This is a genomic window from Pseudomonas sp. R37(2017) (assembly GCF_002113375.1).
Lineage (GTDB): Bacteria > Pseudomonadota > Gammaproteobacteria > Pseudomonadales > Pseudomonadaceae > Aquipseudomonas.
The window spans coordinates 57672-288357 of record NZ_NEHO01000004.1 but is presented as its reverse complement, the minus strand read 5'-3'; the positions used below and the strand labels follow the sequence as shown (position 1 = coordinate 288357).

At 60.1% G+C, this 230686-nt stretch carries 202 protein-coding genes, 2 tRNA genes and 1 pseudogene (1 of these 205 running past the window's edge); 91 read left to right on the top strand and 114 right to left on the bottom strand.

The features are described from left to right. Positions 1–536, bottom strand: partial view of an acyltransferase gene (locus CAG47_RS09255; protein ID WP_085724579.1) — the 5' end (the start) only. It extends 565 nt beyond the left edge of the window; the window shows 536 of its 1101 coding nt (coding positions 1–536); it begins with the start codon at positions 534–536; its stop codon lies beyond the left edge, outside the window. A 134-nt stretch (positions 537–670) separates the two neighbouring features. On the opposite strand from CAG47_RS09255, the gene CAG47_RS09250 reads away from it, so the two are divergent. Both CAG47_RS09250 and CAG47_RS09245 read left to right on the top strand, forming a co-directional pair. Next, positions 671–1339 carry a COG3650 family protein gene (locus CAG47_RS09250; protein WP_085724578.1) on the top strand — a complete coding sequence of 223 codons (669 nt, stop codon included), beginning with the start codon at positions 671–673 and terminating at the stop codon, positions 1337–1339. A 95-nt stretch (positions 1340–1434) separates the two neighbouring features. Continuing rightward, positions 1435–3048 (top strand): NAD(P)/FAD-dependent oxidoreductase, encoded by a 1614-nt coding sequence (locus CAG47_RS09245; RefSeq protein ID WP_085724577.1) that lies wholly within the window; start codon positions 1435–1437, stop codon positions 3046–3048. A gap of 119 nt (positions 3049–3167) precedes the next feature. On the opposite strand, the gene CAG47_RS09240 is transcribed toward CAG47_RS09245, so the two are convergent. Further along, entirely contained in the window at positions 3168–4265 is a 1098-nt protein-coding gene (locus CAG47_RS09240; RefSeq protein WP_177408957.1) for a PLP-dependent cysteine synthase family protein, read from the bottom strand. Positions 4266–4512: 247 nt separating this feature from the next. Between CAG47_RS09240 and nhaA the strand changes: the two genes are divergently transcribed. Further along, entirely contained in the window at positions 4513–5700 is a 1188-nt protein-coding gene (gene nhaA / locus CAG47_RS09235) for a Na+/H+ antiporter NhaA (RefSeq protein ID WP_085724575.1), read from the top strand. Positions 5701–5794: 94 nt separating this feature from the next. Here nhaA and CAG47_RS09230 read toward each other — a convergent pair whose 3' ends face one another. Next, positions 5795–6259, bottom strand: a complete 465-nt coding sequence (locus CAG47_RS09230; protein WP_085724574.1) for a glycine zipper 2TM domain-containing protein — start codon at positions 6257–6259, stop codon at positions 5795–5797. 164 nt (positions 6260–6423) lie between these two features. On the opposite strand from CAG47_RS09230, the gene CAG47_RS09225 reads away from it, so the two are divergent. Continuing rightward, the gene (locus CAG47_RS09225) at positions 6424–6660 is read left to right on the top strand and encodes a hypothetical protein (RefSeq protein WP_085724573.1); all 237 of its coding nucleotides are present in this window, start codon (positions 6424–6426) and stop codon (positions 6658–6660) included. Between the two features lie 5 nt (positions 6661–6665). Here CAG47_RS09225 and pdxH read toward each other — a convergent pair whose 3' ends face one another. The 5 genes from pdxH to dinG form a co-directional block, all read right to left on the bottom strand. Further along, on the bottom strand, positions 6666–7313 hold the full coding sequence (gene pdxH / locus CAG47_RS09220; RefSeq protein ID WP_085724572.1) for a pyridoxamine 5'-phosphate oxidase: 648 nt from the start codon (positions 7311–7313) through the stop codon (positions 6666–6668). A gap of 24 nt (positions 7314–7337) precedes the next feature. Beyond that, positions 7338–8345: an OmpA family protein gene (locus tag CAG47_RS09215; protein ID WP_085724571.1), complete on the bottom strand. Its 1008-nt coding sequence runs from the start codon at positions 8343–8345 to the stop codon at positions 7338–7340. A 114-nt stretch (positions 8346–8459) separates the two neighbouring features. Then, positions 8460–9605: a serine hydrolase domain-containing protein gene (locus tag CAG47_RS09210; protein WP_085724570.1), complete on the bottom strand. Its 1146-nt coding sequence runs from the start codon at positions 9603–9605 to the stop codon at positions 8460–8462. 221 nt (positions 9606–9826) lie between these two features. Beyond that, positions 9827–12232, bottom strand: a complete 2406-nt coding sequence (locus CAG47_RS09205) for a beta-galactosidase (protein ID WP_085724569.1) — start codon at positions 12230–12232, stop codon at positions 9827–9829. Positions 12233–12327: 95 nt separating this feature from the next. Continuing rightward, a complete protein-coding gene (gene dinG / locus CAG47_RS09200; RefSeq protein WP_085724568.1) occupies positions 12328–14472 on the bottom strand; it encodes an ATP-dependent DNA helicase DinG in 2145 nt (714 codons plus the stop codon). Between the two features lie 98 nt (positions 14473–14570). Between dinG and CAG47_RS09195 the strand changes: the two genes are divergently transcribed. Beyond that, positions 14571–15035, top strand: coding sequence for a CopD family protein (locus CAG47_RS09195; RefSeq protein ID WP_085724567.1), 465 nt, complete (start codon positions 14571–14573; stop codon positions 15033–15035). Positions 15036–15226: 191 nt separating this feature from the next. On the opposite strand, the gene CAG47_RS09190 is transcribed toward CAG47_RS09195, so the two are convergent. From CAG47_RS09190 to CAG47_RS09175, 4 genes are all read right to left on the bottom strand, one after another. Next, positions 15227–15985: a collagen-like protein gene (locus CAG47_RS09190; RefSeq protein WP_085724566.1), complete on the bottom strand. Its 759-nt coding sequence runs from the start codon at positions 15983–15985 to the stop codon at positions 15227–15229. Next, positions 15978–16256, bottom strand: coding sequence for a DUF1145 domain-containing protein (locus CAG47_RS09185; RefSeq protein ID WP_085724565.1), 279 nt, complete (start codon positions 16254–16256; stop codon positions 15978–15980). Before CAG47_RS09185 ends, CAG47_RS09190 begins: the two co-directional genes overlap by 8 nt. A 148-nt stretch (positions 16257–16404) precedes the next feature. Beyond that, the gene (locus tag CAG47_RS09180; RefSeq protein WP_085724564.1) at positions 16405–17112 is read right to left on the bottom strand and encodes an OmpA family protein; all 708 of its coding nucleotides are present in this window, start codon (positions 17110–17112) and stop codon (positions 16405–16407) included. A gap of 91 nt (positions 17113–17203) precedes the next feature. Continuing rightward, positions 17204–17893, bottom strand: coding sequence for an OmpA family protein (locus CAG47_RS09175; protein WP_085724563.1), 690 nt, complete (start codon positions 17891–17893; stop codon positions 17204–17206). A 190-nt stretch (positions 17894–18083) separates the two neighbouring features. Between CAG47_RS09175 and CAG47_RS09170 the strand changes: the two genes are divergently transcribed. The 4 genes from CAG47_RS09170 to CAG47_RS09155 all read left to right on the top strand — a co-directional run bounded on the left by CAG47_RS09170 (position 18084) and on the right by CAG47_RS09155 (position 19833). Beyond that, on the top strand, positions 18084–18581 hold the full coding sequence (locus tag CAG47_RS09170) for a DUF6231 family protein (RefSeq protein WP_085724562.1): 498 nt from the start codon (positions 18084–18086) through the stop codon (positions 18579–18581). 4 nt (positions 18582–18585) lie between these two features. After that, positions 18586–19062: a YchJ family protein gene (locus CAG47_RS09165; protein WP_085724561.1), complete on the top strand. Its 477-nt coding sequence runs from the start codon at positions 18586–18588 to the stop codon at positions 19060–19062. A 73-nt stretch (positions 19063–19135) separates the two neighbouring features. Further along, a complete protein-coding gene (locus CAG47_RS09160; RefSeq protein ID WP_085724560.1) occupies positions 19136–19630 on the top strand; it encodes an LEA type 2 family protein in 495 nt (164 codons plus the stop codon). After that, positions 19627–19833: an SEC-C metal-binding domain-containing protein gene (locus tag CAG47_RS09155; RefSeq protein ID WP_007955014.1), complete on the top strand. Its 207-nt coding sequence runs from the start codon at positions 19627–19629 to the stop codon at positions 19831–19833. Before CAG47_RS09160 ends, CAG47_RS09155 begins: the two co-directional genes overlap by 4 nt. Before the next feature lie 193 nt (positions 19834–20026). Here the strand turns inward: CAG47_RS09155 and CAG47_RS09150 are convergent, their stop codons facing one another. Further along, on the bottom strand, positions 20027–20584 hold the full coding sequence (locus tag CAG47_RS09150; protein ID WP_085724559.1) for a cysteine hydrolase family protein: 558 nt from the start codon (positions 20582–20584) through the stop codon (positions 20027–20029). Positions 20585–20777: 193 nt separating this feature from the next. Here CAG47_RS09150 and CAG47_RS09145 point away from each other — a divergent pair, with 193 nt between their 5' ends. The 6 genes from CAG47_RS09145 (at position 20778) to CAG47_RS09120 (ending at position 27912) form a co-directional block, all read left to right on the top strand. After that, a complete protein-coding gene (locus CAG47_RS09145) occupies positions 20778–23228 on the top strand; it encodes a penicillin acylase family protein (RefSeq protein ID WP_085724558.1) in 2451 nt (816 codons plus the stop codon). Between the two features lie 500 nt (positions 23229–23728). Further along, on the top strand, positions 23729–24511 hold the full coding sequence (locus CAG47_RS09140) for a transporter substrate-binding domain-containing protein (protein WP_085724557.1): 783 nt from the start codon (positions 23729–23731) through the stop codon (positions 24509–24511). A gap of 56 nt (positions 24512–24567) precedes the next feature. Then, positions 24568–25296: an ABC transporter permease gene (locus tag CAG47_RS09135; protein ID WP_085724556.1), complete on the top strand. Its 729-nt coding sequence runs from the start codon at positions 24568–24570 to the stop codon at positions 25294–25296. Next, positions 25293–26003 carry an ABC transporter permease gene (locus CAG47_RS09130; RefSeq protein WP_085724555.1) on the top strand — a complete coding sequence of 237 codons (711 nt, stop codon included), beginning with the start codon at positions 25293–25295 and terminating at the stop codon, positions 26001–26003. Before CAG47_RS09135 ends, CAG47_RS09130 begins: the two co-directional genes overlap by 4 nt. Before the next feature lie 12 nt (positions 26004–26015). After that, positions 26016–27134 carry a succinylglutamate desuccinylase/aspartoacylase family protein gene (locus CAG47_RS09125; RefSeq protein ID WP_085724554.1) on the top strand — a complete coding sequence of 373 codons (1119 nt, stop codon included), beginning with the start codon at positions 26016–26018 and terminating at the stop codon, positions 27132–27134. A 13-nt stretch (positions 27135–27147) separates the two neighbouring features. Beyond that, complete coding sequence (locus CAG47_RS09120; protein ID WP_085724553.1) at positions 27148–27912, top strand: ABC transporter ATP-binding protein; 765 nt, start codon at positions 27148–27150, stop codon at positions 27910–27912. Between the two features lie 132 nt (positions 27913–28044). Here the strand turns inward: CAG47_RS09120 and CAG47_RS09115 are convergent, their stop codons facing one another. Both CAG47_RS09115 and dcd read right to left on the bottom strand, forming a co-directional pair. Continuing rightward, complete coding sequence (locus tag CAG47_RS09115) at positions 28045–28254, bottom strand: hypothetical protein (protein ID WP_085724552.1); 210 nt, start codon at positions 28252–28254, stop codon at positions 28045–28047. 107 nt (positions 28255–28361) lie between these two features. After that, positions 28362–28928: a dCTP deaminase gene (gene dcd, locus CAG47_RS09110; RefSeq protein WP_085724551.1), complete on the bottom strand. Its 567-nt coding sequence runs from the start codon at positions 28926–28928 to the stop codon at positions 28362–28364. 353 nt (positions 28929–29281) lie between these two features. On the opposite strand from dcd, the gene CAG47_RS09105 reads away from it, so the two are divergent. Continuing rightward, positions 29282–29491, top strand: a complete 210-nt coding sequence (locus tag CAG47_RS09105) for a cold-shock protein (protein ID WP_044461546.1) — start codon at positions 29282–29284, stop codon at positions 29489–29491. 74 nt (positions 29492–29565) lie between these two features. On the opposite strand, the gene CAG47_RS09100 is transcribed toward CAG47_RS09105, so the two are convergent. Further along, positions 29566–30573, bottom strand: a complete 1008-nt coding sequence (locus CAG47_RS09100; protein WP_085724550.1) for a DUF481 domain-containing protein — start codon at positions 30571–30573, stop codon at positions 29566–29568. 162 nt (positions 30574–30735) lie between these two features. Between CAG47_RS09100 and CAG47_RS09095 the strand changes: the two genes are divergently transcribed. The 4 genes from CAG47_RS09095 to CAG47_RS09080 all read left to right on the top strand — a co-directional run bounded on the left by CAG47_RS09095 (position 30736) and on the right by CAG47_RS09080 (position 35525). Beyond that, entirely contained in the window at positions 30736–31089 is a 354-nt protein-coding gene (locus tag CAG47_RS09095) for an MGMT family protein (RefSeq protein ID WP_085724549.1), read from the top strand. A 44-nt stretch (positions 31090–31133) separates the two neighbouring features. Then, positions 31134–32693 (top strand): AmpG family muropeptide MFS transporter, encoded by a 1560-nt coding sequence (locus CAG47_RS09090; RefSeq protein WP_085724548.1) that lies wholly within the window; start codon positions 31134–31136, stop codon positions 32691–32693. Between the two features lie 143 nt (positions 32694–32836). Then, entirely contained in the window at positions 32837–34552 is a 1716-nt protein-coding gene (locus tag CAG47_RS09085; protein ID WP_085724547.1) for a proline--tRNA ligase, read from the top strand. A 19-nt stretch (positions 34553–34571) separates the two neighbouring features. Beyond that, positions 34572–35525 carry a hypothetical protein gene (locus tag CAG47_RS09080; protein WP_085724546.1) on the top strand — a complete coding sequence of 318 codons (954 nt, stop codon included), beginning with the start codon at positions 34572–34574 and terminating at the stop codon, positions 35523–35525. Positions 35526–35649: 124 nt separating this feature from the next. Here the strand turns inward: CAG47_RS09080 and dinB are convergent, their stop codons facing one another. After that, positions 35650–36711, bottom strand: coding sequence for a DNA polymerase IV (gene dinB, locus CAG47_RS09075; RefSeq protein WP_085724545.1), 1062 nt, complete (start codon positions 36709–36711; stop codon positions 35650–35652). Positions 36712–37012: 301 nt separating this feature from the next. On the opposite strand from dinB, the gene CAG47_RS09070 reads away from it, so the two are divergent. The 4 genes from CAG47_RS09070 (at position 37013) to CAG47_RS09055 (ending at position 41616) form a co-directional block, all read left to right on the top strand. Continuing rightward, a tRNA-Met gene (locus CAG47_RS09070) sits at positions 37013–37089 on the top strand. A gap of 233 nt (positions 37090–37322) precedes the next feature. Next, positions 37323–37399: transfer RNA gene (locus CAG47_RS09065), tRNA-Met, on the top strand. A gap of 279 nt (positions 37400–37678) precedes the next feature. Then, positions 37679–40321, top strand: coding sequence for a bifunctional lysylphosphatidylglycerol flippase/synthetase MprF (mprF, locus tag CAG47_RS09060; RefSeq protein WP_085724544.1), 2643 nt, complete (start codon positions 37679–37681; stop codon positions 40319–40321). Further along, the gene (locus CAG47_RS09055) at positions 40321–41616 is read left to right on the top strand and encodes a virulence factor family protein (protein ID WP_085724543.1); all 1296 of its coding nucleotides are present in this window, start codon (positions 40321–40323) and stop codon (positions 41614–41616) included. Before mprF ends, CAG47_RS09055 begins: the two co-directional genes overlap by 1 nt. 175 nt (positions 41617–41791) lie before the next feature. On the opposite strand, the gene CAG47_RS09050 is transcribed toward CAG47_RS09055, so the two are convergent. Beyond that, positions 41792–43693, bottom strand: coding sequence for a potassium transporter Kup (locus tag CAG47_RS09050; RefSeq protein WP_085724542.1), 1902 nt, complete (start codon positions 43691–43693; stop codon positions 41792–41794). A 293-nt stretch (positions 43694–43986) separates the two neighbouring features. On the opposite strand from CAG47_RS09050, the gene rimO reads away from it, so the two are divergent. The 5 genes from rimO (at position 43987) to tsaA (ending at position 47991) form a co-directional block, all read left to right on the top strand. Further along, entirely contained in the window at positions 43987–45324 is a 1338-nt protein-coding gene (gene rimO, locus CAG47_RS09045) for a 30S ribosomal protein S12 methylthiotransferase RimO (protein WP_085724541.1), read from the top strand. A 112-nt stretch (positions 45325–45436) separates the two neighbouring features. After that, positions 45437–45910 carry a GNAT family N-acetyltransferase gene (locus tag CAG47_RS09040; protein WP_085724540.1) on the top strand — a complete coding sequence of 158 codons (474 nt, stop codon included), beginning with the start codon at positions 45437–45439 and terminating at the stop codon, positions 45908–45910. A gap of 92 nt (positions 45911–46002) precedes the next feature. Continuing rightward, on the top strand, positions 46003–46713 hold the full coding sequence (locus CAG47_RS09035; protein WP_085724539.1) for an rRNA pseudouridine synthase: 711 nt from the start codon (positions 46003–46005) through the stop codon (positions 46711–46713). A gap of 75 nt (positions 46714–46788) precedes the next feature. Further along, positions 46789–47259 carry a DUF1456 family protein gene (locus tag CAG47_RS09030; protein WP_085724538.1) on the top strand — a complete coding sequence of 157 codons (471 nt, stop codon included), beginning with the start codon at positions 46789–46791 and terminating at the stop codon, positions 47257–47259. Positions 47260–47292: 33 nt separating this feature from the next. Beyond that, on the top strand, positions 47293–47991 hold the full coding sequence (gene tsaA / locus CAG47_RS09025; protein WP_085724537.1) for a tRNA (N6-threonylcarbamoyladenosine(37)-N6)-methyltransferase TrmO: 699 nt from the start codon (positions 47293–47295) through the stop codon (positions 47989–47991). 172 nt (positions 47992–48163) lie between these two features. Here tsaA and fpr read toward each other — a convergent pair whose 3' ends face one another. Continuing rightward, a complete protein-coding gene (gene fpr / locus CAG47_RS09020; protein WP_003443014.1) occupies positions 48164–48943 on the bottom strand; it encodes a ferredoxin-NADP reductase in 780 nt (259 codons plus the stop codon). Between the two features lie 151 nt (positions 48944–49094). On the opposite strand from fpr, the gene CAG47_RS09015 reads away from it, so the two are divergent. Next, on the top strand, positions 49095–50021 hold the full coding sequence (locus CAG47_RS09015) for a LysR family transcriptional regulator (RefSeq protein ID WP_085724536.1): 927 nt from the start codon (positions 49095–49097) through the stop codon (positions 50019–50021). Here the strand turns inward: CAG47_RS09015 and CAG47_RS09010 are convergent. The 3 genes from CAG47_RS09010 to CAG47_RS09000 form a co-directional block, all read right to left on the bottom strand. Then, on the bottom strand, positions 50018–50380 hold the full coding sequence (locus CAG47_RS09010) for a diacylglycerol kinase (protein WP_085724535.1): 363 nt from the start codon (positions 50378–50380) through the stop codon (positions 50018–50020). The two genes, CAG47_RS09015 and CAG47_RS09010, sit on opposite strands and share 4 nt — an antisense overlap. Before the next feature lie 77 nt (positions 50381–50457). Further along, a complete protein-coding gene (erdR, locus tag CAG47_RS09005; RefSeq protein ID WP_085724534.1) occupies positions 50458–51108 on the bottom strand; it encodes a response regulator transcription factor ErdR in 651 nt (216 codons plus the stop codon). Between the two features lie 217 nt (positions 51109–51325). After that, positions 51326–52084 carry a tRNA-uridine aminocarboxypropyltransferase gene (locus CAG47_RS09000; protein ID WP_085724533.1) on the bottom strand — a complete coding sequence of 253 codons (759 nt, stop codon included), beginning with the start codon at positions 52082–52084 and terminating at the stop codon, positions 51326–51328. A 188-nt stretch (positions 52085–52272) separates the two neighbouring features. Here CAG47_RS09000 and CAG47_RS08995 point away from each other — a divergent pair, with 188 nt between their 5' ends. Continuing rightward, on the top strand, positions 52273–52695 hold the full coding sequence (locus CAG47_RS08995; protein WP_085724532.1) for a quorum-sensing-regulated virulence factor family protein: 423 nt from the start codon (positions 52273–52275) through the stop codon (positions 52693–52695). Here the strand turns inward: CAG47_RS08995 and CAG47_RS08990 are convergent, their stop codons facing one another. Beyond that, entirely contained in the window at positions 52696–52890 is a 195-nt protein-coding gene (locus CAG47_RS08990; RefSeq protein ID WP_085724531.1) for a hypothetical protein, read from the bottom strand. A 479-nt stretch (positions 52891–53369) separates the two neighbouring features. Between CAG47_RS08990 and CAG47_RS08985 the strand changes: the two genes are divergently transcribed. Beyond that, on the top strand, positions 53370–54488 hold the full coding sequence (locus CAG47_RS08985) for a TIGR00730 family Rossman fold protein (RefSeq protein WP_085724530.1): 1119 nt from the start codon (positions 53370–53372) through the stop codon (positions 54486–54488). A 43-nt stretch (positions 54489–54531) separates the two neighbouring features. Here CAG47_RS08985 and recX read toward each other — a convergent pair whose 3' ends face one another. The 5 genes from recX to CAG47_RS08960 all read right to left on the bottom strand — a co-directional run bounded on the left by recX (position 54532) and on the right by CAG47_RS08960 (position 58015). Continuing rightward, complete coding sequence (gene recX, locus CAG47_RS08980; protein ID WP_085724529.1) at positions 54532–54999, bottom strand: recombination regulator RecX; 468 nt, start codon at positions 54997–54999, stop codon at positions 54532–54534. 8 nt (positions 55000–55007) lie between these two features. Next, positions 55008–56066 (bottom strand): recombinase RecA, encoded by a 1059-nt coding sequence (gene recA / locus CAG47_RS08975; protein ID WP_085724528.1) that lies wholly within the window; start codon positions 56064–56066, stop codon positions 55008–55010. Between the two features lie 83 nt (positions 56067–56149). Beyond that, on the bottom strand, positions 56150–56650 hold the full coding sequence (locus tag CAG47_RS08970) for a CinA family protein (protein ID WP_085724735.1): 501 nt from the start codon (positions 56648–56650) through the stop codon (positions 56150–56152). 117 nt (positions 56651–56767) lie between these two features. Continuing rightward, on the bottom strand, positions 56768–57109 hold the full coding sequence (locus CAG47_RS08965) for a phage holin family protein (protein WP_085724527.1): 342 nt from the start codon (positions 57107–57109) through the stop codon (positions 56768–56770). Between the two features lie 168 nt (positions 57110–57277). Beyond that, positions 57278–58015: a S24 family peptidase gene (locus CAG47_RS08960; RefSeq protein ID WP_085724526.1), complete on the bottom strand. Its 738-nt coding sequence runs from the start codon at positions 58013–58015 to the stop codon at positions 57278–57280. 202 nt (positions 58016–58217) lie between these two features. Here CAG47_RS08960 and mutS point away from each other — a divergent pair, with 202 nt between their 5' ends. Beyond that, the gene (gene mutS / locus CAG47_RS08955) at positions 58218–60797 is read left to right on the top strand and encodes a DNA mismatch repair protein MutS (protein ID WP_085724525.1); all 2580 of its coding nucleotides are present in this window, start codon (positions 58218–58220) and stop codon (positions 60795–60797) included. Between the two features lie 142 nt (positions 60798–60939). Beyond that, a complete protein-coding gene (gene fdxA / locus CAG47_RS08950) occupies positions 60940–61263 on the top strand; it encodes a ferredoxin FdxA (protein ID WP_085724524.1) in 324 nt (107 codons plus the stop codon). A 472-nt stretch (positions 61264–61735) separates the two neighbouring features. Here the strand turns inward: fdxA and rpoS are convergent, their stop codons facing one another. The 8 genes from rpoS to CAG47_RS08910 all read right to left on the bottom strand — a co-directional run bounded on the left by rpoS (position 61736) and on the right by CAG47_RS08910 (position 68952). After that, complete coding sequence (gene rpoS / locus CAG47_RS08945) at positions 61736–62743, bottom strand: RNA polymerase sigma factor RpoS (protein ID WP_007990225.1); 1008 nt, start codon at positions 62741–62743, stop codon at positions 61736–61738. Between the two features lie 105 nt (positions 62744–62848). Continuing rightward, on the bottom strand, positions 62849–63706 hold the full coding sequence (locus CAG47_RS08940; RefSeq protein WP_085724523.1) for a peptidoglycan DD-metalloendopeptidase family protein: 858 nt from the start codon (positions 63704–63706) through the stop codon (positions 62849–62851). Positions 63707–63917: 211 nt separating this feature from the next. Beyond that, complete coding sequence (locus CAG47_RS08935) at positions 63918–64553, bottom strand: protein-L-isoaspartate(D-aspartate) O-methyltransferase (protein WP_177408955.1); 636 nt, start codon at positions 64551–64553, stop codon at positions 63918–63920. 41 nt (positions 64554–64594) lie between these two features. Continuing rightward, positions 64595–65344 carry a 5'/3'-nucleotidase SurE gene (surE, locus tag CAG47_RS08930; RefSeq protein ID WP_085724521.1) on the bottom strand — a complete coding sequence of 250 codons (750 nt, stop codon included), beginning with the start codon at positions 65342–65344 and terminating at the stop codon, positions 64595–64597. Further along, on the bottom strand, positions 65332–66390 hold the full coding sequence (truD, locus tag CAG47_RS08925; protein WP_085724520.1) for a tRNA pseudouridine(13) synthase TruD: 1059 nt from the start codon (positions 66388–66390) through the stop codon (positions 65332–65334). Before truD ends, surE begins: the two co-directional genes overlap by 13 nt. Continuing rightward, positions 66387–66860 carry a 2-C-methyl-D-erythritol 2,4-cyclodiphosphate synthase gene (gene ispF / locus CAG47_RS08920; protein ID WP_085724519.1) on the bottom strand — a complete coding sequence of 158 codons (474 nt, stop codon included), beginning with the start codon at positions 66858–66860 and terminating at the stop codon, positions 66387–66389. Before ispF ends, truD begins: the two co-directional genes overlap by 4 nt. Before the next feature lie 43 nt (positions 66861–66903). Continuing rightward, positions 66904–67749, bottom strand: a complete 846-nt coding sequence (gene fghA / locus CAG47_RS08915) for an S-formylglutathione hydrolase (protein WP_085724518.1) — start codon at positions 67747–67749, stop codon at positions 66904–66906. Positions 67750–67839: 90 nt separating this feature from the next. Beyond that, positions 67840–68952, bottom strand: a complete 1113-nt coding sequence (locus CAG47_RS08910) for an S-(hydroxymethyl)glutathione dehydrogenase/class III alcohol dehydrogenase (protein WP_085724517.1) — start codon at positions 68950–68952, stop codon at positions 67840–67842. 107 nt (positions 68953–69059) lie between these two features. On the opposite strand from CAG47_RS08910, the gene CAG47_RS08905 reads away from it, so the two are divergent. Further along, the gene (locus CAG47_RS08905; protein WP_085724516.1) at positions 69060–69959 is read left to right on the top strand and encodes a LysR substrate-binding domain-containing protein; all 900 of its coding nucleotides are present in this window, start codon (positions 69060–69062) and stop codon (positions 69957–69959) included. 85 nt (positions 69960–70044) lie between these two features. Here the strand turns inward: CAG47_RS08905 and ispD are convergent, their stop codons facing one another. The 23 genes from ispD to rpsB form a co-directional block, all read right to left on the bottom strand. Beyond that, positions 70045–70752 (bottom strand): 2-C-methyl-D-erythritol 4-phosphate cytidylyltransferase, encoded by a 708-nt coding sequence (gene ispD / locus CAG47_RS08900; protein WP_085724515.1) that lies wholly within the window; start codon positions 70750–70752, stop codon positions 70045–70047. Next, entirely contained in the window at positions 70749–71027 is a 279-nt protein-coding gene (ftsB, locus tag CAG47_RS08895; RefSeq protein WP_085724514.1) for a cell division protein FtsB, read from the bottom strand. The genes ispD and ftsB overlap by 4 nt, the downstream gene beginning before the upstream one ends. 160 nt (positions 71028–71187) lie before the next feature. After that, positions 71188–72477: a phosphopyruvate hydratase gene (eno, locus tag CAG47_RS08890; protein WP_085724513.1), complete on the bottom strand. Its 1290-nt coding sequence runs from the start codon at positions 72475–72477 to the stop codon at positions 71188–71190. A 156-nt stretch (positions 72478–72633) separates the two neighbouring features. Further along, positions 72634–73479: a 3-deoxy-8-phosphooctulonate synthase gene (gene kdsA / locus CAG47_RS08885; RefSeq protein ID WP_065259203.1), complete on the bottom strand. Its 846-nt coding sequence runs from the start codon at positions 73477–73479 to the stop codon at positions 72634–72636. Positions 73480–73484: 5 nt separating this feature from the next. After that, positions 73485–75116 carry a CTP synthase gene (locus CAG47_RS08880; RefSeq protein WP_085724512.1) on the bottom strand — a complete coding sequence of 544 codons (1632 nt, stop codon included), beginning with the start codon at positions 75114–75116 and terminating at the stop codon, positions 73485–73487. A gap of 274 nt (positions 75117–75390) precedes the next feature. After that, on the bottom strand, positions 75391–76719 hold the full coding sequence (gene tilS, locus CAG47_RS08875) for a tRNA lysidine(34) synthetase TilS (RefSeq protein ID WP_085724511.1): 1329 nt from the start codon (positions 76717–76719) through the stop codon (positions 75391–75393). Between the two features lie 136 nt (positions 76720–76855). Continuing rightward, on the bottom strand, positions 76856–77803 hold the full coding sequence (locus CAG47_RS08870) for an acetyl-CoA carboxylase carboxyltransferase subunit alpha (protein ID WP_085724510.1): 948 nt from the start codon (positions 77801–77803) through the stop codon (positions 76856–76858). A 138-nt stretch (positions 77804–77941) separates the two neighbouring features. Further along, positions 77942–81463 (bottom strand): DNA polymerase III subunit alpha, encoded by a 3522-nt coding sequence (gene dnaE, locus CAG47_RS08865; RefSeq protein WP_085724509.1) that lies wholly within the window; start codon positions 81461–81463, stop codon positions 77942–77944. Positions 81464–81527: 64 nt separating this feature from the next. Beyond that, positions 81528–82166 (bottom strand): ribonuclease HII, encoded by a 639-nt coding sequence (gene rnhB / locus CAG47_RS08860; protein ID WP_085724508.1) that lies wholly within the window; start codon positions 82164–82166, stop codon positions 81528–81530. 11 nt (positions 82167–82177) lie between these two features. Next, complete coding sequence (gene lpxB, locus CAG47_RS08855) at positions 82178–83308, bottom strand: lipid-A-disaccharide synthase (protein WP_085724507.1); 1131 nt, start codon at positions 83306–83308, stop codon at positions 82178–82180. Between the two features lie 2 nt (positions 83309–83310). Further along, on the bottom strand, positions 83311–84087 hold the full coding sequence (gene lpxA / locus CAG47_RS08850; protein WP_085724506.1) for an acyl-ACP--UDP-N-acetylglucosamine O-acyltransferase: 777 nt from the start codon (positions 84085–84087) through the stop codon (positions 83311–83313). Then, positions 84084–84524, bottom strand: a complete 441-nt coding sequence (gene fabZ / locus CAG47_RS08845) for a 3-hydroxyacyl-ACP dehydratase FabZ (RefSeq protein WP_085724505.1) — start codon at positions 84522–84524, stop codon at positions 84084–84086. Before fabZ ends, lpxA begins: the two co-directional genes overlap by 4 nt. 108 nt (positions 84525–84632) lie before the next feature. After that, entirely contained in the window at positions 84633–85688 is a 1056-nt protein-coding gene (lpxD, locus tag CAG47_RS08840; RefSeq protein ID WP_085724504.1) for a UDP-3-O-(3-hydroxymyristoyl)glucosamine N-acyltransferase, read from the bottom strand. Between the two features lie 3 nt (positions 85689–85691). Further along, positions 85692–86195, bottom strand: a complete 504-nt coding sequence (locus CAG47_RS08835; protein ID WP_085724503.1) for an OmpH family outer membrane protein — start codon at positions 86193–86195, stop codon at positions 85692–85694. 45 nt (positions 86196–86240) lie between these two features. Continuing rightward, complete coding sequence (gene bamA, locus CAG47_RS08830) at positions 86241–88616, bottom strand: outer membrane protein assembly factor BamA (protein ID WP_085724502.1); 2376 nt, start codon at positions 88614–88616, stop codon at positions 86241–86243. Between the two features lie 72 nt (positions 88617–88688). Next, a complete protein-coding gene (gene rseP / locus CAG47_RS08825; RefSeq protein ID WP_085724501.1) occupies positions 88689–90041 on the bottom strand; it encodes a sigma E protease regulator RseP in 1353 nt (450 codons plus the stop codon). 53 nt (positions 90042–90094) lie between these two features. Further along, positions 90095–91285, bottom strand: coding sequence for a 1-deoxy-D-xylulose-5-phosphate reductoisomerase (gene ispC / locus CAG47_RS08820; RefSeq protein ID WP_085724500.1), 1191 nt, complete (start codon positions 91283–91285; stop codon positions 90095–90097). Continuing rightward, entirely contained in the window at positions 91282–92088 is an 807-nt protein-coding gene (locus CAG47_RS08815; protein WP_085724499.1) for a phosphatidate cytidylyltransferase, read from the bottom strand. Before CAG47_RS08815 ends, ispC begins: the two co-directional genes overlap by 4 nt. Further along, on the bottom strand, positions 92088–92843 hold the full coding sequence (gene uppS, locus CAG47_RS08810) for a polyprenyl diphosphate synthase (RefSeq protein ID WP_085724498.1): 756 nt from the start codon (positions 92841–92843) through the stop codon (positions 92088–92090). Before uppS ends, CAG47_RS08815 begins: the two co-directional genes overlap by 1 nt. Positions 92844–92856: 13 nt before the next feature. Continuing rightward, the gene (frr, locus tag CAG47_RS08805; protein ID WP_007940501.1) at positions 92857–93414 is read right to left on the bottom strand and encodes a ribosome recycling factor; all 558 of its coding nucleotides are present in this window, start codon (positions 93412–93414) and stop codon (positions 92857–92859) included. After that, the gene (gene pyrH, locus CAG47_RS08800) at positions 93411–94154 is read right to left on the bottom strand and encodes a UMP kinase (protein WP_008000043.1); all 744 of its coding nucleotides are present in this window, start codon (positions 94152–94154) and stop codon (positions 93411–93413) included. Before pyrH ends, frr begins: the two co-directional genes overlap by 4 nt. A gap of 209 nt (positions 94155–94363) precedes the next feature. Beyond that, positions 94364–95227 carry a translation elongation factor Ts gene (gene tsf, locus CAG47_RS08795; RefSeq protein WP_085724497.1) on the bottom strand — a complete coding sequence of 288 codons (864 nt, stop codon included), beginning with the start codon at positions 95225–95227 and terminating at the stop codon, positions 94364–94366. 189 nt (positions 95228–95416) lie between these two features. Then, positions 95417–96154, bottom strand: a complete 738-nt coding sequence (gene rpsB, locus CAG47_RS08790) for a 30S ribosomal protein S2 (RefSeq protein WP_003222119.1) — start codon at positions 96152–96154, stop codon at positions 95417–95419. A 372-nt stretch (positions 96155–96526) separates the two neighbouring features. On the opposite strand from rpsB, the gene map reads away from it, so the two are divergent. The 3 genes from map to dapC all read left to right on the top strand — a co-directional run bounded on the left by map (position 96527) and on the right by dapC (position 101414). Further along, the gene (gene map / locus CAG47_RS08785) at positions 96527–97309 is read left to right on the top strand and encodes a type I methionyl aminopeptidase (RefSeq protein ID WP_015093761.1); all 783 of its coding nucleotides are present in this window, start codon (positions 96527–96529) and stop codon (positions 97307–97309) included. A gap of 41 nt (positions 97310–97350) precedes the next feature. After that, complete coding sequence (locus CAG47_RS08780) at positions 97351–100053, top strand: [protein-PII] uridylyltransferase (RefSeq protein WP_085724496.1); 2703 nt, start codon at positions 97351–97353, stop codon at positions 100051–100053. A 161-nt stretch (positions 100054–100214) separates the two neighbouring features. Beyond that, a complete protein-coding gene (dapC, locus tag CAG47_RS08775; protein WP_085724495.1) occupies positions 100215–101414 on the top strand; it encodes a succinyldiaminopimelate transaminase in 1200 nt (399 codons plus the stop codon). A 25-nt stretch (positions 101415–101439) separates the two neighbouring features. On the opposite strand, the gene CAG47_RS08770 is transcribed toward dapC, so the two are convergent. Next, positions 101440–103071 (bottom strand): Na+/H+ antiporter, encoded by a 1632-nt coding sequence (locus CAG47_RS08770; protein WP_085724494.1) that lies wholly within the window; start codon positions 103069–103071, stop codon positions 101440–101442. 301 nt (positions 103072–103372) lie between these two features. Between CAG47_RS08770 and CAG47_RS08765 the strand changes: the two genes are divergently transcribed. From CAG47_RS08765 to CAG47_RS08750, 4 genes are all read left to right on the top strand, one after another. Then, positions 103373–103735, top strand: a complete 363-nt coding sequence (locus CAG47_RS08765; RefSeq protein ID WP_008052792.1) for an ArsC family reductase — start codon at positions 103373–103375, stop codon at positions 103733–103735. A gap of 32 nt (positions 103736–103767) precedes the next feature. Next, positions 103768–104802 carry a 2,3,4,5-tetrahydropyridine-2,6-dicarboxylate N-succinyltransferase gene (dapD, locus tag CAG47_RS08760; protein WP_015093756.1) on the top strand — a complete coding sequence of 345 codons (1035 nt, stop codon included), beginning with the start codon at positions 103768–103770 and terminating at the stop codon, positions 104800–104802. 94 nt (positions 104803–104896) lie between these two features. Then, a complete protein-coding gene (locus tag CAG47_RS08755) occupies positions 104897–106102 on the top strand; it encodes an aminotransferase class V-fold PLP-dependent enzyme (RefSeq protein ID WP_085724493.1) in 1206 nt (401 codons plus the stop codon). Next, entirely contained in the window at positions 106099–106503 is a 405-nt protein-coding gene (locus CAG47_RS08750; RefSeq protein ID WP_085724492.1) for a SufE family protein, read from the top strand. Before CAG47_RS08755 ends, CAG47_RS08750 begins: the two co-directional genes overlap by 4 nt. Before the next feature lie 99 nt (positions 106504–106602). On the opposite strand, the gene tcdA is transcribed toward CAG47_RS08750, so the two are convergent. Then, positions 106603–107409 (bottom strand): tRNA cyclic N6-threonylcarbamoyladenosine(37) synthase TcdA, encoded by an 807-nt coding sequence (gene tcdA / locus CAG47_RS08745; RefSeq protein ID WP_177408941.1) that lies wholly within the window; start codon positions 107407–107409, stop codon positions 106603–106605. Between the two features lie 219 nt (positions 107410–107628). Between tcdA and CAG47_RS08740 the strand changes: the two genes are divergently transcribed. The 4 genes from CAG47_RS08740 to CAG47_RS08725 all read left to right on the top strand — a co-directional run bounded on the left by CAG47_RS08740 (position 107629) and on the right by CAG47_RS08725 (position 112892). After that, positions 107629–110220 carry a glycosyltransferase gene (locus tag CAG47_RS08740; RefSeq protein WP_085724490.1) on the top strand — a complete coding sequence of 864 codons (2592 nt, stop codon included), beginning with the start codon at positions 107629–107631 and terminating at the stop codon, positions 110218–110220. Between the two features lie 252 nt (positions 110221–110472). Beyond that, the gene (dapE, locus tag CAG47_RS08735) at positions 110473–111624 is read left to right on the top strand and encodes a succinyl-diaminopimelate desuccinylase (protein ID WP_085724489.1); all 1152 of its coding nucleotides are present in this window, start codon (positions 110473–110475) and stop codon (positions 111622–111624) included. Beyond that, the gene (locus CAG47_RS08730) at positions 111624–112433 is read left to right on the top strand and encodes a putative RNA methyltransferase (protein ID WP_085724488.1); all 810 of its coding nucleotides are present in this window, start codon (positions 111624–111626) and stop codon (positions 112431–112433) included. Before dapE ends, CAG47_RS08730 begins: the two co-directional genes overlap by 1 nt. A gap of 81 nt (positions 112434–112514) precedes the next feature. Next, complete coding sequence (locus CAG47_RS08725) at positions 112515–112892, top strand: hypothetical protein (protein ID WP_085724487.1); 378 nt, start codon at positions 112515–112517, stop codon at positions 112890–112892. Positions 112893–113026: 134 nt separating this feature from the next. Here CAG47_RS08725 and CAG47_RS08720 read toward each other — a convergent pair whose 3' ends face one another. Continuing rightward, positions 113027–113236: a cold-shock protein gene (locus CAG47_RS08720; protein ID WP_085724486.1), complete on the bottom strand. Its 210-nt coding sequence runs from the start codon at positions 113234–113236 to the stop codon at positions 113027–113029. Positions 113237–113469: 233 nt separating this feature from the next. Between CAG47_RS08720 and plsB the strand changes: the two genes are divergently transcribed. Beyond that, positions 113470–115998: a glycerol-3-phosphate 1-O-acyltransferase PlsB gene (gene plsB, locus CAG47_RS08715; protein WP_085724485.1), complete on the top strand. Its 2529-nt coding sequence runs from the start codon at positions 113470–113472 to the stop codon at positions 115996–115998. Further along, positions 115982–116821, top strand: coding sequence for a DUF4197 family protein (locus CAG47_RS08710; RefSeq protein WP_158091309.1), 840 nt, complete (start codon positions 115982–115984; stop codon positions 116819–116821). The genes plsB and CAG47_RS08710 overlap by 17 nt, the downstream gene beginning before the upstream one ends. A 67-nt stretch (positions 116822–116888) precedes the next feature. Here CAG47_RS08710 and CAG47_RS08705 read toward each other — a convergent pair whose 3' ends face one another. The 3 genes from CAG47_RS08705 to CAG47_RS08695 form a co-directional block, all read right to left on the bottom strand. Then, positions 116889–117170, bottom strand: a complete 282-nt coding sequence (locus tag CAG47_RS08705; protein WP_085724483.1) for a DUF6124 family protein — start codon at positions 117168–117170, stop codon at positions 116889–116891. Between the two features lie 696 nt (positions 117171–117866). Then, positions 117867–120932, bottom strand: coding sequence for an efflux RND transporter permease subunit (locus CAG47_RS08700; protein ID WP_085724482.1), 3066 nt, complete (start codon positions 120930–120932; stop codon positions 117867–117869). A gap of 5 nt (positions 120933–120937) precedes the next feature. Then, positions 120938–122038, bottom strand: coding sequence for an efflux RND transporter periplasmic adaptor subunit (locus CAG47_RS08695; protein ID WP_085724481.1), 1101 nt, complete (start codon positions 122036–122038; stop codon positions 120938–120940). Between the two features lie 93 nt (positions 122039–122131). On the opposite strand from CAG47_RS08695, the gene CAG47_RS08690 reads away from it, so the two are divergent. After that, positions 122132–122785 (top strand): TetR/AcrR family transcriptional regulator, encoded by a 654-nt coding sequence (locus tag CAG47_RS08690; RefSeq protein ID WP_085724480.1) that lies wholly within the window; start codon positions 122132–122134, stop codon positions 122783–122785. Between the two features lie 61 nt (positions 122786–122846). Here the strand turns inward: CAG47_RS08690 and CAG47_RS08685 are convergent, their stop codons facing one another. Then, positions 122847–123629: a class I SAM-dependent methyltransferase gene (locus CAG47_RS08685; protein ID WP_085724479.1), complete on the bottom strand. Its 783-nt coding sequence runs from the start codon at positions 123627–123629 to the stop codon at positions 122847–122849. Positions 123630–123722: 93 nt separating this feature from the next. Between CAG47_RS08685 and CAG47_RS08680 the strand changes: the two genes are divergently transcribed. Beyond that, positions 123723–124343 carry an energy transducer TonB gene (locus CAG47_RS08680; protein ID WP_085724478.1) on the top strand — a complete coding sequence of 207 codons (621 nt, stop codon included), beginning with the start codon at positions 123723–123725 and terminating at the stop codon, positions 124341–124343. A 3-nt stretch (positions 124344–124346) separates the two neighbouring features. On the opposite strand, the gene CAG47_RS08675 is transcribed toward CAG47_RS08680, so the two are convergent. The 6 genes from CAG47_RS08675 to ppc form a co-directional block, all read right to left on the bottom strand. Further along, entirely contained in the window at positions 124347–125168 is an 822-nt protein-coding gene (locus tag CAG47_RS08675; protein WP_085724477.1) for an isocitrate lyase/phosphoenolpyruvate mutase family protein, read from the bottom strand. A gap of 32 nt (positions 125169–125200) precedes the next feature. Beyond that, positions 125201–126061, bottom strand: coding sequence for a DUF72 domain-containing protein (locus CAG47_RS08670; RefSeq protein ID WP_085724476.1), 861 nt, complete (start codon positions 126059–126061; stop codon positions 125201–125203). Continuing rightward, positions 126061–126366 carry a hypothetical protein gene (locus CAG47_RS08665; RefSeq protein WP_085724475.1) on the bottom strand — a complete coding sequence of 102 codons (306 nt, stop codon included), beginning with the start codon at positions 126364–126366 and terminating at the stop codon, positions 126061–126063. The genes CAG47_RS08670 and CAG47_RS08665 overlap by 1 nt, the downstream gene beginning before the upstream one ends. A gap of 315 nt (positions 126367–126681) precedes the next feature. After that, on the bottom strand, positions 126682–127356 hold the full coding sequence (gene tsaB / locus CAG47_RS08660; protein WP_085724474.1) for a tRNA (adenosine(37)-N6)-threonylcarbamoyltransferase complex dimerization subunit type 1 TsaB: 675 nt from the start codon (positions 127354–127356) through the stop codon (positions 126682–126684). A gap of 94 nt (positions 127357–127450) precedes the next feature. Then, positions 127451–128098, bottom strand: a complete 648-nt coding sequence (gene adk, locus CAG47_RS08655; protein WP_085724473.1) for an adenylate kinase — start codon at positions 128096–128098, stop codon at positions 127451–127453. Between the two features lie 290 nt (positions 128099–128388). Continuing rightward, on the bottom strand, positions 128389–131019 hold the full coding sequence (gene ppc, locus CAG47_RS08650) for a phosphoenolpyruvate carboxylase (RefSeq protein WP_085724472.1): 2631 nt from the start codon (positions 131017–131019) through the stop codon (positions 128389–128391). Between the two features lie 200 nt (positions 131020–131219). On the opposite strand from ppc, the gene CAG47_RS08645 reads away from it, so the two are divergent. From CAG47_RS08645 to CAG47_RS27790, 4 genes are all read left to right on the top strand, one after another. After that, on the top strand, positions 131220–131564 hold the full coding sequence (locus tag CAG47_RS08645; RefSeq protein WP_085724471.1) for a pilin assembly protein: 345 nt from the start codon (positions 131220–131222) through the stop codon (positions 131562–131564). Between the two features lie 217 nt (positions 131565–131781). Next, entirely contained in the window at positions 131782–132195 is a 414-nt protein-coding gene (locus CAG47_RS08640) for a DUF4398 domain-containing protein (RefSeq protein ID WP_085724470.1), read from the top strand. Positions 132196–132240: 45 nt separating this feature from the next. After that, positions 132241–133035 carry an OmpA family protein gene (locus CAG47_RS08635; RefSeq protein ID WP_085724469.1) on the top strand — a complete coding sequence of 265 codons (795 nt, stop codon included), beginning with the start codon at positions 132241–132243 and terminating at the stop codon, positions 133033–133035. A 129-nt stretch (positions 133036–133164) separates the two neighbouring features. Beyond that, positions 133165–134640, top strand: coding sequence for a transposase (locus CAG47_RS27790; protein WP_143515821.1), 1476 nt, complete (start codon positions 133165–133167; stop codon positions 134638–134640). A gap of 112 nt (positions 134641–134752) precedes the next feature. Here CAG47_RS27790 and CAG47_RS08630 read toward each other — a convergent pair whose 3' ends face one another. The 15 genes from CAG47_RS08630 to CAG47_RS08565 all read right to left on the bottom strand — a co-directional run bounded on the left by CAG47_RS08630 (position 134753) and on the right by CAG47_RS08565 (position 150426). After that, positions 134753–135082, bottom strand: coding sequence for a hypothetical protein (locus tag CAG47_RS08630; RefSeq protein ID WP_085724468.1), 330 nt, complete (start codon positions 135080–135082; stop codon positions 134753–134755). After that, a complete protein-coding gene (locus CAG47_RS08625; RefSeq protein ID WP_085724467.1) occupies positions 135079–135993 on the bottom strand; it encodes an alpha/beta hydrolase in 915 nt (304 codons plus the stop codon). The genes CAG47_RS08630 and CAG47_RS08625 overlap by 4 nt, the downstream gene beginning before the upstream one ends. Before the next feature lie 147 nt (positions 135994–136140). Beyond that, positions 136141–137418 carry a flavohemoglobin expression-modulating QEGLA motif protein gene (locus CAG47_RS08620; protein WP_085724466.1) on the bottom strand — a complete coding sequence of 426 codons (1278 nt, stop codon included), beginning with the start codon at positions 137416–137418 and terminating at the stop codon, positions 136141–136143. 32 nt (positions 137419–137450) lie between these two features. After that, positions 137451–138005 carry a hypothetical protein gene (locus CAG47_RS08615; protein WP_085724465.1) on the bottom strand — a complete coding sequence of 185 codons (555 nt, stop codon included), beginning with the start codon at positions 138003–138005 and terminating at the stop codon, positions 137451–137453. Between the two features lie 229 nt (positions 138006–138234). Beyond that, positions 138235–138951, bottom strand: coding sequence for a TetR/AcrR family transcriptional regulator (locus CAG47_RS08605; protein ID WP_085724463.1), 717 nt, complete (start codon positions 138949–138951; stop codon positions 138235–138237). 99 nt (positions 138952–139050) lie between these two features. After that, positions 139051–140553, bottom strand: a complete 1503-nt coding sequence (lysS, locus tag CAG47_RS08600) for a lysine--tRNA ligase (RefSeq protein WP_085724462.1) — start codon at positions 140551–140553, stop codon at positions 139051–139053. Positions 140554–140667: 114 nt separating this feature from the next. Next, positions 140668–141763, bottom strand: a protein-coding gene (gene prfB, locus CAG47_RS27785; RefSeq protein ID WP_143515820.1) for a peptide chain release factor 2 whose coding sequence is annotated in 2 segments (ribosomal slippage) — positions 140668–141690 and positions 141692–141763 — 1095 coding nt in all. Because the reading frame shifts where the segments join, the coding sequence is not laid out codon by codon here. After that, positions 141689–141967 (bottom strand): hypothetical protein, encoded by a 279-nt coding sequence (locus CAG47_RS28660; protein ID WP_177408937.1) that lies wholly within the window; start codon positions 141965–141967, stop codon positions 141689–141691. The genes prfB and CAG47_RS28660 overlap by 75 nt, the downstream gene beginning before the upstream one ends. Positions 141968–141989: 22 nt before the next feature. Further along, a complete protein-coding gene (locus CAG47_RS08595) occupies positions 141990–142991 on the bottom strand; it encodes a PleD family two-component system response regulator (RefSeq protein ID WP_085724461.1) in 1002 nt (333 codons plus the stop codon). A 48-nt stretch (positions 142992–143039) separates the two neighbouring features. Next, entirely contained in the window at positions 143040–144050 is a 1011-nt protein-coding gene (locus CAG47_RS08590) for a chemotaxis response regulator protein-glutamate methylesterase (protein WP_085724460.1), read from the bottom strand. Continuing rightward, a complete protein-coding gene (locus CAG47_RS08585) occupies positions 144047–146326 on the bottom strand; it encodes a hybrid sensor histidine kinase/response regulator (protein ID WP_085724459.1) in 2280 nt (759 codons plus the stop codon). The genes CAG47_RS08590 and CAG47_RS08585 overlap by 4 nt, the downstream gene beginning before the upstream one ends. Then, positions 146323–147003 (bottom strand): chemotaxis protein CheW, encoded by a 681-nt coding sequence (locus tag CAG47_RS08580; RefSeq protein ID WP_085724458.1) that lies wholly within the window; start codon positions 147001–147003, stop codon positions 146323–146325. The genes CAG47_RS08585 and CAG47_RS08580 overlap by 4 nt, the downstream gene beginning before the upstream one ends. Next, on the bottom strand, positions 147000–148271 hold the full coding sequence (locus CAG47_RS08575; protein ID WP_085724457.1) for a protein-glutamate O-methyltransferase CheR: 1272 nt from the start codon (positions 148269–148271) through the stop codon (positions 147000–147002). The genes CAG47_RS08580 and CAG47_RS08575 overlap by 4 nt, the downstream gene beginning before the upstream one ends. After that, positions 148268–148804 carry a chemotaxis protein CheW gene (locus CAG47_RS08570; RefSeq protein ID WP_085724456.1) on the bottom strand — a complete coding sequence of 179 codons (537 nt, stop codon included), beginning with the start codon at positions 148802–148804 and terminating at the stop codon, positions 148268–148270. Before CAG47_RS08570 ends, CAG47_RS08575 begins: the two co-directional genes overlap by 4 nt. Beyond that, on the bottom strand, positions 148804–150426 hold the full coding sequence (locus tag CAG47_RS08565; RefSeq protein WP_085724455.1) for a methyl-accepting chemotaxis protein: 1623 nt from the start codon (positions 150424–150426) through the stop codon (positions 148804–148806). Before CAG47_RS08565 ends, CAG47_RS08570 begins: the two co-directional genes overlap by 1 nt. 419 nt (positions 150427–150845) lie before the next feature. On the opposite strand from CAG47_RS08565, the gene CAG47_RS08555 reads away from it, so the two are divergent. From CAG47_RS08555 to CAG47_RS08500, 11 genes are all read left to right on the top strand, one after another. Continuing rightward, entirely contained in the window at positions 150846–151760 is a 915-nt protein-coding gene (locus CAG47_RS08555) for a LysR family transcriptional regulator (protein WP_085724453.1), read from the top strand. Positions 151761–151865: 105 nt separating this feature from the next. Next, positions 151866–153362: a gamma-aminobutyraldehyde dehydrogenase gene (locus tag CAG47_RS08550; RefSeq protein ID WP_085724452.1), complete on the top strand. Its 1497-nt coding sequence runs from the start codon at positions 151866–151868 to the stop codon at positions 153360–153362. 151 nt (positions 153363–153513) lie between these two features. Further along, a complete protein-coding gene (ydcS, locus tag CAG47_RS08545) occupies positions 153514–154665 on the top strand; it encodes a putative ABC transporter substrate-binding protein YdcS (RefSeq protein ID WP_085724451.1) in 1152 nt (383 codons plus the stop codon). A gap of 275 nt (positions 154666–154940) precedes the next feature. Then, positions 154941–155978: an ABC transporter ATP-binding protein gene (locus CAG47_RS08540; protein WP_085724450.1), complete on the top strand. Its 1038-nt coding sequence runs from the start codon at positions 154941–154943 to the stop codon at positions 155976–155978. A 1-nt stretch (position 155979) separates the two neighbouring features. Next, a complete protein-coding gene (locus tag CAG47_RS08535) occupies positions 155980–156927 on the top strand; it encodes an ABC transporter permease (protein WP_085724449.1) in 948 nt (315 codons plus the stop codon). Beyond that, complete coding sequence (locus CAG47_RS08530; protein WP_085724448.1) at positions 156917–157726, top strand: ABC transporter permease; 810 nt, start codon at positions 156917–156919, stop codon at positions 157724–157726. The genes CAG47_RS08535 and CAG47_RS08530 overlap by 11 nt, the downstream gene beginning before the upstream one ends. Before the next feature lie 161 nt (positions 157727–157887). After that, a complete protein-coding gene (locus CAG47_RS08525; protein WP_085724447.1) occupies positions 157888–159312 on the top strand; it encodes a gamma-aminobutyraldehyde dehydrogenase in 1425 nt (474 codons plus the stop codon). Positions 159313–159601: 289 nt separating this feature from the next. Next, positions 159602–161086: an APC family permease gene (locus CAG47_RS08515; RefSeq protein ID WP_085724445.1), complete on the top strand. Its 1485-nt coding sequence runs from the start codon at positions 159602–159604 to the stop codon at positions 161084–161086. 63 nt (positions 161087–161149) lie between these two features. Beyond that, positions 161150–163012 carry an NAD(P)/FAD-dependent oxidoreductase gene (locus CAG47_RS08510; RefSeq protein WP_085724444.1) on the top strand — a complete coding sequence of 621 codons (1863 nt, stop codon included), beginning with the start codon at positions 161150–161152 and terminating at the stop codon, positions 163010–163012. Between the two features lie 164 nt (positions 163013–163176). Beyond that, positions 163177–163425 (top strand): CopG family ribbon-helix-helix protein, encoded by a 249-nt coding sequence (locus tag CAG47_RS08505; protein WP_056721085.1) that lies wholly within the window; start codon positions 163177–163179, stop codon positions 163423–163425. Continuing rightward, complete coding sequence (locus CAG47_RS08500) at positions 163403–163693, top strand: type II toxin-antitoxin system RelE/ParE family toxin (RefSeq protein ID WP_085724443.1); 291 nt, start codon at positions 163403–163405, stop codon at positions 163691–163693. The genes CAG47_RS08505 and CAG47_RS08500 overlap by 23 nt, the downstream gene beginning before the upstream one ends. Before the next feature lie 36 nt (positions 163694–163729). On the opposite strand, the gene CAG47_RS08495 is transcribed toward CAG47_RS08500, so the two are convergent. Then, entirely contained in the window at positions 163730–163915 is a 186-nt protein-coding gene (locus CAG47_RS08495) for a hypothetical protein (RefSeq protein WP_057716223.1), read from the bottom strand. Between the two features lie 418 nt (positions 163916–164333). Between CAG47_RS08495 and CAG47_RS08490 the strand changes: the two genes are divergently transcribed. The 7 genes from CAG47_RS08490 to CAG47_RS08460 all read left to right on the top strand — a co-directional run bounded on the left by CAG47_RS08490 (position 164334) and on the right by CAG47_RS08460 (position 172945). Continuing rightward, positions 164334–165962 (top strand): glucan biosynthesis protein D, encoded by a 1629-nt coding sequence (locus CAG47_RS08490; protein WP_085724442.1) that lies wholly within the window; start codon positions 164334–164336, stop codon positions 165960–165962. Between the two features lie 277 nt (positions 165963–166239). Further along, on the top strand, positions 166240–167154 hold the full coding sequence (locus CAG47_RS08485) for a glutamate/aspartate ABC transporter substrate-binding protein (RefSeq protein ID WP_085724733.1): 915 nt from the start codon (positions 166240–166242) through the stop codon (positions 167152–167154). Positions 167155–167347: 193 nt separating this feature from the next. Then, positions 167348–168094, top strand: coding sequence for an amino acid ABC transporter permease (locus CAG47_RS08480; protein ID WP_085724441.1), 747 nt, complete (start codon positions 167348–167350; stop codon positions 168092–168094). Continuing rightward, a complete protein-coding gene (locus CAG47_RS08475; protein ID WP_085724440.1) occupies positions 168094–168765 on the top strand; it encodes an amino acid ABC transporter permease in 672 nt (223 codons plus the stop codon). Before CAG47_RS08480 ends, CAG47_RS08475 begins: the two co-directional genes overlap by 1 nt. Further along, positions 168762–169496 (top strand): amino acid ABC transporter ATP-binding protein, encoded by a 735-nt coding sequence (locus tag CAG47_RS08470; protein ID WP_085724439.1) that lies wholly within the window; start codon positions 168762–168764, stop codon positions 169494–169496. The genes CAG47_RS08475 and CAG47_RS08470 overlap by 4 nt, the downstream gene beginning before the upstream one ends. Positions 169497–169718: 222 nt before the next feature. Then, positions 169719–171620, top strand: coding sequence for a sensor histidine kinase (locus tag CAG47_RS08465; RefSeq protein ID WP_085724438.1), 1902 nt, complete (start codon positions 169719–169721; stop codon positions 171618–171620). Further along, positions 171617–172945 carry a sigma-54 dependent transcriptional regulator gene (locus tag CAG47_RS08460; protein WP_085724437.1) on the top strand — a complete coding sequence of 443 codons (1329 nt, stop codon included), beginning with the start codon at positions 171617–171619 and terminating at the stop codon, positions 172943–172945. Before CAG47_RS08465 ends, CAG47_RS08460 begins: the two co-directional genes overlap by 4 nt. 131 nt (positions 172946–173076) lie before the next feature. Here CAG47_RS08460 and CAG47_RS08455 read toward each other — a convergent pair whose 3' ends face one another. Then, entirely contained in the window at positions 173077–174111 is a 1035-nt protein-coding gene (locus CAG47_RS08455) for an alpha/beta fold hydrolase (RefSeq protein WP_085724436.1), read from the bottom strand. 220 nt (positions 174112–174331) lie between these two features. On the opposite strand from CAG47_RS08455, the gene CAG47_RS08450 reads away from it, so the two are divergent. Together CAG47_RS08450 and metR are read left to right on the top strand one after the other, a co-directional pair. Continuing rightward, positions 174332–179554 carry a dermonecrotic toxin domain-containing protein gene (locus CAG47_RS08450; protein ID WP_085724435.1) on the top strand — a complete coding sequence of 1741 codons (5223 nt, stop codon included), beginning with the start codon at positions 174332–174334 and terminating at the stop codon, positions 179552–179554. A gap of 117 nt (positions 179555–179671) precedes the next feature. Next, positions 179672–180589 carry a transcriptional regulator MetR gene (metR, locus tag CAG47_RS08445; RefSeq protein ID WP_085724434.1) on the top strand — a complete coding sequence of 306 codons (918 nt, stop codon included), beginning with the start codon at positions 179672–179674 and terminating at the stop codon, positions 180587–180589. Between the two features lie 24 nt (positions 180590–180613). Here metR and CAG47_RS08440 read toward each other — a convergent pair whose 3' ends face one another. The 3 genes from CAG47_RS08440 to CAG47_RS08430 are packed head-to-tail and all read right to left on the bottom strand — an operon-like array spanning position 180614 to position 182210. Continuing rightward, on the bottom strand, positions 180614–181111 hold the full coding sequence (locus CAG47_RS08440) for a GNAT family N-acetyltransferase (RefSeq protein WP_085724433.1): 498 nt from the start codon (positions 181109–181111) through the stop codon (positions 180614–180616). A 2-nt stretch (positions 181112–181113) separates the two neighbouring features. Continuing rightward, on the bottom strand, positions 181114–181752 hold the full coding sequence (locus tag CAG47_RS08435) for a LysE family translocator (protein WP_085724432.1): 639 nt from the start codon (positions 181750–181752) through the stop codon (positions 181114–181116). 23 nt (positions 181753–181775) lie between these two features. Continuing rightward, positions 181776–182210, bottom strand: coding sequence for an NUDIX domain-containing protein (locus CAG47_RS08430; RefSeq protein ID WP_085724431.1), 435 nt, complete (start codon positions 182208–182210; stop codon positions 181776–181778). 126 nt (positions 182211–182336) lie between these two features. Here CAG47_RS08430 and CAG47_RS08425 point away from each other — a divergent pair. Beyond that, positions 182337–182513: pseudogene (locus CAG47_RS08425) on the top strand (response regulator transcription factor); the annotation flags it as partial. 152 nt (positions 182514–182665) lie between these two features. Further along, positions 182666–184285, top strand: a complete 1620-nt coding sequence (locus tag CAG47_RS08420) for an FMN-binding glutamate synthase family protein (RefSeq protein ID WP_085724430.1) — start codon at positions 182666–182668, stop codon at positions 184283–184285. 27 nt (positions 184286–184312) lie between these two features. On the opposite strand, the gene CAG47_RS08415 is transcribed toward CAG47_RS08420, so the two are convergent. The 3 genes from CAG47_RS08415 to CAG47_RS08405 are packed head-to-tail and all read right to left on the bottom strand — an operon-like array spanning position 184313 to position 187135. Further along, the gene (locus tag CAG47_RS08415) at positions 184313–185821 is read right to left on the bottom strand and encodes a glucosyltransferase domain-containing protein (RefSeq protein ID WP_085724429.1); all 1509 of its coding nucleotides are present in this window, start codon (positions 185819–185821) and stop codon (positions 184313–184315) included. 1 nt (position 185822) lies between these two features. Then, positions 185823–186764, bottom strand: a complete 942-nt coding sequence (locus tag CAG47_RS08410; RefSeq protein ID WP_085724428.1) for a glycosyltransferase family 2 protein — start codon at positions 186762–186764, stop codon at positions 185823–185825. After that, on the bottom strand, positions 186761–187135 hold the full coding sequence (locus CAG47_RS08405) for a GtrA family protein (RefSeq protein ID WP_085724427.1): 375 nt from the start codon (positions 187133–187135) through the stop codon (positions 186761–186763). Before CAG47_RS08405 ends, CAG47_RS08410 begins: the two co-directional genes overlap by 4 nt. A 245-nt stretch (positions 187136–187380) precedes the next feature. Between CAG47_RS08405 and CAG47_RS08400 the strand changes: the two genes are divergently transcribed. Further along, entirely contained in the window at positions 187381–188505 is a 1125-nt protein-coding gene (locus CAG47_RS08400) for an OpgC family protein (RefSeq protein ID WP_085724426.1), read from the top strand. Between the two features lie 132 nt (positions 188506–188637). Here the strand turns inward: CAG47_RS08400 and CAG47_RS08395 are convergent, their stop codons facing one another. Then, positions 188638–190059 carry an amino acid permease gene (locus tag CAG47_RS08395; protein ID WP_085724425.1) on the bottom strand — a complete coding sequence of 474 codons (1422 nt, stop codon included), beginning with the start codon at positions 190057–190059 and terminating at the stop codon, positions 188638–188640. 496 nt (positions 190060–190555) lie between these two features. Here CAG47_RS08395 and CAG47_RS08390 point away from each other — a divergent pair, with 496 nt between their 5' ends. The 3 genes from CAG47_RS08390 (at position 190556) to CAG47_RS08380 (ending at position 199336) form a co-directional block, all read left to right on the top strand. Then, positions 190556–191014 carry a transposase gene (locus CAG47_RS08390; protein ID WP_085724424.1) on the top strand — a complete coding sequence of 153 codons (459 nt, stop codon included), beginning with the start codon at positions 190556–190558 and terminating at the stop codon, positions 191012–191014. A gap of 288 nt (positions 191015–191302) precedes the next feature. Next, positions 191303–194416 carry a transglycosylase domain-containing protein gene (locus CAG47_RS08385; protein WP_085724423.1) on the top strand — a complete coding sequence of 1038 codons (3114 nt, stop codon included), beginning with the start codon at positions 191303–191305 and terminating at the stop codon, positions 194414–194416. A gap of 171 nt (positions 194417–194587) precedes the next feature. Continuing rightward, positions 194588–199336, top strand: coding sequence for a dermonecrotic toxin domain-containing protein (locus CAG47_RS08380; RefSeq protein ID WP_085724422.1), 4749 nt, complete (start codon positions 194588–194590; stop codon positions 199334–199336). Between the two features lie 54 nt (positions 199337–199390). Here the strand turns inward: CAG47_RS08380 and CAG47_RS08375 are convergent, their stop codons facing one another. The 6 genes from CAG47_RS08375 to CAG47_RS08350 all read right to left on the bottom strand — a co-directional run bounded on the left by CAG47_RS08375 (position 199391) and on the right by CAG47_RS08350 (position 206644). Continuing rightward, complete coding sequence (locus CAG47_RS08375; protein WP_371917187.1) at positions 199391–200221, bottom strand: hypothetical protein; 831 nt, start codon at positions 200219–200221, stop codon at positions 199391–199393. 617 nt (positions 200222–200838) lie between these two features. Further along, positions 200839–202095 carry a hypothetical protein gene (locus CAG47_RS08370; protein ID WP_085724420.1) on the bottom strand — a complete coding sequence of 419 codons (1257 nt, stop codon included), beginning with the start codon at positions 202093–202095 and terminating at the stop codon, positions 200839–200841. 61 nt (positions 202096–202156) lie between these two features. Continuing rightward, complete coding sequence (locus CAG47_RS08365; protein ID WP_085724419.1) at positions 202157–202645, bottom strand: CS1 type fimbrial major subunit; 489 nt, start codon at positions 202643–202645, stop codon at positions 202157–202159. A gap of 104 nt (positions 202646–202749) precedes the next feature. Then, a complete protein-coding gene (locus CAG47_RS08360) occupies positions 202750–203490 on the bottom strand; it encodes a pilus assembly protein (protein WP_085724418.1) in 741 nt (246 codons plus the stop codon). 39 nt (positions 203491–203529) lie between these two features. Further along, positions 203530–206052, bottom strand: a complete 2523-nt coding sequence (locus CAG47_RS08355; RefSeq protein WP_085724417.1) for a TcfC E-set like domain-containing protein — start codon at positions 206050–206052, stop codon at positions 203530–203532. 106 nt (positions 206053–206158) lie between these two features. Then, on the bottom strand, positions 206159–206644 hold the full coding sequence (locus CAG47_RS08350) for a CS1 type fimbrial major subunit (protein WP_085724416.1): 486 nt from the start codon (positions 206642–206644) through the stop codon (positions 206159–206161). A 505-nt stretch (positions 206645–207149) separates the two neighbouring features. Between CAG47_RS08350 and CAG47_RS08345 the strand changes: the two genes are divergently transcribed. Further along, a complete protein-coding gene (locus CAG47_RS08345) occupies positions 207150–207725 on the top strand; it encodes a PadR family transcriptional regulator (protein ID WP_085724415.1) in 576 nt (191 codons plus the stop codon). After that, positions 207722–208504 (top strand): siderophore-interacting protein, encoded by a 783-nt coding sequence (locus CAG47_RS08340; protein WP_085724414.1) that lies wholly within the window; start codon positions 207722–207724, stop codon positions 208502–208504. The genes CAG47_RS08345 and CAG47_RS08340 overlap by 4 nt, the downstream gene beginning before the upstream one ends. Positions 208505–208692: 188 nt before the next feature. Here the strand turns inward: CAG47_RS08340 and CAG47_RS08335 are convergent, their stop codons facing one another. After that, entirely contained in the window at positions 208693–209256 is a 564-nt protein-coding gene (locus CAG47_RS08335) for a Pr6Pr family membrane protein (RefSeq protein ID WP_177408953.1), read from the bottom strand. An 80-nt stretch (positions 209257–209336) separates the two neighbouring features. Continuing rightward, positions 209337–209567 carry a VF530 family DNA-binding protein gene (locus tag CAG47_RS08330; RefSeq protein ID WP_046041003.1) on the bottom strand — a complete coding sequence of 77 codons (231 nt, stop codon included), beginning with the start codon at positions 209565–209567 and terminating at the stop codon, positions 209337–209339. A gap of 270 nt (positions 209568–209837) precedes the next feature. On the opposite strand from CAG47_RS08330, the gene CAG47_RS08325 reads away from it, so the two are divergent. The 7 genes from CAG47_RS08325 (at position 209838) to cmoB (ending at position 219779) form a co-directional block, all read left to right on the top strand. Next, positions 209838–211220, top strand: a complete 1383-nt coding sequence (locus CAG47_RS08325) for a carbohydrate porin (RefSeq protein WP_085724413.1) — start codon at positions 209838–209840, stop codon at positions 211218–211220. Between the two features lie 284 nt (positions 211221–211504). Further along, positions 211505–213916: a glucose/quinate/shikimate family membrane-bound PQQ-dependent dehydrogenase gene (locus CAG47_RS08320; RefSeq protein ID WP_085724412.1), complete on the top strand. Its 2412-nt coding sequence runs from the start codon at positions 211505–211507 to the stop codon at positions 213914–213916. A gap of 313 nt (positions 213917–214229) precedes the next feature. Continuing rightward, complete coding sequence (gene lon, locus CAG47_RS08315; protein WP_085724411.1) at positions 214230–216647, top strand: endopeptidase La; 2418 nt, start codon at positions 214230–214232, stop codon at positions 216645–216647. Between the two features lie 216 nt (positions 216648–216863). Further along, entirely contained in the window at positions 216864–217256 is a 393-nt protein-coding gene (locus CAG47_RS08310) for a protease inhibitor I42 family protein (RefSeq protein WP_085724410.1), read from the top strand. Positions 217257–217258: 2 nt separating this feature from the next. Next, entirely contained in the window at positions 217259–217894 is a 636-nt protein-coding gene (locus CAG47_RS08305; RefSeq protein WP_085724409.1) for a lysoplasmalogenase, read from the top strand. A gap of 188 nt (positions 217895–218082) precedes the next feature. Continuing rightward, positions 218083–218826 carry a carboxy-S-adenosyl-L-methionine synthase CmoA gene (gene cmoA, locus CAG47_RS08300; protein WP_085724408.1) on the top strand — a complete coding sequence of 248 codons (744 nt, stop codon included), beginning with the start codon at positions 218083–218085 and terminating at the stop codon, positions 218824–218826. Continuing rightward, positions 218823–219779, top strand: a complete 957-nt coding sequence (gene cmoB, locus CAG47_RS08295) for a tRNA 5-methoxyuridine(34)/uridine 5-oxyacetic acid(34) synthase CmoB (RefSeq protein ID WP_085724407.1) — start codon at positions 218823–218825, stop codon at positions 219777–219779. Before cmoA ends, cmoB begins: the two co-directional genes overlap by 4 nt. Before the next feature lie 132 nt (positions 219780–219911). Here the strand turns inward: cmoB and tadA are convergent, their stop codons facing one another. The 10 genes from tadA to CAG47_RS08245 all read right to left on the bottom strand — a co-directional run bounded on the left by tadA (position 219912) and on the right by CAG47_RS08245 (position 229415). Further along, positions 219912–220409: a tRNA adenosine(34) deaminase TadA gene (gene tadA, locus CAG47_RS08290; RefSeq protein ID WP_085724406.1), complete on the bottom strand. Its 498-nt coding sequence runs from the start codon at positions 220407–220409 to the stop codon at positions 219912–219914. After that, entirely contained in the window at positions 220409–221785 is a 1377-nt protein-coding gene (locus tag CAG47_RS08285; RefSeq protein WP_085724405.1) for a multicopper oxidase family protein, read from the bottom strand. Before CAG47_RS08285 ends, tadA begins: the two co-directional genes overlap by 1 nt. Before the next feature lie 200 nt (positions 221786–221985). Continuing rightward, complete coding sequence (guaA, locus tag CAG47_RS08280; RefSeq protein WP_085724404.1) at positions 221986–223563, bottom strand: glutamine-hydrolyzing GMP synthase; 1578 nt, start codon at positions 223561–223563, stop codon at positions 221986–221988. A 126-nt stretch (positions 223564–223689) separates the two neighbouring features. Next, on the bottom strand, positions 223690–225159 hold the full coding sequence (gene guaB, locus CAG47_RS08275) for an IMP dehydrogenase (protein WP_085724403.1): 1470 nt from the start codon (positions 225157–225159) through the stop codon (positions 223690–223692). 240 nt (positions 225160–225399) lie between these two features. After that, positions 225400–225948: a sugar ABC transporter ATPase gene (locus CAG47_RS08270; protein ID WP_085724402.1), complete on the bottom strand. Its 549-nt coding sequence runs from the start codon at positions 225946–225948 to the stop codon at positions 225400–225402. A 176-nt stretch (positions 225949–226124) separates the two neighbouring features. Then, positions 226125–227306, bottom strand: a complete 1182-nt coding sequence (purT, locus tag CAG47_RS08265) for a formate-dependent phosphoribosylglycinamide formyltransferase (RefSeq protein ID WP_085724401.1) — start codon at positions 227304–227306, stop codon at positions 226125–226127. A 77-nt stretch (positions 227307–227383) separates the two neighbouring features. Then, positions 227384–227851 (bottom strand): VUT family protein, encoded by a 468-nt coding sequence (locus CAG47_RS08260; protein ID WP_085724400.1) that lies wholly within the window; start codon positions 227849–227851, stop codon positions 227384–227386. Positions 227852–228008: 157 nt separating this feature from the next. After that, the gene (locus tag CAG47_RS08255; RefSeq protein ID WP_085724399.1) at positions 228009–228224 is read right to left on the bottom strand and encodes a DUF1289 domain-containing protein; all 216 of its coding nucleotides are present in this window, start codon (positions 228222–228224) and stop codon (positions 228009–228011) included. Then, a complete protein-coding gene (locus tag CAG47_RS08250) occupies positions 228221–228745 on the bottom strand; it encodes a gamma carbonic anhydrase family protein (protein WP_085724398.1) in 525 nt (174 codons plus the stop codon). Before CAG47_RS08250 ends, CAG47_RS08255 begins: the two co-directional genes overlap by 4 nt. A gap of 70 nt (positions 228746–228815) precedes the next feature. Next, complete coding sequence (locus CAG47_RS08245; protein WP_085724397.1) at positions 228816–229415, bottom strand: CoA pyrophosphatase; 600 nt, start codon at positions 229413–229415, stop codon at positions 228816–228818. A gap of 147 nt (positions 229416–229562) precedes the next feature. On the opposite strand from CAG47_RS08245, the gene CAG47_RS08240 reads away from it, so the two are divergent. Both CAG47_RS08240 and CAG47_RS08235 read left to right on the top strand, forming a co-directional pair. Further along, the gene (locus CAG47_RS08240; protein WP_085724396.1) at positions 229563–230111 is read left to right on the top strand and encodes an NUDIX hydrolase; all 549 of its coding nucleotides are present in this window, start codon (positions 229563–229565) and stop codon (positions 230109–230111) included. Between the two features lie 48 nt (positions 230112–230159). Further along, entirely contained in the window at positions 230160–230663 is a 504-nt protein-coding gene (locus CAG47_RS08235) for a murein L,D-transpeptidase family protein (protein ID WP_085724395.1), read from the top strand. Positions 230664–230686 lie beyond the last annotated feature (23 nt).

The window sequence follows — 230686 nt, the reverse complement described above, 5'->3', positions numbered from 1 at the left end:
CGCCACAGCAAGAAAAACGCTGCGTAGAGCAGTGCTTCAACAGAGATCGACCAGGCCGGGCCATTGAAGGACCAGCCTTGTTCCAAGCCCCACGCAGGGGCGAGAAAAATGTTCAACAGGCCGTGATAGACATCATTGAACGGATAAACAAAGGCGTTCCCCGTATACCGCGTGTAGACGATCTGCAGCAGCGCAACACCGCCGAAGGTTGCCAGATGCAGCGGATAGATACGGCTGAAGCGCTCGAGAAAAAACTGTTTTCCGCTCAGGCCTCGCCGTGCCACGGCATGCCCGAACAACCAGAAAAAGATGAACCCGGACAAGCTGAAGAACAGTGCAACCGCATCGCCACCATGCCGATAAAACAATGAGAACAGGCTGTAGAACGGTTGCTGACCGGTTTGCAGCGGACCCGGCGCTGCTCCTTGAAAAAAGAAATGCTGCCAGTGCCAGAACACCACCGCCAACGCCGCGATACCGCGCAGTGCATCCAATGCATACAGTCGTTTGGGGAAAACAGACAAGTGTTGGTTCATGCCGAAGTGGGCCCGGTCCTGGACAAGTGCGCCACTATGCTGCGAGGCCCCCCGCAACTCAATCCCTGACACACAAGCCTTGTGATCACTAGCTTGCCTGAGTAACGTGGCGGCACCTGTCAGGAGACCCCAAGATGCGTGTTGCCCGTTCCTTAGTCCTCGTTGCCCTGCTTCCGCTGTTCGCCGCTTGCCAATTGTTCGAGGGTGAGCGGCAGAACGCCTCCCATGTCGGCCAGACACGCATGCAAGGCCAATTGACCGCGGCGGACGGCAAACTGCTGTTCCAGCCGTGCAACCAGACAAGCCGCTACGTGGTCAACGACACGGGCGGCACCAGCGTCCTGCAGCAGGCTGCAAGCCTGGCGGATAAACAGGGCCAGCTGTTTGCCGATGTACGCGGGCGGGTGGTGGCCGGTAGTAGCGGTGTCGGCCAGCTCGATCTGGAGCAGTTGTACCGCGTCGAGCGCTCGGGCACCGCTTGCGATGATCCGAATTTCAAACTGCTGATCCTGCGTGCCGCTGGCCATACGCCGGAGTGGAGCGTGAAAGTCAGCGGCAAAGGCATGGTCGTCGACCGGGCCGGCCAGCCGCCCTTGGCCGTGCCTTACGTCGAAGAGCAACTGGGCGATGGCCGTTTCAACCTCAGCACCGAAGCCAACAACCAGCACATCGAACTGTGGGTTGCACCGCAACGCTGCGTTGACAGCAGCACCGGCAGCATCCAGCACATGAGTGCCGAACTGCGGGTTGACGGTCAAGTCCAGCGTGGGTGCGGGTATTTCGGCGGCTCGCGCGACGACTGATCGTTTAAGCCTCACAGGCCTGCGCCTTTGGGGCTTATAATCGCGGGTTTCAAACGCCCTGGCGCAGTTGTGCGCCCCGCGAACCGGATCCCGCCATGTTACGAATCACCGAACTCAAGTTGCCGATCGACCATCCCGATGAAGAACTGCGCTCTGCCATCGAGCAGCGCCTGGGCATCGCCAGCGATGATCTGCTCGATTTCACCTTGTTCAAGCGCAGCTACGATGCGCGTAAAAAGTCCTCCGAACTGTGTTTCATCTACACCATCGACCTTGAAGTTCGCGACGAGGCGGCGGTGCTGCACAAGTTTGCCGATGACCGTAACGTCAACGTGGCACCGGATGTCAGCTACAAAATGGTTGGCCAGGCACCCGCCGACCTGAACACCCGCCCGATCGTTGTCGGCTTCGGTCCGTGCGGGATTTTCGCCGGGCTGCTGCTGGCGCAAATGGGCTTCAAGCCGATCATCCTCGAGCGCGGCACCGAAGTTCGCCAGCGCACCAAGGACACCTGGGGCCTGTGGCGCAAAAGCGTGCTCAACCCGGAATCCAACGTGCAATTCGGCGAAGGCGGCGCGGGGACATTCTCCGACGGCAAGCTCTACAGCCAGATCAAGGACCCGAAATTCCTCGGCCGCAAAGTCCTGCACGAGTTCGTCAAGGCCGGTGCGCCGGAAGAAATCCTCTACGTCAGCAAACCGCACATCGGTACGTTCCGTCTGACCGGCGTTGTGGAAAACATGCGAGAGCAGATTCGCGCCCTTGGCGGCGAAGTGCGCTTCCAGCAGCGCGTCAGCGACGTGTTGATCGAAGACGGCCAACTGGTCGGCGTCGAGCTCAACGGTGGTGAACAAATCCATTCGAAACACGTGATCCTGGCCCTCGGTCACAGCGCCCGCGACACCTTCCGCATGCTCCATGGCCGTGGCGTGTTCATGGAAGCCAAGCCGTTCTCGGTGGGTTTCCGCATCGAGCACCCGCAGTCGCTGATCGACCGTGCCCGCCTGGGCAAGTACGCCGGCCACCCGAAACTGGGCGCCGCCGACTACAAACTGGTGCACCACGCCAAGAACGGTCGTTCGGTCTACAGCTTCTGCATGTGCCCGGGCGGTACGGTGGTGGCGGCGACCTCCGAGCCGAACCGTGTGGTCACCAACGGCATGAGCCAATACTCGCGTAACGAGCGCAATGCCAACTCCGGTATCGTCGTCGGCATCACCCCGGAAGTCGATTATCCGGGCGGCCCGCTGGCCGGTATCGAGTTGCAGGAACGCCTGGAATCCCACGCCTATGTGCTGGGTGGCAGCAACTACGAAGCCCCGGCGCAACTGGTCGGCGATTTTATCGCGGGCAAACCGTCCACCGAACTGGGCAGCGTCGAGCCGTCCTACAAGCCGGGCGTTGCCCTGGGTGATCTGGCGCTGGCACTGCCGGCGTTCGCCATCGAAGCGATTCGCGAAGCCTTGCCGGCGTTCGAAAAGCAGATTCGGGGTTACTCGTTGCACGACGCGGTGTTGACCGGGATCGAGACTCGCACCTCCTCGCCGCTGCGCATTACCCGTAACGAGTCGATGCAGAGCCTGAACGTGAAGGGCCTGTTCCCGGCCGGCGAAGGCGCCGGTTATGCAGGGGGAATTCTGTCGGCGGGCGTTGACGGGATTCGCATTGCCGAGGCTGTGGCTCGGGATATCCTCGGTCTCGAGGCTTGATGTCCAAACCTCTGTAGGAGCGAGCCTGCTCGCGATGGCGCTAGATCAATCAACATATCTGTTGAATGTAATGCCGCCTTTGCGAGCAGGCTCGTTCCCACATATTGGTATTGAACGACTTAGATATTCGCGCGCAAAACCGAAGCCGGCAGCGCCTCGCCCCGTTCCACCGTCGCCGCTACCGCAGCCATCAAGCTATCCAACTCATACCCCTGAGCCTTGAGCCAGTCCCGATCGTAATAGGTCGTGGCATAACGCTCGCCGCTGTCACACAGAATCGCCACCATCGACCCCTTCTCCCCCGCCGCCTTCATATGCTGGGCAGCCATCAGCGCACCAATCAGATTGGTCCCGCTCGATCCGCCGACATGCCGTCCCAGACGCTCTGCCAGGTAGTGCATGGCCGCCAGTGACAGGGCATCCGGCACCTTGACCATGGCGTCGATCACCTTGGGCAGAAACGACGCTTCCACACGCGGCCGGCCGATGCCTTCGATCCGCGAGCCGTGGTCCAGGCGCAGGCTGGCATCACCGGTCTGGTAGTAATCGAAGAACACCGAACGCTCGGCATCGGCACACAGCACGCGGGTGCAATGCTGGCGATAGCGCACGTATCGACCCAGGGTGGCCGTGGTGCCGCCTGTGCCGGGGCTGGAAATCAGCCAGCTCGGCTCGGGATGCTGCTCGAATCGCATCTGATGAAAGATCGATTCGGCAATGTTGTTGTTCGCCCGCCAGTCGGTGGCGCGCTCGGCGTAGGTGAACTGGTCGATGAAGTGTCCATCGTGTTCACGGGCCAGGCGCTCGGACTCGGCGTAGATCTGGGTCGGATCGTCCACCAGATGACTTTGGCCACCGTAGAAGGCGATCTGCGCGATCTTTTCTTTTGAGGTGGTCGCCGGCATCACTGCAATGAACGGCAAGCCCAGCATGCGCGCGAAGTAGGCTTCGGAAATCGCCGTGGAACCACTGGAAGCCTCGATGACCGGCGCACCGGGTTTGAGCCAGCCGTTACACAGCGCATAAAGGAACAACGAACGGGCCAGGCGGTGCTTGAGGCTGCCCGTGGGGTGGCTGGACTCATCCTTGAAATACAACTCGATGCCCGGAAAACCCGGCAGCGGCAAGGGGATCAAGTGGGTGTCGGCACTGCGCTGGAAATCGGCTTCGATGATCCGGATCGCTTCGCGGGACCACTGTCGGTTGTCGCTCATGATGGTTTTCTCGTTGAATCGGGCAGGAGTCGGCCATTTACAAAGGCTCATCCAACAAGCTTAGGAAAAAACCTACATCCAGCACAGGTACAACTGGGGTCCAATACGCCTGGCAACTGCTAGGCTCAGGTCGGCACGGGCGGATTACTCTGTAACGACATATAACAAAAAAGAATATAACTTTTGTTTTAACAACTAACAGTACTTGTTAGGGTGTAACACCTTTTGAATTCACAGATGGAGAGCGACCTTGCCTCTGCGTAGCACTTTCACGCGTTTCTTTCAGATGGAAGCTGCCAGCGGTCTGTTACTGATCGCCGCTGCCGTTCTGGCCCTGATCATCAACAACTCCCCGCTGTCATGGCTGTACAACGGCCTGCTGGACACCCCCGTGGTGGCCCAGGTCGGTGCGCTGAAAATCGCCAAGCCCTTGCTGCTGTGGATCAACGACGGCCTGATGGCGCTGTTTTTCCTGCTGATCGGCCTGGAAGTCAAACGCGAAGTCCTCGACGGCCAGTTGTCCAAGCCGTCGCAAATCGTCCTGCCCGGCGCGGCGGCGATCGGCGGCATGCTGGTACCGGCGCTGATCTACTGGTACCTCAATCGCGATACGCCTGCGGCCCTCAACGGCTGGGCCATTCCGACCGCCACCGACATTGCTTTCGCCCTTGGCGTGCTGGCGCTGCTGGGCAAACGGGTTCCGGTTTCGCTGAAGCTGTTCCTGATGACCCTGGCGATCATCGACGACCTCGGCGCAATCATCATCATTGCGATCTTCTATTCCGGCGCGCTGTCGACCCTGTCCCTGGCGCTGGCCGCGGCCTGTATTGCGGCGCTGGTCGGGATGAATCGTCTCGGGGTGGTCAAGCTCGGGCCGTACATGATCATTGGCTTGATCCTCTGGGTCTGCGTGCTCAAGAGCGGTGTCCACGCCACGCTGGCCGGCGTGACCCTGGCGTTCTGCATTCCGCTGCGCACGAAAAATGCCGAGCCCTCGCCATTGCTGACCCTGGAGCATGCCCTGCACCCATGGGTGGCCTACGGCATTCTGCCGCTGTTCGCCTTTGCCAATGCCGGCCTGTCCCTGAGCGGCGTCACCGTCGAAAGCTTCACTCACCACGTCCCCATGGGCATCGCCATCGGGCTGCTGCTGGGCAAGACCGTCGGAGTCTTCGGCCTGACCTGGATGGCGGTGAAAACCGGCGTCGCGGCCTTGCCCCAAGGTGCCAATTGGGGCCAGATACTGGGCGTGGCGATTCTCTGCGGCATTGGTTTCACCATGAGCCTGTTCGTCGGCTCGCTGGCCTTCGAGCCGGGCGTGAGTGAATTCGCCGGGATGGATCGCATGGGGATCCTGACCGGTTCGATTCTGGCGGCGCTGATCGGTTATGGGGTGACGGCGATGGCGAGTCGCAAGAACACCGCGCTGAGTTCCTGATATTCCGCGACAACGCCTGGCTCCCCATCAAGGCTTGAAACAAAAAACCCGATCAGTCACCTGATCGGGTTTCTTGTTTTACCGGTGTTTGCGCTTAGTGCGAAACGCGGTTGGTGCCATTCACACTGGCGATGCGCACCCGCTCGCCAACACGGAATACTTCGTTCGGTTGAACTTCCTGAACGTAGGCGCGCATGCTGCCATCGTCTTCGCGCACGGTGATTTCCACACCCTGGGTACGGGTCAGGCCTTCCTCGGCGGCCGAACCGATCAGGCCACCTGCGACTGCGCCGATGACCGCAGCAACGATACTGCCTTTGCCGCCACCGACGGAGCTGCCGCCAACACCGCCGACCACTGCGCCGGCAGCGCTGCCGATCGGGGTTTTGGTGCCTTCGATTTTCACCGGGCGCAATGCTTCGATGGTGCCCATGCGAACGGTCTGCACACGACGCGCCTCGTCACGGGAGTAGGAGTCACCGGTCAGGCTCGATTGGCAACCAGTGAGCAACATCGCCATCGTGGAAAAGGAAGCAACCAGCAGAACAGACTTACGCATAGCATCAACTCCAAAGAAACAGATGTTCATTAAACTCCGCGACTTGACGCCTGTCACGGCACAGCCCGGATAAAATTGCTTTGATTCAGGCTCCGTTAAGGCGCCACCACGAACTCACACGGTAGCGGCAAAATCAGAAAACTGCCCATTGGCCAAGGATTTTCATGGACTACTTTATCATCGTCGTCACGACGGTTGCCGGTTTGTACTTCCACTGGTGGCTGTACGTACGAATCAAACGCTGGATGGACCGCGACCTGGCGCTAGCGCTGGCGGGCAAGGATGAGCAGAAAAGAGCCTTCATGCTCGAACAGTTGGCGAGTGCTCATGAGCAGAAGATCAAGCGTCGAGACCTGCCGAAGTGGCTGGAAGCCGCTGCGGCAGGTTATCCCGATCGGTAGATGGCTCAGGGTGCCAGGCGTTCAAGCGTCCAGTCGGCGCCCTGCCGGCGGTAATTCAGGCGGTCGTGCAGGCGGCTTGGGCGGCCTTGCCAGAATTCGATACGCTCCGGCAGCAGACGATAACCACCCCAGTGCTCCGGGCAATGCGGCTGGCTGTCACTGAAACGTTGCTCGGTATCCTTGAGCAGTGCTTCGAGCTCCCCGCGATCGGCGATCACGCGGCTTTGCGGCGATGCCCAGGCTCCCAGGCGACTGCCCAGTGGACGGACCTGGTAATAGGCGTCGGACTCCTCGGGCGTGACCTTCACCACCTGCCCTTCGATGCGCACCTGGCGTTCCAGCGCCGGCCAGAAAAACGTCATGGCCGCGAACGGATTCGCGGCCAAGTGCTGGCCCTTGGCGCTATCGTAGTTGGTGAAAAAGGTGAAGCCCTGCTCGTCCAGGCCCTTGAGCAACAGAATGCGACAGTGCGGTCGACCGTCCTGGTCGACGGTAGCCAGAGTCATGGCGTTGGCTTCCACCGGCGCCTGTTCGGTTTTCACCGCATCGGCGAACCACTGGTGGAACAGTGTGAACGGCTCGGTCGGGGCTTGTGCCTCGGTCAGGCCATCACGGGTGTAGTCACGACGCATATCAGCCAGGCCCTGGGTCATGGCGCATTCCTTTTGGTTAACGAATCACTGCTTTGCAGTATCGGTGCTGGCGACCTTCTTGTCTGTCGCTGAAGCTTTGGCTGGCGTGGTTTTCTTCGCCGGGGTTGCCGTTTTCGCCGGGGTTTTCTTGGCCGGAGCTTTTTTCGCCGGGGCCTTTTTCATCGCTGGAACAGCAGCCTTTTTAGTCGCCGGGGCTGGCGCCACAGGCTTGGCGGCCGGCTTGACGTCAGCGGCTGCGACCATGCTCACAGGTGCCGGTGCCGGCATGTTGTACTTGCTCAGCAGTGCGACCATGGTGTTTTGCGGAGTCACCAGCAGTTCCACGCGGCGGTTCAACGCACGACCTTGTACGCTGTCGTTGGCGGCACGCGGCGCATCACCGCCCAGGCCACGCAGCATCAGGCGATCACGCTGCAGACCACTGAGACGGAAAATCGCCGCAACAGCCTGGGCGCGCTCCTGGCTCAGCTTGACGTTGGCAGCTGCAGCGCCGGACGTATCGCTGTGGCCGAGGATCAACACAGCGGTCTTCGGATCGGCCTCCAGGATCTTGGCCACGCGGGTGAACGGACCGAGCGTGACCGGCAGCAGCATGGCCGGACGATCAGGGTTGAACGAGCCGTCGACCGGCGCAGTCACCACCAGCACGTTTTCGCGGCGCTCGAGTTGCAGGTTACTGTCCTTGAGCGCCTCGCGCAGACGCGGTTCGTAGTCGTCAAGCCAGGCCTGGGTCACTTTCGGGTCGGGCATCGGCACGGCCTTGGCGGTGCTCTGCTCGCTACCGCCGAACGGCCACCACCACTTGCTGCCGCTTTCGGTCTCGGCCTTGGCCACCGCCGCGGGTTTGACTTCAGGTTTCACCTCAGCCTTGGCCACTGGCTTGCCAGTGCTGTCATCGGAACCAAACGGCCAGTACCAGTGGCTGCCGCTTTCAGTCTTGGCGGCAGGTGTCGTCGCGTCTTTCTGTGGAGTCTGTGCGCAACCGGTAATGGCGAAGCACAGGGCCAAGGCGAGGGTTTTATTGGATGACATTGGATATCCACAAAAATGAAGTCAAAAAAACCAGGCCACATCGGCCTGTTTGAACAGACGCTTTGAAACTGAAAAGGCTATCGGGTTCCAGCCCTGGAACCCGATAGGCACGTTTTACAGACAGGTGGCCAGAACCCGCACCAGCTTTTGCGCGCGCGGGTCCATCAAGACGTACGGCCCCAGGGTATTTGTCACAAACCCGAAGGCCACATCGTGCTCCGGGTCGGCAAAGCCGATTGAGCCGCCGGCACCCGGGTGACCAAACGCCCGCGGGCCAAGACCGAAGGTGGCGTTGGCAACGTCCGGTTGATCGAGCATGCAACCCAGGCCGAAACGGGTCCGGGTCAGTAAAGTCTTGTCCTCGCCGAGGCTGTGCTCACGAGTCAATTCATCGAGCATTTCGCTTTCCAGCAGGCTGCCGTCGAGCAGGCCTGCGTAGAACCCGGCCAGACTGCGGGCATTGCCATGGCCATTGGCGGCCGGCTGCTGCATGCGTCGCCACTCGGGTTTGTTGGTGCTGGTCATGATCGACGGCGGATTGGTGAACGCCCGGGTCGTCATGGCCGTTGGCTCGCGCATGGTCACTTGCAGCAGGCGCTGGGCGGCGGCATCGCCGACATTACCCTTGCCTCGCGCAATGTGGGCCACACGATAGAACTCTTCGTCAGCCAACCCCACATGGAAGTCCAGGCCCAACGGCCTGGCGACCCGCGCCTCGATGGATTCGCCCGGTCCACGACCATCGGCACGGCGCAGCAACTCACCGACCAGCCAGCCATAGGTGATCGCCGCGTAACCGTGACCTTCGCCCGGTGTCCACCACGGCGTTTCGGCGGCGAGGGCGTCGACCATGGTTTGCCAGTCGTAGAGGGCTTCGGGAGCCAGTAGCTCGCGCAATGCCGGAAGGCCGGCCTGATGGCTGAGCAGTTGGCGCAGGGTGACGGACTCTTTGCCGGCAGCGGCGAACTCTGGCCAGTAGCGCGCGACCGGGGCATCCAGTTGCAGCTTGCCTTCGGCCACCAATTGCAGCGCGGTGACCGCGGTAAAGGTCTTGGTGCAGGAGAACAGGTTGGCGATGGTGTCGCTGTGCCAGGCCTCGGCGCCGTCCTTGTCGGCCGAGCCGGCCCACAGATCGAGGACGGTTTCGCCACCGACCTGAATGCACAATGCCGCACCACGCTCCTGGGGATCGTCGAACAGCGCCGCGAACGCCTCTCGCACCGCTTCGAACTTAAGCTCGTAATGACCCTGAATCTGCACCCGCAACTCCCCCCGGATTAACGCTCTACAAAGTGGCGGGCATTGTTCCAGCCCTTGAAGGTTTTGGGAACAGGGTCGGGCCGGGCGGTCGCTCTGCCATCAACTTGAAATGCAGTGGTGATGCTGATGACGCCTTCGCAAGCAGGCTCGCTCCCACAGGAGAATGCATTCCAAAGTGGGAGCGAGCCTGCTCGCGAAGAACGATGACGCGGTTTCAGAGATTAATGGCCATTCCCGGAATGCCCACCAGCGCCCTTCCCCGGCCCCTTGCCGGCTTCGGCCTTGCGACCGCCCTCGGCGTCGTGGCTGGCTTTGTCGGCGGCGGCTGCAGCCTTCTCGGCCTCTTTGCCCAATTGCTCGACCGTCGCCAGATTGCTCTTGCGCACACTGTCGACAAAGCCCTGGAACGGCAAATCAGTGATGCCCACCAGGCCGAAGTGACCGTTTTCACCGTCCAGCAGGCGCCCGGTGACCGGTTGATCGAGGTACTGGAACCAATGCACGCCAACAATCGACGGCTCGCTCAAGGCCTGTTTGAGGAAGTTGGCATACGCCAGGCCGCGGTCCTCCTCCTTCGCCAGCTGCGTGACCCCGCCCCAGAACGGGCCACGATCAGTCGAGCCGAAATTGAACTCGGTGATCAACACCGGTTTGTCGAGACTGCGCAGCCTGGCGAAGTCGTAACCGTCCTGGGGTTGCAAGGTGTACATGTTGAAACTCAACACGTCGCAATACTGGGCGCAGGACTCCACGGCCTCCGGCGTACTGATGGCGAAACGGCCACCGAGCAGCAGTTGGTTCGGCGCATGCCATTTGAGCGAGTCGGAGATGGTCTTGAAATAGGTGTCGGCAAAGACTTTCTGGAAGTATTTGAAGTCCGCTTCGATTTCCGGGTGCTCGGCGCTCGGGAGCGGCGGCACGAATCCCGGATCCTCCATCAACTCCCAGGCCGGCAGATCAATGCCCCAGGCCTTCGACAGCCCCGCCTGGTTGCGGTACTTGTCGCGCAGTTGCTTGAGGAATGTGCGCTTGGCCGGCACGTCGGTGGTCATTTTCAAGGTGCCATAGGCCAGGGCATAGCGGGCTTTCGGATCATCGCCGGGACCGGCCCAGGCCAGTTCGTTGTCGGCGTAGTAACCGATCAACCATGGATCGTCACGATGGTCGCGGGCCGCAATCGCCACGGCGCGCTCGGTGGCCATGGCGAAACGCGGGTCGAACGGGTCGGGCATGCCACCCCACCAATCGGTGCCGGTACTGATGCTGGCGTAGTCGCCGACAATCGACAGCGGCAAGGTGTACGGCACGCGATCAGCGTTGCCCAACACCGGTGCGCTCCAGTTGCCAATGGTGTTGAAGCCCCAGGCCTGCAGGCGATCAAGGGTATGACTGGCCCAACGCTGCTCGTCAAAACCCGCTTTGCAGGGTTCGACAGCGACGGGTGCCGGCATGTTTGCCTCGACTTTGGCCGCTTCGGCGACGCCGGCCTTGGTGGCGTCGTTCGATTCGCAAGGATTGCCAAACAGGCGCTGCAGGTTGGCGCCGTAGAAGTCGTACCAGCGCCCGGCGTTGTAGCCGCGCCCCTGGTCGGCGCCGTTGCCGCCTCGGTTGTCACCTTCCCCATAGTGGCTGGCGAGAGCCTCGTCAGCCTTGGGCAGGGATTCGAACATCCATTCACGACCGGCAACGTAGGTCTGATTGACGTCTGGGGCGACAGTATTGACCCCGAGGGAATAGAACGGATGCCCTTCAGGTGTAACCAGATACCAGCGACCATCGCGCTTCTCGGTGCGGAAAAAACCACTGGCCTTGAATGACGGGCCTTTGGTCAAACCACCGAATGGGTCCAGCGGGGACTTTTCGCGCTCGGCCAGCCAGGTTTTCAGTTGTTGCCGTTCCTTGGCGGCGGCGCTTTTGAGCTGCTCGTCGCTGCCAACTTTTTCCGGCCATTTGGCCCGGGTCGACTGGCCGTAAACATCCACCAGTGCGCCATACACGGCTTGGGTGACCGACTCGCCATCCTGCACACCAAAACGCTCCAGCAGGATGCTTTGCGCGACTTTCGGCTGGTCCATCGACAAGCTCACCGACACCACCTGACTGCGATCCAGCTCACCGGCACTACTGGCCAGCAATACACGTTGGCCATCGACGGTCATTGGCATCGGTGGACCGGCCTTCATGCCCTGGCCCAGCGGCGATGTCGCTATCAGCGGCACCAACAGGGTTTGCGCAGGCCCCGCGGGCAGATCGACGCGGCTGACCAATGTCTTGCCGTCGTTGCTCTGGATGGTCACGTACAGGGTCAAGGCCCAGTTCATCGCACTCTGGATCCGCAGGCTCATGACGCCCGACTGCGACCAGTCCCAGGCACCAGTCTGCGGGGTCAGGCGCAAGGTTGGCCGGGCGACCGGGTTGAACGTCACCCTGCGCAGTACTTCGCCCTCGGGGGTTTGCTCGGCGTTGGATTGCGGCAGGCTGGCGTCCTGAGTCGACACCTGGACCACGTCGGCGGGGCGCACAAAGTTGAACAGCGTCTGCTGGCTGGCGGGGGCGGCCAACAGCGGTGTCGCGAACAGCAGGGCAAAAGCGGCAGGTAACGAGCGGCGCAGCGAACAGCAAATCATGAGAACGAATATCTCCCTAACGACCTTCAATGGGCCAGTGAAAAGCGGTGGCAGAGAGATAGACAACGCGGTGGGCAAAACTGCCCACCGGTTCTTCAGGAAATTTCTCGACGGAACGGCGGCAACGCGTTGAGGATGGCTTTGCCATAGCGCTGGGTCACCAGGCGCCGGTCGAGCAATGTGATGGTGCCGCGATCTTCCTCGGTACGCAGCAAGCGACCGCAGGCCTGGACCAGCTTCAACGAAGCGTCCGGCACGGAGATTTCCATGAACGGATTGCCGCCCCGGGCCTCGATCCATTCGGACAAGGCTGCTTCGACGGGATCATCCGGTACCGAGAATGGAATCTTGGCGATGACCACGTGCTCGCAGTAGGCCCCGGGCAAATCGACCCCTTCGGCGAAGCTCGCCAGGCCGAACAGCACGCTGGAATCCCCGCCATCGACCCGCGCCTTGTGCTTGTTCAGGGTTTCCTGCTTGGACAGGTTGCCCTGGATGAACACTTGCTTGCGCCAGTCGCGGTCGAGGCCGTCGAACACGTCCTGCATCTGTTTACGCGAGGAAAACAGCACCAGCGTGCCCCGCGAGCCTTCGACCAACTCGGGTAGATCACGAATGATCGCGGCGGTATGCGCCGCGGCGTCACGGGGATCGGCATTCAGGTTCGGCACCCGCAGCACACCGGCGTCGGCATGATGGAACGGGCTTGGCACCACCGCCGTCACGGCCTTTTTCGGCAGGCCGGCGCGCATGCGGAAGCGGTCGAAGGTACCGAGGGCGGTCAAGGTTGCCGAGGTCACCAGACAGCCATGCGCCACGTTCCACAGGTTGCGGCGAAGCATTTCCGCCGCGAGGATGGGACTTGCGTTGACCTCGATGTCGAACAGCGAACCACTTTCGGCCAGGGTCAGCCAGCGTGCCATGGGCGGGTTGTCTTCCGGGTCTTCGACGGTGAAGGCGGTCCACAGCTCCCAGTTGCCGGAAGAACGCGACAACAGGCTGCCGAACAGCGGATACCACTCCTCGGCCTGATTGCTGGCGATGCCAATGTTGACCTCGCCGTCCATGCCTTCCTTGAGCAGGTCGGTCAGGCGGGTGAACAGGTCGGTCAGGCGCGCGAAGCCCTTCTTCAATTCGATGCCCATTTCACGCATGTGCTCGGGAATCACCCCGCCGACGAATCGATGACGCGGGCGCTCGCGGCCTTCGACGTCTTCACCGGGCTTGAAATCGGCAATCTGCTCGCACGCAGTGAACATGAACTGCTGCTGGGTCTTGATCTCCCGCGCCAGCTCCGGCACCTGCTCGATCAACTTGCCCAGGTCGCCCGGCAACGGGTGCTGGGCCAGCAGTTTGGTGAGGTTCTTGGCGGTGGTTTCCAGCCAGTCGGCGGTTGAACGCAGGCGCGTGAAATGGGCGAAGTGGCCGATGGCCTTGTCCGGCAGGTGATGGCCTTCGTCGAACACATAAATGGTGTCGCGCGGGTCCGGCAGCACGGCGCCACCGCCCAGGGCCAGGTCGGCCAGGACCATGTCGTGGTTGGTGACGATCACGTCGACCTTGCCCATGCCTTCGCGGGCCTTGTAGAAGGCGCACTGGCCGAAGTTCGGGCAATGCCGGTTGGTGCATTGGCTGTGATCGGTGGTCAGGCGCGCCCAGTCGGCGTCTTCCAGGGCGGTGGGCCAACTGTCGCGGTCGCCGTCCCACTTATTGCCGGCGAGCTTCTCGATCATGCTGGTGAACAGCTTCTGGCTGGCCTCGTCGACCTCGATCTTGAAGCCTTCTTCTTCGAACAACTGCGCCGTGGCGGTCTGCGCGTGACCTTCCTGGAGCAACAGGTCGAGCTTGGACAGGCACATGTAGCGCCCGCGCCCCTTGGCCAGGGCGAAGCTGAAGTTCAGCCCGCTGTTGCGCATCAGGTCGGGCAGGTCCTTGTAGACGATCTGTTCTTGCAGGGCCACGGTAGCCGTGGCAATCACCAGGCGCTTGCCGGCGGCCTTCGCCGTGGGAATCGCCGCCAGGCTGTAGGCCACCGTCTTGCCGGTACCGGTGCCGGCTTCCACCGCGACAACCGCGGGGTCGCCACTGCGCCGGCCTTCGTCGTCGGTGTCGATGTCACCCAGGACCTTGGCGACTTCGGCGATCATCAGGCGTTGGCCGTAGCGCGGCTTGAGGCTCTTGGCTTCGAGAAAACGCGAGTAGGCGCCCTGGATCGTGGTTTTGAGTTCGGTGCTGATCATGGATTGTCGGGCGCAAAAAACGCTGGATAAATTTTCAGTAGTTCGGATCGCCGCTATCATAACCCGCTATTTAATCCCGCGCAGAACGGAGTACCCCAATGACACCTTTTAGTCTCATTTACAGCCTGCATGTACTGGCGGCCCTGGTCTGGGTCGGCGGCATGTTTTTCGCCTGGATGGTCCTGCGCCCCGCAGCGATCACGGCACTGGAAGGCCCTGCCCGGTTGAAGCTGTGGGTAGAAGTGTTTCAAGGTTTTTTCCGTTGGGTCTGGGTGGCGGTCGTGCTGTTGCCCGTCAGCGGCGTGGGCATGCTGCATATGCACTTCAACGGCTTTGAAGGCGCACCGCGCTATGTACAGGTGATGATGGGCTTGTATGTGGTGATGACCGCGCTGTTTATCCGCATTCAGGCATTGATGCTGCCGGAACTGCGCACCGCCGTGGCCGGGCAGGATTGGCCGGCGGGTGCCGCCGTACTGGGGCGGATTCGCAAGTTGGTAGGGGTCAATCTGTTGGTGGGATTGGCTGTGGTGGTGATAGCTGCTGCTCGGCCGATGTTTTGAGGTACGCGTGGCAGAAGGTTTCTGTGGCGAGGGGGCTAGCCCCCGTTCGGCTGCGCAGCAGTCGTAAAACCAGACACCGCTAACCTTCAGCAGTATTGCGATTGCCGGAATTTAGGGCCGCTTCGCGGCCCAACGGGGGCAAGCCCCCTCGCCACAGGCAAGCCCCCTCGCCACAGGACTCTCGGTGTTGCTTAAATACGCTGTACTGTCACCGAACCTGCCGCGCCTTCCGGCCCCGGCTGCCCGTCGGCACCAGGCTTACCGTTCTTGCCGCCATCGGTCGTGTAGATCAGGCAGCCCTTGGCCTTGCCGCCCAAGCCCGGCTTGCCTCCAGGGCCAGCCAGGCCACCGGCGCCGCCAGCCACTTGAACCTTGATCCGGTCTGCCGGGAAGTCGCGCGGCACTGCCAGTCTGACCAGCGCCCCCGGCGCTCCCGGCTGACCATTGCTGCCATCGCTGCCATCGGCACCGCGACCGGCCTGCCCCCAGGTGCAGCCCGGCTCCTGGCCGTTAGCCCCATCAAGACCTACAAACCCCGGGGCGCCCGCACCGCCACGAGCATCGACGATCAATTGCGCTGCGTTCAGTGTCTTGATCTGCAAATCAAGGCTGCGTCCGGATCGGGCGGCCTTCTGATAGGTCCCGGGGGCACCACGGGCGGTGATCTGGCTGCCTTCGGACAAGTCGGCGCGACGGACCTTCAGCGCCAGTGCCTGCTCTCCCGGCACAATGGCGATGCGCGCTTCACGGCCCAGATGCAGCTCACCGACAGTGACTTCAGTGACGTTCGAGGGAATCAGCAAGGTGCCGTAATCGGCGACTTCCAGGCGTTCCAGTTGCAGGGTGCTGGCGGTGTTGGGCAAACGCATCAGCGAGTTGGGTTCGACACTCACCACCTGTGCACTGGCCAATGGACTGATGAGTACGGCGAGCAGACAGAGTTTACGCATGGGAAGCCTTCGAAGCGCTGGGGGCAGGAATGGTTTGCAGGTGGAATACACCGAAAATGACAATCTTCAGACGGTCGAGCCAGGGATGGGCGCGCCCCCGGAGGCTGCGATAGCACAGCAAGGCTTCCAGTAGATGGATGAACCCCAACAGGCCGCCGGCCAGATTGACCAACAGGTGCAGTGGAAAGACGAACGGCGTGAGCTGATTGACCAGCACCACCGACCAGAACAGCAGGGTCAACAACCGCCCCAGCCCCCATAAGACTTTCATACGCACCCTCGATGAGAATTATTGTTTGCACGCACAGTAACGGCTTCCACGCGGGATAGGCCAGAGGGCAACGGAAAATTCTTCATGAAGGCCGCCGAACGGCCGTCGCAGCAATCACAGGCGTCGCTCGACGGCTCTATCTCTTGGCTCAGCGGTTTATGTGCAGTTCCACTCGACGGTTTTTCGCGCGACCTGCATCCGTCTCGTTGTCGGCAATTGGCTGGCTCTTGCCCTTGCCTTCGCTGGTGATTTTGTTCGGCGCCACACCCTGGCTGATCAAGTATTCCGCCACACTGCTGGCGCGTCGCTCCGACAAGGCCTGGTTATAGGCATCCGACCCCACGTTGTCCGTATGGCCGACCACCTTGATGCTGACCACATCGGCATCCTCGAACTTGCTCATCAACGCATCCAGCTGACTCTCCGCCGTCGGGGTCAGGTCGGATTGATTGAAGACAAACAGTACATCGCTCAGAGTAATGACTTCGGATTGCGCAGGTTCAACCTGAATGCGGTCCGGATACTGCGGAACCGCGCAACCGTGGTGGTCAACCGGCGTATTGGCGGGGGTGTCGGCGCAACGGTCACGCCGGTCGAAAACGCCGTCGCCATCTTCGTCGCCATCCTGGGCATAGCAGATCAAACCGCCGGACAACATACCCAGCGCCGCTCCACCCGCGGCCCAGGCACCGCTCTCGATGGCACCCAGACCACCACCGACCAGGCCGCCGACGAGGCTGCAAATTGGCCAGTTTTGTTGATTGAGGGGGGCAGTACCGTCGCTGTGGGTCGCGCAGCCGCTCAAGAAGCTGCCAAGAAGCAGAACCGGTAAGACGGTCCTTGTGAGAACGATCATATTGAAAGCTCCTGTGTTACCGGCCAAACCCGGTTACACAGGAGTAAAGACCCGCATCCGCGACTGCACAAGGCGCGGATGCGAGGGGGGCTCAACGCTGGATCTTGATTTCCGTACGACGGTTCTGTGCACGCCCGTCAGCCGTTTTGTTGTCCGCAACCGGCTGGCTTTCACCGGCGCCGACAACCGACACGAAGTTGCTGCGAGGTACACCTTGCTGGATGAGGTACTCAACTACCGAGTGAGCACGTTTATCCGACAGTTTCTGGTTGTAGGTGTCGCTGCCCACGCTGTCGGTATGACCGGTTACGGTCAACTGAGCAGTCGGGGCTTCAGCTTTCAGGCGAGTGGCAATCTTGTCGAGTACTTGTTTGTCGGAGGAGGTAAGCGTGGCTTTATCAAACTGGAAGTGAACATCGCGGATGACGATGGTTTCTTCCTTGACCACAACCGCTTCTTCGACCACAGGTGGCGGTGGAGGGCAACCGTTGGCATCGACCTGAACGCCTTTTGGCGTGCCTGGGCACTTGTCGCGACTATCCGGCACACCGTCGCCGTCTTCGTCGCCATCACCGTGAACCCAGCAGTACGCCGCTGCCGTACCGCCGACGAGCAGAGCACCATACCCTGCCCATGCCGAGCTTTCGGTCGCACCGAGGCCCGCGCCCACGACACCACCAACCGCCGCACAGGTCGGCCAGTCGGTTTTCTGCAAACCTGCGCAACCAGTCAAGACACTGGTTAGCAGAATCAAAGGTAATGCTGTCCGAACTATGCTCATCTAGTTTTCTCCTGAAGGATCGGCTTAGAACCGATTTCTGGTAGTAAAGACCCGAGTTTTAAACTCCGCCAGCAATAGGCCATGCTGTTTATTAGTGTATTAACGGCCGGTTGGCGCTTTTGTCGTCAGGCCGCTCTAGGCCCGAACGATCGAGCAGGCTAGTCTTGGCAGATCTGATTGAGGATCTTCGATGACTGCAGATATTTCTTCACGCACGCCACAACAGGCACTGGCCGCTTTACTTGACCGATATGCCCCTGCGCGCCTGTTGTTGATCGGCGCCAGCGAGTTCCCGGCGCTGGAGGCTTTCAAACTTGCGCACCCGGACAGCTGCGTCGCTTTCGCGGCCCCTGGCCCATTGCCTGACGAGTTGGCGGCCCGCCGTTTCGACCTGGCCCTGGCGGTCGATTGCCTGGAGCATTTGCCCAAGCGCGATGGCCTGAACCTGCTGGGTGGTATCCGTAACCTCAATGCCAGCCGCATTGCCGTGCTGGCGGATCTGTCCGCCTGCGGCTGGCAGGAAACCGATTTTTTCTCCCTGGCCCTGCAAGCCAGCGAACGCTTTCAACGGGACGAACAGGTCCTGACCCTGTTTACCTACGATCTGCTTGAATACAAACAGGTCCCCGACTGGCTCAACTCGCGCTTCTGGGCCAATCCGGAAAACTTCGGGAAATACTGGTGGTAATGCAATGAGTACATCCATTTGCCCTTGTGGCAGCGGCACCCTGCTCGACGCCTGCTGCGGTCACTACCATGCCGGGCACCCGGCCCCCTGTGCGGAGGCCTTGATGCGCTCGCGCTACAGCGCCTACGTGCTGGGGTTGGTCGACTATCTGGTGGCGACCACCCTGCCCGCCCAACAGGCTGGCCTGGACCGTCAATCGATCAGCGACTGGAGCGCGCAAAGCACATGGCTGGGTCTTGAGGTGGAGAGCTCCGAAGTGCTGGGCGGCCAGCCTGAACACGCCTTCGTGACCTTCACCGCGCGCTGGCACGATAGCAATGGCGAGCATAGTCACCGCGAGCGCTCTTCATTTGTGCAAAACACCGGGCGCTGGTATTTCATCGACCCGACAGTACCGCTCAAGCTCGGACGCAATGACGCCTGCCCGTGCGCGAGCGGGCAGAAGTTCAAGAAGTGTTGCGCGGGGTATTTCAGCACTTAGGGCATGGAATGCCGTGTGCCACTCGGGCGCCACCAAAGGTAGCGATCCGGGGCTCAAAAGGAGACTCACCACGATGATCATCCGCCGCGGCGCACGCTATCTGCTCACGTTGTTCCTGACACTGGGACTCGGCGGCTGTGCATCGTGGTTCGGCGACGACTTGCCGGACCCCGAAGTCCATCTGGTGAAGATCGAGGTGGTCAGCGCCAAATTGCTGGAACAGAAGTTCCTTCTGCATTTTCGCATCGACAACCCCAACGACAGCGACCTGACGGTGCGCAGCCTGGAATACCGCATTCACCTGGGTGACATATTGCTGGCCGACGGCGAGTACGAACACTGGTTCACCATCGGCCCCATGCATAGCGCCTACTTCAAGGCGCCGATTCGCACCAACCTGTGGTCCAAGGTCCGTGATCTGGCCAAACTGCTGAAAAAATCCGAGCAACCCATCCCCTATCGTCTGGAAGGTGAACTGGAAACCGGTATATTCATCGCCCACTACGTGCACCTGGCGCGCAATGGCGTGATAATCCCCGCCGATTTAATTCCGGAGCAACACCGATGACCCAGCAACCTCACGTCCACGGCCCTGACTGCAACCACGATCATGACCATCACCACCATGATCACGACCACGGCCATGTCCACGGTCCGAACTGCGGCCACGCTCACCAGGAACCGGTGCGCAACGCCCTGAAAGACGTCGGCCGCAACGATCCGTGCCCATGCGGCAACGGCAAGAAATTCAAGAAGTGCCACGGCGCTTGATGATTCGGGCGAAGTCTTGCTTCGCCAGTTGAATCGCCTTCGCGAGCAGGCTCGCTCCCACATTTAAACTGCGCCGGACAACTGTCCTGTGAATGCAGATCCCTTGTGGGAGCGAGCCTGCTCGCGAAGGTGTGTCAGTTACACAGATGTCGACTGACAATCCATCGCGAGCAGGCTCGCTCCTACAGGTTTTTCAGTCAGCCTTCAATACACATGCACTGCTGACCACCGTCGCATACTCGCCATGCAGATTCCCCAGCGACATCGCATGCACCTCTTCGGCGCCATGGGCCTGGCCGAAAAAATCAGCCTTGTCGAAGGTAAAGCACGCATCCTCGACCACCCACGTATCAAACCCCAGGTTGCCTGCGGTGCGCGCCGTGGCTTCCACCGAGTTGTGGGTCGCGACACCCACGATGATCAACTGCCCGATCCCCGCCTCGCGCAACTGCGCCTCCAGCCCCGTCGAACAAAACGCATCCGGCACCTGTTTCTGGATCAATCGTTCGCCGGCCCGTGGTGCAAAGCGCTCCTGAAACTCCACCCCCGACTGCTGAGGCCAGAACACCGAGTCCGCTGAGCGGGACAGGTGCTGCACATGGATCACGGGGCGCGCGGTGCGCCGCCAATGGTCGAGCAATTCCAGCATGCGTTCTTCGGCCAGAGGATTATTCCTGCGGCCGAGCCTCGGATGCAGGATGCCTTTCTGTTGATCGATGATGATCAGGGCCGCGTTTGCCTTTAGCTGCATGCCGACTGTTCTCCGGAATTGTTGAGCCTGTCGCACTTCAATATCGCCCATCGCGACTGGCAAGGCTGCGATCCTTGCGTTTTTCGGACAAATCCTCAAATAACCTTGAACCCCGCTTGCGCGGCCACCTCCCGCTCACTAACGTAGCGCCTTTATTGCGCCCCGCCGCCTCTACCCCCGCAGGAGCTTTGCCATGGCCTCGCCAGCCCTTACTCATTTTCTACCCCGGTTCGGCGTTGCCGCAGCAGTGACCGGCGTCCTGAGCCTGACCGGTTGTCAGAGCTTCAACGCCCAGGACAGCCTCCCGCCGACCTCCGGCGTACAACCGCTCAAGGGCCTGGCGCAGAACGTTTCGGTGCGCCGCAATGCGATGGGCATGCCGTTGATCGAAAGCAACAGCTTCCACGACGCACTGTTCACCCTCGGTTACGTGCACGCCAGCGACCGCATCACCCAGATGGTCACCCTGCGCCTGCTGGCCCAGGGCCGTTTGGCCGAAATGCACGGTGCCGATCTGCTGGATGCCGACCGCTACATGCGGGCGGTCAACCTGAAGAAAAGTGCCGGCGAGTTGTACAAGGCCTCGTCGCCGCGCCTCAAACGCTTCTTCGAAGTCTACGCACGGGGTGTCAACGCTTACCTGTTCCGCTACCGCGACAAACTGCCGGCGGATCTGGCAGCCACCGGCTACAAGCCTGAGTACTGGCAGCCGGAAGATTCGGCGCTGATTTTCTGCCTGTTGAACTTCAGTCAGTCGACCAATTTGCCGGAAGAAATTTCCTCGCTGGTACTGGCCCAGACTGTCACCAACGACAAACTGGCCTGGCTGACGCCGTCGGCTCCCGACGAAAAACTGCCGGCCGCCGAAAGCGAAAAACTGCAAGGCCTCAAGCTCAATGGACAAGTACCGGGGCTGGCCGAACTCAGTAAGGCCACTGGCCAACTGTCGGACCTGAATCTGTTGGGTGCCGCCTCATCGAACAACTGGGCCATCGCCCCGCAACGCAGCCGCAGCGGCAAGAGTCTGCTGGCCAGTGACAGTCACGGCCCGCTGGGCGTGCCATCGCTGTTCAGCCTTGTGCAGATCCGCGCGCCGAAGTATCAGGCGTCCGGCGTGACCATCGCCGGCCTGCCGATGGTGCTGGGCGGCTTCAACGGCAAAGTGGCGTGGAGCATGACGTCCGTGATGGGTGACAACCAGGACCTGTTCCTGGAGAAGCTCAAACGCCAGGGCAACGGGCTGACCTACGAAAACGCCGGGAAGTGGCAGCCGGTGATCGTGCGCAACGAAACCTATTTCATCAAAGGCCAGCGACCCATTCGCGAAGCCGTGTACGAAACCCGCCATGGCCCGCTGCTCAACAGCGCCCAGGGCACAACGTTGGCCAATGGCTTCGGCCTGGCCTTGCAGACGCCAGGCTTCACCGATGACAAGACCCTGGACGCGTTCTTCGACCTGTCCCGTGCCCAGAGCGTCGAGAAAGCCTCGGATGCCAGCCGTGAAATCCGCGCCATCGCGCTGAACCTGGTGTTCGCCGATGCCAGCCACATCAGCTGGCAAGTCACCGGTCGCTACCCGAACCGCCGCGAAGGTGAAGGCCTGCTGCCCTCGCCTGGCTGGGAAGGTCGTTACGATTGGGACGGTTACGCCGACCCGATGCTGCACCCGTACGACCAGGACCCGGCCCAGGGTTGGCTCGGCACCGCCAACCAGCGGGTCATCCCCCATGGCTATGGCATGCAATTGTCCAATTCGTGGGCGGCGCCGGAGCGCGGCGAGCGCCTGGCCGAACTGGCTGGCGCAGGCAAACACGACAGCCGCAGCCTGATCGCCATGCAGTATGACCAGACCACTACCTTCGCGGCCAAGCTCAAGAAAATGTTCGAAGCGCCGGGCATGGCCCAGCCACTCAAACAAGCCATGGACGCCTTGCCGGCGGCCGAGCGCGCCAAGGCACATGAAGCCTACAGCCGCTTGATGGCGTTCGACGGCAAGCTCAGCCCGACCTCCACCGATGCGGCAATCTACGAACTGTTCCTGCAGGAAAGCACCCGGCAGATCTTCCTCGATGAACTGGGGCCTGAAAGCAGCGCGGCGTGGAAGGCCTTTGTCGCCGACGGCAAGTTGTCCTACGCAGCCCAGGCCGATCACTTGCTCGGCCGTGAAGACAGCCCGTTCTGGGATGACGTGCGCACCGCGCAGAAGGAAGACAAACCGGCCATCCTCGCCCGCAGCCTCGCGGCAGCGATCAGCGCGGGCGACAGCCAGTTGGGCAGCGATCACAAAGCCTGGCAGTGGGGCAAACTGCACCGCTATGAGTGGAAGAACAGCAACGGCCAGACCGTGCGCGGGCCATTGCCGGCCGGCGGCGATCACACCACGCTCAACACCTCGGCGTTCGCCTGGGGCCAGGACTTCAACACCACGCTGGCGCCGGCCATGCGTTTTATCGTCGACTTCGGCCAGTCCGAACCGTTGATGGTGCAGAACGGCACCGGCCAATCCGGCAACCCGGCCAGCCCGAACTACCTCAACAGCATCGAACCCTGGCTCAAGAGCCAATACATGAGCCTGCCGATGCAGCCGCAGAACTACGACAACGCCTATGGCAAGGCGCGGTTGACGCTGACGCCCGGCAAGTAACCCCCCCTGTCTGTAGGAACGAGCCTGCTCGCGAAGGCGCCAGATCAGTCAACATCGCTGGAGACTGACATACAGCTATCGCGAGCAGGCTCGCTCCTACAAGGGAGCGTTACCAGCCCCTGAAAAACAGATAGAACTTCTCGCCCCGCGCCTCCTTTCAACTAACAAGTCCCTCCACTCTGGCAACGCCACGGACCTTGTTATCTCGCGTCCCGGAGGTTTGTACGGTCGAAGAAACCGACAGTCTGGCGACCCTGCAGAACCTGCTCAGCCAAGCCCTCTTTTCATCCTCGATATTTTTTCTTTTTGAACCGAACGGGTGCGGCCATTTCCCTGCGCCCGTTTTCGTGCATAAATCTGTCTCCGGCTATTTCCAGACACCTTTTAAAACGCTTGTTCGGCGCTCTGGTTCGGAAATTGCTACTTTCAACAGGTCTTACGCTTTCCAGTAACAATAATTCTGCGCCATAAGCGCTCATATTGGTTTTAGGGATTGAATAATGAAAAAAGCATTGCTGACCCTTTCTGCACTGGCGTTGTGCATGGCTGCTGGCTCCGCCATGGCGAAAGAATACAAAGAACTGCGTTTCGGCGTTGACCCTTCCTACGCACCGTTCGAGTCGAAAGCGGCCGATGGCAGCCTGGTAGGCTTCGACATCGATCTGGGGAACGCGATCTGCGCCGAACTGAAGGTCAAGTGCAAATGGGTCGAAAGCGACTTCGATGGCATGATTCCTGGCCTCAAAGCCAATAAATTCGACGGTGTGATCTCGTCGATGACCGTTACCGAAGCCCGTGAAAAAGTCATCGACTTCTCCAGCGAGCTGTTCTCCGGCCCAACCGCCTACGTGTCCAAGAAAGGTTCTGGCGTAACTGAAGATGTCGCCTCGCTCAAGGGCAAGACCGTCGGTTACGAACAAGGCACCATTCAGGAAGCCTATGCCAAAGCCGTTCTGGACAAGGCTGGGGTGAAAACCCAGGCCTACGCCAACCAGGACCAGGTCTACGCCGACTTGACTTCCGGTCGTCTCGACGCAGGGATCCAGGACATGCTGCAAGCCGAACTGGGCTTCCTGAAGTCGCCACAGGGTGCCGACTACGACGTCAGCAAGCCGGTCGACAACTCTTTGCTGCCAGCCAAGACAGCCATCGGCATTAAGAAAGGTAACACCGAGCTGAAAGCACTTTTGGATAAAGGTATCAAAGCGTTACACGATGATGGCACCTACGCCACCATTCAGAAGAAACACTTTGGCGATCTGAATCTGTACAGCGGCAAATAATGCCCGGCGCCCATCTCGCGATGGGCGCTTTTTTCATCCGATCAGGTTGCTGATTTATGTTCGAAAACCTACTGGAAACTCTGGGGCTCACTGCCTTCAGCCTCAAGGGCTTCGGTCCACTGCTGATGCAAGGCACCTGGATGACGATCAAGTTGTCGGCGTTGTCGCTGTTGGTAGCCGTGTTGCTCGGGCTGCTCGGCGCCAGTGCCAAGCTGTCAAAAGTCAAACTGATGCGCGTGCCTGCCCAGCTTTACACCACACTCATTCGCGGCGTTCCGGACCTGGTCCTGATGCTGCTGATCTTCTACAGCCTGCAAACCTGGCTGACGTCTCTTACCGATTACATGGAATGGGAATACATCGAGATCAACCCGTTCAGCGCCGGGGTCATCACCCTGGGCTTCATCTACGGAGCGTACTTCACCGAAACATTCCGTGGCGCGATTCTCGCCGTCCCACGGGGTCAGGTCGAAGCGGCCACCGCCTATGGCCTCAAGCGCGGCCAGCGCTTCTGGATCGTGGTGTTCCCGCAGATGATGCGTTTTGCCCTGCCGGGCATCGGCAACAACTGGATGGTGATGCTCAAGGCCACTGCGCTGGTGTCGATCATCGGCCTCGCCGACCTGGTCAAGGCGGCCCAGGACGCCGGTAAAAGCTCCTATCAGCTGTTTTATTTCCTGGTACTTGCCGCACTGATCTACCTGGTGATCACCAGCGTATCCAACTTCATCCTGCGCTGGCTCGAACGTCGTTACTCCGCCGGCACCCGGGAGGCCGTACGATGATCGAACTCCTGCAGGAATACTGGAAACCATTTCTCTACAGCGACGGCAACAACATCACCGGCCTGGCCATGACCATGTGGCTGCTCAGCGCTTCGATCTTCCTCGGCTTTATCGCGTCGATCCCGCTGTCCATCGCCCGTGTATCGCCGCACTTCTACATCCGCTGGCCGGTGCAGTTCTATACCTACCTGTTCCGTGGCACACCGCTCTATATCCAGTTGCTGATCTGTTACACGGGGATCTACAGCCTGGCCGCCATTCGGGCCCAACCAGTACTGGACGCATTCTTTCGCGATGCGATGAACTGCACCATCCTGGCCTTCGCCCTGAACACCTGCGCCTACACCACGGAGATCTTCGCCGGGGCCATTCGCAGCATGAACCATGGTGAAGTGGAAGCGGCCAAGGCTTACGGGCTGACCGGCTGGAAGCTGTATGCCTATGTGATCATGCCGTCGGCCTTGCGTCGTTCGTTGCCTTACTACAGCAACGAAGTGATTCTCATGCTGCACTCGACCACCGTGGCCTTCACCGCGACCATCCCGGACATCCTGAAAGTCGCTCGGGATGCCAACTCGGCGACTTTCCTGACCTTCCAGTCGTTCGGCATCGCCGCGCTGATCTACCTGACCGTCACTTTTGCGCTGGTCGGCCTGTTCCGCCTTGCCGAACGCCGCTGGCTGGCCTTCCTCGGGCCGACCCACTAGGACTCAATGTACATGCGCCACCAGAAACATGACTTGCTGGCCCCGCTGCCGGGGACCGCAAGACAGATCCACAGCTTTCACTTCGGGCCACAACCGGCCAACGGCAAGATCTACATCCAGGCCTCCCTGCACGCCGACGAAATGCCCGGCATGCTGGTAGCCTGGCACCTCAAGCAACGCCTGGCGGAGCTGGAAGCCGCCGGTCGCCTGCGCAGCGAAATCGTGCTGGTGCCCATCGCCAACCCGGTGGGCCTGGAACAGGTGCTGATGGATGTGCCGCTGGGCCGCTACGAACTGGAGAGCGGCCAGAACTTCAACCGCTGGTTCGTCGACCTCAGCGAGGAAGTCGGCAACGCGATCGAGGGCAGGCTCAGTGACAATCCGCAGCACAACCTGCAACTGGTCCGCAGCAGCCTGCGCGATGCGCTGGCCCGGCAGACTGCCGCCACCCAACTGCAATCCCAGCGCCTGACCCTGCAACGATTGGCCTGCGACGCCGACATGGTGCTCGACCTGCATTGCGATTTCGAGGCGGTCGCGCATCTGTACACCACGCCGGATGCCTGGCCGCAGGTCGAACCGCTCGCCCGCTATATCGGAGCCGAAGCCAGTCTGCTGGCGACGGATTCTGGCGGTCAGTCGTTCGATGAATGCTTCACCCTGCTCTGGTGGCAGTTGAAGGAGCGCTTCGGCGAACACTTCGACATCCCGCCGGGCAGTTTTTCGGTGACCGTCGAATTGCGTGGCCAGGGTGACGTCGATCATTCGCTGGCGAGCCGCGATTGCCAGTCGCTGATCGATTACCTGATCCATTTCGGCGCGATCGCCGGCGAAGCCCCGCCCCTGCCCGACCTGCCCTATCCGGCGACACCGCTGGCCGGCGTAGAACCGGTGGCCACGCCCGTCGGCGGACTGCTGGTGTTCACCGCGCTGCCGGGCCAGTACCTGGAAGCCGGGCAACTGATCGCCGAGATCATTGATCCGATCAACGATCGCGTCACCCCCGTTCATTGCTCCGCCGCCGGGTTGATGTACGCCCGTTCGCTGCGCCGCATGGCCACTGCCGGCATGGTGATCGCCCACGTCGCGGGCACCGAAGCCTATCGCAGCGGCTATCTACTTTCGCCTTGAGGATGCATGCCCCATGTACAAATTGACCATCGAAGGTCTGCATAAAAGCTATGGCGACCATGAAGTCCTCAAAGGTGTTTCGCTCAAGGCCAGGACCGGCGACGTCATCAGTCTGATCGGTGCCAGCGGCTCGGGTAAAAGTACCTTCCTGCGTTGCATCAACTTTCTGGAACAACCCAACGACGGCACCATGAGTCTCGACGGGCAGAACATCCGCATGATCAAGGATCGTCACGGCATGCACGTGGCCGACGCCGATGAACTGCAACGGATTCGCACCCGCCTGGCCATGGTGTTCCAGCACTTCAACCTGTGGAGCCATATGACGGTGCTGGAAAACATCACCATGGCCCCGCGCCGGGTGCTGGGGTGCGACAGGAAAGAAGCCGAGGACCGCGCCCGGCGCTACCTCGACAAGGTGGGCCTGGCCTCCCGCGTAGCGGACCAATACCCGGCCTTCCTGTCCGGCGGTCAGCAACAGCGGGTCGCGATCGCCCGCGCACTGGCCATGGAGCCGGAAGTCATGCTGTTCGACGAACCGACTTCGGCGCTGGACCCCGAACTGGTGGGCGAAGTGCTCAAGGTGATTCAGGGCCTGGCCGAAGAAGGCCGGACCATGATCATGGTGACCCACGAAATGAGCTTCGCCCGCAAAGTGTCGAGCCAGGTGTTGTTTCTGCACCAGGGACTGGTGGAGGAAGAAGGCGCGCCGGAAGAAGTGCTGGGCAATCCGAAAAGCGAACGATTGAAACAGTTCCTCAGTGGCAACCTGAAGTAACGACTACAGCAAAACCTGTAGGAGCAAGCCTGCTCGCGATTGCGATCTGACACTCAACATTCGTGTTGTCTGACACACCGCTTTCGCAAGCAGGCTCGCTCCCATATTCTTTGAGCTGTAGTGACTGGATTATCAGGCAACAGGCGCAGGCGGCGGTTCATCCGGCAGCGTAGGTTCTCCTGGCTCCATCGGCTGTTCATTCGGGGTATCGGGGTCAGGTTGGCCTGGAATGCCCCCCGCCAGGGTGACAGGTGGATGTGCCAGCAAGGACCAGGCCAGAACGCCAACCTGATTGGGTTCAAGCCTTGCCAGTTCGGCACTGATTCGCGGATCGATCTTCATTCGGCTCTCCTGAGCGATGGTCCGACCCGCCTTGCGCGGATCGGAACAGTACACTCCATAGAGTGTACGCCCGCTCAGGAATTCCTGACATTTGTCGGACGGTTGACTCAGGTGCGCGGCAGGGTCACGCCACGCTGGCCCTGATACTTGCCACCACGGTCTTTGTAGGACACTTCACATTCTTCGTCAGACTCGAGGAACAGCATCTGCGCAACGCCTTCGTTGGCATAGATTTTAGCCGGCAGATTGGTAGTGTTGGAGAACTCCAGGGTCACGTGACCTTCCCACTCAGGCTCGAGCGGCGTGACGTTGACGATGATGCCGCAGCGCGCATAGGTGCTCTTACCCAGGCAAATGGTCAATACATTGCGCGGAATGCGGAAGTATTCGACGGTACTGGCCAGGGCGAAGGAGTTCGGCGGAATGATGCACACGTCGCTGTGGATATCGACAAAACTGCCGGCATCGAAGTTCTTCGGATCCACGATGGCCGAATTGATGTTGGTAAACACCTTGAAATGACTAGTGCAGCGCACGTCGTAACCGTAGCTCGACACGCCGTAGGAGATCACACGGCTATCGTCGCTGCCGCGCATCTGGCGCTCGACGAAAGGTTCGATCATTCCGTGTTCCTGCGCCATGCGGCGAATCCACTTGTCCGATTTGATGCTCATGGCGGGGGTCCTGAATAGCGAGGTCGAAAAATTCTGTCCGGCATCTTACCGGGCGCGTCGCCGGGTTCAAAGTCCAGGGTGCAATTCTCGCCGAACAGGCAGGAATTACACGCCCTGGCGACGAACCGTCGCACCGCCGATCCTTAAAACAGAGAAACCTTCGCAAGAAGCATTGGCACGTCCTGGAAAAAGGGTTAAGGTGGCGCCACTGTGCTGCTTGTGTCACTGAGAATCTCTCCACGATATGTTGAATTTCGATCCAACCATCTACAAGAATTTTTCCTGCTCTTTGCACTCAGTCTCGGCCAGGGTTCTTCCTGAGTCGCAGTTATCTTTGTTCAAGGAGTTACACCATGTCTAATCGCCAAACCGGTACCGTTAAGTGGTTCAACGATGAAAAAGGCTTCGGCTTCATCACTCCACAATCCGGTGACGACCTGTTCGTTCACTTCAAAGCTATCCAGTCCGACGGTTTCAAAACCCTGAAAGAAGGCCAGCAGGTTTCTTTCATCGCTACCCGCGGTCAGAAAGGCATGCAAGCTGAAGAAGTTCAAGTTATCTAACTTGTACTTGCTTTAGTAAAAAGCCCCGCCCTCAACAGCGGGGCTTTTTTGTGGGTGGTGTCTTTTTGGATTTTTTACCAGGTCACGCCAAACCCTGCGGAGTAGCGTGTCTTGTCCAGGTCCGCGTCATCGGTGCCGCTGATGATGTCGCGCTCCGCCTTCAGGTTCAGCGAAGCCCAGTCAGTCACCTTGTAGCGCAACCCCATCTCGGCATCGAGCGCGTAGTCAGCCACATCCGACAACGGCTTGCCGACTTCCCCATTGGTGAAAAACTCGACACGCTTGCCGATCAGGTAGCGGTTGTAGTCCCACGTCATGGCCAGGGCGTAGAAATTGTCCTTGCTGCCATCGGAGAACTCATAGTCCGTGCGGTTGACCAGCGCGCCCAGGGAGAACGCTCCGAGTTCGTCATCCCAGAACTGATAACCGGGGCCGGTACCGACCGTGCGTTGACGGGAAAGGTCTTCGACCTTGTCGCGCTTGTACACCAGGCGCCCCTGCCAGAACCATTGTTCGGTCAGGAATCGGTCGATGGAGTACTCGGCCCGCCAGTTGTCCGTGGTCACCACGTCATCCTGGAACTCGCGGTTGTATTCGCCTTCGGCGGTATGCCGCCAGCGACCGTGGCGCGCACTGGTCTTGAAATCGATGTCGTAGTCATCGGTGTCGTTTTCCGCCCGCTGATAATCCAGCGCGACATCGACATTGCCTTTCCACACCAGGTCCTCGACCACCGGTTTTGGCTTGAGAATCTGCTGAATGCTCGCCAGTTCGACCGTCTTCGGCGCATCGCCGTTGGCCAGCGTGACCTTGCCGGTGTCCGCTGCTTTCAGCGACTTGGCTTTCTCGCCAGTGTAGGCATCCTGCTTGACCAGCAACTCCTGATCGCTATCCAGGGTCTTGACCTGTTTCCAGTCGATCGTCACCGCCCCCGCATACTCGGTCTGGATCAGCAGTTTGCCACCATCGAACAGCGTGATCTTGCCACTCAGCTTGTCACCGTTCTTCAACCACACGGTATCGGCCAGCAAAGGAGTGGAAGCACCAAGGACGGCGAGACACAGCAGGGATCTGGACAACATAAGCAAAATACGCGCTCGGCTTGCGAGAAAAGTCGGCATTATCCGTAGGAACAAGGCCATGACAAGGACTGACCCGACGAATTCTATTGAGTTCATTTCTCAACCGCCTGCGCAGGATTTACTCTACAGACGGTAAAGCAAACTTCTTCAGGACTGACGGACGTGACCGAGCCAACCGATGAACCCGAGAGCGCGGCGCAAATCCGACGCACGGCGCTGTATCTGACACTGGCGCAAGTTCCCGAGGGCAAAGTCGTCAGCTACGGCCAATTGGCCGAGCTTGCGGGACTGGGTCGCGCCGCCCGTTGGGTCGGTCGTACCCTCAGCCAATTGCCGAGCGACAGCAAGTTGCCCTGGCACCGTGTTCTGGGCGCAAACGGGCGCATCAGCCTGCCGGCAGGCAGTCCATCGGGCGATGAGCAGCGCGCACGATTACGCATGGAAGGCATCAGTGTCCTGAACAATCGTGTTGATATTCAGCGCCATGGCTGGCGTCCGGTAGAGCACAGCGGTTAGAGTGCGCGCTTTGTTTCTGTATTTGTTGAGGCAGACTCCAGCCCATGCCCCGTAAAACCTGGCGCGCCGCGCTCGCCGCTTATGCCAGCCCCTCGACACTCGTGCTGTTGCTGCTCGGTTTCGCCGCCGGCCTACCCTACATGCTGGTGTTTTCGACGCTTTCGGTCTGGCTGCGTGAAGCTGGCGTGGCTCGTGAAACCATTGGTTATGCAAGCCTGATCGGCCTGGCGTACGCCTTCAAATGGGTCTGGTCACCTTTGCTCGACCAGTGGCGACTGCCATTGCTCGGCAAACTCGGTCGACGACGTTCCTGGCTCGTGTTGTCCCAGGCACTGGTCATCCTCGGCCTGATCGGGATGGGCTTCTGCGACCCGCAAAAGCATTTGTCGTGGCTGATCGCCATAGCCGTGGTCGTCGCTTTCGCATCGGCGACGCAGGATATCGCGGTAGACGCCTATCGCCTGGAAATCGCCGAAGACAATCGTCAGGCCGCCCTGGCCGCCAGCTATATGTCCGGTTACCGCGTCGCTGCGCTGCTGGCTACCGCAGGCGCGCTGTACTTCGCTGAAGGTTTTGGCTCCACCGGCTTCAACTACCAGCATTCAGCCTGGGCTGGCACTTACATCCTGTTCGGGGCGCTGATGGTCCCGGCACTGCTGACTTCTCTGTTCATGCGCGAACCACCCGTGCCGTTGCGCACGCAACTGCAGGCCGGGCGCTACAGCTTTGCGCACCAACTGGCCTCGGTGTTCGTACTGATCATATTGCTGGTGTCCGTGCCGGCCATGTTCACCCAGCTCTACAACACCGACTTCGCCAGCGTGCTGTTCGAAGGCGTGAGCCTGCTCGACCTGCTGCTCGAGGACCGCGCACTCCTGCGGGCCATCCTCTATATCACGCTCACCGCCATGTGCCTCTCGGCCATGGGCCGTCGCGGCCTGGCACCGGTGCTCACGCCGGTCAACGACTTCATCCTGCGATACCGCTGGCAAGCACTGCTGCTGCTCGGCCTGATCGCCACCTATCGAATGTCCGATACGGTCATGGGCGTGATGGCCAATGTGTTCTACATCGACCAGGGCTTCACCAAGGACCAGATCGCCAGCGTCAGTAAAATCTTCGGCCTGATCATGACCCTGGTCGGCGCCGGCATGGGCGGCCTGCTGATCGTGCGTTTCGGCATCCTGCCGATCCTGTTCATCGGCGGCGCCGCATCCGCGGCGACCAATATCCTGTTCCTGATGCTCGCCGACATGGGGCCCAACCTGAGCATGCTGGTGCTGACCATTTCCCTGGACAATTTCAGTTCGGGCCTGGCCACCTCGGCCTTTGTCGCCTACCTGTCGAGCCTGACCAACCTCAAGTTCTCCGCCACCCAGTACGCCCTGCTCAGCTCGATCATGCTGCTGCTGCCACGCCTGATCGGCGGTTACTCCGGGGTCATGGTGGAGAAGTTCGGCTATCACAACTTCTTCCTGATTACCGCCCTGCTCGGCGTCCCGACCCTGCTGTTGATCGCCCTGCACTGGTTCCAGGAGAACCGCCGCGCTGGCCCGACACCGACACCGGAACCGGTGCAGACCCCGGTCGCCGAAGAATCGTAGGTTCTTTACCCAGGAATATTCGCAGAGGGCCGAGTGAATCGCGCCCTCCTGCCACACCACCGACCGCACGCCTGTACGCCAGCGGATCTCGCCCGTACAATGCTCCGTCATTTCTCGTCATCAGCAATCGATAACGGCCAACCATGCGCACCAGTCAATTTTTGCTCGCCACACAAAAAGAAACGCCTTCCGACGCGGTTGTGATCAGCCACCAGCTGATGCTGCGCGCCGGCATGATCCGCAAACTCGCCTCGGGCCTGTACACCTGGCTGCCGATGGGCCTGCGGGTAATGCGCAAGGTCGAAGCCATCGTTCGTGAAGAAATGAACGCCGCCGGCTCTCTCGAAGTGTTGATGCCGAGCACGCAACCGGCCGAGCTGTGGCAGGAATCCGGGCGCTGGGAAGAGTACGGCCCTGAATTGCTGCGCTTCAAGGATCGCCATGGTCGCGACTTTTGCGCAGGCCCGACCCACGAAGAAGTCATCACCGATCTGATGCGCAACGAGCTGAGCAGCTACAAGCAGCTGCCAATCAACCTGTACCAGATCCAGACCAAATTCCGTGACGAAATCCGTCCACGCTTCGGCTTGATGCGCGGCCGCGAATTCACCATGAAGGACGCCTACTCGTTCCACGCCGACCAGCCTTCGCTGCAGGTCACCTACGACCGCATGCACCAGGCTTACTGCAACGTATTCACCCGCCTGGGCCTGAAGTTCCGCCCTGTTGAAGCCGACAACGGCTCCATCGGCGGTGCCGGCTCCCACGAGTTCCACGTGCTGGCCGAGTCCGGTGAAGACGACATCGTCTTCAGCAACGGCTCCGACTACGCCGCGAACATCGAGAAAGCCGAAGCCGTGCCACGGGAAACCTCCCGCGCCGCTGCGACCGAAGAGCTGCGCCTGGTCGACACCCCGAACGCCAAGACCATTGCGCAACTGGTCGAAGGCTTCAATCTGCCGATCGAGAAAACCATCAAGACCCTCGTGGTTCACGCGGAAGAGAAAGGCAAGCTGATTGCCCTGATCATCCGTGGCGACCACGAACTCAACGAAATCAAGGCTGCCAACCAACCTGGCGTTGCCAGCCCGCTGGTCATGGCCTCGGAAAGCGAACTGCGCGACGCCATCGGCGCCGGCGCCGGTTCCCTCGGCCCGCTGAACCTGCCACTGCCGATCATCATCGACCGCTCCGTCGAACTGATGAGCGACTTCGGTATCGGTGCCAACATCGACGACAAGCACTATTTCGGCGTGAACTGGGAGCGTGACCTGCCTGTTCCGACCGTTGCCGACCTGCGCAATGTCGTGGCCGGCGACCCAAGCCCGGATGGCAAAGGCACCCTGGAAATCAAGCGCGGCATCGAAGTCGGGCACATTTTCCAGCTGGGCAACAAGTACAGCAAAGCGATGAAGTGCGAAGTGCTGGGCGAGAACGGCAAGCCGGTCACCCTGGAAATGGGTTGCTACGGCATCGGCGTTTCTCGTGTGGTGGCTGCCGCCATCGAGCAGAACAACGACGAAAACGGGATCATCTGGAGCGACGCCCTCGCGCCGTTCCAGATCGCCCTGGTGCCGCTGCGCTACGAAACCGAGCAGGTTCGCGAAGCCACCGACAAGCTGTACGCGGAACTCACCGCAGCCGGCTTCGAAGTACTGCTCGACGACCGCGACAAGAAAACCAGCCCGGGCATCAAGTTCGCTGACATGGAACTGATCGGCATTCCACACCGGATCGTGGTCAGCGACCGCGGCCTGGCTGAAGGCAACCTGGAATACAAGAGCCGTACCGAGGCCGAGGCCCAAGCGCTGCCGGTCGCCGACGTGCTGTCCTTCCTTCAGGCCCGCATCCGCCGCTGATACCAGATATAGAGACGTCATGTTCAAGCGAAACACCTTAGGCCTCGGTGGTGCCGCCTTGTGCGGCACCCTGCTGGTCAGCGGCTGTGCCAACCACATGTCACAACGCAGCGAGCACGAGGAGCGGGTCGAGCGCAAATTGCTCGATCACAGCCTGCAGATCGATGTCGGCGAGCCCAAGGTGCTTGAGCTGCCGCAACGGCGGGTGAAAATCCACGAGCAGAAGACTTTCGAAGTCACCGAGTACGAAGTCACGCGTCACTATGACCGATATACACCGTACCAACCCTGGCGGGAGATTTACGAAATCCCGCTGGGCGCGGTAGCCGTGGTGGCGGGTGTAGGTGCCAACGTGGTCAATGTGTTCGCCCTCGGCAATTTGCCGGACAGCGTGACCAGGGACTGGTTGAGCTACGGCTTCGCCGGGCTCAACCCGTTCATGAATGTGCAGTCCCACGGTCGCGCACAGCAGAACCTGGCGGGTATCGATGAAGTCCAGCGCGACAAGCGCACGGAGTACTCAAGCCTGCCCTGGAGCGAGCGTCCGGTTGAAGTCAAGGCGGGCAAGGAAACCTTCGAACTGACCACCGACAAGAACGGCGTGTTACGCCTGAATCTGCTGGACAGCCCGTTCGCCGAACATGACATCAACCATCTGAGCCGATTGCTGGTTCGTGTTGAGGATGATCAGGACAACGTACGCAGCGACTCCTCCCTGGCTGTCAGCAGCACCCTGCGCAGCAAGCTCTACGAGGCCCACGGGCTGATTTATGATGACCTCGAAGGAGACGAAGTCAATCAGTGGGTTCACCGGGTCAAACGCCTGTCGGAACTGGGTCTTGAAGAGGAAGCGAGCGAGCTGGAACAAAGCCTGATCGAACTGACGCGCAATGATCCCGAGCTGCAGAGCGAATTCCTGAAGTCGCTGGCCCAGAATGGCGAGCGGCTGGTGGCGAATCCAGGGCTGAACTGAAAGCCAAAAGCTTCGTCGGAACGCCTTCGCGAGCAGGCTCGCTCCCACATTGGATTTGGGAACACCTGAAATCCATCGTGGGAGCGAGCCTGCTCGCGAAGGGGCCCTCACATTCACCACAAACCTACCGCTCAAACAACTCCATCTGCTCAAACCCGCCCCGCAAGTCTTCCAGCCGCACCCCGACCCCCAACAACCGCACCGGCTTGCCGCCGCGATTGAACGCCTGGGTCAGCATCAACTGATAACTCCCCAGATCCCGCCTTGCCCCGGCCTGCTCCAATGTAGTCTGGGTGAAGTCGTGAAACTTCACTTTGACGAAGGGCTTGCCCGGACGATAACTGCTGTCGATTCGCGCCATGCGGCCGGCCAGGGTCTCCAGCAACTCGGGCAATTTTTCCAGACAGCTCTTCAGATCCGGCAGATCGACGTCGTAGGTATTTTCAACACTGATCGACTGACGACGGCTGTCGTTATGCACCACACGCTCATCAATCCCACGGGCCAGGCTCCAAAGTCGCTCGCCAAAACTGCCGAACTCACGTACCAGCGCCAACTTGTCCCACTCACGCAATTGCAGGCAATCGGTGATACCCAGTTTGCCGAGCTTGTCGGCGGTGACCTTGCCAACCCCATGCAACTTGCTCACCGGCAGGCCACTGACGAAGTCCTCGACCTGGTCCGGAGTAATGACGAACAGGCCGTTGGGCTTTTTCCAGTCGCTGGCGATCTTGGCCAGAAACTTGTTCGGCGCCACGCCGGCCGACACGGTGATGTGCAACTGGTTGGAGACCCGGCGCCGGATGTCCTGGGCAATTCGCGTTGCACTGCCGGCGAAATGCGCGCTGTCCGACACATCGAGGTACGCCTCATCGAGCGAGAGCGGCTCGATGATCTCGGTGTAGTCACGAAAGATCCCATGAATTTCCCTGGACGCTTCTCTATAGGCATCCATGCGTGGCTTGACGATGATCAGGTCGGGGCACAGCTTCAAGGCATGCCCGGAGGACATTGCCGAACGCACCCCGTACGCCCGCGCTTCATAATTGCAGGTCGCGATCACCCCGCGCCGATCCGCCGACCCGCCCACCGCCAGTGGCTTGCCGGCCAGGCGCGGGTCGTCGCGCATCTCAATGGCGGCGTAGAAACAGTCACAATCGACGTGGATGATCTTTCGCTGAGTCATGGCAAAGCAGTGTTCATGGCAAGGAAAAGGCGTCTTGGTATGACGGATATGCAGTATCTCACCAGCACCTGTATATAGCACCAGTAGTCTGAAGGTTCTTTTCGACTCGTGGGAAATGTCGCTGGTGAATTTATTTTTTTAATCGAAAAAATACTCTCAATAGAGCCGCAGGCCTTGCCCTGCCTGACTTACAGGCTGACAACCCTCCCCTTCCACAAGCTAACCAATTGAAGCAGAACAGGTTTTATCTGAAATTAAGGTTGACACCCCGGCGCATCTCTATAGAATGCCGACCCACAGACGCGGGATGGAGCAGCCTGGTAGCTCGTCGGGCTCATAACCCGAAGGTCGTCGGTTCAAATCCGGCTCCCGCAACCAAACATCAAAAAAGGCCACTCGAAAGAGTGGCCTTTTTTGTGCGTGCTTGTTTTACAGCACCAAGCATCGAAACCAGGCCTGGACTTTCAACGACACCGAAACAGGAAATCGTTCCGATTCCGAAACTTAGGCCATGGCCTGTGACCGTTTGCCGCGATTCCAGGTTTATTTGACCCGCTTCAGCATTAACGGTTGACACCCCGGCATTACTCTATAGAATGCCGCCACACAGACGCGGGATGGAGCAGTCTGGTAGCTCGTCGGGCTCATAACCCGAAGGTCGTCGGTTCAAATCCGGCTCCCGCAACCAAACATCAAAAAAGGCTACTCGAAAGAGTGGCCTTTTTTGTATCTGTTGAAAAAGTCCTTTCGCAACAATGATCTGTCACTGTGTAGCAAGCCGTTTGGGGACCACCCATGCGCCGGGTTCAGACTATGCTCTATCGCAGACTGAAGCTTTCACGACTGATAACGCGCCGCCCCTGTAGCCGGGTGATAGGCGTTAATATTTGTGATTATTTTTTTCTACAGGGATTGGTAACTTGGCTGGATACCCCCATCCTGTCGCGCACAATCCAAGAGGTGATTGATGCGCGCCAACTCGCCTGATTCACAAGACACTGTCACCGCGACACAACCGATCAATGCCGAGCGTCTGCGCCTGCTTGATCGATTGAGCAAGTACCGTCAACCCATCGGCCTGGCGGTCACCCTGCTGCTGTTCGCGATCGCGCTGATTGCCTGTCGCCACCTGTTGAGCGAACTCGACCTTGACGCGCTGCACGACTCGATCCTCGAAGTTCCGCAGCCTGCCTTGATGGGCGCCTTGGGCGCAACCGTAGTGGGCTTCATCATTCTGCTCGGCTACGAATGGTCGGCCAGTCGCTATGCCGGCGTGAGCCTGGCACCGCGCGCGCTGGCATTGGGCGGTTTCACGGCCTTTGCCATCGGCAACGCCATCGGCCTTTCAATGTTGTCAGGCGGTTCGGTTCGCTATCGCCTCTACGTCCGTCATGGCCTGGGAGCGGCTGAGGTCGCCCGCATGACGCTGTTCGCCAGCCTCTCGCTGGGTTGCGCCCTGCCGCCGCTGGCCGCCCTGGCGACACTCAGCGACCTGCCTGCCGCGTCCACCGCCCTGGGGCTCTCCGAGACGTTGCTGGGCATCGTGGCAGGCGTGGTGCTCGTGCTGTTTTCGGTGTTGGCGATCGGTATCTATCGTCGTCGACTGCCGGATCAGCCTTACCCGGACAACCTGCTGGTCAGGATCGGGCGTCGTACCTTGCGCCTGCCCGGGCGTCGCCTGACGTTCCTGCAATTGATCATCACCGCCCTGGACGTAGCCGCCGCCGCGACCGTGCTCTATTTGCTGCTGCCGGAAACGCCGCCCTTTGGAGCGTTCCTTCTGGTTTACCTGCTGGCGCTGGCCGCCGGCGTGCTCAGCCATGTGCCGGGCGGTGTCGGGGTGTTCGAGGCGATTTTGCTGGCGGCGTTTTCCGACACCCTGGGCGCTGCGCCACTGGCGGCCGCCCTGCTGCTCTATCGCTTGATCTACGTGGTCCTGCCATTGCTGGTGGCCTGCCTGCTGTTGCTGGTCAACGAAGGTCAGCGTCTGTTCCAGACACGCCAGACCTTGCGCGCGACCTCAGGCCTGGCAGCTCCGATACTGGCGGTGCTGGTATTCCTGTCCGGCGTTGTCCTGCTGTTCTCCGGCGCCACTCCGGAAATCGATACCCGCCTGGAACACATCGGCTTTCTGATTCCCCATCGACTGGTCGATGCCTCCCACTTCGGCGCCAGCCTGGTCGGTGTACTTTGCCTGTTGCTGGCCCAGGGGCTGCGTCGCCGGCTGTCGGCCGCATGGATGCTGACCACCATTCTGTTGCTGGTCGGTGCCCTGCTCTCGCTGCTCAAAGGCTTCGATTGGGAAGAAGCCAGCCTGATGGTGCTGACGGCGAGCCTGCTCGGGGTATTCCGCCGGTCGTTCTATCGCCCCAGCCGCCTGACCGAAGTACCGTTCTCGCCGCTGTACCTGGTGGCCAGTCTGTGTGTGCTCGGTGCATCGATCTGGCTGCTGCTGTTCGCCTATCAGGACGTTCCGTACAGCCATCAACTCTGGTGGCAGTTCACCCTCGACGCCGACGCCCCTCGCGGCCTGCGTTCGCTGCTCGGGGCTGCCGTGCTGCTGGTGGTGGTGTCACTGACCTGGTTGTTGCGCACGGCGCGTCCGGTCATTCACCTGCCGACGCCCGACGAACTGGAACGCGCCAGCAAGATCCTCATGGCATCGGCCCAGCCGGATGGCGGCCTGGCCCTGACCGGTGACAAGGCGCTGCTGTTTCACCCCAATGACGAAGCCTTCCTGATGTACGCCCGTCGCGGACGCAGCCTGGTGGCACTGTATGACCCGATCGGCCCGGGCCAGCAACGGGCGGAAATGATCTGGCAGTTCCGCGACCTGTGCGACATCCACCACGCCCGTCCTGTTTTCTATCAAGTGCGCGCGGAAAACCTGCCGTACTACATGGACATCGGCCTGACCGCGATCAAACTCGGCGAAGAAGCACGGGTCGACCTCAAGCGTTTTGATCTCGAAGCCAAGGGCAAAGAGATGAAGGACCTGCGCTACACCTGGAACCGCGGCACCCGTGATGGCCTGTCGCTGGAAATCTTCGAGCCGGGCCATGCGCCGATGGATGAGCTCAAGGTGATATCCGATGCCTGGCTGACCGGCAAGAACGTGCGCGAGAAAGGTTTTTCACTGGGCCGTTTCAGCGATGACTACCTCAAGTATTTCCGCATCGCGGTGATTCGTTTCGAAGGACGTCCGGTGGCGTTCGCCAACCTGCTCGAGACCTACGGCCATGACCTGGCCAGTCTCGACCTGATGCGCGCGCACCCGGACGCCCCGAAGCTGACCATGGAATTCATGATGGTCGGCCTGATTCAACATTATAAAAACCATGGATACGCGCGCTTCAGCCTGGGCATGGTGCCGTTGTCGGGGTTGCAACCCCGTCGCGGCGCACCATTGACCCAGCGCCTGGGCTCGATGGTATTCCGCCGTGGTGAGCAGTTGTACAACTTCCAGGGCTTGCGCCGCTTCAAAGACAAGTTCCAGCCTGATTGGGAACCCCGTTATATGGCCGTGCCCGCCGGACTCGATCCGCTGGTTGCGCTGGCCGACACTGCTGCCCTGATCGCGGGCGGCTTGACCGGATTGGTGAAACGCTGATGATTCAACGCTCCTTGCGGTATGTATTGGGCACTCTGGTGTTAGTGGCCCTGATTCTCGGTGGCGGTTACTGGTACCTCAAACGCCCGGCACCGGAACCGACACTCGAACTGCTGACCCCGGCCGACGGTGCGCCGATGACCCGCGTCATCCCCGGCACCACGCCACGCGCCCAGGTGCTGGTAGCGGTCAACGAAGACCAGAAACTCAGCGACAAGCAATTGATGACCCTGAGCCGCAGCGGCTCGGCACAGATTGTCCAGGTGATCCTGCCCAAGGACTGCCTGCTGCAAAGCCGCGCCCTGCAATCGGGCCTGAGAGAGCTCAAGGGCCCGGCGACCCTGGTCAGCGGCATCGGCCCTGGCGCCGTACTGGCCTGGCGCTGGTTGTCCGAGCAAAAGAACGACAAAGCCCACGCCGTCTCGGTCGATCTTGCCCTGGAAAAGGGTGGTTGCACCCACCTGCTACCGAAAAGCGCCGCCCACGGCCACTGGCTGGCAGCGTGGAACGACAACCCGGACGACACCAGCGCCGGCTTCGTGCGCGATCAACCGAACGCCGAAACCAGTATCAGCGACTATGACATCAACCTGCCGCAAGTACTGAACAACGAACTGCGCAAGATCCTCGTCGGCGGCGACAAAGCCGCTGGCGGCCTGCAGATCCCGGTGGTCGAAGTGCCAGCCGGTCAGGCGCGGGACACCGTGACCCTGTTCCTCTCCGGTGACGGTGGCTGGCGCGACCTGGACCGCGACGTGGCGGGCGAGATGGCCAAGATCGGCTACCCGGTGGTCGGCATCGACACCCTGCGCTACTACTGGCAGCACAAGAGCCCGGAGCAAAGCGCGCTGGACCTGACTGAACTGATGCAGCACTACCGGCAGAAATGGGGCACCAAGCGCTTCATCCTGACGGGCTACTCGTTCGGTGCCGATGTCCTGCCGGCGATCTACAACCGCCTGACCGAGTCGGAGCAGAATCGCGTAGACGCGATCATCCTGCTGGCCTTCGCCCGTACCGGCAGCTTCGAGATCGAAGTCGAAGGCTGGCTCGGCAACGCCGGCAAGGAAGCCGCCACCGGCCCGGAAATGGCCAAGTTGCCAGCCGCCAAAGTGGTGTGCATCTACGGTGAAGAAGAAACCGACGAAAGCGGTTGCACCGACAAGACAGCGGTGGGCGAAGCCATCAAGCTGCCTGGCGGCCACCACTTCGACGAGAATTACCCGGCGCTGGCCAAACGCCTGGTGGACGTGATCGACAAGCGCCAGCCGAAGGAAACAGCGGCTACAGAGTGATCTGAAAGCCTGCAAAAAGCCCCCGCCACCTAACGGTAGCGGGGGCTTTTTTACATCCGGCAATTCACCACAGGCCTTCTGTAGGAGCGAGCACGCTCGCGATGAGGCCATCAGTTCACCATCCATGTTGACTGATACACCGCCATCGCGAGCATGCTCGCTCCTACAAGAAGCCTTACATCTCGACCTGCGTCCCCAGTTCAATCACCCGGTTCAGCGGCAGATTGAAGAAGCGCAGGTTGCCGTTGGCGTTCTGCAACATGAAGGCAAACAACCCTTCACGCCAACGAGCCATGCCTTCGAGCTTGGAGGCAATGACCGTCTCGCGACTGAGGAAGTAGGTGGTACGCATCGGACTGAAATCCAGTTCATCGAGGTGGCACAGTTTCAGCGCCTGCGGTACGTCCGGCTCATCGATGAAACCGAAATGCAGGATTACGCGGAAGAAACCTTCGCCGTAGGAATCGACCTCGAAGCGCCGTTGTGGCGGCACCCGCGGGATGTCTTCGTACACCACCGTCAGCAGCACCACTTGCTCGTGCAACACTTGGTTATGCAACAGGTTATGCAACAACGCGTGGGGCACGGCATCCGCCCGCGCGGTCAGGAACACGGCGGTGCCCTGAACTCGATGGGGCGGTTGTACGGCAACGCTGCTGATGAAGATCGGCAGTGGCAATCCACCCTCGTCGATACGCTCGACCAGCAACTGCTTGCCACGCTTCCAGGTGGTCATCAGCACAAACAGCACGAAACCGGCGATCACCGGGAATGCACCGCCCTGAACGATTTTCGGCACATTGGCGGCGAAGTACAGGCCGTCCACCAGCAGGAAACCGAGCAGCACCGGAACTGCGAGAACCGGTGGCCATTTCCACAACAGCAATATCACTGCCGACACCAGGATGGTTGTCATCAGCATGGTCCCGGTCACCGCCACGCCGTAGGCCGAGGCCAGGGCGCCGGAAGATTCGAAACCCAGCACCAACAACACGACACCGACCATCAGCGCCCAGTTCACCGCGGCGATATAGATCTGGCCCTGTTCGGCGCTGGAAGTGTGTCGAATGTGCATGCGCGGGATGTAACCGAGCTGGATCGCCTGGCGGGTCAAGGAGAATGCACCGGAAATCACTGCTTGCGAGGCAATCACCGTGGCCATGGTCGACAGGCCGACCAGCGGGAGCAGCGCCCAGCTTGGCGCCAGCAGGTAGAACGGGTTACGGGCAGCTTCCGGATCGCCCAGCAGCAAGGCCCCTTGACCAAAATAATTGAGCACCAGCGCCGGCAACACGAGGATGAACCAGGCACGAGCGATCGGCTTGCGGCCGAAGTGCCCCATGTCCGCGTACAGCGCTTCGGCACCGGTCAACGCGAGCACCACAGCGCCAAGAATCGCCACGCCCATGCCCGGGTGCACGATGAAGAAGCGTACGCCCCACACCGGGTTCATTGCCTGCAGCACTTCCGGGTGCTGGCTGATGCCATAGACGCCCAGTGCCCCCAGTACGAGAAACCAGGTCACCATGATCGGCCCGAACAGAATACCTATCCGCGCCGTACCGTGGCTCTGGATCAGGAACAACGCCACCAGCACCACCAGTGAGATAGGCACCACCCAATGGTCGATGCCTTCGAAGGCCAGCCCCAGGCCTTCGATCGCCGACAATACGGAGATTGCCGGGGTGATCATGCTGTCGCCATAGAACAACGCCGCGCCGATCAGTCCGCAGACAACCAGCAAGGTGCGCAATCTGGCGTGCCCCGCCGCCGCCCGCCGGGCCAGCGCGGTCAAGGCCATGATCCCGCCTTCGCCCTGGTTGTCGGCGCGCAGCACGAACATCATGTACTTGATCGACACGACCCAGATCAGCGACCAGAAAATGAGTGCCAGGATCCCCAGCACCCCGTCATGGTTGACCGGCACGCCATAGCCGCCGGAAAACACTTCTTTGAGGGTGTACAACGGACTGGTGCCGATATCGCCATAAACCACCCCGACTGCCGCGACCAGCATACCGATCGGCTTCACCACCGAATGCTCGGCGCCCGCAGTCTGACTACTTGCCTGACCCATCCACCACTCCTACTACCCAGACTCGGGCTTCTTTGAAAGAAGCACTATGCTTTGTCGTGCAGCATGCGCTGTTTTACATCACGTTACAGACGTTTTATTGACTGCAAAAAAACAGTAAAGCTTAACGGCGCGAAGCATAGCGCAGCACTCGTCGTATTTCCCTGCATAAAGCTGGTCAAGTGAGCGACTCATCGCTAGAATTGCGCACTTTTTGATCAGAGGCGCAGTTCAAGCGCCCGTCCGTCGGTTTTGCCCTGCCCGGCAAGCGGCGTCACAAAATACCGAGGTTAGACATGTCCACCACTCCTGCGTCGGCCAATCCAAAGGTTGGCTTCGTATCCCTGGGTTGCCCCAAAGCACTGGTCGACTCCGAGCGCATCCTTACCCAGCTGCGCATGGAAGGCTATGACGTGGTGTCCACCTACCAGGACGCCGACGTCGTGGTAGTCAACACCTGCGGCTTCATCGATTCGGCCAAGGCCGAGTCCCTTGAAGTGATCGGCGAAGCCATCAAGGAAAACGGCAAGGTCATCGTGACCGGCTGCATGGGCGTCGAAGAAGGCAACATTCGCGACGTACACCCGAGCGTACTGGCCGTGACCGGTCCGCAGCAGTACGAGCAAGTGGTCAGCGCCGTGCACGAAGTCGTGCCGCCGAAGCAGGATCACAACCCGCTGATCGACCTGGTGCCACCACAAGGCATCAAGCTGACCCCGCGCCACTACGCCTACCTGAAGATTTCCGAAGGCTGCAACCATAGCTGCAGCTTCTGCATCATCCCGTCGATGCGCGGCAAACTGGTCAGTCGTCCAGTGGGTGATGTGCTCGACGAGGCCCAGCGCCTGGTCAAGTCCGGCGTCAAGGAACTGTTGGTGATCTCTCAGGACACCAGCGCCTACGGCGTCGACGTGAAATACCGCACCGGTTTCTGGAACGGCGCGCCGGTGAAAACCCGCATGACCGAACTCTGCGAAGCCCTGAGCACCCTCGGCGTCTGGGTTCGCCTGCACTACGTCTACCCTTACCCGCACGTTGACGAGCTGATCCCGCTGATGGCCGCCGGCAAGATCCTGCCGTACCTGGACATCCCGTTCCAGCACGCCAGCCCGAAAGTGCTGAAGGCGATGAAACGCCCGGCCTTCGAAGACAAGACCCTGGCGCGCATCAAGAACTGGCGCGAAATCTGCCCGGACCTGATCATCCGCTCGACCTTCATCGTGGGTTTCCCGGGCGAAACCGAAGAAGACTTCCAGTACCTGCTGAACTGGCTGACCGAAGCCCAGCTCGACCGCGTCGGCTGCTTCCAGTACTCGCCGGTAGAAGGCGCACCGGCCAATGACCTGGACCTGGAAGTCGTCCCGGACGACGTCAAGCAGGACCGTTGGGAGCGCTTCATGGCGCACCAGCAGGCCATCAGCTCGGCTCGCCTGCAAATGCGCATCGGCCGCGAGATCGAAGTTCTGGTCGATGAAGTCGACGAGCAAGGCGCGGTCGGCCGCTGCTTCTTCGATGCCCCGGAAATCGACGGCAACGTATTCATCGACAACGGCAGCAACCTCAAGCCGGGCGACAAGGTCTGGTGCAAAGTGACTGACGCCGACGAATACGATCTGTGGGCTGAACAGATCTAAACGCAATAAATATGCAAAGCCCCGCTCTCTTGACGAGATGCGGGGCTTTTTTACGGCTATCGTTTGAGGTTGAAAGGATTCCTATCAACCACTGCACAAGAGACAGACGGGCATGCGTCAGCATTCGGTCATCCATACGCCGAAACTCGGCGACTACGAAGAATTGACTCGGGTCTGGGAGGCCTCGGTACGCGCGACCCACGACTTTCTGCCGGACAGCTACATCGAACTGTTGAAAAACCTGGTGCTGACTCGCTACCTCGACTCGGTGATGCTGATCTGCACCAAGGACTCCCGCCAGCGCATCACCGGGTTCGCCGGCGTCGCGGCCGGCAAGATCGAAATGCTGTTCATCGACCCCGACCATCGCGGTCAGGGCCTGGGCAAGAAATTGCTGCACTATGCCCTGGAACACCTGAACGCCGATGAACTGGACGTCAACGAACAGAACCCACAGGCCCTCGGCTTTTACTTCAAACAGGGTTTCGAGGTCATCGGTCGCTCGGAAGTCGATGGCATGGGCCAGCCGTATCCGTTGTTGCACATGCGCTTGCGTCAGGCCGAAAAACTCACGCGCAATGGCTGATACACCACAAAAGACCATGCATTGAAATGGAACCGGGCTTAACCGGCGCCAGGCAGGTACAATGCCCACCCCCTTTTTGTTACGGCCCTGACATGACTGACCCGATTCGTCTCTCCAAACGCCTCATCGAACTCGTCGGCTGTTCCCGTCGGGAGGCTGAGCTGTTCATCGAGGGTGGCTGGGTGACCGTCGACGGCGAGGTCATCGACGAGCCGCAATTCAAGGTCGACACCCAGAAAGTCGAGCTTGATCCAGAGGCCAAGGCCACCGCGCCGGAACCGGTGACCCTGCTGCTGAACGTCCCCGCTGGCATGGACGCGGATACCGCCATGACCACCCTGCGCGCCGAAACCCTGAGCGAAGAACACCGCTACGGCAAGCGCCCATTGCGCGGGCACTTCCTGCGCCTGACCGCCAGCACCGACCTGCAGGCCAACGCCAGCGGCCTGCTGGTATTCACCCAGGACTGGAAAGTCCTGCGCAAACTCACTGCCGACTCCAGCAGGATCGAACAAGAGTATGTGGTCGAGGTTGAAGGCGAGATGGTGGATCACGGGCTGAACCGCCTGAACCACGGCCTGAGCTACAAGGGCAAGGAGTTTCCCGCGGTCAAGGCCAGCTGGCAGAACGAGAACCGCCTGCGCTTTGCCATGAAGAACCCGCAGCCGGGCATCATCGCCCTGCTTTGCCAGGCGGTCGGCCTGAAGGTCGTCGCCATCCGTCGCATCCGCATCGGCGGCGTATCCATCGGCAAAGTGCCAGTGGGGCAATGGCGCTACCTGTCCGGCAAAGAGAAGTTCTAAGGCTTTTCTCGCCGCCAAACATTTCGGCGTCGCGCCCGGTCGCGACGCCCACAGCTGAATATCAGGACTGCACACATGATTCATAACGACGTACTGCGCAGCGTGCGCTACATGCTCGACATCAGCGACAAGAAAGTCATCGAAATCATCAAGCTCGGCGGCATGGACGTGATCCTGGCGGACGTGGTGGCCTACCTCGACAAAAAAGAGGAAGACGAGGAAGGTTTCGTACGTTGCCCGGACGAAGTCATGGCGCATTTCCTCGACGGCCTGGTGATCTTCAAGCGCGGCAAGGACGAAAGCCGTCCACCACAGCCGATCGAAGTGCCAGTGACCAACAACATCATCCTGAAAAAACTGCGGGTGGCTTTCGAACTGAAAGAAGACGACATGCACGCGATCCTCAAGGCCGTCGAGTTCCCGGTGTCCAAACCTGAGCTGAGCGCGCTGTTCCGCAAGTTCGGCCACACCAACTATCGCCCGTGCGGCGACCAGTTGCTGCGCAATTTCCTCAAGGGCCTGACCCTGCGCGTTCGTCCGCAGTAAATGCCCGCCCCTGTCCCACCTCGACCGCAAACCATGACCTACAGCGTTTCTCCCATCGGCTTCGTGCGCTCCTGCTTCAAGGAGAAATTCGCCATTCCGCGCCAGCCGCAACTGGCCCCGGCCGCACGCGGTGTTCTGGAATTGGTGGCGCCATTCGATCAGGGCGATGCGGTGCAAGGACTGGAACAGGTCAGCCATGTCTGGCTGCTGTTCCTGTTTCATCAAGCCCTGGAAGAGAAGCCACGACTGAAAGTCCGCCCTCCTCGCCTCGGTGGCAACAAATCCATGGGGGTGTTTGCCACCCGTGCGACACACCGGCCCAATGGCATTGGCCAGTCAGTGGTGAAACTGGACAGGGTCGAGGCCAATCGCTTGTGGATATCCGGCATAGACCTGCTGGATGGCACACCGATTCTCGATATCAAACCCTATGTGCCCTACGCCGACATCATCGATACAGCCTCCAATGACATCGCCAGCGCCGCGCCGCAGCTGATTCCCGTGCAGTGGACGGATGCAGCGCTGCAACAGGCTCACGGGCATGCCCAGCGCCTGGAAGAGCCTTTGGTTGAGCTGATCGAGCAATGTCTGGCGCAGGATCCACGCCCGGCCTATCAAACACCTGCGCCCGAGCGGGAATACGGTGCGCAGTTCTGGGATCTGGATGTGCGCTGGCACTATCCGGCACCGGAGCTGATACGGGTGCTGGAAGTCATTCCCGCGAAAAGCTGAATGCCAGAAACGAAAAAGCCCGAATTTTCGGGCTTTTTGGATTTTCTGTAGGAGCGGGTGCCCGCTTGCGGCATGCTCGCGATGAATCTGAAAACACCGCGGGGTGCCAGGCTTCCCGCGTTATCGTTGACGACCATCGCGAGCGTGCTCGCTCCTACAAGGTGACCTGCGGTCACTTCTCGACGAATGCTCGCTCGATCAGGTAGTCACCCGGCTCACGCATCCGCGGCGAAACCTTCAGGCCGAAGCTGTTCAACACTTCACTGGTTTCGTCGAGCATGCTCGGGCTGCCGCACAGCATGGCGCGGTCATCCTGCGGGTTGATCGGTGGCAGGCCGATGTCGCTGAACAGCTTGCCGCTGCGCATCAGGTCAGTCAGGCGGCCTTCGTTCTCGAACGGCTCGCGAGTCACGGTCGGGTAATAGATCAACTTGTCACGCAGTGCTTCGCCGAAGAATTCGTTCTGCGGCAAGTGCTCGGTGATGAACTCGCGGTAAGCGACTTCGTTGACGTAACGCACGCCGTGGCACAGGATCACTTTTTCGAAACGCTCGTAGGTTTCCGGGTCCTGGATGACGCTCATGAACGGCGCCAGACCGGTACCGGTGCTGAGCAGGTACAAATGTTTTCCAGGTTTCAAGTCATCCAGTACCAGCGTGCCGGTAGGCTTCTTGCTGATGATGATCTCGTCGCCTTCCTTCAGATGCTGCAACTGCGAAGTCAGCGGACCATCAGGCACCTTGATGCTGAAGAACTCGAGATGCTCTTCCCAGTTCGGGCTGGCAATCGAGTAAGCGCGCATAAGCGGGCGGCCATTGGGCTGTTGCAGGCCGATCATCACGAACTGACCGTTCTCGAAGCGCAGGCCCGGATCACGGGTGCACTTGAAGCTGAACAGAGTGTCGTTCCAGTGGTGAACACTGAGGACACGCTCGTGGTTCATGTTGCTCATGTACGTGGGACTCCTGGGAATATGATCTGCGCCTGCTCTGCGTGCGCTCTAGGAAAGAGAGCGGAGCTCTGCGCAATTGCAACGCATTCTAAAGGCAGAGACAATATCTGTTAAATGGATTATTAAGATAAGGGTTATCGGTTATATCGATATGCGATTTACTCTCCGTCAACTTCAAGTATTCGTCGCAGTCGCCCAGCAGGAAAGCGTATCCCGTGCTGCGAGCCTGCTCAACCTCTCGCAATCGGCGGCGAGTACCTCGATCACCGAACTGGAGCGTCAGTGCAGTTGCCAGTTGTTCGACCGCGCCGGCAAACGCCTGAGCCTCAACGCGCTTGGCAAACAGCTACTGCCCCAGGCAGTGGCCTTGCTGGATCAGGCCAAGGAGATCGAAGACCTGCTCAACGGCAAGTCGGGGTTCGGCTCGCTGGCCGTAGGCGCAACCCTGACCATCGGCAATTACCTGGCCACCCTGCTGATCGGCAGCTTCATGCAGCGCCATCCGGAAAGCCAAGTGAAACTGCACGTGCAGAACACTGCCAATATCGTGCACCAAGTGGCCCACTATGAAATTGATCTGGGTCTGATCGAAGGCGATTGCAGCCACCCGGACATCGAAGTTCAAAGCTGGGTCGAGGACGAACTGGTGGTGTTTTGCGCCCCTCAGCATCCGCTGGCCAAGCGCGGCACGGCGACCATGGACGAATTGAGTCACGAAGCATGGATCTTGCGCGAACAGGGTTCCGGCACACGGTTGACCTTCGATCAAGCCATGCGCCATCACCGCTCTTCTTTGAATATCCGCCTGGAGCTTGAACACACCGAAGCGATCAAGCGCGCGGTCGAGTCAGGTCTGGGGATTGGCTGTATTTCCAGGCTGGCTTTGCGCGACGCATTCCGCCGCGGCAGCCTGGTACCTGTCGAGACACCGGACCTGGATCTGGCGCGACAGTTTTACTTCATCTGGCATAAACAGAAATATCAGACCTCGGCGATGCGCGAGTTCCTCGACCTGTGCCGCGCCTTCACCGCCGGGGTTCAGCGCAGCGACGAGATCGTGCTGCCGACGATCGCTTAGAGAAGAATCACCGCCCACACCAGGGCAATCATGCTCAAGGCCACGAACTGGGCGGCGCTGCCCATGTCCTTGGCGTTCTTGGACAGCGGGTGTCGCTCAAGGGAAATGCGGTCGATGGCCGCTTCCACTGCCGAGTTGAGCAACTCGACGATCAATGCCAGCATGCAGACGGCGATCAACAATGCCTGTTCAACCCGGCTGACATTCAGGAAGAACGACAAGGGAATCAAGATGACGTTGAGCAATACCAGTTGCCGAAAGGCGGCTTCACCGGTGAAGGCAGCGCGCAGACCGTCCAGCGAATAACCGGAGGCATTGAGAATACGTTTCAGGCCGGTCTGGCCTTTGAAAGGTGACATATAGAGTGGGCAACTGACAAAAAAGAAGTGGGAAAGCTAGTTCAACCAAAGTCAAAAAAGTGTGAAGTTACCAGCCTTCAATGACTGGAAATTGACTCAAGTTGTTGCAAGAGCAGCGCGGCCTGGGTCCGGGTCCGCACATTCAGTTTACGGAAAATCGCGGTCACGTGCGCTTTGATCGTCGCTTCGGAAACATTCAACTCGTAGGCGATCTGTTTGTTCAGCAGGCCTTCGCAAACCATGGTCAGCACCCGGAACTGCTGTGGAGTCAGGCTGGCAAGACCTTCGCTGGCTGCCTTGGCCTCTTGCGAAACGCTGACCGCTTCGAACGCCTGCGGTGGCCACCAAGCGTCGCCGTCAAGGACCGCACGCACGGCTTTCTGGATCACACTCAGGTCGCTGGATTTGGGAATGAAGCCACTGGCACCGAACTCACGAGACTTGACCATGATGGTCGGCTCTTCCTGGGCCGAGACCATGACCACCGGAATCTGTGGGTACTGGCCGCGCAGCAGGACCAGCCCGGAGAACCCGTAGGCCCCCGGCATGTTCAGATCCAGCAGAACCAGATCCCAATCGGATTTTTCCGTCAGGCGAACTTCCAGTTCGGCAATGCTCGCCACTTCCACCAGGCGGACATCCGGACCGAGGCCCAGGGTCAGCGCCTGGTGCAAGGCACTGCGAAAAAGTGGGTGGTCATCGGCAATCAGGATTTCGTATGTGGCCATCTTTCAAATGATCCTGTTTATCATGGGACGCCCGATGCATTCGGACCTCGCCAAAATGACTCAAGGCACAGCCGCCAAGCGGTAATGAAAAGGTACGCTCAACGCAAAAAACGCGTTGCAAACTCTGGCCGCACCCTAATCGGCGCCCAGCATGCCCAGCGAAACCGGGGTGGTCAAGCAGCATGGCCGGGACACTTTATTGCCGTATGCGCAACAATCATTCAACCGACGGGGTGACCGACTGAACATAGGGCATCAACTCGGCATGCGCCGGGGTCGAAACGTTCATGTCCAACTGATGCTTGGCATCCAGGTAATGCTGGCTGAACACATCGAAGTAGGCATCCAGCGCCGAGGCGGCGGCTTCGTCGCCTGCAAGATCGAGACACAGCGCCGCCACTTCCGCCGTACACAGGTGTTCGCTGCGGGTCGAGCGGCGCAGGCGGTAACGAGAGAGTTTCTCCGGGAGCAGGCTGAGGATCGGCAAACGGTCGAAATAGGGACTCTTGCGAAAGATCTTCCGTGCTTCGGTCCAGGTCGCGTCCAACAGAATGAACAACGGGCGCTTCGTGTCATCGACATCCACACTGTCAGTCACACGCTCAGGCTCGACGTACTCACCTGGAAACACCAGGTAGGGCTGCCATTGAGGGTCGGACAACAGCGCCAGCAACTTCGGATCGACCTCGGTGCGGGACCAGATAAAGGCATGGTTGTCAGGTACCACGTCAGCAATCAGCCAACCGGTGTTGCTCGGTTTGAACACTTCCTTGTTGGTCATGATCAGGCATACGCCGGAGCGGGTCGCGACCTGCGGACGCCATGCGCACAGGCAGTGGCTCTCGATCACCCGGCAGTCTCGGCAACGCGGCGCACGCCAGCCACGGGCCTGAATCGGCTTGATACCCTCCTCCTCGCGCTGGTCGCGCAAGCGGGCTACGGCATTCAAGGCAAAGCGCGAGGGGGTATCGCTCATAGCGGGCAACACTCGCTCAGAAGGGAAATCCACACGAAGAACACTCGACAGGGTAAAAAGTGCCAGCAGTTTACCAGACCGCCCGGTGCAAGCCTGTACCGTCCAGCCCGCCTCCCCTATAATTCGCCGCCACTGAACGCACAGTCACGTGACGGGTCAAACCCCCATCACTGAACCAGGAGAGTTTCATGCTGCGCCTTATCGTTCCTACCGCGGCCATTTTGCTGGCGTCGTCCCTCAACGCTCAGGCCGCGTCCTTGAAAGACACGGAACTGAACAAAATGCTGCAAAACGTCGCCATCCAGAGCAGCGTCGGCACTCCACGAGCGATCAACGAAGACATACTCGATCAAGGCTACACCGTTGAAGGCAAACAGCTGATCAACCATCTGAGCGTGCAGAGCAGCCACGCCGACAAGATGCGCGCCGACCCGAAAGCCGTGTACTTCCAACTGGGCGCTTCTGTCTGCAGAAACGAAGGGTTTCGCAAGCTGATGGCCAAGGGCGCGATCATGCGTTACGACTTCACCGAGGTCAAAACCAACCGCCCGGTCGGCTCCGCAAGCTTCCAGGAATCGGATTGCCTGCAACCGACCAAGAAGAAAAAGTAATCACCGAGAATTGGCGCGTCGCTGTTCATCTTCGGCGCGCAATTCTGCAAGCAGCGCCTGCAAGTAGTGCGAACGACGTTCACCGCCACGCAATCGTCGGCAGCACTCCTCCTCGAGACTCAAATGATTGGTCTCGGCTGACGACTTCAGCAATCGATACAGCTGCGTATCGATCTCCAGAATGACTCTGGCCATGGTTTCCCGCCTCCCTGCACTTCACTCATGTTTGAGCGATAAATCCTTAAAACGCATGTACCGTGCGCCCTGCCGTAGACGCAAAGTTGTCGTGTGACACCTGTAACTTAGTAAATCAGAGTGCAGCACATGCGACGGACGTTCAGACGAATGGTGAAACCACCTTGTAAATCGTCAATAAGCGGTTGCCAGGAAAGACTTTGTGGCGCAATGATCAAGGCAGCGCAAATTACCGCGAAGGTCTGGATTTCAGGGTATCCACGTTCATTTTCAGGGCCGGAAAGAGGCTGGCCGTCGCTTGTCGTGTTATGCGAACGTTTCTTTCATTCAAGGAAAAACAGAGCCTGTTTGGATGATCCGATACCTGTCGGGTCAAGTAGATCGCCCAGGCATGGGCCAGGGCAGACAGCGACACATGGAGTGTCGTGGCATCGACGCACGTTGTCGGGCCGAGGGTTCTGTGCAGAAGGAGAAGTTGAATGCCTTACCAACCAAATGACCTCCTGAGCCGTCATTTTGAAGAAAGCGGCCACGACCTCATCAGCAAGGTCGAAGAACAACTCAAGCTGATTTCCCCCAACAGTCCGAACATCCCGATCTACCGCGACATGATCCTGACCGTGCTGCGCATGGCCCAGGAAGACCACAACCGCTGGAATGCCAAAATCACCCTGCAAGCCCTGCGCGAACTGGAGCAGGCTTTCCGCGTACTCGAACAATTCAAGGACCGGCGCAAGGTCACTGTTTTCGGCTCGGCCCGCACCCCCATGGAACATCCGCTCTACAACATGGCCCGGGAACTCGGTGCTGCGCTGGCGCGCTCGGACATGATGGTGATCACCGGTGCCGGTGGCGGCATCATGGCCGCCGCCCATGAGGGGGCCGGCCTGGCACACAGCCTGGGGTTCAACATCACCCTGCCCTTCGAGCAGCATGCCAACCCCACTGTCGACGGCACGACCAACCTGCTGCCCTTCCACTTCTTCTTCACCCGCAAGCTGTTCTTCGTCAAGGAAGCCGATGCCCTGGTGCTATGCCCGGGTGGCTTTGGCACACTGGATGAAGCGCTGGAAGTGCTGACACTGATCCAGACTGGCAAGAGCCCATTGGTACCAGTGGTGCTACTGGACACGCCGGACGGCAAATTCTGGCAAGGCGCACTGGACTTCATTCATCAGCAACTGGAGGAAAACCACTACATCCTGCCCACTGACATGAAGCTGGTGAAACTGGTCTACAACGTCGAGGAAGCGGTAGAGCACATCAACCAGTTCTACAGCAACTTCCACTCCAGTCGCTGGCTCAAGCACCAGTTCCTGATTCGCATGAATCACACACTCAGCGACCACGCACTCGAACATATGCAGGAAGATTTCGCCGATCTGTGCCTGAGCGATCACTTCCATCAGCATGTCTACAGCAGTGAAGAGCACGATGAAGCCGAGTTCAGCCATCTGGTGCGATTGGTCTTCAACTTCAACGCCCGCAATCATGGTCGCCTGCGCGAGCTTGTGGACTACATCAACCTGCCGGAAAACTGGGCACAAACAAAACCCCAGGTGCAACAGCGCACACGGGAACCGTCAAAGGTGACGTGAGGCAAAAAAACGGCCCGCTATCGAAATAGCGGGCCGTTTCAGTTCAATCGTCCATCCCTCGCCCACTGAACAGGCGGTTGATCATTTCCATGGAGTATCCACGATACGCCAGAAACCTGCCCTGTTTGGCTCGCTCCCGGACGTCCGCTGGCAATTGACCGGAGAACTTGCGTCGCCAGGTATCGGCCATTTGCTCCTGCCAGTCGATACCGCTCTCACGCAGAGCAAGTTCAATATCTGTACGCAGCAAGCCGCGCTGGCTCAACTCTTCACGAATCCGCAAAGGGCCATAACCGGAACGTGCGCGGTAGGAAACGAAGCTTTCGAGGTAACGGGCTTCGGACAACAACCCCTCTTCCGTCAACCGGTCGAGTGCTGTTTCGATCATTTCAGGGAGGGCGCCGCGCTGACGCAGTTTACGCGTCAGCTCGACACGACCGTGCTCGCGTCGAGCGAGCAGGTCCATTGCGGTTCGCCGCACCGCGACGAGTGTATCGAGTGCGGCAGTCATCACTTCGATCAGATATCAGCGTCAACCAGGTCGTCTTCGGTCTCTTTGACCGCAGACGCTTTGGCGTCCGCTACCGATGCCGGGGACAACAGCTTGTCACGCAGTTGCTTCTCGAGCGCTGCTGCGACTTCCGGGTTATCCGCCAGGAACTTGGCCGAGTTGGCTTTACCCTGGCCGATCTTGGTGCCGTTGTAGGCATACCAGGCACCAGACTTCTCTACGAAACCGTGCAAAACACCCAGGTCGATCATCTCACCGTTGAGATAGATACCCTTGCCGTAAAGAATCTGGAACTCGGCCTGACGGAACGGCGAGGCCACCTTGTTCTTCACAACCTTGACGCGGGTTTCGCTACCGACGACTTCATCACCTTCTTTCACTGCGCCAGTGCGACGGATGTCCAGACGAACCGATGCGTAGAACTTCAGTGCGTTACCACCGGTGGTGGTTTCCGGGCTACCGAACATCACACCGATTTTCATGCGGATCTGGTTGATGAAGATCACCAGGCAGTTGGCGTTCTTGATGTTACCGGTGATTTTACGCAGCGCCTGGGACATCAGACGGGCTTGCAGGCCCACGTGCATGTCACCCATTTCGCCTTCGATTTCTGCCTTTGGCACCAGGGCGGCCACGGAGTCGACGATGATCACGTCAACTGCGTTGGAACGCACCAGCATGTCGGTGATTTCCAGGGCCTGCTCGCCGGTATCTGGCTGGGAAACCAGCAGGTCGTCAACGTTCACGCCCAACTTGCCGGCGTACTCAGGGTCGAGGGCGTGTTCGGCGTCGACGAATGCGCAAGTCGCGCCGGCTTTTTGAGCCTGGGCGATCACGGACAAGGTCAGCGTGGTTTTACCGGAAGATTCAGGACCGTAGATTTCAATAATACGGCCTTTTGGCAGACCGCCGATGCCGAGAGCAATGTCCAGACCCAGAGAGCCAGTGGAAATGGCCGGGATCGCCTGACGGTCCTGATCGCCCATACGCATTACGGCACCCTTGCCGAATTGACGTTCGATCTGACCCAGGGCCGCAGCCAAGGCTTTCTTCTTGTTGTCGTCCATTAAAGTCCTCACGTAATCAATAAGGCCTGACGGCCAACACCTGTATAAGTAGCCAGTATTATTCCACAGCGATTCCCGATCGCCTACCCCTGATTTGAGATTTCTGCCGCGGCATACCGCAGCAGCCCCTCTAGCGCGGCCTTCACCGTTTGTCGGCGCACCTCGTCGCGGTCACCGGAGAAGTGTTGCACCTCGCTGAACAATCGCTCGCCCACGCCCCAGGCCAGCCATACCGTGCCCACTGGCTTGCTCGGCGAGCCGCCGTCCGGCCCGGCCACGCCGCTGACCGCCACGGAAAAATACGCTCGACTTTTCTCCTGCGCGCCCCTGGCCATTGCTTCGACCACCTCGCGACTGACCGCCCCCACCCGGGTGAACAATTCCACCGGGACATCCAGCTGCAGGTTCTTCTGCAGATTGGAATAAGTGACATAACCGGCCTCGAACCACGCCGAGCTGCCCGGAATTCGTGTGATCGCCTCGGCGATCCCACCTCCCGTACAGGACTCGGCCGTGGAAACATGGGCATTGAGAATCTGCAATTGCCTGCCAAGGTCAGCGGCGAGCTGGGTGATTACTTTCACGGTCATCTCCTGATGGGGCGGGATGGGTTAACCGTACACCAGCAGACCGCACTTGCAAGCGACTGGAACGATCAAAATGCACAGAAACGGAGGCTCTGGGGAAGGCCTGCCGAGGAATCAATCCTCGACGTCACCGGACGGGGCATGACCGATCCCCAGGCGCTTGGCGGTCCAACGCTCATATAACCCGAGAACTACGTCTGCCCCGGACATCGCCGCCAAACAACCAGCCGCACAAGCAGCCCAAATGGAAACATTGGCGGCATGCAGCAGCATGATGACCGAGGCGCCGCAGATCATGCTCGAGCCAGACCGCAGGCACAGGCGCCGGACAAGGACCCAGCCACGAACGCCGTCTTTGTCGGCACGCCACATTTCACCAGCAATACCACCGAGAGCTGGCAAGAGAATGAGCAGCCAAAGAGGCATGTCCAGCAACGCATACTGCTCCGCGGTCATTTCATGCCTCCTTGAGCGAACGGTCATGCCTTGAATGAATAGGCAACAAGATTATGCATCAATGCATACTCAGTCAATGCACAAACGCAACGAAAAAGACAATCCAATGCTTTCAGCACACGAAAAAAAACCCGCACGACAAGCGGGTTTTATCTGGACGCAAAGGCATTAACGGGCGTACATGCCCCACCAGAAGACATGCCCGAGGATAACAATCGGCTCCTCCTGGATTTCCTGAAAGGTGTAATCTTCGTCAGGATGTTCATCGCGGTTGAAGCTGCGCAGGCGAATCCCGGTCGGCAGGCGATACAGTTGCTTCACCCGCAATTGACCATTGTGATTGATTGCATAAAGGTCGCCGTCAACGATATCGCCAATGCCGCACTTGCCGGCATTGACCCCGACCGTGGCGCCATCGCGCAGTACCGGCAACATGCTGTTGCCGCGCACTGTCACGCATTTGGCCTGGTCGAACTGCACACCGTTATGGCGCAGGCTTCGCTTGCCAAAGCGCAGGCTGGAGCGCTCGCTTTCTTCGATGACGAATCTTCCTGATCCAGCGGCCAATTCAACCTCGCGAAGAAAGGGGACCGATACCTCGTCGTCATCGACAGGGGTATCGTCGTCCCACAGACTTATATCCTTGAGTTCAGAATGGATCTGGGCACGCCCTGCATTGATGGTGACATCTGCGCGACCTCGCAACTGGTCGGTGCTCACGGAAAAATAGTCGGCAATTTTCGAAATGTGCCTATCCGAAGGATCGACGATCTTCCCGCTGAGAATGCGCGAGAGCGTGGATTGAGGCACGCCGGTCCGACGGTGAAGCTCCGTGGGGGAGATCCCGTGCTGATCGAGCAATACTCTCAAGACAGTTGATACGTTGCGTTTTTGCATAATGCGCATATTGCTTGTTCTTTTCGAAGAAGACAAATGCCGAATTGCATAGTCGATGCATAACATGATTTTTGCATCGCAAAAGATGTCATCCGACCGTGGTGCCTGCGTCATGCAGAGCGCCCATGGTAACCTTGCGCCCATCGCGGAAAAGCCCGGCCGTTGCCCCCGCTTTTGCCCCACCTCTTTCAACGAGCTTCCTGACAATCCGATGAATAAAGCCGTCTCCGACCTGTCCTCCCACACCCCGATGATGCAGCAATACTGGCGCCTGAAAAACCAGCACCCGGACCAGTTGATGTTCTACCGCATGGGCGACTTCTACGAGATCTTCTATGAAGACGCGAAGAAGGCCGCCAAGTTGCTGGACATCACGCTCACCGCCCGCGGGCAGTCGGCCGGGCAGGCGATTCCGATGTGCGGGATTCCCTACCATGCCGCCGAGGGTTACCTGGCAAAACTGGTGAAGCTGGGCGAGTCGGTGGTGATCTGCGAGCAAGTCGGCGACCCGGCCACCAGCAAAGGTCCGGTGGAGCGGCAGGTCGTGCGCATCATCACGCCGGGCACGGTGAGTGACGAGGCACTGCTGGATGAGCGTCGCGACAACCTGATCGCCGCCGTCCTGGGTGATGAGCGCCTGTTCGGCCTAGCGGTACTGGACATCACCAGCGGCAACTTCAGCGTGCTGGAAATCAAGGGTTGGGAAAATCTGCTGGCGGAACTGGAGCGGGTCAATCCGGTGGAATTGCTGATCCCGGATGACTGGCCAAAGGACTTGCCGGCGGAGAAACGCCGTGGCGTGCGTCGCCGTGCGCCGTGGGATTTCGAACGCGATTCGGCGCTCAAAAGCCTGTGCCAGCAATTCTCGACCCAGGACCTCAAGGGCTTTGGCTGCGAAACCCTGACCCTGGCGATCGGCGCCGCCGGTTGTCTGTTGGCCTACGCCAAGGAAACCCAACGCACCGCCTTGCCTCATTTGCGCAGCCTGCGTCATGAGCGCCTGGATGACACCGTGGTGCTCGATGGCGCCAGCCGTCGCAACCTGGAGCTCGACACCAACCTGGCCGGGGGCCGTGACAACACCCTGCAATCGGTAGTGGACCGCTGCCAGACCGCCATGGGCAGTCGCCTGCTGACCCGCTGGCTGAATCGCCCGTTACGGGACTTGACAGTGCTGCTGGCGCGCCAGACCTCGATCACGTGCCTGCTCGACGGTTACCGCTTTGAAAGACTGCAACCGCAGCTCAAGGAGATCGGTGACATCGAGCGGATTCTTGCGCGGATCGGCCTGCGCAATGCCCGCCCCCGCGACCTCGCCCGCTTGCGTGACGCCCTCGGCGCACTGCCTGCACTGCAAGTGGCAATGACGGAGCTCGAAGCCCCGCATCTCCAGCAACTTGCCACCATTACCAGCACCTACCCGGAACTGGCGGCACTCCTGGAAAAAGCCATCATCGACAACCCACCCGCAGTCATTCGTGATGGCGGCGTGCTGAAAACCGGCTACGACAGCGAACTCGACGAATTGCAGTCGCTCAGCGAAAACGCCGGACAATTCCTGATCGACCTCGAGGCACGGGAAAAGGCCCGCACCGGTCTGTCGCATCTGAAGGTCGGTTACAACCGCATCCACGGTTACTTCATCGAACTGCCGAGCAAGCAAGCGGAATCGGCACCGGCCGACTATATTCGCCGCCAGACGCTCAAAGGCGCCGAACGCTTCATTACACCGGAACTCAAGGCGTTCGAAGACAAGGCTTTGTCAGCCAAGAGCCGCGCCCTGGCCCGCGAGAAGATGCTTTACGATGCGCTGCTCGAAGACCTGATCAGCCAGCTGCCGCCACTGCAGGACACCGCCGGCGCCCTCGCCGAACTGGACGTCTTGAGCAACCTGGCAGAACGTGCGCTGAACCTCGACCTGAACTGCCCACGCTTCGTCAGCGAACCGTGCATGCGCATCAGCCAGGGGCGCCACCCGGTGGTCGAGCAAGTGCTGACCACACCATTCGTGGCCAACGACCTGAGCCTGGACGACCACACGCGCATGCTAGTGATCACCGGTCCGAACATGGGCGGTAAATCCACCTATATGCGTCAGACCGCATTGATCGTGCTCCTGGCGCACATCGGCAGCTTCGTGCCGGCGGCCAGTTGCGAGTTGTCGCTGGTCGATCGCATCTTCACCCGGATCGGTTCCAGCGACGACCTGGCCGGCGGGCGTTCTACCTTCATGGTGGAAATGAGCGAAACCGCCAACATTCTGCACAACGCCACCGAACGCAGCCTGGTGCTGATGGACGAAGTCGGACGCGGCACCAGCACCTTCGACGGCCTGTCCCTGGCTTGGGCGGCGGCCGAGCGCCTGGCGCATCTGCGTGCCTACACGCTGTTCGCCACCCACTACTTCGAACTGACTGTCCTGCCGGAGGCCCAGCCACTGGTAGCCAACGTGCATCTCAACGCCACCGAGCACAACGAGCGCATCGTGTTCCTGCACCACGTACTGCCCGGACCTGCCAGCCAGAGTTACGGCCTGGCCGTTGCGCAGCTGGCAGGCGTACCGAGTGAAGTGATCACCCGGGCCCGCGAGCATTTGAGCCGCCTGGAAGACACCGCCCTGCCCCACGAGGCGCCTGTGCCCACCAAGGGTAAACCGGCTGCTCCGCAGCAAAGCGATATGTTTGCCAGCCTGCCACACCCGGTCCTGGATGACCTGGCCAAACTGGATCTGGACAACATGACGCCACGTCATGCTCTCGAAATGCTCTATACACTAAAGACACGGATCTAACGCAGCGGCTTGCAAGCTGTTAGAATCTCGCGCGGTTTGGGAGGCTGCTGGCTAATAGCCTGGCCAGCAGACTATCGCTCCCGAACCTGGCGACCCCTACGAGAAGGGGCGCAGCAAGCCGCGCCTGAGGAGAAAATTAGAAATGACCTTCGTCGTCACCGACAACTGCATCAAGTGCAAGTACACCGACTGCGTAGAAGTCTGTCCGGTGGACTGCTTTTACGAAGGCCCGAACTTCCTGGTGATCCACCCGGATGAGTGCATCGATTGCGCACTGTGCGAACCTGAATGCCCTGCCGTGGCTATCTTCTCTGAAGATGAGGTCCCAGCCGGCATGGAAAACTTCATTGAGCTGAACGCTGAGTTGGCTGAAATCTGGCCGAACATCACCGAGCGCAAGGATCCGCTGCCCGACTCCGCAGAATGGGACGGCAAGCAAGGCAAGATCGCAAATCTCGAACGCTGATTACCCCCGCGTTCGCGAAAAAGGCCCCACAAGGGCCTTTTTGCTTTTCTGCGGGCAAAAAAAAGGGGCGGTTTGACCCGCCCACATTTTTTCCCTATTCCCTGTATTCCTTTTCATCGTCCTGATGAATCGCATCCTGCGATGTCCATTCCCCCCCTCATCCTTGAAGGGCGTGTCTGTCCGTCGACACCAGATGAATACTAGAGCTTTTCCCTTCACGATCAATCGCCCTTTGGCGCGAATCCCAACTGTCACACATCATTAATAATAAAAAATACCCATATAAATCATAGAGATATAGACACAAAACGCACAGCATAGACGACTGGCAGGGTGTAAAAATAACGAACACTTACGCAAGAGTAAGCCAGGGCTTACAGCAGGAAACCAATATTCCGAGCTGACCCACTCCAGAGACCAGACAATAAAAAACCCCGAACCAGTCGGGGTTTTTGCCATCGCCGTGGCCGCCTTATTGGAACAGCGACTCACTCGACAGACCATTTTTTTCCAGGATCTCGCGCAGCCGCTTCAAGCCTTCCACCTGAATCTGTCTGACCCGCTCACGGGTCAGGCCGATTTCCAGGCCGACGTCTTCAAGGGTGCTGCTTTCATGACCGCGCAGGCCGAAGCGGCGTACGACCACCTCGCGTTGCTTGTCGGTCAGTTCCGAGAGCCATTGATCGATGCTCTGGGACAGGTCGTCGTCCTGCAACAGTTCGCATGGATCGGTTGGGCGATCATCAGTCAGGGTATCAAGCAGGGTTTTATCCGAATCCGGACCCAGCGAGACGTCGACCGAGGAAACTCGCTCGTTAAGGCCGAGCATGCGCTTGACCTCTCCCACCGGTTTTTCCAGCAGGTTGGCGATTTCTTCGGGTGAGGGTTCATGGTCGAGTTTTTGCGTCAGCTCCCGCGCGGCCCGCAGGTACACGTTCAGCTCTTTGACCACATGGATCGGCAACCGGATGGTCCGGGTCTGATTCATGATTGCACGTTCGATGGTCTGACGAATCCACCAGGTCGCATAGGTCGAGAAGCGGAAACCGCGTTCCGGATCGAACTTCTCCACCGCCCGGATCAAGCCGAGGTTGCCCTCTTCGATCAGGTCCAGCAGCGACAGCCCACGATTGACGTAGCGCCGGGCGATTTTCACCACCAGCCGCAGGTTGCTTTCAATCATGCGTTTGCGCCCGGCCGGATCGCCACTTTGCGACAGGCGCGCAAAATGAACTTCTTCTTCGGGTGACAACAGGGGAGAGAAACCAATTTCATTGAGATACAGCTGCGTGGCATCGAGTGCCCGCGTGTAGTCAATGTATTTGTGTTGTTTCAACGATGCGGAGTGTTTGGATTTGGCACGAACGGAAGGTGGAGCTGCCCCTTCATCATTCGACATCGAATCCGTATCGATGCTGCTCTCCATCAGGAGAACCTCATCGTCGATGTCAAACTCCGGCACTTCTTTACTGAGAGCCATTGTTATAGTCCTTTGGTGAGTTCGACCTCAAGCTCTGGCGGCGCCTTTTTCCCTGGCAACGCTGGAGCCTGTCCCCTCTACGCGACGGAACAGGCTGGTAAGCGATCAACGACGTGGCAGGAATTGCAGCGGATCTACAGGTTTACCCTGGCGGCGAATCTCAAAATGCAGTTTCACCCGGTCTGTACCCGTTGACCCCATTTCGGCAATTGTCTGTCCGACCTTGACCTGCTGCCCCTCCCGAACCAACAGCCTGCGGTTATGTCCGTAGGCACTGACGTAGGTTTCACTGTGTTTGATGATCACTAATTCGCCGTAGCCCCTTAAGCCACTCCCGGCGTATACCACAGTCCCATCAGACGCAGCTAAAACAGGCTGTCCCAAATCTCCGGCGATATCAATTCCTTTATTCAAACTACCGTTTGAAGAGTATTTTCCAATCAGAATGCCATTAGATGGCCATCCCCAGCCGGTCGGGGCAGGCCCGGGAGGGGGCAATGGGGCGGGTGCAGGCTTGTTCGCGACGGACGGTACAACCGTCGTTGTACTGGTGGTCGTACCGTTTGCCGAACGACGAATGACTGTGGTTTTACTCGACGACGAAGGCGATGAACTGGACGAACTGACCACCGCCGTCGACGTTGAATCGGTGCGACCATCAAAGCGAATCGTCTGACCCGGATGGATCGTGTAAGGCGCAGGAATGTTGTTGCGCGCCGCCAGGGCCTTGTAGTCCCAGCCGTAACGGAAAGCGATGGAGAACAGGGTGTCCTTGGGACGGACAACGTATTGTCCCGTGGTCACGGCCGGGCGCGGAGGCGCGGCATTGTTGCGATCCACGACACGTACATCGCTGGATTTGTTGCTGGAACAACCGACCAGCAAGGTGCTCAAGACAAGGCCAGTCACCAGGCGCTGAAAGCTCGTTTTACCCATACGCTGCGCAATGACTGTGAGACTCACCCGCCGCTCCCTCTGTGGTGGCTGAAAATGTGAAATGCCGGTGTCCGGCATGAACTGTCGCAAGTATAACGGGCCGCGCACGCTTTACCTTCAATGTGGCGAATCGGTATCGCGCACACGTTTGCTGCCTGACGATGAATCCCGTTTAACCGAGCGATGCCGCTGTAAGACAAAGGCAATCGAGGAGAATTCAGCGCGCCGAAACAAATGCTCAGGCCAGTGGCCCATTGAGCAATGGCACGAAGCGCACCGGCCCCAGAACATGCCTGGAAAAACCTTGTTCCTCGCGGATGATCAGCATCAATTGCTGGACTTCGCCCGCCCCGACCGGGATCACCATTCGGCCTCCCGGTGCCAACTGGTCCAGCAGAGCCTGGGGTACATCGGTCGCCACTGCCGTGACGATAATTCCGTTGTACGGCGCCAGTGCCGGCCAGCCCTCCCAACCATCGCCCCAGCGGAACACCACGTTGCGCAGGTTCAGTTCGACCAGACGCTCCTTTGCCCGATCCTGCAGTACCTTGATGCGTTCGACCGAGAACACACGCTCGACCAGTTGCGACAGCACCGCCGTCTGATAGCCCGATCCGGTGCCGATTTCCAACACCTTGTCGAGGGGACCGGCCTCCAGCAGCAGCTCGCTCATGCGCGCCACCATATAAGGCTGGGAGATGGTCTGGTTATTGCCGATCGGCAGCGCGGTGTCTTCATAGGCACGGTGCGCCAGGGCTTCGTCGACGAACAGGTGACGCGGGGTCCGGCGAATGACCTCCAGCACCCTGGCGTTGGAGATACCCTCTTCGTACAAGCGCTGGATGAGCCGCTCCCGGGTTCGCTGGGAGGTCATGCCAATACCGCTACGCAGCATATCGTCTTGTTCACGCCCCATCAGCGCAGCCCCTCCAGCCAGCCATCCAGACTTCTGAAGGCATCATTGAACGTGCGATCCAGTTGCAGTGGCGTGATCGAAACATAACCCTGCATTACCGCATGGAAATCCGTACCCGGGCCGCCGTCTTCGGCATCCCCGGCCGCTGCGATCCAGTAACCGGACTTGCCCCGCGGATCCACCACCTTCATCGGTGCCGCGGCTCGGGCGCGATGCCCCAGGCGAGTCAGCTGGATACCGCGGATACGGTCCAGCGGCAAATTGGGAATGTTCACGTTCAGTACCGTACGCGGTGGCAGATTCAGGTCAGCATGGGCTTCGACCAGTTTGCGCGCGAAATGGGCCGCCGTGGGAAGGTTCTCTACCTGGCGTGAGACCAGCGAAAAGGCAAACGATGGGTGATTCAGGAAACGCCCCTCGAGCGCCGCCGCCACCGTACCGGAATACAGCACATCGTCTCCCAGGTTCGCCCCCAGGTTGATACCGGAAACCACCATGTCCGCTTCGCGCTCCAGCAGGCCGTTGAGGCCCAGGTGCACGCAATCGGTTGGAGTGCCATTAACGCTGATAAAGCCGTTGGCCAGGGTTTGCGGGTGCAATGGACGGTCGAGCGTCAGCGAACTGCTGGCGCCGCTTTTGTCCTGGTCCGGGGCGATAACCACGCACTCGGTGTAATCCGCCAGCGCAGCATAAAGCGCGGCGAGACCGGGTGCGGCTACCCCATCGTCGTTAGAAATCAGAATACGCATGGGCTGTCCGTCTGCCCCACCGGCACCAGATCAACAAGTTCACGCACCAATACGGTGGCGAAGCATCCGGCCGGCAGGACGAATTCCAGTTGCAGAATGTCCAGCGAGGGATAATGCCACGTCAACCCGCCAATGGGCAGCCGCAGGATGCGACGTTCGTGGCTCATTCCGGCGCTGGTCAACCAATCGCGAAGGTCCGCTTCGCGTGCGGCAATCGCCTGCTCCAGTTCATGGACAACGCCCATGGCCGGTGAGTCACCTTCACCCCACTGCGGACCGGTCGGGTGCAAGTCGAGAATCGCCAGGCGCGGGTCGCTGCATTCGGCTTCGCCTGCCGGGAAAAAGCTGCGGCTGTCGGTGAACGCCAGCAGATCGCCGACCTGGGCACGCTGCCAGGTGCCATCGGCGACACGTGCGGCCAGTACCTGATTGAACAGAAAACTGCGCGCCGTGGAAAGCAGGCGCGAACGCACATTGCGTTGCTCCGGCAAGGCCTTGCGCGCGGCCCAGGCGCGAGCATCGACCAGGTTACCGCCGTCATGGCCGAAACGCTGGGCGCCGAAATAGTTGGGGATGCCTTGTTTGGCGATCAGTTGCAGACGCTCTTCAATGGCTGACTTGTCGCCAGCGAATTGCGTCAGGCGCAATGTAAAACCGTTGGCCGAGTGCGCACCGCGCTGCAGCTTGCGCTTGTGGCGAGCGGTCTTGAGGATCTTCAGCGTATCGTTTTGCGCAGCCGACAGATCAGGGTCGGCCTTGCCCGGCAACTGCACGCTGAACCACTGGCGAGTCAACGCCTGACGATCCTTGAGCCCGGCATAACTGACGGTGCGCAATGGCACACCCGCAGCCTTGGCAATCCGCCGTGCCGCCTCTTCTGTATTCAGACCGCGCTTTTCCACCCAGATCCACAGGTGTTCGCCCTCGCCACTCAGGGGAATGTCGAGAACTTCGTCGACCTGGAAATCTTCCGCGATGGCTTTGAGTACCGCAGTACCCAAGGCTTCACCATAGGCCCGCGGGCCGAGCAATTGCAGTTCGTTCATGCGCGCAGCAACAAGGCAACGGAGTGCACGGCAATGCCTTCTTCGCGACCGACAAAGCCGAGCTTTTCGGTGGTGGTAGCTTTCACGTTCACTTGATCCAACTCTACTTGAAGATCCGCGGCAATCAGCGCGCGCATCGATTCGATATGCGGGGCCATTTTCGGCGCCTGGGCGACAATGGTGTTATCGACGTTAGCGACTTTCCAGCCTTTGGCATGGACCAGCGCGACGACGTGACGCAGCAGTACACGGCTGTCGGCGCCCTTGAATTGCGGATCGGTATCCGGGAAATGCTTGCCGATGTCGCCCAACGCCGCGGCGCCGAGCAAGGCATCGCTCAAGGCATGCAAGAGGACGTCACCGTCAGAGTGAGCGAGCAACCCGAAGCTGTGTGCAATGCGCACGCCGCCCAGAGTGATGAAATCGCCTTCAGCGAAACGGTGCACATCATAGCCGTGGCCAATACGCATAAAAAAACGCCCCGATTTTTGTCAGGGCGTGATTCTACCTGCATTAGGCACCTAGAGCATGCGCGTGATGCCGCAAGTGCTCATCGATGAAACTGGCGATAAAGAAATAGCTGTGGTCATAGCCAGGTTTCAGTCGCAACGTCAGCGGATGACCGGCCAGTTTGGCCGCCTGCTGCAAGGCGTCCGGCTTGAGCTGATTGGCGAGGAAATCGTCGCGGTCACCCTGGTCGATCAACAATGGAAGCTTTTCTTCGGCCTCGGCAATCAACACACAGGCATCCCATTCGCGCCATTTCGAACGGTCCTCGCCCAGATAACGGGAAAAGGCTTTCTGTCCCCACGGGCAATCCATCGGATTGTTGATGGGCGAGAACGCCGACACCGACAGATAGCGCCCCGGATTGCGCAAGGCACAGACCAGTGCGCCGTGGCCACCCATGGAGTGACCACTGATGCCGCGCTTGTCCGACGCCGGGAAATGGGCTTCGACCAATGTCGGCAATTCCTGCACGACATAGTCATGCATCCGATAGTGACGCGACCAGGGTTCCTGGGTGGCATTCAGATAGAACCCGGCGCCGAGGCCGAAGTCCCAGGCGCCATCCGGATCGCCCGGCACATCAGGCCCGCGAGGGCTGGTGTCCGGTGCGACGATGATCAGCCCCAACTCAGCGGCCATGCGCATGGCGCCGGCCTTTTGCATGAAGTTCTCGTCGGTGCAGGTCAGGCCGGACAACCAGTACAACACCGGCAGCTTGCCGCCCTGCTCCGCCTGCGGAGGCAGGTACACGGCGAACACCATGTCGCAGCCGAGGACTTCCGAGCGATGGCGATAGCGCTTGTGCCAGCCGCCAAAACTTTTCTGGCAGGAGATGTTTTCCAGAGTCATGGGAGTTCTCCCAGTGACAGGCCGCAAGCCTGAAGCTGCAAGAGAGGCGTGCTCACTTGTAGCTTGCAGCTTGCAGCTCACCACTGCTTCTTAGAAATGAATGACGGAGCGGATGCTTTTTCCTTCATGCATCAGGTCAAATGCCTTGTTGATATCTTCCAGGCCCATGGTGTGGGTGATGAAGGTATCCAGCGGAATCTCGCCGGTCTCGGCCATTTCCACATAGCTTGGCAACTCGGTACGACCACGTACGCCACCGAACGCCGAACCGCGCCAGACGCGGCCAGTGACCAACTGGAACGGACGGGTGGCGATTTCCTGGCCGGCACCGGCAACACCGATGATGACCGACTCGCCCCAACCCTTGTGGCAGCACTCCAGTGCCGCGCGCATCAGTTGTACGTTACCGATGCACTCGAAGGAGAAATCGACGCCGCCATCGGTCATGTCAACGATGACTTCCTGGATCGGACGATCGAAGTCTTTCGGGTTCACGCAATCGGTTGCACCCAGTTGCTTGGCGATTTCGAATTTCGCCGGGTTGATGTCGATGGCAATGATGCGCGCAGCCTTGGCTTTCACAGCGCCAATCACCGCCGACAGACCAATGCCGCCAAGGCCGAAAATAGCCACGGTATCGCCCGGTTTCACCTTGGCGGTGTTGAGCACCGCACCGATGCCGGTGGTTACGCCGCAGCCCAACAGGCAGACTTTTTCCAGTGGCGCTTCTTTAGCGATCTTCGCCACGGAGATTTCCGGCAGGACGGTGTACTCGGAAAACGTGGACGTCCCCATGTAGTGGAAAATTGTTTCGCCCTTGTAGGAAAAACGTGATGTGCCGTCCGGCATCAAACCCTTGCCCTGAGTGGCGCGAATCGCCTGGCACAGGTTGGTTTTGCCCGACAGGCAGAATTTGCACTTACGGCATTCCGGGGTGTAAAGCGGGATCACATGGTCGCCGACCGCAACGGACGTCACGCCCTCGCCAATCGCTTCCACGATCGCACCACCTTCATGGCCCAGGATCGACGGGAAGATACCCTCCGGATCAGCGCCGGACAGCGTGTAGGCATCGGTATGGCAAACACCGGAGGCCACCACGCGCAACAACACTTCACCCGCTTTCGGCATGGCGACATCGACTTCAACGATCTCCAGAGGTTTCTTGGCCTCGAAGGCAACGGCGGCGCGCGATTTGATCATGGTGGCTCTCCAGTGAATAAAAACGAGACAGGGAGTGTAATACGGGGCCCAACGATGAATAATCGGGTCAAATGCAAAATATTATTGCCACACAGGGATAATCATCGATGTCCGAAAACCGCTGGGAAGGGATCGACGAGTTTGTCGCCGTAGCCGAGTGCAACCAGTTCACCGCGGCGGCGGAACGCCTGGGAGTTTCTTCCTCCCATATCAGTCGACAAATCGTACGCCTCGAAGAGCGCCTGCAAACCCGGTTGCTCTACCGCAGTACTCGCCGGGTCGCCCTGACCGAGGCCGGACAAACCTTCCTGCAACATTGCCAACGCTTGCAGGACGGCCGCGAGGAAGCGCTGCGCGCGGTCGGCGACTTGACCAGCGAGCCCAAGGGCATGCTGCGCATGACGTGCGCCGTGGCTTACGGTGAACGCTTCATCGTGCCGCTGGTGACCCGTTTCATGGGTTTGTATCCACAACTGCGAGTCGACATCGAGCTGACCAACCGCCAACTCGACCTGGTCCATGACGGCCTGGACCTGGCGATCCGCCTCGGACGCTTGCAGGATTCGCGGCTGGTCGCCACCCGTCTCGCACCAAGGCGTATGTATCTCTGCGCATCCCCTTCTTACCTTGAACGCTATGGCCGGCCGCACAGCCTGTCGGAACTCAGCCGCCACAATTGCCTCATCGGCAGCTCGGATCTCTGGCAACTGGAACAAAACGGGCGGGAATTTTCGCAAAGGGTGCAGGGAAACTGGCGCTGCAACAGTGGGCAAGCAGTACTGGATGCCGCGCTACAGGGTGTAGGTCTGTGTCAGTTACCGGACTATTACGTACTGGAGCATTTGCATAGCGGCGCGTTGATTTCGTTGCTGGAGGCGCATCAACCACCGAACACAGCGGTTTGGGCGTTGTATCCGCAGCAACGGCATTTGTCGCCGAAGGTGAGAAAACTGGTGGATTATTTGAAGGCGGGGTTGGCTGAAAGGCCGGAATATCGAGGTCAGTAGATCGTTGGAGTGCCAGTAATAGTTGACTGACTGGACCACCGCTTTCGTCGGAACGCCGCCCGGAGCAAGCCCGCTCCCACACGGATCAGCGGCGATTGGCCCAGCGCTGACGCAACCAGTCGAGATCCTCGGGGCGAGTGACCTTCAGGTTATCGGAGCGACCTTCGATCAGGCGCGGCGACTGGCCTGCCCATTCCATGGCGGATGCTTCATCGGTGATCACCGCATCCGCCACCAGACTGTCCGCCAAGGCCCGATGCAACGCACCGAGGCGGAACATCTGCGGCGTGTAGGCCTGCCAGATCACGCTGCGATCCACGGTTTCGACCACACGACCGTGCTTGTCGACCCGCTTGAGCGTATCCCGCGCCGGCACCGCCAACAATCCACCGACCGGATCATCCGCCAGTTCACCCAACAATTTATCGAGATCATCTCGGGCCAGATTCGGTCGCGCGGCATCGTGAACCAGTACCCAATCCTCATCATCAGCGCCCTGCGCATGCAGGTGCAGCAACGCATTGAGCACCGAACCGGAACGTTCGGAACCGCCCTCGACCCGGGCAATGCGCGGATCACTGGCACACGCCAGGTTCGGCCAATAAGGATCGTCAACAGCGACACTGACCACCAAACCTTTCAGGCCTGGATGATCGAGGAAACAGCCGAGGCTGTGTTCGAGAATAGTGCGCCCGCCCAGTTGCAAGTATTGCTTGGGGCGGTCCGCGGCCATACGGGCACCGACGCCCGCGGCAGGAATAACGGCCCAGAAGGCCGGTAGCGTCTGGGTCATTGCGCCAACTGGTAAAGGGTTTCACCGTCCTTGACCATGCCCAACTCATGACGAGCCCGCTCTTCAACGGTCTCCATGCCCTTTTTCAACTCACTGACTTCGGCGTCCATCACCCGGTTGCGCTCCAGCAGTGCCTCGTTCTCGGCATGCTGGTCCGCAATCTGCTGATTCAACTCGGCCACTTGCGCCAGGCTGCCATTTCCCACCCACAGGCGGTACTGCAGGCCAGCCAGCAACAAAAGCAGGATGAGGAACAACCAATTGGGACTGCGCATCGAATATCGGGTATCCAGTGAAAAAGACAGCCATGCCAAACATGAAGCTTCTGATAGCACGAAGCCTGGAAGAACCAGGCTTGTGCTTATAAGGCATCAGATTAGTGGCAAAATCGTCGCTGTAGCGATTTTTTCGACACAATCTGCTGACTTTTTTACATCAACCGCGGAACTCGCCGCGACCGTTGTACTTGGCTTTGCCGTTCAACTGCTCTTCGATACGCAGCAGTTGGTTGTACTTGGATACGCGGTCGGAACGGCACAGGGAACCGGTCTTGATCTGGCCAGCCGAAGTACCCACGGCCAGGTCGGCAATGGTCGAATCTTCGGTTTCGCCGGAGCGGTGCGAGATCACGGCGGTGTAACCGGCAGCCTTGGCCATCTGGATGGCTTCCAGGGTTTCGGTCAGGGTGCCGATCTGGTTGAACTTGATCAGGATCGAGTTGGCGATCTTTTTGTCGATGCCTTCTTTCAGGATCTTGGTGTTGGTGACGAACAGGTCGTCGCCTACCAGTTGGGTCTTCTCGCCGATCTTGTCGGTGAGGATCTTCCAGCCAGCCCAGTCGGACTCGTCCAGGCCATCTTCGATGGAGATGATCGGATAACGCTCGGTCAGGCCTTTGAGGTAGTCAGCGAAACCTTCGGCGGTGAACACCTGGCCTTCGCCGGACAGGTTGTACTTGCCATCTTCGAAGAACTCGCTGGCCGCGCAGTCCAGGGCCAGGGTCACGTCAGTGCCCAGCTTGTAACCAGCATTGGCCACGGCTTCGGAGATCACTTTCAAAGCGTCTTCGTTGGAAGTCAGGTTCGGCGCGAAGCCACCTTCGTCACCGACGGCAGTGTTCAGGCCACGGGCCTTCAGCACGGCTTTGAGGTGGTGGAAAATCTCGGTGCCCATGCGCAGACCTTCCGAGAAAGACTTGGCGCCAACCGGCTGAACCATGAATTCCTGGATGTCGACGTTGTTATCGGCGTGCTCGCCGCCGTTGATGATGTTCATCATCGGAACCGGCATCGAGTAGACACCCGGGGTGCCGTTCAGGTTGGCGATGTGAGCGTACAGCGGCAGGTCCTGGTCCTGTGCTGCTGCCTTGGCCGCGGCCAGGGAAACGGCGAGGATCGCGTTGGCGCCCAGGGAACCTTTGTTTTCAGTACCGTCGAGCTTGATCATTGCCAAATCGAGGGTTTTCTGGTCGCTTGGGTCCATGCCTTTCAACAGGTCGCGGATCGGACCGTTGATGTTGGCTACGGCCTTCAGAACACCCTTGCCCAGGTAACGGCTCTTGTCGCCATCACGCAGCTCGAGCGCTTCACGCGAGCCAGTGGAAGCACCGGACGGCGCGCAGGCGCTGCCGATGATGCCGTTATCGAGAAGCACGTCCGCTTCCACGGTGGGATTGCCACGGGAGTCGAGAACTTCACGACCTTTGATGTCGACGATTTTAGCCATTGTTGTAAACACTCCAAAGTTGACGAAAACGACGCAGCTGTAGGAAATCTTTGATCGTCGGCAAGCGAGGTGCAGCAGGCAGTCTTGCAGACGATAAGGCTCAGGCCCGCAGGCCTGAGCGTTTAATCGTGCGGTACTTTACCGGAGATTTGAGGATTACGCGGTTTCTACCGTCGGAAAACTCTTCACCAGTTCGTCCAGGGCTTTGAGCTGGGCCAGGAATGGCTCCAGTTTGTCCAGGCGCAAGGCGCAAGGACCGTCGCATTTGGCGTTGTCCGGATCCGGGTGGGCTTCCAGGAACAGGCCGGCCAGCGACTGGCTCATGCCGGCCTTCGCCAGGTCGGTGACCTGGGCGCGACGACCGCCGGCGGAATCGGAGCGACCGCCAGGCATTTGCAGCGAGTGGGTCACGTCGAAGAACACCGGGTATTCGAACTGCTTCATGATGCCGAAGCCGAGCATGTCGACGACCAGGTTGTTGTAGCCAAAGCTCGAACCGCGTTCGCAGAGGATCAACTGATCGTTACCCGCTTCCACGCACTTGTTCAGGATGTGTTTCATTTCCTGAGGAGCAAGGAACTGGGCTTTCTTGATGTTGATCACCGCGCCGGTTTTGGCCATCGCGACCACGAGGTCGGTCTGGCGCGACAGGAAGGCTGGCAACTGGATGATGTCGCAGACTTCAGCGACGACCGCGGCCTGGTCAGGCTCGTGAACGTCGGTGATGATCGGCACGCCGAAAGCTTGCTTGATGTCCTGGAAGATGCGCATGCCTTCTTCCAGGCCAGGACCACGATAGGAGGTCACAGAAGACCGGTTGGCCTTGTCGAAACTGGCCTTGAACACGTAAGGGATACCGAGCTTTTCGGTGACCTTCACATACTCTTCGCAAACCTGCATGGCCATGTCACGGCTTTCCAGCACGTTCATGCCGCCGAACAGCACCATGGGCTTGTCGTTGGCAATCTCGATGTCGCCGACGCGGATGATCTTCTGTGCCATCGGGGTTACGCCTTCTTCTGGTGTTGAGCCAACGCCGCCTTGACGAAACCGCTGAACAGCGGGTGACCGTCGCGTGGTGTCGAGGTGAACTCAGGGTGGAACTGGCAAGCGACGAACCATGGGTGATCCGGTGCTTCAACCACTTCCACCAGCGCGCCATCACCGGAGCGACCGGAGATTTTCAGACCGGCTTCCATGATCTGCGGCAGCAGGTTGTTGTTCACTTCGTAGCGATGACGATGACGTTCGACGATCACGTCCTTGCCGTAGCAACCGTGGACCAGGGAACCCGGCTCCAGCAGGCAATCCTGTGCGCCCAGGCGCATGGTGCCGCCCAGGTCGGACGCTTCGGTACGGATTTCGACCGCGCCGGTGGCATCTTCCCACTCGGTGATCAGACCTACGACCGGGTGACCGCTGGCGCGATCGAACTCGGTGGAGTTGGCGTCTTTCCAGCCCATAACGTTACGGGCAAACTCGATAACCGCCACTTGCATGCCCAGGCAGATGCCCAGGTACGGAACCTTGTTTTCGCGAGCGTACTGAACGGCAGTGATCTTGCCTTCAACGCCACGCAGGCCGAAACCGCCTGGAACCAGGATCGCGTCGACGCCTTCCAGCAGCGCGGTGCCCTGGTTCTCGATGTCTTCGGAGTCGATGTAGCGCAGGTTGACCTTGGTACGGTTGCTGATGCCGGCGTGACTCATCGCTTCGATCAGCGACTTGTAGGCGTCCAGCAGTTCCATGTACTTGCCGACCATGGCGATGGTGACTTCGTGCTCGGGATTGAGCTTGGCGTCGACCACGGCTTCCCACTCGGACAGATCGGCACCGCCGCATTGCAGGCCGAAACGCTCGACGACGAAATCGTCCAGGCCCTGGGAGTGCAGGATGCCCGGGATCTTGTAGATGGTGTCAGCGTCTTCCAGGCCGATCACCGCACGCTCTTCAACGTTGGTGAACTGCGCGATCTTGCGACGCGAGGAAATATCGATCGGGTGATCGGAGCGGCAGACCAGCACGTCTGGTTGCAGGCCGATGGAACGCAGTTCCTTCACCGAGTGCTGGGTTGGCTTGGTCTTGGTTTCGCCGGCGGTGGCGATGTACGGCACCAGCGTCAGGTGCATCAGCATCGCGCGCTTGGCGCCGACTTCGAAACGCAATTGGCGGATCGCCTCGAGGAACGGTTGCGACTCGATGTCACCCACGGTGCCACCAATCTCGACCATTGCCACGTCAGCGTCGCCGGCGCCCTTGATGATGCGGCGCTTGATTTCGTCGGTGATGTGCGGGATCACCTGGATGGTTGCACCCAGGTAGTCACCACGGCGCTCTTTGCGCAGGACGTGTTCGTAGACACGGCCGGTGGTGAAGTTGTTGTTCTGGGTCATGGTAGTGCGGATGAACCGCTCGTAGTGCCCCAGGTCCAGGTCGGTCTCGGCGCCGTCGTGGGTGACGAACACTTCACCGTGCTGGAACGGGCTCATGGTGCCCGGGTCGACGTTGATGTAGGGGTCCAGCTTCAGCATGGTGACCTTAAGTCCCCGCGCCTCCAGGATGGCCGCCAATGATGCCGATGCAATGCCTTTCCCCAATGAAGAAACAACACCGCCCGTGACGAATATGTAGCGCGTCATGAAAAACCCTAGAAGTCTGCGTTAAAGCGGTCCGAGCCGCCGGGGAAAGCGAAGGAAGGCCGAAGCCCCCGATCACCTGCATTAATCACAGTGCACCTTTCAAAAAAACCGCCGCGTTGGGACAGACCGGGAAATGAATCACCGGTTCGTTGCTCGCTACACATTTTTTGGAATCGCCCAGCAAAGACTGCTTGGTAATCGGCAACTCCTGCAATTCAGGCGAATCCACAGAAGTTGTATCAAGAAGGGAGCGTAGTCTACCGGAAAGCACCCTTCATCTCAAACCCAGTTCCTCGCCTGGTGGCTGCCAATGCAAATTCCAGCTTCCGCCCGCCCTACCGTCCAGTCCTTCAACGTTAGCCACTGCCAACAATTGATCGCCTTTATAGAGCAGCGGCAATCTGCCGCGCACGAAGGACGGTACACCTCTTTCATTGAGCAATCGTTTCAGGTCCCGATGGCCGCGACCTGGCAATGCCATGACTTCTCCCCCTTCACGATAGCGGATCTGCAACGGGCCATCGGGGATTTGCCCGGCGAGCGAAAGCAGGCCGTTGTCCGGGAGTGCCAGCGCTGAAGCCGGGGTTTGCCACGTTCCGGCGGCGGGCAGCGGGCGTAACCACCAGCCGGACAGCCACCAGATCCGCCCGCCCGCCCGGTGCAGTTCGCCATCGGCCAGCCGCCACACCGGGCAGGCATCACCGCTGGCATCGCGCAAGTCCACCCAACCCGACCAATGGTCTGCGTCCGGCAGTCGGGCCAGCGGTTCGAGCCAATGGCTCAAGGCATTGCGTTGCCGGGCCTCGGACAAATGTACAAGCGATGCCAATTCAAGGGATCGTAATCCCAGCCAGTCGAAGGGGCTGGCAGACCTGGCCTCACGCAAATCCATGTCAGCAAGTTCTTCGAGCAAGCCCTGCGCTTCAGCCAGATGCGCCGCGCTGCGGGCCATGGTCGCCTGTGCTTGTGGCCAGCGCCCGACCAGCACGGGGAAGACTTGATGCCTAAGGTAGTTGCGCGAGTATTGCCGATCCTGGTTCGAAGGATCCTCGATCCAGCTCAAGCCTTGCTCGCGGGCATAAGCCTCCAGCTCAGCCCGAGAGACATCAAGCAATGGCCGCAGCAGATGCCCCCCGCCCAATGGGCGCTGACGCGGCATTCCCGATAGCCCGCGCACGCCGGCCCCCCGCAGCAATCGGAACAGCAGGGTTTCCGCCTGATCGTCGCGGTGCTGGGCCGTCAGCAGCACCTCATCGGCCTGAACCGCATCGCCAAACGCAAGATAGCGCGCCTCCCGGGCCGCACGCTCCAGGCTGGCGCCGGGCTGTACCTGCACTCGAACGATCTGCAACGAAACACCGAGTTCCGTGCACACAGATCGACAATGTTCCGGCCACGCATCGGCCACGGTTTGCAGACCGTGATGCACGTGGATGGCGCTCAACACCGGCAGGGATTGGGTTTTCGAGAGCTGTGCAAGGAGGTGCAGCAGGACGGTGGAGTCCAGACCGCCGGAGAAGGCGATGCGCCAGACCGGGGCGTTGCGCCATGGGGCAAGATTCAACAAGAGTCTGGCTGGCAGATCAATATTGGACCGACTCATATCCATCACCTTGCACAAATCAAATGTGGGAGCGAGCCTGCTCGCGAAGACAGGTCAACATTCAACACATTCGTTGGCTGTTATACCGCTTTCGCGAGCAGGCTCGCTCCCACACATGGGTACAGCGAGACCTGAATTACAGGCCGTAGCTCATCAGACGCTCATAACGGCGAGCCAGCAGTGCGTCGTTATCGAACTTCTTGAGCATCGCCAGTTGCGAACTCAGCTCGGCGCGGATCGAGGCGGCGGCGGCAGCCGGGTCACGGTGCGCGCCACCCAATGGCTCGCCAATCACCTTGTCGACGATGCCCAGGCCTTTGAGGCGCTCGGCGGTGATGCCCATCGCCTCTGCCGCATCCGGTGCTTTCTCGGCGGTTTTCCACAGAATCGATGCGCAACCTTCCGGCGAAATCACCGCGTAGGTCGAGTATTGCAACATGTTCAACTGGTCGCAGACACCAATGGCCAATGCACCACCGGAACCACCCTCACCGATCACGGTGGCGATGATTGGGGTTTTCAGGCGGGCCATGACACGCAGGTTCCAGGCAATCGCTTCGCTCTGGTTGCGCTCTTCAGCGTCAATGCCAGGGTAGGCGCCCGGGGTGTCGATGAAGGTCAGGATCGGCATTTTGAAACGCTCGGCCATTTCCATCAGGCGGCAAGCCTTGCGATAGCCTTCCGGACGCGGCATGCCGAAGTTGCGGCGAACCTTCTCGCGCACTTCACGGCCTTTCTGGTGACCGATGACCATCACCGGTTTGTCCTCGAGGCGGGCAATGCCACCAACGATAGCCGCGTCGTCGGAGAAGTGACGGTCACCGTGCAACTCGTCGAACTCGGTGAAGATGTGTTCGATGTAGTCCAGGGTATAAGGACGTTTCGGGTGACGCGCCAGACGTGCGATCTGCCAGCTGGTCAGCTTGCCGAAGATGTCTTCGGTCAGCGTTTTGCTCTTGTCCTGCAGGCGGGAGATCTCATCGCCGATATTCAGCGAATTGTCATTACCGACCAAGCGCAACTCTTCGATCTTGGCTTGCAGGTCGGCGATCGGCTGTTCGAAATCTAGAAAATTCGGGTTCATAGGCGTCCGTCTTGGGTCGAGTCCAAGGAGTCTTGGCCCGGCCGGTTGTCTATTCGCGCCCTACCTTAAGGGACAGGCGCGTTGAGGTCGAGATTAAAAATTCAGGTTGCGGGCAGGCGTTCTGATATCACCTGCCGCTCAACGGTATTGGAGGAAGACGTTGTCTCGCCCGAACTGGTCACGCAAGGCTTGAATCAACGCATCCGCCGGATCGATCCGCCAGCCTTCGCCGAACTGCAGCAAGGCCTTTGCATCAGGACTGGTGTAGTCCATGGTGACCGGGCACGCACCGCGGTGACGCTTCAACAAGTCACCCAGCCAGCGCAGCTGATCGCCTTTCAGATCCCTGGCATGCAACTTCAGGCGCAGGCTTTCGGCCAGATTGGTCCGTGCATCCTCCATGCTCATCACCCGCTTGACCCGCAACCGCAGGCCGCCGGAGAAATCATCGTTGCTGACTTCGCCTTCGACCACCACCATTGCATCGGTCTGCAACAGTGCCTGTGCGGAATGGAACGCGTCGGCAAACAGCGACGCTTCGATGCGCCCCGAGCGATCATCCAGGGTGATGAACCCCATCTTGTCGCCCTTTTTATTCTTCATTACCCGCAGGGCGATGATCATGCCGGCAACGGTCTGAGTATCACGCGCAGGTTTCAGATCGATGATGCGCTGACGGGCGAAACGACGGATTTCACCTTCGTATTCGTCGATCGGGTGCCCGGTCAGGTACAGGCCCAGCGTGTCTTTCTCACCTTTGAGCCGTTCCTTGAGGGTCAGCTCCCTGGCCTTGCGATGATTGGCGTAGACATCGGAGTCTTCTTCCACAAACAGGCCACCGAACAGGTCGGCATGGCCACTGTCGGCCGTGCGCGCGGTCTGCTCGGCCGCCTTGATTGCCTCTTCCATCGCGGCCAGCAGTACCGCACGATTGCGATCGATGTTGGCCTGGTATGCCTTGAGCTCGTCATGGAAGTAAGGACCCAGGCGGTCCAGCGCACCACTGCGTACCAACGCATCAAGGGTGCGCTTGTTGATACGCTTGAGGTCGACACGTTCGCAGAAATCGAACAGGTCCTTGAACGGGCTGGCGCCACGGGCTTCGACAATGGCTTCGACCGGCCCCTCGCCCACACCCTTGATTGCCCCGAGCCCATAGACGATACGGCCATCGTTGTTGACCGTGAACTTGAAGTCGGAGGTGTTCACATCCGGCGCATCGAGGCGCAGCTTCATGCTGCGCACTTCCTCGATCAGGGTCACGACCTTGTCGGTGTTGTGCATATCCGCCGACAGCACCGCCGCCATGAACGGCGCCGGATGGTGGGTCTTGAGCCAGGCGGTCTGGTAGGAAACCAGGCCATAGGCAGCGGAGTGCGACTTGTTGAAGCCGTAGCCGGCGAACTTTTCCACCAGGTCGAAGATGTTGCCGGCCAGGTCGGGATCAATATTGTTGGTGGCGCAACCCTCAATGAAGCCGCCGCGCTGCTTGGCCATTTCCTCGGGTTTTTTCTTGCCCATGGCTCGACGCAGCATGTCCGCACCACCGAGGGTGTAACCGGCCATGACCTGGGCAATCTGCATCACCTGCTCTTGATACAGGATGATGCCGTAGGTCGGTGCAAGTACTGGCTTGAGGCCTTCGTACTGGTAGTCCGAGTGCGGGTACGCCAGTTCGGCGCGACCGTGCTTGCGGTTGATGAAGTCATCCACCATGCCCGATTGCAGCGGGCCGGGACGGAACAGCGCCACTAGTGCGATAAGGTCTTCCAGGCAGTCGGGCTTGAGCTTCTTGATCAGCTCCTTCATGCCTCGCGATTCAAGCTGGAACACCGCGGTGGTTTCGGCTTTCTGCAGCAGTTCGTAGGTTTTCTTGTCATCGAGCGGGATGAAGTCGATGTTCAAATCATCCAGGCCTTTCTTGGCCTGCTCGCGGTTGATGGTTTCCATCGCCCACTTGATGATGGTCAGGGTCCGCAGACCGAGGAAGTCGAACTTCACCAGACCGGCTGCCTCGACGTCATCCTTGTCGAACTGGGTGACCAGGCCGCCGCCTTCTTCATCACAGGCGATCGGCGAGAAGTCCGTGAGCTTGGTCGGCGCGATCACCACACCCCCGGCGTGCTTGCCTGTACCACGGCAGACACCCTCGAGCTTGAGCGCCATGTCCCAGATTTCCTTGGCGTCCTCGTCGACCTTGAGGAAGTCGCGCAGGATCTCTTCCTGCTCGTAAGCCTTCTCCAGGGTCATGCCGACCTCGAAGGGGATCATCTTCGACAGGCGATCGGCCAGACCGTAGGACTTGCCCTGCACCCGCGCCACATCGCGCACCACCGCCTTGGCGGCCATGGTGCCGAAGGTGATGATCTGGCTCACCGCGTTACGGCCGTAGGCGTCGGCCACGTATTCGATCACCCGGTCACGACCGTCCATGCAGAAGTCGACGTCGAAGTCGGGCATGGAAACCCGTTCCGGGTTGAGGAAACGCTCGAACAGCAGGTCATAGGCCAGCGGATCGAGGTCGGTGATCTTCAGCACATAGGCCACCAGCGAACCGGCACCCGAGCCCCGACCGGGGCCCACCGGCACATCGTTGTTCTTGGCCCACTTGATGAAGTCCATAACGATCAGGAAGTAACCGGGGAACCCCATCTGGATGATGATATCCAGTTCGAACTTCAGGCGGTCGAGGTAGACCTGGCGTTTCTCTTCGTAATTGGGTGTGGTGTCTTTCGGCCACAAGACTGCCAGACGTTCTTCCAGGCCTTCGTGGGAAACCTGACGCAGATAATCGTCGATACCCATGCCATTGGGCGTAGGAAAGTCCGGCAAAAAGTGCTTGCCCAGCTTCACATCGATGTTGCAACGCTTGGCAATCTCGACGGTGTTTTCCAGCGCCTCGGGAATGTCGCTGAACAGCTCAGCCATTTCCTCGGCGCTTTTGAGGTACTGCTGATCGCTGTAATTTTTCGAGCGCCGCGGATCGTCGAGGGCTCGACCTTCGCCAATGCAGACACGGGTTTCGTGGGCTTCAAAATCGCTCTGCTTGATAAACCGCACGTCGTTGGTCGCGACCAGCGGGGCGTCCAGCTTCTCGGCCAGAGCCACCGCGCCGTGCAGTTGTTCTTCATCGTTGGGGCGACTGGTACGCTGGATCTCCAGATAGAAACGGTCCGGGAACACCGCCATCCACTCACGCGCCAGAGCTTCGGCTTCCCCCGGGTTGCCGCTGAGCAGCGCCTGGCCGATCTCACCCTCTTTCGCTGCCGACAGCATGATCAAGCCTTCATTGGCTTCGGCGACCCACTCACGCTCGACGATCACCAAACCATTGCGCTGGCCGTCGATGTAGCCTCGGGAGATCAACTCGGTCAGATTGCGATAGCCCAGGGGGTTCATCACCAGCAAGCTGATCCGGCTCAGCGGGCCGTCCGGATCCTTGTTCGACAGCCACAGGTCGGCGCCGCAGATCGGCTTGATCCCGGCACCCATGGAGGCTTTGTAGAACTTGACCAGCGAACACATGTTGTTCTGGTCGGTGACCGCCACGGCAGGCATGTTCATGCCTACCAGGGTCTTGACCAGCGGCTTGATTCGCACCAGACCATCGACCAGGGAAAATTCAGTGTGCAGGCGCAGGTGAACGAATGAAGCCGGCATAGTGATCCTGTCTAGAAACGTGAAGACAACAAGGCCCGGATTGTACCGGGCCTTGAGTAAAACATCAGCCTTGCGACTGACTCTCGATCAAACCTTCGCGAGCTTCATGGGCCTGACGCACCGGAGCGAACGAACGCCGGTGAATCGGCGTCGGGCCAAGACGCGCGAGCGCTTCCAGATGAACGGGGGTCGGATAGCCTTTGTGCCCTCCGATGCCATACCCCGGGTAAATCAATTCGAACGCAGCCATTTCACGATCACGGCTGACTTTGGCCAAAATCGACGCTGCAGCAATGGCGGGAACCTTGCTATCGCCCTTGACCACGGCCTCGGATCGCATCGGCAGCTTCGGACAGCGGTTACCGTCGATCATTGCCAGCTTTGGCTGCACATGCAGCCCCGCGACTGCACGCTGCATTGCCAGCATGGTGGCGTGCAGAATGTTCAGTTCGTCGATTTCCTCGACTTCAGCGCGAGCGATGCACCAGCTCAGGGCTTTCTCGCAGATTTCGTCGTAGAGCTTTTCGCGGCGGGCTTCAGTGAGCTTCTTCGAATCGTTCAGGCCAAGAATCGGGCGGTTCGGATCAAGAATCACCGCCGCGGTCACTACCGCACCACAGAGCGGGCCGCGGCCGACTTCATCGACGCCGGCAACCAACTCTTCAGCTTCGGCGACCAAGGAGAAATCCAACCCCATTTGCATGTTCGTTTTACTCATTCAACTTGGCCGATCAGGTTCAGCACTGCGTCCGCAGCCTGATTGGAGGCATCCAGACGCAGCGTCCGGTGAATCTCGTCAAAACCACGGGTCTGTTCTTCCCCACCCTCGATCAGCGGCGACAAGGTCTGGGCCAGCGCTTCGACCGTGGCATCGTCTTGCAATAACTCGGGTACCAACAGACGCTGGGCCAACAAGTTCGGCAACGAAACGTATGGGCTTTTCACCATGCGCTTGAGAATCCAGAACGTCAGCGGCGCAAGGCGATAGGCGACGACCATCGGCCGCTTGTACAGCAATGCTTCAAGCGTTGCGGTGCCGGAGGCAATCAACACCGCATCGCACGCTGCCAGGGCCAGATGAGACTTACCGTCGAGCAGGGTCAATGGCAGATCGCGACCGGCCAACAGTTCTTCAAGCTGTGCGCGACGTTGCGGGTTGGCGCACGGAACTACGAACCGCACCCCCGGACGCAACGCCCGAAGGCGCTGCGCTGTATCGAGAAACAACGCACCGAGCCGGCCGACTTCACCGCCACGACTGCCAGGCATCAACGCCACCAGCGGCCCATCGGGCAAACCGAGCTCAGCCCGTGCAGCCGCGCGATCGGCTTCGAGTGGAATGGCATCGGCCAGGGTATGGCCGACGAACCGCACCGGCACGCCCTTCTCTTCATAGAACCTGGCTTCGAACGGAAACAGCGTGAGCATCAGGTCGCAGCCTTCGCGAATCTTCAGCACGCGCTTCTGCCGCCAGGCCCAGACCGACGGGCTGACGTAATGCACGGTCTTGATCCCGGCCTGACGCAGTTTGAGTTCGATATTGAGGTTGAAGTCCGGTGCATCGATACCGATGAACACATCGGGCTTCGCGGCGATCAGGTCGGCGACCAGCTTTTTGCGCCGAGCGAGCAACTCGCGCAGACGGCCCAGGACTTCCACCAGCCCCATCACCGACAGACGCTCCATCGGGAAGTACGGAGTCATGCCCTCGGCCTGCATCAGCGGCCCGCCAACACCAATGAATTCGATGGTCGGGTGACGCGCCTTGAGCGCGCGCATGAGGCCCGCACCCAGAATGTCACCGGAAGCCTCACCCGCTACCAGCGCAATACGCAGATTGGCCATGGTCAGCGGGTGATGCCGCGAGTCGAAGACTGGATGGAGTCACGGAATACCGCCACTTCCGGATACTGGGCCGAGGGCTCGGCCAGCTCGGCGAGCGCCTGTTCCACAGTCAGGCCCTGGCGGTAAACCACCTTGTAGGCACGGCGCAACGCGTGGATCGCATCTTCGCTGAAACCACGACGGCGCATACCCTCGAAGTTCATGCTACGGGCTTCGGCAGGGTTGCCAAACACCGTGACATACGCAGGAACATCCTTGCCGATCGCCGTACCCATGCCCGAGAAGCTGTGGGCGCCGATGTGGCAATACTGGTGAACCAGGGTAAAACCAGAGAGGATTGCCCAGTCATCCACGTGCACATGGCCCGCCAGGGCGGTGTTGTTCACCAAAATGCAGTGGTTGCCGATCACGCTGTCATGGCCGATGTGGGCATACGCCATGATCAGGTTGTGATCGCCCAGGGTCGTTTCCGAACGGTCCTGGATGGTGCCACGGTGAATCGTCACGCCTTCGCGGATGACGTTGTGATCACCAATCACCAGGCGGGTTTCCTCGCCCTTGTACTTCAAGTCAGGTGTGTCTTCACCCACCGAGGAAAACTGGTAGATGCGATTGTGCTTACCGATTCGGGTCGGCCCCTTGAGGATCACGTGCGGCCCGATGACTGTCCCCTCGCCGATTTCCACACCTGCGCCGACGATCGACCACGGGCCGACCTCGACGCCGTCAGCCAGAACGGCTGTCGGATCGATGATTGCACGAGGGTCAATCAAACTCATAGCTTGCGTTCCGCGCAGATGATTTCAGCGGAGCAGACCGGCTTGCCATCGACCGAAGCCTGGCATTCGAATTTCCAGATCTGACGCTTGCAGCTGATGAACTTGGCTTCAAGAATCAGCTGATCGCCTGGCAGGACCGGCTGGCGGAAGCGCAGCTTGTCGGAACCGACGAAGTAGTAAAGAGTGCCATCGGCCGGTTTCACGTCGAGCATTTTGAAACCGAGGATCCCGGCAGCCTGAGCCATCGCTTCGATGATCAGTACGCCCGGCATGATTGGATGCGCCGGGAAGTGACCATTGAAGAACGGTTCGTTGATGCTGACATTCTTGTAGGCGCGAATGCGCTGGCCTTCCACGTCCAGATCCACGACCCGATCCACCAGCAGGAACGGGTAACGGTGAGGCAGGTATTCGCGAATCTCGTTGATGTCCATCATTTCGGGGGGAAGCCTATGTAAAGATTGGGAGCGTGCGACTGACGCACGCTCCGCTGGCAAATCAAGGAGGCAGTCTAGCGGCTGTGCACACTTGATATGGAAATGGTATCAGCCATCTGATGAAGCAATACCGTCAGGGGTCACTTCCCCTACTTGCTTTTCCAGCTGGCGCAGACGCCGCGCGATGTCATCGAGCTGACGAATGCGTGCCGCGCTTTTGCGCCACTCGGCTGCCGGCTGCATGGCCGTACCGGAAGAATAGGCGCCTGGCTCGGTAATCGAGTGGGTCACCATGGTCATCCCGGTGAGGAAAACGTTGTCGCAGATTTCGATATGCCCCACCAGGCCTACGCCACCGGCGAGCATGCAATGCTTGCCGATTTTGGTGCTGCCGGAGATACCGACACAGGCCGCCATGGCGGTGTGATCACCGACCTGAACGTTATGGGCAATCTGAATCTGGTTATCGAGTTTCACGCCGTTGCCAATGATGGTATCGGCCAACGCACCGCGGTCAATAGCGGTATTCACGCCAATTTCCACATCATCGCCGATCAATACGCCACCGATCTGGGCGATTTTCTGCCAGATGCCTTTTTCATTGGCAAAGCCGAAGCCTTCGCCGCCGAGCACCGCACCGGACTGAATGACGACCCGTTTGCCGACGCGAACATCGTGATACAAGGTCACGCGCGGCGCGAGCCAGCCACCTTCACCCACCACGCTGCGAGCACCGATGAAGCAGTGCGCGCCGATGGTCGTACCGGCTGCCACCTGCGCACCGCTTTCGATCACCACAAAAGCACCGATGCTTGCCGCAGGGTCAACAACCGCATCCGCCGCGATCACCGCGGTCGGATGAATCCCGGCAGCAGCCTTGGGCTTGGGATCGAACAGGTGGGAAACGCGCGCATAGGCTGCGTAAGGATCCGGTACCACCAGCACATCCCCGTCATGACCTTCGGCGTCAGCGGCCTTGAGCAAAAGGGCGGCCGCCTGACTGCCTGCCAGGTACTTGCGGTATTGGGGGTTTGCCAGAAAGCTCAACTGAGCTGGGCCAGCCTCCTGCAAGGTGGCCAGCCCAGTAATTGCTTTCTCGGGGTCGCCACGTAGCGTGGCGCCGAGGAACTCGGCCAACTGGCCGAGCTTAATGGTCACTGTCATGGATTACTTCAGCTGATTCATGCGCTCGATAACCTGGCGAGTGATGTCGTACTGAGGCTTGACATCGATCACTGCGCCACGCTCGAAGACCAGGTCATAAGCACCTTTCTTGATGACTTCTTCCACAGCGCTGTCCAGTTTCGGCTTGAGCTGCTTCAGCATTTCACGGTCGGCAACGGCTTTGGCTTCGTTCAGCTCCTTGGACTGGAACTGGAAGTCACGGGCCTTTTGCTTGAACTCAAGCTCCAGACGCTCGCGCTCGCCCTGCTGCATTTTGTCGCCACCGGCCATCAGGCGGTCCTGAATGCCCTTGGCGCTGGTTTCCAGTGCTTTGAGCTTGGTCAACTGAGGACCGAATTTCTTCTCGGCATCCACGGCGTACTTCTTGGCCGCGTCGGATTCCAGCAGAGCCATCTGATAGTTCAGAACTGCAATTTTCATGTCGGCAAACGCCGGACCGGCGACCAGTACGCTGGCCAGGAGAACCAATTGAGTCAACTTACGCACGATGCACTCCTGCAAAATTCATTGTCGTTATCCTGGGTCAGACGCTTAGAACGTCTGGCCGAGAGAGAATTGGAACACTTGAGTTTCAGCGTTATCCGGTTTCTTGACTGGCGTGGCCAGGGCGAAACTCAGAGGCCCCAGTGCGGTGACCCAGGTCACACCCACACCGACAGAACTGGCCATGTTGCTCAAGCTGATGTCGTCGCACTTGGTATTGGACTTCGTGCCATCCGCGTTTGTGGTATCCGAGCAAGATGAATCGAATACGTTACCCACATCCCAGAATACCGATGTACGCAGGGAGCGTTGATCCTTGACGAACGGCATCGGGAACAGAACTTCCACACCACCCTGGATCAGGACGTTACCACCGAACGGCAGCGGATCCTGGTCTGGGTCGAACGCTGTACCAGGGTTCTTGCCGGTACTTGGCGTACTGCGAGGACCCAGGCTGCTGTCCTTGAAGCCGCGCACCGAGTTGAAACCACCAGCATAGTAGTTTTCATAGAAAGGCAAGCCATCGGTCGAACCGTAACCATCGCCATAACCCAACTCGGTGTGCAGACGCATGGTGTAGTTCTCGGTCAATGGCTGGAACAACTGACCACGGTAGTCGAGCTTGAAGAACGACAGGTCGCTGCCTGGAATCGTGGATTCCAGCACCACGCTCTGGGAATGACCGCGGGTGGCGAGCACGCCCTTGTTCAGGGTGGACTCGGACCAACCGACCGAAGCCTTGAAGTTCAGGTACTTGTCGCCTTCCTTGTTAACGAAGTCGAAGATCTCGTCAACGGTGTAAATGCCGGTCTGGATTCTGTCTTCTTGCACGTTCAGGCCGAAGGTCAGACGCGAAGTCTCGCTGATTGGATAACCGACACTCACACCGGCACCCAGGCTGTCTACAGCGTAGCTGGCGACGTCAGTATCGAGCTCGTCATAGTCAGTGGTGCGGTAGAACGCGTTGTAACCCAGGCTCACGCCATCGACGGTCCAGTAGGGGTCGACAAAGCCGAAGTTATAGCGGGTCTGGTATTCGCTTTTGGTCAAGCCGACGCTGACCTTGTTACCGGTACCCAGGAAGTTGTTCTGGGTGATCGAACCACCGAGGATCAGACCGGCACTCTGGGCGAAACCGACGCTGGCGGTAATCGAACCGGAAGCTTGTTCTTCCACGCTGTAGTTGACGTCAACCTGGTCATCCACACCCGGCACGGCCGGAGTCTCGACGTTGACTTCCTTGAAGAAGCCCAGGCGCTCCAGACGGGTCTTGGATTGGTCGATCAGGTAGGTCGAAGCCCAGCCGCCTTCCATCTGGCGCATTTCACGACGCAGCACTTCGTCTTCGGACTTGGTGTTGCCACGGAAGTTGATGCGGTTGACGTAGGCACGCTTGCCCGGATCGACCGCGAACAGGATGTCTACGGTGTGATCTTCATCGTGCGGTTGTGGCACGCCGTTGACGTTGGCGAAGGTATAACCTTCGTTACCCAGGCGACGGGTGATCAGTTCGGAGGTGGTGGTCATCAGCTTGCGCGAGAACACCTGGCCTTTTTGCACCAGCAGCAGGGACTTGACCTGCTCTTCAGGGACTTTCAGGTCGCCACTGAGCTTGACGTCACGAACGGTGTATTTCTCGCCTTCGTTGATGTTGACGGTGATGTAGACGTGTTTCTTGTCCGGCGTAATGGACACCTGGGTCGAAGCGATATCCATGTTGATATAGCCACGGTCCAGGTAGTAGGAACGCAGGCGCTCCAGGTCACCGGACAGCTTTTCACGAGCGTACTTGTCGTCGTTCTTGAAGAACGACAACCAGTTGGTGGTCTTGAGTTCGAAAAGGTCGATCAGGTCTTCATCGGGGAAGACCGTGTTGCCCACCACGTTGATGTGCTGGATAGCGGCAACGGTACCTTCGTTGATGTTGACCTTCAGGCCAACGCGGTTACGCGGCTGCGGCACCACTTCGGTGTCGACGGTAGCCGAGTAGCGGCCCTGGGCGACGTACTGACGCTGCAGTTCGTTACGCACACCTTCAAGGGTGGCACGCTGGAAAATCTCGCCTTCGGCCAGACCGGATTGTTTGAGGCCTTTCATCAGGTCTTCGGTGGAGATCGCCTTGTTGCCTTCGATCTCGATACTGGCAACAGACGGGCGTTCGACTACCGTGATGACCAGGACGTTGCCATCGCGGCCCAGCTGGATATCTTGAAAGAAACCGGTTTTGAACAACGCACGAGTGGATTCCACCAGGCGACGATCATCCGCCTGTTCACCGACGTTCAACGGCAAAGCACCAAAGACGCTACCCGCGGAGACCCGCTGGAGGCCGTTGACGCGAATATCAGAGATAGTGAAGGACTCAGCGTGAACTTCGGCGATCATCAATACGGAGAGAACCGCAGTTAGCAGCAGACGTTTCATGAAGTCCTTTCTTATTCCAACTGGCAATAAACAAACTGCCGCAAAATGCGGCAGATTCGCAATTCAGCGACGTTACAGACGACCCAGATCATTAACCAGAGCAAGCAACATCACTCCGATCACCAAACTGATGCCGATCTGTATCCCCCAACCTTGCACCCGATCCGACAAGGGGCGACCACGCGCCCACTCGATCAGATAAAACAACAAATGCCCCCCATCCAGCACAGGAATGGGCAGCAAATTCAGAACCCCCAGGCTAATACTCAGATAAGCAAGGAAATTCAGGAAATCAGCAACACCCGACTGGGCCGAAGCGCCCGCCACTTTAGCAATGGTTATCGGTCCACTCAAGTTTTTTACCGAGAGCTCGCCGAACAACATTTTCTTCAGTGAATCGAGGGTCAGCATGCTCATGGTCCAGGTGCGTCGAGCCCCCTCGCCAATCGCTGCCAATGGTCCGTAACTGACCTCGCGGATCATCTCCGGCGGCCAATCGACAGCCTTCACCCCCGCCCCCAAATAGCCGCTGGGCGACTTGCTCTCGCCGCGAGCGGCAAGCGTAACCGGGACGTCGATTTGAGCACCGTCACGCTCAACCCGCAGCGTGATTTTGGCACCAGGATGCATACGCACGGTATCGACGACCTGCTGCCAGTCATCCAGCGCACGCCCATCGAGCGCCAGCAACCGATCACCGGTCTTCAGGCCGGCAGCCTGGGCCGGCCCCTTCGGATCGAGTTCAGCCAGGACCGGCGGCAATGCCGGACGCCACGGGCGAATCCCCAACGAACGGATCGGGTCGGGCTCATCAGCCCCTTTGAGCCATTTGTCCAGCGCAAGTTCACGAGGAGAATCGGCGGTGGAGCCTTGCTCGCGAACCATTATCTGCAAAGAACCGCTTTCGCCCAGGCGACGAACCAACTGCAAATTCACCGCCGCCCAACCGGAAGTCGCCTCGCCATCGATGGCGACGATTTCCTGACCGGGACTCAAACCCGCCCTGGCCGCGATACTGCCGGACTCGACAGCGCCAATGACCGGGCGCACCTGTTCGGTGCCGAGCATTGCCAATGCCCAGAAGAACACCAATGCCAGCAGGAAATTGGCAATCGGCCCCGCCGCTACAATGGCAATGCGCTGACGAACGGATTTGCGATTGAACGATTGATCGAGCTGATCGAGCGGCACCTCACCTTCGCGCTCGTCGAGCATTTTCACGTAGCCGCCCAGCGGGATGGCCGCAACGACAAACTCGGTGCCTTGCTTGTCGTGCCAGCGCAACAAAGGCATGCCGAAGCCCACGGAGAAGCGCAGCACCTTGACCCCACAGCGACGCGCGACCCAAAAATGGCCGAACTCGTGGAAGGTAACCAGCACACCCAGAGCGATCAGGGTGCCGACAATCATATAGAGCGCGCTCATCTACTTTCTCCGCATTCCTATCCGCTGCCGCCTGGGCCAACTATCCGCAGCATTTACCGCCCGTGACGGCTCAACCACTGTCCGGCCAGCAATCGCGCCTTCGCGTCTGCCGTGAACACTGCCTCGAGATCATCCACCGCCACTACAGGCTCCAGATTCAGTACTTCCTCGATGATACTCGCGATTTCCAGGTAACGAACCCGTTCGTCGAGAAATGCCGCCACCGCCACCTCGTTCGCGGCATTGAGCATTGCCGGCGCGCTGTTACCCGCCTCGGCCGCCTGGCGAGCCAGACGCAGGCAAGGGAAGCGCTCTTCATCGGGCGCCTGGAAATCCAACCGGGCAATGGCAAACAAATCCAGCGGCGCCACACCCGAGTCAATCCGCTCCGGCCAGGCCAGGGCATTGGCGATAGGCGTGCGCATGTCCGGATTACCCAGTTGCGCCAGGACAGAACCATCGACGTAGTCGACCAGCGAATGGATCACGCTTTGCGGGTGAATCACCACCTCGACCTGGGATGGCCTGGCATCGAACAGCCAGCAGGCTTCGATCAACTCAAGCCCCTTGTTCATCATGCTGGCCGAGTCGACGGAGATTTTTCGCCCCATGGACCAGTTCGGATGCGCGCACGCCTGGTCAGGTGAAACATGCGCCAGCTGAGCCATTGGCGTCTGGCGGAACGGACCGCCGGAAGCCGTCAGCAAAATCCGCCGCACGCCGACAGCCTCAAGACCCCGGGCATAATCGCCCGGCATGCACTGAAAAATCGCGTTGTGTTCGCTATCGATCGGCAGCAGCACCGAACCGCTCTTGCGCACCGCCTGCATGAACAGCGCGCCGGACATCACCAGCGCTTCCTTGTTGGCCAGGAGGATCTTCTTGCCAGCCTCGACCGCCGCCAGCGTCGGGCGCAATCCCGCCGCACCAACGATGGCCGCCATGACCGTATCGACTTCCGGATCGGAAGCGACCTGACACAAACCTTCCTCGCCCACCAGAACACGGGTCGCAAGGCCCGCCGCGCGCAAATCGTCCTGCAAGGTGCGTGCAGCAGCCAGCTCAGGCACCACGGCGAATCGCGGAACATGGCGCACGCAGAGCGCCAGCAATTCGCTCAAGCGAGTAAAGCCAGTCAAGGCAAAGACTTGATAACGATCCGGATGGCGAGCGATGACGTCGAGGGTACTCAGGCCAATCGAACCGGTCGCCCCCAGAACGGTAATCTGTTGTGGACGGCTCATGGGGCCGCCATCCACAACAGTACGGCAAACATCGGAATCGCTGCGGTCAGGCTGTCGATACGATCCAGCACACCGCCGTGCCCCGGGAGCAGATTGCTGCTGTCCTTGATGCCGGACTGGCGCTTGAACATGCTTTCAGTGAGGTCGCCCACCACCGAAATGAACACGATCAGCGCAGCACAGATCAGCCCCTTGAACAGCTCGGCCACCGTCCAGTCGCGCACCAGAGCAACGAGTGTGGTAATGACCAGGCTCAGCGCCAGACCACCGTACACGCCTTCCCAACTTTTGCCCGGACTGACCTGCGGAGCGAGTTTACGCTTGCCGAAAGCACGACCGGAGAAGTAGGCACCGATATCGGCACCCCAGACCAGCACCATCACCGCCAGGATCAGCCAGTTACCCAGCGGGTACTGCTTGATCTGCACCAGACCTTGCCAGGCCGGCAGGAGAATCAGCAGGCCAATCACCAACCTGGTCGCCGCATTGGACCAATGCTCGCTCGAACGCGGGTACGTCAACACCAGATAGGTCGCAAAACCCCACCAGAGCACCGAGGCACCCAGGACCCAGGGCGCCAGGCCCGGAAGTATGTGCATGACAAACAGCATCAACGCGACGACAGCGGCAAAGGCAACCCGCATTGATTGAGCAGCGAATCCCGCCAGACGCGCCCATTCCCAGGCACCAAGGGTTACGACCAGCCCAATGAACAGCGCAAAACCGGAACCTTCCAGCAGGAAAAACCCACACAGGGCAATCGGCAGCAGGATCAGCGCGGTGATGATTCGTTGTTTAAGCATTAAACCCGGGCTCCAGCCTCGACCTGCTCGCTCGTTTTACCGAAGCGGCGCTGGCGGGAAGCGAAATCGGCCAGCGCATTGCGCATGGCATCGTGTTTGAAGTCCGGCCAGAACAGGTCGGAGAAATACAGCTCGGCATAGGCCAGCTGCCAGAGCAGGAAGTTGCTGATGCGGTGCTCGCCACCGGTACGGATACACAGGTCCGGTAACGGCAGGTCACCCGTGGCCAGACAGGTCTGCAGCAGTCCTGGTGTTATGTCTTCCGGCCGCAGATGTCCAGCCTGAACTTCTCGCGCCAGTCGTTGCGCAGCTTGCGCTATATCCCACTGACCGCCGTAATTGGCGGCGATCTGCAGGACAAAACGATTGACGCCAGCCGTCATGGCCTCAGCTTCACGCATGGCGGCCTGCAACTCGGGATGAAACCGCGAGCGATCGCCAATGATGCGCAGACTGATGTTGTTGTCGTTGAGGCGCTTGGCCTCACGACGCAGCGCCTTGAAGAACAGATCCATCAAGGCGCTGACTTCATCGGCCGGGCGCTGCCAGTTCTCGCTGGAAAAGGCGAACAGGGTCAGCACCTCGACCTTGGCCTCGGCACAGACTTCAATGACCGCACGCACCGCATCCACGCCCGCCTTATGCCCGGCAACTCCCGGCATAAAACGTTTTTTCGCCCAGCGATTGTTACCATCCATGATAATCGCGACATGGCGCGGCACCGCGGACGGTGCAGTCTGCTTGGTCTTTTCCATGTAAACGCGACCCTTATACGGCCATCAGGTCTTTTTCTTTCTCTGCCAGCTTCGCGTCGATTTCAGCCACGAACTTCTTGGTCAGGTCGTCGATTTCACCAGTGGCGCGACGCTCCTCGTCTTCACTGATTTCCTTTTCCTTGACCAGATCCTTCAGCGAGCTGTTGGCATCGCGACGAATGTTGCGCACAGCCACACGAGCGTCCTCGGCCACATCGCGAGCCTGCTTGGTGAAACCACGACGGGTTTCTTCAGTCAGGGCCGGCATGGAGATCAGCAGCAGTTCGCCAAGGTTGGTCGGGTTCAGGTTCAGACCCGCACTACCGATTGCCTTGTCGACAGCACCCAGCATGTTGCGTTCGAAGGCAACGACCTGCAGGGTACGAGCGTCCTTGACGGTGATGTTGGCGACCTGCTTGATCGGGGTGTCAGCGCCGTAGTACGGGACCATCACGCCTTCCAGGATGCTTGGGTGCGCTTGACCGGTACGAATGCGGCCGAAATTGTGCGCCAGCGATTCCACGGATTTCTGCATGCGCTCTTTAGCGTCTTTCTTGATTTCGTTGATCATTGTTCGCCTTCCTCGATCAGGGTTCCTTCAGCGCCGCCATGCACGATGTTCAGCAGGGCGCCGGGCTTGTTCATGTTAAATACGCGTAGTGGCATCTTGTGGTCGCGGCACAAGCAAATGGCCGTCAGATCCATCACACCCAGCTTGCGATCCAGCACTTCATCGTAGGTCAGATGATCGAACTTCTCGGCATGCGGGTCTTTGAACGGGTCGGCGGTGTAGACGCCATCGACCTTGGTCGCCTTGAGCACGACATCGGCATCGATTTCGATTGCACGCAGGCAGGCTGCCGAATCCGTCGTAAAGAACGGGTTGCCGGTACCGGCCGCGAAAATCACCACGTCCTTGGAGTTCAAGTGGCGCATGGCCTTGCGGCGATCGTAGTGATCGGTCACGCCAACCATGGAAATAGCGGACATCACGATGGCCGAGATATTGGCGCGCTCAAGGGCGTCGCGCATGGCCAGGGCGTTCATCACAGTGGCCAGCATGCCCATGTGGTCGCCGGTGACCCGGTCCATGCCAGCCTTGCTCAGCGCTTCACCGCGGAACAGGTTGCCACCACCGATAACCAGACCGACCTGAACACCGATGCCGACCAGTTGGCCAACTTCCAATGCCATGCGATCCAGAACTTTCGGGTCGATCCCGAACTCTTCCGAGCCCATCAGGGCCTCGCCGCTAAGCTTGAGTAGAATGCGTTTATAGCGAGCCTGATAACCACTGCCCTGCTGAGCCATTGCGAATCTCTCCTGCGGCGTATTTAAAAATTCTTTGCGAGCTGTTTACAGCCAGCGTTCAATCCAGCGTGGCGCTGCTTCAGCGCCATCGGAACATGGCTTTGTAAGCCAGTTCCAAAGGGAAACCAATTAAAAATTGATGCCCCATCTGAAAAGAGGCTGCGCGCGTGAGCGGGCAGCCTCTTCTGGGCGACAGTTGATAAACCGTCTTATTGCTTGGCGGCGGCCAGCTGGGCAGCAACTTCTTCTGCGAAGTTGTCCACTGGCTTCTCGATGCCTTCGCCTACTTTGAAGTAAGTGAAGGAAACGATTTCAGCGCCAGCTTTCTTGGCCAGGGCACCCACGGTGACTTCCGGGTTCATGACGAAAGCTTGCTCGACCAGGCTGGCTTCAGCCAGGAACTTGGTGATACGACCAGCGATCATCTTCTCGACGATTTCAGCTGGCTTGCCTTTCATCTTGTCTTCGTTCAGCTGCAAGAAGACGCCTTTCTCGCGCTCAATGGCTTCTGGCGAAACCTGCGATGGCAGCAGGAACTCAGGGTTGCTGGCAGCCACGTGCATGGCGATTTCCTTGGCCAGCTGAACGTCGCCGCCCTTCAGGACAACAGCAACACCGATCTTGTTACCGTGCAGGTAGGTACCGACCACGTCACCTTCAACGCGAACAAGGCGACGGATGTTGACGTTTTCGCCACACTTGGCAACCAGGGCTTCACGAGCAGCTTCACGGGAAGCGATCAGTGGAGCGGCATCGGTCAGTTTCTCGGCAAAAGCCTGGTCGACGCTGTCGGCTACGAAGTTTTTGAAGTCGTCTTGCAGGGCCAGGAAGTCGGTCTGCGAGTTCACTTCCAGCAGCACGGCTGCCTTGTCGTCGGCCTTGATGGCGATAGCGCCTTCAGCGGCAACGTTGCCAGCCTTTTTAGCAGCCTTGATGGCGCCCGAAGCGCGCATGTCATCAATGGCTTTTTCGATGTCGCCGCCGGCCTTTTCCAGGGCCTTTTTGCAATCCATCATGCCTTCGCCGGTACGCTCGCGCAGTTCTTTGACCAGCGCCGCAGTAATTGCTGCCATTTCAAAATCCTCTTGGATAGGTTTTCAACCATTCCACCCGATCGAACGGGCGATCAATTCTTCCCGAACCACCCTTGTTAGCTGCCGCACGTTACAGATAGAGCAGTGGGCGCCGACAAATGGTTTTCGAGGTGGCAAAAAGGGGGCAAAGCCCCCTTTTTGCTTACTGAGTCAACGCCAGGGCGTCAATTACTCAGCTGCAGCCTGAGTTTCTTCAGCTGCGAATTCAACGGTGCCGCCGGCAACATTGTTGCGACCGCGGATTACAGCGTCAGCCATCGAACCCATGTACAGCTGGATAGCGCGGATTGCGTCATCGTTGCCTGGGATGATGTAGTCAACGCCTTCCGGGCTGCTGTTGGTATCGACTACGCCGATAACCGGGATACCCAGCTTGTTGGCTTCGGTGATCGCGATACGCTCGTGATCAACGTCGATTACGAACAGAGCGTCTGGCAGACCGCCCATGTCCTTGATACCACCCAGGGAGCGATCCAGCTTTTCCAGGTCACGGGAGCGCATCAGCGCTTCTTTCTTGGTCAGCTTGGCGAAAGTACCGTCTTCGGCTTGAACTTCAAGGTCACGCAGACGCTTGATGGAAGCACGAATGGTCTTGAAGTTGGTCAGCATGCCGCCCAACCAGCGGTGATCGACGTACGGCGAGCCGCAACGTGCTGCTTCTTCAGCAACGATCTTGCCAGCGGAACGCTTGGTGCCGACGAACAGAATCTTGTTTTTGCCCTGGGCCAGACGCTCTACGAAAGTCAGAGCTTCGTTGAACATTGGCAGGGTTTTTTCAAGGTTGATGATGTGGATCTTGTTACGCGCGCCGAAAATGTACTTGCCCATTTTCGGGTTCCAGTAACGGGTCTGGTGACCGAAGTGCACACCGGCCTTCAGCATATCGCGCATGTTGACTTGGGACATGATAGTTCCTTAATAAGTCGGGTTTGGCCTCCACGTATCCCAATGACCAACCAGCAGCATCAAGCTTCCGGCACCCAGGTCATCGTGTCGACACGTGTGTGGATTTAGGCTTTTCGGGACATCCCCGGAAAGCGGCGCATTTTATACCACAAGGCAGGGCAAAACGGAACCCGGATTCTGAAATCCCGGCGAGCGCTTTGCTCCACCCCTTGGAATCGGCCAAGAATGCACCATTCTATAAAGAGAAGCGATGCACACAGGCGCAGACTTGCGCTGATCGTCTGGTAGAATCGCTTTTTTCAGGGCCGCGAAGATCGATCGCGCAACGCCCTTTTCGTTTGGACAGCGCCAACGAGCGCAGAGAGAGCCTGTATGACCGTCACCCTCAAAACGCCCGAGGATATCGCCAAAATGCGTATCGCCGGCAAACTGGCCGCCGATGTGCTGGAAATGATTGCCGAACATGTCAAACCGGGCGTTACCACCGATCAGTTGAACCAGATCTGCCACGACTACATCGTCAATGAGCAGAAAGCCATCCCTGCCCCGCTCAACTACAAGGGCTACCCGAAGTCGATCTGCACGTCGATCAACCATGTGGTCTGCCACGGCATCCCGAACGACAAGCCGCTCAAGGATGGCGACACATTGAACATCGACGTCACCGTCATCAAGGACGGTTACCACGGCGACACCAGCCGCATGTTCCACGTCGGCACCGTGCCGGTCTGGGCCGAGCGCCTGTCCCAGGTGACCCAGGAATGCATGTACAAGGCGATCGAAATCGTCAAGCCCGGCTGCCGCCTGGGCGACATCGGCGAAATCATCCAGAAGCACGCTGAAAAGAACGGATTCTCGGTGGTTCGTGAATTCTGCGGCCACGGCATCGGCAAGGTCTTCCACGAGGAGCCGCAGATCCTGCACTACGGCCGCGCCGGCACCGGCATGGAACTCAAGGCGGGCATGACGTTCACCATCGAGCCGATGATCAACCAGGGCCGTGCCGACACCAAGGTACTGGGCGACGGCTGGACCGCGATCACCAAGGACCGCAAGCTCTCGGCACAGTGGGAGCACACCCTGCTGGTGACCGAAACCGGCTACGAGATCTTCACCCTGCGCAGCGATGACACCATCCCTCGCGTATCGGCCTGATCCCGTTACCGTACATCGCCTATAGAAAGGAAGGCCAATCGATGCCGCAGGTGGATCCCGAACTTTTCGACCGCGGCCAGTTCCAGGCTGAGCTGGCCCTGAAGGCAAGCCCGATCGCGGCCTTCAAGAAAGCGATCCGCCAGGCCCGCGAGGTGCTCGACACGCGCTTTCGCAACGGCCGCGACATTCGTCGACTGATCGAGGATCGCGCCTGGTTCGTCGACAACATCCTGCAAAAGGCCTGGAATCAATTCGACTGGAGCGAGGATGCAGACATCGCCCTGGTTGCGGTCGGCGGCTACGGCCGTGGCGAATTGCATCCTTACTCCGATATCGATCTGCTGATCCTGCTGGACAGCGCCGACCACGAAGTTTTCCGCGACTCCATCGAGCGTTTTCTGACGCTGCTGTGGGACATCGGCCTGGAGGTCGGCCAGAGCGTTCGGTCGGTCGACGAATGTGCCGTCGAGGCCCGCGCCGACCTCACGGTTGTCACCAACCTGATGGAAAGCCGCACCATCGCCGGCCCCGAACATTTGCGCCAGCGCATGCTGGATGTCACCAGTACCGCGCACATGTGGCCGAGCAAGGATTTCTTCCTGGCCAAGCGTGCCGAACAAAAGGCCCGCCACCACAAGTACAACGACACCGAATACAACCTGGAACCCAACGTCAAAGGCTCGCCCGGCGGCCTGCGGGATATCCAGACGATCCTGTGGGTGGCCCGTCGCGAGTACGGCACCTTGAACCTGCGAGCGTTGGCTGGCGAGGGGTTCCTGGTCGAAAGCGAAAACGCCCTGCTCGCCTCTTCCCAGGAGTTCCTGTGGAAGGTTCGCTATGCCCTGCACATGCTCGCCGGTCGTGCCGAAGACCGCCTGCTGTTCGATCACCAGCGCACCATTGCCGGGTTGCTGGGCTTCAAAGGCGACGATGCCAAGCAAGCCATCGAAAACTTCATGCAACAGTATTATCGGGTGGTGATGAGCATCGCCCAGCTCAGCGACCTGATTATCCAGCACTTTGAGGAGGTCATCCTCGCACCGGAAGACGAAGCGCCCGTGCAACCGATCAATTCGCGCTTCCAGTTGCATGACGGCTACATCGAAGCACGCAACGACAACGTGTTCCGCCGTACGCCGTTCGCCATGCTGGAAATCTTCGTGCTGATGGCTCAGCAGCCGGAGATCAAAGGCGTGCGCGCCGATACCATTCGCCTGCTGCGGGAAAACCGTCACCTGATCGATGACGATTTCCGTCACGATATTCGCAACACCAGCCTGTTTATCGAATTGTTCAAATGCAAGATCGGCATCCACCGCAACCTGCGGCGGATGAACCGTTACGGCATCCTGGGGCGCTACCTGCCCGAGTTCGGCTTCATCGTCGGGCAGATGCAGCATGACCTGTTCCACATCTATACAGTCGACGCGCACACCCTGAACCTGATCAAACACCTGCGTAAGTTGCAGTACACCAAGGTGTCGGAAAAATTCCCGCTGGCCAGCAAGCTCATGGGCAAACTGCCCAAACCCGAGCTTATATACATGGCTGGCCTGTACCACGACATAGGCAAAGGCCGGCATGGCGACCACTCGGACATCGGCGCAGTCGATGCCGAAGCGTTTTGCCAGCGCCATCAGTTGCCAGTATGGGACAGCCGTCTGATCGTGTGGCTGGTGCAAAACCACCTGGTGATGTCGACCACCGCCCAGCGCAAGGACTTGTCCGACCCGCAGGTGATCCACGACTTCGCCCAGATCGTCGGCGACGAAACCCGCCTCGACTATCTGTATGTGCTGACCGTCGCCGACATCAACGCCACCAACCCGACGCTGTGGAACTCCTGGCGCGCCAGCCTGTTGCGCCAGCTCTACACCGAGACCAAGCGCGCCCTGCGTCGAGGCCTGGAGAACCCGGTGGACCGCGAAGAGCAGATCCGCCAGACCCAGAGCGCCGCCCTGGATATCCTGGTACGCGGCGGCACCGACCCGGACGATGTCGAGCAACTGTGGGCGCAACTGGGCGATGATTATTTCCTGCGCCACACCGCAGGCGACGTGGCCTGGCACAGCGACGCGATCCTCCAGCAACCGGCCGATGGCGGACCGCTGGTACTGATCAAGGAAACCACCCAGCGTGAATTCGAAGGCGGCACACAGATCTTCATCTACGCCCCCGACCAGCACGATTTCTTTGCCGTGACCGTGGCGGCGATGGACCAGCTCAACCTGAACATTCACGACGCCCGGGTCATCACCTCCAGCAGCCAGTTCACCCTCGACACCTATATCGTGCTCGACACCGACGGCGACTCGATAGGCGACAACCCGGCACGGACCAAGCAAATCCGCGACGGCCTGACCGAAGCCCTGCGCAACCCGGACGACTACCCGACCATCATCCAGCGCCGGGTGCCGCGCCAGCTCAAGCATTTTGCCTTTGCACCGCAGGTGACGATCCACAACGACGCCCAGCGCCCAGTGACGGTCCTGGAGCTCACCGCACCTGACCGTCCGGGCCTGCTGGCGCGGATTGGCACGATTTTCCTGGAGTTCGATCTGTCGCTGCAAAACGCCAAGATCGCTACCCTCGGCGAACGGGTGGAAGACGTGTTCTTCATCACCGACGCCAACAATCAGCCGTTGTCCGACCCGCTGATGTGCAGCCGCCTGCAGGATGCGATCGTCGAACAACTGAGCGTCAACCAGGAACCTGATATCAAACTGTCGCGCATCAGCATCTGACTTAATCCCGACGCGCCCGCTTCCTGTAGGAGCGAGCCTGCTCGCGATGGTCGCTCAGTCGACTCGGGCCAATCTGATGCCCCGCGTTATCGTTGACGGCCATCGCGAGCATGCTCGCTCCTACAGAGACTGCGTCGCCCCACACCGAACGAGATCTACCGATGAACAACGCTCTGTCCCAGCTCCAGCCTTACCCGTTCGAGAAACTCCGCGCCCTGCTCGGCAGCGTCACGCCCAACCCGGACAAGCGTCCGATCGCGCTGTCCATCGGCGAGCCGAAACACCGCTCACCCAGCTTTGTCGCCGAGGCCCTGGCCAGCAACCTGGAAAAGATGGCTGTATACCCGACCACCCTCGGTATCCCGGAGCTGCGTGAGGCCATCGCCGCCTGGTGCGAACGTCGTTTCGGCGTACCGAACGGCTGGATCGATCCGGCGCGCAACGTGCTGCCGGTCAATGGCACCCGCGAAGCGCTGTTCGCCTTCACCCAGACCGTGGTCAACCGTGGCGACGATGCCCTGGTGGTCAGTCCGAACCCGTTCTATCAGATCTACGAAGGCGCGGCGTTCCTCGCCGGGGCCAAGCCGCATTACCTGCCATGCCTGGACGAAAACGGTTTCAACCCGGATTTCGATGCCGTCTCGCCAGACATCTGGAAACGCTGCCAAATCCTGTTCCTGTGCTCCCCAGGCAACCCGACCGGTGCATTGATTCCGGTGGACACCCTGAAAAAGCTGATCGCCCTGGCCGACGAATACGACTTCGTGATCGCCGCAGACGAGTGCTACAGCGAGCTGTACTTCGACGAGCAAACCCCGCCACCAGGCCTGCTCAACGCTTGCGCGGAACTGGGTCGCAAGGACTTCAAACGCTGCGTGGTGTTCCACAGCCTGTCCAAGCGCTCGAACCTGCCAGGCCTGCGTTCGGGCTTTGTCGCCGGTGACGCCGACATTCTCAAGGGCTTCCTGCTCTACCGTACCTACCACGGCTGCGCGATGCCGGTTCAGACGCAACTGGCCAGCGTTGCTGCATGGAACGACGAAGTGCACGTGCGCGCCAACCGTGCGCTGTATCGCGAAAAGTTCGATGCGGTCCTGGAAATCCTCAGCCCGGTCATGGACGTACAGCGGCCGGATGGCAGCTTCTACCTGTGGCCGAATGTGGCGGGAGACGATGCTGCATTCTGTCGCGACCTGTTCGAACAGGAGCACGTGACCGTGGTGCCGGGTTCCTACCTGTCGCGGGATGTGGATGGCGTCAACCCGGGTGCCGGGCGCGTGCGCATGGCGCTGGTAGCGCCGCTTGCCGAGTGTGTCGAAGCTGCCGAGCGCATTCGCGCGTTCATCCAGCGTCGCAAGTAACCGCGCCATTGCGCAGGGCCAGGCGTTACTTCACCTGGCCCAGCTTGGCCTCACTCAGATCCAGTTCTCCCAATACCTCACGCAACACGTCATCGCCAATCTGGTGATGACGGCTCAGGCTGTACAATTCCAGGCGTTGCGCCCGCAGCGCCTTCAAGCGCAAACGCCGCTCCAGCAGGTCCATCTGAAACGCCAGGGCCTGGGCTTCAGCGGAATCGTTGAACACCTCCAACTGATGCCGATATTCGGACATTATTCGTGCCTTCAGCTCTGCGGCCAGCGCGGACTGAGCGGCGTCCTGGGGGTTGACCTCTTCTGCCTCAAGGGCATGAATGGCCGCTTCGGCGGTTTTGCGCCAGGCGTCGCGCACCTCATTGCGCCGCTTGTCGTCTGGGCTTGCTTCGATGCCCCGCAGCAAAATCGGCAACGCGATGCACGCCGCGATCAGCGACAACAGGATCACCCCGGCGGCGATGAAGATCAGCAGGTCGCGCTGCGGAAACGCGTCCCCGCCCATCAGCAACGGCACGGACATTACACCCGCCAGCGTCACCGCCCCGCGCACACCGCCCACGGTCAGCAACCAGCAAGATCGAGCTGTCGGCACCTGGGTCACCTCCCCCTTGCCGCGCAGGCGCCGCAGCAGCACCGACAAACGCCAGATGCTCTGCACCCAGACGAAGCGCAAGGCCAGCAGCACCAGGAAAATCGCCACCACTTCCAGCCCGCGATACAGCAAGGTCGGCCATAGCGAGGTTTCGTGACTGGCCACAGCCTTGATGATGTCTGGCAACTGCAATCCCAGCAGAAGGAAGATCAAGCCATTGAAAGCGAACTCCAACAGCGACCAGACGCTGCGATTGAGCAGGCGCGTGTTGGTCTGGCGCGGGAGCAGATCGAGCCAGCTCTGCATCATCCCCGCCGCCACCGCCGAGAGGATGCCCGACACTTCCATGCGCTCGGCCAGCACGTAGGCCGCAAACGGCAGCAGCAACATGAACACCACGTGTGTCGCCGGATCATCCCAGCCGCGGGCAATCATCCACGCCCGCAGGCGGCCGACCAGCCAGCTCAAGGCTACCCCGACAGCCAGCCCGCCGAGGGCGACCAGCACAAATGTCACGCTGGCATTGGCCAGCGAGAACACGCCAGTCACTGCCGCCGCCAGCGCAAACTTGAACGTCACCAGGCCCGAGGCATCATTCATCAGCGCCTCGCCCTGCAAAATGTGCATTAAAGGCGTGGGCAGCCTATTGCGGGAGATGGCCGACACCGCCACCGCATCCGTCGGCGACAGCACGGCCGCCAAGGCAAACGCCACCGGCAACGGCACGCCAGGCAGTAACCAATGAATGAAATACCCGGCGCCGACCACGGTAAACAGCACCAGCCCCACCGCCAGGGTCAGGATCGGGCCGCGCAGGTGCCAGAGTTCGCGCTTGGGCATGCGCCAACCGTCGGAGAACAACAGCGGTGGCAGGAACAGAAACAGGAACAACTCGGGATCCAGGGCCACATGCAAACCCAGCGTCGGCCACGCCAGCAATGCCCCGGCAGCGATTTGCACGAGCGGCAACGGCAACGGAACCACCCGTCCGATCAGGCGCGAAACGCCGACCAGCATCAACAGGATCAGGACGGTGTAAGCGGTTTGCATAAAGCGGGGTTCCCGGACAGTCGACAGCGTTGAACTGCCATATTAGCCGCTTAGACTGCCTGGCGACCCTTGCACCAATGTCGCACGCCCGAACGCCCCCTGTAGGAGCGAGCATGCTCGCGATGAACGCTGTGAGCGCCGCGGGGTGTCAGGCGTACAGCGTTATCGTTAACGACCATCGCGAGCATGCTCGCTCCTACAGGGATTGCGGAGGCAATTCGACCTGAAGCGCCGCGAAACCGTCCGGTCATGGCATAATCCGTCACCTTTTATTTACGGCACCTGCAAAGGGGGCAATTCCTTGACCGTTTCAAGCAAAACGTTGCACCTTTTCGGCATCAAAGCCTGCGACACCATGAAAAAGGCGCGCACCTGGCTCGATGAACACGCTGTCAGCTATGACTTTCATGATTACAAAGCGGTCGGTATCGACCGTGAACACCTGACCCAATGGTGCAACGAGCACGGCTGGGAAGTGGTGTTGAACCGTGCAGGCACGACCTTTCGCAAGCTCGACGACGAACGCAAAGCCGATCTCGACCAGACGAAAGCCATCGAACTGATGCTCGCACAACCTTCGATGATCAAGCGCCCGGTGCTCGATCTCGGTGACCGAACCCTGATTGGCTTCAAGCCAGATATCTACGCGGCCGCGCTCAAGTAAGCAGCCCGTTCCATTTTGTTAGAGGTATCAACATGTCTACTACCCTGTTCAGCCTGGCCTTCGGCGTCGGCACTCAAAACCGTCAAGGCGCATGGCTGGAAGTGTTCTACGCCGCCCCGGTACTCAAGCCGTCGGCTGAAGTCGTCGCGGCTATCGCCCCGATCCTGGGCTACACCGAAGGCAACCAGGCCATCGCATTCAGCACTGCCCAGGCCTCGCAACTGGCCGAAGCCCTCAAAGGCGTCGACGCTGCCCAGGCTGCCCTGCTGACCCGCCTGGCCGAAAGCCACAAGCCACTGGTCGCCACCCTGCTGGCCGAAGACGCCCAGCTGTCGTCCACCCCTGAGGCATACCTCAAGCTGCACCTGCTGAGCCATCGCCTGGTCAAACCACACGGCCTGAACCTGGCCGGGATCTTCCCGCTGCTGCCGAACGTGGCCTGGACCAGCCAGGGCGCTGTCGACCTGAGCGAACTGGCCGAACTGCAACTCGAAGCCCGCCTGCGCGGCGAGCTGCTGGAAGTGTTCTCGGTGGACAAGTTCCCGAAAATGACCGACTACGTGGTACCGGCCGGCGTGCGTATCGCTGACGCTGCACGCCTGCGCCTGGGTGCCTACGTGGGCGAAGGCACCACCGTGATGCACGAAGGTTTCATCAACTTCAACGCCGGCACCGAAGGCCCGGGCATGATCGAAGGCCGCGTATCCGCTGGCGTATTCGTCGGCAAGGGTTCGGACCTGGGCGGCGGTTGCTCGACCATGGGCACCCTGTCGGGCGGCGGCAACATTGTGATCAAGGTCGGCGAAGGCTGCCTGATCGGCGCCAATGCCGGTATCGGTATCCCGTTGGGTGACCGCAACACCGTCGAGTCGGGCCTGTACGTGACCGCCGGCACCAAAGTCGCGCTGCTGGACGAAAACAATCAGCTGGTCAAAGTGGTCAAGGCCCGTGAACTGGCTGGCCAGCCGGACCTGCTGTTCCGTCGCAATTCGGAAACCGGTGCCGTGGAATGCAAAACCCACAAATCGGCCATCGAACTGAACGAAGCGCTGCACGCTCACAACTAAGCCACACGATCCCTGTTCCTGTAGGAGCGAGCAGGCTCGCGATGATCGCGAGCTTGCTCGCTCCTACAGGGATCAAGTGCACAGGCCGAACAGCATGATGATTCTCTCCCCCTGGCGCGCCGATTTTCCGGCCATCGCCGCGCTGCAACGGCAAGGCCAGACCTACCTGGACAACGCTGCCACCACGCAAAAACCTCAAGCCCTGCTGGACGCCCTGGCGCATTACTACGCCAACGGCGCGGCCAACGTGCATCGGGCACAGCATTTGCCCGGCGCCCACGCCACCCAGGCGTTCGAGGACAGCCGTCGCAAAGCCGCGCAATGGCTCAATGCCGGCGATTGCGGTCAGATCATCTTTACCCACGGCGCGACGTCCGCGCTGAATCTCCTGGCCTACGGCCTGGAACATCTTTTCAATCCCGGCGATGAAATTGTCATCAGCGCCCTGGAACACCACGCCAACCTGCTGCCTTGGCAGCAGCTGGCGCAGCGTCGCGAGCTGAAACTGGTGATCCTGCCGCTGGATGCCGACGGCGTGATCGACCTTGAAGCCGCTGCCGGTTTGATCGGCCCTCGTACACGCCTGTTGGCCGTCAGCCAGTTGTCCAACGTGATTGGCGCGTGGCAACCGCTGGCCGAATTGCTGGCGCTGGCCAAGGCGCACAACGCCCTGACCGTGATCGACGGCGCCCAGGGCGTGGTCCATGGCCGCCACGACGTGCAAGCCTTGGGCTGCGATTTCTATGTGTTCTCCAGCCACAAGCTCTACGGTCCCGATGGCCTGGGCGTGCTGTTCGGGCGCAATACCGCGCTGCAACAGTTGCGTCCCTGGCAGTTCGGCGGTGAGATGGTGCTGGACGCCAATTATCACGACGCACGCTTTCGCCCGGCGCCATTGGGCTTCGAGGCCGGGACGCCACCGGTTTCCAGTGTTATCGGCCTGGGAGCGACCCTGGATTACCTCGCAGGACTTGATCAGAACGCTGTGTCCGCCCATGAAGCGGCACTGCATGCCTGCCTGCTCAAGGGTCTTGAAGCGCGCAACGGCATTCGCTTGCTGGGCAAGCCGCAGGTGGCGCTGGTCAGTTTCACCGTCGAAGGCGTGCATAACGCTGACCTGGCGCATTTGCTGACCGAACAAGGGATCGCGGTGCGTGCTGGCCATCACTGCGCCATGCCGCTGCTCAAACGCTTTGAACTGGCCGGAGCGATTCGGGTGTCGTTGGCGCTGTACAACGATTCCGAAGACCTGGAGCGGTTCTTTGAAGCCCTGGATCAAGCACTGGAGTTACTGCGATGAACCTGCCTGCAGATGCCATCACCGCGCTCGACACCTTCCAGGCCGCCGCCGGCTGGGAACAACGTGCAAGGCTGTTGATGCAATGGGGCGAGCGTCTGCCGGCCTTGAGCGATACAGACATGTGCGATGCCAACCGCGTACACGGTTGTGAAAGCCAGGTATGGCTGGTGGGCGAGTTGCAAGATGGCCACTGGCAATTCAGGGCCAACAGCGATGCACGGTTGATTCGCGGGTTGGTGGCGCTGCTGTTGGCGCGGGTCAACGGCTTGTCGGCGGTTGAATTGCGGCAGGTGGATTTAGTGGGCTGGTTCAATCAGTTGGGGTTGGGGCGGCACTTGTCCGAGTCCCGCAGTAATGGCTTGAATGCGGTGCTTCAGCGGATGCGCGAACTGGCCACCTGACCAAACACCTTACCTGTAGGAGCGAGCATGCTCGCGATGGCGGTGGATCAGGCAACATCAATGTCGAATGTAATGCCGCCATCGCGAGCATGCTCGCTCCTACGGCTTGATGCGATCCGCTGGCCGCCGAACACCCGCCACAATCTTGTCCACCGCCTTGGTCGCCGCGACCATGCCAAACGTCGCCGTCACCATCATCACCGCGCCGAACCCGCCGGCGCAGTCGAGCTTCACCCCATCGCCGACAAAACTCTTCTGCAGACAAATGCTGCCGTCCGGTTTCGGGTAGCGCAGTTGCTCGGTGGAAAACACGCACGGCACGCTGTAATGGCGGGTCACGGTGCGTGAGAAACCATAGTCGCGACGCAGCGTGGAGCGCACTTTCGACGCCAGCGGGTCATTGAACGTACGGTTCAGGTCGCAGACCTGGATCAACGTCGGGTCAATCTGCCCGCCCGCACCGCCGGTGGTGATGATCTGGATCTTGCGACGCTTGCACCAGGCGATCAGCGCCGCTTTCGCATTGACGCTGTCGATGCAGTCGATCACGCAGTCGATGTTCGGCGTGATGTACTCGGCCATGGTCTCGCGGGTGACGAAGTCCGGCACTGCGTGCACCGTGCAGTCCGGGTTGATCCCGCGCAGACGCTCGGCCATCACCTCGACCTTGGGCTTGCCCACCGTGCTGTCCAGCGCGTGCAACTGGCGGTTGGCGTTGCTGACGCAGACGTCGTCCAGGTCGAACAGCGAAATTTCGCCCACGCCACAGCGGGCCATGGCTTCCGCCGCCCAGGAGCCGACACCGCCGATGCCGACGATCGCCACATGGGCCGCGCGCAGACGCTCAAGGCCTTCGATGCCATACAAACGGGCGATGCCAGCAAACCGCGGATCTTCTGTACTCATGACCATTACCCCAAAAACCGGCGCGCATTATAGGGCTACGCAGTTACAAGTTTTAAGCTGCAAGCTGCAAGTGTAAGAACTTATGTGAAAGTTAACTGCCCAATATCAGGCAATTCCCTGTCCGCTGTACGACAAGAGAATGCCCGGTGCAGGACGCGCGCCCCCTTGGCGAGCGCCAACCGTTCCTTCGTTCCACAGTCTTTGGAACCCGAAATCGCTATGTCATCGCGTAAATTTGGACTCAACCTGGTCGTGGTGCTCGCCATCGCAGCCTTGTTTACCGGCTTCTGGGCGCTGATCAACCGCCCGGTCACCGCCCCCAACTGGCCGGAACAGATCTCCGGCTTCTCGTACTCGCCATTCCAGCAGGGTCAATTCCCACAGAAAGAGCAGTATCCGACTGACGACGAAATGCGCCGTGATCTGGAGATCATGAGCAAGCTGACGGACAACATCCGCATCTACTCGGTCGATGGCACCCTGCAAGACATCCCGAAACTCGCGGAAGAGTTCGGTTTGCGGGTGACCCTGGGGATCTGGATCAGCCCGGACCAGGAACGCAACGAACGGGAAATTACCCGAGCCATTGAAATCGCCAACTCCTCGCGCAGCGTGGTTCGTGTGGTGGTCGGCAACGAAGCGATCTTCCGCAAGGAAATTACCGCCGCCGAATTGAGCGTGATGCTCGACCGCGTGCGTGCTGCCGTGAAAGTGCCGGTGACCACGTCCGAGCAGTGGCACGTCTGGGAAGAACACCCGGAACTGGCCAGGCACGTCGACCTGATCGCCGCGCACATCCTGCCTTACTGGGAGTTCATTCCGATGGACAAGGCCGGGCAGTTCGTCCTCGACCGCGCCCGCGACCTGAAAAAGATGTTCCCGAAAAAGCCGCTGCTGCTGTCCGAGGTGGGCTGGCCGAGCAACGGCCGCATGCGTGGTGGCGCCGATGCCTCTCCGGCGGACCAGGCGATCTACCTGCGCACACTGGTCAACAAGCTCAACCGCCAGGGCTTCAACTACTTCGTGATCGAAGCGTTCGACCAGCCGTGGAAAGCCAGTGACGAAGGTTCCGTCGGCGCCTACTGGGGCGTTTTCAACGCTGCGCGCCAGCAGAAGTTCAACTTCGAAGGCCCGGTGGTGGCGATTCCGCAGTGGCGCGTATTGGCCATTGGCTCGGTGGTATTGGCGCTGTTGTCGCTGACCCTGCTGATGATCGACGGCTCGGCCCTGCGCCAGCGTGGCCGTACCTTCCTGACCTTCATTGCGTTCCTGTGCGGTTCGGTGCTGGTGTGGATCGGTTACGACTACAGCCAGCAATACAGCACCTGGTTCAGCCTGACGGTGGGTTTCCTGCTCGCCCTCGGTGCACTCGGGGTGTTTATCGTCTTGCTGACCGAAGCCCATGAGCTGGCCGAAGCGGTGTGGGTGCACAAGCGCCGGCGCGAGTTCCTGCCGGTGGAGGGCGACTCCAGCTACCGTCCGAAAGTGTCGATTCACGTACCCTGCTATAACGAGCCGCCGGAGATGGTCAAACAGACCCTCAATGCCCTGGCCAACCTCGACTATCCGGACTTCGAAGTCCTGATCATCGACAACAACACCAAGGACCCGGCGGTCTGGGAACCGGTGCGCGATTACTGCGCAACCCTCGGCCCGCGGTTCAAGTTCTTCCACGTGGCACCGCTGGCCGGCTTCAAGGGCGGCGCGCTGAACTACCTGATTCCGCACACCGCCAAGGATGCCGAAGTCATTGCCGTGATCGACTCGGACTACTGCGTCGACCGCAATTGGCTCAAGCACATGGTGCCGCACTTCGCCGACCCGAAAATCGCCGTGGTGCAGTCGCCGCAGGATTACCGCGACCAGAATGAAAGCACTTTCAAGAAGCTCTGCTACGCGGAATACAAAGGTTTCTTCCACATCGGCATGGTGACCCGCAACGACCGTGACGCGATCATCCAGCACGGCACCATGACCATGACCCGTCGCTCGGTGCTCGAAGAGCTGGGCTGGGCCGACTGGTGCATCTGCGAGGACGCCGAACTGGGCCTGCGGGTATTCGAGAAAGGCCTGTCGGCGGCGTACTACCACACCAGCTATGGCAAGGGCCTGATGCCCGATACCTTTATCGACTTCAAGAAACAGCGTTTCCGCTGGGCCTACGGGGCGATTCAGATCATCAAGCGCCACACCGCCAGCCTGCTGCGCGGCAAGGACACCGAGCTGACCCGTGGCCAGCGTTATCACTTCCTCGCGGGCTGGTTGCCATGGGTGGCGGACGGCATGAACATCTTCTTTACCGTTGGCGCACTGTTGTGGTCGGCAGCGATGATCATCGTGCCGCAACGGGTCGATCCACCGCTGCTGATCTTCGCAATCCCGCCACTGGCGCTGTTCGTGTTCAAGGTCGCCAAGATCATCTTCCTCTACCGTCGTGCGGTCGGGGTCGATCTGAAGGATGCCTTCTGCGCGGCCCTGGCCGGCCTGGCGTTGTCCCACACCATCGCCAAAGCGGTGCTGTACGGCTTCTTCACCAGCAGCATTCCGTTCTTCCGCACACCGAAAAACGCCGATAACCATGGCTTCTGGGTGGCGATTTCGGAAGCCCGGGAAGAGATGTTCATCATGCTGCTGTTGTGGGGCGCGGCCTTGGGGATCTTTCTGGTCAACGGCATGCCGAGCAACGACATGCGCTTCTGGGTCACCATGCTGCTGGTCCAGTCGCTGCCGTACGTCGCGGCACTGATCATGGCATTCCTGTCGTCACTGCCGAAACCGTCGGTCGAGGCTGAAACGGCACCGGCGGTCTAAATCTCCGCGGATGCACTAAACGGCGGCCAATGGTCGCCGTTTTGCTTTAAGATAACCGCCATTTTGCGGGGCTTGGCGTATCTCGGTTTGCCGAACAAACCCAGTACCTGTAGGAGCGAGCCCGCTCGCGATAGCGGTGTAACATTCAAAGTTTATGGTTACTGACATACCGCATTCGTCGGAACGCCGCCCGGAGCAGGCTCGCTCCCACATTCAACCCCAAGCCCATATTCCATGATTCCGGAGTTTTCCATGACGGCCCACGCCGACCTTTCGCCGACCCTCCAACTCGCCATCGACTTGATCCGCCGCCCGTCCGTGACGCCGCTCGACGCCGATTGCCAGAAGCAGATGATGCAGCGCCTGGGCGATGCCGGATTCACCCTGGAACCGATGCGCATCGAAGATGTGGATAACTTCTGGGCCACCCACGGCCAGGACGATGGTCCGGTGCTGTGCTTCGCCGGCCACACCGACGTGGTCCCGACCGGGCCGGTGGAGGCCTGGCAGATCGAACCGTTCAACGCGCTGATCGATGAGCACGGCATGCTCTGTGGCCGTGGCGCCGCCGACATGAAAGGCAGCCTCGCCGCCATGACCGTCGCGTCCGAGCGCTTTGTCGCCAACTACCCGAATCACAAGGGCAAAGTCGCGTTCCTGATCACCAGCGATGAAGAAGGCCCGGCGCATCACGGCACCAAGGCCGTGGTCGAACGCCTCGCCGCGCGCAAGGAGCGCCTGGACTGGTGCATCGTCGGCGAACCGTCGAGCACTACCCTGGTGGGTGACGTGGTCAAGAATGGCCGTCGCGGCTCCCTCGGCGCCAAGCTGACCGTGCGCGGCGTGCAAGGCCACGTGGCCTACCCGCACCTGGCGAAGAACCCGATCCACCTCGCCGCCCCGGCCCTGGCCGAACTGGCTGCCGAGCATTGGGACCATGGCAACGATTTCTTCCCGCCGACCAGCTTCCAGATCTCCAACGTCAATTCCGGCACCGGTGCGACCAACGTGATCCCGGGTGACCTGGTGGCGGTGTTCAACTTCCGCTTCTCCACCGAGTCCACCGTCGAAGGCCTGCAAAAGCGCGTCGCCGACATCCTCGACAAGCATGGCCTGGACTGGCACATCGACTGGGCGCTGTCCGGCCTGCCGTTCCTCACCGAACCGGGTGCGCTGCTGGACGCGGTGTCGTCGAGCATCAAGGACGTCACCGGTCGTGAAACCAGGGCGTCCACCAGCGGTGGCACCTCCGATGGCCGCTTCATCGCGACCATGGGCACCCAAGTGGTTGAGCTGGGCCCGGTCAACGCGACCATCCACCAGGTCAACGAGCGCGTGCTGGCAGCCGACCTCGATGTGCTGACCGAGATCTACTACCAGACCCTGATCAAGTTGCTCGCCTGATGCTGGCGTGTCCGATCTGCAGTGAGCCGCTGAATGCGGTGGACAACGGTGTGGTCTGCCCCGCCGGGCATCGGTTCGACCGTGCGCGCCAGGGTTATTTGAACCTGTTGCCGGTGCAGCACAAGAACAGTCGCGATCCCGGGGATAACCAGGCCATGGTCGAGGCGCGCCGCGACTTCCTCAATGCCGGGCACTACGCCCCGGTGGCCAAGCGGCTGGCGGAGCTGGCGGCTGGTTACGCACCGGCTCGCTGGGTCGATATCGGTTGTGGCGAGGGTTACTACACCGCGCAAATCGCCGAGGCCCTGCCGGATGCCGAAGGGTATGCCCTGGACATCTCCCGCGAAGCGGTCAAACGCGCCTGCAAGCGCAACCCCAGGCTCACCTGGTTGATTGCCAGCATGGCGCGGGTGCCGTTGGCTTCCGGCAGTTGCCAGTTCCTGGCGAGCGTCTTCAGCCCGCTGGACTGGGAGGAGGCCAAACGCCTGCTCAGCGTCGGCGGCGGCCTGATGAAAGTCGGGCCGACCAGCGGCCACCTGATGGAATTGCGCGAGCGGCTGTACGACGAGGTGCGTGAATACACCGACGACAAGCATCTGGCCCTGGTGCCGGAAGGCATGGCGCTGGCGCACAGTGAAACCCTGGCGTTCAAGCTGACGCTGGAGAGCGGCCAGGACCGCGCCAATCTGCTGGCCATGACGCCCCACGGCTGGCGCGCCAGTGCCGAGCGCCGCGCAGCGGTCATCGAACAGGTCGAGCCGTTCGAGGTCACCGTGTCGATGCGCTACGATTATTTCGTTCTTCAATAACCCATCAATTTGGCCTTGGGCGACGGTTCAAGGCCGGCTAAATCCGCGAATGGATTTTTCAGACCCGCAGTGAGGACATCCATGCGCCAACCGGATATCGAGATTTACCTGAAAGACGCCGACGTCGACCACAAGGCCATTTCCGCCTGGCTCGGTGCGGCATTGGGCTCATGCACGGATTGGGTGCAGAAGGGCCAGACCTGGAAGTGCAAGGCTGGCAACGTGCCAGTGACCTGGCTGCCAAAAGCTGTCGGCAAGTGGAACAGCCTTTACCTGGAAAGCGACCAGACGCCATGGGAAGACGACATCGCCTGCGCCCGCGCCGCCTTTGCCGCGCTGAACATCGAAGTGCGCTGCGCACCGGGTAGCTGGGTCGAGGAAGAAGATGAGGAAACGGCAGACCGCTGGATTCGCATCAGCGCCGATGGTGAAGAAGAAATCACCTGGAAAACGGCTTAAAGCCTGAACACCACCCCTGTAGGAGCGAGCATGCTCGCGATGGCGGACTTACATTCAACATCCGTGTTGGCTGAAAGACCTCATCGCGAGCATGCTCGCTCCTACAGGTTTTTTTGCGTGATCCGAAGAGTGGTTTACAGCCTGACCACGTCTTCAGCCTGCAAGCCCTTCTGCCCCTGGACCACCGCGTATTCAACCTGCTGGCCCTCGGTCAGCGAGCGGTGGCCTTCGCCACGAATCGCGCGGTAGTGCACGAACACATCCACCCCGTCTTCGCGCTGAATGAAGCCGTAGCCCTTGGCGTCGTTGAACCACTTCACGTTGCCGGTTTCGCGTGTTGCCATTTGTTCATACTCCCTTTTTATTATTGATCGGGCTTTTCGCAGGAAAGCCTCGGGAACGTCAGCCTGCCTATGCCGGCACCATGAGGGTGGCGACAGAACGCCGAGTATATGACAGACGTTAAAACTCTCAACAAGAGTTTACTTTCGCGCTTTTTTGCCGATTTTCGTCGAATACGGCAAACTATCGACCGCCCGAGCAGTTGCTCGGCTTTATTCCCTCACGCAGAAGCCGTATGACCCGTTCCCCGTTCCGCCGTCTTGTGTTTGGCACCCTGCGCCGACTGTTGTACCTCTGGGTTCGCTCGGAAACGATCAACCAGTCGTCGTTCACCCTTGACCTCGACCGCAGTCGCCCGGTGTTCTACGTCCTGCAAAACCCTTCGCTGAGCGACCTCGCCGTGGTCGACAGCGAATGCAGCAAGGCCGGCCTGCCACGCCCGGTGCTGCCGGTGTCGGTGGGCAATCTGGTGGAGCCCGCCGCGTTCTTCTACCTGACGCCGGACCCGGACTGGCTGGGCCGCCAGGACAAGCGCGGCGCGCCGCCGACCCTGACCCGCCTGGTCAGCGCCCTGAGCCAGAACGCCGCCGAAGACGCGCAGATCATCCCCGTCAGCGTGTTCTGGGGCCAGTCGCCGGACAGCGAAAACAGCCCATGGAAACTCCTGTTCGCCGACAGTTGGGCGGTGACCGGTCGCCTGCGTCGCTTGCTGAGCATCATCGTGCTGGGGCGCAAGACCCGCGTGCAGTTCTCCGCGCCAATCCACCTGCGCGAACTGATCGAGCACAACAAGGGCCACGAGCGCACCGTGCGCATGGCCCAACGTATCCTGCGGGTGCACTTTCGCAACCTGAAGGCCGCGGTCATCGGCCCGGACATTTCCCATCGGCGCAACCTGGTCAAGGGCCTGCTGAACCAGCCGATGGTCAAGCAAGCGATCCTCGACGAAGCCGAGCGCGAGAATATCTCCCCGGAAAAAGCCAAGGCCCAGGCCCTGCGCTATGGCAACGAAATCGCCTCGGACTACACCTACACTGCGATCCGTTTCATGGAAGTGGTGCTGAGCTGGTTCTGGAACAAGATCTACGACGGCATCAGGCTCAACAACATCGAAGGCGTGCAGAAAATCGCCCCGGGGCACGAAGTGATCTACGTGCCGTGCCACCGCAGCCACATCGACTATCTGCTGCTGTCCTATCTGCTGTTCCGCAATGGCCTGACCCCGCCGCACATTGCCGCCGGCATCAACCTGAACATGCCGGTGATCGGCGGCTTGCTGCGGCGTGGCGGCGCGTTTTTCATGCGCCGGACGTTCAAGGGCAACCCGCTGTACACGTCGGTGTTCAACGAGTACCTGCACACCCTGTTCACCAAGGGCTTCCCGGTGGAGTACTTCGTCGAGGGTGGGCGTTCGCGCACCGGGCGCATGCTGCAACCGAAAACCGGGATGCTGGCGATCACCCTGCGCAGCTTCCTGCGTTCATCGCGCATGCCCATCGTGTTCGTGCCGGTGTACATCGGCTATGAGCGTGTACTGGAAGGTCGAACCTATCTTGGCGAGTTGCGCGGTGCGGCCAAGAAGAAAGAGTCGATCTTCGATATTTTCAAAGTCATCGGCGCACTCAAGCAGCGCTTCGGCCAGGTGGCGGTGAACTTCGGCGAGCCAATCAAGCTGGCGGAATTCCTCGACAGCGAGCAGCCCGACTGGCGCAAACAGGAACTCGGTCCGCAGTTCAGACCGGCCTGGCTCAACGAAACCACCAACCGCCTCGGCGAAAAAGTTGCCCGGCACCTGAACGAAGCGGCGGCGATCAATCCGGTCAACCTTGTTGCGCTGGCACTGCTGTCCACCAGCCGCCTGGCGCTGGACGACCGCGCCATGGCGCGAGTGCTCGACCTGTATCTGGCGCTGCTGCGCAAGGTGCCGTACTCGCCGCACACCACCCTTCCGGAAGGTGACGGTCGCGCGTTGATCGAGCACGTGAAGGACATGGACCTGCTGTCCGAGCAGAGCGATGCGCTGGGCAAGATTCTCTATCTGGACGAGCAGAACGCCGTCCTGATGACCTACTACCGCAACAACGTATTGCACATCTTCGCCCTGCCGGCACTGCTGGCGAGCTTCTTCCAGAGCGCATCGCGCATGAGCCGCGACCAGATACTGCGCTACACCCGCGCGTTGTATCCGTACCTGCAAGCGGAGCTGTTCATTCGCTGGTCGCTGGACGAACTGGATGCGGTGATCGATCAATGGCTGGAGGCATTCGTCGAGCAAGGCCTGCTGCGCTTCGAGAACGGCGTGTACCTGCGCCCGGCGCCAAGCTCGCGGCATTTCGTGCTGCTGACCTTGCTGTCGAAAAGCATCGCCCAGACGTTGCAGCGCTTCTACATGACCGTGTCCCTGCTGCTCAACAGTGGCCAGAACAGCATCAGCGCCGAAGAACTGGAAGACCTGTGCACGGTCATGGCCCAGCGCCTGTCGATCCTGCATGGCCTCAATGCCCCGGAATTCTTCGACAAGAGCCTGTTCCGTCACTTTATCCAGACCATGCTCGACCTCGAAGTACTCAAGCGCGACGAGGCCGGCAAGCTGGGCTACCACGAACTGCTCGGCGAACTGGCCGAAGGCGCGGCCAAACGGGTTTTGTCGGCAGAGATTCGTTTGTCGATCCGGCAGGTGGCGTTGCATCGCAGTGAAGATGCCGCCGACCAGGCCTCCCTGGATAGAGCCCAACCACCGCTACTCGGTGAGCACCCGCATTGAAGTCGACGGCAAACTGATGTTCATCACCACCGAGAATCATGCTGTGCGTCTGGATGGCAGCGTTCCAAAACCGCTGAAAGTCCGTGTCGACCCGAACCGCTACCAAGTGTCTTTTTCGAAAAAGGAAGTTGCCATGTTCCGCCCTACCCTCCGCTTTGCCGGCCTGTGCGCAGGCTTGATGATCTGCGCCAACGCCCTGGCGCTGTCCCTCACCGACCTGTCGCAGAAAGACGCCACCGGCGGACTCAAGGATGCGCTGACCCAGGGCGCGCAACTGGCCGTGAAACAACTCGGCACCCCGGGCGGCTTCAGCAACAACCCGGACGTGAAAATCGAACTGCCGGGCAAGCTGGGCAAAGTCGCCAGCAAAATGAAACAGTTCGGCATGGGTGAGCAGGTCGATGAACTGGAAGCCAGCATGAACAAAGCGGCGGAAACCGCCGTGACCCAGGCCCAGCCAATCCTGGTCGACGCCGTGAAGAAAATGACCGTGGAAGACGCCAAGGGCATCCTCAGCGGCGGCAACGACTCGGCCACCCAATACCTGAACAAGACCAGCCGCGAACAGATCCGCGCCAAGTTCCTGCCCATCGTCAAGCAAGCCACCGACAAGGTTGGCCTGGCCCAGCAGTACAACTCGTTCGCCGGACAAGCGGCGACCATGGGCGTAGTGGATGCGAAGGATGCCAACGTCGAAAACTACGTCACCGAACAGGCGTTGAATGGCTTGTTCGAGATGATCGGCAAACAGGAAGAAGCCATCCGCCAGAACCCGGCGGCTGCGGCGACCAGTTTGGCGAAGAAGGTGTTTGGAACCTTGTAATTCTCAGCTCGCGCCAACAACCAAAAGCCCGCTGACCTTCACAGGTTCAGCGGGCTTTTTCATTGTGTTACCGAGATGTATCGAGTTGATCCAGCACGCGATTCACCGATAGCTGCGCCAGGACAATCATCTGCTGAATGCCGAGTGCCAGATTGCAGGTGGGGCCGTTCAGGATGGACGACAACTCGGTCGCCATCACGTTGGCTGAGGCGAGCGTTTCGTAGGCATGGACCAGCAGGGTTTCGGAATCGACGCCTGGGTGGATGGTGAAAATTGGGCAGGGGCGGTGTGAAATTCTCGTTTTCTTTCCGGATTCGGAGACAGAGTAATCAGGACTGTCTTTGATCATTTTGCGAAGCTCCAAAAGTAGGCGCCTAACGACTATTTACGGGCTTGCAGTCCCGGTCGCTGAATTGGCAGCGACGGGCCAAGGCTAGGGATCGTGCTTCCGACGGGCAAGCTGAAAGTCTTGTGGGAATGGTCTGAATGGGTGGCTTGGGCGATAAACATTGTTGACTGTAAGTCCGTCATCGCGAGCATGCCGCAAGCGGGCACCCGCTCCTACAGGGTCGGGGTACATCCGCCTGATTCAGGTCGGCTGGCAGGCCGCCTTCGCGAGCAGGCTCGCTCCCACAAAAGAGCAAAAGCAAAAGAAAAAGCGGCGTACACCTTCGCTTCTCACCACTCATCAGGCCGAGCGTTAGCTCGCCTGCAGCTCTTGATCTTGATCCACCCGCCCCTTCGGGAGGCTGAGTGGAGGCGTTCATCCGGGGAGTGGCGCGCAGCGCCGTTCGACGCAGTCGAACACGCTGCATGTAGGTGCAGCGAAGCAAACCGGAGGGCAGTGTCCCCGGATGAATGCCGGAGCGAAGGAACCCCGAGCCTTGGCGAGGGGCCGGACGCCGGGGCGAGCGTTTTTTGCTTACTTTTTTAGGCGCTTGTAAAAAAGTGAGTCGCCGTAAGGGCGAAACCATAAGTAGCCGTTACCGCAGCAACGGATATGTACTCGATCCCCCCAACCTGGTCGGCCCAGAGGCCGCCAAGGTCAAACCGACTCTTTGCGAACCCGAAACCAGGCAGCATAAAGAGCGGGCAAAAACAGCAGCGTCAACGCCGTAGCCACAATCAACCCCCCCATGATCGCCACCGCCATCGGCCCGAAAAACACGCTGCGCGACAACGGAATCATCGCCAGCACCGCCGCCAGCGCCGTCAACACAATCGGCCGGAACCGCCGCACCGTCGCCTCGATGATCGCCTGCCAGGGCTTGAGCCCGGCAGCGATATCCTGCTCGATCTGATCCACCAGAATCACCGAGTTACGCATGATCATCCCGGACAAGGCGATGGTCCCCAGCATGGCCACGAAACCGAACGGCTGGCGGAACACCAACAGAAACAGCGTCACCCCGATCAACCCCAACGGTGCCGTCAGAAACACCATCGCCGTACGCGAGAAACTGCGCAGTTGCAGCATCAGCAAGGTCAGCACCACTACGATGAACAACGGCACGCCGGCCTTCACCGAGTTCTGTCCGCGTGCCGAATCTTCCACGGTACCGCCGACATCCAGCAGGTAGCCGTCCGGTAGTTCGGCGCGGATCGGATCGAGGGTCGGCATGATCTGCTGCACCAGCGTCGCCGGTTGCTGCTTGTCATAAATGTCGGCACGAACCGTCACGTTGGGCAGGCGATTGCGGTGCCAGATGATGCCCTCTTCGAAGCCGTATTCCAGGGTCGCGATCTGCGACAGGGCGACGCTGCGACCGTTATCGGTCGGCACCGCCAGGCTCGGCAGCAACGACAGTTCGGTGCGCTCATGCAAGGTGCCGCGCAGCAGGATTTCGATCAACTCGTTGTCTTCACGGTATTGGCTGACGCTGGAGCCAGTCAGGGAACTTTGCAGGAACTTCGACAGGTTCGCCGTACTGACGCCCAGTGCCCGCGCGCGGTCCTGATCGATATTCAGGTACACCACCTTGCTCGGCTCTTCCCAGTCCAGGTGGACGTTGACCACGTGCGGATTCTCGCGAACCTTGGCCGCGACTTTGCGCGCCAGCGCCCGCACCTCGTCGATGTGCTCACCGGTCACGCGGAACTGCACCGGGTAACCAACCGGCGGACCGTTTTCCAGACGCGTGACCCGCGAGCGCAGCGCCGGGAATTGCTCGTTGAGGGTTGCGATCAACCAGGTACGCAGGGCTTCGCGTTCCTCGATGGTTTTCGCCAGGACGACAAACTGGGCGAAGCTCGCCGCCGGCAGTTGCTGATCCAGCGGCAGGTAGAAACGCGGCGAACCGGTGCCGACGTAGGCCACATAATTGTCGATTCCGGCCTTGTCCTTGAGCAGCGCTTCGAGGCGCTTGACCTCGTCGGCGGTGTTGCTCAGCGAAGCGCCTTCGGCCAGTTTCAGGTCGACCATCAACTCCAGTCGACCCGATGCCGGGAAGAACTGCTGCGGCACAAAACGGAACAGCACGATGGAGCCGATGAACAACAGCACGGTCGCCAGGATCACGGTTTTGCGCCAGCGCACGCACCACTCCACCAGACCCCGGACGCGCTGGTAAAACGCTGTGCCATACGGATCGGGCTGGCCGGCACCGTGCCTGGCGGCATGAATCTTCGCCAGATCCGGCAGGAGCTTTTCTCCGAGATAGGGCACGAAGACCACCGCGACCACCCACGACGCCAACAGCGCGAGGGTGACCACTTCGAAGATCGAACGGGTGTATTCACCCGTGCCCGATTGCGCCGTGGCGATCGGCAGGAAGCCAGCCGCGGTGATCAGCGTGCCGGTGAGCATCGGGAACGCGGTACTGGTCCAGGCGTAGCTCGCGGCTTTGATCCGGTCGAAACCCTGCTCCATTTTGATCGCCATCATTTCCACGGCGATGATCGCGTCGTCCACCAGCAGGCCCAGCGCCAGAACCAATGCACCAAGGGAAATCTTGTGCAGGCCGATACCCAGGTAATACATGCTGGCAAACGTCATCGCCAGCACCAGCGGAATGGCCAGGGCCACCACCATGCCGGTGCGCACGCCGAGGGAGAAGAAGCTCACCACCAACACGATGGCCAGCGCCTCGACCAGCACTTGCACGAACTCGCCAACACCGGTTTTCACCGCCGCCGGCTGATCGGAGACTTTGCGCAGTTCCATACCGGCCGGGAGGTTTTTCTGGATACGGGCGAATTCGACTTCCAGCGCCTTGCCCAGCACCAGAATGTCTCCACCGTCCTTCATCGCCACCGCCAGGCCGATGGCATCCTGCGCCATGAAACGCATGCGCGGCGCCGGTGGATCATTGAAACCACGCCGCACATCGGCCACATCGGAGATGCGGAAAGTGCGATCACCGACGCGAATCGGGAAGCTCCTGATCTCGTCGACCGTCTGAAAATTCCCTGTAACCCGTAGCTGCAATCGCTCGCTGCTGGTTTCGAAAAAGCCTGCGGTGGACACCGCGTTCTGTTCTTCAAGGGCTTGCTGGACGGCCGCCAGCGGCAAGCCGAGGGTGGCGAGCTTGACGTTGGAGAGCTCGATCCAGATTTTCTCGTCCTGCAAACCCAGCAGTTCGACCTTGCCGACATCCTTGACCCGCTGCAGCTGGATCTGGATGCGGTCGGCGTAATCCTTGAGCACGGCGTAGTCGAAACCCGCGCCGGTCAGGGCGTAGATATTGCCGAAGGTGGTGCCGAACTCATCATTGAAGAACGGCCCCTGAATCCCCGGTGGCAGGGTATGACGGATGTCGCTGATCTTCTTGCGCACCTGATACCAGAGTTCCGGGATCTCTGCCGAGTGCATGGAATCACGCGCAATGAAGGTGACCTGGGATTCCCCGGGCCGCGAGAACGACATAATGCGCTCGTACTCGCCGGTTTCCATCAGCTTTTTTTCGATGCGTTCGGTGACCTGGCGCGAGACTTCCTCGGCGGTCGCGCCCGGCCAGTTGGTGCGAATCACCATGGCCTTGAAGGTGAACGGCGGGTCTTCGCTCTGGCCGAGCTTGGTGTAGGAAAGTGCGCCGACGATGGCCAGCAACAGCATCAGGAACAGGACGATCTGGCGATTACGCAGCGCCCATTCGGAAACGTTGAAGCGCATCGGGCTTACTCCTTGTCCGCCAGATTGACCACGCGATTGGAGCGATCCACCGGGCGCACCTGCTGCCCTTCGAGAAGCACATGAACGCCGGCCGCCACGACCCAGTCGCTGGCGTTGAGCCCTTCAAGCACCGGTACGGTTTTCTCACCGAAGGCACCCACGCGCACCGGAGTCTTTTTCAAGGTGTTGTTGGCGCTGACGACCCAGACATAGGTCACGCCGTTTTCCGCCGTCAGCGCTGAAAGCGGAACGGACAAAGGCACCACGTCGGCGACTTGCACGAACACTCGGGCGCTCTGGCCCAGTTCGACAGGCGCTGTGCCGGCATTGAAGGCGATACGCGCCGCGAATGTGCGCGACTTGGGGTCGGCTGACGGCGACAGTTCACGGATGCGCCCTTCGAAACGCTGGTCGGGCTGAGTCCAGAGCTCCACCGACACCGGTCCACCGACCTTGAAGCGGCCGAAGTTCTGCTCCGGCAGGCTGATCAACACTTCACGCTCGCCATCGGTGGCCAGTGTGAACGCCGTTTGCCCGGCCGCCACGACTTGCCCGACTTCCACCAGACGCTTGGCCACGACGCCATCCTGCGGCGCTCGCAACACCGCGTAACTGGCCTGGTTATTGGAGACGTTGAATTCGGCTTTGATTTGCTTGAGGCGCGCTTCACCGGAGCGGTAAAGGTTTTCAGCGTTGTCGTACTGCGAGCGACTGACCAGTTGACGCTCCATCAGGGTCTTGTAGCGATCGCGCTCGGACCGCACGAGGTTCAGATTGGCTTCCGCTGCAGCGACCTGGGCGCGTGTGGCCTCCAGTTGCAGGCGCACGTCTTGAGGGTCGAGTTCCGCCAAAGGCTGATCGGCCTTGACCCGCTGCCCCTCCTCCACCAGTCGTCGGCTGACTTTACCGCCGATACGGAACGCCAGGTCCGGCTCGTAACGCGCGCGAACTTCACCGGGATAGCTTTCCATGGACTGCGCCGCAGGCTCTGGCTGGACCACCATGGCCGGGCGCACGCTGGTTTGCGGCGCCTCTTCGTGACCGCACGCAGACAATAAAAAAGCCAGGGTGACTGGCAACGCGAGGGGCAAGGCATAGCGGAACATGGTGAAGGACCTTTCGCTAATGGTGCTTTGAATAATTATACTGAGCAGTATGTTATTAATAGCAAACTCACCAGTCCAGTAATAAAAGCGAATATGCCAAACAATCCTTCAGCACCCAATGGCCCAGGCAGACCCAAGGATCTGGTCAAACGCCAGGCAATTCTCGATGCGGCGAAAGTGCTGTTTCTGAGTAAGGGTTATGCCAATACCAGCATGGATGCCGTTGCAACCGAGGCCGGTGTGTCAAAGCTGACGGTCTACAGCCACTTCAACGACAAGGAGACGCTGTTCTCCGCCGCCGTGATGGCCAAGTGCATGGAGCAGTTGCCGCCGCTGCTTTTCGAATTGCCGGAAGGCGTGGCGGTGGAAACCGTGCTGCTGAACATCGCACGCGGCTTTCATCAGCTGATCAACAGTGATGAATCAGTGAACCTGCACCGGTTGATGATGACCCTGGGCAGCCAGGACCCGAAACTCTCGCTGATTTTCTTCGAGGCCGGTCCGCAGCGCATGCTGCATGGCATGGAACGCCTGCTGAGCAAGATCGATGAAAGTGGTGTGCTGCGCATCGACAAGCCGCACAACGCAGCCGAGCACTTCTTCTGCCTGCTCAAGGGCACCGGGAACTTTCGCTTGCTGTATGGCTGCGGCGAGCCACCGGTTGGCGAGGCGGCGGAGAGCCATGTGCGGGAAGTGGTGGGGTTGTTCATGCGGGCTTATCGTCCAGAAGCAGCTTCAAGCGGTTAGCTACAAGCGGCAAGCAACGGCGTAGCTTGTAGCTTGTAGCTTGTAGCTTGTAGCTTGTAGCTCAAACCTTGAGCGCCTTCTTCGGATAAATGTCATACCGACTGGACTTGCCATCCAGCGCATGACTGGGCTTGGGCCCTTCGATGCACGGCGCCTTGCGCGGGCGCTTGACCACCACCCGATGGCTGGCCAGGGCCAGGGCGGCTTCGAGCAGTGCCGGCGCATCCGGGTCATCGCCCACCAGTGGGCGGAACAGGCGCATTTCCTTTTTCACCAGCGCGGTTTTCTCGCGGTGCGGGAACATCGGGTCAAGGTAGATCACCTGCGGCGGCTCACCCTCCCAGTTGCGCATGACTTCGATCGAATTGCCCTTGAGCAGGCGCATGCGCGCCACGATCGGCGCCACGTCGAAATCTTCCGCGCCACGGGCCAGGCCATCCTCCAGCAAGGCGCCGATCAGCGGCTGTCGCTCGATCAGGCTCATCTCGCAACCAAGGCTGGCCAGCACGAACGCGTCCTTGCCCAGCCCCGCCGTGGCATCCAGGACCCGCGGGCGCACGCCTTGGGCAATGCCAACGGCCTTGGCGATCATCTGCCCACTGCCACCGCCGTACAACCGGCGATGGGCCGCACCGCCCTCGACGAAGTCCACCCGCACCGGCCCCGGCGCATCCGGCCCCAGTTGCTGCAACTGCAAACCCTGGTCACCCACCTGCAGGGCAAATTCGCCATCCGCCACTTGCATCGGCAAGCCCAGGCGTTCGGCCCATTGCTCGGCTTGCGGCTCGAAAGCCGCGTCCAGGGCCTGTACATGGATACGGCAGGCCGCAGGTTGATCAATCATCGGAAAACACGCTCAAAAAATTAATGATCGGCAAAAACTGCCGATAACAAAACTATCGAGCATTTTGCCAGAGCTGAGCGTCGACCGAGAGAAATGTCAGACATTCAACCCACAATCACAGGTTTTATATCGCCCTACGGCAATTACAACCTGCGAAATACCCAGGCACTGAGCGGTGTCAGTCACCTCTGGCAGGATTTCTTTGCCCGTGCACTGGCCGATCAGTCGGGTGATGTGCTGCCTGAATCGTTGAATTTCCCACCGGTCGATCTCGAAAGCCCTGTCGAGCCAACTGTCGGCAGCGAGCTGCTGGAGCACATCGTGTCCCAGCGCGAGTGCGATGTGAAGGACACCCAGGTTCGTCCGCCCGAGCCGCTGTTCCTGCCGATTGCCGAATTCGAAATGGACCTGGCCGACAAACCCCGCCCAGCGTTCCCGGCGGATGAAATCGTCGCCCAGCAAAAACAGCAGGACTTCGAAAGCGGCTGGGTTCGCCCGATCGTGCTCAAGGCCGGTCAGCCGGTATACGAAGCAGGCCCTGCCCCGCAACCACGTCCGCTGCACCTGCCGATTGCCGAGTTCGAACTCGACCTGCTCGACAAACCGTTCCCGCCGTTCTCGCCAGAGGAACGGGCGGAACAGCAGAAACAGCTCGATTTCGATAACGGCTGGGCACGCCCGATTGTCTTGCAGAACCTGCGTATCGCAGCCTGACCCTCAGCCTTTGAAGAACTGGTTGGCCTTCTGATACGGCATCGATCGGGCAGTGAAAGCAAAGGTGCCCGATGTCTGGATTTCCTCGGCGGCGCGGAAGAATTCACCATAAGCCGCCAAGGCCAGCGCCGAACCGACGCTGATACGCTTGACGCCCATCTCCCCCAACTCCGCGACCGTCAGCTTCAAGCCGCCCGACATCAACACATTCACCGGTTTTGGCGCCACCGCGCGCACCACCGCCAGGACATCCTCGGCGCTGCGCAGACCGGGTGCGTAAAGTACATCGGCTCCGGCCTCGGCGAATGCCTGCAAGCGGCGGATGGTGTCGGACAGATCAGGATTACCGTGCAGGAAATTTTCCGCCCGGGCAGTCAATGTGAAGGGGAACGGCAAACGGCGAGCAGCCGCCACAGCGGCCTCGATTCGCGCCACGGCGTGTTCGAAACAATAGATCGGGCCTTCTTCGCGACCGGTGGCATCCTCAATCGAACCACCGACGGCTCCAGCCTCGGCGGCGCGCAAAATACTCTTGGCGCAATCGGCCGGGCTGTCGGCAAAGCCGTTTTCCAGGTCGACTGCGACCGGCAGGTCGGTGGCGGCGACAATCGCCTTGACGTTCAACAAGGTGTCGTCGAGGGTGAGCCCGCCATCGGCGCGGCCCTGGGAAAAGGCAAAACCGGCACTGGTGGTCGCCAGCGCCTCGAAGCCAAGGCTGGCGAGCATTTTCGCCGAGCCTGCATCCCACGGATTGGGAATCACAAAAACGCCGGGGCGCTCATGAAGGGCTTTGAACGCCTGGGCTCGAAGGGTTTGCGCATCCATTGGGCAGGCTCCTGAAGAGGGAAGGATCCGCCTCAGAGCAGGCCAAGTTGCTCGGCGACGGGCTCTCTGTATAGCTCAGGCAGCGCCGGCAAGCCAGGCAATCGCAGCATCAGGCGGGCGTGAAAGCGCTGCGCCAGTTTTGCCGCCAGCACGTTGTCGGCCGTGTGCAGGAAGATATACGGCGTGCGGCCTTCTTCGATCCAGACCGCGATTTTTTCGATCCAGGGCTCCAGGAACCTGTCGTTGGCCTCAAGCGTCGGATGGCCGATAAAGCGCACCTGCGGGCATGACGTAAAGGCCGTCGGACGCGGCGGCACACGGGGTTTCTTCGCTTGGGCGTGGAGTACCGAGGGCTCGGTCGAAGTGCAACTGAACAACGCACGGGGATCGAGACAGATGCGTTCGACACCGCGATCCAGCAGCAGTCGATTGAGCATTCGCTCGCTGTCACCCTTGGCGAAAAACTCGTCATGCCGCACTTCCACGGCCAGTGGCCGCTGCAGGGCATCGATGAATCCGGCCAGTTCGGGCAAGCGCTGGGGCGTGAAGCTTTTCGACAACTGCAACCACAGTGGCGACACACGCTCGCCGAGCGGGCTTAGCAACTGCAGGAAAGTTTCGGCGGCGGTCAGTTGCTCGCGCAGATCGCCACCGTGGCTGATCTGTCCGGGAAACTTGGCGGTGAAGCGAAAGTGCTCGGGCATGGTCTCGGCCCAACGCTGCACGGTGCTGGCAGCCGGGCTCGCGTAGAAGGTCGTGTTGCCTTCCACGGCATTGAAAACCCGGGAATAGAGATCAAGAAAGTCTGCGGTTTTGGCGTCTGGCGGATACAGGTGATCGCGCCAGGCGTTTTCGCTCCAGGAGGGGCAACCAAGGTAGTACGGCAGCAGCATCAGATGTACAGGTCGAGACCCAGCACATCCGTATCCCAATCGACGAAACCGGCGGTACTCAGGTAGCTGGCCAGGGCTGTCGCCACGCTTTTGCTCATGGCACGGTGGTAAATCAGGTCTTGCTGACGGGCGGGCAGATTGCTCAGTTTTTGCGCAGAGGCTTTGGCGGCGCGGGCAGCCAGTTGCTCTTCAGTCGGGAATTCCAGCTCGCCTTCGATATCAATGGCGTCGTCTTCCGCCACGCGGCCTTTGCGAGGTTTGCGCTTGATGGGGTAGGACTGAGAAGAAACGCCGTCTATACGCATGGGTGCATACTCGGAATCAGTGATGGCAGTTTAGTAGCGCATGACTCACTTCACAAACCGCCGAGTGATAACTGGAACACATAAAAGGCAAAAGGTTTAAAAGCTGGGGTTGGAAAATGACGATTGGCAGAATCTGGAGTACCGACTGTGGCGAGGGGGCTTGTCGGATCGCCGCACCGTCCCGTTCGGCTGCGTAGCAGTCGCAGATCGGCAGATGCAATGTGACAGGCAAATCGAATTCTATGGTTTTGGCACTGCTGCGCAGTGCAACGGGGGCAAGCCCCCTCGCCACAAAAGCCCCCCGAACCTGCTGAACTACCGTGCCTTTGGCGTCGCCACTTTGTCCCGCAGATAAACCGGCTGCGCCTTGTCGGCCACGATTGCCTCGCCGCGCTCCCAGGCAAATCGCGCCAGGGTCAGCAGGTCTTCGGCATGAGGCAACATGCCCGCGTCCTGCCCGCTCAGGCTGACGGCGATACGCTCGCCATAACCCCACCCGGTGCCTGCGCCAAACCACTTGCCACTGGCATCGGCCGGCAATGCCGCCGACTCCGGCGGCAGTACCGCCTCGGCGCCGACCAGGCGCATCTCCCCGGCCGTTTCGCGGTAGCAACCCCAATACACTTCGTCCATTCGCGCGTCGATGGCAGCGGCGACTTGAGTGGCACCGTGTTCTCGCAGTGCACGTTGCGCCAGCACGGCCAGGTTCGACACCGGCAACACGGGGCGATCCAGGGCAAACGCCAGGCCTTGCACCACGCCGATGGCAATACGCACACCGGTGAAGGCACCCGGGCCCCGGCCAAACGCAATGGCATCGACCGCTTGCAGCGTGGTACCCGCATCGGCCAGCAGTTGCTTGATCATTGGCAACAGCTTTTGCGCGTGCAGGCGCGGGATCACCTCGTAATGGCTCGTGACCTTGCCGTCATGCAGCAAGGCAACGGAGCAAGCTTCAGTCGCGGTGTCCAGGGCCAGCAAGGTGCTCATCGATGTTTCCGTAAGAAGGGATCAGAAAAAGTGCGTCAGTATAAACAACTACGGCCCGCAAGCGGGCCGTGGATGATGCAGCGAATCAGGTTTTTCAGCTCAGGGCTGCAAGCACCTTGGCGGTGATCGCTTCAACCGAACCGACGCCTTCGATGTGGCTGTACTTCGGCTTGCCATTGGCAGCCGACAGTTCCTGGTAGAAAGCCACCAGCGGCTTGGTCTGGGAGTGGTAGACCGACAGGCGATGACGCACGGTTTCTTCGGTGTCGTCCTTGCGCTGCACCAGGTCTTCACCGGTGACGTCGTCCTTGCCGGCGGTTTTCGGCGGGTTGTAGACGATGTGGTACACGCGGCCGCTGGCCTCGTGAACACGGCGGCCGGCGATACGCTGGACGATTTCTTCGTCTTCGACGGCGATTTCAACCACTGCATCGAGCTCGACGCCAGCAGTCACCAGGGCTTCTGCCTGGGGAATGGTGCGCGGGAAGCCGTCGAACAGGAAACCGTTGACGCAGTCGGGCTGGGCGATGCGGTCCTTGACCAGTGCGATGATCAGGTCATCGGACACCAGGCCACCGGCATCCATGATGCTCTTGGCCTTGATGCCCAGCTCGGTGCCGGCCTTGACTGCCGCACGCAGCATGTCGCCGGTGGAGATTTGCGGAATGCCGAATTTTTCGGTGATGAACTTAGCCTGAGTACCTTTACCGGCCCCGGGAGCTCCCAGCAGAATGACGCGCATCGATGTGCTCCTCAATTTTTTATATATAGATAACGTCAGATTCGCCTCGTGGGGCCAATCTCAAAAATAGGGTCGTGACCGCCCAAACGGCCAAAGGCTGATCAAGATACACAGCAGGCTGCGCCCACACAAGACGCCAAAAGTCGGAGAAACCACTGCCTCCTGCGACCATTGCGCGCAGTTTCCCAAGTCGCAACCTCATCATTAACTGTCGCCTGTTCGCACTTTTATGTCCGCCATCGGGTGGTATCCGGCCGTTGAGCCGGACACCCGACGCCACGGCAAAATCCTCAGCCGGTGTTACGCAAACCGGCGGCGATCCCCGCCACAGACACCAGCAAGGCCTGTTCTACCGGGCTGCCCTGCGCTACCTCCTGCACTCGTGAGCGGGCCAGCAACTCGGCCTGCAATAGATGAAGCGGGTCGAGGTAGGTGTTGCGCAAGCGGATGAACTCAAGGGTCGCCGGGCTATGTGCCAGCAGCTGCGACTGCCCGGTCAGGCCGAGGACGATGGTACACGCCTGCGACAATAGGTCGCGTAAGTGCGCACCCAGTGGCAACAGATTCGGCTCGACCAGACGTTCGTCGTAAGAGTGCGCAATATCGGCATCGGCCTTGGCCAGGACCATTTCCAGCATGTCGATGCGGGTGCGGAAGAACGGCCATTGCTCACGCATCTGCCCCAGCAGTTCGCCTTCGCCACGCTCCAGTGCCTTGCCAAGGGCCGCTTCCCAACCCAGCCAGGCGGGCAGCATCAGGCGCGTTTGGGTCCAGCCGAAGATCCACGGAATCGCCCGCAGGCTTTCGATGCCCCCGGCCCGACGCTTGGCCGGGCGACTGCCCAGCGGCAAGCGACCGAGCTCCTGCTCCGGCGTGGACTGGCGGAAATACTCCACGAACTGCGGGTTCTCCCGCACCACCGCACGGTAGGCGCTGACACCGTCCGCGGCCAACTCATCCATCAAATGGCGCCACTCGGGCGTAGGTGGCGGTGGTGGCAGCAAGGTCGCCTCAAGCACGGCGGCCAGGTACAGGTTGAGGTTTTGCTCGGCAATGTCCGGCAGGCCGAATTTGAATCGAATCATTTCGCCCTGTTCGGTGGTACGGAAACGCCCCGCCACGGAACCTGGGGGCTGCGACAGGATCGCCGCGTGGGCCGGGCCGCCACCACGCCCCACGGTACCGCCACGACCGTGGAACAACAGCAGTTCCACTTGTTGTTCACGGCAGATATCCACCAATCGCTCCTGTGCCCGGTACTGCGCCCAGGCCGCCGCGGTGGTGCCGGCGTCCTTGGCCGAATCGGAGTAGCCGATCATCACTTCCTGGGGCCCTTGCAGGCGCGAGCGATAACCCGGCAGCAGCAACAACTTCTCGATCACCGGGCCGGCGTTGTCGAGGTCGGCCAGGGTTTCGAACAACGGCACCACGCGCATCGGCCGCAACACGCCGGACTCTTTGAGCAGCAATTGCACCGCCAGCACATCGGAAGCGGCACCAGCCATCGAGATCACATAGGAACCGAGGGATGCTCCCGGCGCTGCTGCGATCTCTCGACAGGTGGCCAGCACCTCGGCGGTGTCGGCGCTGGGTTTGAAGTACGCCGGCAACAAGGGACGACGATTGCTCAATTCGCGCATCAGGAAGGCGATACGCTCTTCTTCACTCCAGTCCTCGTAACGGCCGAGGCCGAGGTAGTCGGTGATTTCGGTCATCGCAGCGGTGTGCCGCGCGGAGTCCTGGCGCACATCCAGACGTACCAGGAACAGGCCGAAGGTCACCGCCCGACGCAGGCAATCGAGCAACGGCCCTTCGGCGATCACACCCATGCCGCACTCGTGCAACGAGTGGTAGCAAAGCTCCAGCGGATCGAGCAGTTCGTGGTTGTTTTGCAGCACATCCGCCGGTGCCGGTATTGGCGTTGACAAGGCGGCGTGCGCCCAATTTCGTGTTGCCCGCAGGCGTTCACGCAGCTGTTTGAGCACGGCCCGGTAGGGCTCGGCGCTGTCACCCGCCTTGGCCTTCAGTTCATCGCTGGCCTGCTGCATCGACAGTTCAGCCGCCAGGTGATCGACATCCCGCAGGTACAAATCAGCCGCCATCCAGCGCGCCAACAGCAGCACTTCACGGGTAACCGCCGCCGTCACGTTCGGATTGCCGTCGCGGTCGCCGCCCATCCACGAGGCAAAGCGAATCGGCGCCGCCTCCAGCGGCAAACGCAAGCCGGTGGCCGCATGCAGCGCCTGATCGGCCTTGCGCAGATAATTGGGAATGGCCTGCCACAGCGAATGCTCGATCACCGCGAACCCCCACTTGGCCTCGTCCACCGGCGTCGGGCGCGTGCGGCGGATTTCTTCGGTGTGCCAGGCTTCCGCGATCAGGCGTTGCAAGGTGGTCTTGATCTGCTCGCGCTCGGCGCTGGTCAGGTCGCGGTGATCCTGTGCCGCCAGTTGCGCGGCGATGGCGTCGTACTTCTGGATCAGCGTGCGGCGCGCCACTTCGGTCGGGTGCGCGGTCAATACCAGCTCGATCTCCAGCCGCCCCAGTTGCCGGGCCAGGGCTTCGGCGCCATGCCCCTCGGCGCGCAGGCGCGCGAGCAACTCCGGCAGCACTCGGGCTTCGAACGGCGCCTCCTGGGATTCCTCGCGGCGGTGAATCAACTGGTACTGCTCGGCGATGTTGGCCAGGTTGAGAAACTGGTTGAACGCCCGGGCCACCGGCAGCAATTCGTCCTCGGACAACTGGTTGAGGCTGGCGCTGAGTTCGGCGTCCATGGAACCGCGCCGGTCAGCCTTGGCGCCCTTGCGGATCTGCTCGATCTTGTCGAGAAAATCGTCGCCATATTGTTCACGAATGGTATTGCCCAACAGCTCACCCAACAGGTGAACGTCCTCGCGCAAGCGTGCATCAATATCGGTCATCAGCAGGTCTCCAGCAAAAATCCGGGCGGCTAGGAACCTAGAGAGTGCCGCTCCAGACGGGTTCTTACAAGCAAGACGACGAAGGGCCTTTAAACCTTGCCTGTACCGGCTAGTCTGAAGATAAGCCGCACAATGGCTATCGCCGGCCAATGCCGGACACTCACCCTGCCTGCCACGAGCAGGAGCGCAATGAGGTCAATATGAAAATCCGCGAGCTTGCCCACCACTGGGAAGAAAACGCCAAGGGTCGCCTGACCGACACCGGCTATTCGATTCATCTGGACGTCGAGTCCGCCGCACGGCTGGCCGCAATCATCGAGATGTACCCCAAGCGGCATCCCGAAGAACTGCTCGGCGATCTGATCGGCGCCGCCCTGGAAGAGCTGGAAAGAAGCTTCCCCTACGTCAAGGGCTCGACCGTGGTTGCCACTGACGAAGAAGGTGATCCGCTGTACGAAGACATCGGGCCGACCCCGCGTTTTCTGGCGCTGTCCCGTCGGCACCTGCACGAACTGTCGATGCCTGAGGACAAACAGAAACACTGATTTCTTCCCCGCACTTCTCCCACAACCCTGCGATTTAGAGCCCTGTCGATTCGATCAGGGCTTTTTCAACAGCCGACCAATTTCTCTGAACTTTCAAAAAACGCCTCGGGTCAACCCAAGTAAGCACGCCTGGGACGAGCGTTTCAAAACACCCCCGCACTTGATGGCTTCAGCGCCCAGCCCAGGATGGATTCAACGCTTTTCAGGAGTTATCCCAATGGAGTTGAAGACCATGAAAACCCGAACCGGCACATCCTCGCTCACTCATGCGCGCAGCCTCCAATTGGCGGCGCTGGCCCTCGGCAGCACCCTGATCCTGTCCGGTTGCGCTGGCAACCCGCCAACCGAGCAATACGCGGTGACCCAATCGGCCGTCAACGACGCGGTGAGCGCCGGCGGCACCGAGTTCGCCGCCGTGGAAATGAAGTCGGCCCAGGACAAGCTCAAACAAGCCGAAATCGCCATGCACGACAAAAAATACGAGCAGGCCCGGATGCTCGCCGAACAGGCCGAGTGGGACGCTCGTGTCGCAGAGCGCAAGGCCCAGGCGATGAAGGCCGAACAATCCGTGAAGGACGCGCAGAAAGGCGTTCAGGAATTGCGTCAGGAAAGCCAGCGCACCGTTCAGTAAATGGCGCGGCGCCACGCACTCCCACTCGACTGAAAGGACGACATCATGAAACGCAATCAACTGATGATCCCTGCCCTACTGGCAGCCACGGTAGCGCTGGCTGCCTGCTCTACACCGCCCAACGCCAACCTCGAACAGGCCCGCACCAACTACTCGGGCCTGCAGGCCGACCCGCAAGCGGCCAAGGTCGCCGCCCTGGAAACCAAGGAAGCCAGCGATTATCTGGACAAGGCCGATCAGGCCTACCGGGACAAGGAAGACGCGGCCAGGGTCGACCAGCTTGCCTATCTGACCAACCAACGGGTTGAAGTGGCCAAGCAGACCATTGCCCTGCGCACCGCTGAAGCCAATCTGAAAAACACTTCGGCGCAACGGGCCGAGGCCCGCCTTGAAGGCCGGGACCAGCAGATCAGACAACTGAAGGACAGCCTCAACGCCAGGCAGACCGATCGCGGGACGCTGGTGACTTTCGGGGATGTGCTGTTCGCCACGGACAAGGCCGAGCTGAAATCCAACGGCCTGATGAACATCAACAAACTGGCGCAGTACCTCCAGGAAAACCCGGATCGCAAAGCGATTGTCGAGGGCTACACCGACAGCACCGGTACGGCGTCGCACAACCAGTCACTGTCGGAACGTCGTGCCAACTCGGTGCGCATGGCCCTGGTGAAGATGGGCGTCGATCCGGCGAGGATCGTGGCGCAGGGATACGGCAAGGAATATCCGGTGGCGGATAACTCAAGCGTCTCGGGCCGGGCGATGAACCGTCGGGTGGAGGTGACCATTTCCAATGACAACAAGCCGGTGATGCCGCGTTCGGCTGTCAGCGCCGTCAACTGAACCGCAATCGCAGCCACGCAAAAGCCCCGCCTGATCGAGTCAGGCGGGGCTTTTCCTTTGTGGCTTGCTTACCACTTGTCAGCAGCTGTCATTTCTGACAGTAGGCAGCGTTACAGGTCGCTAGTAGAAATGAACTTCAAGCCAGCATATCGGGTAAAAGGAAAAACCATGCGACCTTCAGTAATGTTTTATACGCTCTGTACTTCATTGATGTTGGCAGGCTGCTCGCAGCCTGATGCACTGTCAACGAATCAACTTGTTGATAATACTTTCAACTATAACGAGCAGGACTTCATACCCAATGACGATCCACTTCCTGAGGGTATCAATCAGCGCCCCATCGTGGGCGTCAAGAAAGTCCTGGTAAGTGTCATTCACTGGCAGGATGGAGACACACTAAACAAACCTTTGATAGAAAAGCACACAATATCCACTGACCCTGATTCTTTGCGGTCTTACATTCTGGCTGCCTCCCTCGGGAAGTTGACATTGGATGGCCAGGTCATTTCCTTCACATCAGGCCCCCGTCCCGATGCCTGCAAAAGCGGAGGGGATAAATTTTCGCTGGCCACCGCGGAAGGAGTGAAGGCAGCCCAGGCAAACGGTCTTGATCCCTCCAGCTTTGACTACCTGATCAACGTGATTGATTGTGGTGGGGGCGGATCGGCATTGACGCCGGGACGGGTCATGGGAGTTTATGGTCAGGCAGAAAGTCCCCATGTGTACAAACATGAGTTTGGACACAACTTGGGCTACGCGCATGGCAACACCTATACCCGGTGCCCAAAAAACAGCGAAACCGTTAGCGCCCCTACCGATTGCCGTACTGTCGGCTACGGCGACACAGGGGATTCGGTATCAGGCGGTGGGACGCTCTACCCTGCATTCAACCGCTGGTATTCCGGCTGGCTGGATGCCTCTCAAGCCGTCACTGTCAAATCAACAGGGATCTACAGTCTCGGTGTTCTCGGCACGAGCGGCCCGCAACTGTACCTCATCGAACGTCCCGGCAATGGAACAAGAACCAGAAACTTCTTATCGCTGGAGTTTCGCCGACCTACCTTCTTCGATAACTTCCCCCCCAATGACAATCGGGTGACAGGTGTCTGGGCAAGATTCAGTACGCTTGTCTATTACAGCAGTTACATGATCAACACCCAACTGGACGGAACCCCGGAAACGGCAACCACCGCAGATCCCACTTTGCAACCGGGCCGTACGTTGGTCGATGATGTGGCCAACTTCAAGGTCCAAACATGCCAAACCAGATCCAACGGTGCTTCGTTCGCTGTTGCGTTAAATGGTGAAACTTTACCGGCCTGTAATGCTCCCTACTTACGTGCTCCTGCAGAAGATGCAAAAACGCCTGTCCGGCCGGTCTTTTCCGGTTCATCAACCGAACCGTCGAGCGATATCAGCGTGGTCGACGCCCATTATCCTGGACGAGTTCTTGCTTCAACCAAATCCGACATACAAGGTCAGTGGTCTGTTCCAGCCAACATTGATCTCGAACCGGGAGAAATGTTGATAAAGGTAGGCCAATCCACACAAGGCAAACCCATCGTTTGGGGTGATACTCGTCGCATCCATGTGATGGGACGATGACCCCCCCTTGAGTACTTTCGGATAGTAAGGTTGCAAACAGCCAATCCAGTGCAGCAAGAATCCAGTAAGCCCTACCGGGAAAACCCGGAGGGCTTTTTAATGATGGGCTGGATTACGGCTCCAGCTTCTGCGGCGTTTCCTGCCCCATGCAGCGCACGGCTTTTTTCTTGTTGTCGACCAGCACACCCGTCAGTCCTTTCTGTTCGGTGTCGAACAGTACCAATACGCCATCGATGCACTGCGCCACTTGGGCGGCAGGCTCCAGGGAGACTTTGTAGTCTTCGCCCGGAATGGTCTTGAGCATGGTGAAGTCGTTGAGCAGCAACGCATCCTCGGGCTTGGCGAAGTGCAGGTAACCGTACCACCACAGGGCACCGACTGTGCCAAGGATGCTGCAGATACCGGTGATGATCAGCGGGATGGCGTTGCGTTCTTCACTCATTGCGGACTCTCTGGTGGTTCATCTTCAGAATTCGGGGGTGCCGGGTAATTGGGGATTTCCCCCAACCGGCGCAGGCCGTTGAAATGCTGCGGGTCATCGAGATAGCGCAGCATGACTTTGCGCCAGACCGGGTCGGCGAACGTCTGCACATGCCCGCCACGGGTCAGTTGCAGCACTCGCGGCGGCGGCGCAGCTTGATACAGTCGGATGCCGTTGGAAAGAGGCACGATCGGATCGTCGATGCTGTGGTAGAGCAGTTTCGGCACGTTCTTGAGTTGTGCCATGGAGTTGATCGCACTGTCGCCGTCCGGCACCAGCCATGACAACGGCACCTGGAATGGCCAGGTCAACCATGAATTGCTCAGGGCAAACCGGCCAACGCTGCGGTAACTGGCGGGGACGCCATCGAGGACGATGGCCTTGAGTTGTGTCTGCCGTTGCGGGTGCCGGACCAGGTAATGCACGGCCATCGCGCCACCCAGGCTCTGGCCGAGCAGGATCAACGGCTTGCCTTGAACCTCCGGCGCCTTGTCCAGCCAGGCGAACGCCGCATCGATGTCCTGATAGATCGCCGGCAGGCTGGGTTCGCCTTCGGACAAGCCATAACCGCGATAATCAACGAGCAACACCTGGTAACCATTTTTCGGCAACCAAAAGCTGCCGCCGAGGTGCATGGGCAGGTTTCCGCCGTTGCCGTGCAAGTGCAACACCGTGCCTTTGACCTCGACACCCGGCCTTGCCGGCAGCCACCACGCGTTCAGCTTGAGGCCATCGGCCGTGATAAGGGTGACGGTGCGGTACTCGAGCCCGGCCTTCTGCGGAGTGAACAACTGGCCGGGTTCCGGGTAGAACAGCAGTGAGCTGCAACCGCTCAAGATCAGGAGAAGGCAGATGGTGCCGAGGATTCTCATCCGTTGAAACCTCGCAGTGTGAAGTTGGTACACGGAGCAAATGTGGGAGCGAGCCTGCTCGCGAATGCTGTCTGACATTCAACACTTCTATTATCTGACACACCGCTTTCGCGAGCAGGCTCGCTCCCACAGGTGACCTCATCGGCCCTACAAAATGTTGGAGTAATCCGCCTCGATCCGGTCCAGGCTCAGGTGGTTGAGGAAGTTGGAGAAGCACATCCACGCCGACAGCGCGTTCATGTCGCGGAACTGTTCCGGCAAGTACTTGGGCGGCACCACCAGGCCTTCGTCCACCAACTGGCGCAAGGTACGCATGTCCTCCAGGGTGGTCTTGCCACAGAACAACAGTGGTATCTGCTCCAGCTTGCCTTTGCGCACGGCCAGTTGAATGTAGTTGTAAATCATGATGAAGCCCTTGAGGTAGGACAAGTCTTTGGTAAATGGCAGACCTGTCGGCACCGAGCCGCGGAAAACGCGACTGGCGTTGCTGTAGCTCTCGGGCATCTCGAAGCCTTGCTCGCGGAAGAACTCGAACACCTGCAGGAAGTCCGCGCCGTCCTCCACCATGTGAATGGCGCGGGTGCGGTTGGTGAGTTTGCGCAGACGACTCGGGTACGAGGCGAAGGTGATGATTTCCATCAGGATCGCCAGGCCTTCCTGGGTCACCGTCGACGAGGGCGGACCTTTGGCCAGGAAAGTGCAAATCGGCTGGTTCAGGCCGTTGAGAGTAGTGCCGACGTGCACCAACCCTTCGTGGACCTCCAGGGCGCGCACATCGCGGTTGTTGAACATCGCGTCGGAACGGATCTTGATGTAGTCGGCACCGGCCGCCGCATCGGCGACGATGCCGTCGGACTCGAACACTCGAATGGTTTCCTCGGCCTCGCCAAACACCTTGTTCAAGCGGTGCTGCAACATGTCGACCGCATCCTTGGCCGTCAGCGTCTTCGGTTCGTCCTTGAGGTCGCCACGGCCGTCGATGTTGTTCAGGTATTCGGACAACATCATGCCCAGGTCGGACAACGTCGGGTCGCCAGCATGGAACGCGTCGGACGCCGCGCCGTACAACTCCTGGGAAATCAGGCCGAAATCCTCGGTGCCCCGCGCTTCGAGCATGCGCACCACCATGCGGTATTCCTTGCACATGCGCCGCATGATCTGGCCGACCGGGTTGAACTGGCCGAGCTGGCGGGTGATGTCACGCTCGATGTTCTGGAACTCCAGCTTCACCTTGCTGGAGTCGAACGCCAGTGGCCGGTTGAGGTAGTAGTCTCGATCCACCGCCGGCATTTCCTTGCCCTTGGCCTTGAGGAAGCCCTTGCGAATATTGTCGTCCCATTTGACCGCATCGAGCACGCGGATCGGCGTCTGCGCCAGCACGATGCGATCGGACAAATTGCGTATCGACTGTTGGTAATCGTCCACGCGAAACTCCTGTAGAAACCTGTTGATGCCGGTTATTTGGCTTTGGCCTGACGCTGATAGCGCACCGCTTCGACGAACACATCGGAATTGGCCGGGTCGTCGAGGTAGGCGGCGACTTGCTCCATGTCGCTGTCGATCAATACGCCAGCGCCGTCGCTGGTCTGGAAGCTTTCACCGCTCAGGGCTTTCTGCTTGATAGCCTGGTTGATCTGTTCAAGATCGAGGTTGTAGACCACCAACTCATGTTTGTCGGTCAGCTCGAAACCGCCCAGGGTGAAATGCCCGCCAAACTGCGCCGGCACCTTCGCCGACAGATACCAGCGGTTGCCATGGCGTGACACCGTGAAGGGGTAGGCCTCCCGCTCCCGGGGCCTGGCCCGGTAATAGCTGACGGCCTGATAGCGGTTGTCACCGACGCGGTTCAGTTCGAGGTTGAGCGCCTCGCCCCAGGCGTTGGTGCTGGTCCATTTGCCGAGCAATCCTTTGGGCGCGGGTTCGCTTGCAGGCAGCGGCTCCTTGAAGGCCACCAGACAGCCACTGAGCAGCAGGAACGACAAGGCGATCACAACGACACGCCAGGCTTTCATTCAACACTCCCTATGAACATACCTCACCCTTGGACACCCTCCCTTGTGGGAGTGAGCCTGTGGCGAGGGGGCTTGCCCCCGTTCGGCTGCGAAGCAGTCGTAAAACCTGCGCATCCGGACTGACTGTCTCACCTGGATCACTGGTTTTGGGGCGGCTTCGCCACCCAACGGGGGCAAGCCCCCTCGCCACAGGCTCGCTCCCACAGGAGTAGCCTCCAATCAGGAGAAACTACACCGACCCCAGCACCAGGTGCATATAGCGCGTCAGGATCCCGAGCATTTCTTCTTCGGCAGCCGGCTCGTCTACGTTGAGCAACCCCTGATATTCCATCCGGCCGATAATCGCCGTCAACACCTTGGCATCCTGATGCGGCTCGCGCGAGCCCAGCACCTGGAACAGTTGGCAAGAGCCCTGCAACAGGATTTGCTGATGCGAGCGCACCAGTTCGGCCAGGCGCGGGTTGAGCAATGCCTCGTGGCGGAACGCCTGTTCGGCCATCAGGTGTTCGCGGCGATTGACCAGTTGCCGGTGAACGTAATCGGTCATCAGCCGGGCAATATCGTCCGCCAGTTTCGAGCGCGCCTGCGGGCTGCCATCGCCACTGGCGATCATGTCACGCAACAGACCTTCGTTATTCACCCACAACTTGCCCATGTAGGCGGCACTGCGCTCCACGTATTGGGCGAAGGTATCGGTGAGCAAATCATCGATATCCTTGAAATAGTAAGTGGTCGCCGACAATGGCACTTGCGCCTCGGCGGCCACCGCGCGATGTCGCACGGCGCGCACGCCATCGCGCACGACAATGCGCATGGCGGCGTCGAGAATGTCCTGTCGACGCTGCTCGCTGCCCTGTCGGCTGGCCTTGCGACCCTGGTACTGAACACTTTCAGCGACCGCAGTGGCGATACCCGCTGCACCTTCTTGAGCTATTGCACGATTCACGACAGGTATTTCCTCTCAGATGAAAGTAACAAGTTGATACGTTTGTACCAGACAGGCAATAAAAAACCGCCTGAAAAGGCGGTTTTTTAATTGAAACACTTACGCTTGCGGCCGCATGTGCGGGAACAGGATCACGTCGCGGATCGACGGGGAGTTGGTCAGCAGCATCACCAGGCGGTCGATGCCGATACCTTCACCCGCCGTTGGCGGCATGCCGTACTCCAACGCACGCACGAAGTCGGCGTCGTAGTGCATGGCCTCGTCGTCGCCGGCGTCCTTGTCGGCCACCTGGGCCATGAAGCGCTCGGCCTGGTCTTCCGCGTCGTTCAACTCGGAATAGGCGTTGGCGATTTCACGACCACCGATGAACAGCTCGAAACGGTCGGTGACGTTCGGGTTCTCGTCGTTGCGACGGGCCAGCGGCGACACTTCGAACGGGTACTGGGTAATGAAGTGCGGCTGCTCCAGCTTGTGCTCCACCAGCTCTTCGAAAATCATCACCTGCAATTTGCCCAGGCCTTCGAAGCCCAGCACCTTGGCACCGGCTTTCTTGGCGATGGCGCGGGCCTTGTCGATGTCGTTCAGGTCGTCAGCGGTCAGTTCGGGGTTGTACTTGAGGATCGAGTCGAACACCGACAGACGCGCGAACGGCTCACCGAAGTGGAACACCTTGTCACCGTACGGCACGTCGGTGCTGCCCAGAACCAGCTGAGCCAGTTCGCGGAACAGTTCTTCGGTCAGGTCCATGTTGTCTTCGTAGTCGGCGTAGGCCTGGTAGAACTCCAACATGGTGAATTCAGGGTTGTGACGAGTCGAAACGCCTTCGTTACGGAAGTTGCGGTTGATCTCGAACACTTTTTCGAAGCCGCCAACCACCAGGCGCTTCAAATACAGCTCCGGCGCGATACGCAGGAACATTTCCATGTCCAGCGCGTTGTGGTGAGTCTCGAACGGCTTGGCTGCCGCGCCGCCAGGAATGGTCTGCAGCATCGGCGTTTCCACTTCCAGGAAGTCACGCTTCATCAGGAAGCTGCGGATGTGGGCGATGACTTGCGAACGCACGCGGAACGTCTGGCGCACGTCTTCGTTGACGATCAGGTCAACGTAGCGCTGGCGATAGCGCTGCTCGGTGTCGGTCAGGCCGTGGTGCTTGTCCGGCAGCGGACGCAGGGACTTGGTCAGCAAGCGCACGTCGGTCATTTCAACGTACAGGTCGCCCTTGCCGGAACGGGCCAGGGTGCCTTCGGCCGCAATGATGTCGCCCATGTCCCAGGTTTTCACCGCGGCCAGGGTTTCTTCGGACAGGGTCTTGCGGTTGACGTAGACCTGGATGCGACCGGTCATGTCCTGGATCACCATGAACGAGCCACGGTTGAGCATGATGCGACCGGCAACCTTGACCGGGATCGCAGCCTCTGCCAACTCTTCCTTGGTCTTGTCCGCGTACTGTTTCTGCAGTTGCTCGCAGTAGTTTTCGCGGCGGAAGTCGTTCGGGAAGGCATTGCCCTTGGCGCGCTCGGCAGCAAGCTTTTCCTTGCGCAGGGCGATCAGGGAGTTTTCTTCCTGTTGCAGGGCTTGCGGGTCGAGTTCTAGGTCGCTCATGTCTTTAGATATTCCATCACAGGTTCGTTGCCCCCGGGCCTTGCGGCCCGGGATCGCCAGCAGTGCTGGCTCCTACAGGGATCGAGTGATTCAGCCGATCCTGTTTTGCGTCTTTTACAGCCCGGACTTCAGGCTGGCTTCCAGGTATTCGTCGATGTCGCCATCGAGCACCTTGTCGCAGTCGCTGCGTTCGATGTTGGTGCGCAGGTCTTTGATGCGCGAAGCATCGAGTACGTACGAACGGATCTGGTGACCCCAGCCGATATCCGACTTGGTGTCTTCCAGCGCCTGGGACGCGGCGTTGCGTTTCTGCATTTCCTGCTCATACAACTTGGCCCGCAGCATTTTCATGGCGGTGTCCTTGTTGGCGTGCTGGGAACGTTCGTTCTGGCAGCTGACCACGGTGTTGGTCGGTACGTGGGTGATACGTACGGCCGAGTCGGTGGTGTTTACGTGCTGACCACCGGCACCGGAGGAACGATAGGTGTCGATCCGCAGGTCTGCCGGGTTGATCTCGATCTCCACCTTGTCATCGATCTCGGGGGAAACGAACACCGCGGAGAAAGAGGTGTGGCGACGGTTGCCGGAGTCGAACGGGCTCTTTCGCACCAGGCGGTGGACGCCGATCTCGGTCCGCAGCCAGCCAAAAGCGTATTCGCCCTTGATGTGCACGGTGGCGCCCTTGATCCCGGCGACTTCACCGGCCGACAGTTCCATGATGGTCGCGTCGAAGCCGCGTTTGTCGGCCCAGCGCAGGTACATGCGCAGCAGGATGTTGGCCCAGTCCTGGGCTTCGGTGCCACCGGAACCGGCCTGGATGTCCAGGTAGGCGTTGTTCATGTCCATCTCGCCGCTGAACATACGGCGGAACTCCAGCTTGGCCAGGGCGTCTTCGAGGCGTGCCAGTTCGGCGACCACATCGCCGACAGCGCCTTCGTCGTTTTCTTCGACAGCCATGTCCAGCAACTCGCGGGAATCGACCAGGCCACCGGACAATTCGTCCAGGGTGTCTACGATCTGCGCCAGCGCAGAGCGCTCGCGGCCCAGCTCCTGGGCGTACTCAGGCTTGTTCCAGACACTCGGATCTTCAAGCTCGCGATTGACCTCGGTCAGACGCTCATGCTTTTGATCGTAGTCAAAGATACCCCCGAATGGTTTCGGAGCGCTCGGACAGGTCCTTGATGGTGTTCAGGATCGGGTTGATTTCCATGACGGGCAGCACTCGTTGGCGAACTTTTGAAAGCCGGCGAGTATAACGGGAAACGGCCGGTAACGGCAGCCCGCTTGGTCGAAAACACCGCCTCCCGCCAGTCCGTCCCCGCCCCCTGTAGGAGCGAGCATGCTCGCGATGGTCGTCAACGATGACGCTGGAAACCTGATGCCCCGCGTTATCGTTGGCCTCCATCGCGAGCATGCTCGCTCCTACAGAGTGCAGGTCAGCCGATGCCTACTTGATTGCGCCCATTATGCTTGGCCAGATACAACCCCTTGTCCGCCGCCGAGATCAGCTCTCGGCAATTGCTGCCGGCTGTCGGGGTGACGGTCGCCAGGCCGATGCTGATGGTCAGGCTCGACCCTTCGTTCGGCGAATTATGCGGGATCTTCAGGGCCGCCACGGTCTGGCGCAGCTTCTCGGCCACCAGCCGTGCTCCGCCCGGCGAGGTATTGGGCAGCACCAGGGCGAACTCTTCGCCGCCGTAACGGGCCGGCAGGTCCGAAGGCCGGGCGCTGGCATCACGGATCGCCGCGGCGACCTTGCGCAGGGCTTCATCGCCTTCCAGGTGGCCGAAACTGTCGTTGTAGGCCTTGAAGTAATCCACATCGATCATCAGCAACGACAATTGGCTCTGTTCACGCAGCGAACGACGCCACTCCAGCTCCATGTATTCATCGAAGTGCCGACGGTTCGACAACCCGGTCAGGCCATCGGAGTTCATCAGGCGTTGCAGCACCAGGTTGGTGTCGAGCAACTGCTGCTGGCTGACCCGCAACGCGCGGTACGCCGCGTCCCGTTGCAGCAGGGTCATGTAGGAGCGCGAGTGATAGCGGATGCGCGCGACCAGTTCGATGTTGTCCGGCAACTTGACCAGATAATCGTTGGCCCCGGCCGCAAAGGCCGCGCTCTTGATCAACGGGTCTTCCTTGGTCGACAGGACGATGATCGGAATGTCCCTGGTCGCCGGGTGATTGCGGTACTCGCGCACCAGGCTCAAGCCATCGAGGCCGGGCATGACGAGATCCTGCAGGATCACCGTTGGCTTGATGCGCACCGCATGGGCGATGGCCTGGTGCGGGTCGGCGCAGAAGTGGAAATCGATATTCTCCTCGTTCGCCAGACCCCGGCGCACGGCTTCGCCGATCATGGCCTGATCGTCCACCAGCAACACCATGGCGGCGTTTTCGTCGGTCTTGAAGTCGTCGAGCTGTAATTCATTCATGTGCGGTCACCTGAGTACTGCCTGGGCCAGGAATGCAGGGAAAGTTGCTCATTTTGCAAAAATCTCCAGCAATCGTGGCGCTATCTTGTCCAGCGGGCGAATCTCTGCGGCAGCGTCGATGGCCGCGGCCGCCTTTGGCATGCCATACACCGCACTGCTGCCCTGGTCTTGTGCGATGGTCAGGTAGCCCTGTTGGCGCAAGAGTTTAAGCCCCTGGGCGCCATCACGCCCCATGCCGGTGAGCAAAACCCCCACGGCATCACCGCTCCAGTAACTGGCCACGCTCTCGAAAAACACATCGATGGAGGGGCGGTAGATCTCGTTGACCGGTTCGGCGGTATAGGCCAGCGTGCCGTTTTTCAGCAAGCGGATATGGTGATTGGTGCCAGCCAGCAATACCGTGCCGCTTTGCGGCGGCTCGCCTTCCTGGGCCAGGCGCACGTTGAGGCCGCTGGCACTGCCGAGCCATTCGGCCATACCGGCGGCAAACACCTGGTCAACGTGCTGTACCAGCACGATGGCCGGAGCGAAATCACGGGGCAGCCCCTTGAGCAAGACTTCCAGCGCCGCCGGTCCACCGGCGGATGAGCCAATGGCGATCAGACTCTGGCGTGAACCCGAACTGCGCAACGGTGCCGGCGCGGCGCGCGGACGGTTGCCCTTGTCGCCGATCAGCCAGCCGATATTCATGATCTTGCGCAGCAACGGCGCAGCCGCCTCCTGGGCATTGCCAGCGCCGAGGGTCGGGGTGTCGACCACATCCAGCGCACCGTGGCCCATGGCCTCGAACACCCGGTGCACGTTCTGCTGGCGATCCACGGTGACGATGACAATGGCACAGGGGGTCTCGGCCATGATCCGGCGCGTGGCCTCCACGCCATCCATCACCGGCATGATCAAGTCCATCAGAATCAGGTCCGGTGTGTCCTGCGCGCACTGGCGCACTGCCTCGGCGCCATTGCCGGCGACCCAGACCACCTCGTGCGCAGGTTCGAATGCCAGGGCGCGGCGCAGGGCTTCCACCGCCATGGGCATGTCGTTGACGATTGCGATTCTCATGCCCGTGCTCCTCCGATGAGCTCGACCACTGCATCGAGCAAGGCGTCGTCATGAAAACTGGCCTTGGCTAGATAATAGTCGGCACCGGCATCCAGTCCACGACGCCGGTCCTCTTCACGATCCTTGTAGGACACCACCATCACCGGCAACGATTGCAGGCGAGTGTCCCGACGCAACAGAGTGACCAGTTCGATGCCATCCATGCGCGGCATATCAATGTCGGTGATCAGCAGATCGAAATCCTCCGAACGCAGCGCGTTCCAGCCATCCATGCCGTCTACCGCAACCGCCACGTCGTAACCGCGATTGAGCAACAGCTTGCGCTGCAACTCTCGCACGGTCAGGGAATCGTCCACCACCAGAATTCGTTTGCGGGCCGCCTCGACCACCTGACTGCCGTGACGGGCAATACGTTCCAGACGCCCTGTGTTAAGCAGTTTTTCCACCGAGCGCAGCATGTCTTCGACATCGACGATCAGCACCACCGAGCCGTCGTCGAGCAAGGCCCCGGCGGAAATGTCCTGCACCTTGCCCAGACGCTCATCCAGCGGCAGCACCACCAATGTCCGCTCACCGACAAACCGTTCCACCGCCACGCCGTAGATCGCATCGCGCTCGCGAATCACCACGACTTTCAAGGTTTGACCGCTGTTCTGGCTGACCGGGCGTTGCAGCAACTGACTGGCCGCCACCAGGCCGACATGCCGGCCTTCGTACCAGAAGTGCTGGCGGCCTTCGACCTGCACGATATCCGTCGGCTCCAGATCGCACATGCGCTCGATGTGCGCCAGCGGAAAGGCGTAGGCTTCGTCGCCGACCTCCACGACCAGGCTGCGCACCACCGACAGGGTCAGCGGCACTTCGAGGTGGAAACGACTCCCCTCGCCCGCCGTCTGCTCCAGCACCACTGCGCCGCGCAACTGCCGGACCATGTGCTGCACCGCATCCAGGCCGACGCCGCGACCGGACACCTCGGTGACCGTGTCGCGCAGACTGAAGCCGGGCAGGAACAGGAACGTCAGCAACTCCTCTTCGCTCAACTGCGCGGCGGTTTCCGCGGGGGACAAATTGCGTTCAACGATGCTGCGACGGACTTTTTCCAGATCCACGCCATTGCCGTCATCGCTCAATTCAAGCACCAGCAAACCGGCCTGATGAGAGGCGCGCAGGCGAATCAACCCTTCCGCCGGCTTGCCCGCCAGCAGGCGCTGCTCCGGGGTTTCGATGCCGTGGTCGACCGCATTGCGCAACAAGTGCGTCAACGGCGCTTCGAGCTTTTCCAGTACGTCGCGATCGACCTGAGTCTTCTCGCCATCGATTTCCAGCCGTACCTGCTTGCCCAGGTCGCGCCCCAGATCACGAACCATGCGCACCTGCCCGCCCAGCACATCGGCAAACGGCCGCATGCGGCAGGCCAGAGCAGTGTCGTACAACACCTGCGCCCGCTGACTGGCGTGCCAGGCGAACTCATCGAGTTCGGCGTTCTTCTCCATGAGCAACTGCTGGGATTGCGCCAGCAAGCGCCGCGCATCCTCGAGCACTTCCTGGGCTTCCAGGCTCAAGGCGTGATCCTTGAGGTGAACGTTGAGACTCTCCAGGGCTCGCAGGCTGTTGCTCTGCATGCGCTTGAGACGCTGCATGGTCGCCAGGTGCGGTTTGAGCCGCTGGGTTTCCACCAGGGATTTGCTCGACAGATCGAGCAGGCTGTTCAGGCGCTCGGCGGTGACACGCAATACGCGTTCACCATTTTCGGCGGTGCGCCTGGTCTTGCGCGCAGCGGCTGGCGGTGTGGGCTCGACGACAGGTGCCGGTGCCTCGACCTTGGGCGCGGGCGCTTCTAATTGAAGTTCAGCCATCACCGTTGCAGCAGGCGCAACCAGAGGGGCCGCCGGGTCCAGCAACCGCGCCATCAACGCCACATAGGCCTCGATGTCCGCGGCCTGCGGGTTGTTGTTCGGCGTGGCGATGCGCATCAGCAAATCGGTGCCTTGCAGCAGCGCATCGATGTGTTCGGGGCGCAACAACAGGCGCCCTTCCTGGGCACTGACCAGGCAATCCTCCATGACGTGGGCGACGCTGACGCCGGCATCGATGCCGACGATACGCGCCGCCCCCTTGAGCGAGTGCGCGGCACGCATGCACGACTCAAGTTGATCGGCCTGGGTCGGGTCGCGCTCAAGCGCCAGCAGGCCGGCGCTCAACACCTGGGTCTGGGCTTCGGCTTCCAGGCTGAACAGCTCCAGCAGGGAGGCGTCGCGCATTTGCTCGGGGGTCATGTGAGGCTCCGGGTCACGGCCGACAGCAACTGTTCTTCATCCAGCCAACGCAGGCTGCGACCTTTGAACTGCAACACGCCACGGGTGTACCTGGCGCTGGCCTGGGTACCCGAGCGCGACGCGGCATCGAGGATGTGCTCGTCGATGGCGTGAATCCCGTCGACTTCGTCCACAGGCACCACCACGGGTCCGCCATGGGCCGCGATAATCAGCATGCGCGGCATGACCCGCGCGCCGGACACCGCATTGACGGTGCCGTCGAGCCCCAGCAGCTCTACCAACGACAGGCAGGCGACCAGCGCGCCGCGTACATTCGCCACGCCGAGCAAGGCCCTGGAACGCTGGTGCGGCAAGGAGTGAATCGCTTGCAGTGGCGCCACCTCGACCAGACTGCGGGTCGCGAGAGCCAGCCACTCCTCACCCAGACGAAACATCAACAGCGAACGGGTGTTCACCTCGTTCTCGGCCGCGACGGACACTGCCCCGCGATCTTCCTGCTGCAACCCATAGCGATCGAGCAAGCGTGTGGCGGCCGCCGAATACACCGCACAATTGCGGCAGTGAATATGTTCGGCCAGCAACGGGCAGGACTTGTCGCCGTGGATACCGATACGGTTCCAGCAGTCGTCGATGGCCTGGGCATCCCGGGTGACGCTAAAGGTGTCGGAGGCAATCATCGTTTACGCTCACTGTCGGCGGCGCGCCCGCTGCGGGCGGCACGTTCCTGCAATCGTCTGGCTCCCGTCGCGTCCCCCTGGGCCTGCAGCAATGCGGCCAGGTGCATCAACGCTTCGGGATGTTGCGGTTCGAGGTACAGCACCTTGCGATAAAAACCCTGGGCTTCCAGGACGTTGCCGGCGACATCGCTGAGCAGCCCCAGCCAATAGAACACCTGGGCTACCGGTTCATGACTGCGCAAATAGCTTTCACAAGCGGCCCTTGCCTCGGCGCTTTTGCCTTCGTTGGCCAGCGTGGCGATGTTCGCCAGCAGCACGGCCGTATCGGTACCGGACGTTTTCGGTGCAGAAGCCAGCGGCACGACACTGGCAAATGGGCGGCTGCGCACTGGCGCAGGCGGCGGATTGCGCAGTGGTTGCGGCACAGGCAATGGCGCTGGAACGAATGCCGGTAGAGGTCCAGGGTCGGCAGCCCCCTGTCGACTGAACGCGAAGGACTGCGCGATACCGATCGAGCGCATCCCCAGACGCCCCAGCAGACTGCCTTCGGCTGGACCGATAAACAGCACGCCTTCGTCGTGGGTCAGGCGCTTGAGCACTTCGAACACTTGCCTCTGGGTCGGCTGGTCGAAATAGATCAAAAGGTTGCGACAAAACACGAAATCGAACGGCGGCTCGCCGGCCAGCAAGACCGGGTCCAGCAGATTGCCGACCTGCAAGCGCACCTGCTCCTGCACACGCGGGTTCAGGCGGTAGGCGTCGCCTTCGGTCGTGAAATGACGGTCGCGAAACGCAATGTCATCACCCCGAAAGGAATTCTTGCCGTACAACGCGCACCTGGCTTTTGCCACCGACAGCGGGCTGACGTCCATGCCGTCGACCTTGAACTGGTGCGGCTTGAGCCCTGCATCGAGCAACGCCATGGCGATTGAGTAAGGTTCTTCTCCGGTGGAACACGGCAGGCTGAGAATTCGCAGCGCACGCAGATTGTTGATCTCGGCCAGTCGCTTGCTCGCCAGTTTCGCCAGGGTGGCGAAGGACTCCGGATACCGGAAAAACCAGGTTTCCGGAACGATCACCGCCTCGATCAACGCCTGCTGTTCGTCCCGTGAGCCCTGCAAGGTGCGCCAATACTCATCGGCCGAGGATGTTTGCGCAGCGATGCCGCGCTGGCGCACTGCGCGCTCGATGATCGCCGGCCCCACGGAAGTCACGTCGAGACCGATACGCTCCTTGAGGAAGTCGAAAAAACGCTGGTCGCTGTTCATGAGCGTTCCTCCAGCAGCACCGGATCCAGTGGCGGCGAGGGGAATAACAAAGCACGAACCTGATCGTCCAGTAGATCGCTGACCCGCACCCATTGCAGCAAGCCCTGCTCATCCTTGCGCACCGGCCCCAGGTAAGGCGCCTGCCGATTGTCCAGGCCGTAGGGCTGAAAATCCGCCGGGGCACAGCGCAAGGTATCGGTCGCCTGCTCCAGAATCAGCCCGAGCAGCTGTGTCTCGGCGGTTGCGTCCGGGCGATAGTTGACCAGCACCAGTCGCGTGCTGGTACGGCCCTGTGCCGGCGTACCAAACGTCAGTGCACTCAGGTCGATCACCGGCACCACGACGCCCCGATAGGCAAACACCCCGGCGACCCAGGCAGGGGCATGGGCAATGGGCTTCAAGGGCAGGCGCGGCAGCACTTCCGCCACCTCGACTGCCTTCAAGGCATAGCGCTCGTTGCCGATGCGAAACACCAGGAACAATGCATGCGGCGCCTGCTTCACGACAGAGCGCCTGGCCGTGATTTCGCTCATCAGACTTTGAATCGCGAAACGCCGCTGCGCAGCCCGACGGCCACCTGGCTCAGCTCATCGATGGCGAAGCTGGCCTGACGCAGAGACTCCACGGTCTGGCTGCTGGCATCGCCCAACTGCACCAGCGCATGGTTGATCTGCTCGGCACCAGTGGCCTGGGCCTGCATGCCTTCGTTGACCATCAATACCCGCGGCGCCAGCGCCTGGACCTGATGGATGATCTGCGACAACTGCTCACCGACCTGCTGCACCTCTGACATGCCGCGCCGCACTTCTTCGGAGAATTTGTCCATGCCCATGACCCCGGCCGATACCGCCGACTGGATTTCGCGCACCATTTGTTCGATGTCATAGGTTGCCACCGCCGTCTGGTCCGCCAGACGCCGCACTTCGGTGGCGACCACGGCAAAACCGCGCCCGTATTCCCCTGCCTTCTCGGCCTCGATGGCGGCGTTGAGCGACAACAGGTTGGTCTGGTCGGCGACCTTGACGATGGTCACCACCACCTGATTGATGTTGCCGGCCTTCTCATTGAGGATCGCCAGCTTGGCATTGACCAGATCGGCCGCCCCCATCACCGAATGCATGGTTTCCTCCATGCGTGCCAGGCCCTGCTGCCCGGAACCGGCGGCCACGGAAGCCTGGTCGGCGGCGGTGGAGACCTCGGTCATGGTGCGCACCAGATCCCGGGAAGTGGCGGCGATTTCACGGGAGGTCGCGCCGATTTCCGTGGTAGTGGCGGCGGTTTCGGTGGCGGTGGCTTGCTGCTGCTTGGACGTCGCGGCGATCTCGGTGACCGACGTGGTCACCTGCACCGACGAACGCTGGGCCTGGGATACCAGCGAGGTCAGCTCGGTCATCATGTCGTTGAAGCCGGTTTCCACGGCGCCGAATTCGTCCTTGCGCTCCAGGTTCAGGCGATTGCTGAGGTCACCGGTGCGCATGATTTCCAGAATATTCACGATGCGGTTCATTGGCGACATGATGGCGCGCATCAACAAAAGGCCGCAAAGACCGGCGGCCAGCACCGCCACCAGCAGGGAAATGCCCATGCTGATCTTGGCCGCGAATACCGCTTCGTCGATGGCGGCGATGTCACGATCGGCCACTGCCTTGTTTTCGCGAATGATGTCGTTGAGTTTCATCCGGCCGGCGGTCCAGGCCGGGGTCAGTTGCTCGTTGAACATCTTGAGCGCTTCAGCTTGCTGGTTGCGGCTGTGCAGTTCGAGCACAGAGGCCAGGATCCTGTTGAACTCCTCGTGCTTTTGCAGGAAAGCGGCATATTCGACCTTGTCTTCATCGGTCGTGACAGTGTTGCGATAGTTGTTCATCTGTTCCTGCAGGCGCGCCTCGAAGACTTTGAAGTCCGCGGCGTCTTCGCTGCTGATGCCCTGCCCTTCCTTGAAGCCGAGCATTTCCTGAGTCTGCAGGAAAGCGTCGACCCAGGCGCTGCGAACCATCGAGCTGTAGTAAAGCCCCGGCAATGCGTCATCGCGAACGCTGTCTTCGCTCGCTTCGATCCTCAGCAACCGCGAATAGGAGAGGACCACCATCAGCAACATGATGGCGATAATTACCGCAAAGCTCGCCAAAATGCGTTGGCGCAACGTCCAGTTCTTCACAGTCGATCCTCGGTCCTGATTCGAAATGCGGGGAGTATAGCCGAGGGCGGTGTCTCATTAATAAGACGGTTGCGTGCCACTTCTCATCCCGTTGAAAAAAGGGGGGGATATGGCTGAAAACACCATCGCGAGCCTGCCGCAAGCGGGCACCCGCTCCCACAGAGATCTCGGCTGAAACGCAGACCGGGTGAACTGTAGGAGCGAGCATGCTCGCGATGGTCGTCAACGATGACGCTGGCTGCCTGATGCCCCGAGGTGTCGCTCCTACAGGGCTACAGCGAAGCCTGGCGAACCTGCTTCTCAAGCCTTGCTCCAGGCCTTTCTCCTTGCCGCTTGAATCCTGCGGCATCAAGCAGCGTTTCAAAAAAACGATATACACTCTCTCGAATCGATAAAAACAGCCCACCGGGTGCTTTCCCATGATGACCTTGCGTCAGATCCGTCATTTCATCGCCGTGGCCGAAACCGGCTCGATCTCGGCCGCCGCACAAACCGCGTTCATTTCCCAGTCGACCCTGACTCTGGCGATCCAGCAACTGGAGGAGGAAATCGGTGTCAGCCTGTTCAGCCGCCACGCCAAGGGCATGACCCTGACCCACCAGGGCCATCAATTCCTGCGTCAGGCGCACTTGATCCTGGCCACCGTGGATAACGCCAAGCGCAGCCTGCAACAGAGCACCGACCAGGTCGCCGGGCAGTTGATCGTCGGTGTAACCAGCCTGGTTGCCGGTTATTACCTGGCGGACCTGCTCACCCGTTTCCAGCGCGCCTACCCCAACGTGGAAATCCGCGTGATGGAAGATGAGCGCCCGTACATCGAGCATTTGCTGGTCAGCGGCGAGATCGATGTCGGCGTACTGATCCTCTCCAACCTCGAAGACCGTCACGCCTTGCAGACCGAAGTGCTGACCCACTCCCCGCACCGGCTATGGCTGCCGGCCCAGCACCCGCTACTGGAACACGACAGCATCAACCTCGCCGACGTCGCCCGCGAACCCTTGATTCAATTGAACGTCGACGAAATGGACCGCAACGCCCAGCGCATGTGGTCGGCAGCCTCGCTGCAACCGCGCATCACCCTGCGCACCGCCTCGACCGAAGCGGTGCGAAGCCTGGTGGCTGCCGGATTGGGCGTGTCGATCCAGCCCGATATGACGTATCGCCCATGGTCGCTGGAGGGCGACATCATCGAAGCGCGGACGATTGCCGACCTCAGCCAGACCCTGGATGTCGGCCTCGCCTGGCGACGCGGTACAGCGCGGCCGGCGCTGGTGGACCCGTTTCTCACCGTTGCCCGCGAGCAACCCCACGGCGGGCGCAAGCCATCGATTTAATCGAACGCCACCTTCAGTATTTAATATTTGTTGTCCTCGGGCCTGCGAACTAGTCTTGTTACATCTAATAAAGACGGCCGGGCCCCTGTCGCAGGGAGCACTGCCATGTCTACACAAGAAGCCACACAAAAGAGAACCCGAAAAATGGCTGGCGCGCAGACCCCGTTGTTCACCGCATTGTTGATTGATGGTGAATTAGTCGCCGGTCAAGGCTGTGTCGAGCCGATTCTCAATCCGGCCACCGGCGAAGTCATCACACAGATCGCCGAAGCCAGCACCGAGCAAGTCGAAGCAGCCATCCTCGCCGCCCACCGTGCCTTTGCCGGTTGGTCGCGCACCACGCCACAGCAGCGTTCGAATCTGTTGCTGGACATCGCCAACGCCATCGAAAAAAACGCCGACCTGCTCGCCCGCCTCGAATCCATGAACTGCGGCAAGCCGTTGCACCTGGCCCGTCAGGATGACCTGAACGCCACGGTCGACGTGTTCCGTTTCTTCGCCGGTGCCGTACGCTGCCAGACCGGCCAGCTCAGTGGCGAATACCTGCCGGGTTACACCAGCATGGTCCGGCGCGATCCTATCGGGGTGGTGGCGTCGATTGCGCCGTGGAACTACCCGATCATGATGGCCGCGTGGAAAATCGCCCCGGCCCTCGCCGCCGGCAACACCCTGGTGTTCAAGCCGTCGGAACACACGCCGTTGTCGATCCTGGCCCTGGCGCCCGCGCTGGCCGAGATCCTGCCACGGGGTGTGATCAACATCGTTTGCGGCGGCGGCGAAGGCGTCGGCAGCCACTTGGTCAGCCATCCGAAGATCCGCATGGTGTCGTTGACCGGCGATATCGTCACCGGCCAGAAGATTCTCCAGGCCGCCTCGAAAACCCTCAAACGTACCCACCTCGAACTCGGCGGCAAGGCCCCGGTGATCGTCTGCAACGACGCCGACATCCAGGCCGTGGTCGAAGGCGTGCGCACCTACGGCTATTACAACGCGGGCCAGGATTGCACCGCTGCCTGCCGCATTTATGCCCAGGCCGGGATTCATGACCGCTTGGTCGCCGAACTGGGCGCAGCCGTCGGCAGTCTGCGTTTTGCCGGTAAACGCGACGCCGACAACGAAATCGGCCCGCTGATCAGCACTCGTCAGCGCGACCGCGTGGCCAGTTTTGTCGAGCGCGCCCTCAGCCAGCCGCACATCGAGCGGGTGACCGGTGCAGCCGTGCATTCCGGCGCCGGCTTCTATTACCAGCCGACCCTGCTGGCCGGTTGCAAGCAAGGCGATGAGATCGTCCAGCGCGAAGTGTTCGGGCCGGTGGTTACCGTGACCCGCTTCGATGAGCTGGAACAAGCGGTGGACTGGGCCAACGACTCGGAATACGGCCTGGCGTCGTCGGTGTGGACCCAGAACCTGGACAAGGCCATGCAGGTCGCGGCGCGCTTGCAGTACGGCTGCACCTGGATCAACAGCCATTTCATGCTGGTCAGCGAAATGCCCCATGGCGGCCTGAAGCGCTCGGGCTACGGCAAGGACCTGTCCAGCGATTCGCTTCAGGACTACAGCGTGGTGCGACACATCATGGCCCGCCATGGACAGGAGCTTTGAGTCTCAAGCCACAAGCTGCAAGGCAGGTGCGGACCTGCGTTTCTCTTGCAGCTTGAAGCTCGAAACTTGCAGCTACGCTAACAATAACAATCAGCAACACGCTTAACCGAGCCCACTGCCCCGACCATAATTTAAAGAAGAGGGAATTCCCATGTTCGTGCACAAGACCGCACTGCTCAGTGCAATCACCACCGCGCTGCTGGCCAGCGCCAGTGTCCAGGCCGCCGAGCCGCTCAAAGCTGTCGGGGCGGGCGAAGGCCAACTGGATATTGTGGCCTGGCCCGGCTACATCGAACGTGGCGAGAGCGACAAGGCCTACGACTGGGTGACCGGTTTCGAGAAGGAAACCGGCTGCAAGGTCAACGTCAAGACCGCCGCCACCTCCGATGAAATGGTCAGCCTGATGGCCAAGGGCGGTTATGACCTGGTCACCGCCTCCGGCGACGCCTCCCTGCGCCTGATCGTCGGCAAGCGTGTGCAACCGATCAACACCGCGTTGATCCCGAACTGGAAAAACCTCGACCCGCGCCTCAAGGATGCACCCTGGTACGTGGTCAACAAGCAGGTCTACGGCACCCCGTATCAGTGGGGCCCGAACGTGTTGATGTACAACACCAACGTATTCAAGACCGCGCCGACCACCTGGGGCGTGTTGTTCAACGCGGAAAACCTGCCGGACGGCAAGCCGAACAAGGGCCGCGTACAGGCCTATGACGGCCCGATCTACATCGCCGACGCGGCGCTGTACCTGAAAACCGCCAAGCCGGAATTGGGCATCCAGAACCCCTACGAACTGACCGAAGCCCAGTACAAGGCCGTGCTCGACCTGCTGCGCGCGCAGCAGCCGTTGGTTCACCGCTACTGGCACGACACCACCGTACAAATGAGCGACTTCAAGAACGAAGGCGTGGTTGCCTCCGGCGCCTGGCCGTATCAGGTCAACGGCCTGATGAACGAGAAACAGCCAATCGCCTCGACCATTCCGAAGGAAGGCGCCACCGGTTGGGCCGACACCACCATGATGCACACCGAGGCCAAGCACCCGAACTGCGCCTACAAGTGGATGGACTGGTCGCTGCAGCCGAAAGTCCAGGGTGACGTAGCGGCGTGGTTCGGCTCGCTGCCGGCGGTTCCGGCGGCGTGCAAGGAGAGCGAACTGCTCGGCGCCGAAGGCTGCAAGACCAACGGTTTCGACCAGTTCGACAAGATCGCCTTCTGGAAAACCCCGCAGGCTGAAGGCGGCAAGTTCGTGCCGTACAGCCGCTGGACCCAGGACTACATCGCGATCATGGGCGGCCGATAACCCACCCTCTATGCGCCTGTAGGGCTTTTGTGGCGAGGGGGCTTGCCCCCGTTGGGCGGCAAAGCCGCCCCAAAACCAACCACTGCGATCTCGCTGGAAAATCGCGGTATCTGGTTTTACGACTGCTTTGCAGCCGAACGGGGCGGTGCGGCGGTCCGACAAGCCCCCTCGCCACAGTAAGTATTCCAGCTACACCGACGCGATCTTGATTCAGTTTTTTCAGAAGTCCAGGCAGGGCCGCTGCGACGGCCTTCGCCTTCTTGGAGCACCGCACCATGACGCTTGCAGTCCAGTTCACCAACGTTTCCCGTCAATTCGGCGAAGTGAAAGCCGTAGACCGGGTTTCCATCGACATCCAGGACGGCGAGTTCTTCTCCATGCTGGGGCCTTCCGGCTCGGGCAAGACCACCTGTTTGCGCCTGATCGCCGGCTTTGAACAGCCGAGCGCAGGTTCCATCCGGATTCATGGCGAAGAGGCCGCCGGCCTGCCGCCGTACCAGCGCGACGTGAACACCGTGTTCCAGGATTACGCGCTGTTCCCGCACATGAACGTTCGCGACAACGTCGCCTACGGTTTGAAGGTCAAAGGCATCGCCAAGGCCGAGCGCCTCAAGCGCGCTGAAGAATCCCTGGAGATGGTCGCACTCGGCGGCTATGGCGACCGCAAGCCGGTGCAACTCTCCGGTGGTCAGCGCCAGCGAGTGGCCCTGGCCCGTGCCTTGGTCAATCGCCCCCGGGTGCTGCTGCTCGACGAACCCCTCGGTGCGCTCGACCTGAAGCTGCGCGAGCAAATGCAGAGTGAGTTGAAAAAGCTGCAACGCCAGCTCGGCATCACCTTCATCTTCGTCACCCACGACCAGACCGAAGCGCTGTCGATGTCCGACCGCGTGGCGGTGTTCAACAAGGGCCGCATCGAACAGGTCGATAGCCCGCGCAACCTGTACATGAAACCGGCCACCACCTTCGTCGCGGAATTCGTCGGCACCTCCAACGTGATCCGCGGTGACCTGGCCAGGCAGCTCAGCGGCAATCCGCAGCCGTTCTCGATTCGTCCGGAACACGTGCGTTTCGCCGAGGGTCCGCTGGCCAGCCACGAAATCGAAGTCAGCGGCTTGCTGCACGATATCCAGTACCAGGGCAGCGCCACCCGCTACGAGCTGAAACTGGATAACGGCCAGTCCCTGAACATCAGCAAGGCCAACAATCAGTGGCTGGACACCAGTGCACAACACCAGGCCGGCCAGCGCATCAGCGCCCGTTGGGCACGCGAAGCCATGATCCCGTTGCATGACACCGTTGCGGGCGGGGTGTGACATGAACACCTTGGCTATCTCTCAAACCCAGGCGGGCGGCTCGCCTTTGCGCCGGTTCTCCAACCTGCTGTATCGCCGGCCGAACCTGTACCTGTCGATGTTGCTGGTACCGCCGCTGATCTGGTTCGGCGCGATCTATCTCGGCTCGTTGCTGACGCTGCTGTGGCAAGGTTTCTACACCTTCGATGACTTCACCATGGCGGTCACCCCCGACCTGACCCTGGCGAACTTCACCGCGCTGTTCCAGCCGTCGAACTTCGACATCATCCTGCGCACCCTGGGCATGGCGATTGTCGTGTCGATCGCCAGCGCCGTCGTCGCGTTCCCGATTGCCTACTACATGGCGCGCTACACCACGGGCAAGACCAAGGCGTTTTTCTACATCGCGGTGATGATGCCGATGTGGGCCAGCTACATCGTCAAGGCCTACGCCTGGACGCTGCTGTTGGCCAAGGGCGGCGTGGCGCAATGGTTCGTGCAGCACCTGGGGCTGGAGCCGTTCCTGCAATTCGTGCTGGGCATTCCGGGGGTGGGCGGCAGTACCTTGTCGACCTCGCACCTGGGGCGCTTCATGGTGTTTGTCTACATCTGGCTGCCGTTCATGATCCTGCCGATCCAGGCCTCGCTGGAACGCCTGCCGCCATCGCTGCTGCAGGCTTCCGCCGATCTCGGTGCCAAGCCGAGCCAGACCTTCATGCAAGTGATTCTGCCGCTGTCGATCCCGGGCATTGCCGCCGGTTCGATCTTCACGTTTTCGCTGACCCTGGGCGACTTCATCGTGCCGCAACTGGTCGGCCCGCCCGGCTACTTCGTCGGCAGCATGGTGTACGCCCAGCAAGGCGCGATCGGCAACATGCCGATGGCCGCCGCCTTCACCCTGGTGCCGATCGTGCTGATCGCCATCTACCTGTCCATCGTCAAACGTCTGGGGGCCTTCGATGCACTCTGAAAAAGCTTCGCTGGGCCTGCGCATAGCAGCCTGGGGCGGGCTGGTGTTCCTGCACTTCCCGATCCTGATCATCTTCCTGTACGCCTTCAACACCGAAGACGCAGCGTTCAGCTTTCCGCCCAAGGGCTTCACCCTGAACTGGTTCAGCGTGGCGTTCTCGCGGCCGGATGTGCTCGAAGCCATCAAGCTGTCGTTGCAGATCGCCTCGATTGCCACCGTGATCGCCATGGTCCTCGGCACGCTGGCGTCCGCCGCGTTGTACCGTCGGGACTTCTTCGGCAAGCAAGGCATCTCGCTGATGCTGATCCTGCCGATTGCCCTGCCGGGGATCATCACCGGGATCGCGCTGCTGGCGACCTTCAAGACCCTAGGCATCGAGCCGGGGATGTTCACCATCATCGTCGGCCATGCGACCTTCTGTGTGGTGATCGTCTACAACAACGTCATCGCCCGTTTGCGCCGCACCTCCCACAGCCTGATCGAGGCCTCGATGGACCTCGGCGCCGACGGCTGGCAGACCTTCCGCTACATCATCCTGCCGAACCTCGGTTCGGCGTTGCTGGCCGGCGGCATGTTGGCGTTCGCGCTGTCGTTCGACGAAATCATCGTCACCACCTTCACCGCCGGCCATGAACGCACCCTGCCGCTGTGGCTGCTCAACCAGCTCAGCCGCCCACGGGACGTGCCGGTGACCAACGTCGTGGCGATGCTGGTGATGATCGTGACCATGCTGCCGATCCTTGGCGCCTATTACCTGACCCGTGGCGGCGAAAGCGTTGCGGGCAGCGGCGGTAAATAACTTCGTAACTGACAACAACTACCCCCTGTGGGAGCGAGCCTGCTCGCGAAGAGGCCATCTCATCCAACATTGATGTCGGCTGACACACCGCTTTCGCGAGCAGGCTCGCTCCCACAGGGGCTGGTTTCAAAACAAGATCTGCTTTGAAGAGGACAAATGCCATGCAAACCAAACTCTTGATCAACGGCCACTTGCAAGACGGCGAAGGCCCGGCCCAACCGGTGTTCAACCCGGCGCTGGGTCGTGTGCTGGTGGAAATCAACGAAGCCAGCGAAGCCCAGGTCGATGCCGCCGTGCGTGCCGCCGACGCCGCGTTCGACAGTTGGTCGCAGACCCCGCCCAAAGAGCGCGCCCTGCTGCTGCTCAAGCTCGCCGATGTTATCGAAGCCCATGGCGAAGAACTGGCCAAGCTGGAATCGGACAACTGCGGCAAGCCCTACAGCGCCGCGTTGAACGACGAGATTCCGGCGATTGCCGATGTGTTCCGCTTCTTCGCTGGCGCCAGCCGCTGCATGAGCGGTTCGGCCGGTGGCGAGTACCTGCCTGGCCACACCTCGATGATCCGCCGCGACCCGGTGGGTGTGATCGCCTCCATCGCGCCATGGAACTACCCGCTGATGATGGTCGCCTGGAAAATCGCCCCGGCCCTGGCCGCCGGTAATACCGTGGTACTCAAGCCGTCGGAACAGACGCCCCTGACGGCCCTGCGCCTGGCCGAACTGGCGTCGGACATCTTCCCGGCCGGCGTACTCAACCTGGTGTTCGGCCGTGGCCCCAGCGTCGGCAGCCCGCTGGTCACCCACCCGAAAGTGCGCATGGTGTCGCTGACCGGTTCGATCGCCACGGGTTCGAACATCATTTCCAGCACCGCCGACAGCGTCAAACGCATGCACATGGAACTGGGCGGCAAGGCTCCGGTGATCATCTTCGACGACGCCGACATCGATGCCGCCGTCGAAGGTATCCGCACCTTCGGTTTCTACAACGCCGGGCAAGACTGCACCGCCGCCTGCCGCATCTACGCCCAGGCCGGCATCTACGAGAAATTCGTCGAGAAGCTCGGCGCCGCCGTCAGCAGCATCAAGTACGGCTTGCAGGATGATCCATCGACCGAACTCGGCCCGCTGATCACCGCGCAACACCGCGACCGCGTGGCCAGTTTCGTCGAGCGCGCCATCGCCCAGCCGCACATTCGTCTGATCACCGGCGGCAAGGCGGTCGAGGGCAATGGTTTCTTCTTCGAACCGACGGTGCTGGCCGACGCGCAGCAGGATGACGAAATTGTCCGTCGCGAAGTGTTCGGACCGGTGGTGTCAGTGACCAGGTTCAGCGATGAAGCTCAAGTGCTGGGCTGGGCCAACGACTCGGACTACGGCCTGGCGTCGTCGGTGTGGACCGCCGACGTCGGCCGCGCCCATCGCCTGTCGGCGCGCTTGCAGTACGGCTGCACCTGGGTGAATACGCACTTCATGCTGGTCAGCGAAATGCCCCACGGCGGTCAGAAACTGTCCGGCTATGGCAAGGACATGTCCATGTACGGACTGGAGGACTACACCGTCGTACGGCATGTGATGTTCAAGCACTAAAAAAGCATCGCCTGTAGGAGCGAGCATGCTCGCGATGGCCGTCAACGATGACGCGGGAATTCTGACGCCCCGCGGTGTCCTCAGGTTTTTTCGCGAGCAGGCCGCAAGCGGGCACCCGCTCCTACAGGGAATGAGTCCCCCCCGGTTTCAAGGCAGAAACCGGCAGTACGCACCACCAGGTTCCACCTCAAAGAAGACAAAACAATAACCACCGATCCGGGCGGTGCCCTCAAGGCCCCGTCACGGTTTCGGACATCCGAAATCTGCCGATTTTCCGGAGCAAACACACATGAGTGCATCACCCGATTTCTCTGCAGCCGTTGCCGACAGCGATGCCGAACAGCTACGCAAACTGGGTTACACCTCCAACTTCAATCGCAGCATGAGCCTGTGGGAAAACTTCGCCCTGGGCTTCACCTACCTGTCTCCGGTCGTCGGGGTCTATACCCTGTTCGGCCTGTGCCTGGCCGCAGGCGGGCCGCCGATGTTCTGGGCGTACCTGCTGGTCGGTTGCGGCCAGTTGCTGGTGTGCCTGATCTTCGGCGAAGTGGTTTCGCAGTTCCCGATTTCCGGCGGTGTGTACCCGTGGGCCCGTCGTCTGGTGGGCAAGCGCTGGGCGTGGATGGTGGGCTGGATCTACTCCATCGCCCTGTGCGTGACCATCGCGGCGGTTGCCGTGGGTGCCGGTCCGTACCTCGCCGCCATGATGGGCTTTGAGCCGAGCAACAACACCAACATCATCATCGCCCTGTTCCTGACGCTGTTCGCCACCCTGGTCAACCTCAGCGGCACCAAGACGCTGGCGCGGATCGCCATGTTCGGCTTCCTCTGCGAACTGATCGGTGCAGTCATCGTTGGCGTCTACCTGCTGATTTTCGAGCGTCATCAACCGATCAGCGTGTTGTTCAACACCTTCGATATCAGCGTCGACGGCTCGTACCTGCCGGCGTTCCTCACCGCTTCGCTGGCGGGGATGTTCCTGTACTACGGCTTCGAGGCCTGCGGCGACGTGGCCGAAGAAACCCCGAACCCGAGCAAGAAAATCCCGGTGGCCATGCGCATGACCATCTACATCGGCGGCATCGCGGCGATGTTCGCCTGCCTGGCGCTGATCCTGGCCGTGCCGGACATGCAGGCCGTGATCAACGGCACCGACAAGGACCCGGTCACCACCATCCTCGACAACGCGTTCGGCCCGGTGGGTTCGAAAGTCGTGATGGGCGTGGTGATGATTTCCTTCATCTCCTGCGTGATCAGCCTGCAAGCGGCGGCCAGTCGCCTGCTGTATTCCTACGCCCGTGATGAAATGGTCATCGGCAGCCGACTGCTGAAGAAGATTTCCCCTGCGACTCAGGTTCCAGTTGCCGCGCTGTTCGTGTCTGGCGTCCTGCCGGCACTCATCATCATCCTCGGCTTCTTCCTGCAGGACGCGGTCGCCACCATCGTCAGCTTCGCGGCGATCGGCATCTACCTGGCGTTCCAGATGATCGTGCTCGCAGCCCTGTACGCACGCATGAAGGGCTGGAAGCCGAGCGGCAAATTCACCCTCGGTGCCTGGGGCTGGGCAGTGAACATCGGCGCGCTGGTCTATGGTGTCGGTGCCATCGTCAACATGGCCTGGCCACGTACGCCGGATGCCGCGTGGTACATCAACTACGCGATGGTACTGAGTACCGCCATCGTGATTGGTTTGGGCCTGCTCTACATGTGGATCGCCAAACCCTATGACCACGGCAGCGCCCCTGCGGGCGATGCCTGGAAAGTCAGCCGGTAACGGCATTCGCCCCGGTGCCGTTGTGGCGCCGGGGCGATCTAAAGAAACCTACAAGGATTGAACATGGATATCACCCGCCGCGACTTCCTCAACGGCGTCGCTGTCACCATCGCTGCCGGCATGACCCCTCTGCAACTTCTCCAGGCCGCTCCCGACGGGCGTTACTACCCACCTGCCCTCACCGGCCTGCGGGGCAGCCACGTCGGCTCGTTCGAAATGGCCCACCAGATGGGCTGGGAGAAAAAGGTCTTCGACACCGACAAGCTGCCGATCACCGAGGAATATGACCTGGTGGTGGTAGGAGGCGGACTCAGCGGTCTGTCCGCTGCGTGGTTCTATCGTGAGAAACATCCGAAGGCACGCATCCTGATTCTGGAAAACCACGACGACTTCGGCGGTCACGCCAAGCGCAACGAATTTTCCGCCGGTGGTCGCATGATCATCGGCTACGGCGGCAGTGAAGCCTTCCAGTCGCCGAATCACCTGTACAGCAAGGAAGTGAACGGCCTGCTGAAGAAACTCGGGGTGAACATCAAGCGCTTCGAGACAGCCTTCGATCGCCAGTTCTACCCGGGCCTGGGCCTGTCCCGCGGGGTGTTCTTCGACAAGGAAAACTTCGGTGAAGACAAACTGGTCACCGGCGACCCGACGCCGATGGTGGCCGACGACATCGCCCCCGACCAATTGCACGCCCGCTCCATCGCGGAGTTCATCAACGATTTCCCGCTGCCGGAAGCCGACCGCCAGGCGTTGATCGCCTTGCACATGACGCCGAAGGATTACCTGGCCGGTAAAACCTCCGAGGAAAAAACCGCCCACCTGGAAGCCACCAGCTACCAGGACTTCCTGCTCAAGGATGCAGGCCTGTCGGCTCAGGCAGTGAAATATTTCCAGAGCCGCACCAACGACTTCATGGCCCTGAGCATCGATGCGGTCGCCGCGTCCGACGCCTACTCGTTCGGCTTCCCAGGTTTCGGTGCGATGAATCTGGAGCCAATCAGCGAAGAAGCCCAGGCGGAAATGGAAGAGCCCTACATCTACCACTTCCCCGACGGCAACGCCTCGCTGGCCCGGTTGCTGGTGCGCAGCCTGATCCCGACCGTGGCGCCCGGGCACACCATGGACGATATCGTCCTCGCCCCGTTCGACTACGCCAGACTCGACCAGGCCAAAAACCCGGTGCGCATTCGCCTCAACAGCACAGCCGTGAGCGTGCGCAACGTCGGCAGCGGCGTGAACGTCGGCTACAGCCGTGGCGGCCAGCTCAGCCAGGTGCGCGGCAAGCACTGCATCATGGCCTGCTACAACATGATCATTCCGTACCTGTTGCGTGACCTGCCCGCGGCGCAATCCCACGCCCTGAGCCAGAACGTGAAGTTCCCGCTGGTCTACACCAAGGTGGTGATCCGCAACTGGCAGTCGTTCCAGAAACTCGGCGTGCACGAAATCTACGCCGCGACCCAACCCTACAGCCGCATCAAACTCGACTACCCGGTGAGCATGGGCGGCTACGATCACCCGAAAGACCCGACGCAGCCGATCGGCCTGCACATGGTCTACGTGCCTACCAGTCCCAACAGCGGCATGAACGCCCGCGACCAGGCCCGTGCCGGCCGTGGCCGCTTGTACGGCCAGAGCTTCGAACAACTGGAAGCGCAACTGCGCGACCAACTGCAACGCATGCTCGGCCCTGGCGGTTTCAACCACGAAACCGACATCCTCGCCATCACCGTCAACCGCTGGTCACACGGCTACGCGTACTTCTCCAACAGCCTGTACGACGATGCCGATGAGAGCGAGAAACTGATGGAACTGGCGCGTCAGCCAGTGGGACGAGTGAGCATCGCCAACTCGGACGCAGCGTGGAGCGCGTATGCCCATGCGGCGATCGATGAGGCGTATCGGGCGGTGGGGGAAGTGGGTTAACCGCATTTCGATGCATTAGCATCCGGCAACACATCCCTCTCTCCCGTTGGTATTTACCACACTAGAGTTTCGTACAGCCCATGCACGCCAGCGGTTGACGAAAATCCCGACTCGGCCTAGGGTGTTTACGTCGTTTACAACGTATACACCCTAGGAGAGCCATCATGGCCTCACCCGTTTTGTCTTTTCGCGTCGAAGAACAATTGGCACAGCAGCTGGATTTACTGGCTGCCGCGACCGACAGAGATCGTCAGTACCATCTCAAGCGTGCATTGGTTCGATATGTGGAAGCCGAGTCCTGGCATCTGCAAGCCATCAGTGACGGCATCGCCGATGCCGACGCAGGGAAACTCACCGATCTGGATGCCGTGAAGGCTAAGTGGGCAAAACGTGCCGAGCGTAGTACTGACTGAAAAAGCCGATAGCGATCTCGAAACCATCCACGAGCACTACCGCAAGGTAGTTGGCGCACAAGCCGCTCTCGACATCATTTCCACGATGTTGCAATCCTTTGACCAATTGAAACAGTTTCCCGGCTCGGGCAGGCCTTCAGGCCTGCCCGATGTCCGGGAGTTGGTGCTTGGCCATTATCCCTTTATCGCCCCTTACCGATTCTCCCAAGGCCAGGTACAAATCTTGCGCGTATTGCATCAGCGATCCGAGCGTTCCCGGGACTGGTAAACGAGGGCATCCGGGAATGACCGGATGCCTCATTTTTCAAAACCGCGAAACACTCCTCATCGCATCCACCAGATACCTCATCGCAATCCTGTCGCTCTCCGACAGTTCCCGATAACGCTCCACCAGTTTCATTTCCTCGCTATTGAGCCGGCGTCTTCTTCGCCCCAGGGTCAGACACGGAAAGATTCCCAACATTTCGGTGATGCCTTGTACTTTCGACATGGACGATGTCCTTCTCTATACGTCAAAGAAAACTGCAACAAACCACATCGCCCTAACCCTTTTTCAGCAGCGCCTCATGCCAACTGAACCGCACCGGCCCGAAGGGCATAAACCGGTCATGTGCACAGAATAGAAATATTCCGGGCGCTGAAAAGCAGTTTTTAGAGTAATTAGTCGAAAAAAGCAGAAATGCCGTCTAAATCAGAAACCCCTGTCGGAATTGTTTCCCGACATGTCTTGTTTCATTGCCGAGCCAGCGCCGTGCCATCAATCAATTTTGCTCCGCAATCGAACGGTTTAAGCTAGCCGGCATCTGTGTAAAAGTCCGTTGCGTTTGGCCGAAGGCATGTCCGAACCGATATTTCTGATCCAGCACGTGCCAGGAACGGCGCGGGATTGCTCACGACAGGTTGTATTTATGCACCGCAGGAATTTGCTCAAAGCCTCCATGGCCATCGCGGCCTACACCGGCTTGTCCGCCACGGGCCTGCTGGCGGCCCAGGCCTGGGCCGCCGGCGGTGGCACCGCTGATGGCGAGGCCACCGCGTTCGACTTCGAGGCGCTGAAACTCCAGGCCAAACAGCTCGCCAGCAACCGCTACCAGGACACCAAGCAACAATTGCCGCCGACCCTGGCGACCATGACGCCGCAGAACTTCAATGCGATCCGCTACGACGCCAACCACTCTTTGTGGAATGACCTGAACGGTCAGCTGGATGTGCAGTTTTTCCACGTCGGCATGGGTTTCAAGCAGCCGGTGCGCATGTACAGCGTCGATCCCAAGACCCGCCAGGCGCGTGAGGTGCATTTCCGCCCGTCGCTGTTCAACTATGACAACACCACGGTCGACACCGCACAGCTCAAGGGCGACCTGGGCTTCTCCGGCTTCAAGCTGTTCAAGGCCCCGGAACTGGACAAGCACGATGTCGTGTCCTTCCTCGGCGCCAGCTACTTCCGTGCGGTGGACGCCACTGGCCAGTACGGCTTGTCGGCCCGCGGGCTGGCCATCGACACCTACGCAAAAAAACGCGAAGAATTCCCTGACTTCACCAAGTTCTGGTTCGAGACACCGGACAAGGACAGCACCCGCTTCGTGGTCTACGCCCTGCTCGACTCGCCGAGCGCCACCGGTGCCTACCGCTTCGATATCGACTGCCAGGCCGAGCGCGTGGTGATGGAGGTCGACGCCCACGTCAATGCACGCACCGCCATCGATCAACTGGGCATCGCGCCGATGACCAGCATGTTCAGCTGCGGCACCCACGAACGCCGCATGTGCGACACCATTCACCCGCAAATCCACGACTCCGATCGCCTGGCCATGTGGCGCGGCAACGGCGAGTGGATCTGCCGCCCGCTGAACAATCCGGCGACCCTGCAATTCAATGCCTTCGCCGACAAGGACCCGAAAGGTTTCGGCCTGGTGCAGACCGATCATGAGTTCGCCAGCTACCAGGACACCGTCGACTGGTACAGCCGTCGCCCGAGCCTGTGGGTCGAGCCGACCACTGCCTGGGGCGAAGGCTCGGTCGACCTGCTGGAAATCCCCACCACCGGCGAAACCATGGACAACATCGTCGCCTTCTGGACCCCCAAAAAACCGGTGGCGGCCGGCGACTCGCTGAACTACGGCTACAAGCTCTACTGGAGTGCCCTGCCGCCGGTCGGCACGCCACTGGCACGGGTAAACGCCACCCGATCCGGCATGGGCGGTTTCACCGAGGGCTGGGCGCCCGGCGAACATTACCCGCCAGTCTGGGCCCGGCGTTTCGCCGTGGACTTCACGGGCGGCGGCCTGGACCGTTTGCCGGAAGGCGCGGGCATCGAGCCAGTCGTCACCTGCTCGAACGGCGAGGTCAAGGATTTCAGCATCCTGAAGCTCGATGACATCAAGGGTTACCGTGTCCTGTTTGACTGGTACCCGACCAATGACAGCGTGGATCCCGTCGAGCTGCGCCTGTTCATCCGCACCAACGACCGCACGCTGAGTGAGACCTGGTTGTACCAGTACTTCCCGCCCGCCCCGGACAAGCGCAAATATCCCTGACAGCCAGGTAGCACCCAACCACCATTCGGTTTTCCGAACGCGACCTGCCAGTCGGTTCGGTTAACCGGATCATCAAGCCTCAATATTCGCGCAATAAATATTTAATTCCCTTATAAATCAATCATTTGAGCCATTCGCACTGGTCTGGCACGAGTCATGCTCTACACTTCTTCGACGAATGTCCTTTGCGCCCACTCTCAATAGCGCTCAGGTGTTTTGCAGCACAAAAGGGCCGATGAACTGGCTCCATAAAAAAAACAATGTCGAGGAAAATTTGATGCGCATCGTTCCCCATATCCTGGGCGCAGCCATTGCTGCCGCTCTGATCAGCACGCCAGTTTTCGCCGCCGAACTGACCGGCACCCTGAAGAAGATCAAAGAGTCCGGCACCATCACCCTGGGCCATCGCGACGCTTCCATTCCTTTCTCCTACATCGCGGATGCCTCCGGCAAACCGATGGGCTACTCCCACGACCTGCAACTGAAAGTCGTCGATGCCCTGAAAAAAGAGCTGGACCTGCCGAACCTGCAGGTCAAATACAACCTGGTGACCTCGCAGACTCGTATCCCGCTGGTGCAGAACGGCACCGTGGATCTGGAGTGCGGTTCCACCACCAACAACGTCGAGCGTCAGCAACAGGTTGACTTCTCCGTCGGCATCTTCGAAGTCGGCACCCGTCTGCTGTCCAAGAAAGACTCGGCCTACAAGGATTTCGACGATCTGAAAGGCAAGAACGTCGTGACCACCGCCGGCACCACGTCCGAGCGCATCCTCAAGGCAATGAATGCCGACAAGCAGATGAACATGAACGTCATCTCCGCCAAAGACCACGGTGAGTCCTTCCAGATGCTGGAAACCGGCCGCGCAGTGGCGTTCATGATGGACGACGTACTGCTGGCTGGCGAAATGGCCAAGGCCAAGAAGCCTGCCGACTGGGCCGTGACCGGCACACCACAGTCCTACGAGATCTACGGCTGCATGGTGCGCAAGGGCGACGAGGCATTCAAAAAGGTCGTGGATGACGCCATCAAGGCCACCTACGCATCGGGCGAGATCAACAAGATCTACGACAAGTGGTTCCAGCAGCCAGTACCGCCTAAAGGCGTGAACCTGCAATTCCCGATGAGCAACGAGCTCAAGGCCCTGATCGCCACGCCGACCGATAAAGCGGCTGACGAAAAGAAATCCTGATTTCTGACTAACCTTATCTCCTGAAAGGGCCGTTGCCCTTTCGGGAGTTGTCACCTCCTGCTGGCATATCTGGAAACACTCGAACCGGTGGCTATCGAGCTGGTCGCGTGTGCCCGATCGACAAGATCGGGTGGGGACGGAACTTTCCCCCAGGCGGGTACTTGTACATCGATTGATCTGAGGGGAGACCCTAATGAATTACAACTGGGACTGGGGCGTGTTCTTCAAGTCCACCGGCGTGGGCAGCGAGACCTATCTCGACTGGTTCATCTCCGGTCTGGGCTGGACCATCGGCATCGCCGTCGCGGCCTGGATCATCGCCCTGACACTGGGCTCGATCCTGGGTGTCATGCGCACCGTGCCGAACCGCATCGTATCGGGCATCGCCACCTGCTACGTCGAACTCTTCCGTAACGTGCCGCTGCTGGTTCAGCTGTTCATCTGGTACTTCCTGGTGCCCGATCTGCTGCCGCCCGACCTGCAGGAGTGGTACAAGCAGGACCTGAACCCGACCACCTCGGCCTTCCTCAGCGTCGTCGTGTGCCTGGGCCTGTTCACCGCCGCCCGTGTTTGCGAACAAGTGCGTACCGGCATCCAGGCGCTGCCCAAAGGCCAGGAATCCGCGGCCCGCGCCATGGGTTTCAACCTGCCGCAGATCTACTGGAACGTGCTGCTGCCCCAGGCCTACCGGATCATCATTCCGCCGCTCACCTCGGAATTTCTCAACGTCTTCAAGAACTCGTCCGTGGCCTCGCTGATCGGCCTGATGGAGTTGCTGGCGCAGACCAAACAGACCGCCGAATTCTCGGCCAACCTGTTCGAAGCGTTCACCCTGGCCACACTGATCTACTTCACCCTGAACATGAGCCTGATGCTGCTGATGCGCATGGTCGAGAAGAAGGTTGCCGTTCCGGGCCTGATCTCCGTAGGGGGTAAATGATGGAATTCGATTTCTCGGGCATCGTCCCGTCCCTGCCGGGCCTGTGGAACGGCATGATCATGACCCTCAAGCTGATGGCCATGGGCGTCATCGGCGGGATCATCCTCGGCACCATCCTAGCGCTGTGCCGTCTGTCCCACAGCAAGCTGCTGTCGAACATGGCCGGTGCCTACGTCAACTACTTCCGTTCGATTCCGCTGCTGCTGGTGATCACCTGGTTCTACCTGGCGGTGCCGTTCGTGCTGCGCTGGATCACTGGCGAGGACACCCCGATCGGCGCGTTCACCTCGTGCATCGTGGCCTTCATGATGTTCGAAGCGGCGTACTTCTGCGAAATCGTCCGGGCCGGCGTGCAGTCGATTCCAAAGGGCCAGATGGGTGCCGCCAAGGCACTGGGCATGACTTACGGCCAGATGATGCGCCTGATCATCCTGCCGCAGGCGTTCCGCAAGATGACGCCACTGTTGCTGCAACAGAGCATCATCCTGTTCCAGGACACCTCGCTGGTCTACGCCGTCGGCCTGGTGGACTTCCTCAACGCTTCGCGTGCCAGCGGCGACATCATCGGCCGCTCCAATGAGTTCCTGATCTTTGCAGGGCTCGTGTACTTCATCATCAGCTTTGCCGCCTCGCAGTTGGTCAAGCGCCTGCAAAAAAGGATCACCGTATGATCTCCATCAAGAACATCAACAAGTGGTATGGCGACTTCCAGGTGCTGACCGATTGCAGCACCGAGGTCAAGAAAGGCGAAGTGATCGTGGTGTGCGGGCCGTCCGGTTCCGGCAAATCGACCCTGATCAAATGCGTCAACGCCCTGGAACCGTTCCAGAAAGGTGACATCGTGGTCGACGGCACTTCCATTGCCGACCCGAAAACCAACCTGCCCAAGCTGCGCTCGCGCGTGGGCATGGTGTTCCAGCATTTCGAACTGTTCCCGCACCTGACCATCACCGAAAACCTGACCATCGCGCAGATCAAGGTGCTGGGCCGCAGCAAGGAAGAGGCCACCAAGAAAGGCCTGCAGTTGCTGGACCGTGTAGGCCTGTCGGCTCACGCCCACAAGCACCCGGGCCAACTGTCCGGTGGCCAGCAACAGCGTGTGGCGATTGCCCGTGCGCTGGCGATGGACCCGATCGTCATGCTGTTCGACGAACCGACCTCGGCACTGGACCCGGAAATGGTCAACGAAGTACTCGACGTGATGGTGCAACTGGCCCACGAGGGCATGACCATGATGTGCGTGACCCACGAAATGGGCTTCGCCCGCAAAGTGGCTGACCGCGTCATCTTCATGGACGCCGGCAAGATCATCGAAGACTGCAAGAAAGAAGAGTTCTTCGGCGACATCAACCATCGTGCCGAGCGTACGCAGCACTTCCTCAACAAGATTCTGCAGCACTAAGAAAAACACCACGCCCCCAGTGGGAGCGGGCTTTTGTGGCGAGGGGGCTTGCCCCCGTTGGGTCGCGAAGCGGCCCCGGCGTTTTGAACTCAGACCGCATGCGATGGGTTTACGACTGCTTCGCAGCCGAACGGGGGCAAGCCCCCTCGCCACAGAGCCAGCTCCCACAGGGATCGTGGTGGTATTGAGATTTGTGTTGTGGTTGACCCCAAGGCATCTGTGATGAAATGCGACCCCAATCTTTATCGCGCAGCGTCGCCATCACTCGCCGTGAAACCCCGTCTGGTTCGCCATTTGTTCCTCCCACCGCTGATCATCGCCATGATGATCGGACTGGGCTATATCGGCTTCTGGATCAGTGAGCACTATGGCATTCGCAGCCTCGGCGAGAACGGCCAGCGCCAGCTGGAACTGCACGCCCGTGCCGTCGAAAGCGAAATCAGCAAATACACCTACCTGCCCAGCCTGCTGGAACTCGAAACCAGTGTTTCGCAGTTGCTGGCCGACCCGACTCCGGAACACCGGCAAAGGGTCAACGATTACCTCGAAGGCCTGAACCGGCGCAGCCGCAGTCGGGCCATCTACGTGATGGACACCACCGGCCGCGTCATGGCCACCAGTAACTGGCGCGATGTCGACAGTTACCTGGGTGAAGACCTGTCCTTCCGCGCCTATTTCCAGAATGCCGTGCGCGGTCAGCCGGGGCGTTTCTATGGCATCGGCAGCACCAACGGCGAACCCGGCTACTACCTGGCCCATGGCCTGGAAGAACACGGCAAGATCATCGGCGTCGCGGTGGTCAAGGTGCGCCTGGAGGCCATGGAAGAACGCTGGCAGCGAGCTCGCCTGGAAGCCTTCGTCAGCGACGAAAACGGCATCATCATTCTGTCCAGCGATCCGGCCCGGCGTTTGAAATCGGTAGTGCCACTGAGCGAAGAAACCAAGGAAAAACTCGCCCGCAGCCTGCAGTACTACTGGTTCCCGCTCAACGAACTGCAACCGCTGGCCCGGGAAACCCTGTCCGAAGGCGTGGAAAAACTCACGTTCCCGGCCAACAGTGAACTAGTGTCCGACGATGAAAACATCAGCTACCTGTCGCAAACCCGGCCGCTCAGCGATACGCCGTGGAATTTCACCCTGCTCACGCCGCTCCAGGACTTGCGCCGCGAGGCGATAAACCAGGGGATTCTGGTGGCCGTGGCGTTTGCCCTCTGTGCCTTTCTGCTGATCGCCTGGAACGAGCGGCGCAAGGTGATCGCCACTCGCCTCGCCGCCCGGGAAGCCTTGCAGGAAGCCAACAACCAGCTGGAGCGTCGGATTGCCGAACGCACCACCGACCTGCGCGCCAGCAACGAACGGCTCAAGGGCCAGATCCGCGAACGCCGGCACGCCGAAGAGACCCTGCGCCGCGCCCAGGATGAATTGGTACAGGCCGGAAAACTCGCGGCCATCGGCCAGATGTCCACCAGCATTGCCCACGAACTGAACCAGCCGCTGGCGGCGCTGCGCACCCTGTCCGGCAATACCGTGCGCTTCCTCGAACGCGGCCAGCTCGATGTGGCCAGCACCAACCTCAAGACCATCAATGAACTGATCGACCGCATGGGTCGGATCACCGCCAGCCTGCGCTCGTTCGCCCGCCGCGGTGACGACAAGGGCCAGGCCTGCCTCGGCAAGGCGGTGGACGCGGCCCTGCAATTGCACGGCGCGCGAGTGGAAAACACCCCGCTGCAATTGCACCGCCACTTCGAAGCTGTGCAGGTGCAGATCGACCAGACCCGTCTGGAGCAGATTCTGGTCAACCTGATCGGCAACGCCCTCGACGCCATGCAAGCGCAACCGCAACCCGAGCTGTGGCTCGAAGGCGAAGCGTTCGATGGCAAATACCGCCTGCGCGTGCGGGACAATGGCCACGGCATCGACGCCGAAGCGCGCAAGCACCTGTTCGAACCGTTCTTCACCACCAAACCCGGCGAACAGGGCCTGGGCCTTGGCCTGACCCTTTCCGCCAGCCTGGCCGCCGCCACCGGCGGTCACCTGGGCGTCGAGCACCCGTCCAGCGGTGGTACCGCATTCGTTCTCAGTTTACCGTTGGTAAGCCTCACTCCCGCCGAGCCAATATGAACAACGACCTTAGTGTATTGATCGTCGAAGACGACCCCCATGTGCTGCTCGGTTGCCAACAGGCACTGACCCTGGAAGACATTCCCTGCATTGGCGTGGGCAGTGCCGAAGAGGCCCTGGAGCAGGTCGGCGACAACTTTGCCGGCATCGTCATCAGCGACATTCGCCTGCCGGGCATCGATGGCCTGGAATTGCTGACCCGGCTCAAGGCCCGCGACCGCAGCTTGCCGGTGGTGCTGATCACCGGGCATGGCGACATCTCCATGGCCGTCGGCGCGATGCAGAAAGGCGCCTACGACTTCATGGAAAAGCCGTTCTCCCCGGAACGCCTGGTGGACGTGGCCCGCCGCGCGCTGGAGCAACGCAGCCTGGCGCGGGAGGTATCGTCGCTGCGCCGGCAACTGGCCGAGCGCGACTCCCTCGAAGGGCGGATCATCGGACGCTCGCCGGCCATGCAGAATTTGCGGGAACTGATCGCCAATGTCGCCGATACCTCGGCCAACGTGCTGATCGAAGGCGAGACTGGCACCGGCAAGGAGCTGGTCGCGCGCTGCCTGCATGATTTCAGTCGGCGGCACACCAAGCAGTTCGTCGCCCTGAACTGCGGCGGCCTGCCGGAAAACCTCTTCGAAAGTGAAATTTTCGGCCACGAAGCCAACGCCTTCACCGGCGCGGGCAAGCGGCGGATCGGCAAGATCGAACACGCCGACGGCGGCACGCTGTTCCTCGACGAAGTGGAAAGCATGCCCCTGCCCTTGCAGATCAAACTGCTGCGGGTGTTGCAGGAACGCACCCTCGAGCGCCTCGGTTCGAACCAGAGCGTGGCGGTGGATTGCCGGGTGATCGCGGCGACCAAATCCGATCTCGTCCAGTCGAGCAAGGCCGGCGAATTCCGCAGCGACCTGTATTACCGCCTCAACGTAGTGACCCTGGAACTGCCACCCCTGCGCGAACGCCGCGAGGACATCCTGCAACTGTTCGAACACTTTCTGCAGCAGTCGTCCCTGCGCTTCGACCGCGCGGTGCCGGAGTTGGACAACCAGACCGTCTCCAACCTGATGAGCCACGACTGGCCAGGCAACGTGCGTGAACTGCGCAACGTTGCCGAACGCTTTGCCCTGGGCCTGCCGGCGTTCAAGAAAACCGGTGCAGGCGGCGGCAATCAGGGCCTGGCCTTTGCCGAAGCGGTGGAAGCGTTCGAGCGCAACCTGCTCAGCGATGCCTTGCAACGCAGCGGCGGCAACCTGACCCAGGCCAGCCAGGAACTGGGCATGGCCAAGACCACGCTGTTCGACAAAGTGAAGAAGTACGGCCTGAGCCACTGACGGACCAGGTATCCCCCTGTAGGAGCGAGCACGCTCGCGATGGCGGTGTTTCAGCCAAGGATGATATCGACTGACCCGACGCCATCGCGAGCATGCCGCAAGCGGGCACTCGCTCCTACAGGTCATCAGGGTTAGAGGAGGTTGCGATCGGCCACAGGCTCGATCTGCGCCCAGTGCGAGGTGTCTTCACGGTGCTCGCGCAAGTACGGCAACACCGCCGCCAGCAACGGCGCCTTGAACGCCTCCTGGAAACGATGGGCCAGGCCCGGAATCAGGATCAACTGACTGCCACGCAGATGCGCCGCCAGATGCACCCCGTGCATCACTGGCAGCAGCGGGTCGGCCGTGCCATGCACCACCAGCGCCGGCACCCGCAACCGGTTGAGCAGCGCCACCCGGCTCGGCTCGGCGAGAATGGCCATGATCTGGCGTTTCACGCCCTCGGGGTTGAACGCCCGGTCATAGGACTGCGCCGCCTGATGCAGCAGCGCCTGACGATCATCAGTGACCATCGGGCTGCCCAGCGCCGCCAGCAAGTCGGCCTGTTGCTCCAGGGCCACTGCGCGGTTCGGAGCTCCGCGCCGGGCCAACAACTGCACCAGCGCCGCATTCGGCGCCGGCAAGCCTTCGGCCCCGGAGCTGGTCATGATCAGGGTCAGGCTCTCGACCCGCTGCGGTGCCATGGCCGCCATGTGCTGGGCGATCATCCCGCCCATGCTGGCGCCCAACACGTGGAATTGATCGATGTGCAAGGCGTCCATCAAACCCAGGCCATCGTCGGCCATGTCGGTCAGCGAGTACGGCGACGACACCGGCAATCCGAGTTTGTAGCGCAGCACTTCGAAGGTCAGGTTGACTTCGGCCGGAGCTTGCCGCCAGGTCGACAGGCCGACATCGCGATTGTCATAGCGGATCACCCGGAAACCCTGCTGGCACAGGGCGACCACCACCTCGTCCGGCCAGTGAATCAACTGCCCGCCCAGGCCCATCACCAGCAGCAAGGCCGGATCAGACGCACGGCCGATGCTCTGGTACGCCAGGCTTACCTGGGCCAGATCCGCCCGTTCGGTCGGAACATTGACGTCACAACGCGCAGCCGCCAGGGACGGCAGGCCGAACAACAGCGCGGCCAAAAATACGACTCGTGAAAGAAATGAAGCGCCCATGAAAAAACACCAAAACGCAGAACCCCAGTAGAGCGCGAGTCTGATGAAGTTTGTTCAAGCGCGCTGCCACAGTTCCATGACAGTTTGATGAAGAGTGCCGAGCGGTCGACGAGAAACAAAAGCGCACTGCGCGTTAACTATGTACCGCCAGTTCCTGGTACGACGAACCTTTAATGGGGGCAACGCCGGCACAAGCCCGGCCCTTTGGAGAACTATCGTCATGGTCGACGAACACACCCCCTTACCGAGCGACTTCGGTCTCACACGCACTTTGCCGTCCAGCCTGGATGAAAGCCTGATACTGAGCGCTTCGGCGCGCTGCAACGACTGCCGCGTCCAGTGGCTCGCACTCATGGCACAAGACCAGCAATCGCCGTTGACCGCCGACTGGTGGCAGGCACGCGCACATGGCACGGACCTTTCACGCAAGGCACAGGCCATTGGTTTGTATCGCCAGCATTTCGAGGCGTCGTGCCAATTGGCGTTCGCCCAAGGCACCTTGAATACCGAACAGATCAACGTGCTGCTGGACCTCGTCAATCCGACAGCGCAAGCAACAACACCCGAGGTCCGGGTTTACGTCGAAATGCTCTCGCTCGCGGGCCACAGCGGTCGGTCCCCTGAGCTGCCGGGAGCGCTGGTCATTACCCGCGATACCGACCACCCCGTCACCCAGATGCTGTACTTGCCGTCTCGACAAGCGCACTGGATGACCTTTGACGACCGCAACAGCATGGAGCGCTGGCTGAACCAACAGCAGGCGCAACTGCTCGAGCAACCTCAATCGCAAGCCAGCAACGTCACCATCAGCTACAGCGTGCTCGACAAACCCGAGCTGTCGAAAAGTGCCGAATCCCTGTTGGCGCGATTAGCCATGTCGGCCGCCGACCGGCAACGCTATGCGACGGTTTTTGCCTCGCCACCGGATCTGCCAATGCCGGACGCAAACGACGACATTGCCCCGTTTGGCCAACTGAGCCCCGACATTCCATTTGGCTTGCGACGCAGTGCCGTGCTGAAACAGCAATCGGCACTGGAGAATCTGCTCGGCCCGGACTTTCCAGACCCCAACGATCCGCGCCTGCAACGACTGCAACTGAAATTCGACGCGCTGAGCGCTGCCGAGCAAGCCAGCACCGACGCAGCAAGCGCACTCCTGTACAGCGTCAATGCACAGCAACTGCTGGAACTGCGCCACCAGCCAGGCCCGCATTACGCCGCCCTGTACCAGGCGCGCCTGACCGGCCTGCGTGCCGAAGCCGAGCTGCAATTGAGCCTGAATCAGATCGACAGTGAAGAACATCAGTGGATCACCACGGTGCTCGACGCCCCCGATCAAGCTCGACCGGCAGATCGCGTGGTTGCGCGACTGGAGCTCTCGGCGACTGTCAGCGAGGGTGACACCACGACGACGCAAACCCGGGAATTGGACGGCGTATTGGTATTCGCCCGTGCATCGGCCCTGTTGCAGACAGCCACCGACAGTCTGTTGCTCTATTGGCCCGGACGTTTTGGGGGCCTGCAACGGTTCGCCTCTCGCCAGGCAATGGAGCAAGAGTTGTTCAAGTTATCAGCCAACGAAAACACGCAAACGCTGCAACTGCTGCCGCTGACCCGCAACCCGTTCGAATACGCCTTGCAAACCCAGCTTCATGCCCACGAACAACAGGCAGCCCGAATCATTGCTGACAATCCCACGCCGCAACGTGCCGATCAGCGCCGCCAGGCCCTGGAGAAACTGCGCGAGCAAGCCCTGGCCAGCCTCACAGTGCCCATCCCGGCTGCGCGAGAACTGGCTTACGCGCAATTGCTCGAGCAACACCGGAGCGGCATATTGGCGGGCAACTTGCCACAATGGCTTGGCACGCTGTCCGAGGCTCAGCGCTCGCGACTCAAAGGGTTATTCACTGCCTACATCGAGGCGATGAAGCGCTCCCATGCACTGCTCGAACGCGAACTGCCGCCAAGGGAAGCCTTCGCTGAAAAAGCCATCGACATAAAGCTGCGCCAGGATTTCGGCCTCACACAAAAGATCGAGGTACTGCTCGACCTGCCTGACTCTACCTACTGGCAGAAAGTCGTCATGGAGGGTGCCGCGCCGGGCACACCTCAGCAAAACATGCTGTTTGCCAGCCAGCAGCGCAGCAAGCTGTCGCTCGCCGAACTGGCACTCGGCAATATCGATGAAGCCATGTGGCTGCGCCTGACGTTCATGCGAGTCGAGATCAGCGGGGCCGATGAGGCGCAACGTCAGCGGTTGCAAAGCGGCATCAGCCAGATGTGGTTGCGCGCGCTGGTTACCGAACTTGACCTGGCCGGGCAATATGAAACGCTGATCCGCGAGACCTTCCTCGGCAGCGGGGGCGCGTCGACCTTCAGCAATGAACATCGTCGCGAATGCCTGAGCGAGCCGTGGCGCCTGATGCTCAAATTGCAAGGCGAGTTCGCTTTGCTGCAACGGCAGATCAGCGCCGACGGGCACCAATTGCTGGAGATCGCCATCGACGCCAATAGCCGTGAAGCCTATGCGGCCAACGGCAAACGCATCGTGCTGTTGCCGGCGAACCTGACGGCGGGCGGTGAGGACACCCCGCATCAGGGACCGAGCACCCTGGCCGGTGTCACCTTTATCGTGGAACAGGTCAGCGACCTGACCCTGCTTTACCTGCCCGACAGTCCTGACGGCATCTTTCTACGCCAGTACGACACGCTCGAAGAAGCGCGCAAAGCCCTGTTCAACCTGTGCCTGCACACACAAACGGTCAACTACCTGGCCGACCGCGCCATTCATGGCAATTTTGAACAGCACATCAACCGGATCAACCAGGCGTTGTTGAAAAACCACGATGCCTTGATCGGCACGGGAACGGCCTGGCCGGCCACCACCTCACTAGCGGTCCACCTGGTCAATGTCCATATGGGCCGTTTGCTCCAAGCGCACCGGACGACATCGCGCTCCAACGATGCCTTGTACTTTGAGCGTGCCGCATTGAAGTGCGGCGCTCTGTTCAACTACCTGAAAATGGCCTTGGGCATGGTGCCTTTCGTGGGCTCGGCCATCGCCTTGTATGACGCCTGGAGCAGCGCGAATCTGGCGGTTGCTGCTTTCCTGCGTGGCGATGTCGGTCATGGTCTGGCCGAAGTGGAGGCGGTGCTGATGTCATTGATCGACGCCGCGATGGATATTGTTCCCGGTGCATCCATCGGTTCCAGCCCGGCGGCGGCCGCTCGTTCGCTGACGCGAGTACGACAGCTTGGAATAAAGTCACTACGTCCCTTGAGGACCCTCCGTCATGCCAGGCAAGTTGTCGAACGTTTTGCGGGTTACGAGTACGAAAACCTGATCAGCCTTGCCAGCCTGCAACCAGGGACCCACGGGATTTACCGCAATGTCTATCGGCATGCAGACGGCGACTTCATCGTTCGACAGGGTCGCATTTTCCAGATCGAGTGGAGCAACGACTCACGAAACTGGCGTTTGACCGGCACTCGAATGAAAACCTACAAGCAACCCATTGCGGTTGATGAAGCGGGTGACTGGGATACTTACTTCCATGTCCACGGCAAGACGTTCGAAGGTGGGGGGCTCGGTGGCGGTGCCGTCCTCGGTCACCTGGCCGACGGACTCGATCCTCTCTGGCCAGCGGCGATTCGCGAACGCTTGCCACGCTGGTGGACCGATCAGCGTTTTCGTCGGCTACAGGCATTGACTGAGGCTGCCGACAACCTGGCGCCGCAACTCGACGCCCAAGTGTCACGGACCAATACCCTGCTGCGAAGTTACAACAGCAGCACTATCGCGAATCGCGCGGCAATCAGAGAGATCGCCGATACGTCCTGCATCACTGATATTGAAATGGCTTCCAGGCATTACCAGACACTGGTTGATCTATTGCCTCTGAACCACGGCAGTAAAAGGCGTGCCCTCGTGGAGATGCAGAGCGATGACGCGCTGATCCTGGCTGACCGACACCAGCAGCGCCTGTACTTTGCCAATCATCGCGCGGTTGAATTGCTGGATCTGAGCGACGCCCTCATCCTGCGCCTGGACCGGATGCCCCACGATGACCTCGCCTCGCGCCTGCGCGTTCTCGAGCGCATTCGCAAGGTGCGCGTGGACTTCGTCCGCGAACTGGACGCCATCGATGCCATCCATCGCGATTTCAATCTGTGGTACGAGCAGCTGACCGTCCCCGCACACAAGAAACAATTCACGCCAACCGCCAGAATGCTCACAGGACGCCTGAGCGAGGCCAACAAGCTTTACCTGAAAACCGGACACCTCCTGGAAGTGATCAAGCGTTTCGATACGGCCAACGATATCTCGTGGCTCTATCTGCAACAGCAGTCCCGGAACCTGCGGGCCAGGGTGGATCGTGCATTGTTCACTCAATTCAGCCTGCCTGAAGTCACCGCGACCAAGGCGCAACGGACTCAAATACTGCGTGACTGCCTTGAGGCATACGATCTGTTTCGCCGCGAAATGAATATCTGGACCGCCAGTTATCCACAGCACTTTCACCTGGAGTGGGTCGCTCCGTTGATGGAGGGCATCGAAAGGATGGCCGAACGGGCACGCAAGGGTATTCAGGAACCGATAGCAACCTCCGCTCCGGGGCATGGCAACAAGAAAATCTTCATGACCAATGACGATCACCTGCTGATCGGCGTCGAGCACTGGGAGCCGACCACTCAAACGCGGCGATACAACCTGACTGGCGAAGGCGGAATCAACGAAGTCTGGGAGCAGGACACCCATGGCAAATTTCGCCAGGTCAGTCCCGTGGAGCAACCGGTTCAAACCATTCGAAGAGACCTGGACGCATTGCTGACCGATGCCCGCGGTCGACTCCAAGCGCTGGACAACTACAAGGCCAAGGTCCGGAGCTATGCAACCCAGGACATGTCGCCGATCGACCTGGAGCACATGATGGACAGCGAAGCCGCGGAGTTGATCTTGCGTGCCGAGGCCATCGAACGACTGTCACCGACTGAGTCCATCGCGGCGCAATTGCGCAGACGAGCGGATGAAATGCGGCGTGCGGGGCGCACTCTGCGTATCGATCAAAGCATGAAAAGCAAAACCCCGACCGAGGGCTACCTGGACTATCTGCTGGAACAGAAGGTGGTGGATATTCGCAAGGAAGGCGGTCTACGGGACCTGGGCAAACGCGCGGACGGGCGACGGGATTTCCTGCAGGAGTACGAGGTACGCGACCTGCGCAGCGAACCGGCGCAAATCCTGTGGTACGCACACTTCCACTACACCTCGGCCAAGCCGCAATTCAGCGACTTCGTCAAAGCTCATCTGAAACTGCCGGAACAACGCAATCTGGGCCTGCAATGGCAGAAAGAGGTGGCTGCCAGTGGCGGTCCGGTCGAAGCGATCTGGCGTGGTGACATTGGCAAACCACTGGGCAACAAGCACTTTTCCTCGCTGTAAAGCAGCAACGGCGGAGCACGCAATGTGTTCCGCCGTGCTGGTGGTCGACAGCGACATCAACATGAGACAAACTCAATCTTTTCGATTTATCGACAAGTTTTCCTCATGGAGCCTACGGTGCTTGAAATCCGTCACCTCAAGACCCTGCACGCCCTGCGCGAAGCCGACAGCCTGGTGGATGCGGCTGATCGCCTGCACTTGACTCAATCAGCCCTGTCCCACCAGTTCAAGGAGCTGGAAGAGCGCATGGGCATGCCGCTGTTCGTGCGCAAGACCAAACCGGTGCGCTTCACCAGCGCCGGTTTGCGCCTGCTGCAACTGGCCGACGCCACCCTGCCGCTGCTGCGCGCCGCCGAGCGTGACATCAGCCGGTTGGCCGGTGGCACCGCCGGGCGCCTGCACATGGCCATCGAATGCCACAGCTGCTTCCAGTGGCTGATGCCGACCATCGACCAGTTCCGCGACGCCTGGCCGGAAGTCGAACTGGACCTGGCCTCGGGTTTCTCCTTCGCCCCACTGCCGGCCCTGGCCCGTGGCGACCTGGACCTGGTGGTCACCTCCGACCCTGTGGATCTGGTCGGGATCACCTATGTACCGCTGTTCACCTATGAAGCGATGCTGGCGGTGGCCAACCAGCACCGCCTGGCCGGCAAGGCGTATATCGTCCCCGAAGACCTGCTCCCGGAAACCCTGATCACCTACCCGGTGGAACGGGACCGGCTGGACATTTTCACCCGCTTCCTCGAACCCGCCGACATCGAGCCGGCCCAGGTGCGCACTTCGGAACTGACGGTGATGATGATGCAACTGGTGGCCAGCGGTCGCGGCGTGTGCGGCATGCCCCATTGGGCACTGCATGAATACAGTTCGCGGGGTTATGTGAAAGCCAAGCGGCTGGGTGAGAAAGGCCTGTTCGCCACGTTGTATGCGGCGGTTCGCGCCGACATGCTCGATGCGCCGTACATGCGCGACTTCCTGCTGACGGCCAAGGACACGTCGTTTTCGACATTGGACGGTGTTAGCGCAGTTCGATAGAGCAACAAAAGCCCCTGGTGATCCTTATATTTCGCGCCACATATGGAGTTTGTCGAAGTAATCCTCCCCCACCCGCACGGCCATCGGTTCCAGGCCGAACTGGACGAAACCGCAGCGCTGGTAGAGGTTGAACGCGGCATCGTTGCCAGCGGTGACGGTCAACTGGATCAGGCGCACGCCCGCGTGGTTCTGCGCCTCGGCCAATGCGGCCTGAACCAGTTTATAGCCGAGCCCGCGCTGGCGAACCCTGGCAGTCACGTACATGCCAAACAGCGTCACTTTGTGCCGGGCTTTTTCCCGAGACTCGAACGCGAGGCCGACAATGCCGGCCAACCGACCTTCATCGAACGCCCCGAGCACCAGGTCCAGCTTGCCGGTCAGGCGCGACTCCCACCAGCCCAGCGGCATCGCCGCCCGCTCGCGCACACTCGAGGTGAAGGCCTGTGGATGCAAGTCGTAGGCTTCGAGCATCAACGCCCGATAGTCCAGGGCATGGCTGGCATCCAGTCGTTCGATCCACATGCTCAAGCCATCCGTTTTTGCTCAAGCATCAGCCGCACCGCCAGCCCTGACAATACGAGGCCCATGAAATAGCGCTGCATCGCCAGCCAGGTCGGATTGTTGACGAACCACGAGGCGATGCCCGCGGCAAACATGGCGATCAGCAGATTGACAGAGAAGCTGACGCTGATCTGGGTCAGGCCGAGGATGATGCTCTGGCTGAACACCGAGCCGTGCTCCGGTGTGATGAACTGCGGGAACACCGACAGATAGAACACCGCGATTTTCGGGTTCAGGGCACTGGTCAGAAAACCCATGGTGATGAGCTTGCGCGACGAATCCGGGGGTAACTGCTGCGCTTCGAACGGCGAGCGCGCACCGGGCTTGACCGCCTGCCAGGCCAGCCACAGCAGATACAGCGCACCGGCCCACTTCAACACTTCATAGGCCATCGGCACCGCCAGGAACACCGCCGTCAAACCGGCAGCGGCTGCGAACAGGTGCACGAAGAATCCAGCGACCACCCCAAGCAGCGAGATCACCCCGGCCTTGCGCCCCTGGCAGATCGACCGGGAGATCAGGTAGATCATGTTCGGCCCCGGCGTCAGCACCATCAGCAACGCGGCAGCAGCAAAAATCAGCAAGTCTTGAAGCGGGATCATGGGCGAGGTCCTTTGCGTAATGATCAGGCGATCGCAGTCAGCGATGCTCGATAAAACGGCAGGATCAGGTCCCTTGTCAATGGCGCCAGGTTGACGCCGCCATCGGTGGACGGGTCGATCCAGATCACCTCTTCGATCTCCGCGGCAGGTGTCACGTCGACATCGATGTGCAACTGAAAAATCTCGGCGTAGACGACATGGCCCGGCTCGTTGGCGGCCGGCGCCGAGAAGTGACCGAGGTAAACGGCCTGCGCCGGGTCGATGTCCAGACCCAGTTCCTCTTCCAGCTCCCGGGCCAGGGCATGGACCGGCAGCTCATGGGGCTCGATCTTGCCACCCGGCTGCATGAACGCCGTGGTGCCGCGCTTGCGCACCAGCAATGTGCGGCCGTCAGGACCGATCAACAGGGCGGCGGCGATGCGGATGGTCCCGGTGGCTGGCATGGAAAACGTCGACATAAACAGAAGGCCTTTGACTCAAAAGTGGCAAGGATCACATGTCCGCCGCTCTCGATCAAAGACCAAAGCGAGTAACCCGATCCCCTGTGGTAGCGAGCCTGCTCGCGATGGACGTGAACGATAACGCGTCCTGTCTATGTCGGGCGCTTGATGCTCAGCGGTTGCTCCAGTAAAGAAATTGCCCGTAAGCTGGAAATCTCGGTCGAAACCGTGAAAGTCCACAGGAAACACATGTACAGCAAGCTGGGCATCAAGTCCCAGTCCGAGCTGTTTTCGATTTTTCTCCAGGCACAAAATGCCTGAAACAGCACTGACGTGCTTTTCTGTGGGAGCGAGCCTGCTCGCGAAGCGGTGTTCCAGTCGACACAAATGCTGAATGAAAGACTGTCTTCGCGAGCAGGCTCGCTCCCACAGTGTTTAGCCGAACTTACTGAATCCGAACCCAAGGAAACCGTATGAGCCTGTCACTCCTGAGCCGCTACGCCTTCTTTGCCGTCTGCGTGATCTTCACCCTCGCCAGCCTGCCCTTTCTCGAATACGACTGGCTCTGGCCGATTACCGCTGTCACTGCCGTCCTCAGCCTGATCGGCCTGTTCGACTTGCTGCAGAGTCCGCACGCAGTGCGGCGTAACTACCCGATCCTCGGCAATATCCGTTATCTGGTCGAAGGCATCCGCCCGGAAATCCGCCAGTACCTGCTCGAATCCGACAGCGATGCCCTGCCCTTTTCCCGGGCCCAGCGCTCGCTGGTCTATTCCCGGGCCAAGAACGAAACCGCCGACAAACCCTTCGGCACGCTGATCGACGTGTATCAATCGGGCTTCGAATTCATCGGCCACTCCATGCGCCCGGCGCCATTGAGCGACCCGAGCAGTTTCCGCGTCACGGTCGGCGGCCCGCAGTGCACCCAACCGTATTCGGCGTCGGTGTTCAACATTTCAGCCATGAGTTTCGGTTCCCTCAGTGCCAATGCCATCCGCGCATTGAATCAGGGTGCCAAGCTCGGCAACTTCGCCCATGACACCGGCGAAGGCAGCATCAGCCCCTATCATCGGGAAAACGGCGGCGACCTGACCTGGGAATTGGGCAGCGGTTATTTCGGCTGCCGCACCAGCGACGGCCGCTTCGACCCGGAGCGCTTCGCGGCACAAGCCCGGACGCCGCAGGTGCGGATGATCGAGATCAAGATGAGCCAGGGCGCCAAGCCCGGCCATGGTGGCATCCTGCCCAAGCATAAGGTCACCCGGGAAATCGCCGAAACCCGCGGTATCCAGATGGGCGAAGACTGCGTGTCACCGTCGCGCCATACCGCGTTTTCCACGCCCATCGAAATGATGCATTTCATCGCGCAACTGCGTGAGTTGTCCGGCGGCAAACCGGTGGGCTTCAAGTTCTGCCTCGGCCATCCGTGGGAGTTCATGGGCATCGCCAAGGCCATGCTGGAGACGGGCATCCTCCCGGACTTCATCGTGGTCGATGGCAAGGAAGGCGGCACTGGCGCCGCGCCGGTGGAGTTCACCGACCACATCGGCGTGCCGATGCGCGAAGGCTTGCTGTTCGTGCACAACACCCTGGTGGGCCTGAACCTGCGGGACAAGATCAAACTCGGCGCCAGCGGCAAGATCGTCAGCGCCTTCGACATCGCCAGCGTACTGGCCATCGGCGCAGACTGGGCCAACTCGGCACGCGGCTTCATGTTCGCCATTGGCTGTATCCAGTCGCAGAGCTGCCACACCAACAAATGCCCGACCGGCGTCGCCACCCAGGACACCCTGCGCCAGCGCGCGCTGGTGGTGCCGGACAAGGCCCAGCGCGTGTTCAACTTCCACCGCAACACCCTCAAGGCCCTGGCGGAAATGCTCGCCGCCGCCGGCCTCGAACACCCGTCGCAGTTATCGGCCAGGCATCTGGTGCGACGCATGTCGGCGACCGAAATCAAGCTGTTCTCGCAGTTGCATGTGTTCCTCAAACCGGGGGAATTGCTGACCGGTGAAGTGAACGGCGAGTTCTACTCGCGGATGTGGCAGATGGCCCGGGCCGACAGTTTCGAGCCCAGTGAAATAGAAGCGGCATGACCTCGTTGCCCCGATCGAAATCCCGCGTCACCAACGCAGCGATTTGGTCGGGGCCGGCTCTTTCATCACGATAAAACCGTAATCCCCGATCAGGTAAATCCGGTAGAACTGACTGTCCACGAGTGGCGGAAAGCCTTGATAGCCAACCCGCGTCGCGTTGCGCCGCTCCCGCTCCGCCACCACATTGACGATGCCCGCTTTCGGCAGATTCTCGGCCAGCATGTAAAAGTCGGTATTGAGCAGGTAGTGCAGCACCGGCAGTTGCTTGAATGAGCCTGCCGCCGCCACCAGCCAATAGTCGGAATAACTCACCGACATGTAGATCCGCCTGGCCTCGCGCAGCGATTGGTGGCTGGCGATGTCGTACGCAAGACCGGCCAGCGCCGTGGACGCAAAGGTTTTCTGCACCGTCAGCACCCGGCCGTAGGCGAACGACAGCGACAACATGGCCAGCAGAGGAATCATCAACAGCAGTGGCAGTCGCTCATGGATCGACGCCAGCGCCAGATGACTCAAATAGCACAGCAACACCAGCAGCACGGCGAAGCCCATCAAGGTGCGGGCGCCTTCGTTGAAGTCGCGGAAAAACAACGCGACACCGGACACCAGCAGCGTCACCAGCGGAACTGTCAGCACACACATCAGGCCGATCAGCAGCTTCTTCGATCCGTCGTCCCGACGCGCCGCTACGTTCAGCCCCAGCCGCACCGCCCCGGCTATCGCCAATACCAACAACCCGCCAAATACCCAGAGCCATCCGCCATTGAACAGCAGCACGACCTTTTCCAGGACCCGGGCAATGTTGATCTGGATCTGCAGTAACGGATGCCCCGTCCAGTCCAGCAGTAACGTGCGATTGGAGTCCATGAACGGATAAACGCTGACGCTGTAGATCATCCCGCCGAGGATGAGCTGGGCGGCTTTCCAGCCCAGCAGGTCGCGCCAGGGCACCGGGGCCGTTTTGTCGTTGGCGGCCCTGAGCAACTCCAGGCAACACAGCCCCAGGAACACATTCAGGCTGATCTGATACAGCCCCAGCGCCAGGGCAATCAGGAACGACGGCACCAACCACTGCACGCTGCGCCAAGGGTGACGAAAGGTGATCGCGTAGATCACCGCCACCAGGCTCAGGGCCGTGGCGGGACCGTCGTACTGATAAGACAGGTTCTGCAGAAAGAACGGGTTGTACCAGAGCGGCAACAGCACCAGGCAACACGCGATGCCTGGCTTGCGGAAGTAATGGAACGTCAGGCTGGTCAGCGCCGACGCCACCGCCAGTGTGGCGATCAACAACGGCAAGGGAAAGATGTTCGGCGCGGCATGGCTGAAGGTCAGCACGTTATAGAACAGTTGGGCGAACAGTCGCCCCTGTTCGGTCCAGGCCATGCCCGCCGCCAGCGAGCGCCAGTTGTCATCGATATAGGGAAAATCGGCGAGGATCAACGGCAGGACATACAAAAAGGTCGCGAACAGAAAAAACCGCCAGACCTGGTGCCGGCTGAACTCACGAACGAAGAAGTCGCCGAACCGACCCATGCTAGCGCCCGCCCCGGTCTTTACCGCCGACGATATCCTTGATCACATAACGCGGTCGGTGCTTGGCCTCGATGTAGATGCGACCGATGTACTCGCCGAGGATGCCGATGCCGATCAGTTGCACGCCGCCAAGGAACAGGATCGCGGTCATCAGCGACGGATAACCCGGGACGCTGTTGCCGAAGAAAATCTTGTCCAGCACCATGTACACCGCATAGAGCACCGCGAAAATCGAAATGCCGCCACCCACGTAAGTCCACAAGCGCAGCGGCACGGTACTGAACGAGGTCACGCCCTCCAGGGCCAGGTTCCACAGTTTCCAGCCATTGAACTTGCTGTTCCCCGCCACTCTTCCTGCCCGTTCGAACTCCACCACCACGGTGTTGAACCCGGCCCACGACAACACGCCTTTCATGAACAACTGGTGCTCGGGCAGGGAACGGATAACGTCGACCACCTTGCGATCCATCAGCCGGAAGTCGCCGACGTTTTCCTCGATGCGCGTGTAAGCGATGCGATTGAGCACATGGTAGAAAATCGAAGCGCTGTGACGCCTGAGGTAGCCGTCGACGTCCCGATTGCGGCGTTTGGCGAGCACCACGTCGGCGCCAATTCGCCATTGCTCGACCAATAACGGGATGACACTGATCGGGTCCTGCAAATCGACATCCATGGGAATCACGGCATCGCCGCTGGCGTGCTCCAGGCCGGCAAACAGTGCCGGCTCCTTGCCGAAGTTGCGCGAGAAATTGATCAGCATGACCTGATCATCCGCCTGGGCCAGTGCCGTAGCCTGTTCGGCCGTGCGATCGGAGCTGCCGTCGTTGATGAAGACGATTTCAACCTCGGCGTCGCGCAGCACCAGTTCACGGCGCACGGCCTGGTAAAACAGGTTGATTGACTGCTCTTCATTGAACACCGGGACAATGAGCGAGATTTTCATTGATCACGCTCGCGAAACACCACGTATTTGGAATACAGGAAACCGAACACCAGGCTCAACGCCGAAAACAGGGCCACGGTGAGCAAACCGTGCAATCGCCAGACGTCGCCCAGATGGCCAACCCCCAGGCTCAATGCCCCCATGCCCGAAATAAACAGCAGGTAACCAACGACCGAGGCACTGGCGGCGAAGGTGAATTGCGCATTCATGTAGAAGGAAAACGACGCCGCCACGCAGAAGGCGCTCAGGTTGCTGATCGCCTGGCTCAGGCCGACCGCCACGTTCAACAGGAAAAAGATCTGCCAGTGAATCAGGGTGTTGGCGACCCCGATCACCGTGTAACTGGACAGCCCCTTCCACAACAGTCTCATGCGAGGCTCCCGTTTCAAGAACGTTTCACTTACTAATATTTGAGCCTGTCTACTGTCAGGAATCGCAGGTTTTTGGACCTTTCAGACCAGCGGTTGAACCTTGGGGCAACGCCCGAGACATCCGGTAATATCCCGACTTTGCAATTGCTCGCGAATCAGTCCACCCTGCGCGCCGCCGCTTGGCCGCGCGGCCTTTTGCACCCGCGGCCAATCCTGTATTCACCCGCTGTAACGAGCCTGCTGCCATGACGTTAGCCCGCGATCACCGGATCGACTTTTTTCGTGGTCTGGCACTGATCTTCATCTTTTGGGATCACGTGCCCCACAACCCTTTGGGGCAAATCACCCTGCGTAACTTCGGTTTCAGCGATGCGGCCGAGGTTTTCGTGTTTCTGGCCGGTTACGCGGCCGTGCTGGCGTACGGCAAAGTCCTGGCGCGGGAAGGCTTTCTGATCGCCAGCGTGAAAATCCTGCGCCGGGCATGGGTGCTCTACGTGGTGCATATCTTCCTGCTGGCGATGCTGATGGGCATCGTGTTTTTCGCCAACAGCCACGTGGAAACACGGGATCTTGTAGAAGAAATGGGCATGCACCACTTCATCAGCGACCCTCAGCAGGCCCTGATCGATGAGCTGCTGTTGCGTTTCAAGCCAAACCTGATGGACCCGTTGCCGCTGTACATCGTGCTGTTGGCGGGCTTGCCCCTGGTGCTGCCGATACTGCTGCGCAAGGCCTGGGTCGTGGTTGCGATGTCAGTGGCGCTGTATCTGATGGTGCCGCTGGCTGGCTGGAACCTGGCGGCCATCAAGGACGGCGTGTGGTATTTCAACCCGGTTGCCTGGCAGTTGCTGTTCGTACTCGGCGCCGCCGCTGCGATTCACAGCCAGCGCCCGCGTGTGCCCGAAACTCGCCCGCTGCTGCGCCAGCCGTTGTTTGTCGGTGCGGCGCTGTATGTCGTGGTCGCGGGTGTGTTGACCGTCCTGTGGCGCTGGCCGGATCTACACGATGCCGTGGTACCGGCGAGCCTGCAGAACGTCCTGTACCCCATCAGCAAGACCAACCTGTCCCCCGTGCGCCTGCTGCATTTCCTCGCACTGGCCTACGTCACGGCGAAACTGATTCCCGACAGCGGATGGACGCAAAACTGGCTGGCGCAGCAAAGTTGCCGCATGGGTCGTTTCTCGCTGGAGATTTTCTGTCTGGGTGTGTTGCTGGCACCCCTGGCGGACATGGTCAATGCGCTGACCGACGATGCTTTTGCCATGCAGATCTTCACGGCGCTGGTGGGGGCCGGATTGATGGCGTTGCTGGGGGCGTGGCTGGAGTTCAACAAGCGCTTGAATCGATCACTGCAAACGGCGCCCGCCTGACCTGTGTAGGAGCGGGTGCCCGCTTGCGGCACGCTCGCGATGGACGTTAACGATAACGCGTATTTCCTGGTTAAACGCGGTGTTCTCGGGTCCATCGCGAGCATGCTCGCTCCTACAGGTCAGCGTTAGAACTTACGAAACGGTAGGTGCCGCACCTTGCGCAACATTCGTCGGTTGCAGCTTGAACATGTAGAACAGCACCGTCAGCAGCGCCAGGAACGCAGGCCCCACATACAGCGCCACCCGAGTGTCCGGGAAGTACGCCATCAGGCCGACCACCAGCACCAGGAATGCCAGCGCCAGGTACGAACTGACCGGGTACAGCCACATGCGGTATTTCAGGCCGGCCGCTTCGCTGGCGCTCAGGCCTTTGCGGAATTTGAGCTGTGCCAACAGGATCATCACCCAGGTCCAGATCGCACCGAAGGTGGCGATGGAGGTCACCCAGACAAAGACCTTCTCCGGCACCAGGTAGTTCAGCAGCACGCCCAGCAGCAAGGCGAAGATCGACAGCAACAGCGCGCGACGCGGTACGCCGTTGTTCGAGGTCTTGGCGAAACCGGCCGGAGCCTGGCCGTTCTGCGCCAGGCTGTAGAGCATGCGCCCGGTGCTGAAGATGCCGCCGTTGCAGGAGGACAGCGCCGCGGTGATCACCACGAAGTTGATGATGCCGGCAGCGGTCTTGATGCCCAAGCGCTCGAAAGTCATCACGAACGGACTGCCCTGGGTGCCGATTTCGTTCCACGGGTAGATCGACAGGATCACGAACAACGCACCGACATAGAACAGCAGAATCCGCCAGAACACCGAGCCGATGGCGTCGGGAATGGTTTTTTGCGGGTTCTTCGCCTCACCGGCGGTCAGGCCGATCATTTCTACACCCAGGTAGGCGAACATCACCATCTGCAGCGACATCAGCACGCCGGTTACGCCGTTAGGCATAAAGCCACCATGGGTCCACAGGTTGGAAATGCCCAGGGCCACGCCGTCGTTGCCGAAACCGAAGGCGATGATGCCGATGCCACCGAACACCATCGCAACGATGGTGACGATCTTGATCAGGGCGAACCAGAACTCGAACTCACCGAAGGCCTTGACCGCAATCAGGTTGATCGAGCCCATGCTGATCAACGCAGCGAGCGCCCAGATCCAGCGTGGAACATCAGGGAACCAGATGCCCATGTACACCGCCACGGCGGTGATTTCCGCGACGCAGGTCACCAGCCACAGGAACCAGTAGTTCCAGCCGGTCAGGAAGCCCGCCAACGGGCCGAGGTAGTCTTGGGCGTAACGACTGAACGAGCCGGCGACCGGGTTATGCACGGCCATCTCACCAAGGGCGCGCATGATCACCAGGATCGCCAGACCGCCAATGATGTAAGACAGCATGATGGCCGGACCGGCCATCTGGATGGCCTTGGCTGAACCCAGAAACAGGCCGACACCGATACAGGCACCGAGTGCCATCAGGCGAATATGCCGTTCGCCAAGTTCACGTTTCAGCGGACCGCCCTGAGTGGTCTCGCCCTGGGGCAGGTGATTGCCTACAGGCATAAGGGGCACCTCATCTTGTTGTTGGATATGACCACCGAGCGTTGAAGCCCCCGACCGATAAGCCAGTTGCTTCGCGTAACCGGACCTGCCTTGTAAGCAGAACCGTCCTGCAGGACAAAACCTGCAGGATCAGCGGGTCGTGCAGTATAAAAAGCTGAAGACAGAGATATTCACTGTATAACCAACTAAATTCAGCCATAAAAGCCGGTAATAGCGGGTTTTCAGGAGTGACATCACCTGGACTTTGTAGGAATCTTCGCCATTTAAACGGCGCGGAGTATTGCACAACAATGGTGCACCGTCATGCCCCTACCAAAGCCTGAAGGGCTCTAGTTCAAGCGTTTCAGCCAGATGCTACTCTCCCACCACAACAACCCTCTTATGCCCTCATTCCTTCACAGGTATCAGTATTTTCACTCAACACAAGCAGAGCAGCCCTGGACAACCGGGTACTAGCCTTGAATGCGATATTGATAACCTCAAGGGAAGCAACGGAATGTCCACTCAACCCAACTCCCACCGCTTGCGTCTAGGCCGATATTCCGAGAGCGGTCGGGCATATCTCATCACCGCCGTTGTTCATGATCGTCAGCCAGTCTTTTCGGATTGGCACTTGGGACGCCTACTTGTTGCAGAATTGCGCCAAGCTCATGAAACCAACGCAGTGAACTCCATCGCATGGGTGGTCATGCCCGATCATTTTCATTGGTTGATGCAGCTGGAAGCAGACAATCTGGGGCGCGTCATCGGAGCCATCAAGTCCCGTTGCACCCGCAAAGTGAATGAATTCACCAACCGAAATGGCCCACTTTGGCAAACCGGCTACCACGACCGGGCCATCCGCGACGGAGAAGATCTCCTGCCGTTCGCTCGCTACATAGTTGCCAATCCACTCAGGGCCGGACTTGTGGATAAAATTGGCGACTACCCGCTCTGGGATGCGTGCTGGCTTTAAACGGCGGCCCGTATACCAAGCACTTTGTGGCGAGGGGGCTTGCCCCCGTTGCGCTGCGAAGCGGCGCTAAAACCTGCGGCCGGTGATTGTCTGACGCACCGTGCTCTGCTGTTTTTCGACTGCTTCGCAGCCGAACGGGGGCAAGCCCCCTCGCCACAAGTGCTTCAATTGGCCTGATTATCGACTCGTCCGTGCATCATGTTGCCCTGCACATTTTTTTCACCCTCGCCCACCACCGTCTAAGCTTCAGTCAAGTCCGATCAATCTGCGTGAATGGATCAGTCGACTATGGGCGCTTTGTGGCAAACCGATTCGAGTAAAACCGTGGTCCCGACTGAAGGTGTGGATGAAGCGCCGCTACCTGAAAAACCCCGTCGTTCCAGGCACGGATGGGGAGCGTTCTGGCTCTTGCTGTTGATTATTGCGATTGTCGTGACGCTGGCCGCCATGAGGGAGATGCGCACCTCGAAGTTTCAGGCCCGGGAAGTCAGCAAATACGCCGCGTCACTGAACTATGAACTCAAACCAGGCCCCAGCGATGCGATTCGCTATCCGGGCGACGGCCCGTTCGATCGGCGCCTGGGCTACAGCTCGCTGGATGAATTCCTGCCGCGCCTGATCAAGCGCGATTTCGTCGTTGAGGCGCAAACCCGCTTTTCCCCGGCGCTGTTGAAGTACAGCGACAAGGGCCTGTTCGTGCCCTATGCCGAGAAAATCCAGGCTGGGCTGTCCATTACCGATTGCCGCGCAGCACCGCTGTACCAGTACAACTACCCGCAACAGCTTTATTCGACCTTTGCCTCGATCCCGCCGGTGGTGGTCAACAGCCTGCTGTTCATCGAAAACCGCTTCCTGCTCGACCCCAAACAACCGCTGGCCAACCCGGCGGTGGACTGGCCGCGGTTCGGCATGGCGGCGTGGTCCCAGGTGGCCAAGATGTTGCACGTGCCCGGCCAATCCGCCGGTGGCAGCACCCTGGCCACGCAACTGGAGAAGTACCGGCATTCCCCCGATGGCTTGACGGTCAACGGTGCGGAAAAAATTCGCCAGATGATTTCCGCCACCGTACGCGCCTATCAGGCCGGGCCACAAACCCTCGAAGCCCGGCAGAACGTGGTTCGCGACTACCTCAACAGCGTGCCGCTGTCAGCCGTACCGGGCCATGGTGAAGTGCATGGCATGGCTGAGGGCCTGCGCGTGTGGTATGGATCCGACTTCAACCAGGCCAACGCAGTCCTGGCCAGCACAGCGACGGATCCAAAGACCATGGCGGAAAAAGGCCTGGCCCTACGAGAAGTGCTGTCGCTGATGATCGCCCAGCGCCGCCCTTCCCATTACCTGACCAAGGGTCACGATGAACTGGCCGATCTTACCGACAGCCATATTCGCCTGCTGGCGCAAAACAATGTGATCGACGCACAGTTCGCCGCCGCCGCCCTGGCCAGCAAAGTGACCTACCGTGACTGGGCCACCCAGCCGACCATTCAACCGATCGAAACCAACAAAGGCATCAGCGTCGCGCGCAGCCGTCTGGCCGGCATGCTCAATCGCCCGCTGTACGACCTCGACCGCCTCGACCTGTCCGCCACCAGCACCCTGCAAGGCGAGCTGCAAACCGAGGCCACCGAGTACCTGAAAAAACTGGCCGACCCGGCTTTTGCCACGCAGATCGGTCTGATCGGCGAACGACTTCTGACCACCACCAGCACCACCCAGGTACGCTACAGCTTCACCTTGTTCGAATTGACCCCGGACGGCTCGCGGGTGCGGGTACAGACCGACAGCACCGACCAGCCGTTCGACATCAACGAAGGCAGCAAACTGGAACTGGGCTCCACCGCGAAAATGCGCGTGCTGACCACCTACCTGCAAATCATTGCCGAACTGCACGACAAATACGCCGGCATGACGATTGCGGAACTGAAGAAAGTCGACGTGCCGGATCAGGATCGCCTTAGCCGCTGGGCGGTCGACTACCTGATCGAGAACAAGGACCGCGACCTGCAAAAAATGCTCGGCGCCGCCCTGGACCGCAAATACTCGGCCAGCCCCGGCGAGGCGTTTTTCACCGGTGGCGGCCTGCATGTGTTCCACAACTTCCGCAAGGAAGACAACGGCCGGCTACCGACCCTGCGCGACGCCCTGCGCGAGTCGATCAACCTGCCGTTCATCCGCCTGATGCGCGACCTGGTGCGCTACACCACCTACTCCGGCCCGAACAGCAGTGCCGAACTGCTCAAGGACGACCGCGACCCTCGGCGTCAGGAGTACCTGGCCTCGTTCGCCGACCGCGAGGGTACGTCGTTCCTGCTCAAGTTCTGGAAGAGGTACAGGAACAAGGACACCCAGGAGCGGCTCGACACCTTTCTGGACAGCATGCGCCCGACGCCGATCCGCATGGCCGCCGTACATCGCTACCTGCTGCCACAGGCCAGCCAGGAAAGCTTCAACACCTTCGTGCGCTCGCACCTCACGGGCGCCACGCTCACGGAAAAGCTCACTGACGAGCGCCTTGCAAGGCTCTACGAGGCCTACAGCCCCGGCGCCTACGATTTGCCAGACCAGGGCTTCATCGCCAAGGTTCACCCGCTGGACCTGTGGCTGATGGGCTACCTGCTCAACCACCCCGACGCCGACTGGAGCGACATCGTCAAAGCCAGCCAGTTCGAGCGTCAGGAGGTCTACAGCTGGTTGTTCAAAAGCCGGCACAAGGGTGCCCGTGACAGTCGCATCCGCACCATGCTGGAGATCGAGGCATTCCTCGACATCCACCAGCGCTGGCAGAAAGTCGGCTATCCGTTCGACCACCTGGTGCCATCACTGGCCACCGCCATCGGCAGCTCTGGCGACCGCCCGGCAGCCCTGGCGGAACTGATCGGCACCATCCTCAACGATGGCGTGCGCATGCCCACCCTGCGCATCGACAGCCTGCATTTCGCCGCGAACACCCCGTATGAAACCCAACTGATCAACGACCCGGACGTCGGCAAACGGGTGATGCCGTCCGAGGTAGCGACGGCCATGCGCGAAGCCCTTTCGCAAGTGGTGGATGCCGGTACGGCCAAACGCGTGGCCGGCAGTTTCAAACTGCCGGATGGCAGCCCGCTGGCCATGGGCGGCAAGACCGGCACCGGTGACAACCGCATCGAGGCCGTCGGTTCCGGCGGGCAGATTCTCAGTTCAAAATCGCTCAACCGCACAGCCACCTTTGTGTTCTACATCGGCGATCACCACTTCGGTACCCTGACGGCATTCGTGCCGGGTCGCTCGGCAGAGAACTTCACGTTCACCTCGGCATTGCCCGTTCAGGTGCTCAAGGGCATGGCACCGATCCTGACGCCGTACCTGCAACCGGGCACCCACACGATGTGCCATCCAAGCCAAGTGACCGCAGGCCGTTGAGCGATGGCCAACGGCCGAACCAGGGTGGCGGTAGATATGTATTTTTCACTCTTTGATTTTTGGAGAATCGAGTCGTACCCAGCGCCTTTAACAACCAACTTTTGAGCTTTTTTCGGGCTACATGCTTACCTAGTCTGGTCGTCCCAACATTGATCAAAGGACGATCAAACAATGCCCATTAGCCCCTCGGCGATTCAAGGATCAGATCCGCTCGACATCGCCCCAATCGATAAAAGCATCCATTTCAATCAGGTCAGAAAGGCGATTCCCGCCTGGCTGCTGGACACCTCCCCATCGCGTGTCGACGCCCTGAAATCGGTCAGGCTGACGCTGCCCGACTGGCACAGGAACGCGTCAGCGACCGCTCACCGAAAGTTGAAAGCAGCCAACCGGCTCGGCTGGACGGCGCAGAACACCGCGGATAAGTTACTCAGTGATGTGAAGGATATATCCGCCTTTGCCAAACCCCTGTTGCAGCAAGCGCTGAAGGACCGCTTCGGCGTCGAAGACGATGTCGAGCAAACCTGGCTGCGGCTCTACGCACCGGTGAACACGGCATGGTGGGTGCACGACTTTTCTGGCGGAACCACCAGTCGCACCGTCTCGCTGCTGGACGCCGCTTTGCACAACTTCTCCCGGGACGAGACGTTCACCCAGGACTCCGAGTTCATCACCCGCCCCGATGCTCGCGGGCATTTTCTGGTGAAAAAACTCAAGGACAAACTGAGCATCGAGCAATTCAAGTCCCTGTGTCGCGACCTGGACATCGGCGCCCGCTACCAGCAGCACCTGAAAGACGTTTTACTGCCGACCGACAAAGCGGCGAGCGATACCTTGCGTCAAAACATCATCGCCAGCCAGAAAAGCGCACTGCTTGCCGCCGCGCAAATGGCCCTGATGAAGAACGACATCGACCAGCAAGCCCATGACGTGGTGCAAGGCATGGTCTACAACCGTTCGCGGCTGCAGTGGAACGGCCAACCCGTCGACCTTTACAACCTGGCGATGATGGATACGCGCCTGAGCGGCATCATGCTGATCGCCGCCGATACCGCCAGCGCCAGCGGCCCGGTGCCAGTGATCGCCTACGTTCCCCATGATCCGCTGCACCCGCTCAAGCAATACGACTCGTCACTGGAATTCATGGCTGAACTGACGCGCCAGTTGCGCGATGGCACATCCGCCAACAGCTATCAACAGTTCTTCAGTCAATTCGTGCCCCATGAGCAACGCGGCCACTTTTTTGCCGGGTTGAACGCGCGTCTCAGCACGGTGAAATGGCAGCCTGCCCCCGCCGGTTCCAATTTGCCGAGCTGGCGCGAAACCCCTGTGGATAAACCCGATCTGCAATTCAGCGTGTCGAGCCTCAAGACCGACCGGGAGACAACCTTCGACTATGACCTGTGGAGCTACCGCTACCGGCAGACCCTGAACAAGGTGTTCAACGACGCGCGGGAAATCGCCATCTCCACCGAATACGCCGACCGCATGGCCAGGTGGGCCTGGTGGGACAACCTGGAAAAAATGCTCTCGGACATCCTCGACATCGCCTTGCTGGTGGCGACGCCGTTGGTGCCTGGCCTGGGCCCGCTAATGCTGGCCTACACGGCCTATCAATTGACCGATGGTGTAGTCGAGGGCCTGGTCGATCTGGCCGAAGGGCACTTGGCCGAGGCCGGTGAACAGACCCTCGGCGTGCTGGAAAACGTCATCCAGCTGGGCCTGTTCGCGGCGGCGGGCGCTGTCGGCAATGTTGCGAGGACCAGGCTTTCGCCGTTTTTCGAAGGCCTGAAACCGGTGCAACTGGCAAACGGCGGGACGCGTCTGTGGAACCCTGACCTCAGTCCCTATCACCGCGCCGACGTGGTTTTGCCCGCGGACGCCCGGCCTGACGCACAGGGTCTTCACCTGCATCAGGGCCGACGCATCCTGCCCCTGAACGATCAACATTTCGAAGTGCTGGATGACGCGGTCACCAGGCAACAACGCATCCGCCATCCGCAACGCCCCGAGGCCTATGCACCGATCCTGCGCCACAATGGCCAAGGGGCCTGGGTCAGCGAAACGGAGAACCCCCGCGAGTGGGAAGGCTCGACCCTGATGCGACGCCTCGGTCACAGCACCGATGGTTTCAACGATGAACAACTGGAACAGATTCGCCGGATCAGCGGCACCGATGAAGACTTGCTGCGCAGGGTGCACGTGGAGAGCGCACCACCGCCACCGCTGCTGACCGATACCCTGCAACGCCTGGCTTCACCGGCCATTGAACCTGCTGCGTTATCCCCTGAGATCGCGCCGCTGTTCAGCGAATTCCCCGAGTTGTCGGCGACCGTCGCGGACCAAATCCATGCGCGTGCCAGCGCCGCGGAACGTCAGCGGATTACACAAGAAAACCGCCTGCCTTTGCGCATGAGGACCCAGGCACGAGAGCTTCAGTTCGAAACCCAGGCGGTCCGGGCGGCCCAGGGTTTGTACCCGACCGCATCCGTCACGGCCGACACCGAGCGCCTGGTATTGGGGACCTTGCGTCTCTATACCGACACCTTTGGCGACCTGCGTCTGGAGGTTCGTCAGGGGACATTCAATGGCGAGCTGCGCTGTAGTGCCGGACCCGAGGATGCAGCGAAAGTCCGGGTTTTGATCCGCGATGACGCCGGGCAGTACGAGGTGCGTGATGGCACGGATCAGCCAATTCATACAGCCGATGACTTTTTCGAAGCGGTCCTGCAGGCCACGCAAGAGAATGGACAAAGCGCCCTGGGCTACAAACCGGGTGACGCCGAACAGTTCAGGCAATGGGTCATGGTCAAATCGGAGCCGCCCAGCGAACGCCGAACCGTCCTTGCCGAGCCGCCCGTGCGGGCGGTGGCCGAGCATGAAACGATGCTTTTGGTTCGTGGTGGCGGGCTCAGTAAGGGAGGCCAAACACTGCACGAGCGCATTCAGGATCTTTACCCACACTTCAGCGAGGTAGAAGTTGATTCATTTGCTGATGCCTTGAGCGCTAGAGGTGAACCGCTCAACGCTGTAGAGGAACTGAAAAATGAGCTCGCTGAGCTGCGGGTGACACTTGATCACTGGGAGCGTCAACAACCTTTTAGCCCGGTTTCCGATAACAATGGGTTCCAAGGTGGAGGAGGAAGACACATTGTTGAACGCCTTATTGATTGTTTCGAGCGAAGAAACAGCGAGTTCGGCAACCGTACTGACCCGAGCTCCTACTCCCTTGACCTGTCCAGGGAGATGCTGCCAGTAAATCTTGAGACTTGGTGGCCAAGGCACCCGATGATTAAAAAACTCCTCAAGAAAGTCACAGCTCTTAAACTCGACAACACAAGATTCCCAACTGACCCATACGGGATATTGCATGACTTTACAAATCTTCGGGAACTCAGCGCCAACCGTTGCGAGCTCAGTCACTTACCTATAGACATTGGTAACATGCGTCGTTTGGAACGTCTGCGCTTACGTGACAACAATATCACCTGGAATTATCGAAGCAATAGAATACTGTGGGAGCTGACCTCCATGGAAATACTTGAACTAGATAACAACCCACTAAATGAACGACATAATATTAACAACCCATTAAATGAACAATCAAACATCAACAACCTCTTACACAACCTACTTAGTAATTTTAACAATCTAAGTGACCTACCTGACATTTCGCAAATGCCTAGATTGACTTTTGTCGGACTCAGAAACACTGGAATAACAAATTGGCCTATAGGTACTATAGCCTTTGATAGACCTCAGGACTTTGTATTGGACATGCGGGGAAACCCAATAAATTATGTACATCATATGACTCTTAGACCGTGGGCGGCGCTGATAATAGGTCGAACGCGCCTTGATATCGAAAACCTATCACCTAATAATCGTTTTTTATTCAACCAGATACGTATGGAAGCAGGCCTTCCCAACGATATAGACGCATTATTTTCACCCGACGCAGCTTCTAGCACGGCAATATGGGAAAGTTCCCCTGAGCTAGACCGTGAGCGAGTTAAACGCTGGGAAGAGCTGAAGCACGAACCGAACTCTGGCCCTTTTATATCGTTCATAAATAGTGCACCGGGTTTTGCCGACTACAAGGCTGGCGGTGAAGCACGAAAACAGCTACTCGAGCGACTCTGGCGCGTGCTCGATGCCGTCTGTATCGATACTCCGCTCAGAGAAAAACTGTTCACCATGGCGGCAGACCCTGTGAGATGTGCCGATGCCGGCGCGCAATTGTTCAACAACATTGGCATCGAAGTACTCAACTTTGAGGCGCGCTCCAGTACAAGCGATCCTTCTCAGCTTGAAGATAAATTAGTGACTCTGGCCAAAGGTTCGGCACGCCTTGAACTGGTCAACGATATTGCGCGGGCCGATATGAGCAGTCGCGATGGAGACCCTGACGAAGTCGAAGTCTATCTGGCCTATCAGACCAGCTTGGCAAAACGTTTGAGCCTGCCTTGGCAATCCGAAGACATGCTCCATAGACCGGTGTCTGGCGTCACCGATGCAATGATCGATAATGCCTACGACACGGTTCTAACCATGGAGAAGGGTGACGGCCTCGTCAATAAAATGCTCGAACTGGACTTCTGGGAGAGTTTTCTTCGTAAAACATATCCTTCGAAATTCGAAGAAAACAAACAACTGTACCTGAGTAAGTTCGAAAAACTTGAGACGTTGCGAACCACTCAACATGAATGGGCCAACTCGCTATCGGAGGTTCAACGCACCGCGCTTCGCGATAAACTCAAAGAACTGATGATCGGTTTTTCTGTTCCTGAAACGGTGATTTTTAACGACCAACCAATAAGTGAGGAAGTTTACGGCGGATTACTCACTGACTTGGGGTATGACGAGAAAGAACTGGCTAGACGCTTGACCCGTGAGGCCATGAGCAAAGCCAACATTTAACGCAGATAGTCAGCAAAGCCCCTGAAGGCCCCTTCGGAGCCTTCAGGGAGCCCTTCAACCCACTTCCGAATCCCAGATCACCGTGACACTCCCCGCATAGGTTTTGGAAACACCTGGGCGCAACATCTGTTCGACGTGTTCCCTGGCGACTTCAAAGTGCAGGGTTCCGGGCTTGCGATCGACATAAAAACCGGGCTGAAACAACTCGGTACCGCTACCATCGAGTTGCAGCGGACGGCGCTGAACCGGCTGTCCCGCCGCATCCGTCAGTCCGCCGGGTAAACTCACGCTGGTATTCAAGGGCACAAGATCAGCTGAGGCCGTATCGCGTAATGCGCAGGTATTGCCAAGGGGGTACTGGCATTCCAGCTGCATCTTGAAGCGCGACGAGGACGATACGTTGAACGTCTGATCGCGAAACAGGCGCACGGGCTTGCGTCCGTGATTCAACCAGGCCTGCCAACCGCCTTGAGGCAACAATTCGATTCGGTTACCCCCCGGCGGGATTTCGACCTTCAGCGAATGCTGGACATCAAGGGTGAAATTGAGCGTGATGACCGAGTCGTTTGGCAACATGACATCGCCCATGTCGAAATCACCACCGGGGCCTGCGGTATAGGTCAATGAACCCTGATATTGCCCCGAAGACATGCCCAGAGGGTTGGGGGTCCTGAGTTCGTAGACGTATTCGACTGCGCGGTGTTGGAACCACGGAATATCCAGAGTGGGCACTACGCCGCAAGCCCCCGCGCCTTCAGGAAAGAGCCAAAAGAAATACGCGTGAGCGACCCCGGCGAGGTTTATGTCGAGACCGGTACAGGGGGCCGGTGGTCTTGTCCATGGATTGCGCCAATAGCCGCCCCCCGGCGGTGTCCAGGCACTCACTCCCGGTGGCCTCTCCAGGTACCAGGTACCGCCAATTCCGGCGACTCGCATCTCAACAGTCTCTCGCTCTCCTGTACGACTGTGGATAACCTCCAGTGGTCGCCAGCTTGACGGTACGCTGTAGGTAGCCCCCTGCCTGGGATCAGCATGCCCAGCCGGAATGGGTTGAGTAGAACGGAATTGCAGGCCGGGTACCCGCAGACTGAAAATGCCTAATCGCGCACAGGTGCTGGGTACATGATTTGGACATACACCACTTTGCGGGGTTGTATTAACAAATTTGTTGACCAAGGGATTTACCGGGTCAGGCACAAACTTCGCAGTTATTTGCTGTTCCACCGCGCCGACGGAGGGCGCATGCAGGCTGGCCAGCAAGCCTGCCGCAAGCGAGCATATAGCCATTGTTCTTAGCGAATAAAAAAACTTCATTGTGAATCAACCTGAAATTCCAACATTACGGAATACCCACCACCTATTGCCCCAAACGATATCAAGGAGCGATGGCCTCAAAAATCATATGCACACTGTCGTAATATTCACCGGGACTAGCGGCCGTCTTGCGGCTTGACCGCAGCCCCTCCACTGAAGAGTCCATCGGAGCCTTTCAGCAGGGAACTTCAAACTTCCGAATCCCAGATCACCGTGACACTCCCCGCATAGGTTTTGGAAACACCCGGGTGTAATAGCTGTTCGACGTGCTCCCTGGAGACTTCAAAGTGCAGGGTTCCAGGCTTGCGTTCGACATAAAAGCCAGGCTGAAACAACTCGGTACCGCTACCATCGAGTTGCAGCGGACGGCGCTGAACCGGCTGTCCCGCCGCATCCGTCAGTCCGCCGGGTAAACTCACGCTGGTATTCAAGGGCACAAGATCAGTTGAGGCCGTATCGCGTAATGCACAGGTATTGCCAAGGGGGTACTGGCATTCCAGCTGCATCTTGAAACGCGACGAGGACGATAAGTTGAACGTCTGATCGCGAAACAGGCGCACCGGCTTGCGTCCATGATTCAACCAGGCCTGCCAACCACCTTGAGGCAGTAATTCGATTCGGTTACCCCCCGGCGGGATTTCGACCTTCAGCGAATGCTGGACATCCAGGATGAAATTGAGCGTGATGACCGAGTCGTTTGGCAACATGACATCGCCCATGTCGAAATCACCACCGGGGCCTGCGGTATAGGTCAATGAACCCTGATATTGCCCCGAAGACATGCCCAGAGGGTTGGGGGTCCTGAGTTCGTAGACGTATTCGACTTCGCGGTGATCGAACCAGGGGATATCCATAGTCGGCACCAGGCCGCAGGCCCCCGCGCCTTCAGGAATGAGCCAAAAGAAAAACGCGAAAAAAGTCCCTGCAACATTTATGTCAAGACCGGTACAAGGGGCCGGTGGTCTTGTCCATGGCTCACGCCAACGGGTGCCTCCCGGTGGGGTCCAGGCACTGACGCCCGGTGGCCTGGCGAGAGCCCAGGTTCCACCGATCCCAGCAATTCGTATCTCAACAGTCTCTCGCTCACCTGTGCGACTATGGACGACGTCCACTGAGCGCCAGCTCGATGGCACGCTGAAGGTCGCGCCCTGTCGGGGATCGGTATGCCCGGCCGGAATTGGCTGCGTCGATTTAAATTGCAGCCCGGGCACCCGCAAACTGAAGATGCCTAATCGCGCACAGGTGCCGGATATATAGTTCGGACATACGCCAGTTTGCGGGGTTGTGTTGACAAACTTGTTGACCAAGGGATTTGCCGGGTCAGGCACAAACTTCGCGGTTATTTCCTGCTCCACCGCGCCGACGGAGGGCGCATGCAGACCGGCCAGTAAACCTGCCGCAAGCGAGCACACAGCCATCGTTCTTAGCGAAAAAAATAACTTCATTTTGAATCAACCTGAAATTCCAACATTACGGAATACCCGCCACCTATTGCCCCAAACGAGATCAAGGAGCGATGGCCTCAAAAATCATATGCACACTGCCGTAATATTCACCGGGCTTGAAGCCGTCTTGCGGCTTGACTGCAGCGATGTCCAACCACACCCGCCTACCTGCTTTCCCGTCTACTTCCGAGACAACTTCTGCGTTATCCACCGTGAGTTTTTTCCTGTTGAAACTCACATCCAGTGCGATGTTGTCATTCTCCCTGCCATTGCTTAAATAAGGCTCCGTAGATAAACGGGCGAGGATTGAGCCATTAGTGTTTTTGACATCGAAACTTTTACGCAGCCGGCTCAAGTCCTCAGACGACTGAATCCAATCCAGTTTCTGTTCACGACCCAGCCATTCAGGGTCCACGGGCAGCACGTAAAAATCAGCGCTCGGGATAGTGACCGACACTTCAAAGGTTTCGCGCTCTACCACCGCAAATGCGTACTTGCCGTTCAGCACCAGAAACACTAATAAAGTCTTCGCTAATAATTTTCTAAACATAGTGATGACCCGTTGCCTGCACTTCGAAAATTACGAAAACCGCTACGCCTGTCAGAAGCAAGACTTGAAATGGCTCGGACTCGATTGGTTTACAGTCCATGGCACTACCCTCTCACTTCCAGTTTTTTAGTCGCGTCGCCTTCAATCACTGTGAAACGATATTCACGGCCAACCTGTTTTTCGAACTGGAAAGTCCGACCGGCAAGAACGTGATGCTTGGTGGCGGGCAGACAGTCCAACTCGTTCTTGACTGAACAATCCTTGAACTCGTCGACGATCACCACGCTATTGCCGTTGTTGCGGATGAGATAATTCCCCGCTCCGTTCTCGATCACACTATCGAAGCGCGTTTCCTTGGGGCGAACAAAGAACACTGCACCGTAACCGGCCAGTATGGTGACCCCGGCAGACAGGTTCTTCTTATAGTCCTCTCGCTCTTCGCCAGAGACCGCAAACTCGTCTTCCTTTTCGGGCACTACTGGCACGAAACGCACTCTGAAATACCGCTCTCTGTCGCGCTCCCCCATGAACAAGAGGCGTGTACCCTGCATGCCATTAGCGGGGACAATCAGCCGAGCCGGGCTGGCCATCAAACCATCACGAGCATCGGTATCGACCTGGGTCTTTACCGGCACTTCCCGCAAGGTGCCATCGGCGTCATAGAGGATTTCGAGAATGTTGACCTTGACGAACGCGGTGCTGTCCCCACCATTGAATACCCGCTTCAAAAAAGTACTCTTATCCCCGTCCAGATAGTCATACACGCTGCCGATATTAATATTCGGAGCGGCATGGGCCGACGTGGTGAATACGCAAAAACCAAACACTGCCAACAAACGCTTCATAGTCCTATCCCTCGCAAATCAATCACTTCAAAGCGGTCATCAACCCGCCGACTGAGCCATGAAATTTGCGTCTGCCACCGTATCGGGCGTGCACCGCAAATCGCCGATCATCAACACATTGTTTTCAGTTCGCCCACGACTGGTGTCCAGGCGGAACTGACAAAGCAGTTGCTCGCCGTAGCGCACTTCGAGAGTCGGTGAACCGGCGTTCATTTCCATGGAGAAGAACCCGTCCACTTCACTTACCCCACGGCTGGCGTGGTTGATGACGTGATGGCCCTTGAGCGGTTTGCCTTGGGAGTCGATCAAACGGCCAAGGACAGTCAGGGTTTTGCTGACGGTGATCTTGCGGTAGTCAACACCCCCCTTGTTCAAGTGATAGCGCGTACGTGGCGGCTGAATGCTCGCGGCCGGCGGATGGTTACCTTCGAAGTCGAAGCTCACCGAACTGCTTTTGTAGGCGGTGATCGGGATGAAATTGCGCCCCGGTCGCAGGCTAGCACTGCCGCCGCTCAAGTCGTCGGCGCGCAAGGCAATGTCATCGAGATCGGACTCGACGTCGACAATCATCCCGGCACCTGAACCATGATGCTGGCTGGTCATGACGATGCTTTGGCCACCCACGGCCACTGTGCTGTCGAGGTTCAAACCGCCGGAGAGGTTGTCATTGAAAGAGGAGCGTTGAACGAAGGCATCACCATTGATGGCGTCATTGCGGAAACTCGTCATGCCGGTAAGACCGACGCCATAGGTATCGGTAATCGCCGTAGCCGATACGTTTTGCAGCACATGGTCTTGCAGGTCCTTGCGATAGGTCAGCGAGGCGTTGTTGTCACGGCCACCCTCACGGGAGGTCCGAGAACCAACGCTACCCGACCACTGCTCACCCGGCCCGCCGAGTGCCAGGCTGACGCTCAGGTCGACACCTCGGTTACGTTTGTCGCCACTGCTGAAACTGCCGGGGCGATCGAACACCGAGAAGCGCCAGTTGGCATCGCTGCCGAACAGGTTGCCGCGCTGGGTCCAGCCGAGGTCAACGCCAACACCTTCGACATTGCCATCGCTGTGGGAAACGCGACCGTTGATCGAGCTTCGGCTGCTGACCCGATGATTCACCGATAACGACGAGTTGCTGGTCTGGCCGACAAACACATTGCGCTGACGCACCCGCGTGCCGTCGGGCAGGGTTTCGAAGGTATTGGTGGTGTCCAGCCAGCTACGATTATGGGTGGCGAAAACACTGCCGGCGCCATAGTTGTACATCGCTTGCAGGTCCATGCCGGTGCCATGGTCTTCAGTCTCATAGACGTTGGCGAACAGACTGGTGTTGTTCGCCAGGGTCCAGTCGACCGACGTGCCATATTGCATCTTGTCTCGCACCTGGCGACCCGACACACCGAGAATCACCCGAGGGTGCAGCAGGAAGTTGACGGCGGCGCCGGCGGTCATGTCGCCATAAGCCTGCTCGTCCCAATTGCTGAGCAACTTGCTTTCCTGGCCAGCGAATAGGTTGTAACGCCAGCGACTGTCCTGGTTGTGCCAGTTGGTGGGTTTGTATATCAGCTCTTGGGTGGTGGAAGTGATCTGACCGTCTTCAATCAGGCGCACCTCCACTTCGTAGATCCCGCCCGGCAAGGGGCGCGTATCGAGAGTTTGCAGACCGGCATCCACCGGCTGGGTATTGATCAGCAAGCCGTTGCGAAAGATTTCCACCGAAGCCTGACGGTTGGCGGTGACGTAGATCGGGTAAACGCTGGGCTTGGGGCTGTTGATGGCCAGACTGTCGGAGCTGCCATACATCAGGCCAGCCGCCGTATCGGGGCTGGCGCCGAACGAACGCGGCTGACGGCTCAACCCTTCGGAGTTGGGGGTAAAGTAGCCCAGGCGCAGGAAACTGCCTTCGAGTTCACGCTGGGTGAAAAGCTCGTATACCGAGTGATAGAGCTTATCGTCCGGGCCACCCAAACGGGCCAGTTGCATATTCACGCTTTGGGTCCAGTTGCCCAGGCTGCTGCTGGCTTCCAGGCCATAGCGCCCACCGAGGTCCTGTTCCTGGCCACCGTTGAGGTTCAACTGATTACGCACGATCAAGCCGGTACTGCCGCCTTCGGGCAAATCGTAATACCGTTTGGCATCCGTGTTGCGCTCGGCGTTTTCAGTGGCAATCGACACCAATGAATTCTGCAGGTTGTAATGCACGGCCAGCATCTGCTCTGGACAACTGCCTTCGCACGCACCGAGGGTGACGCCTTTCTTTAAGTAAGCGGCCCAGACCTCACGTTCACTGGCAGAAATACTGCTATCGCCAACATCGGTAAATTCGAGCAGGGTAATTCGATCATCGCGAGATAATACAATCATCGCCTCACCCAATTGCTGTTGATCAAGTTCCACCCGAACAGCCAATGGCACATCGAAAAAATGCTCTTCGAAGTCTGCTGGCAAACCTTTCGCTTGAGCAAGTAAGCCTCGGGGAGTAATGGCGTTATTAGTTGGCGCAGCCAATGCGCTCGCGCACAAAAAAAGCGCGAACGCTGCCGCGATGGGAGTCATCGGGAACATGATCGGAATACTCTGATTTCATAACAAGCCGACGCCAACCAGCCATCGTTCCATGGCTGGTTGGCAGACGTTTAACAAAGAACGCCTTATAAGAGCATTGGATCAATCAAGGCTTCATGACAGGTTCGAACACCACCGCGAAGCTGCCAGCATAGTCACCGGTTTGAGTGGCGGACGGGGTGGCGGCCTTGATCCTCAAGGTACGCTGTACACCTGCCACAGACTCGGTTTCGTTCACGATTTCCTTTGTGTTTTCGTCCACGACGACACTGCCGATAGTGACGGTCAGCGGAATGCTGTCACGACCGTTATACAGCGCCACATCAACTTCCGTCAGAGCATTGATGGCACCTTTCGGATCTGTGTGCTTCAGGTTGAAGACGGCGTCGACCGTCGACAGATCGCCACTACCGAGTTGAGTCATGACTTCATCTTGGCCAAAGTTTGGGTTTTGAGGCGCAGCATTGAAAAGAGAGGTGGGGATAAATGCTCTTACGTTAATTGAGGTTGTAATCGGCTCCACAGCAAACGCCATCGAGGAACTCAGTGCCAGAACAGCCAGAGGAGCAGCGAACGCGATTTTCTTGAACATCTTTCAGTACCTGTCTTTTTAAAAGGATCGATTCATTGAAAGTTCAAGCTGAGCAAAACCGTCACGAGCAGCTAGTTGCCCAGCTGAACTTTCAACGCCGAAAGATGATCGTTCAAATGATCTGGCAAGTAAGCAGGCAAGTTCCTGCGAGTGCGTAGCCAAAGTGCGATCGACACAGAAAGAAAAAACCTGAAACATTATAAAAGTTAATGCTTGACTGTAAGAGACAGACTACAAACCGCGCACTACAAGCAATGATAATCAAATATTGTCAAAGTTACTTCTGTAAGACCGATACCACAAGCCCAACAAACAATAGGCGAAAACACAACATTAGAGAGTTAACACTAATTTTTGTTGTTTGACTCCTGGTAATAGCCACTTTTTTCCCGGTCTGATGAACGGTCTTGATGCTTCGCTCGAGAGCTGCCGTTGGTCAGAAGGCCTTGCCAGTCTCTTAAGATATATCTTACGTTGTATCTAAACACGACGAGAGAAAGCACAAATGAGAGACCATCATTCCCCCCACCGCGAGCACGGCGATGGCCGCGAAGGCTTCGACAGGCGGCCCGGACGCGAACGCGGCGGTCGCGGACCCCGGGTGTTCGCCCCCGGAGACCTGAAACTGCTGCTGCTGGCACTGATTGCCGAACAGCCCTGCCACGGCTACGACCTGATCCGCCAGATCGAAGGCATGTTCGACGGCGCCTACAGCCCGAGCCCCGGCGTGATCTACCCGACCCTGACCTTTCTGGAAGAGAGCGAAATGATCCAGGGCGACGCCGAAGGCGGGAAAAAACGCTACAGCGTGACCGACGCCGGACGCCAATCCCTGATCGAACAAGCCGTCGCCCTGGAAGGTGTGCGCGTGCGCATCGACGTGAGCAAACGTTCACTGCGCGGTCATGATCGCCCGCCGGAAATCCACGAGGCGGTGCACAACCTGCGCCATGCCCTGCAAATGCACCATGGGCGCTGGAGCCCGGACGAAATCCTGCGGGTGCGCGATCTGCTCAACAACACCGCCAAGGCCATCGTCGACGGCCCCGCCGTTCAGCCCGTTCAGGAGAACGCCGAATGACTGAAGTGATCACCACCATTCACCGTGTCATGCACGAAATCAAACGCCGTCGCCTGGAAGTGCTGCGGGTGGTCGACCTGACCCCGCGCATGCGCCGGATTACCCTGGGCGGGCCGGAATTGGCAGGGTTCGTCAGCCTGGGCACGGACGATCACGTCAAATTGTTGTTCCCGCAGAATGCCGAGCAAGCGGCGGCACTGGAAACCCTGGTGCTGGGTGCCGGCAAGGACAACGGTCCGCTGCCCGAGATGCGCGACTACACCCCGCGCCGCTACGACCTCGATAGCCTGGAGCTGGATATCGACTTCGTGCTGCACGGCGACGGCCCGGCCTCGACCTGGGCGGCGCAAGCCCAACCGGGGCAGTTCCTGCACATCGGCGGGCCGCGGGGGTCGATGATCGTGCCGGACATCTTCGACAGCTATCTGCTGATCGGCGACGAAACCGCCCTGCCCGCCATCGCCAGGCGTCTGGAAAGCCTGGCGGCGAACCGCCGTGCGTTGGTGATCGTGGAAGTGGAGAACGGCAAGGAGCAGCAAGCGCTGCACAGCGCTGCCGAGGTCAATGTGATCTGGGTGCTGCGCGAAGGTGGCAAGGATCATTTGTTGAGCACCGTGCGCCAGATCCAGGTGCCGACCGGCAGCCTGTACGCGTGGGTGGCGACCGAGAGCAAAGTGTCGCGGCAGATTCGGCGGGTGCTGTTGGATGAGCACGGGCTGGACGAGCAGTTCGTCAAGGCGGTCGGGTACTGGAAACTGGATGACAGCGCCGAGGAGTGATTGGAGTCACATTGTGGCGAGGGGGCTTGTCGGAACGCCGCACCGTCCCGTTCGGCTGCGTAGCAGTCGCAAAACAAGTCCCCCGGTGTGCCAGACCTTCACTGGTCGCAGGTTTTAGCGCCGCTGCGCAGCGCAACGGGGGCAAGCCCCCTCGCCACAAAAAGCATTCCACACCGCCATATCCGCGCTCATGTTCGAGCGCGCCACCGGTCCAGCCCGACCACCAGCAAGGCAATCACCACGAACCCCGCCAACAACCCGCCGGCATTGATGAACACCTGTGGATAACCCAGTTTGTCCACATCCACGAAGGGATACGGATAAACCGCCAGAACATGCCCGCGCAACAGTACATAGGCGAAGTACAACACCGGATAGATCACCCATGCCGCGATATGCCACAGGCGCAATGTGCCCTTGGGCACGTAATGCCACCAATACCCCAGGAACAGCAACGGCATGATGACGTGCAACAGCTCATCGGCCAGCCATTGCCAGCCCTCGGGATGCCACAAGTGGCGCAGCAACAGGTTGTAGCCCAGACTCACCACGGCGATGCTCACCGCAACCGCACTGCTGACCCCGGGCTGCAGGAACCAGCGGCGCGCGGCTGACTCGCGGGATGTCCATTCACAGGTCAGTACGGTCGCCACCAGGGTGTTGCTCAGTACGGTGAAGTAGCTGAAAAAGCTCACCAGCCCGCCGATCAGGCTGGCGCCCAGCGACCAGCGCGAATGGAAAATCAGGTACATCTGGATGCTCAATCCGACCCAGCCGAGCAAGGCGGCAACGGCCACGAAATGACGGCGAAACCCGGACGGGCTGACCCTGTTCAAAGCGGTCGCTTGGTGCGCATCAACTTCACGTAAAGACGTTCGACCTTCTCCCGCGCCCAGGGGGTTTTACGCAGGAATGTCAGGCTCGACTTGATGCTCGGCTCGCTCTTGAAGCAGCGGATATCGATACGCTCGGCCAGCCCCGACCATTCGTAATGTTCAACCAGCGCGTTGAGGATTTGCTCCAGCGTCACGCCATGCAGCGGGTCAGTGTTGTGTTCGGTCATGCCAGGCCTTCAGCGATGTTGGAATGGGGAAGCCGCGCACCTTAGCCGAGGGCTTCTTCGGGTGGAAGCGATCTATCAAATGTAGGTGAACCTGTAGGAGCGAGTGCCACTGTTACAGAATCCGAAAGGATGCCTATCAGCAAAAGCCCTTTCTCTATTTGTAACAGAACATTATCCTTGCACCCGCTGCCTGCTGAAACGCTTCCGCTGCTCACTTCACGCCTGCTGCTTTCCGTTTACCCCCAGAAAAAGCTCAAGAATTCCGTCTCTATGCCTGACTTTGAATCTTTGCGAGACAGCGCTGTCTTTGCAACTGCCGCCCACCGAAACATCTTGCCCCTGATCGCCGGCCTTACCGCCCTGGGCCTTGCCTCATGCGTTCAAGCCGCGCCTGCCTTCGATAGCGACTCGCCGTGGATGCTCGGCGACTGGAACGGCACTCGCAGCGAACTTGCGGAAAAAGGTTACGACTTCAAAGTCGATTACACCGGTGAAATGGGCAGCAATCTGCACGGCGGCTACGACCACGACCGGACTGCCCGCTACAGCGACCAGTTTGCTCTCGGCGCTCATTTGGACTTGCAGAAGATTCTCGGCTGGAACGACGCCGAATTTCAGTTGACCATCACCGAACGCAGCGGCAACAACATCAGCAACGACCGCATCAACGACCCGCGGGTCGGCGGCTTCACTTCGGCCCAGGAAGTCTGGGGCCGTGGCCAGACCTGGCGCCTGACGCAGATGTGGTATCAGCAGAAATTCCTCGACGAAAAACTCGACATCAAGGTCGGTCGTTTCGGTGAAGGCGAAGATTTCAACAGCTTCCCCTGCGACTTCCAGAACCTGGCGTTCTGCGGTTCCCAGGTCGGCAACTGGGCGGGTGACATCTGGTACAACTGGCCGGTCAGCCAGTGGGCGCTGCGGGTCAAATATCACCTGACACCGCAGCTTTACGCACAGGTCGGCGCGTACGAGCAGAATCCGTCGAACCTTGATCGCGATAACGGCTTCAAGCTCAGCGGCAGCGGCACCCAGGGAGCGGTCCTGCCGGTGGAACTGGTGTGGGCACCGAAATTCAACGGCCTGCCGGGTGAATACCGCGCCGGTTACTACTACAGCAGCGCCAACGCCACCGACGTCTACAAGGACAGCAACGGCCAACCGGCCGCCCTGACTGGCGAAGCCTATCGCAGCGCGTCGAGCAAACACGGCGTGTGGCTGGGCCTTCAGCAGCAAGTCACCAGCCTCGCCAGTGATCACTCCCGCGGTCTGAGCCTGTTCGCCAATGGCACGATGCACGACAAGAAGACCAACGCCATCGACAACTACGTCCAGGCCGGTCTCGTCTACAAAGGCCTGCTCGACGCACGCGCCAGGGACGACATCGGTTTCGCCATGGCCCGCGTCCACGTCAACCCGGCGTTTCGCAAGAATGCCGAGGCGACCAATCAGGCCCACGCCGTCTTCGACTTCGACAATCCGGCCTTCTTGCCGCCCCAGGACACCGAATACAGCGCCGAGCTCTATTACGGCGTGCACGTGACCCATTGGCTGACCGTGCGCCCGAACCTGCAATACATCCGCCATCCCGGTGGCGTGAACGAGGTCGATGACGCGCTGATTGGCGGGATCAAGGTCCAGTCGTCGTTCTGACCAACAAACCAAAACCCTGTGGGAGCGACATGTGGCGAGGGGGCTTGCCCCCGTTCGGCTGCGAAGCAGTCGCAAAGCATTGCACTCGGTGTGCCTGACACGCCGCAGTTGCAGGTATTGGGGTCGCTTCGCAACCCAACGGGGGCAAGCCCCCTCGCCACAGAGCTCACTCCTGCAAGGGTATGCGTCAACCGATCCAGCTTTATCTGAACCATGCCCGCACAGGATCGTCATCTACAGTGAACTTGTGCGGGACTACTTGTAACGTCACGGAGAATCACACTATGAGCACTGATAGTGCCTCGAGTCGAAGCCGTCTGTTGCCGACCCTGCTCGGTATCCTGCTTCTGCTGATGGGCCTGGCCATGCTGGCCGGGGGGATCAAGCTGAGCTTGCTTGGCGGTTCGCTGTATTACCTGCTGGCTGGCATCGGCATCGTGCTGACCGGCATCCTGCTGATCGCCGCGCGCCGTGCCGCGCTGGGCCTGTACGCACTCGTGCTGTTCGCCAGCACCCTGTGGGCGCTGTGGGAAGTTGGCCTCGACTGGTGGCAACTGGTGCCGCGCCTGGCGTTGTGGTTTGCCCTTGGCGTCGTGTTGCTGCTGCCGTGGTTCCGTCGTCCATTGCTGGTCAACGGCCCTGCCCCCATGGGCACTGGCGCCTTGAGCGTGGCCGTGGTCCTGGCCGGCGCCACCGCCGTGGCCAGCCAGTTCACCCATCCGGGCGAAACCCTCGGCGAACTGGGCCGCGACTCCGCGGACATGACCAGCACTGCGCCGCAGATGCCCGAAGGCGACTGGCAAGCCTATGGCCGCAGCGAATTCGGTGACCGCTACTCGCCGCTCAAGCAGATCACTCCGGCCAACGTCGGCAAGCTGCAAGAAGCCTGGCGCATCCAGACCGGCGATCTGCCAACCGCCGACGACCCGGTGGAACTGACCAACGAAAACACCCCGCTCAAGGCCAACGGCATGCTCTATGCCTGCACCGCCCACAGCAAGGTGCTGGCGCTGGACCCGGACACTGGCAAGGAACTGTGGCGTTTCGACCCGCAGATCAAGAGCCCGGTGGGCTTCAAGGGCTTTGCCCACATGACCTGCCGTGGCGTGTCGTACTACGACGAAGCGGCCTACGCCAAGTCTGAAAACGCTGCCTCGGCAGTGATTTCCGAGGCCGGCAAAGCCGTCGCCCAGGCCTGCCCGCGTCGCCTGTACCTGCCAACCGCTGATGCGCGCCTGATCGCCCTGAACGCCGACACCGGCAAGATCTGCGAAGGCTTCGGTAAAAACGGCGTGGTCGACCTGACTCAAGGCATCGGCCCCTTCACCCCCGGTGGCTACTACGCCACCTCGCCGGCCGCGATCACCCGCGACCTGGTGATCATGGGCGGTCACGTCACCGACAACGAGTCGACCAACGAGCCATCCGGTGTGATCCGTGCCTTTGACGTACGCGACGGTCATCTGGTGTGGAACTGGGACAGCAACAATCCCGACGCGACCGCACCGTTGCCAGAGGGCGAACACTACAGCCGCAACTCGGCCAACATGTGGTCGCTGGCCAGCGTCGACGAAAAACTCGGCATGGTCTACCTGCCACTGGGCAACCAGACGCCCGACCAGTGGGGCGCAGACCGCACCCCGGGCGCCGAGAAGTTCAGTGCCGGCCTGGTCGCGCTGGACCTGGCCACCGGCAAGGTGCGCTGGAACTACCAGTTCACTCACCATGACTTGTGGGACATGGACGTCGGCAGCCAGCCGACCCTGCTGGACATGAAAACCGCCGACGGCGTGAAACCGGCACTGATCGCCCCGACCAAACAGGGCAGCCTGTACGTCCTCGACCGTCGCGACGGTACGCCGATCATCCCGATCAAGGAGATCCCGGTTCCCCAGGGGGCCGTAAAAGGTGACCACACCGCGCCGACCCAGGCTCGTTCGGACCTGAACCTGCTGGCCCCGGAACTGACCGAGAAAGCCATGTGGGGTGCCAGCCCGTTCGACCAGATGCTGTGCCGCATCCAGTTCAAGGAACTGCGTTACGAAGGCCAGTACACCCCGCCATCGGAACAGGGCAGCCTGATCTATCCGGGTAACGTCGGTGTCTTCAACTGGGGTGGCGTTTCGGTCGACCCGGTTCGCCAGATGCTGTTCACCAGCCCGAACTACATGGCCTTCGTCTCGAAAATGGTGCCTCGCGCCGAAGTGGCGGCCGGCAGCAAGCGCGAGAGTGAAACATCGGGCGTACAACCGAACACGGGCGCGCCTTACGCGGTGATCATGCACCCGTTCATGTCGCCGTTCGGTGTACCGTGCCAGGCTCCGGCCTGGGGCTACGTGGCCGGCATCGACCTGACCACCGGCAAAGTCGTGTGGAAACGCAAGAACGGCACCAGCCGCGACAGCTCGCCAATTCCTGTCGGCATGAACCTTGGCGTGCCGAGCATGGGTGGTTCGATTGTCACTGCCGGCGGCGTCGGCTTCCTGAGTGGCACGCTGGATCAGTACCTGCGCGCCTATGACGTCAATACCGGCAAGGAACTGTGGAAATCGCGCCTGCCGGCTGGCGGCCAGGCTACGCCGATGACCTACACCGGCAAGGACGGCAAGCAGTACGTGCTGCTTGTCGTCGGTGGCCACGGCTCGCTGGGCACCAAAATGGGTGACTATGTGATTGCGTACAAACTGTCGGAATAAGTTTCAGCGGCAGTAAAACCAAAGGCGACGCCCGTAAGGACGTCGCCTTTTTTGTGACCGCGGATTTCAAATCCCCCCGCCCCCCCCCCTGTAGGAGCGAGCATGCTCGCGATGACGGAGTATCAGTCGACATCATAGGTGTCTGAAATAACGCTATCGCGAGCATGCTCGCTCCTACAGTTGAACGGTGTCGTGCCGAAATCCAGCTAACCTGTCTCTGCGCTGAACCAAACACCGCGTTGCAGAAAATGACCGTTGAAACCACCGCCAACCTGCCCCATCTAAGACCCATACCCATTGCGCAGGTGCCCCCATGAGCGACCAGCAGGAATTCCCCGAAGACCCAAGCGAATACGCCGACCCGGAAAACGCCCCGCACCACACCACCGGCAAAGGCCTGGCCCTGCCCGGCCAGAACCTGCCGGACAAGGTCTACGTCATCCCGATCCACAACCGACCGTTCTTCCCGGCCCAGGTGTTGCCGGTCATCGTCAACGAAGAGCCGTGGGCCGAGACCCTCGACCTGGTGGCCAAGTCCGAACACCACTCCCTGGCCCTGTTCTACATGGATACGCCCCAGGAAGACCCGCGCCACTTCGACACCTCGGCCCTGCCGCTCTACGGCACCCTGGTCAAGGTGCATCACGCCAGCCGCGAAAACGGCAAGCTGCAGTTCGTCGCCCAGGGCCTGACCCGCGTACGCCTGAAAAGCTGGCTCAAACACCACCGCCCGCCGTACCTGGTGGAGGTCGAATACCCGCACCAGCCCACCGAGCCGACCGACGAGGTCAAGGCCTACGGCATGGCGCTGATCAATGCGATCAAGGAACTGCTGCCGCTCAACCCGCTGTACAGCGAAGAGCTGAAGAACTACCTCAACCGCTTCAGCCCCAACGATCCGTCGCCGCTGACCGACTTCGCCGCCGCGCTTACATCGGCCACCGGTAGCGAGCTGCAGGAAGTGCTCGACTGCGTGCCCATGCTCAAGCGCATGGAGAAAGTGCTGCCGATGCTGCGCAAGGAAGTCGAGGTCGCGCGCCTGCAAAAAGAGATTTCCGCCGAAGTTAACCGCAAGATCGGCGAGCATCAGCGCGAATTCTTCCTGAAGGAACAACTCAAGGTCATCCAGCAGGAGCTGGGGCTGACCAAGGACGACCGCAGCGCCGACCTCGAACAGTTCGAACAGCGGCTGACCGGCAAAGTGCTGTCGCCGCAAGCGCAGAAACGCATCGAAGAGGAAATGAACAAGCTGTCGGTGCTCGAAACCGGCTCGCCCGAGTATGCGGTCACTCGCAATTACCTCGACTGGGCGACCTCGGTGCCCTGGGGCGTGTACGGCGAGGACAAGCTCGACCTCAAGCACGCGCGCAAGGTGCTGGACAAGCACCACGCCGGCCTCGACGACATCAAGGACCGCATCCTCGAATTCCTCGCGGTCGGGGCCTACAAAGGCGAGATCAGCGGCTCCATCGTGTTGCTGGTAGGACCGCCGGGCGTGGGCAAGACCAGCGTCGGCAAGTCCATCGCCGAATCCCTGGGCCGGCCGTTCTATCGCTTCAGCCTTGGCGGCATGCGCGACGAGGCCGAGATCAAGGGCCACCGTCGTACCTACATCGGCGCGCAGCCGGGCAAACTGGTGCAGGCGTTGAAAGACGTCGAAGTGATGAACCCGGTGATCATGCTCGACGAGATCGACAAGATGGGCCAGAGCTACCAGGGCGACCCGGCCTCGGCGCTCCTGGAAACCCTGGACCCGGAGCAGAACGTCGAATTCCTCGACCACTATCTGGACTTGCGTCTGGACCTGTCGAAAGTGCTGTTCGTCTGCACCGCCAACACCCTCGATTCGATCCCCGGCCCGCTGCTGGACCGCATGGAAGTGATTCGCCTGGCGGGTTACATCACCGAAGAAAAAGTCGCCATCGCCAAGCGTCACCTGTGGCCCAAGCAGCTTGAGAAAGCCGGCGTGTCCAAGGGCAACCTGAGCATCAGCGACAGCGCGCTCAAGGCGTTGGTCGACGGTTATGCCCGTGAAGCCGGCGTACGCCAGTTGGAAAAAAACCTCGGCAAACTGGTGCGCAAAGCGGTGATGAAACTGCTCGACGAACCGGATGCGGTGATCAAGCTCGGCCCGAAAGACCTGGAAACGTCCCTCGGCAAACCGGTGTTCCGCAACGAGCAGGTGCTCTCGGGGGTCGGCGTGATCACCGGCCTTGCCTGGACCAGCATGGGCGGCGCGACCCTGCCGATCGAAGCCACGCGCATCCACACCCTCAACCGTGGGTTCAAGCTCACCGGGCAATTGGGCGACGTGATGAAAGAGTCGGCGGAAATTGCCTATAGCTACGTCAGCTCGCACCTGAAGTCCTATGGCGGTGATCCGAAGTTCTTCGACGAAGCCTTCGTCCACCTGCACGTACCGGAAGGCGCCACGCCGAAAGACGGCCCGAGCGCCGGCGTGACCATGGCCAGTGCCCTGCTCTCGCTGGCGCGCAATCAACCACCGAAAAAAGGCGTGGCCATGACGGGCGAACTGACCCTGACCGGGCATGTGCTGCCGATTGGCGGCGTGCGGGAAAAGGTGATTGCGGCGCGGCGGCAGAAGATTTTCGAGTTGATCCTGCCGGAGGCCAACCGGGGGAATTTCGAGGAACTGCCGGAGTATCTGAAGGAAGGCATTACCGTGCACTTTGCCAAGCGCTTTGCGGATGTGGCGAAGGTGTTGTTCTGATGTTCCTGTAGCGCCTGTACTGCCGCTTTCGCGAGCAGGCTCGCTCCCACAGGGTGACTGCAGTGAGTACAAAATTTGTGAACACCGCGGACCACTGTGGGAGCGAGCCTGCTCGCGAAGGCGTCAGCCCTGACACCACCGAAGGCTGACTGTCACACTTTGTCTCATCTTAAGTTATGCTCGCCGTTCGTCGTGAACGTCGGAGCCCCTGAGCCTATGTCCCCCATTCGCCTGCTTGCCCCCCTCGCCCTCGCCTTGCTGGCCGCGTGCACCACGCAACCTGCGCACAATGTGACCGTGGAAAAACAAAGCGAATGTCCGGTGCAGCTCAGCAATGGGCAAAACCTGATCCTGAGCTTGCCGAGCAATCCGACCACGGGCTATCGCTGGGCGATCCAGGATTCGGCCGGCGGCGTCTTGCACGCCCTCGGGCCAGAGGTTTATCGAAACCCGGAAGATGCCGGAATCGTCGGTTCAGCCGGGGTCTCGACCTGGCGCTTCCAGGCCTTCGCGACCGGTACGGGACGCTTGCGCCTGACATCGCAACAGCCGTGGGCGCCGGAAGTTTTGCCGGTGGATTCGTTCGACTGCGCGATCTCGGTCAACTGACCGTGGGCTGGCTGATTCTGGCGCTGATGGGCGCGGTGACCTTCCTTTATGGCCTGAGCGTGCATGCCTCCCTGCTGTGTCTGCTGGTCAAGCCGTTGCCGGTACTGGCCTTGCTCGGCTGGCTGCATGACGCACCGCCAGGCGAGTATCGGCGCTGGATCAGCCTGGGCTTGATCTTCTCCCTGGTCGGCGACGTGTTGCTGGCGTGGCCGGGAGACTTGTTCGTGTTCGGCCTCGGGGCGTTTCTGGTCGCCCACCTGGCCTATCTGAAAGCGTACTTGAGCGATTGCCGGCGTCCGGCATTGCTGCCGCTGGTGCTGGCCCTCGGCGTTGGTACCATCCTGCTGGGGATTCTGATTTCCAACGGCCTCGGCCCGCTGCTGGTGCCCGTGATTGTCTATGGCACGGCGATCAGCGCCATGCTCTGGCGCGCGCTTGCACGGCTTGGCACCGACGTGCCCAAGCGTTCGGCGCTGCTGGCGGCAGGCGGAGCAGTGGCGTTCGTGTTCTCCGACAGCGTGATTGGCATCAGCCGTTTCGTGGTGCCGTTCGATGCCGCGCCGTACGTGATCATCCTCAGTTACTGGTTGGGGCAATGGGGGATCACTGCCTCGGCATTTGGCACAAAACCGCGCTGAGTTCTTCGCGAGCAGGCTCGCTCCCACAGGTACAGCGCAATCCTTGTGGGAGCGAGCCTGCTCGCGAAGGCGATCTCACTGACAACGAAGAATCCGGACCGCCCCACCGCTTTATCAGACAACCCGCGCATCCCCGCGCCAACTTGGCTAAAATGCCGGCCTTTTCCACCTACACCGCTGGAACCGCCGTGAGCAAAGAACCCGATCGCCTTTTCGCCCAGCCCTTGGCCCAGGTGCCTGACTTCGCCTTTAACGAGGACGTGGTGCGGGTATTCCCGGACATGATCAAGCGCTCGGTACCAGGTTATCCGACCATCGTGGAAAACCTCGGCGTGCTCGCCGCGCAGTTCGCCCAGCCGGGCAGCGTGCTCTACGACCTGGGCTCGTCGCTGGGTGCCGTGACCCAGGCCCTGCGTCGCCACGTTCGCACCGACGGTTGCCGCGTCATCGCTGTGGATAACTCGGCGGCCATGGTCGAGCGCTGCCGCGAGTACCTCAACGGTCAGGACTCGATGTTCCAGGAGCTGCTGCCGGTCGAAGTGATCGAGGGCGACATCCTCGCCCTGGAATTCCAGCCGGCCTCGGTGGTCGCGCTGAACTTCACCCTGCAATTCATCGCCCCGGACCAGCGCACGGCATTGCTGTCGCGTATCCGCCAGTCTTTGTTGCCCGGCGGCGCCCTGATCCTCTCGGAAAAACTGCGCTTCGAAGACGAGCGGGAACACGCACTGCTCACCGATCTGCACATCGCCTTCAAACGCGCCAATGGCTACAGCGAGCTGGAAATCGCCCAGAAGCGCAGCGCCATCGAAAACGTCATGAAGCCCGACAGCCTCGAAGAACACCGCGAACGCCTGCTGGCCGCCGGATTCTCTAAAGTCGTGCCGTGGTTCCAATGTCTTAACTTTGCCTCGTTGATTGCCTTGCCATGATTGATCTGTCTCCCCTCGCCCGCCGTCTGGCCGGTACGCCGCTGGCCGACTGGGCCAACACCCTGCAAGTGCAACTCGACAAGAAAATGGAAAAAGGTCACGGCGACCTCGAGCGCTGGCAAAGCGCGCTGGATGCCCTGCCGCAGATCCAGCCGAGCGAAGTCGATTTGCTCAAGGGCTTGAAGCTGGACACCGATTGCGACGCTGAAACCCGCGCGCAAATGCGCAGCGCCCTGATGGGCCTGTCGCCATGGCGCAAGGGGCCATTCGACCTGTTCGGCGTGCACGTCGACACCGAATGGCGCTCGGACTGGAAGTGGTCGCGGGTCGCTCCGCATCTGGACCTCAAGGGCAAGCGCATCCTCGATGTCGGCTGCGGCAACGGCTACTACATGTGGCGCATGCTTGGCGCCGGTGCCGACAGCGTGATCGGTGTCGATCCGAACTGGCTGTTCTTCTGCCAGTTCCAGGCGGTGCAGCGCTACCTGTCCGAACCAAATGCCTGGCACCTGCCCTTCCCGTTCGAAGACCTGCCGCCGAATCTGGAAGGTTTCGACACGGTATTTTCCATGGGTGTTTTCTACCATCGCCGTTCGCCGATCGAGCATTTGCTGGCGCTGAAGGATTGCCTGGTCAAGGGTGGCGAACTGGTGCTGGAGACGCTGGTGGTCGAAGGTGACAAACATCAGGTGCTGGTGCCTGAAGACCGCTACGCGCAGATGCGCAACGTATGGTTCTTGCCGTCGGTGCCGGCGCTGGAGCTGTGGCTGCGACGTGCGGGCTTCACCAATGTGAAGTGCGTGGATGTGAGCACCACGACGGTGCAAGAACAACGCAGCACCGAGTGGATGAAGTATCAGTCGCTGAGCGATTTCCTCGATCCCGAGGATCACAGCAAGACCATCGAAGGGCTGCCGGCGCCGATGCGGGCGGTGATTGTGGCCCGTAAGTAGCGCCCGATCTCCTGCCAATAGAGATCACCTGTGGGAGCGAGCCTGCTCGCGAATACGGTTTCACACTCAACGATGATGTTGGCTGACACACCGCTTTCGCGAGCAGGCTCGCTCCCACATTTGGTTTTGTGTTCAGTCTGAGGGCTTAGCCCGCCGGGCCTTGAAGAATTCGCTGAGCACCGTCCCGCACTCCTCCGCCAACACCCCGCCTTCATACAACACCCGGTGATTCAAAAAACCCTGGGTGAAGAACTGCCCCTGGCTCTGCACAATCCCGGCCTTGGGCTCCAGCGCGCCGTAGACCACCCGTGCGATCCGCGAATGCACGATCAGCCCAGCGCACATGCTGCACGGTTCCAGGGTCACATACAGCGTACTGCCCGGCAGTCGGTAGTTGCTCACGGCCTGGGCGGCGGCGCGAATGGCGACCATCTCGGCGTGAGCGCTCGGGTCGCTGGCGCTGATCGGGCAGTTGAAACCGCGCCCGATGATTTCGCCATCCTGCACCAGCACCGCGCCCACCGGCACTTCGCCGAGGGCGGCGCCTTGGGCCGCCAGGGCCAGGGCTTCACGCATGAAATCCCGATCACGGCTGCGGTCGATGATCGCGGTAGGACGTATCTGACGCATCACGCCACCTCGATGGCGGCCATCAGGCCGGTTTCCATGTGATCGATCACATGGCAGTGGAACATCCATACGCCAGGGTTATCGGCGACCAGCGCGACTTGCGCGCGCTCGTTCTTGCCCAGCAGGTAAGTGTCGGTGAAGTACGGAATGATCTTGTGCCGGTTCGAGGCGATGACCTTGAAGCTCATGCCGTGAAGGTGAATCGGGTGTTGGTACTGGGTCATGTTCTTTAATTCGAAAATGTAGCTCTTGCCCTTTTCGAGCCTGGCAATCGGGCGGTCGGCGCAGGTCTTGTCGGTGATGTCCCAAGCCTTGCCGTTGATCTGCCACAGGCTTGGCGGCTTGCCGTTGTCGACGTTGACCGATACCGAGCCGACCCATTCGAAATTGAAGTTGAGTTTCTCGGCATTGGCCAGGTCTGGCTCGGCGATTGGATTGGCCGGCAATGCCGGTGGCCACTCGGTCGGCGCGTCGGTGTTCGCCACGGAGCGCAATGTAGCCAAGCGTACAGGACCGTTGCGCAGGGACAGTTCCTCACCGGCCGGTGGCGCCTTGATCGCCAGGCAAATGCGCATGCCAGGGCCGAGCCAGTATTCCTTGCCGAGCGGCCGCGGCTCGATCGGGTTGCCGTCCAGCGCGTAGATCTGCGCTTCGACGCCGGGAATGTTCAGGCGATAGGTCAGGGTGTTATCGAGGTTGAGCAGACGCACGCGGGTGATTTGTCCAGCCGGCAAATCGATCACCGCTTGCGCGACGCCATTGATGGTCGCCAGGCGCCCCGCCGTACCGCCACGGGCCGCTTCACGGGGAACGCTGAACTCGACGAAATTGCCTGTTTCATCGACGTGCCAGCTTTTCAGGCTCAAGGTCTTTTCGTACTTGAAGCCGGTCGGTTCGCGCTCCTCGATGATCAGCGGGCCAACCAGGCCGCGGCCGAGCTCTTCGCTACTGTTCACGTGCGGGTGATACCAGTAGCTGCCCGCATCCGGCACGCGGAATTTGTAGTCGAAGTATTCGCCGGGCAGCACCGGCAATTGCGACACGTAAGGCACACCGTCCATTTCCAGCGGCAAGCGGATGCCATGCCAGTGAATGGTGGTCGCGACCGGCAGGTGGTTGATGAAGCGCACTCGCAGCCATTCACCCTGGCGCACCCGCAACTCGGTGCCCGGCGCCGACGGGCCGAAAGCCCAGGCCTGGGTCTTGTGCCCGGCGACCAACTCCACGTCCAACGGCGCCGCAATCAGCTCGTAATCGTGGCCGGCGTCGGCGTCAGCCATCTTGCCCAGCCAGTAGCGCGACGCGCCTCCAGCACCGACACCAACGACAACAAGACCGGCCAGGCCACCGAGGATTTGGCGACGGGTAAAGGACATGAACTCAACTACCTCACTTGAACGCGACGGACACTGGGCCCGCAAAAGGCGAATACGATACACCTGCAATTGAGAAAGAAACAGTAAAGCAGGCGTGACGCCGAGCCGCAGGAAGGTCCCGCAACAATGCAAAAAGCCGCGTGAACTCACGTTCACACGGCTTTTCATCCAGCAATCAACCCCTCAGGGCTGGCGCGGAATCACTCCCACTCAATGGTCGCCGGCGGCTTGCTCGACACGTCGTAGGTGACGCGGGAGATGCCGTCGATCTCATTGATGATGCGGCCGGAAACGGTTTCCAGCAGTTCGTAAGGCAGGTGTGCCCAACGCGCGGTCATGAAGTCGATGGTTTCCACGGCACGCAGGGCCACAACCCAGGCGTAACGACGGCCATCGCCGACCACGCCTACCGATTTCACTGGCTGGAACACCACGAACGCCTGGCTGACCTTGTGGTACCAGTCGGCCTTGCGCAGTTCTTCGATGAAGATGTGGTCGGCGCGACGCAGCAGGTCGGCGTATTCCTTCTTCACTTCGCCGAGGATGCGCACGCCCAGGCCCGGACCCGGGAACGGGTGACGGTAGACCATGTCATACGGCAGGCCCAGTTCCAGGCCCAGACGACGGACTTCGTCCTTGAACAGTTCGCGCAGTGGCTCGACCAGCTTGAGGTTCATTTCTTCCGGCAGGCCGCCCACGTTGTGGTGCGACTTGATCACGTGGGCCTTGCCGCTTTTCGCGCCAGCCGACTCGATCACGTCCGGGTAGATGGTGCCCTGGGCCAGGTACTTGATGTTTTCCAGCTTGCAGGATTCGGCATCGAACACGTCGATGAAGGTGCGGCCGATGATCTTGCGCTTCTTCTCAGGGTCGGACTCGCCGGCCAGGTTGTTGAGGAACTGGTCCTCGGCGTTGGCGCGGATCACCTTGACGCCCATGTTCTCGGCGAACATGGCCATCACTTGCTCGCCTTCGTGCAGGCGCAGCAGGCCGTTGTCGACGAACACACAGGTCAGCTGGTCGCCAATGGCCTTGTGCAGCAGCGCGGCAACCACGGACGAGTCCACACCGCCGGACAGGCCCAGCAGTACGTTGTCGGTGCCGACCTGGGCGCGAACCTGGGCGATCGCGTCTTCAGCGATCTTCGACGGGGTCCACAGCGCTTCGCACTCGCAGATGTCGAGGATGAAGCGCGACAGGATGCGACCGCCCTGCTTGGTGTGGGTCACTTCCGGGTGGAACTGTACGCCGTAGTAGCGACGCTCGTCGCTGAACATGCCGGCAATCGGGCAGCTCGGAGTGCTGGCCAGGACGTGGAAGTCACCTGGCATCCGGGTGACCTTGTCGCCGTGGCTCATCCATACATCGAGGCCGAGGACGCCGTCGGCGTCGACGTGGTCTTCGATGCCGTCGAGCAGGCGGCTCTTGCCGACCACGTCAACGCGGACATAACCGAACTCACGCAGATCGGAACCTTCAACCTTGCCACCCAGTTGCTCGGCCATGGTCTGCATGCCGTAGCAGATACCGAAGACCGGCACGCCCAGGTCGAAAACGGCTTGCGGGCAGCGAGGGCTGTTGGCTTCGTGGACCGACTCCGGGCCGCCAGCGAGGATGACGCCTTTGGGAGCGAATTCGCGGATCGCATCTTCGTCCATGTCGAACGGATGCAGTTCGCAATACACGCCGATTTCACGCACGCGGCGGGCGATCAGTTGGGTGTACTGGGAACCGAAGTCGAGGATCAGGATGCGGTGAGCGTGAATATCGAGGGCCATGGAAAAAAACTCTAAAAGCAGTTGCAAGCTTCAAGCTGCAAGCTGCAAGAAACTGGAAGCCGCGCGGTAACTGCATTAACTCAGCACCGCTTGCGGCTTATAACTTGTGGCTTTTAGCTGTCGGTGTCAGCCGACCCGATAGTTTGGCGCTTCCTTGGTGATCTGCACATCGTGGACGTGGGATTCGGCCATGCCAGCACCGGTGATCCGCACGAACTCGGGGATGGTGCGCATTTGCTCGATGTTGGCGCTACCGGTGTAGCCCATCGAGGAACGCAGGCCGCCCATCAACTGGTGGATGATCGCGCTCAGGGTGCCCTTGTACGGAACACGGCCTTCGATGCCTTCCGGAACCAGCTTCTCGGCGCCTGCCGAGGAGTCCTGGAAATAACGATCGGAGGAACCCTGGGCCTGGGACATGGCGCCCAGCGAACCCATGCCGCGATAAGCCTTGTACGAACGACCCTGGAACAGTTCGATCTCGCCCGGCGCTTCTTCGGTACCGGCGAACATCGAGCCCATCATCACGCAGGACGCACCGGCAACGATGGCCTTGGACAGGTCACCGGAGAAACGGATGCCGCCGTCGGCGATCAATGGAACGCCAGTGCCTTCGAGGGCAGCGGCAACGTTGGCGATGGCACTGATTTGCGGCACGCCGACACCAGCGACGATACGGGTGGTGCAGATCGAGCCAGGGCCGATACCGACCTTGACTGCGTCGGCGCCGGCTTCGGCCAGGGCCTTGGCGGCAGCGCCGGTGGCGATGTTGCCGCCGATGACCTGCACCTCAGGGAAGTTCTGCTTGACCCAGCGAACGCGGTCGATCACGCCTTTGGAGTGACCGTGAGCGGTGTCGACCACCACCACGTCAACGCCGGCAGCGACCAGCGCCGCAACGCGATCGCCGGTGTCTTTACCGGTACCTACGGCTGCGCCGACGCGCAGACGACCTTGATCGTCCTTGCTGGCCAGCGGGTAAGCCTTGGCTTTCTCGATGTCGTTGACGGTCATCATGCCCTTGAGGGTGAATTTGTCGTCGACGATCAGTACGCGTTCGATGCGGTGCTTGTGCAGCAGCTCGCGAACATCGTTCTTGTCGGCGCCTTCCTTGACCGTGACCAGACGCTCTTTGGGCGTCATCACTTCACGGACGGTGGCTTCCAGGCGGTTCTCGAATCGCACGTCACGGGAAGTGACGATGCCGACCAGGTCGCCGTTGTGCAGCACCGGGACACCGGAGATGTTGTGCATGCGGGTCAGTTCGAACAACTCACGCACGGTAGCGTCGGCGACGATGGTGATCGGGTCCTTGACCACACCGGCTTCGAAACGCTTGACCTTGCGCACTTCGGCAGCTTGCTGCTCGATGGTCATGTTCTTGTGGATGATGCCGATACCACCTTCCTGAGCCATGGCGATTGCCAGACGGGCTTCAGTGACGGTGTCCATGGCGGCGGAGACCAGTGGAATATTCAGCTCGATGCCACGGGTAAGGCGGGTCTTGAGACTGACTTCGTTAGGAAGCACCTCGGAATAACCGGGCACTAGGAGAATGTCGTCGAATGTCAGAGCTTCTTGGCTGATACGCAGCATCGCGGGGGCTCCCGAGCGGGAAAATGGAAGCGCGCCATTATAGTCAGACACCCCTTCGGGTTCAATGTAAAACTCTGTCTATTATTGGCTTTACTGATATACGGAGATTAATGCTGCTTTTTTGTAGGAGCGAGCATGCTCGCGATGGTCGTGAACGATAACGCGTACTGCCTGAAAACAAGCGTTGCCTGCAGGTTCATCGCGAGCATGCCGCAAGCGGGCACTCGCTCCTACAGGACGTCAAAGTTCGACTTTCACCCAACTGACGGGCTGATCGAGCCAATCGGCGAATTCGTCGAGAAAGCTCTGTTTGAACCCGGCTTCGGCCCAGTTGTTGAAGATGAACCCCAGGTTGGAGAAGCCGCATTCCTGCAGGAACAGGAAGCCGTTGATATCGTCTTCATGCCCGCATTCCGGACAAGTGAAGTTATCGGTACGCCCCGGCATCCAGTCTTCCAGGCTTTCGAACAGGGCCTCGCCGATTTCCTGGCGGCATTCGGCGCAGCCCGCTTCGCTCAGGAAACCTTTGGCAGGGGTATAGATGCAGCGCTTGGTGATGATTTCCAGGCCATTGATCTGTTCGCCGAAGGGCAGCGCTTCCGGGTGCAGGACCACGGCACGGGCACCTTCGCCGATGGCATGGGCCATGCGGTTGCCGGTGCGACCGCAGGTGCTGAGTTCTTCCTTGATGATGTCCTTGCGCACCAGCCAGCGCACGATCGCCCGAGCCCGGGGCTCGTGCACCGGCAATGTGGAGATTTTCGGGACGATGATGCTTTGCGAATTCATGGGGTACAGGCCTGACGCATTGATGAATGACCTGTAGGAGCGAGCAGGCTCGCGATGGACATAAGGACGCCGCGTTCATTCAGACAGCCCGCGTTATCGTTAACGTCCATCGTCGGAACGCCGCCCGGAGCATGCTCGCTCCTACAGATAGAGGTATAGGCCCGCCAGCGCTGTTTTTACAGCTCGACGACAACCGCCTGCGAAGCACGGGTCGCCTTGGCGCGGGCGGCTTCGATCGACTCGTCGCGCGCCAGGGCCACGCCCATGCGGCGCTGACCGTTGACTTCAGGCTTGCCGAACAGGCGCAGCGCGGTGTCCGGCTCGCTCAGGGCAGCGCCCAGGTTGGCGAAGGCGGTCTGGGTCGACTGCCCTTCCACCAGGATCACCGCCGAGGCCGACGGCCCGAACTGACGGATCAACGGGATCGGCAGACCGAGAATGGCCCGTGCGTGCAGGGCAAACTGCGACAGGTCCTGGGAAATCAGGGTCACCAGGCCGGTGTCATGCGGGCGCGGCGAGACTTCGCTGAACCATACCTGATCGCCCTTGATGAACAGCTCGACACCGAACAGACCACGGCCACCCAGGGCTTCAGTCACGGCTTTGGCAACACGCTCGGATTCAGCCAGGGCAATCGGGCTCATGGCTTGCGGCTGCCAGGACTCCTGATAGTCGCCCTTCTCCTGACGGTGGCCGACCGGCGCGCAGAAGGTGGTACCGCCGACGTGGCGCACGGTCAGAAGGGTGATTTCGTAGTCGAAATCGATGAAGCCTTCGATGATCACCCGACCTTTACCGGCACGACCGCCTTCCTGGGCATAGTCCCAGGCTTTCTGTACGTCATCGGCACTGCGCAGCAGGCTCTGGCCCTTGCCCGAGGAACTCATGACCGGCTTGACCACGCACGGGAAACCGAGGTCTTCGACGGCCTTGCTGTAATCCTCGAAGGTGTCGGCGAAGTGGTACGGCGAGGTCGGCAGGTCCAGCTCTTCGGCGGCCAGGCGACGGATGCCTTCGCGGTTCATGGTCAGTTGGGCGGCGCGGGCGGTCGGGATCACGGTGAAGCCTTCGGCCTCCAGCTCCACCAGGGTCGCGGTGGCGATGGCTTCGATTTCCGGCACGATGAAGTGCGGTTTCTCGGCTTCGATCACGGCACGCAGGGCAGCGCCATCAAGCATGTTGATCACGTGGCTGCGGTGCGCCACCTGCATGGCCGGCGCGTTGGCGTAGCGATCCACGGCAATCACTTCAACGCCCAGGCGTTGCAGCTCGATCACCACTTCCTTGCCCAACTCGCCACAGCCACACATCAATACGCGGGTCGCGGTGGGCGACAATGGAGTTCCGATACGGGTCATCTGAAGGTCCTCAAGAAGCGGATCATCGAGGGAAGCGCGCTTCCCAAGGGGAGAAAGCGCGGCATTTTACATGAACTTCAGCTGACGACAGCCTGTTTGCGCAGGCGCCAGGCCATGATCAGCCACACGGCGGTGACACCGGCGAATTTCGAGCCCAGGGCGGTGAGGATCACCCCCGGTGTCAGTGCGTCGATCATGCCGAAAAAGATAAAGGTATCGAGGGGAATGCTCAGGGCCGAACTTATCCACAGGCGATCATGCAGCGGACGTTTGGTGATACTGAACACCAGCCAGTCGATGCATTCGGAAACCGCGAAGGCCGTGGCGCTGGCAAGGGCGATGGACGGATCGGAGGTGACATAGGACAACACCAGCGCCACCAGCATCGCCACGAGAGCGCCATGCCCGAACCGGGTTTGCACCATGTCGCGCAGGATAAACACCAGACCGCCCCAGGCCGACCAGATGATGTCCAGGTGTGGCGCGGTGGAGAAGGCAAAGTTGATCAGCACGACGCTGCTGATGTAGGCGATCAGAAAGAGCATTGGAGTACCTGTCAAATTGGCGCACAGGATACTGTAGGAGCGAGCAGGCTCGCGATGGTGGACCAGACACCCCGGGGCATCAGGCAGCCAGCGTCATCGTTGACGACCATCGTCGGAACGCCGCCCGGAGCATGCTCGCTCCTACAATGTTCGCGCCTCAATTCCCCGGCCTGGTCCCGATCATCCAGACAAGCCCACTGGCCTTGGCCCGCTCATGACACAACCCCAGCACCTTGCGTCGCTCGTCGTTGGTCATGCGGCTCCAGCGGGTAATCTCCGCCACCGTGCGTTGGCAACCGGTGCAGATATCATCGTCGTCCAGCGCACAGATATTCACGCAGGGCGATGCTACCGGGCGTTCGCTGGCGGTCATTGTTCCTGCTCGGCCAGGTCGCGGGCATAACGCTGCGAGTTGTGCACGTAGTGGGCCGCGCTGGCCTCCAGCATCCTGATTTGCGCCTCGGTCAATTCGCGTACCACTTTGCCGGGCGAGCCCATGACCAGCGATCCGTCCGGAATCTCCTTGCCTTCGCCGATCAGCGAATTGGCGCCGATGATGCAGTTCTTGCCGATCTTCGCGCCATTGAGAATCACCGCATTGATACCGATCAGGCTGTTATCGCCCACGGTGCAGCCGTGGAGCATGGCGTTGTGGCCAATGGTCACGCCGGTGCCGATGGTCAGCGGATAGCCCATGTCGGTGTGCATCACCGTGCCGTCCTGGACGTTACTGTTCCTGCCGATCAGGATCAGTTCGTTATCGCCGCGCAGCACGGCGTTGAACCAGACGTTGGCGCCTTCTTCCAGCTTGACCTTGCCCACCAGCACGGCATTGGGGGCGACCCAGCTCTGCGGATGGGTTTCGACGCGGGCGTCGCCCAGGCGGTATTTCATTGTTGTATTCCTCAAGGCTCAGGCTGGCTTTTTCAGCAACATCCGGATTCAGGCCATTCGAATGACGGCTTCAGATATTGATAAAGCTTTTGGGAGGTTGGTGCAGGCTGATTTTGGCGTCATACAGCAGGTTGATCAACTCGACGATCATGATCGCCGTCAGCCCCCAGATCTTGTATTCACCAAAGCGATAGCTCGGCACATACCAACTGCGGCCCTGATAATCGATACGATGGGTATGTTCGCGGGGGTCTTTGCGGAAGAACTCCAGGGGCACGCTGAACACCGCGGCGATCTCGGCATCGTTGGCCTGGTATTCGACGAAATCCGGGATCACCCCGACATAGGGCGTGACCTTGATGCCATGCAGGCTGATCAGCGGGCTGAGCGGGCCGATCACTTCGACCAGCCCTGGCGGCAGGCCGATCTCTTCTTCGGCTTCACGCAGGGCGGTGAAAATCAGATCGGGGTCTTCCGGGTCACGGCGCCCGCCGGGGAAGGCGACTTCGCCGCCATGGGTCGACAGGCCGCTGGCGCGCAGGGTCAATAGCAGCTCAGGCTCGTCACTGCGGGTGATGGGCACCAGCACCGCGGCCTCGGGAAAACGACGGTCGGTCTCCAATGTGCGTGGAGTGTGGTGACTAACCCGATGCAGTAGCTCGTCCAGCATGAGTGTTCTCGATCTGTGCCTTACCCGGCATCATGCACCAATCGTTGCGGTCGCCCAACCCCCGCAACGGCCCCATGTCGCGAAACGACAACTTGCCGACAGACACTGCCGCACGCCAAGATAGGCCCAGCATTCAGGAACCCCAGCATGAAATTTTGCAGCCAGTGCGGTAACCCGGTGACCCAGCGCATTCCCGAAGGCGATTCGCGCCTGCGTTTTGTCTGCGACAGTTGTCAGGCCATTCACTACCAGAACCCCAATATAGTCGCCGGCTGCGTGGCGACCTGGGGCACCCGGGTGTTGTTGTGCCGGCGCGCCATCGAGCCACGCCGCGGCTACTGGACCCTGCCCGCCGGTTTCATGGAGAACGGCGAGACCATCGAGCAGGCGGCCATTCGCGAAACCGCCGAGGAAGCCTGCGCCCGGGTGCGCAACCTGAGCATCTATACCCTGATCGACGTGCCGCACATCAGCCAGGTGCACGTGTTCTTTCGTGCCGAGCTGGCGGACCTGGATTTTTCCGCCGGTCCCGAGAGCCTGGAAGTGCAACTATTCGACGAAGCGGACATTCCATGGGATGAGCTGGCTTTCCGCACCGTGGGTCGTACCTTAGAATGCTTCTTCGCTGACCGGCGGACCGAGGTCTATCCCGTACGGTCCGAATCGATCCCTCCGCTTGCTCAGCCTGCCAACTAAAAACATCTATAAATAAATAGTCGCGACACCTCCTGGGGAATCGTTTCAATGCGCTGGTTGCTTGCCCTGTTCTGCTTGTCGTTCGTCACGGTGTCCCAGGCTTCTGCCGTGGAAACCCTGGACGGCAAGGTCATCGAGAAAATCCTGGTTCTCAAGTCTTCCCATCAATTGCAATTGATCAATGACGGCAAGCCGCTCAAGACCTATCGCATTTCCCTGGGCAAGCGCCCCAAGGGCCCGAAGCTGATGGAAGGCGACAAACGCACCCCGGAAGGCTTCTACTGGGTCGACTGGCGCAAGGTCAGCGATAAGTTCAACCTGGCGATGCACATTTCCTACCCGAACATCAGCGACTCGGCCCGCGCCCGTCGTGAAGGCGTCGAGCCCGGCGGCATGATCATGATCCACGGCACCCCGGACACCGAAGACACCCCGGAAGACCTGTTCCACACCCTGGACTGGACCGACGGCTGCATCGCCATGCGCAACATGGACATGCGTGAAGTCTGGAACCTGGTGCCGGATGGCACGATGATCGAAATTCGTCCGTAATCCCCACGACCGTTGGTCGGCAT

Excerpts from the sequence above, each read along its gene's own strand:
- CAG47_RS09250 (WP_085724578.1), top strand. The coding sequence starts at position 671 with ATGCGTGTTGCCCGTTCCTTAGTCCTCGTTGCCCTGCTTCCGCTGTTC.
- CAG47_RS09245 (WP_085724577.1), top strand. The coding sequence starts at position 1,435 with ATGTTACGAATCACCGAACTCAAGTTGCCGATCGACCATCCCGATGAA.
- CAG47_RS09230 (WP_085724574.1), bottom strand. The coding sequence starts at position 6,259 with ATGCGTAAGTCTGTTCTGCTGGTTGCTTCCTTTTCCACGATGGCGATG.
- CAG47_RS09225 (WP_085724573.1), top strand. The coding sequence starts at position 6,424 with ATGGACTACTTTATCATCGTCGTCACGACGGTTGCCGGTTTGTACTTC.
- pdxH (WP_085724572.1), bottom strand. The coding sequence starts at position 7,313 with ATGACCCAGGGCCTGGCTGATATGCGTCGTGACTACACCCGTGATGGC.
- CAG47_RS09215 (WP_085724571.1), bottom strand. The coding sequence starts at position 8,345 with ATGTCATCCAATAAAACCCTCGCCTTGGCCCTGTGCTTCGCCATTACC.
- CAG47_RS09205 (WP_085724569.1), bottom strand. The coding sequence starts at position 12,232 with ATGATTTGCTGTTCGCTGCGCCGCTCGTTACCTGCCGCTTTTGCCCTG.
- dinG (WP_085724568.1), bottom strand. The coding sequence starts at position 14,472 with ATGATCAGCACCGAACTCAAAACCACGATCCAGGGCGCCTACTCGCGT.
- CAG47_RS09195 (WP_085724567.1), top strand. The coding sequence starts at position 14,571 with ATGACACCTTTTAGTCTCATTTACAGCCTGCATGTACTGGCGGCCCTG.
- CAG47_RS09190 (WP_085724566.1), bottom strand. The coding sequence starts at position 15,985 with ATGCGTAAACTCTGTCTGCTCGCCGTACTCATCAGTCCATTGGCCAGT.
- CAG47_RS09185 (WP_085724565.1), bottom strand. The coding sequence starts at position 16,256 with ATGAAAGTCTTATGGGGGCTGGGGCGGTTGTTGACCCTGCTGTTCTGG.
- CAG47_RS09180 (WP_085724564.1), bottom strand. The coding sequence starts at position 17,112 with ATGATCGTTCTCACAAGGACCGTCTTACCGGTTCTGCTTCTTGGCAGC.
- CAG47_RS09175 (WP_085724563.1), bottom strand. The coding sequence starts at position 17,893 with ATGAGCATAGTTCGGACAGCATTACCTTTGATTCTGCTAACCAGTGTC.
- CAG47_RS09170 (WP_085724562.1), top strand. The coding sequence starts at position 18,084 with ATGACTGCAGATATTTCTTCACGCACGCCACAACAGGCACTGGCCGCT.
- CAG47_RS09165 (WP_085724561.1), top strand. The coding sequence starts at position 18,586 with ATGAGTACATCCATTTGCCCTTGTGGCAGCGGCACCCTGCTCGACGCC.
- CAG47_RS09160 (WP_085724560.1), top strand. The coding sequence starts at position 19,136 with ATGATCATCCGCCGCGGCGCACGCTATCTGCTCACGTTGTTCCTGACA.
- CAG47_RS09155 (WP_007955014.1), top strand. The coding sequence starts at position 19,627 with ATGACCCAGCAACCTCACGTCCACGGCCCTGACTGCAACCACGATCAT.
- CAG47_RS09150 (WP_085724559.1), bottom strand. The coding sequence starts at position 20,584 with ATGCAGCTAAAGGCAAACGCGGCCCTGATCATCATCGATCAACAGAAA.
- CAG47_RS09145 (WP_085724558.1), top strand. The coding sequence starts at position 20,778 with ATGGCCTCGCCAGCCCTTACTCATTTTCTACCCCGGTTCGGCGTTGCC.
- CAG47_RS09140 (WP_085724557.1), top strand. The coding sequence starts at position 23,729 with ATGAAAAAAGCATTGCTGACCCTTTCTGCACTGGCGTTGTGCATGGCT.
- CAG47_RS09135 (WP_085724556.1), top strand. The coding sequence starts at position 24,568 with ATGTTCGAAAACCTACTGGAAACTCTGGGGCTCACTGCCTTCAGCCTC.
- CAG47_RS09130 (WP_085724555.1), top strand. The coding sequence starts at position 25,293 with ATGATCGAACTCCTGCAGGAATACTGGAAACCATTTCTCTACAGCGAC.
- CAG47_RS09125 (WP_085724554.1), top strand. The coding sequence starts at position 26,016 with ATGCGCCACCAGAAACATGACTTGCTGGCCCCGCTGCCGGGGACCGCA.
- CAG47_RS09120 (WP_085724553.1), top strand. The coding sequence starts at position 27,148 with ATGTACAAATTGACCATCGAAGGTCTGCATAAAAGCTATGGCGACCAT.
- CAG47_RS09115 (WP_085724552.1), bottom strand. The coding sequence starts at position 28,254 with ATGAAGATCGATCCGCGAATCAGTGCCGAACTGGCAAGGCTTGAACCC.
- dcd (WP_085724551.1), bottom strand. The coding sequence starts at position 28,928 with ATGAGCATCAAATCGGACAAGTGGATTCGCCGCATGGCGCAGGAACAC.
- CAG47_RS09105 (WP_044461546.1), top strand. The coding sequence starts at position 29,282 with ATGTCTAATCGCCAAACCGGTACCGTTAAGTGGTTCAACGATGAAAAA.
- CAG47_RS09100 (WP_085724550.1), bottom strand. The coding sequence starts at position 30,573 with ATGTTGTCCAGATCCCTGCTGTGTCTCGCCGTCCTTGGTGCTTCCACT.
- CAG47_RS09090 (WP_085724548.1), top strand. The coding sequence starts at position 31,134 with ATGCCCCGTAAAACCTGGCGCGCCGCGCTCGCCGCTTATGCCAGCCCC.
- CAG47_RS09085 (WP_085724547.1), top strand. The coding sequence starts at position 32,837 with ATGCGCACCAGTCAATTTTTGCTCGCCACACAAAAAGAAACGCCTTCC.
- CAG47_RS09080 (WP_085724546.1), top strand. The coding sequence starts at position 34,572 with ATGTTCAAGCGAAACACCTTAGGCCTCGGTGGTGCCGCCTTGTGCGGC.
- dinB (WP_085724545.1), bottom strand. The coding sequence starts at position 36,711 with ATGACTCAGCGAAAGATCATCCACGTCGATTGTGACTGTTTCTACGCC.
- mprF (WP_085724544.1), top strand. The coding sequence starts at position 37,679 with ATGCGCGCCAACTCGCCTGATTCACAAGACACTGTCACCGCGACACAA.
- CAG47_RS09055 (WP_085724543.1), top strand. The coding sequence starts at position 40,321 with ATGATTCAACGCTCCTTGCGGTATGTATTGGGCACTCTGGTGTTAGTG.
- CAG47_RS09050 (WP_085724542.1), bottom strand. The coding sequence starts at position 43,693 with ATGGGTCAGGCAAGTAGTCAGACTGCGGGCGCCGAGCATTCGGTGGTG.
- rimO (WP_085724541.1), top strand. The coding sequence starts at position 43,987 with ATGTCCACCACTCCTGCGTCGGCCAATCCAAAGGTTGGCTTCGTATCC.
- CAG47_RS09040 (WP_085724540.1), top strand. The coding sequence starts at position 45,437 with ATGCGTCAGCATTCGGTCATCCATACGCCGAAACTCGGCGACTACGAA.
- CAG47_RS09035 (WP_085724539.1), top strand. The coding sequence starts at position 46,003 with ATGACTGACCCGATTCGTCTCTCCAAACGCCTCATCGAACTCGTCGGC.
- CAG47_RS09030 (WP_085724538.1), top strand. The coding sequence starts at position 46,789 with ATGATTCATAACGACGTACTGCGCAGCGTGCGCTACATGCTCGACATC.
- tsaA (WP_085724537.1), top strand. The coding sequence starts at position 47,293 with ATGACCTACAGCGTTTCTCCCATCGGCTTCGTGCGCTCCTGCTTCAAG.
- fpr (WP_003443014.1), bottom strand. The coding sequence starts at position 48,943 with ATGAGCAACATGAACCACGAGCGTGTCCTCAGTGTTCACCACTGGAAC.
- CAG47_RS09015 (WP_085724536.1), top strand. The coding sequence starts at position 49,095 with ATGCGATTTACTCTCCGTCAACTTCAAGTATTCGTCGCAGTCGCCCAG.
- CAG47_RS09010 (WP_085724535.1), bottom strand. The coding sequence starts at position 50,380 with ATGTCACCTTTCAAAGGCCAGACCGGCCTGAAACGTATTCTCAATGCC.
- erdR (WP_085724534.1), bottom strand. The coding sequence starts at position 51,108 with ATGGCCACATACGAAATCCTGATTGCCGATGACCACCCACTTTTTCGC.
- CAG47_RS09000 (WP_085724533.1), bottom strand. The coding sequence starts at position 52,084 with ATGAGCGATACCCCCTCGCGCTTTGCCTTGAATGCCGTAGCCCGCTTG.
- CAG47_RS08995 (WP_085724532.1), top strand. The coding sequence starts at position 52,273 with ATGCTGCGCCTTATCGTTCCTACCGCGGCCATTTTGCTGGCGTCGTCC.
- CAG47_RS08990 (WP_085724531.1), bottom strand. The coding sequence starts at position 52,890 with ATGGCCAGAGTCATTCTGGAGATCGATACGCAGCTGTATCGATTGCTG.
- CAG47_RS08985 (WP_085724530.1), top strand. The coding sequence starts at position 53,370 with ATGCCTTACCAACCAAATGACCTCCTGAGCCGTCATTTTGAAGAAAGC.
- recX (WP_085724529.1), bottom strand. The coding sequence starts at position 54,999 with ATGACTGCCGCACTCGATACACTCGTCGCGGTGCGGCGAACCGCAATG.
- recA (WP_085724528.1), bottom strand. The coding sequence starts at position 56,066 with ATGGACGACAACAAGAAGAAAGCCTTGGCTGCGGCCCTGGGTCAGATC.
- CAG47_RS08965 (WP_085724527.1), bottom strand. The coding sequence starts at position 57,109 with ATGACCGCGGAGCAGTATGCGTTGCTGGACATGCCTCTTTGGCTGCTC.
- CAG47_RS08960 (WP_085724526.1), bottom strand. The coding sequence starts at position 58,015 with ATGCGCATTATGCAAAAACGCAACGTATCAACTGTCTTGAGAGTATTG.
- mutS (WP_085724525.1), top strand. The coding sequence starts at position 58,218 with ATGAATAAAGCCGTCTCCGACCTGTCCTCCCACACCCCGATGATGCAG.
- fdxA (WP_085724524.1), top strand. The coding sequence starts at position 60,940 with ATGACCTTCGTCGTCACCGACAACTGCATCAAGTGCAAGTACACCGAC.
- rpoS (WP_007990225.1), bottom strand. The coding sequence starts at position 62,743 with ATGGCTCTCAGTAAAGAAGTGCCGGAGTTTGACATCGACGATGAGGTT.
- CAG47_RS08935 (WP_177408955.1), bottom strand. The coding sequence starts at position 64,553 with ATGACCTCCCAGCGAACCCGGGAGCGGCTCATCCAGCGCTTGTACGAA.
- surE (WP_085724521.1), bottom strand. The coding sequence starts at position 65,344 with ATGCGTATTCTGATTTCTAACGACGATGGGGTAGCCGCACCCGGTCTC.
- truD (WP_085724520.1), bottom strand. The coding sequence starts at position 66,390 with ATGAACGAACTGCAATTGCTCGGCCCGCGGGCCTATGGTGAAGCCTTG.
- ispF (WP_085724519.1), bottom strand. The coding sequence starts at position 66,860 with ATGCGTATTGGCCACGGCTATGATGTGCACCGTTTCGCTGAAGGCGAT.
- fghA (WP_085724518.1), bottom strand. The coding sequence starts at position 67,749 with ATGACTCTGGAAAACATCTCCTGCCAGAAAAGTTTTGGCGGCTGGCAC.
- CAG47_RS08910 (WP_085724517.1), bottom strand. The coding sequence starts at position 68,952 with ATGATCAAATCGCGCGCCGCCGTTGCCTTCGAGGCCAAGAAACCTCTG.
- CAG47_RS08905 (WP_085724516.1), top strand. The coding sequence starts at position 69,060 with ATGTCCGAAAACCGCTGGGAAGGGATCGACGAGTTTGTCGCCGTAGCC.
- ispD (WP_085724515.1), bottom strand. The coding sequence starts at position 70,752 with ATGACCCAGACGCTACCGGCCTTCTGGGCCGTTATTCCTGCCGCGGGC.
- ftsB (WP_085724514.1), bottom strand. The coding sequence starts at position 71,027 with ATGCGCAGTCCCAATTGGTTGTTCCTCATCCTGCTTTTGTTGCTGGCT.
- eno (WP_085724513.1), bottom strand. The coding sequence starts at position 72,477 with ATGGCTAAAATCGTCGACATCAAAGGTCGTGAAGTTCTCGACTCCCGT.
- kdsA (WP_065259203.1), bottom strand. The coding sequence starts at position 73,479 with ATGGCACAGAAGATCATCCGCGTCGGCGACATCGAGATTGCCAACGAC.
- CAG47_RS08880 (WP_085724512.1), bottom strand. The coding sequence starts at position 75,116 with ATGACGCGCTACATATTCGTCACGGGCGGTGTTGTTTCTTCATTGGGG.
- tilS (WP_085724511.1), bottom strand. The coding sequence starts at position 76,719 with ATGAGTCGGTCCAATATTGATCTGCCAGCCAGACTCTTGTTGAATCTT.
- CAG47_RS08870 (WP_085724510.1), bottom strand. The coding sequence starts at position 77,803 with ATGAACCCGAATTTTCTAGATTTCGAACAGCCGATCGCCGACCTGCAA.
- dnaE (WP_085724509.1), bottom strand. The coding sequence starts at position 81,463 with ATGCCGGCTTCATTCGTTCACCTGCGCCTGCACACTGAATTTTCCCTG.
- rnhB (WP_085724508.1), bottom strand. The coding sequence starts at position 82,166 with ATGCAAATGGGGTTGGATTTCTCCTTGGTCGCCGAAGCTGAAGAGTTG.
- lpxB (WP_085724507.1), bottom strand. The coding sequence starts at position 83,308 with ATGGCCAATCTGCGTATTGCGCTGGTAGCGGGTGAGGCTTCCGGTGAC.
- lpxA (WP_085724506.1), bottom strand. The coding sequence starts at position 84,087 with ATGAGTTTGATTGACCCTCGTGCAATCATCGATCCGACAGCCGTTCTG.
- fabZ (WP_085724505.1), bottom strand. The coding sequence starts at position 84,524 with ATGATGGACATCAACGAGATTCGCGAATACCTGCCTCACCGTTACCCG.
- lpxD (WP_085724504.1), bottom strand. The coding sequence starts at position 85,688 with ATGACAGTGACCATTAAGCTCGGCCAGTTGGCCGAGTTCCTCGGCGCC.
- bamA (WP_085724502.1), bottom strand. The coding sequence starts at position 88,616 with ATGAAACGTCTGCTGCTAACTGCGGTTCTCTCCGTATTGATGATCGCC.
- rseP (WP_085724501.1), bottom strand. The coding sequence starts at position 90,041 with ATGAGCGCGCTCTATATGATTGTCGGCACCCTGATCGCTCTGGGTGTG.
- ispC (WP_085724500.1), bottom strand. The coding sequence starts at position 91,285 with ATGAGCCGTCCACAACAGATTACCGTTCTGGGGGCGACCGGTTCGATT.
- CAG47_RS08815 (WP_085724499.1), bottom strand. The coding sequence starts at position 92,088 with ATGCTTAAACAACGAATCATCACCGCGCTGATCCTGCTGCCGATTGCC.
- uppS (WP_085724498.1), bottom strand. The coding sequence starts at position 92,843 with ATGGAAAAGACCAAGCAGACTGCACCGTCCGCGGTGCCGCGCCATGTC.
- frr (WP_007940501.1), bottom strand. The coding sequence starts at position 93,414 with ATGATCAACGAAATCAAGAAAGACGCTAAAGAGCGCATGCAGAAATCC.
- pyrH (WP_008000043.1), bottom strand. The coding sequence starts at position 94,154 with ATGGCTCAGCAGGGCAGTGGTTATCAGGCTCGCTATAAACGCATTCTA.
- tsf (WP_085724497.1), bottom strand. The coding sequence starts at position 95,227 with ATGGCAGCAATTACTGCGGCGCTGGTCAAAGAACTGCGCGAGCGTACC.
- rpsB (WP_003222119.1), bottom strand. The coding sequence starts at position 96,154 with ATGTCCCAAGTCAACATGCGCGATATGCTGAAGGCCGGTGTGCACTTC.
- map (WP_015093761.1), top strand. The coding sequence starts at position 96,527 with ATGACCGTCACCCTCAAAACGCCCGAGGATATCGCCAAAATGCGTATC.
- CAG47_RS08780 (WP_085724496.1), top strand. The coding sequence starts at position 97,351 with ATGCCGCAGGTGGATCCCGAACTTTTCGACCGCGGCCAGTTCCAGGCT.
- dapC (WP_085724495.1), top strand. The coding sequence starts at position 100,215 with ATGAACAACGCTCTGTCCCAGCTCCAGCCTTACCCGTTCGAGAAACTC.
- CAG47_RS08770 (WP_085724494.1), bottom strand. The coding sequence starts at position 103,071 with ATGCAAACCGCTTACACCGTCCTGATCCTGTTGATGCTGGTCGGCGTT.
- dapD (WP_015093756.1), top strand. The coding sequence starts at position 103,768 with ATGTCTACTACCCTGTTCAGCCTGGCCTTCGGCGTCGGCACTCAAAAC.
- CAG47_RS08755 (WP_085724493.1), top strand. The coding sequence starts at position 104,897 with ATGATGATTCTCTCCCCCTGGCGCGCCGATTTTCCGGCCATCGCCGCG.
- CAG47_RS08750 (WP_085724492.1), top strand. The coding sequence starts at position 106,099 with ATGAACCTGCCTGCAGATGCCATCACCGCGCTCGACACCTTCCAGGCC.
- tcdA (WP_177408941.1), bottom strand. The coding sequence starts at position 107,409 with ATGAGTACAGAAGATCCGCGGTTTGCTGGCATCGCCCGTTTGTATGGC.
- CAG47_RS08740 (WP_085724490.1), top strand. The coding sequence starts at position 107,629 with ATGTCATCGCGTAAATTTGGACTCAACCTGGTCGTGGTGCTCGCCATC.
- dapE (WP_085724489.1), top strand. The coding sequence starts at position 110,473 with ATGACGGCCCACGCCGACCTTTCGCCGACCCTCCAACTCGCCATCGAC.
- CAG47_RS08730 (WP_085724488.1), top strand. The coding sequence starts at position 111,624 with ATGCTGGCGTGTCCGATCTGCAGTGAGCCGCTGAATGCGGTGGACAAC.
- CAG47_RS08725 (WP_085724487.1), top strand. The coding sequence starts at position 112,515 with ATGCGCCAACCGGATATCGAGATTTACCTGAAAGACGCCGACGTCGAC.
- CAG47_RS08720 (WP_085724486.1), bottom strand. The coding sequence starts at position 113,236 with ATGGCAACACGCGAAACCGGCAACGTGAAGTGGTTCAACGACGCCAAG.
- plsB (WP_085724485.1), top strand. The coding sequence starts at position 113,470 with ATGACCCGTTCCCCGTTCCGCCGTCTTGTGTTTGGCACCCTGCGCCGA.
- CAG47_RS08705 (WP_085724483.1), bottom strand. The coding sequence starts at position 117,170 with ATGATCAAAGACAGTCCTGATTACTCTGTCTCCGAATCCGGAAAGAAA.
- CAG47_RS08700 (WP_085724482.1), bottom strand. The coding sequence starts at position 120,932 with ATGCGCTTCAACGTTTCCGAATGGGCGCTGCGTAATCGCCAGATCGTC.
- CAG47_RS08695 (WP_085724481.1), bottom strand. The coding sequence starts at position 122,038 with ATGTTCCGCTATGCCTTGCCCCTCGCGTTGCCAGTCACCCTGGCTTTT.
- CAG47_RS08690 (WP_085724480.1), top strand. The coding sequence starts at position 122,132 with ATGCCAAACAATCCTTCAGCACCCAATGGCCCAGGCAGACCCAAGGAT.
- CAG47_RS08685 (WP_085724479.1), bottom strand. The coding sequence starts at position 123,629 with ATGATTGATCAACCTGCGGCCTGCCGTATCCATGTACAGGCCCTGGAC.
- CAG47_RS08680 (WP_085724478.1), top strand. The coding sequence starts at position 123,723 with ATGTCAGACATTCAACCCACAATCACAGGTTTTATATCGCCCTACGGC.
- CAG47_RS08675 (WP_085724477.1), bottom strand. The coding sequence starts at position 125,168 with ATGGATGCGCAAACCCTTCGAGCCCAGGCGTTCAAAGCCCTTCATGAG.
- CAG47_RS08670 (WP_085724476.1), bottom strand. The coding sequence starts at position 126,061 with ATGCTGCTGCCGTACTACCTTGGTTGCCCCTCCTGGAGCGAAAACGCC.
- CAG47_RS08665 (WP_085724475.1), bottom strand. The coding sequence starts at position 126,366 with ATGCGTATAGACGGCGTTTCTTCTCAGTCCTACCCCATCAAGCGCAAA.
- tsaB (WP_085724474.1), bottom strand. The coding sequence starts at position 127,356 with ATGAGCACCTTGCTGGCCCTGGACACCGCGACTGAAGCTTGCTCCGTT.
- adk (WP_085724473.1), bottom strand. The coding sequence starts at position 128,098 with ATGCGCGTCATTCTGCTGGGAGCTCCCGGGGCCGGTAAAGGTACTCAG.
- ppc (WP_085724472.1), bottom strand. The coding sequence starts at position 131,019 with ATGACCGATATTGATGCACGCTTGCGCGAGGACGTTCACCTGTTGGGT.
- CAG47_RS08645 (WP_085724471.1), top strand. The coding sequence starts at position 131,220 with ATGAAAATCCGCGAGCTTGCCCACCACTGGGAAGAAAACGCCAAGGGT.
- CAG47_RS08640 (WP_085724470.1), top strand. The coding sequence starts at position 131,782 with ATGGAGTTGAAGACCATGAAAACCCGAACCGGCACATCCTCGCTCACT.
- CAG47_RS08635 (WP_085724469.1), top strand. The coding sequence starts at position 132,241 with ATGAAACGCAATCAACTGATGATCCCTGCCCTACTGGCAGCCACGGTA.
- CAG47_RS27790 (WP_143515821.1), top strand. The coding sequence starts at position 133,165 with ATGAACTTCAAGCCAGCATATCGGGTAAAAGGAAAAACCATGCGACCT.
- CAG47_RS08630 (WP_085724468.1), bottom strand. The coding sequence starts at position 135,082 with ATGAGTGAAGAACGCAACGCCATCCCGCTGATCATCACCGGTATCTGC.
- CAG47_RS08625 (WP_085724467.1), bottom strand. The coding sequence starts at position 135,993 with ATGAGAATCCTCGGCACCATCTGCCTTCTCCTGATCTTGAGCGGTTGC.
- CAG47_RS08615 (WP_085724465.1), bottom strand. The coding sequence starts at position 138,005 with ATGAAAGCCTGGCGTGTCGTTGTGATCGCCTTGTCGTTCCTGCTGCTC.
- lysS (WP_085724462.1), bottom strand. The coding sequence starts at position 140,553 with ATGAGCGACCTAGAACTCGACCCGCAAGCCCTGCAACAGGAAGAAAAC.
- CAG47_RS28660 (WP_177408937.1), bottom strand. The coding sequence starts at position 141,967 with ATGCTCGCGATGGAGGCCAACGATAACGCGGGGCATCAGGTTTCCAGC.
- CAG47_RS08595 (WP_085724461.1), bottom strand. The coding sequence starts at position 142,991 with ATGAATGAATTACAGCTCGACGACTTCAAGACCGACGAAAACGCCGCC.
- CAG47_RS08590 (WP_085724460.1), bottom strand. The coding sequence starts at position 144,050 with ATGAGAATCGCAATCGTCAACGACATGCCCATGGCGGTGGAAGCCCTG.
- CAG47_RS08585 (WP_085724459.1), bottom strand. The coding sequence starts at position 146,326 with ATGACCCCCGAGCAAATGCGCGACGCCTCCCTGCTGGAGCTGTTCAGC.
- CAG47_RS08580 (WP_085724458.1), bottom strand. The coding sequence starts at position 147,003 with ATGATTGCCTCCGACACCTTTAGCGTCACCCGGGATGCCCAGGCCATC.
- CAG47_RS08575 (WP_085724457.1), bottom strand. The coding sequence starts at position 148,271 with ATGAACAGCGACCAGCGTTTTTTCGACTTCCTCAAGGAGCGTATCGGT.
- CAG47_RS08570 (WP_085724456.1), bottom strand. The coding sequence starts at position 148,804 with ATGAGCGAAATCACGGCCAGGCGCTCTGTCGTGAAGCAGGCGCCGCAT.
- CAG47_RS08555 (WP_085724453.1), top strand. The coding sequence starts at position 150,846 with ATGATGACCTTGCGTCAGATCCGTCATTTCATCGCCGTGGCCGAAACC.
- CAG47_RS08550 (WP_085724452.1), top strand. The coding sequence starts at position 151,866 with ATGTCTACACAAGAAGCCACACAAAAGAGAACCCGAAAAATGGCTGGC.
- ydcS (WP_085724451.1), top strand. The coding sequence starts at position 153,514 with ATGTTCGTGCACAAGACCGCACTGCTCAGTGCAATCACCACCGCGCTG.
- CAG47_RS08540 (WP_085724450.1), top strand. The coding sequence starts at position 154,941 with ATGACGCTTGCAGTCCAGTTCACCAACGTTTCCCGTCAATTCGGCGAA.
- CAG47_RS08535 (WP_085724449.1), top strand. The coding sequence starts at position 155,980 with ATGAACACCTTGGCTATCTCTCAAACCCAGGCGGGCGGCTCGCCTTTG.
- CAG47_RS08530 (WP_085724448.1), top strand. The coding sequence starts at position 156,917 with ATGCACTCTGAAAAAGCTTCGCTGGGCCTGCGCATAGCAGCCTGGGGC.
- CAG47_RS08525 (WP_085724447.1), top strand. The coding sequence starts at position 157,888 with ATGCAAACCAAACTCTTGATCAACGGCCACTTGCAAGACGGCGAAGGC.
- CAG47_RS08515 (WP_085724445.1), top strand. The coding sequence starts at position 159,602 with ATGAGTGCATCACCCGATTTCTCTGCAGCCGTTGCCGACAGCGATGCC.
- CAG47_RS08510 (WP_085724444.1), top strand. The coding sequence starts at position 161,150 with ATGGATATCACCCGCCGCGACTTCCTCAACGGCGTCGCTGTCACCATC.
- CAG47_RS08505 (WP_056721085.1), top strand. The coding sequence starts at position 163,177 with ATGGCCTCACCCGTTTTGTCTTTTCGCGTCGAAGAACAATTGGCACAG.
- CAG47_RS08495 (WP_057716223.1), bottom strand. The coding sequence starts at position 163,915 with ATGTCGAAAGTACAAGGCATCACCGAAATGTTGGGAATCTTTCCGTGT.
- CAG47_RS08490 (WP_085724442.1), top strand. The coding sequence starts at position 164,334 with ATGCACCGCAGGAATTTGCTCAAAGCCTCCATGGCCATCGCGGCCTAC.
- CAG47_RS08485 (WP_085724733.1), top strand. The coding sequence starts at position 166,240 with ATGCGCATCGTTCCCCATATCCTGGGCGCAGCCATTGCTGCCGCTCTG.
- CAG47_RS08480 (WP_085724441.1), top strand. The coding sequence starts at position 167,348 with ATGAATTACAACTGGGACTGGGGCGTGTTCTTCAAGTCCACCGGCGTG.
- CAG47_RS08475 (WP_085724440.1), top strand. The coding sequence starts at position 168,094 with ATGGAATTCGATTTCTCGGGCATCGTCCCGTCCCTGCCGGGCCTGTGG.
- CAG47_RS08470 (WP_085724439.1), top strand. The coding sequence starts at position 168,762 with ATGATCTCCATCAAGAACATCAACAAGTGGTATGGCGACTTCCAGGTG.
- CAG47_RS08465 (WP_085724438.1), top strand. The coding sequence starts at position 169,719 with ATGAAATGCGACCCCAATCTTTATCGCGCAGCGTCGCCATCACTCGCC.
- CAG47_RS08460 (WP_085724437.1), top strand. The coding sequence starts at position 171,617 with ATGAACAACGACCTTAGTGTATTGATCGTCGAAGACGACCCCCATGTG.
- CAG47_RS08455 (WP_085724436.1), bottom strand. The coding sequence starts at position 174,111 with ATGGGCGCTTCATTTCTTTCACGAGTCGTATTTTTGGCCGCGCTGTTG.
- CAG47_RS08450 (WP_085724435.1), top strand. The coding sequence starts at position 174,332 with ATGGTCGACGAACACACCCCCTTACCGAGCGACTTCGGTCTCACACGC.
- CAG47_RS08440 (WP_085724433.1), bottom strand. The coding sequence starts at position 181,111 with ATGTGGATCGAACGACTGGATGCCAGCCATGCCCTGGACTATCGGGCG.
- CAG47_RS08435 (WP_085724432.1), bottom strand. The coding sequence starts at position 181,752 with ATGATCCCGCTTCAAGACTTGCTGATTTTTGCTGCTGCCGCGTTGCTG.
- CAG47_RS08430 (WP_085724431.1), bottom strand. The coding sequence starts at position 182,210 with ATGTCGACGTTTTCCATGCCAGCCACCGGGACCATCCGCATCGCCGCC.
- CAG47_RS08420 (WP_085724430.1), top strand. The coding sequence starts at position 182,666 with ATGAGCCTGTCACTCCTGAGCCGCTACGCCTTCTTTGCCGTCTGCGTG.
- CAG47_RS08415 (WP_085724429.1), bottom strand. The coding sequence starts at position 185,821 with ATGGGTCGGTTCGGCGACTTCTTCGTTCGTGAGTTCAGCCGGCACCAG.
- CAG47_RS08410 (WP_085724428.1), bottom strand. The coding sequence starts at position 186,764 with ATGAAAATCTCGCTCATTGTCCCGGTGTTCAATGAAGAGCAGTCAATC.
- CAG47_RS08405 (WP_085724427.1), bottom strand. The coding sequence starts at position 187,135 with ATGAGACTGTTGTGGAAGGGGCTGTCCAGTTACACGGTGATCGGGGTC.
- CAG47_RS08400 (WP_085724426.1), top strand. The coding sequence starts at position 187,381 with ATGACGTTAGCCCGCGATCACCGGATCGACTTTTTTCGTGGTCTGGCA.
- CAG47_RS08395 (WP_085724425.1), bottom strand. The coding sequence starts at position 190,059 with ATGCCTGTAGGCAATCACCTGCCCCAGGGCGAGACCACTCAGGGCGGT.
- CAG47_RS08390 (WP_085724424.1), top strand. The coding sequence starts at position 190,556 with ATGTCCACTCAACCCAACTCCCACCGCTTGCGTCTAGGCCGATATTCC.
- CAG47_RS08385 (WP_085724423.1), top strand. The coding sequence starts at position 191,303 with ATGGGCGCTTTGTGGCAAACCGATTCGAGTAAAACCGTGGTCCCGACT.
- CAG47_RS08380 (WP_085724422.1), top strand. The coding sequence starts at position 194,588 with ATGCCCATTAGCCCCTCGGCGATTCAAGGATCAGATCCGCTCGACATC.
- CAG47_RS08370 (WP_085724420.1), bottom strand. The coding sequence starts at position 202,095 with ATGAAGTTATTTTTTTCGCTAAGAACGATGGCTGTGTGCTCGCTTGCG.
- CAG47_RS08365 (WP_085724419.1), bottom strand. The coding sequence starts at position 202,645 with ATGTTTAGAAAATTATTAGCGAAGACTTTATTAGTGTTTCTGGTGCTG.
- CAG47_RS08360 (WP_085724418.1), bottom strand. The coding sequence starts at position 203,490 with ATGAAGCGTTTGTTGGCAGTGTTTGGTTTTTGCGTATTCACCACGTCG.
- CAG47_RS08355 (WP_085724417.1), bottom strand. The coding sequence starts at position 206,052 with ATGTTCCCGATGACTCCCATCGCGGCAGCGTTCGCGCTTTTTTTGTGC.
- CAG47_RS08350 (WP_085724416.1), bottom strand. The coding sequence starts at position 206,644 with ATGTTCAAGAAAATCGCGTTCGCTGCTCCTCTGGCTGTTCTGGCACTG.
- CAG47_RS08345 (WP_085724415.1), top strand. The coding sequence starts at position 207,150 with ATGAGAGACCATCATTCCCCCCACCGCGAGCACGGCGATGGCCGCGAA.
- CAG47_RS08340 (WP_085724414.1), top strand. The coding sequence starts at position 207,722 with ATGACTGAAGTGATCACCACCATTCACCGTGTCATGCACGAAATCAAA.
- CAG47_RS08335 (WP_177408953.1), bottom strand. The coding sequence starts at position 209,256 with ATGTACCTGATTTTCCATTCGCGCTGGTCGCTGGGCGCCAGCCTGATC.
- CAG47_RS08330 (WP_046041003.1), bottom strand. The coding sequence starts at position 209,567 with ATGACCGAACACAACACTGACCCGCTGCATGGCGTGACGCTGGAGCAA.
- CAG47_RS08325 (WP_085724413.1), top strand. The coding sequence starts at position 209,838 with ATGCCTGACTTTGAATCTTTGCGAGACAGCGCTGTCTTTGCAACTGCC.
- CAG47_RS08320 (WP_085724412.1), top strand. The coding sequence starts at position 211,505 with ATGAGCACTGATAGTGCCTCGAGTCGAAGCCGTCTGTTGCCGACCCTG.
- lon (WP_085724411.1), top strand. The coding sequence starts at position 214,230 with ATGAGCGACCAGCAGGAATTCCCCGAAGACCCAAGCGAATACGCCGAC.
- CAG47_RS08310 (WP_085724410.1), top strand. The coding sequence starts at position 216,864 with ATGTCCCCCATTCGCCTGCTTGCCCCCCTCGCCCTCGCCTTGCTGGCC.
- cmoB (WP_085724407.1), top strand. The coding sequence starts at position 218,823 with ATGATTGATCTGTCTCCCCTCGCCCGCCGTCTGGCCGGTACGCCGCTG.
- tadA (WP_085724406.1), bottom strand. The coding sequence starts at position 220,409 with ATGCGTCAGATACGTCCTACCGCGATCATCGACCGCAGCCGTGATCGG.
- CAG47_RS08285 (WP_085724405.1), bottom strand. The coding sequence starts at position 221,785 with ATGTCCTTTACCCGTCGCCAAATCCTCGGTGGCCTGGCCGGTCTTGTT.
- guaA (WP_085724404.1), bottom strand. The coding sequence starts at position 223,563 with ATGGCCCTCGATATTCACGCTCACCGCATCCTGATCCTCGACTTCGGT.
- guaB (WP_085724403.1), bottom strand. The coding sequence starts at position 225,159 with ATGCTGCGTATCAGCCAAGAAGCTCTGACATTCGACGACATTCTCCTA.
- CAG47_RS08270 (WP_085724402.1), bottom strand. The coding sequence starts at position 225,948 with ATGAATTCGCAAAGCATCATCGTCCCGAAAATCTCCACATTGCCGGTG.
- purT (WP_085724401.1), bottom strand. The coding sequence starts at position 227,306 with ATGACCCGTATCGGAACTCCATTGTCGCCCACCGCGACCCGCGTATTG.
- CAG47_RS08260 (WP_085724400.1), bottom strand. The coding sequence starts at position 227,851 with ATGCTCTTTCTGATCGCCTACATCAGCAGCGTCGTGCTGATCAACTTT.
- CAG47_RS08255 (WP_085724399.1), bottom strand. The coding sequence starts at position 228,224 with ATGACCGCCAGCGAACGCCCGGTAGCATCGCCCTGCGTGAATATCTGT.
- CAG47_RS08250 (WP_085724398.1), bottom strand. The coding sequence starts at position 228,745 with ATGAAATACCGCCTGGGCGACGCCCGCGTCGAAACCCATCCGCAGAGC.
- CAG47_RS08245 (WP_085724397.1), bottom strand. The coding sequence starts at position 229,415 with ATGCTGGACGAGCTACTGCATCGGGTTAGTCACCACACTCCACGCACA.
- CAG47_RS08240 (WP_085724396.1), top strand. The coding sequence starts at position 229,563 with ATGAAATTTTGCAGCCAGTGCGGTAACCCGGTGACCCAGCGCATTCCC.
- CAG47_RS08235 (WP_085724395.1), top strand. The coding sequence starts at position 230,160 with ATGCGCTGGTTGCTTGCCCTGTTCTGCTTGTCGTTCGTCACGGTGTCC.